The following is a 229,041-nucleotide window of genomic DNA, read 5'->3' on the forward strand; positions in this document are numbered from 1 at the left end:
TCCGGGCCCACTCCACCGGGCACACCTCGATCACCGGCCGGTCGCAGATCACCATGCCGCCGGAGTGGATGCCCAGGTGCCTCGGGAAGGTCTGCAGCCGGTTGGCGTACTCCACGACCTGCTCCGGGATGCCCTCCACCTCCCCGGCCCACGACTCGCCCCACCGGTCGATCTGCTTGCTCCACGCGTCCTGCTGACCGGGCGAGAACCCGAACGCCCGGGCCAGATCGCGCACCGCCGAGCGGGGCCGGTACGAGATGACGTTGGCCACCTGCGCGGCGTGGTGGCGGCCGTACCTGGCGTAGACGTGCTGGATGGCCTCCTCCCGCCGGCCCGACTCGATGTCCAGGTCGATGTCGGGGTACCCGTCCCGTTCGGGGGCGAGGAATCGCTCGAACAGCAGGCCCCAGCGCACCGCGTCGACGTTGGTGATGCCCAGCGCGTAGCAGACCGCCGAGTTGGCCGCGGAGCCCCGACCCTGGCAGTAGATGTCGTGCTCCCGGCAGAACTCCACGATGTCGTGCACGATCAGGAAGTACCCCGGAAAGCCCAGGGCATCGATCATGTTCAGCTCGTGGTCGATCTGCCGGTACGAGGCCGGGCTACTCTGGCGACCGCCCCACCGCCGGTGGGCGCCCTGCTCGGTCAGCTGGCGTAGCCAGCTCATCTCGGTGTGCCCCTCGGGCACGTCCCAGTCCGGCAGGTTGGGCGCCACCAGCCTCAGGTCGAAGGCCAGCTCGGCGCCGATCGCGGCGGCCTGCGCCACGACGCCCGGGTAGGCCCCGAACCGGGCCGCCATCTCGTCGCCGCCCCGCAGGTGAGCGGCGCCGGCCGCGGGCAGCCACCCATCCATCTCGTCCAGCGATCGACGAGCCCGCACCGCGGCCAGCGCGGTGGCCAGGCGACGTTGGCCCGGGCGGGCATAGTGCACGTTGTTCGTGGCCACGCAGCGCAGCCCGGCCCGCCCGGCCAGGTCGGCGAGCACGTCGTTGCGCTCGTCGTCCTCGGGATGGCCGTGCTGGGTCAGCTCCACCGCTACGCCATCGCGGCCGAACAGCGCCACCAGCCGATCCAGCTCACCGGCGGCGGCCCGCTCCCCCTCGGTGGCGAGCGCGGCCGGGACGTACCCCTTGCGGCAGCCGGTCAGCACCATCGCGTGGTCCCGGAGCGCGGCGGCGACCTCCTCCAGGTCGTACGCGGGCCGGCCCTTCTCCCGCCCGGCAAGCTGGGCCAGCGCGATGGTCCGGGACAGCCGGGCGTACCCCTCTGGCCCGCGCGCCAGCACCAGCAGGTGCCGACCGACCGGGTCGGGTTCGCCGTTCTGTGGCCCGGGCAGGCCCAGCGAGAGTTCCGCGCCGAAGATGGTCGGCAGTTCATGCTCCCGGGCCGCCCCGGAGAACTGGACCACGCCGTAGAAGCCGTCGTGATCGGTGATCGCCAGCCCGGTCAGGCCGAGGCGCGTCGCCTCCTGCACCAGTTCGTGCGGGTGGCTGGCGCCGTCGGAGAAGCTGAAGTTGGTGTGACAGTGCAGCTCCGCGTAGTCCACGGTGGACTGTTCGCGGATCAGGGCGGGCGCCTGGTACGGCTGGCGCTTGCGCGTCCACGCGGGAGAGTCGCCACCGTCCCCGTACTCGATGGTGACCGGGTCGACCACGATGGGCTCCCGGCCGGACAGCCGCCGCTCGAACTCCTTCCACGGCAGGTCGGAACCGCTCCAGCCCTCAGTCATAGATCGCCGCCACCCACCAGCGGCCCGAGGTGAGCACCAGCAGCAGGGCTCGGCCGTCGGCCAGGGACACCTGGAACCGGACCCGCCGGCTCGCCTCCTCCGGCGACCACCAGCGCTCGTCGACCGGCCACGGGCCGGCCCAGCCTGTGATCTCGACCCGCTCGGCCCGCTCGACCCGCTCGATCCCTCGTCCCCGCTCCGCCTCTTGCCGTCGCTCGGCCGCTTGCCGCCGCTCCGCCCCGCCCGGTCGCTCGGCACCGTCGAGTTCGAACCAGGCCAGCGGCCCGGTCACCGCGAGTCGGGCGGTCACCCCGACCGGGGTACCGGCCGGGTCGTACACCCGCGCGGCCAGCGGTTGGGTCAGGACGGTGGCCGGTGACGGCGCCGGCAGCCGGCCGGGCCACGGCGGCTGCGCGGCGCGTGCCCTCTCCCCCGATCGAGCCCCGCCACCAGCACCCGGCCCAGAACCCGATTCCGATCCCGACCCCGGACCGGAGCCCGCCCCCGGACCGGAGCCCGCCCCCGGACCGGAGCCGGCTTCCGGGCCACCCGGGCGGGCGGGTAGCCGCTCGTCCCCCCAGGGCACCAGGTGCACCTGGTCCGCCGGGTCGCGCCCGCCACCGAGGACCGCCGTGAACACCGCATCCGGTCCGAGCATGCCCTGTACCCGGGTGAGCGCCCGGTGCGCCCGCTCGCGCTCCGCACCGGCGTCGCCCCAGAGCCCCAGCTGCAGCCCGGCGTGCGCCATCACACCGTCCGGGATCAGGCGCAGCCGCAGGATGCCCGAGGTCGGCTTGTCCGGGACCCGGCCGGCCCCGGACAGCCAGCCGTCCAGCTGCCAGCGCAGCCGGTCGGCGATGGCCGAGGCGCTCAGCAGCCCGTCATGCCGCCAGGTGCGATGCAGCTCCTGGCCGTGCTCGGTGACGGCCACGATGCCCAGCCGGGTGCAGGCCAGACCGCGCCCGGCGAGCCGCTCGTGCAGCCGTGTGGCCAGTTGCCGGGCGGCGAACGCGGCCGCGTCGACTCGCTCCAACGGCTCGTCGAAGGTCTGCGCCACCTCCAGATCGGGTGGTGGCACCCGGACCGCGAGCGGCCGCTCGTCCAGCCCCGCGGCCATCCGCTGGGCCAGCGCGGCGTCCAGGCCGAACCGTGCCAGCACGTCCGCCGGTGGCAGGGCGGCGAAGGCGCCGAGGGTACCGATGCCCAACCGGCGCAACAGATCCACCAGGGGCGGCCGGTCCACCGCGGAGATGTCGAGATCGGCGAGGAACGCCGCGGTGCGACCGTCCGGGATCAGCCGCCCGGCCCGGGCCGCCAGACCGGCGGCGAAGACCCCGTCGGCGACTCCGACCTGCGCCTCCACCGCGCACGCCTCGGCGATGTGCTCGACGATCCGCTCGGCGGCCCGCTCCTCTGAGCCGAAATACCGGGACGGCCCGCGGGCGGCCAGCGCGCACGCGCCCGGCCGGACCACCTCGACGCCGGGCGCCAACTCCTCGACCGCCGCCACCACCGGCTCGTAGGCGCGGGCGTCCCGGCTCGGATCGTGGTCGAGCACGACCAGCCGCGGGCACCGGCTCTGCGCCTCGCGCTTGCGCAGGCCACGCCGGACCCCCTCAGCCCTGGCCGCCTCCGAGCAGGCGATCACCCGATTGGCGGCCAGGATCGCGACCGGCCCGTGGGCCGACACTCCCTCAACGATCTCGGCGGCGAGCACCGGCCAGTCGGGGCACCAGATCAGCATCGTCCGGCTCATGACGCCCCGTCCCGCCCGCGCGAACCGCCCCACCCGATCTGGCCGCTCAGCCCAATCTGGCCGCGCCGTCGGTCAAGACCGGCCCGCTGGTCAAAACCGCCCGGTCGGTCGGGACCGCGACCGCGCCGGGTCACGACACCGCCTCCAGCATCGGCGGGTCGGTGCGCTCCGCGAGCGAGCCGTGGGCATCGGGGTCGAGACAGGCCACGGCGCCGGTGCGATCGGGCAGCCAGACGGTGGCCCCGCGCGGCCGGGCGGCCGCACCCCGCCCATGGGCGGAGATCGTCAGTTCCCGCCGCTGCAGCCGCCCCCGGCCCTGACCGAGCCCGCGCCAACTCCCGCCGGGCGATTCGAGTACCACGTCGGCGCCGCTCCATCGCGCGTACGGCACGAGCACGCTGCCCCGCTGCCGGGCCCGGGCGGCCAGCCGGCTGGAGACGCTCGCGACGACCGGCCCGGGTGGCGCGGCGACCACGATGTCCACGCCGTCCAGCAGCGCGGCGACCACGCTCGGCCACTCGGGCCCGGGGTGGGGCACCAGCGCCAATCTGTCCAGTGAGATGCCGAGTTCGGCGGCGGCCGCTGGGCCCAGCGTGGGCAGCCCCACCACCGCGCACCAGGAGCCGGACCTGGACGCGGCGGCGAGCAGCGCCAACAGGACCGAGGTCGCGCCGGGATTGACCGCGATCGTGGAGCCACGCCGCAGCCCGCCGGCCGGGAGCAGGTACCGCAGCTCGGGCAGGACCGGCAGCACCCGGTCTCCGGCCGCACCGGTCTCCCCGCCGGGGGCAGAGGCCGGGCGGACCAGTCCGGCCAGCCCGGCCTCGCGGACCAGCGTGGTGAGGCCGGTCCCGGCACCGGAGGCCGGCGAGGTGGCAGCAGCCCTCGCCGGGTCGGTACCCGCTCCCGTATCCCCCGTGGGCACGGGCCCATTCCGTGTCGCATCACCGATGCGACGACGCAGCGCGACGATGCCGGCCACGGTGGTGCGCCCCCTTGTTGTGCAGGCCTTGCTCAGGCCACCAGTTCGTCGAGCAGTGAGGGGTGGGTCAGACCCAACGCCAGCTCGACGACCGAGACGAACGACTCGGCCGCGCGCACCAGGTCGTCGGCCTCACGCGCGCTGACCACCCGGGGAATGCCGGCCTCGGCCGCGGCCCGCTTGCCCGCGCTGGCCGCGAAGTAGGCCGCCCAGTCGCCCAGCTCCGGGGCGACCATGGTGAGCAGCACCCAGACGTTGGTCAGCTTGCCGCGCCGGGCCGGCACCGGCCGGGCTCGGGCGGCGAGCACCGCGGCCGCGGCCCGCAGCGCGGCCAGGTGGGCGGTGGCGTAGCGCAGACCGTCGGGGCGCAGCTCGGCGGCCTCCACCAGCCCACGGCGGGCAAGTGCGAGAAGTTCGGCGGGGGTGCGGTGCGGGAGGGCGTGGGCCGGGATGGCCGGCGCGGGACGGGACGGCCCCACCGCCGGGGCCGTGGCCAGGTGGCCCGTGTCGGCCACGGTGAGCATCGGGGTCGGTCGCATGCTGTCTCTCCTCCAGATCGACGGTTGTCGAAATTCCGCTGCGGAGGAAGGCGCAGCAACTCACCGCCCCCGGCATAGCCGTGGGCTAGCGGACGTCCCGGGTCGCCCGGTCATGCCGCGCGACCCGGAACGTCGATGCCGGCCGGCCGAGGCGCTTCCCCACGCCCCGCCTTCCGGCTTTCGGGTTCTCGTCCACCGCCCGGGGGTCGGGGGCGGCGGACGAGCACCCTGTCGAGACCGGACCCGCGAATGCCCGATCTCCGCGACCGGCCACGGCTGGCCCAGCCATGGCGGCGCCTCGGAAGGCACGCCGCGAATCGCCCCTCCCGATCGATTCGAACAATCGTTCGAACCACTACTAGAGTAAACCCCGGGTACGACAAGACCGCAATCCCGAACCGGACGGCTCAGGGATTTATTCGTGGAAACCGAGTTTCCCCAGCTCAAGAGCATCGCCACCGGGGCCGGTAGGTGCGCCGTCCGGCACGTCGGACCCGCCGGGTGAGCCTCGAACGGGTGAGATCGGGCCACCGGGAGAGATCGAACAGCCGGGCGAGCCGGTCCCGCCGGACGAGGCCGAGCCGCCCGGGGCCGGGTCACCGGGTGAAGCAGGTCCGCCCAGCCGCGGCAGCGGCGAGCGGAGCAGCCACAGCACCGGCAGCAGGCCACCGACGCCGCCGCACCAGAGCGTCGTACGGGGCCCGAGCGCCGTACCCAGCGCACCCCCGATCAGGGCACCCACCGGTACCGTGCCCCACGACAGGACGCGCATGGTGGCGTTCATCCGGCCCAGCAGCGCGTCGGGGCACAGCACTTGGCGGAAGGCCACCGTCACGACATTGAAGATGACCACGCAGAGCGAGCAGACCCCCACGCCGACGCCGAAGAACGCCAGGCGCGCGCCCGGCGCGGTCAGCGGGACCAGCACCATGGAGGCGTTGCCGGTCAGGCCGGCGCCCACGATCGTGCGGGCCTGACCGAAGCGGCGGCACAGCGGACCGGCCGCGAACGCACCGAGCACCGCCCCGACGCTGGCCGCGCTGAACAACAGCCCGACGCCGGCCGCCGACAGGCCCACGGTACGCACCAGGAACACGACCTCGATCGCGTTGTACACCGACAGGACCATGGTGCTGGCGGCGCTGTAGAGCGCGAGCGCCCGCAGCGCCGGGTGCCCGAACACCAGCCGCAGCCCCTGGCCGATCTCGCGCCCCAGGGCCCGGGGCGCCGCCGGGGCCGGCACCGCCGGCTCGCGCCCACGGATCGCCGTGATCCACGCGGCCGACCAGACGAAGCTGACCGCGTCGGCGAGTATCGCCACCGGCGCGGTGAGCGCCTGCACCAGGTACCCGGCGACGCTTGGGCCGACCGAGTAGGCGACGCTGCGGCTCGCCTCCATCCGCCCGTTGCCCTCCACCAGCCGCTGCCGACCGATCAGCGACGGGAGGTAGGACTGGTAGGCGACGTCGAAGACGAGGGTGCCGAGCCCGACCACGAACTGCACGGCGTACAGCTGGGCCAGCCCCAGAACCTGGAGCGCGGCGGCCACCGGCACGCTAGCCAGAGCCACCGCCCGCAGCAGATCGGCGGCGATCAGCACCGGACGGCGCCGCACCCGGTCCACCCAGACACCGGCCAGCAGGCCGAAGATCAGAAATGGGGCGTACCCGAGCGCGGTCAGCGCACTGACCTGGAAGGTGCCGGCGTGCAGGATCAGCACCGCGGTCAGCGGCACCGCCAGCATGCTGACCTGGCTGCCGAACTGGCTGACGGACTCGCCGATCCACAGTCGCCGGAAGTCCGGATACCCCCGGAGCAGCCCGCGAGCCCGCCCGGCGCCAGGGCCGCGAGCAGGCTCAGCATCCGGCCGGGTGGCCGGCTCAGCACCCGGCCGGGTGGCCGGCTCAGCACCCGGCTGGATAGCCGGGGCGGGCGCCGGCTCACGACCCGACCGGGGCACCGCACGGACCGGCTTCCGACGCGACATGGCCGCCTCCCCTTCTTGAGCCGTTGAGACTCAAGGCATGGGGAGAGCCTCGGGGAGCTAGGATCTCCTGTCAACCCCTTGTTTAGCGTGGTCGACTCAATGTGTCGGTTCCACCAACTCGCGGATCCGGCGCACGGCGTCATCGACGGGCCGCCCGCCGGCACCGGTGGCAACCACCGGGCCGAGGTCGTCGATGGCCAGTCTGGCCAGGTCAACTAGGGCGCCCGGATCGGCGTCGAGGGCGACGAGCAGGGTACGGCGGGCGAGCACGACCGCGGGCCGGGCGGCGCCGGGGACCGCCATCCGGCCGAGCCCGTTGACGAGATCCTCGACGGCCGCTCGCAGCCCGGCGGCCCCCTCCCCCGCTGCATTGTCAACGGATCGCTGACGCTGTCGTCGGCGTCGCGCCTCGGTGGCGTCCCGACCGGCGTCCGAGGCCCCCAGCCTGAGCCTGCGCTGCTCGGCCGCCTGCCGGCTGCGCAGCCCCAGCGCCGAGGCGATCTCGGTCCAGCTCGCCCCGGCGCGGCGCGCCGCGTCGATCGTGGCCCGCTCGATCCCGTCCAGGTCCTCGCGCAGGGCCGGGATCAGCCGCAGCGCGTCGACCAGCTCCTCGCCCGCCGGCGGTGCCACGCCCAGCGCGTCGTGCACCGCCCGGTACCGTTCGGCCCAACCCATACCGTCGTCCCCGCCGGTCATCGATGGCATGCGCCCATCATCGACCATCCGGGACGGCTGTCAACGGTCCGTTGACCAGACACGTTACCGGCCGGTGTCGCCGTGGCCGCGGCGGCACGTACCGTGGTATCCACTGCACCGGCCGGACAGAACTCAGCCGACAGCTCGACAGACCCACGATTCGATATCCCCGCAACCCGAGGACGGTGCGATGCATCCCAACGTGGCCGCCGTACAGGAAGCCCTCGACTCTGCCGGCGCGCTCGCCGGCGGCGACGCGCCCAGCCGCGTACGTCTGCTGCCCGACGCGGTGACCACCGCGGTGGCCGCGGCCGCGGCGTTGGGCGTGGAGGTCGGCCAGATCGCCAACTCCCTGATCTTCATGGCCGACGGCGGGCCGCTGCTGGTGCTGACCTCCGGGGCGCACCGGGTGGACACCGCCAAGGTCGCCGCGTTGGTCGGCACGGCCGAACTCAAGCGGGCCACCGCCGACTTCGTGCGCGAGCACACCGGCCAGCCCATCGGCGGCGTCGCGCCGCTCGCCCACCCGAAGCCGCTGCGCACCCTGGTGGACACCTCGCTGGAGCAGTACGACGAGGTCTGGGCCGGCGGCGGGATCGCACACGCGGTGTTCCCGACGACCTACGCGGAGCTGATCCGGATCACCTCAGGCGCGCCCGCCGAGGTGGCGTGACCGCTGAAAGCGGCCCGGTGCCGAACTCGACCACGGGATACGGCGTGTCCCTATACGTGTGGCGGATACCTGCCGTGGCGATCCCGGCGGCGATGTGGCGGATGGCGGTCGACCCCCGGCGGGTACGCCGTGAGGACGGAGTGCGCTTCGTCAAGCTGCTCGGAACGGGGCGGGGCGGCGAGTTCGGCCCGACCCGCGCCGATCCCACCCGTTGGGCGGCGCTGGCCGTGTACGACCAGGCGCGGCCCGGCTTCGCCGGGTGGGATCGGCGGGCGGTGGCCAGCTGCCGGATCGACCTCGCACCGCTGAACGCGCGGGGATCGTGGGCCGGCCGGGAACCGTTCCCGATCACGCCCGCGGGGTCGAGCGGGACGAACCAGCCAGACGGAACAACGGGCGGCAAGGCGGGCGGAACGGACGGTCCGGTACTGGCGCTGACCCGGGCCAGGCTGCGACCGACCCGGGCGGTGACGTTCTGGCGCGCGACAGGTCCCGTTGCCGCCGCCGCGTCCGAAGCGTCCGGTTTACTGGCGGCCTTCGGCATCGGCGAGGCACCGCTGGGCTGGCAGGGCACCGTCACGGTGTGGCGTCGAGCCGCGGATCTTCTGCGGTTCGCGTACCGTCACCCACAGCACCGGCAGGCGATTGAGCGGACCATGACTACCGGCTGGTACGCCGAGGAGCTGTTCGCCCGCTTTGCCGTGCTGGACGTCGTCGGCGATACCGGGGTGATCGGGTGGGGTTCGGAGAGGCACGGAGCGGAAAAACGCAGCACGCGGCGGCCGGTAGACGGCGGGACGATACCGAATCGGCGCCCGCGGTGAGGCTCGTGGCATGGCAGCCGGCCGACCTCACCCGGCGCCTGGACGACGTCATCGAGGTGTACGGCCAGGCCATGGGCTACTCGACCGAGCTGCTGGAGGCTCGTCGCGGGTACGTGGCGGGCCACGCGCACCGGGCCGGCTTCCGCGCCGTGGCCACCCTGGACGACTCGGACCGGTTGCTCGGCTTCGGGTACGGGTACACCTCGGGCTCCGGGCAGTGGTGGCACGACCAGGTACGCGGCGCGCTGCGCCGGGACGCTCGGAAGGCCTGGTTGTCCGACTGTTTCGAGGTGGTCGAGCTGCACGTGCGACCGGACTCGCAGGGCCACCGCCTGGGCGCCGGCCAGCTGCGCGGCCTGCTGGGCATGGCCATCGGGCGCACCACCCTGCTGTCCACGCCGGAGGCGGATGAGCAGCGCTCCCGGGCCTGGCGGCTGTACCGCCGGTTCGGTTTCGTCGACGTGCTACGCCACTTCCATTTCCCCGGTGACGACCGGCCCTTCGCGATCCTCGGCCGCCCCCTGCCGCTGGCGTGACCCGAGGCGCCGACCCGGCAAGCCGAGCCGCCGAACCCAGCCAGGCCGCTCAGGCGGCCTCGGCAAAGCCAGCGAAACCGGCAAAGCCAGCGGGATCGGCCGGGCGGATCAGGTGGGTGCCGCTCGGCGGCCTGGTGCTCATCCAGATCGGGTACCCGCTCACGCACGGCGACGCCCGGGCCGGCCTGGTCGTCACCACCGTCCTGCTCGGTTTCGCCATCTCGGTGGGCCACGCGCTGGCCACCCGGGGAGCCCGGGTCGCGGTCGCCCTGGTCGTGGTCGCCGGCGCCGGCGGCCTGGCGGTGGAGGCGCTCGGCGTGCGCACCGGGTTCCCGTTCGGCCGGTACGCGTACTCGGGCGCGCTCGGGCCGCGACTGTTCGGGGTACCGCTGGTCATCCCGCTGGCCTGGGCCTGGATGGCCTGGCCGGCGTGGCTGGCCGCGGCCCGGCTCACCCGGCCCCGCGCCGGGCGCACCGCCCGCGCCCGGACGGGGCTGGCCGGCGCGGGGCTGGCCGGGACAAGGCTGGGCCGGACCGGGCTGGGCCGGACCGGGCTGGGCCGGGCGGGGCTGGGCCGGGCGGGGCTGGGCAGGGCGGGGCTGGGCCGGGCGGTGGTCCGGATCGCGCTGGCCGGGCTCGGGCTGGCCGCCTGGGACCTGTTCCTCGATCCGCAGATGGTGGCCGCCGGGTACTGGCGCTGGCGGCACCCAACGCCGGGCCTGGCCGGGATCCCGTACACGAACTACCTGGGCTGGCTGGTCGTGGCGGTGCTCATGATGGCCCTGTTCGCGGCCGTCGCGGGGTCGCGGGTGCGGGTCGGGGGCCCTGGCGTGGACGCCCCGATGTCCGCGCTGTACCTGTGGACCTACCTGTCCTCGGTGCTTGCCCACGCGGTCTTCCTGGGCCTGCCAGGCTCGGCCGCGGCCGGGGCGGTCGGCATGGGGCTGGTCGCCGTTCCGCTGGCGGTCGCGCTGTGGTGAGTTCCCCGGTCGGCGTCGCGGCGGCGTATTTCGAGCTCGGTCAGGTGATCGTGTTGGCGCTGCTGACCGGGCACGCTGTGGTCAACGCGGCGCTGCTGCGCCGGCCCGCGCGCCGCCCGGCAACCGTGCACGCCCTGGTCTCGGTGCTGCTGCCGGTGCGCGACGAGGCACATCGGGTGCGGCCCTGCCTCCAGGCGCTGCTGGCGCAGGAGTCGGTGCCGCGCCTGGAGATCCTGGTGCTCGACGACGGCTCCACCGACGGCACCGCCGAGGCGGTCCGCGCCCTGGCCGACGACCGGGTGCGGCTGCTGACCGGCGCCACCCCCCCGCCGGGCTGGCTGGGCAAGCCGTACGCCTGCCATCAGCTGGCCGCCGCGGCGCGCGGCGACGTGCTCGTCTTCGTCGACGCCGACGTGGTTCTCGGCCCGACCGCGGTGGCCGCCGCGGTCGGGCTGCTGGACGGCTTCGATCTGGTCTGCCCGTACCCGCGGATGGTGGCCGCCTCCCCCGGCGAGCGGCTGGTCCAGCCGCTGTTGCAGTGGCTCTGGCTGACCTTCCTGCCGCTGCGGGCCATGGAGCGCTCGGCCCGGCCGTCGCTGGCCGCCGCCGGAGGGCAGTTCCTGGTGGCCCGGCGGGCCGGGTACGAGCGGGCCGGCGGCCACGCGGCGGTGCGCGGCGCGGTGCTCGAGGACGTCGAGCTGGCCCGGGCGGTCAAGCGCTCCGGCGGACGGATAGCGCTCGCCGACGGATCGGAGATCGCCTCCTGCCGGATGTACACCTCCTGGTCGGGCGTCCGGGACGGGTACGCCAAGTCGCTGTGGGCGTCGCTCGGCTCGCCGGCCGGTGCCGCCGCCGTGGTGTCGATGTTCCTGCTGCTGTACGTGGCGCCGGTGGCGCTGATCCCGGTCGCGCCCTGGGCCGGGCTGGCCGGGTACCTGCTCGGCGTGCTCGGCCGGATCGCCACGGCGCGGGCCACCGGCGGCCGGGCGCTGCCCGACGCCCTAGCCCACCCGGCCTCGATCGTGATCTTCGGGTACCTCACCGCGCGCTCGTTCCGGCTACACCGCAAGGGTTCACTGTCCTGGAAGGGGCGGCGGGTGGATACGCTGACGCCTTGAGCCGGATCCTGATCATCGGAGCCGGGGTGGGTGGGCTGACCGCTGCCGCACGGCTGGCCCGGACCGGCCACCGGGTGACCGTCTTCGAGCAGTCCGGCACGGTCGGCGGGAAGCTCGGGCGGTACTCGCGGCGCACGCCCGAGGGGCTGTTCCGGTTCGATACCGGGCCGAGCCTGCTGACCCTTCCGCAGGTGTTCGAGGACATCGACCTGGACCCGGTGCCGCTCGACCCGATCGTGCGCCACGTCTTCCCGGACGGTACCCGGCTGGACTCCTGCGCCGACCCGGACGAGTTCGCGTCGCGGGTGAGCGAGGCGCTCGGCGCCGGGGCGGCGCGGGACTGGCGGCGGCTGTGGCGGCGCGCCGGCCGGGTCTGGCAGGCGTCCTGGCGGCACGTGCTGACCACCACCGTGGACTCGCCGCTGGCGCTGTACCGGCTGGCCTGGCGCGTCCGGGACCTCGCCGCCATAGCGCCGGGCCGCAGCCTGCGCGGGCTGGGCCGCGGATACCTGCGCGATCCCCGGCTGCGGATGCTGCTCGACCGGTACGCCACCTACGCCGGGGCGGACCCCCGCCGGGCACCCGCCGCGCTGGTCGCCATCCCGTACGCGGAGCTGGCCTTCGGCGGCTGGTACCTGCGGGGCGGCCTGGGTACCGTCGCCGACGCGCTGGCCACCCGCTGCCTGGAGCTGGGGGTCGACGTCCACACCGGACGGACGGTGACCCGGATCGACACCGGGGGGCGCCCGGGCGGCCCGGTGCGCGGGGTGACCCTGGCCGGCGGCCATACCGAGCCCGCCGACCTGGTGATCGCCAACGCCGACGCCCGGGCGGTCTACCGCGACCTGCTTCCCCATCCGCGCCGGCTGGCCGGGCTCGGCGAGCCCAGCCTCGCCGGGTTCGTGCTGCTGCTCGGGGTGCGGGGCCGCACCCCGGGTCTGGCGCACCACACCGTGTTCTTCCCGGAGGACTACGACGCCGAGTTCGAGGCGGTGTTCGGTGGCCGGCTGGCCGCCGACCCGACCGTGTTCGTGACGGTGGCGGACGACCCGGCGGTGCGCCCGGACGGGTACGAGTCGTGGTTCGTGCTGGTCAATGCCGCGCCGCAGGGCCCGGTCGACTGGCGGGCCGACGGGGTGGCGGACGGGTACGCGGACCGGATCCTCGCGGTACTGGCCGGGCGCGGCCTCGACGTGCGGGACCGCATCTTGTTCCGGGAGATCCGTACCCCGGCCGACCTGGCCGATTCCACCCTCACCCCGGGCGGCTCCATCTACGGCTCGGCCGCCCACCGGCTGCTGCGCCCGGCTAACCGCGGCCCGGTCCCCGGCCTGTACCTGGTCGGTGGCTCGACGCACCCGGGCGGCGGCCTGCCGATGGTCACGCTGTCCGGCCGGATCGTGGCCGATCGCATCGGACCGGCCCGATGAGCGGCCTCGCCGCCCGGGCGGACCGGCGTCCCCACCGCGACGGCGGCGGCCGTCACGGCGGTTGCCACGACGCCGGTGCCGGCCGCCCCGGGGCCGGTCAGGACTGCGGCGGTTCCCGGTAGCCGCGGGGTGGGCCGGTCAGCGCCGTCTGGACCGCGCCCAGCAACTGGATCAGGCCCACCACGCCGAGCAGGACGAAGACCGCGGCGACGATCGTGGCGGTGCCGGCCGGCAGGTCGATGGCGACCAGCCCGGACACGCCGCTGAGCACGAGCCCGATCACGATCAGGATGAGCCGCGAGGGTCGCTCGCCGAGGGTGACGATGCCGATCTCCGCCATCCCGGCGGCCGTGGCCCGGGCCCGGAGGTACTCGTGCAGCCAGGCCAGTCCGCCAACCAGTACGGCCAGCCAGCCCGGCGCGCCGATCAACCAGAGCGCGGCGACCCAGGCGGCCTCCCCCAGCCGGTCGGCCACCGAGTCGTAGACGTACCCGAGCCGGGTGACCCGGTTGGTGATGACCGCGACGGTGCCGTCCAGGGTGTCCATGATCCCGGAGAGCACCACCAGCCCGGCGGCCACGATCGGCCAGAACCGGTGCTGCGCCGTGACGATCACGACCAGCGCGTTGCAGACCAGTCCGGCGGTGGTGAGCAGGGACGGCTTCACCTTGATCCGGGCTAGCAGCCGCCCGATCCGGTACGACATCCGCAGCCAGTGCTCGACCGACGCCGAGCCGCTGCGAGGGTCCACACCTCCGTGCAGACCCGCCCAGCGGGTGGCGTACTGATCCCAGGTGCGCAGTCCATCCACGCTCAGATGCGCGCTCCCATGGGCAGGTTCTGCCAGACCTCGCGGGTCGCGGTCGAACGGTTGAGCGTGATGAAGTGGATGCCCGGCACGCCCTCCGCCAGCAGCCGCTCGCACAGCAGGCTGGCCTGCTGGATGCCCAGCCGGCGGACCGCGACCGGGTCGTCGGCGATCCGCTCGAACTGCGCCAACAGCGCCGCCGGGAACGGCGCGCCGGACAGCACGGCCGCCCGCTCGATGGTCCGCATACTGGTCACCGGCATGATGCCGGCCAGGATCGGGGTGTCGCAGCCGGCCGCGGCCACCCGGTCGCGCAGCCGCAGATAGTCGTCGCCGTCGAAGAACATCTGGGTGATGGCGAAGTCCGCGCCGGCCCGGCACTTGCGCACGAAGAACTCGACGTCTTCCTCGACGGTGGTCGAGCGGGGGTGCTTGAACGGGAAGGCGGCGACTCCCACGCAGAAGTCGCCGGATTCCTTGACGAGCCGGACCAGGTCCTCGGCGTAGGTCAGGCCCTCCGGGTGGCGCACCCACTCGCCCTGCGGGTTGCCCGGTGGGTCGCCGCGCACGGCCAGCACGTTGCGGATGCCGGCTCCGGCGAACCGGCCGATCACGTTGCGCAGCTCCGCGACCGAGTGGTTGACGGCGGTCAGGTGGGCCATCGGCAGCAGCGTGGTCTCGTTGGCGACCCGTTCGGTGGCCGCGACCGTGTTGTCCCGGGTCGACCCGCCGGCACCATAGGTGATCGAGACGAACGACGGGTGCAGCGGCTCCAGCTCGCGGATCGCCTGCCAGAGCTGCCGCTCCTGCTGGTCGTCGCGGGGCGGGAAGAACTCGAAGGAGAACGTCGGCCCATGTCCACCGATCAATTCGCCGACGGACGCGGGCCCGCCAGGCATGACGGACGGAAGACCAAGGGCCACCCCCCGACTTTACCGGGGTGCGGGGCCGAGTTCGCCGGTCATCTCATCCCATGGCCAGGCCCGACCCCACCCGTCGATCACTGGGAGACCATCGACAGTCACCGAACGTAATATTCGACCGCCCCGCCAGGTACGACAAAGGTGGCAAGTCCGGCGCCATGGTCGGCGACGAACGCCTCACCCAGGCCATGCCGGATAATGGTCGGTCTACCGACCGGCTACGGTCAGTACGTGAACCCAGCCCCGGTCGACCGTGCCGATCTCCGGCCACGCGTGGAGCGGTCGCTGAACTCCTTCCTGGCGCGCCAGCGCGAGCGGCTGATCGGCATCGACCCCGCGCTCGGGCCGGTCGCCGACGCGATCGAGGACTTCGTACAGGGCGGCGGAAAGCGGCTGCGCCCCGCGTTTGCCTACTGGGGCTACCGGGGCGCCGGTGGCGAGGACCACGACGAACTCGTGGCGGCCCTCGCCGCGCTGGAGTTCGTGCAGGCCAGCGCCCTGATCCACGACGACGTCATGGACGGGTCGGACACCCGCCGGGGCAAGCCCTCGGCGCACCGCCGGTTCGCCATCGAGCACCGACGCAACGGCTGGGCCGGTGATCCACAGGCGTACGGACGGGCCACCGCCATCCTGCTCGGGGACATCTGCCTGGCCTGGTCGGACGAGCTGCTGCACGGCTGCGGGCTGGACCCGGTCACGCTGGCCCGGGCCCGACCGATCTTCGACGAGATGCGCACCGAGGTCAGTGCCGGCCAGTACCTCGACGTGCTCGCCCAGGTGACCGGCGACACCTCGGTCGAGCGGGCCGGCACCATCGCCCGGTACAAGTCGGCCAAGTACACGGTCGAGCGACCGCTGCTGTTCGGCGCGGCGCTGGCGGGCGCCTCGGCGCCGGTACGGGCCGCGTTCTCGCGGTACGGGCTGCCGCTGGGCGAGGCGTTCCAGCTGCGCGATGACGTCCTCGGCGTGTACGGCGACCCGACCCGCACCGGCAAGCCGGCCGGCGACGACCTGCGCGAGGGCAAGCGGACCTACCTGGTGGCGGTCGCGCTCGAGGCCGCCGACCCGACCGGGCGCGAGCAGCTGCGGGCCGGCCTGGGCAACCCGGACCTGGACGAGGCGGGCGTGGCCCGGCTGCGCCAGATCATCGAGCAGACCGGGGCGCTGTCGCGCACCGAACGGCGGATCGACGAGCTGACCGGCCAGGCGCTGGCGGCGCTTTCCGGGGTGTGGCTCGACGGCGAGGCCGACAAGGTGCTCCACGAGCTGGCCGAGGCGGCGACCAGGCGCCTCGACTGAGCGCGCCCGCCACGCTTAGCGCGGGCCTACCGCCGCCGGCCGGCCGGCACGGGCTGGCCGGCCCGGGCTGGCCGGGGCCCGGCTCAGCCCGGCGCGCCGTCGAGCACCGGGATCGGGGCGCCGGAGACCGGGGAGCGCACCGGGCCGAGGCCGCGCAGCAGCAGGTACAGCGGGGCCATGTTGGTGCCGGTCCGGCTCGCGATCGCCGCCTGGAACACCTCGTACGCCCGCTGCCACGCCCTCGCGTCGGCGTGGGCCAGCACGCCGTACCGGTCCCAGATCAGCACGTGCCCCCGCGCCCGCAGCCAGGTGAGATCAGACAGGCAATCGGCCAAAGTGTCCCAATTATGGCCGAACCAGGCGGGGAACGCGAGGGTCCGGGCGCACTCCTCGTGTGACCGGTTCGCATCGGTGATCCGGCGCCCGTTGAGTGGGTACGCCGCCCAGCCGAGCGCGGTCAACTCCCGGCGTACCGCTCCGTGGTGCGCCCGGGAGCGCCACAGGTAGACCCCCGGCGGCTGGGCTGCCCCGACCACCGCGCCGAGCCGGCCGTTCATCGCCGCACCTGGCCCAGCGTGCCGGTTGGTAGCGTTGCGGTGACGGTCGTCCGAGGGGAGTCATCAGTGGTTGACCGGCCCTCGCGCCGCGACCGGCGGCCGCCGGACCACACCCGGACCGCGGGCGGCGCCGCGCGCACCGTCCCCGACGCGACCGGCGACCCCCGTCCCGGCGACGCTGCGACCTCGGCCGGCGACGACGGCAGACTCCATCCCGGCACGTCCAGGACACCCCCCTCGAATCAACCGGTATCGGCCCCCCAGCCCCCGGTGTCCCGTGCTTCCGCGAAGTCTGCGCGACCCGGCCCGTGGAGGCAAGCCGCCGGGCGGGCGAAGGTCGCCGTCACCGGCGCCACCGGCCTCGGCGCCGTGGGCCTGGTCGGTGCGGGTGGCCTGGCGGCGGCCAGCTACCTGGCAAACGGCGCCCACCCGCGCGGCGCCGCGCCCGTCGCGGTGTGGCTGGTCGGCACGGTGCTGCTGGCCGGCGCCTGGCTCGGGCTCGGGCGCAGGCTGGACCGGGTGCCGCCGGGCCGGCTGCTGCTCATCGGGCTGCTGTGGGCGGCGGTGCTGCTGGCCAGCGCGCCGCTGGGCAGCCGGGACGGCTATGCGTACGCCTGCCAGGGCACGCTGGTCACGCACGGGGTCGACCCGTACACCAGTGGGATCGCCGCGCTGCCCTGCCCGTGGCTGACCTCGGTGCCCGCGTTGTGGTGGACGACTCCTACGCCGTACGGGCCGCTGTGGCTGATGCTCTCCGGCGCCGCGGCGGCCGGGTCGGGCGGGCACCTGGCCGTGGCGATCGCGCTGCTGCGGGTGATCGCCGTCGCCGGCGTGGCGCTGATCGGCTGGGCCGGCCTCCGGCTGGCCCGGACGCTGGGCGTGGACCCGGCCCGGGCGGCGTGGCTCGGCGCGCTGAGCCCGGTGGTGCTGGTGCACGCGGTGTCCGGCGTACACAACGACGCCCTGCTGGCCGGGCTCGTGGTGACCGGCCTGGCGGTGGCGGCCCGGCCGGCCGTCGCCCGCCCGGCGGCACCCCGCCCGCCCGCGCTCGCGGCGGCCGCCTCCGGCCCGGCTGCCTCCGGTCCCGCTGTCCCGGGTCCGGCGGCCTCCGGTCCGACGGCCCCCGAGACGGCCTCGCTGGCGTCCGATCCGCCCGGCATCGACCCACTCGGAATCGACTCACTCGGGACCGGTCCGCCCGGGATCGCGGCGTGGTGGGCCTCGCCGCTGGCCCGGGCGGCCCTGGCCGGGGCGCTGATCGGGCTGGCCGTCGGCGTCAAGGCGACCGCGCTGGTGGCGCTGCCGTTCGTGGCCCTGCTGGCCGCCGGCGACCGGCGCTGGTGGCAGATCATCCGGGCCGGCGCGGTAGCCTGCCTCGGGCTGGCCGCCGGGTACGCGGTGTTCGCCGTGCCCAGCGGGTACGGGGTGGGCTGGCTGCCCGCCCTGCGCGGCACCGCCCAGTTGATCCAGTGGACCTCGCTGCCCACCGGGATCGGCATGGCCGCCGGCTACCTGGTGCGCGGGCTGGGCCGGCCCGACCTTGCCACGCCGGCCCTGGACGTAGCCCGGGCGGTCGGCCTGGTGATCCTCACCGTGACCCTGGTGGGTCTGTGGCTGCGCGCGCGCCGGCTGGCGGAGCGGCCCCAGCCGGTGGTCGCCGCCGCCGGGGTGGCCCTGGCCGCGACCGTGCTGCTGGCTCCGGTGGCCTTCCCCTGGTACCTGCTGGCCCCGCTGGCCGTGCTGGCGTTCTCGGTGTCCGGCGAGCGAGCCCGGCACCGGCTCGCCCTGGGCGTGGCCGGGTTGGCGCTGCTGGTGCTGCCGGACGGCACCGGCGTGGCCGCGCTGACCAAGCTGCCCGGCGCCCTGCTGGACACCGCCCTGGTGATCACGATTCTGGTGGTGCTGATCCGGCGGCGCCGCGCCGGCCGAGCCACACCCACAGCGACAGGGTGCTGAGCACCAGTGCGAAGCCGAAGGCGAGATCCTCCACAGGCGCGTACCCGAACCGCCAGCCGATGATCGCGTGCGGGTTGTACCGCACGATCCGTCGCCCGGTGAGCAGCCCGTTGACGATCAGTTGCCCGGCCAGCACGATCGGGTACGTGATCCAGAACGTCCGGGACGCGACCAGCCGGGTACCCAGCACCACCAGGTCCAGCAGCAGGGCACCGGCCAGCCCGACCGCCGCCGCCTCCGTGTAGGTCACGCCGCCTCCTGGTCACGGCGCGAGCGCCGGCGCCGGAGACTGACCCGTACCGCCTCGTAACCGAGCACCGAACAGATCGGTACCACGACGAAGAACAGCAGCTCCTCCAGCGGCAGCCGGCCGGGCAGCCGGACCCCGGTGATCTGGCCCGGGTCGTAGCTCCAGTGACGCGCGGCGATGGCCGCGACGTCCCAGCCGCCGAAGACCAGCACGATCGGCACCACGGTCAGCAGCAGCCGGCGCCACTGGCGCAGCACCCCCACGCGCAGCACCGGCTCCAGCCAGAGGGCACCGGCCAGGCAGCCGGCCAGCACCGCCAGGTAGATCAGGTGACGCATCGCGGTGCGGGTCGGCGGCCGCCGGTGGCGCTCATCCGCCGCGTCAGAAGCCGAGCGCCTGGGCCCGGCGCTTGACCTCGGTGGCCCGGTCGCCCGCCAGCGCGGCGGCGGGCGTGCCAGGCAGCGACTCGTCGGCGGTGTACAGCCACCGCAGCGCCTCTTCGTCGTTGTACCCAGCGTCGCGCAGCAGCGTCAGAACTCCCGGGAGGTGCTTACGGACGGCAGGCGTGGAGACCAGTTCGGCGGGCACCCGCAAGACACCGTCGCGGCGCACCGCGAGCAGGCTGCGGTCCCGGATGAGCTGGTGCACCCGGGTCACCGGGATCTCCAGCCGCTCGGCGAGGTCGGGCAGGTTTACCCACTCGGCCGGCTCGACGGCCTGGTCGGAAGCGGATACGGGATCGGTCACCTCACCACCTTGCCACGACCGACCCGGCCGGGGTCCGCCCGCCCCACGGGATGACCGGCACCCCGGGGAGGAAGTGACCGTGAGTCGCTGGCGGTCCTGGCCGGCCCACCCACCGCGACACCCGGCAACCGCGCGCCGCCGGCGCACTCCGTTCGTACCGCCGCTCCGGGCCTCCCCGGCCACCGACGATGATCGGGCACGTTACCGTTTCGTCGCCGTGCTGTGGCATCCTGGCTGCCGTTAAGCATCCGTGGCCGTACGCGCCGGCCCACTGTCCCGATCCGCCTCATAGACTTGCCTGCTGATGGACACCAAGGTCGCAGATTCACTCATCGGAGCGCTGATCGACCGGCGCTATCGCATCCGCGGACTCGTCGCCCGCGGCGGGATGGCGACCGTCTACACCGCCACCGACGAGCGCCTGGAGCGCACGGTGGCGCTGAAGATCATCCACCCGACGCAGCCCCGCGACCCGCGCTTTCTGGAGCGGTTCACCGACGAGGCGAAGGCCATCGCCCGGCTCACCCACCCGAACGTGGTCGCCGTCTATGACCAGGGCGTACACGAGGGCCTGCCGTACTTGATCATGGAGTATGTGCGCGGCCGGACGCTGCGCGACATGCTGTCGGACCGGCACCGGTTCAACGCGCAGGAGTCGCTGTCGATCCTGGAGCAGGTGCTCGCCGCGGTGGCCGCCGCGCACCGGGCCGGCGTGGTGCACCGCGACATCAAGCCGGAAAATGTCCTGGTCGCCGAGGCTCCCAGCGGCGGCAGCCTGCTCGACGCGGTCGTCAAGGTGGCCGACTTCGGGCTGGCCCGGGCGGTCGAGGCCAGTGCCGACGACAATGCCGGGCAGTTGCTGGCCACCGTGGCGTATGTGGCTCCCGAACTGGTGACCGACGGGCGCGCGGATCCCCGCAGCGACATCTACTCGACCGGCATCGTGCTGTTCGAGATGGTCACCGGCCGGGTTCCCTACGACGGGGACAAACCCGTCGAGATCGCCTGGCGCCACGTCGACCAGGACGTCCCGCCGCCGTCCAAGTTCGTCGCGGGCCTGCCACCGGCGCTGGACAATCTGGTCATCCGGGCGACCCGGCGCGACCCGGGTGGCCGGCCGAGCGACGCCGGCGTGATGCTGGCCGAGGTCCAGGCGGTGCGGGAGGAGCTGACCAGCGCTCCCGTCCCGGCCGTGTCGGCGCCGACCATCGCGGTGCCCGTGTCCACGCCGCCCTCCAGCGCGACCCAGATCATCCCGCCGCCCGGCACGACCCAGATCATCCCGGCGGCCGGCGCGACCCAGATCATCCCGCCGCCCGGCACCACGCAGATCATCCCGCCCGGCAGCCCGACCCAGATCATCGCTACGCCGGACGCGATGCCCAACCAGCGTCCGTCGTGGGCGAGGCTGCCGGAGACCCAGGCGCCGCCGCCGGTCAGCACCGGTACGGTGCACCGCAGCGGCACGGTGCACCGCAGCGGCACCGTTCACCGCAGCGGCGAGTTCCTCGACAACGACCGGCCCGGCCCGCGCAAGCGGTTCGCCGCGCTGACCGGCACCCCGAACCGGCGCAAGGCGTTCGCCGCCACGCTGGTGGTCATCGGGCTGCTCGTGGCCGTCGGCGGCTGGTGGTTCGGCCTGGGCCGTTACACCTCGGCGCCATCCCTGATCCAGCTCAGCCAGGCGCAGGCCGTGGCACAGGCCAAACAGCACGGGCTGAAGATCAAGATCGGTCCGGGCCAGTACGAGGAGAAGATCAAGGCCGGCACCGTGGTGGGCCAGACGCCCGGCGAGCGCCAACGGATCCTCAAGGGCGGCACCATCACCCTGTCCCTGTCCCGCGGCCCCGAGCGGTTCATCATTCCCGACGAGCACGGGCGGGTCTACGACGAGGCCGCCGCCACCCTGGCCCAGGACAAGCTCGTCATCAAGCGGGTCGACGCGTACGACAACGCGATGCCGGCCGGCAACGTGTTGACCACGGACCCGCCCGCCGGCACCAAGGTGCCGCCGAACACCCAGATCACCGTCACGGTCAGCAAGGGCAAGGCGCCGATCACCGTCCCGAACGTCATCGGCACGGACCAGGCCACCGCCACGACCCAGCTGCAGCAGTTGGGCCTGCAGGTCGCCATCCAGTCACAGCAGAGCACCAAGCCGGCCGGGCAGGTGACCAACCAGAGCATTCCCGACGGCGACGGCGCGACGAGCGGCGCGACCATCATCCTGACGGTCAGCTCCGGCCCGCCGACGGTGGCCGTACCGAACGTGTCCAACCTGAACTACAGCTTCGACCAGGCCAACCAGATCCTCCAGCAGGCCGGGCTGGTCGGGGTGCAGGTGCTCGCCCTCCCGGGTGGTCAGGTGCGGCAGCAGAATCCACCCGCCGACACCCAGGTGGCGCCGGGCTCACAGGTCCAGCTATGGATCATGCCGTAACCGCGGGCGCGCCGGAGGACGTCGACTGGGCGCTGGGCGCGCACGCGCCGGTCTCCGGCGGACTCGCCCGCGCCGCTCTGCCGTACCTGGACATCATCGGCGCGCGGGCGGTTCAGGTGTACGTGTCCAACCCGCGCGGCTGGGCCCGGTCGGCCGGCGACCCCGATCAGGACAAGGCGTTCCTGGACGGCATCGAGCAACGGGGCGCTCGGGCGTACGTGCACGCCTCGCTGCTGACCAATCTCGGCTCGCCGACCCCGGCGACGGTGGCCCAGTCCGTGGCCACCCTGGAGCACGCGCTCGAACGCGGCCGGGCCATCGGCGCGCTCGGCGTGGTCTACCACGCGGGCAGCGCGGTGGACGCCGAACACGCGGAGCGGGCCATGGCCCAGCTGCGCGAGCACCTGCTGCCGCTGCTGGACTCGGCCGCGAAGGTTGGCGGCCCCCGGCTGCTGGTCGAGCCGAGCGCGGGCGGCGGCCGCTCGCTGGCGTCCCGGGTGGAGCATCTGAGCGACTACCTGGACGCGGTGGACCGGCACCCGTGGCTGGGCGTGTGCTTCGACACCTGCCACGCCTGGGCGGCGGGGCACGACCTGGCCGCCCCCGGCGGCATGACCGCGACCCTGGACGCGCTGGTCGCCGCGTGCGGACCGGACCGGCTGGCCCTGGTGCACGCCAACGACTCGAAGGACGGGCTGGGCTCCACCCGGGACCGGCACGAGAACCTGGGCGCAGGCTCGATCGGCGTCGCGCCCTTCGCCGAGTTGCTGGCGCACCCCGCCGTGGCCGGCGTACCGGTCATCGTCGAGACGCCCAGCGACGGCTCGGCCGGCCACGCCAAGGACATCGCCACCCTGCGCGAACTGATCCCCACCGGCCGCCGTGTGGCCTGATACCGAGGGCGATCAGGCCGATCCGCGCGCGCCGCGCCGGCCGGGCTGGGGCTGCCTGGCCGCGATGATCGTCGTGGGGATCGGGCTGATCGTCGTCGTGGTGATCGCCGTCAACGTGGCCGGTACCGCCTTCTCCGGCGTGCGGATCCGGTAGCCGGCGGACGCGACTCGGCCGGCGGACGCAGCCGCCGGCCGGCACGTTGTCGGGTGCGGGCGGCCCTCAGGCCCGGCCAAGGATCCCCGTCAGCACCTCGATCGCCTGGTCGATCCCGGCGTCGTCGACGTCCAGGTGGGTCACCAGCCGACCCGACCGGGGCCCCAGTACCGAGACCAGCACGCCCCGCTCCCGGGCCGCGGTGGCGAACGACGGGACGTCGATCGGCGCCTTGGTCAGGTCCAGCGGCACGATGTTGGTGACCACCCGGCCGGCGTCCACGACGCCGTACGGGGCCAGGGCCTCGGCCAGCCGCCGGGCCCGGACGTGGTCGTCGGCCAGCCGCTCGATGTGGTGGCTCAGCGCGTAGTCGCCGGCCGCCGCCAGGATGCCCGCCTGGCGCATGCCGCCGCCGAGGCGCTTGCGGATGACCCGCGCCCGCTCGATGCGCTCCCGGCTGGACACGACCACGGAGCCGACCGGCGCCCCTAGCCCCTTGGAGAGGCAGACCGACAGGGTGTCGAACAGGGCGCCGTAGGTGGCCAGCGGCACCCCGTCGGCCACGTGCGCGTGCCAGATCCGCGCCCCGTCGCAGTGCAGCCCGATCCCGGCGTCGTTGGCGACACGGCGCAGGGACTCCAGCGTGGACAGGGGGATGATGCCCCCACCGCCCCGGTTGTGGGTCTGCTCCACGGCGATCGCCCGGGTGGCCACCGCGTTGTACCCGGTGGGCCGGATCATGCCGGCGACCACCTCGGGATCGATGTCCGCCCCGGCCGCCGGCCAGGTACGCGACGAGATCCCGCCCAGCGCGGCGGCGGCACCTATCTCGTACGTGACGACGTGCGCGTCCGCGTCGCAGAGCAACTCCTCGCCGGGCGGTACGAGCAGCTGCAGGCACGTCTGGTTGGCCATCGAGCCGGTGGGCGTGAACATCGCGGCCTCGTGGCCGAACAGCGCGGCGACCCTGGCCTCCAGCGCGTTCACGGTGGGGTCTTCACCGTAGACGTCGTCGCCGACCTCAGCCGCCGCCATCGCCTCGCGCATGGCGGCGACCGGCCGGGTCACGGTATCCGAACGAAGATCAACATTCGAGGTGGTCACGATCGAATACTACGAGGCCCGCCACCAGGGCTTTCGCGCGCCGGCCCGGCGCGGGCGCCCGTACGCCCCACCGGCGGTGGCGGGGCTACCCGCGCAGCATCTCCGCGACCAGGAAGGCCAGTTCCAGCGACTGCTGGGTGTTGAGCCGGGGATCGCAGGCGGTCTCGTACCGGCCCGGCAGGTCCGCATCCACCAGCGCCTGGGCGCCGCCCAGGCACTCCGTGACGTCCTCGCCGGTCAGCTCCACGTGCAGGCCGCCCGGGTGGGTACCCAGCTCGCGGTGCACCTCGAAGTAGCCGAGCACCTCGTCCACGATCCGGTCGAAATGCCGGGTCTTGTACCCGTTGGACGACTCGTGGGTGTTGCCGTGCATCGGGTCACACTGCCAGACCACCTTGTGACCGGCGGCGGTGACCTTTTCCACGATCGGCGGCAGCACGTCCTTGACCCGGTGGTTGCCCATCCGGCTGATCAGCGTGAGCCGGCCGGGGATGTTGTCGGGGTTGAGTTTCTCGCACAACTCCAGCGCGGTCTCCGGGGTCGCCGACGGGCTGAGCTTGACCCCGATCGGGTTGGCGATCCTGGACACGAAGTCGAGGTGCGCACCGTCCAGCCGCCGGGTCCGCTCACCCACCCACAGGAAGTGCCCGGACAGCCCGTACGCCTTGCCCCCGGCCACCCGGGTCAGCGCCCGGTCGTACTCCAGCGCCAGGGCCTCGTGCGAGCAGTACACGGTGGCGGTGCGCAGCGCCTCGTCGCCGGTCAGCCCGCAGGCCCGGATGAAGCCGATGGCCCGGTCGATCTCCCGTGCGATGGCCTCGTACCGTTCCCCGGCCGCGCTGGTGCGCACGAAGCCCTTGTTCCAGTCGTGCACCAGGTGCAGGTCGGCCATGCCGCCGCCGAGGTGGGCCCGGAGCATGTTCATGGCGCTGGACGCGTTGGCGTACGCCCGGATCATCCGCTGCGGGTCGGCGACCCGCGCCTCAGCCGTCGCCTCCAGCGAGTTGATCATGTCGCCGCGGTAGCTCGGCAGCCCCAGGGCGTCGGTGGCGTCGGATCGGGGCTTGGTGTACTGCCCGGCCACCCGGGCCACCTTGATCACCGGCAGGCTGGCGCCGTAGGTGAGCACGATCGCCATCTGCAGCAGGGTGCGGGCGTTGGCCAGCACGTGGGCCTCGGTGTTGTCGGCGAAGGTCTCCGCGCAGTCCCCGCCCTGAAGCAGAAACGCCTCTCCCTCGCAGACCATGGCCAGCCGCTCGCGCAGCTCGTTCACCTCGTACGGGGCCACGATCGTCGGCACCGTGGAGAGGACCTTGCAGACCTCGGCCACCTCGTCCGGGTTCTCCCAGGGCGGCATCTGGTCCCGGGCAAGGCCGCGCCAGTGGTCGAGCCCGAGGGACTCGATCTCGGCGGGCTCGGTTGCCGGGCGGCCGATGTCCAGGCCCGGGTTACGGAAGCGATGCCACTCCTGGCGCATGGCCCCTAGCCTAAGGCCGCCGACATCGCCGCCCGACAGCGACTCTCCGTTCCGCCTGAATAAGGCCACCCATCCGGCGGCCGGCGCCATCGAGCGCGAGGGTCAGCCGACGGGTACCGGGCGGCGCCCGGCGAACCCGCAGTCCAGCCGGTGGTACCAGGTGATCTCCGGATCGCCCTCCAGCCAGCACCAGAGCACGGGCTCGTCGTCCAACTCGCCGGGAAAGTCGAGCAGCAGCGGGGCGTACCCCTTGATCTGGGCACCCTGCTCGGCGAGGAGTTCCAGGTCCGCGTACAGCCGGGCCTCCAGGCCCTTGACCTCGGCGAGGCCGCCCAACCTGCTGGTGCCGGCGCGGGCCAGGTCGGCGCGCAGCTCGGCCAGGTCCGCCCGGACCACAATAAGATCATTCAGCCGCGGTCGCAGCGCCGCGAGGGTTGCCCGCGCGTCATCCAGCCCGTACACGACGCTCAGTATCCGCCGATCGCCTCCGTGGATGCCCGGCCCGGGCGACTGCCCGGCTCAGAGCTGTTGCTCGGCGAGCTGCCGGGCCCGGTCGCGAGCGGCCTCCAGGGCGGCCAACAGTGCCGCCCGTACGCCGTGGTTCTCCAGCTCGCGGATGGCGCTGATCGTGGTGCCGGCCGGGGAGGTGACCGCCTCGCGCAGCTTGACCGGGTGCTCCCCCGAGTCGCGGAGCATGGTCGCCGAGCCGATGGCGGTCTGCACGATCAGGTCGTACGCCACCTGCCGGGGCAAGCCAAGCAGGATCCCCGCGTCGGTCATCGCCTCGACGAGGAAGTAGAAGTACGCCGGGCCGGAGCCGGACAGCGCCGTCACCGCGTCCTGCTGCGACTCGGGTACCCGCACGGTGCGGCCCAGCGGGGCGAACATCTCCTCGGCCAACTCGAGGTGGGCCGAGGTGGCGAACGCACCCGCCGAGATCGCGCTCATCGCCTGATCCACCAGGGCCGGCGTGTTGGTCATGACCCGGACCACCGGAGTGCCCTCGGCCACCCACTTGGCAAAGAACGACGTGGGCAGGCCCGCGCACAGCGAGACGACCAGCTTGCTCGGCGGGATCCGCGGGCCGAGGTCGGCCATGAGCGCGCCGGCGTCCTGCGGCTTGACCGCTATCGCCAGCACGTCCGCCTCGGCCACCGCCGCCTCGTTGTCCAGCAGCCGGACGCCGTACCGGGAGGCCAGTTCCTGGGCCCGCTCCGGGCGGCGCGCCGTGGCCACCAGCCGGCCGGCCGGCCAGCCGGACCGCAGCAGGCCGGAAAGTAGCAGTTCGCCGATCTTGCCGGCGCCGATGACCCCGACGGTGTGCATTCCGTGTTCCTCCTTGCGTAGCGCCTCGACCGGTCTGGCTCGGCGCGTCTCGCGGGGCGCGACGACCCAGACCGGTCGCCCGGGGGCACCCGCCCCCGGGACGACGCGTTGGTCATGAACCGAAGAAGACCTCGGCCTCGGTGTACCGCTCGATCGGTACGGTCTTCAGCTCACGGGTCGCCTCGACCAGCGGTACCCGCGAGATGTCCGTCGAACGTAGCGCCACCATCTTGCCGAAGTCGCCCTCGTTCACCGCGTCGATCGCGTGCAATCCGAACCGGGTGGCCAGCACCCGGTCGAACGCGGTGGGCGTCCCGCCGCGCTGGATGTGGCCCAGCACCACGGTACGGGCCTCCTTGCCGGTCTTGGCCTCCAGCGACTCGGACAGCCACTGGCCGATCCCGCCCAGCCGGACGTGGCCGAACGCGTCCAACTCGTGGTTCTGGGTGACCATCTGGCCCTCCAGCGGCTGGGCGCCCTCGGCCACCACCACGATCGGGGCGTACTGGTGCTGGAACCGCTTCTCCACGTAGGTGGCGACCTGGTCGACGTCGAACTTGCGCTCGGGCAGCAGGATCACGTTGGCGCCGCCGGCCAGCCCGGCGTGCAGGGCGATCCAGCCGGCGTGCCGGCCCATCACCTCGACCACCAGCGTGCGGTGGTGGCTCTCGGCCGTGGTGTGCAGCCGGTCGATGGCCTCCATCGCGATGTTGACGGCGGTGTCGAAGCCGAAGGTGTAGTCGGTGGCGCCCAGGTCGTTGTCGATCGTCTTCGGCACCCCCACCACATTCACGCCCAGCTCGTCCAGCTTGGTGGCCACCCCGAGGGTGTCCTCGCCGCCGATCGCCACCAGCGCGTCGATGCCCAGCTCGGCCAGGTTCGACTTGATCCGCTCCACCCCACCGTCAATCTTGAACGGGTTGGTCCGGGACGAGCCCAGAATGGTGCCGCCCCGGGGCAGGATCCCGCGCACCTCGGCCACCCCGAGCGGCCGGGTCAGCCCCTCCAGCGGCCCGCGCCAGCCGTCCCGGAAGCCCACGAACTCATGGCCGTACGTATCCACTCCCTTGCGGACCACCGCACGGATCACCGCGTTCAGGCCGGGGCAGTCGCCGCCGCCGGTCAGCACACCGATACGCATAACGTGCTCGTCCCTCCAAGTCGGATCGCTGGGCGGACGGCGTCGCGGACGGCGCCGGCAACCGCCAACAATTCTTTGATTGCTGCCCAACTAGCCCAGGAGCACACACTCGGCGACGTTGCCAGCCCCGGGTGGATCGCGGTCACCGGCCGGGACGAACCGGACCGGCTTGGTGTTCAAGAGCGCACTGTAGTACCCGGTCGCCGCCGCAGAAAGCGCCACCCCGAGGAACGACTGATGAATGCGTGCCGCCGCGACGGCGACCACGCGGATAGACGAAAGTCAGCCCAAACTGATCGACGTACCGTCGCCCAGCACCTGCCACCGGGCCAGATTGTGCCGGGCGTCCACCAGGGCGTGGTGCCGGCCGGTGGCCTCGGGCAGCTCCGGCCGACCCCGGTCGTCCCAGAGCTGGCGGAGGTCCTTGGTGAACCTCGGGATCTCCCGGGGCAGGGCGGTCATCGGCCCCCACAGCTGCGCCAGGACCACATGATCGTAGGCGGCGTACCACGCCCACAGCTCGATCTGCTCGTCCGGCCGGCCGCGCAGCGGCTCGGTGAGGAAGGCGTACAGGTCGTCGCGGATGCGCTCGCGGGAGCGCCAGACCGGGTCACCCGGCGAGGGCAGCTTGTCCAGCACGTTGCGCCGGACCCACGGGACGGCCCGCGAGCCGTCGAACTCGGTCGAGACGGCGTAGTACTCGCGGCCGTGCTCGTCGACCATGCCGATCGAGACCAGGTCGACGGTGCGCCCGTCCTCGATGAACTCGCAGTCGTAGAAGTAGCGGTACACCATCGCCCCCATCATTCACCGTGCGCCCGGCGGGCCCGCCGCCGGGGAGCACCCGGCCGACCGGACCCGGCGACCAGACACGGCCGACCGGCGTCACCGGCGGCGCCGGTTATCCGACACCTCCCGGGCCGGCATCCGACACGATCCCGAACGTTCGCGATATCGCCCGGATGGGTTCGTCCCGAACAGCCCGGCGATTATCGTGTCGCAGGCCGTGGAACGGGACGGAACGCGTGCGGATTCTCACCTCTCCCGACGCCCGTTATCGGCCCGTGACCAGCACACTGGCTGGCGTAGACCCAGGGAAACCGCTAGCCTGCCACGCGGTACCCATCGCGTCGCGATATGGGGTCATCGCGCGCGGCAGGGGTGTACACAGAGCTACAAGAGCGTCATGATCTAGTAAGTGTTGACGGCGACCGGGGAGGGTTGGCCCGTGGATGGACGGCTGCCGGATCCCGGCGACGCACTGACCGGTGTTGATATGTTCGCCGGGCTGGAGCCCGAGGTGCGCCAGCGGGTCATCGCCGCCGCGGTTCCCCGCACATACCGCAAGGGGCAGCTGCTGTTCGTCGAGAACGACCCGGGCGACTCGCTGATCATCCTCAAGCGCGGGGCGATCGCGGTCTTCCGCACCTCGCCGACCGGGGAGCGTGCCGTCCTCACCGTGATCCGGCCCCCCGACGTGTTCGGCGAGGTGTCCCTACTGGACGGTTCGGCGCGGTCGGCCTCGGCCGAGGCGATCGAGGACTGCTCCGCGCTGGCCCTGTCGCGCGGCGCGTTCATCGAACTCGTGCACGCGAACTCGCACATCCTCGACGCGGTCATGCGCTCCCTCGGCGCCCTGATCCGCCGGCTCACCGAGCAGAACGCCGACCACGTCTTCCTCGACCTGCCCGGCCGGGTGGCCAAGACCCTGGTCCGGCTGGCCGGCGACAGCCACGCCCCGATGGTCACCATCGAGCTGAACCAGAGCCAGCTGGCGGAGATGGCCGGCGGCTCGCGGCAGAGCGTCAACCAGGCGATCGGATCGTTCGCCAACCGTGGCTGGCTGCGCACCGAGGGCCGGCGCATCGTCGTCACCGACCTGGCCGCGCTGCGCCGCCGCGGCGGCATGACCGACCGGTAAAGCGGGGCCGGGCGGTGGGTCTGCGTGGCTCGCCGCTTGCCGCGAGCCCGGCGTTCCGCCGCTTCTGGGTGGGGCGGCTCGCCTCGTACTCCGGAGATCAGATCGCGCGCACCGCGCTGCTGATCGCGGTCTTCGACCGTCACGGCGGCGCGGCGGTCGGCTGGCTGCTGCTGGTCAGCACCGCGCCCCGGCTGCTCGGCCCGCTGCTCGGCGCCCTCGCCGACCGGTTCGACCAGCGCCGCCTGATGGTCGGCTGCGACGTCGCCCAGGCCGTGACGTACCTGGTGATCGCCGTGACGATGCCGTCGCTGCCGGTCCTGCTCGGCCTCACCGCGCTCGGCACCGGCCTCGCGACGCTGTTCACCCCGGCCGGGCGCAGCCTGGTACCCAGGCTGGTCGGCGCCGCGCGGCTGCCGGCCGCCAACGCCCAGCTCGCCGTGGCGGTCAACGGCGGCGTCGCGGCCGGCCCCGCGCTGGGCGGCCTGCTGCTGGCCGGCGCCGGGCTGCGGGTCACCCTGCTGGTCAACGCCGCCACGTTCGTACTGTCCGCCGCCCTGCTGGCGGCCCCGGGCTTCCGCGGTCGGACGGCGTCGTCGGCCCCGCCGCAGCCGATGGCCCCGCCGCAGCCGGCGGGCTTGCCGCACTCGGGGGACTCCCCCGGGGTGCCGGCCGGTTCCGGCGTCGGGCCGGCCGCGGTACCGCCGGGCTCCGGCGTGGTCGCCTCGGCGGCGCCGAAGCCCCGCGAATCGGTGCTGGCCGACCTGCGGGAGGGGCTGGCCGTCGCCTGGGCCGACCGGGTGGTCCGCACGGTGGCGCTGACCCTGCTGGTCGGAGTGGCCTTCGCCGCGCTGGACAACGTGGCCGTCGTACCGTTCGGCCGCGAGGTGCTGCACGCCAGCGATGCCGCGGTGGGCGCGCTGGGCACCGGGTACGGGGTCGGGATGGCGCTGGCGCCGATGCTCCTCACACTCGGCGCGAGCTTCCGTGCCCGGCGGGTACTCGCGATGGGGCTGCTGGCCTTCGGCACCGGCACCGCGCTGACCGGCGTCATGCCGGCGCTCGGGCTGGCCCTGATCGGTCAGGCGCTGGCCGGAGCCGGCAACGGCTGGCAGAACGTGGCCAACGACACGCTCATCCAGCAGCGCGTGGCCCCCGAGCGGCTCGGTGCGGTCTTCGGCACCGTCTACGCCTTCCCGTACGCCGCCGAGGTGCTCGCCTACGCGGTCGGCGGCCCGCTGCTGGCCGGCATGGGGCCGCGCTGGCTCCTGGTCGTCGCCGGGGTGGGCGTGCTCGGCACCCTCGCGTGCGCGTTGCCGGCGCTCGGCCGCGCCGTGCACGCCGGGCTCAAGCCGGACCGGCCGACGGACAAGCGCAGCCGGAGCCGGGTTGTGGCGGAGGCGAGCACCCCAGCGCCTCCGCGAGACGCCTGACCCGAGAACGGTGACAGGGCCGGGTCCGCCGGCCCTGTCACGATCGCGGCGACACGTCCGCCGCTACTCGTCGTCCGAGCCCTCGTCCTCGTCCGACTCTTCGCCCTCTTCGCTCGGCCCGACGAAGCTGGGGCCGACGAAGTTGGGGTCCTGCTCCTCAGTCTCGCCGGGGCCGATATAGCCCGGCTCCTCGATCTCCTCGCCAGCGTTCTCTACCACGCCCTGCTCCTCCAACTCGGCGAGCGTGACCACATCGACATCGACGAACTCGCCGGCGCCGTGCACGGCACCGGAAGGGTCGGCCCAGGAGGCCGCGAGTCGCACGTACACCGTTCGGGTCCCTTCGCTCGCGACTGATTGACTGACCTGTCCTCACACGTTTGCCGCGAACGAGGATCGATCGCCGCAAGCGACTGCCGACTCTATCCAAGGGCGCACGTCACCGCGGCCCTGGCTTCGGTTACCGGACACGTTGGTCGCACCACCACCGCCGTGTCACCATACTGAGCGTCTGCCGAACGAACCTGCCAGTGCGGAGGACGCCATCGAAGCGACGTGCCCGAACTGCCACCGGATCGCCACCGCCGACGATCGGTTCTGTGGCGGCTGTGGCGCCAGCCTGCGCCCGGCGTGCCCGCACTGCGGGCACGGTAACGACGCTGCCGCGTCCTTCTGCACCAACTGCGGGCGCCCGCTGCAGGAGCCGGCCGCCGACCGCCGCCGGGTCAGCGTGCTGTTCATCGACGTCGTGGGGTTCACCGCGTACACCGAGGGGGCGGACCCGGAGCAGGTCCGGGCCATGCAGAACGACTACTTCACCGCGGTGCGCCGGGTGATCGGCCAGTACGGCGGGGTGGTCGAGAAGTACATCGGGGACGCCGCCATGGCGCTGTTCGGCGCGCCGGTGTCCACCGAGAACGATCCCCTGCGCGGCGTGCGGGCCGCGCTGGAACTGCAGCGGATACTGCCCCGGCAGTCCCGCATCCAGGACGCCGGCCTGTCCTTCCGGGTCGGCATCGCCACCGGTGAGGCGCTGGTCGACGTGTCGGCCGCCCGCGATGGCGGCCAGGCGATCGTCGCCGGCGACGTGGTCAACACCGCCGCCCGCCTCCAGGAACTCGCGCCCGGCGGCGGCATTTTCATCTGCGAGAACACGTACGACGCGACGCACTCCGACATCGAGTATGTCGAGCAGCCGACCGCGGTGCTGCGCGGCCGGTCGCGGCAGAGCCGGATCTGGCTGGCGGTCGCCGCTCGCCGCTCCCGGGTGGGCCAGCGCGACGCCGAGCCCACCCCGATGGTCGACCGCGAACACGAGCGCGGCCTGCTCATCAACGCGCTGCACCGCACCGTGCGCAACCGGACTCCCCAACTGGTCACCGTCTTCGGCGCGGCCGGCATCGGCAAGAGCCGGCTGCTGCGCGAGCTCTCCCGGCACGCCGCCACGATCAGCGACCCGCCGATCTGCTGGCGGGTCGGGTACTGCCCGCCGTTCGGTGAGAACGTCGCCTACGCCGCCCTGGCCGACATCGTGAAGGCGGAGGCGGCGATCCTCGACTCGGACGACGACCAGACCGCCCGGCGCCGGCTGCACGCGACCCTGTCCGAGCTGACCGTCGGCGACGACGCGCAGCGGCTGGCCGGCGCGCTGGAGCCGCTGGTCGGCCTGCCCGGTGCCGGCCTGTCACAGGTCGAGACCGAGCAGTCCTGGCGGCGGTTCATCCTGGCGATGGCGGCGCGGCAGCCCACGGTGCTGGTCTTCGAGGATCTGCACTGGGCGGACGAGCCGATGCTGCGCTTCGTCGAGATGCTCGGCGCCTCGGCCCGCGGGCTGCCGCTGATGGTGATCTGCACCGCCCGCCCGGAGCTGCGCGAACGGCACCCGAGCTGGACCAGCGCCATCACCGGTACGGTCTCCATCTCGCTGCCGCCGATGTCCGACAGCGACATCGGCACCCTGTACTCGCTGATGTTCGGTGCCGCCACGACCACCCCCGACAGCCTGGTCGAGCTGGCCGACGGCAACCCGCTGTACGCCCACGAGTACGTGCGCATGCTGCTGGAGGGCGGCATGCCGCGGCCGGCCGGCACGCCCTCGGTCCTCGAGCTCGCGGCGGCGCAGCCGATGCCCGACAACGTGCACGCGGTCATCGCCAACCGGCTGGACCTGCTCGACCCGGCCGATCGCACGATCCTGCAGGCCGCCGCGGTGGTGGGCCGGCAGTTCTGGCCCGGTGCGGTGGCGCACGCGGCGAACCGCACCGCGGAGTCGGCCGAGCAGGCCCTGTACCGGCTGGAGCAGCGCGACCTGATCCAGGAGTTGCCCACCTCGACCATGGCCGGCCAGGTCGAGTACCGGTTCCGGCACATCCTGGTCCGCGACGTCTGCTACCAGCGGCTGCCCCGCATCGAGCGGGTGGCCCGCCACCAGCGCACCGCGGACTGGCTGGAGATGGTCTCCGACGGGCGCCAGAGCGACCTGGCCGAGGTGCTGGCCCACCACCGCTGGGCGGCCCACGAGATCACCCGCACGCTGGGCATGGAGACCACCCGGTACGCGCCGGCCGCCCGGGAGGCGATGCACCGCGCGGCCCGCCGGGCGTACGCGCTGCACGCCCTGGACACCGCCGCGGAGTGGGTGAACCGGGCCCGGGGACTCAACCTGCCCGACGACCCCGCGCTCGACCTGTTCGCCGCCGAGCTCGCCTTCTACCGCGACCGCGACGCGTTCCTCGCCGACGGCGGGATCGACCGGCTCGAGGATCTCGCCGGGCGGCTGTTCGAGGCGGGGGATCGTTCCGGCGCGGCGCACGCCTGGACCCTGCTCGGCACCGTCGCCTGGGTGCGGGCCGACCGGCCGGCCACCCTGGCGTACCTGGACCGCGCCGTCGACCTGTACGCCTCGCTGCCGGACTCGGCGGACAAGGCGTCGGCGCTGCTGGAGCTGGCCCGGGCGCACATGCTCAACTTCGAGACGGAGCCGGCCATCGTGGCCGCCGACGCGGCGGCCGAGCTGGCCGACCGGCTGGGGCTGATCGAGGTGCACGCCAGCGCGATGATCACGCTGGGCACCGCCAAGTACCTCGCCGGCGATCAGGAGGGCTTCGGGCTGCTGCTGGAGGTCACGGAGCACTGCCGGCGCCACCGGCTGGAGAGCCGCCGCCGGGCGATCAACAACCTGGCCTGGGCCTACCTTGAGGAGGGCAACCTGGCCGCCTGCTACCGGCTGCTCGACGAGCAGAACAGCCTGGACGTCGCCGGCGGCCACGGGTTGACGGCCAGCTTCGCCGACGAGGCGGGCCGGGCCTACTACGCCGGGAGCTGGCCGGCCACGATCAAGGCCACGGTCGAGGTGATGCGCCGGCCGACCGCCGAGTGGGACCTGTACGTGGTGGTGCAGAGCATGTGGCTGCGGGCCCTGCGCGGGGAGGACGTGGACGACGCGGCCGTGGACCGGGCGGTGGCCACCGCGCAGCGTGGCGGGTTCCACCGGGTGCTGCTGGCCACCCTCGCGCACGCGACCCTCTGCCGGGTGCTGCAGGGGTACATCGAGCGGGCGTGGGAGCTGCTCGGCGCGCTGGAGCGGGAGTGGGCCGCCACCGACATGCTGCCGTTCGCCGAGTGGGTGATCGCGGCCGCCAACGCCGGCGTGCTGCTCGGGCCGGAGGGCGCCCTCCGGGTGCGCGCGATGCTCGAACGCTCGCCCCGGGACACCCCCTGGGTGCTGGCCGCGCTGAACATGCTGGACGCGTGCCTGGGCGGCGAGCCGGACGCGTACCTGCGGGCGGCCGAGCGGTACGCCCACATCGGCGACGCCACGGACCGGGCGCTGGCGCTGGTGCACGCCGCCCGGATGATGAGCGCGGCCGGCACGCTCCGGCAGTCCGACCCGATGCTCGCCGAGATCGCCGAGTTCGCCCAGCGCAACGAGGCGCCCGGGCTGCTCGACGGGCTGACCGCCACCTCAGCCGGCTGACCGGGCCGACCCAGCTTTGCCGTCCCGGGGTGCCGGCCGGGGCGCCGGCTCAGGCCGCGATGGCGGTGCTGCTGGCCGGTGCCTCCGGCGCCTTGACCTTCTGGGCGTAGACGTCCACGTACTCCCGGCCGGACAGCTCCATCAGCTCGTACATGATCTCGTCGGTCACCGCGCGCTCGACGAACCGGTCGCCGGACATCCCCTCGTACCGGGAGAAGTCGATCGGCTTGCCGAACCGGATGCGTACCCGCTTGATCCGGGGCAGCGCGCGACCCAGCGGCTGGATCTCGTCGGAGTTGAGCATGACCACCGGGATCACCGGCGCCCCCGAGTCCAGGGCGAGCCGGGCGACCCCGGTCTTGCCCCGGTAGAGGCGGCCGTCCGGGGACCGGGTGCCCTCCGGGTAGATGCCGAACAGCTTGCCCTCGCCGAGGATGCGCAGGCCGGTGTCGATGGCGGCCTGGGCGGCCCGGCCGCCGGCCCGGTCGACGGGGATCGTACCGGTGCCGACGAAGAACATCTTGGTGACGAAGCCCTTGATGCCCTTTCCGGTGAAGTATTCGGCCTTTGCTACAAAGGTCACCTTTCGCTTGACCATGAGCGGCATGAAGATCGAATCTGAGAACGAGAGGTGGTTGCTCGCGATGATCGCCGCCCCCACGTCGGGTACGTTGTCGCGCCCCTCGACGTGCGGCCGGAATATCAACCTCAGCCAGGGGCCGAGGATGACGTACTTGAGCAGCCAGTAGAGCACGTGTGTCCTTCCTGGTTTCCATCCCGGGCTCAGGGAGTCGGCATGAGCCTACGAAGACTGCGCGGCACACCACAACGCACTCCCCGAAGTACCCATCTCCGTGTCACGATTCAAGCCTGGGCCGCGTTCAGCTGCCCCGGCTGCCTAAGGGAGGTGGGCAGGGTGACTTCGGGTGGTGGCCGGCGGGGCCGGCGCGACAACGGACTGGTCGCGGCCGCGTACGCCCCGGCCGGCGACGTCGATCCCCGGGTCGGCGAGCACCTGCTAGACGTGCTGGGCCTGCGCGGCATAGCGGCCTACCTGCAACCCGCGTCCGATCTGCATCCGGTGACCAGGACCACGACCCTGCCCTCACGGCCGACCGACCGGCTGTACGTGGACCGGGCCCACCTGGAGACGGCCCGGGAGTACCTCGCCCAGCTGGGTCCGGATGCTCCCCCGGCGGAGCGGCAGGACGACCGGGACGTCGACGAGGCGTTCGCGGCGATCATCGCGGGCTTCGACCTCACGGACGAGTCGGCCAGCTGGCCGGCCGCCGAGGATCTTCCGGTCGAGTTGGACAAGGCGGGCACTCCGGACCCGGAGGAGCAGCCCGAGGCACCGGTCGCGACCGCGCCACCGGCGCTGCAGCGCTGGTCGCACAGCACGGTGGGCGCCGGCACGGACGAGCCGACCCTGCTCGACGGCCTGGACGCGCTGGACAGCCTGCCGGCCGACGATGACGAGGAGGGGTATACCCCACCGCCTCCGCCGCCGCTGCCGAGGTTCTCCGCGGCCACCATCGTCGCGGTGGCCAGCATCCTGGCGGGCGTGGTGCTGCTGTTCGACCCCGGCCTCCTGCCGACCGCCAACAACGTGGCCATGGCCCTGGGCTTCTGCGGCATTCTGGCCGGGTTCATCACGCTGATCTGGCGACTGCGCTCCGGCGACGACGATGACGACTGGGACCCGGGCGACGGCGCGGTCGTCTAGTCGATCTTGCGGACGAGGGCCGATCCAGGACTCAGAACTCCTGGATCGCACCCTTGTCCAGCCAGTCGAGGATCGCGTCGAGCGGCTCGGCCCATCGGGCGTCGAGCATGAGATCGTGCCCCATCCCGGGGAACATCAGCGGGGCGCCGCCGTACCAGCGGGCGGCCCGGTTCAGCGCCGACCGTGGCACCAGCCGGTCGTTCGGGCTGCCCAGCACCAGCACCGGAGGGCGGCCGACCCCGGGCTCCGGCGCACCGGCGAACAGCAGCTGCCACTGCGCCAGCGCGGCGGCGCGCCCCAGCCGGGAGGCGTACCCGCGGGCGGTCGCGGTCGGTAGCTCCCGGCCGAACAGGGCGCTCCGGCCCGGGCGCAGCCGCCCGCCGAATAGCGCCGGCACGGTCGCGGCCGGGTTGCGGGCGGCCACCGCGGCGGCCATCTGCCAGCCGCCGAGCACCGGCGTCACCAGCACCCCGGCCTTGGCCGGGTAGCGGGCCAGCGCCCCGGCCACCACCCGGGCCCCCGCCCCGTGCCCGATCAGCACCGCCCGCCGTGGCAGCGACGCCGCGACCTGGGTCACGTCGTGCACGTACGCGCGCAGTGTGGTCTTCGGGGCGCTGCCGCTGGCGCCGTGGCCGCGCAGGCTCAGCGCGTACGCCGGGAAGCCTCGGGCGGCGGCGTGCTCCAGCCAGTTCTCCGCGAACGCCCAGGCGCCGTGCCCGAAGCCGGGCACGAACAGGATCGGCGGTTTGCCCTCGTCGATCCCCGGGGTGGCCTCGCGCACCTCGCGGGACACCGGCGGGACCGGGTACGCCCACTCCACCGATCGGACGATCTTCGTACTCACTGGGGGTCATCCTCCTTCGGCCGCGCCCGGCGCGGCTCGTGCCTCGCGTGGCCGCCGGCCGGCTCCGGCTCAGGCGGCCGCGAGCTGATCGAGAGCGTGCTCGACGGCACGCAGGTAGTCGACATGGTTGATCTCGAGCCAGTGCCGGGTGGAGTCCTTGACCCGGGCCCCGGTGAACCGCTGGTCGGGGGCCACGGCGGCCCGGCGCCAGAAGTTCGCGGCCCGGCCCGGATCCGTCTCGCGCAGCCGCAGCCAGCGGGAGATCGTCACGGCCTGCCAGTGCGCGATCGGGAACACCCCCGAGTCGGGCTGGACCAGGCCGGTGACGGCCAGGGTCGGGTAGCCGCGCGAGAAGGCGTGCAGGTAGAGCCGGGGCCGGCCGTCCGCGTCGAGGTTGAGCAGCTCCGGGGCCAGGAACTCGAACCGGGGAAGATACCCGGTGGCCATCACCACCAGGTCCGGCTCGATGGTCCGACCGTCGGTCAGCACCACGCCGCCGCGCTCGAAGCGGGCCACATCCGGTACCGGCCGGATCTCACCGTGACCCACGTAATAGATCAACTGACTGTTCGCGATCGGGTGCGTTTCGTACATCCGATGGTCGGGCCGGGGCAGCCCGAACCGGGCCAGGTCGCCGACCTGGCGGCGCAGGACCCGCTCCACGATCCACTGCCGCAGCCACAGCGGCAGGCGCATCGCCAGCAGCCGGCCGCCGAGCTGGTCGGCCGGGCGCCCGTGGATGAACTTCGGCGCGTACCAGTACCCCCGCCGGGTCGAGTGCCAGCACTCCGTGGCGTGCTGGGCGGCCTCGACCGCGATGTCACAGCCGGTGTTGCCGCCCCCGATCACGAGCACCTTGCGACCGCGCAGCTGGGTCCAGTCCTTGTACCCGCTGGCGTGGATCACCTCGCCCCGGAACTCGGACAGCCCGTCGTAGCCGGGCAGGTTGGGCGACCAGTTGTGCCCATTGGCGACCACCACGGCGGCGTAGCGCGAGGTCCGCTCGTGCTGGCCGACCCGCGTGGTCACGTCCCAGCTCTCGCCCTCGGCCGGCTCGACGCGCACCACCTCGGTGCCGAACCAGATGTACTCGCGCAGCCCGAAGTGCTCCGTGTACCGGTCGAGATAGCCGTGCACCTGGCTGTGGTGCGGGTAGTCCGGCCAGTCGTCGGGCATCGGGAAGTCCGGGAACTGCGTGGACGGCTTCGAGGAGACCAGGTGCGTGCTGGCGTAGACCGGGCTGCGGTCGTGCCGCCAGTTCCAGGCGCCGCCGACGCCGGTCTCCCGTTCGTAGCAGTCCACGGCGAAGCCGTGCTCCAACAGGTTCTTGACGGCCGTCAGCCCGCTCGCGCCGGCCCCGATCACGCAGACGGTTCCGCCTCGGTCGTAGACGGGTCGGTCGCCTCGCCAGATCGTCGCCGTCGACCCGGTGCTCTCCCAGTCGGTGCCATCGATGCTCACCGGCCCTCCCCAATGTTGCCGTGCCTGCCCGGGAACCTGGACCGTCGGCGCGGGGTCGCGGGCGGCGGTCCGGCTGCGCCATCTTGGAGGCTGGGGAGCTGGTTTGTCCAGTGCGGCCGGATGTCGGCCGGCGGAACGGCTCGAGCACGGCAGGGGGCCGCCGGAGTGCTCCGGCGGCCCCCGAAGGCGCGGGTCAGCGACCGTTGCCGCGCTTCGCACGCCCTGCCGAGGGCGCGTTGTCCTGCTTCGTCGACCGGTCGAGGCCGATCGCGGTACCGGCGGTGTCCGGGCCGGTCACGAGTGTGGCCCCGCGACCCGACCCCGGCTGGTTGGACTTGCGGCGGCCCTTGCTCTTGGCCTGGTGTACCTCGCGCTTGTCGGGCACTGGCGGGCTCCCTTCGCGATGCCGGTCGGCGTCGCGGCACGGATGAGTAGCGACGTATCCGGCAAGAATCGACGTATCCGGCGAATATCCCCAAAATAGGGCTATACTGGTGACGCTATCAGTGCCGGAGTGGCGACACGCCGTCCATCGAGCGATACGACTCCCCCGCGACCGGTCCCGCGCACGATCGGGCCCCCGCCGAGCAGGGCACTCCGCACGATCGGCCTCCGCCCGGCCGCCGTGGCGTGAGGCGTTCGGCTACCCCTGCGAGCGCGCCGGCAGGGTCAGTTCGGCGACGATCGGGAAGTGATCGCTGGCCCGGTGCGCGGGCGAGGCATCCGCGACCCGGTACCCGCGCACCTCGATGCCCGGGCCGACCAGCAGCCCATCGATCCGCCGCCGGGGGGCGTGCACCGGATAGGTCCCCGCCGGGTCCGCGCCGGCCGCCTCCGTCAGCCCCTCGGCCACCAGCCGCCGTGACGGGCCGTCCGGCTCCTCGTTGAAGTCGGCACCGAGCACCACCGGCGCGTCCAGGTCGGCCAGCGCCTTCTTCAGCTCCCGCGCCTGCCCCGGCCGCTCGGCTGAGTCGGTGGCCAGGTGGGTGCCGACCACCGTGAACGGGGCATGGTCGACCACGCAGCGGGCGAACGCCGCCCCGCGCATGTGCCGGCCGGGGGTCAGCGGGTAACGCAGTGCCCCGGTGCCGTACACCCGCACCCGGTAACTGACCAGGATCAGGTTGCCCAGCGACGGCAGCCCGCCGGCGGCGTACACCAGCCCGAACTGGCGGGCCAGCGCGGCGCAGCGGGTACGCCAGCGCAGCCCGCGGGGCGCCTCCTGGACGATCACCACGTCCGGATCGATGGCGCGCACCACCTCGGCGAGCGCCTGGCGATCATCGCGGAGCGAGTGGACGTTGTACGACGCGACCCGCAGCTGCGGCATCGACACTCCTTACGGCCGGCGGGCCAGGTCGGCGGCGCCCACGACGCCTGCGGTGTTGCCCAGCAGCGCGCCACGGATCTCGGCGGTGGGCAGCCGGCCGCGCTGCGCCAACGCCTTGACGTAGGCCTCCTGGGTCGGGTGCAGCAGCAGGTCGCCGGCGTCGATCACGCCGCCGCCCAGCACCAGCACCTGCGGATCGAGGATCTGGACCAGGTCGGCCAGGCCGTTGCCCAGCCAGTACCCGAGCTGTTCGAACGCCTCCCGGGCGACCGGGTCGCCGGCCTTCGCGGCCTGGGTCACCATCAGCCCGGTGATCGCGTCGGCCGACCCCCCGGACAGCTCCAGCAGCTGGTTCGCCCGCGACGGGTCCTGGGCGGCCAGGTGCTGGGCGCGGCGCACCAGGGCGTTGCCGCTGGCGTACTGCTCGAGGCAGCCCAGCCGCCCGCAGCCGCACGGGTTGCCGTCCGGTACGGCGAGCATGTGGCCCAGCTCGCCGGCGATCCCGTTGGCCCCCCGCACCAGCTCGCCGCCGAGCACTATGGCGCCACCGACGCCGGTACCGATCGTGATCATGATCATCGAGTCGTTCGCGTCGGCCGCCGCTCCGAACTGGAACTCGGCCCAGGCGGCCACGTTGGCGTCGTTCTCCACCGCCACCGGGACCTGCACGTACCTCGTGATCTCGTCGCGCAGCGGCTCGTTGCGCCAGGCCAGATTCGGCGAGAAGAGCACCGTCGAGCGCTTGGCGTCGATCCAGCCGGCGGCGCCGATGCCGATCGCGTCGATCTCGTGCGCGTCGGCGAGCTCGCCGATCACCTCCAGAATCAGCCGCTGCATCTTCGCCGCGTCATCGGCAGGAGTGTCCCGGCGCGCCAGCGCCAGCACGTCACCGCCCGGGTCGACCACACCGCCGAGCACCTTCGTCCCGCCGATGTCCAACCCCATGGTCAGACCCACCGCCGTGCTCTCCCTCCACCTGCCGTTGACATCCGTTGCCGGCCGACTCAGTCGCCGTCCGGCGGCGCCGGCTCGTCTCCTGATGCCGGTTGGCCGGCGGGGGGAACCGGCGCGGTCGTCGCCGCGTGCCACACGTCGTCGACGACGGCCGCACGCCACGGATCGTCGGAAACGTCAGAATGCCATGGGTCGGGAACGGCCGGGTGCGGTGAGTCGCCAGTTCGCTCCTCGGGAATCCGGGCGGCCGGTCCGGCGGTGTCCTGGCGCGCCGTCGCGGTGCGCCAGACAGAGTCCGGATCGGGCGCGGTGCGCGGACGGTCGGCGGCCGCCCCCGATCCCGGCCGGTCGCCGCGCGGCCCGGCCTGCACCCCTGACACCAGGTCGCTGACCGAGCGCAGCACGCCGGTCAGGCCGGAGGCCAGGTCGCTGGCGCCGGTCGCCAGCCTCAGGGCGAGCTCCGGGCTCGGGTCGCGGACCGCTGCCAGGGCCCGGCATACCGGGCAGACGCAGCATTCGGGTGAGCCGGTGGCGACGTGGCCCCCGGTGCCGCCGGCCAGCAGGCGTTCGGCCGCGTCGGCGACGCCGGCCAGGGGCGAGGCGTTGCGGACGAAGCCGCGAGCCGCCCCCGACGCCGCCGCCAGGGCGGCGGCCATCAGGCGCTCGGCCTCCTCGCGAGCCGAGCCGGCCGGGCGGTTGTCTCCGGCGGATCCAGCGGAGCTGGTGAAATCCTCGTTCTCGGGCATGCTCAAGTATCCACCGATTCGACCCGGCGCTTCAGCTCACGCAGGGCGGTGTCCATAATCATCTTCTCCGCCTTGCGCTTGAACATGCCGAGCATCGCGATCGACAGCTCGACCGCCAGGGTGTAGGTCACCGTACAGGTGTCGTCACCATGATCGTCAATGTCGTAGGAGCCCGTCTGCGCCCGCTGGATCCGGGACGGCTCGACCAGGTGCCACTGGACCCGGGAGACGTCCTGCGCGTACTCGTAGGCCAGCCGGTACTCGTCCTGGATCATCCCGGCGTCGAGCACGAACCGGACCTGGCTGGCGTATCCGTCCTCGTACTCCTCGAGGACCTCGACCTTCTTGGCCGCCGACACCCATTCCGGGTACCGCTCGAAGTCGCAGATCACCTCCGCCACGCGGGGCCCCGGCGCGGCGATCAGAATCGACTGGGTCGAGGTGTCCGCCATGCTGGGGAGGTTACCCCGTGACTCAGGCCACACCGGTCACCGGCTCGCTACGCGTCAGTAGCCTCCGGCCCCGCCGAACACCTCGGATGACCCGCCGGTGGTGGGGACTGGACGAGCTCGGGGCCTGTGACCGACGCTTGCATGCAGGCCCGGTAGGTTCCCGTTTGCCACGTGACTCGTCCGGGCCCCAGGTCCCGCGCCAGAGGAGACAGCTGTGCAGGAACTCACCGTACCGCCGGTCGCCACGGTTGGCAGTGAAGTCAACCTGACCGATCCGGTATGGGACAACGCGGCCCAGGCCCCCGACGCCGTCCAGTTCAGTGTGCGAACCGATTCGGGCTGGCAGGACGTGACCTGTGCGCAGTTCCACCGTGAGGTGGTAGCGCTGGCCAAGGGCCTGATCGCGGCCGGCATCGAGCCCGGCGACCGGGTGGCGCTGATGAGCAAGACCAGGTACGAGTGGACGCTCACCGACTACGCGATCTGGTCGGCCGGCGCGATCACCGTACCGATCTACGAGACCTCCAGCGCTGAGCAGGTCGAATGGATCCTGTCCGATTCGCAGGCGGTGGCCGCCTTCGTCGAGACGGACGGGCACGAGACGTGCGTCGGGCAGGTCCGCGACCGGCTTCCCGGGCTGCGCCACCTCTGGCGCTTCGACGGCGGAGCGGTCGACAAGCTGACCAACGACGGGGTGTCGGTGGCGGACGCCGAGGTGGACCGGCGGCGGCGCCTGGCCGGCGCTGACGACCTCGCCACGATCATCTACACGTCCGGCACCACCGGCCGCCCCAAGGGCTGCGAGTTGACCCACCGCAACCTGTACTCGGACATCGCCAACGCGATCCCCGGCCTGGACGCACTGTTCTATGAGGGCGCCTCGACGCTGCTGTTCCTGCCGCTGGCGCACTCCTTCGCCCGGCTGATCCAGCTCGGCGTGGTCTACGCCCGGACCCGGATGGGCCACAGCTCAGACGTGAAGAACCTGGTCGCCGACCTCGGCGAGTTCAAGCCGACCTTCCTGCTGTCGGTGCCGCGCGTGTTCGAGAAGGTCTACACCACCGCCAAGCAGCGCGCGCACGCCGACGGCAAGGGCGCGATCTTCGACCGGGCCGAGCGGGTGGCGGTGGCGTACAGCGAGGCGCTGGACGGCTCGGGCAGGGCGAGCCTGGGGCTGCGCCTGCAGCACCGGCTGTTCGACAAGCTCGTCTACAGCAAGCTGCGCGCCGCGATGGGCGGAGACTGCCACTCGGCGATCTCCGGTGGGGCGCCGCTCGGCGCCCGGCTGGCCCACTTCTTCCGCGGCATCGGGGTGACCGTTTACGAGGGGTACGGGCTGACCGAGACCTCGCCGGCCGTCGCCGTGAACCTGCAGTACGCGATCCGGATCGGTACCGTCGGCCGGCCGCTGCCCGGCGTGACGGTACGCATCGCCGAAGACAAGGAGATCCTGGTCAAGGGCGACCTCGTGTTCCGCGGGTACTGGAACAACCCGGAGGCCACCGCCGAGGTTATCGACAAGGACGGCTGGTTCCACTCCGGCGACCTGGGTGAGCTGGACGCCGACGGGTTCCTGAAGATCACCGGACGGAAGAAGGAGATCATCGTTACCGCGGGCGGGAAGAACGTCGCGCCGGCCGTACTTGAGGATCGACTGCGGGCCCACCCGTTGATCAGTCAGAGCATGGTGGTCGGCGACCGTCGTCCGTTCATCGCCGTTCTCATTACCATCGACGAAGAAGCATGGCCGAAGTGGTTGGAGGTCAACAACCGGCCGGCCGGTACATCGATCGCCGACCTACGCGAGGATGAGACGCTGCGGGCGGAGATTCAGCAGGCCGTGGATCACGCCAACGAGGCGGTGTCCAGGGCCGAGGGGATCAGGGCGTTCCGGATCATGCCGCAGGACTGGACCGAAGAGCACGGCGAGATGACGCCGACGTTGAAGGTGAAGCGCAACGTGGTGCTAGACAAATGGGCAAGCGAGATCGCCACCATCTATGGCAGCTGACCTCGTCAGGCGCTGGCGCTCGCAGGCGCCGGTGATGATCGACATCGATGCGGAGCCGGGCGCTCAGCTGCGCTTCTGGCGGCGCCCGCACCCGGTGACCGTGATCGCCCGGGTGGCCCTGCTGGTCCTGGTCGGCGCGCAGTGCGTGGCCGCCACGCACGACGCACCGTGCGTGCTCTGGGCCGTGCTGCTGGGCATCGCCGCCGTCCCCGCGCTGGTGCTGCCCCAGCACCGGGTGGTCGGTCCGCTGAGCCGGCTGGCCGAGGTGCTGATCACCTGCCTCGCCACCGATGTCATCGTGGCGCACGCGGCGCACGGCACGCCGCCGCTGACCGGCAACGCCGCCGCCCAGGCCACCCTGCCCTACCTGCTGGTGCCGCTGGTGGCCGCCGCCCTGTACCGGCGCCACCTCGAGGCACTGGTGCTGTTCGTGGTGGCCGCGGCCGCGCTCGCCGGTCTGGGCGCCGCCGACCATCGTCTGTCCCACTACGACTACCTGCTGGTCACCGTGCTGTGGCTGCTGCTGGCCGGGCTGGCCGCAGCGGTCACCGCCACCCTGCAGCGCAGCCTGCTCGACCATCGGGAGCTGCCGCAGCCCTACGCCGAGGCGACCCGGCTGCTGACCCAGCTGCGTAGTGTCGCCCGCCAGCTGCCCGGCGCGACCCTCGATCCCGGCGGGCTCGCCGAGCACCTGATCGAGGAGGTCCGCGCCGCGGCCCCCGCCGACCGCGCCGCCGTGCTGTCCGCGAGCGGGGGCTCCCGGCTGGTGGTGCTCGCCCAGTCCGGGCTGGAGCGCATCGACTGGGAGACCAACCTCGACTCCGACTCCGGGATCGGGGAGGCCTGGGCCACCCAGCAGCCCCAGTCACTCCCGCGCTCGCAGGCCCGCTCGCACCCGGGCGGCGACGTGTCCGCCCTGGTGGTGCCGCTGGTCGCCGGGGTCCGTACGGTCGGGCTGCTGGTCATTGAGGCGGACACCGCCGGCGCGTACCCGCCGAATTTGCGGGAACGGGTGGCCAATCTGGCCGCGCCGGCCGCACTGCGGCTGGAGGCCGCTCTGCTGTTCGACGAGGTCCGCTCCCTGGCGACCAATGAGGAGCGGCAGCGGCTGGCCCGGGAGATCCACGACGGGGTGGCCCAGGAACTGGTCATGGTCGGGTACGGCATCGACAACACGCTGGCCGTGCTGCCCGAGGACGCCAAGGACGCCATGGACGAGCTGCGTACCCTGCGCGCCGAGGTGACCCGGGTCATCACCGAGCTGCGGCTGTCCCTGTTCGAGCTGCGTACCGAGGTCGACCGGCACGGCGGGCTGGCCGCGGCCATCGCCGAGTACGCCCGGGCGGTCGGCGCCTCGGCCGGCTTCCGGGTGAACCTGTCGCTGGACGAGTCCACCGCCCGGCTTCCGGCCGCGGTCGAGGCGGAGCTGCTACGGATCGCGCAGGAGGCGATCACGAACGCGCGAAAGCACGCGGGAGCAAGCAATCTATGGGTCACCTGCGTGGTGGACCCGCCATTTGCGCAAATCGAAGTGTCGGATGACGGTCACGGCATAGCTGACCAGCGCCCGGAGGGTCGCTACGGCCTTGCAATCATGGCAGAAAGAGCGGAACGTATCCGGGGCCGATTGGAGATCAGCCCACGTCCACCGAACGGCACGACGGTGGCAGTGGTGCTGGGTACCCCGCTGAGACGGGGCGCCTCGTCCGGCTAGGTGTCCTGTTGCGATCGACGCCCGGTCGACGATTAATCCTGTCGATACACTGCGCAGTCGTGGCACCACCGTCGCGTAGCCCGCGGCGGTTGTCATGGTCCAGAAGGGAAGATAATCCGCAATGTCCACCAACGCGACGCCGACGGCACGTACCAAGGTACTACTCGTCGATGACCATGACCTCATCCGTAAGGGGCTGCGCCACGCCTTCGAGCGGGACCGGCAGTTCGAAGTCGTCGGTGAGGCCGCCACCGCCGCCGAGGCGATCCGCCAGGCCGGCGCGCTGCAACCCGACGTCGTGATCATGGATCTCCGGCTGCCGGACGGCAGCGGCCTGGAGGCCACCCGGGCACTGCGCAAGTCGAGCAGCACCATGGGCATCGTGGTGCTGACCATGTACGCCGGAGACGACCAGCTCTTCGGCGCGCTGGAGGCGGGCGCCAGCGCCTTCGTTCCGAAGACCGCGCCGGCCGACGAGGTCGTCGCCGCGGCCAGGCATGCCGCGAGCGCGCCGAGCGCCTTCACCGCGGCCGACCTGGCCGAGGCGATGAAGCGCCGGCTGGCGCCGACCGGGCCGCAGCTGTCCCCGCGCGAGGGCCAGGTACTGCGCCTGCTCGCCGACGGGATGAGCGTGGCCGGCATCGCCAAGCAGCTGTTCGTCAGCGAGTCGACGGCCAAGACGCACATCTCGAAGCTGTACGAGAAGCTGGGCGCCGCCAACCGGGCGCAGGCGCTGATGACCGCCCTGCGGCTCGGCCTGCTCGAGGCCCCCGACGCGCCCAAGTTCTGATCGGAGGAGTCGGGGGGCGAATCGAGGTGGACCTACGTCTTCCCTCCGCCTCGTTTCTCCCCCCGATCCCCCGCGACCCCGCTCCACCACCGAATGGGTCGGGGCGTGGGGATCCGGACGGCCAGCGGACGGCCCGGCGCTACCCCACCGGCCGCAGCAGCTCGCCCATCCGCCGCGCCAACAGCTCCCAGCGCCAGTTCGCGTCGACCCAGGCCCGGCCGGCCTCGCCCATCCTCCGCCGGAGCGCCGGGTCGGCCAGGAGCGTCGCCAGCCGGTCGGCGATCGCCGGGACGTCCCTGCCGTCGACAACGAACCCGGTCTCCCCCTCCCGTACCGCGTCCGGGGCGCCGCCCGAGTCACCGGCCAGCACAGGCAGCCCGGTGGCCGACGCCTCCAGGTAGACCATGCCCAGCCCCTCGACGTCCAGCCCGCGGTGGCGGGTGCGGCACGGCATGGCGAAGACATCACCGGCGGCGAAGTGCAGCGGCACCTCCGGCCAGGTGATCTCACCGGTGAACACGACGTGGTCGTCGACCCCCGTGGCACGGGCCAGCCGGCGCAGCGAGTCGCCGTACGGGCCGCCGCTGACGATCAGCAGCGCGGCGTCGGGTACCCGCCGGCGCACCTCGGGCAGCGCCCGGATCAGCATGTCCTGGCCCTTGCGGGGAACCAGCCGGGACACGCACACGATCACCGGCCGGTCGGACAGCCCGTACCGGGACCGCACCTCGGACCCGTCCAGGCCGGGGTGGAAGGAGTCGGTGTCCACCCCCGGCGCCAGCCGGACCAGCTCGGTCCGGCCGGCGAGCGCCGGGGCCAGCCGGCGTTGGAAGTAGTCCCCCAGGTAGGTCACCACGTCGACCCCGTCGCCGATGCGCCGCAGCAGCCCGCGCGCGCCGGGCAGGGCGGCCCATCCGGCCTCGTGGCCGTGGGTCTGCGCCACCGCCCGCACGACCCCGGTCCGCCGGCGCAGGCCGGCGGCGAGCAGCCCGAGCGGCGCGGCGGCGCCGAACCAGACGGAGTCGCAGTCGTGCGCGCGGGCCAGTTCCGCCGCCCGGCGCGCCACCGCCGCAGTGGGCAGCAGCATGCCGGTGTCCTCCCGGACCACCTCGAACGGCTGCGCGGCGTCGAACTTCGCGGCCGGGCCGCGGTCGCCGGACGGCCAGGTCGAGGCGTAGACCACCAGGGAACCGGAGGGCTGGCGCACCGCGAGGTTGTGTACGAACTGCTGGATGCCGCCGGGCCGGGGCGGGAAATCGTTGGTCACCAGCAACGTGCGGGTCACCGTGCCGCCTCACTACGCTCTGCCCCGCCGAACTTGGTCATTGGGCTCCCCGGGCGTACGCCTTCGCCGCGGCGATGCGCTGCACGGTGGACGGGTGGCTGGCGAACAGCAGGTGCTCGATCCGGTTCGGATCGGGGTCGGACAGGTTGATCGCGGACAACCGCGCGTGCGTGGCGACGAACGTGTCCGGATCCCGGGTCAGCGCGAGCGCGTGCGCGTCGGCGCGCGCCTCGACCTTCCGGGAGACCAGGCTCTGCGCCGGCCCGGTGACCAGGCCGGCCAGCGCGGCGACGGCCAGCAGCAGGGCCACCGAACGCGGCTCCGCGATGCTGGCCACGCCGGCCAGGCTCAGCAGCCCGTGCCAGAAGCCCAGCAGGTACACCGCGACGACCGCGGCGGCGGCGCCGAGCGCGCCCAGCACCGTACCGGTCACCACGTCGCGGAGCTTGGCGTGGCCCAACTCGTGCGCGACCACGCTGCGTACCTCGGCCGGCTCGGCCCGGTCGATCAGGGTGTCGTACACGACTATGCGGCGGGTGGCCCCGAATCCGGACACATAGGCGTTGACCGCCCGGGTGCGCCGGGACGCGTCGGCCACCAGGACGTCCCGCACGGGTACCCGGTCGTCGGCCGCGAGCGTCAGCAGCTCGGTGCGCAGCGGGCCCTCGGCCATCGGCGTGAACTTGTTGAAGATCGGCTCGAAGATCACCGGGAACACGAAGGAGAGCAGCACCGCCAGCCCGGCCGCCCCGGCCGCGCTGGCCGCCCACCACCAGTCGGGCACGTACCGGGCCACCGCGTAGAACGCCAGCAGCGCCAGGCCGCCGAGCACGGCACTGACCGCGTACCCCTTGAGCAGGTCCACCGCCCAGCCGCCCCAGCCCTGGGTGGACAGCCCGTACCGGCGCAGGATCGTCCTGCGCCACACGGAGAACGGCAGGGTGAGCACGGAGGAGATGAGCAACACGGCGAGGCCGCCGAGCGCGGCCCGGGCGGCCCAGTTGCCGCCGAACAGCATGACGACCTTGGCCCCGAGGGAGGTCAGCCCGAGTACCAGGGCGATGACCAGCCCGATCGCCAGCGAGGCGTACGTGGCCGGACGCAGCTCGGCGTGGAACGCCCTCCCCCGCGACACCTGGTCGGCCGGCAGCTCCCGCAGGGCGTCGAGCTGGTCGGCGCGGGGCGCCGGAACGCTGCGCCAGGGCACCATCACCAGCGCGGTCAGGCCGGCGGCCACGATCAGCACCACCAGGACCAGAACGGCGACCAACCGGGGCGTCATGACCGGTTCTCCCGGGGTCGGCGCGTCGAGCCAGCCGCGATGAGCCCGGCCGGGACGAGACCGCCCGACGACCGTCGATCGCCCGCGGATCGGTCGCCCGCGGATCGGTCGCCCGCGGATCGGTAGCCTGCGGATCGGTCGCGCGAGAGCCGGTCGCCGGATCGCCGGTCGCCCGAGGGTCGGCCGCTGGCTGGCGGGCCGCTCGCTGGCCGGCCGTTCAGGCGTCGGCCGTTCGGGGGTCGCATCCGACCATCGTAGGGTCGCCGGTGCGGCCCGCCTCGCCCGCGGCGGCGCACCGGACGGCTCGGGACAGGCCGGGCACGTGCCGGGACGTGCCGGCTCGCCCGCCCAGGTCGGAGCCGGCGATCAGGGCCGCCCGGCCGGGTCGGAGCCGGCGGGCCGGCCGCCCGGCCGGGTCGAGGGCGGCGGTCAGGCCGCCCGGGGTTGTTCCGGGCGGGATCGGGTCACCAGGCGTAGCCGGGGCACCATGCCGGCGTCGGCGAGCACGGCCAGGGCGGCCTGCTCCGATTCGTCCAGCTCGACTCCTGCCGGCGGGGCGCCCAGCAGGACACTTACCACGCACGCGCCGCACGCCGAGCCGCGCACTTCGCAGTTGTCACAGTCGATGAGCATGTACGCAATGTAAGCGGGGGGTACGACAAAAATCGGCCGCGCGGGCTCAGCCTCGGGCCAGCCGTCGCAGCAGGGTCGGCGAGCCCAGCGGGTACGCGCCGTGCCGGCGCACGCCGTCGGCGACCTCCCGATCCGTAGAGATGACCACCACTGGCCGCCCGACCGGCTCGGCCCGGACCAGCCTGCGGATCAGCTCGTCGGCGGTCTCCCCCTTGCGCGAGAACAGCACGCGTACGCCACGCGGCGCCGGCGGCAGCCCGACCATCCGTTCGCTGCCGTCGAAGACCACGGTGACCTCGGCTCCGGTCTGTGCGGCGATCCCGCCTAGCCCGCTGACCAGCCGGTTGCGCTGCTGTTCCAGGGAGATCTCCGGGAACCCGGTCTTCGTCACGTTGTACCCGTCGACGATCAGGTGCGCCTTGGGCAGCGCGAGCAGCTGGTCGAGCCGGACGGGATCGTCGGCGTCCAGGCCCCGTGCCCGGCCGGTTTCCGCCGAGCCCGGCCGTACCGCCGCCTCGTCGGCGACCACATCGGCGGGCAGCACCGAGGAGGGCTCCAGCGCCAGCTCGCGGCGCAGCCCGGCGGCGGCCTGCCCGATCGTCTCCAGCAGCAGCCAGAGCCGGGCGTCATCGACCTGCCGTGCCTCCTTGGCGGTCTGCCGGTTGGCGCCGATCGCCGCCTCGGCCTCGGCCAACCGCGCGCGCAGGCGGCGCACCTCGGCGTCGTGGTCGGCATTCTGCCGGCCGACCCGGCCTCGCTCGGTGGCCAGCAGCTCGTTGGCCCGCTTCTCCCGGGCCTGGAGCTCACGCTGGGCCCGGTGCAGCATCCGGTTCTCGTCGCGCAGGCCGGACGCTTCCTCGCGCAGCCGGGCCAGCTCGTCACGAAGCTTGTCCGCCTCAACCCGGGCCACCGCCCGGTCGTGTTCGGCGCGGGCGATCCGGTGCTCGGCTTCCCGGACCCGCTCGGTCACCGCGGCGCTGTCCGCCTCGGCGCGCACGGCCTCCCCCGCCGCCTCGACCAGGGTCAGCCATCCGGCCGGCCGGATGAGGTAGGCCAGGGCGGCGATCTCCACGGGGTCGGCGGCCGCCGGGTGGACTCCCTCGCTGACGGCCTCGCCCAACTCGCCGGCGCTCTCCGCGACCCGCGCACCCACCCGCTGGCGGAACACCGGGTCGCCGGCCAGCTGGGCCGCGATCTGGGTGCCGCCGAGGCGGGCCCGGCGGGCCGGAGCGAACCGGGCGACCCGGCGCAGGGCCGTCGGCACCTCCTCGATCGGCATGTGGGTGAGCACGCCGGCGGCTGCGGAGATCACCCGCTGGCGTACCGCCTCGGGCAGCGTGGGCTCGGGCTGCCCGAGCTCGATGAGCTCAGACTCGGTGAGTCCAGACTCGGTGAGCTCAGACTCCGCCAGCTCAGACTCGGCTAAGTCGGACTCGACCGGCTCGGACTCGCCCGCCGCGGACCCGACCGGCTCGGGCTCGACCGGGGTCCCCAGGTCAAGGTCGGGCAGGGATGATTCGGACAATACAGACGAATTCGGCGCGCGCTCGGGCCCGGATTGCCCCATGGACTGGGGCTCGCCGTCGGGCACCTGCGCGGACATCTGGTAATTGTCGCATCGCCAGCGGGTACAGCGCCTCTCAGAAGTGTCGCACCTGGCCAGTACCGTCCGATCGTGCCGTCGATCTTCGTCCAGCAGACCATCGATCAGCTCCTTGACGATCCGGAGGCGAGGTCCCTGCGCGATACGACATTCGTTGTTGTCGATCTGGAGACCACCGGCGGTTCCCCCGACGACTGCGGCATCACCGAGATCGGCGCGGTGAAGACGCTCGGCGGCGAGGAACTCGGGGAATTCGGCACCCTGGTCAATCCCGACCAGCCGGTCCCGCCCTACGTCGCCGTGCTCACCGGGATCACCACCGCGATGCTGGCCCCGGCGCCGCGGCTGCCCGAGGTCCTGCCGGCGTTCCTGGAATTCGCCAAGGGAGCGGTCTGGGTGGCCCACAACGCGCCCTACGACGTGGGCTTCCTCAAGGCCGCCTGCGCCCGGTTCGGCTACCCGTGGCCGCACCCGAAGGTGCTGGACACCGCCGCGCTGGCCCGCCGCGCGCTGACCAAGGACGAGGTGCCCAACCGCAAGCTCGCCACCCTGGCCGGCTACTTCCGCACCCGGGTGCCCAGCCACCGCGCCCTCGACGACGCGCGCGCGACAGTGGACGTGCTGCACGGGCTGTTCGCCCGGCTCGCCGGTCACAAGGTGTTCACCCTCGGCGACGCGATCGAGTTCGCCCGGGCGGTCAGCCCGGTCCAGCGGAGCAAGCGCCACCTCGCTGAGGGCCTGCCGGATGTCCCCGGGGTGTACGTGTTCCGGGCACCGGACAACCGGCCGCTCTACGTCGGCACCAGCCGCTCCATCGCCACCCGGGTGAAGTCCTACTTCACGGCCGCCGAGAAGCGGGCCAGGATCTCCGAGATGCTGACCGCCGCCAGCCGGGTGGAGGCCATCGAGTGCGCGCACTCGCTGGAGGCCGAGGTCCGTGAGCTGCGGCTGATCGCGGCCCACAAGCCGCCGTACAACCGGCGCTCGAAGTTTCCGGAGCGGGTGCACTGGCTGAGGCTGACCGCCGAGGCGTACCCCCGGCTGTCCGTGGTTCGCCAGTTGGGTGGCGACGCGGCCACGGAGGCGGGCAGCTATCTCGGCCCGTTCGCCTCGACCAAGGCGGCCGAGCTGGCCGCCGCGGCGGTCTACGACGCCGTCCCGCTGCGCCAGTGCACGCACAAGCTGTCCACCCGCACGCCGCGGCCCGCCTGCGCGCTCGCCGAGCTGGGCCGTTGCCCGGCGCCGTGCGAGCACCGGATCTCGGTGGAGGAATACCAGGAGGTCGCCGCCCAGCCCTTCCGCACCGCCACCCGAGGCGACCTGGGTCCGCTCGTCGAGGCACTGCTGTCCCGCATCGACGGATTCGCCGCCGACCGGCGCTACGAGGAGGCCGGGGTGCTCCGGGGCCGGCTGGGCGCGCTGCTGCGGGCCACCATCAGGATGCAGCGGCTGCGCTCGCTGACCGTGATCGCCCAGCTGATCGCCGCCCGGCCGGCCACCCGGGGCGGATGGGAACTGGCCGTGGTCCGGCACGGGCGGCTGGTCGCCGCCGGGACGTCCGCGCCCCGCGTCCACCCGCAGCCGACCATCGACGCGCTGCTGGCCAGCGCGGAGACGGTCCGGCCGGGACCCGGCCCGACGCCGTGCGCCAGCGCCGAGGAGTCCGAGCGCGTGCTGGCCTGGCTGGAGCAGCCGGATGCCCGGTTGGTGGAAATGTCGGAAGGTTGGTCCCTGCCCGCGGTGGGCGCCGGGCGGTTCCGTGACCTGCTCACAAAGGTGGAACGTGCGGCGACTCATCCGTACGTGCATCATCATGTGACCGATCGGTCATCGGTTCACTAATTAGGCTAGAAGGACAAGCACCGCGACCGGATCTGGCGAGGAGGTGAGTAGTGGACCTCACTGCCGGTCCACCCGCGCCCGTTGGCGCCCCCATGGCAAGCGGCTCAGCCGCCGGCGGGGCGCCTACCCAGCGTCAGGCGAGCGCGTCGGAGGGGTGGCTTGCCACCCGACTGCGCTCGATGCTTCCGTGGCAGACCCAGACCGATGATCCGATGGTCGCGCTGTTGCGCGCCCACCGGCAGATCCATCCGCACGCCGACGTCGGTCTGGTGCGACGCAGCTACGCGATCGCCGAGCGGATGCACCGCGGTCAGATGCGCAAGAGTGGCGAGCCCTACATCACCCACCCGCTGGCCGTCGCGCAGATCCTGGCCGGCCTGGGCATGGACACCACCACGCTGGTCGCCGCGCTGCTGCACGACACCGTCGAGGACACCAGCTACACGCTGCCGCAGCTGCGCACCGACTTCGGGCCCGAGGTCGCCCTGCTGGTGGACGGGGTGACCAAGTTCGACAAGGGCTACTTCGGTGAGACCGCCGAGGCCGAGACGATCCGCAAGATGCTCGTGCTGGCCGGGCAGGACGTCCGGGTGCTGGTCATCAAGCTGGCCGACCGGCTGCACAACATGCGGACCCTCAGCGCCCGCTCGCCGGCCTCCCGGGTGCGCATCGCCGGCGCGACGCGGGAGGTCCTGGTGCCGCTCGCCGACCGGCTGGGCATCCAGGCGCTCAAGCGCGAGCTCGAGGACACCGTGCTCTGGAACCTCGAACCCGAGTCGTACGCGGCGATCGACGAGCACGTGCGCAACCGTCCACAGTGGGAGCCGTACCTCAACCGGGTGATCGGCACCATCCAGCCGGCGTTGACCCGGGCAAAGATCAACACAGCGATCTCGGCCCGGCCCCGGCACTACTACTCGATCTGGCAGGACGCCGGGTCCTCGGGCCGCAACGTGCCGATTGAGCTGCCCCGCATCGTGATAGTCGTGGACGGGCCGCAGACCGACTGCTACGCGGCGCTCGGCACGGTGCACGCGACCTGGCGACCGGTCCCCGGCCGGTTCAAGGACTTCATCGCCTCGCCGAAGAACAACCACTACCGCTCGCTGCACACCACGGTGCTGGGCCCGGACAACCAGCCGCTGGAGGTGCTGATCCGCACCGAGCCGATGCACCGTGAGGCGGAGTACGGCATCGTCGCGACCTTCCGGTACTCCCCCGGCTGGGGAGCCGGCCCGCGGGGCCGCGCCGAGTCGCCCGACTGGCTGCGCCGGGTGCTTGACTGGGAGGTGGCGGCCGACGACGCCGAGCGCTTCCTGGACGCGCTGCGCTGCGACCTCACCGAGGGCCAGATACTGGTGTTCACCACGGACGGTCGGCGCGTCCAGCTGCCCGCCGGCAGCACCCCAGTGGACCTGGCGTACACGTTGGACAGCGAGATCGGCCACGGCTGTGTCGGCGCCCGGCGCGGCGGTCGGCTCATCCCACTGTCGTCGCCGCTGGTCGAGGGCGACGTCGTGGAGATCATCAGCCAGTCTCCGGTCACCGTCGGACCGACCAGGGAGTGGTTGGACTTCGTCAAGACGCCGCACGCCCGGCTGCAGATCGACCGGTGGTTCGCCGACGGTGGCGAGCCGTCCACGATCGCGCACAAGGTCAAGCTGGGCCGGTCCGCGATCGGGCTCGCCCTGCGCAAGCGCGACCGCGGGCTGGTCGACGACGCGCCGCTGCTCGCGCTGGTCAGCGAGCTGGGCTACCCCGACCTGGAGGCGCTGCTCGTGGCGGTGGCCGACCGCCGGCTGTCCGCCGACGACGCGGTGGAACGGATGATCGCCGCTGTCGATCAGACGCCGGGGTAATCCGACCGGATGACCCACGCCAGCGCTTCGAGGCGGGGCCGATAGCCTTGGCGGTCATGACCGGTCATCAGGTGGCACGCGTACGGAGCGTCTTCTACAGCACGTTCTACCGCCTACCGGCTCGGTGGCGCCGCCGGCTGGTGCGGCTGGCGACGCAGAAGTACACCGTGGGCGGAGTGGTGATCGTCCGCGATGCCGACCGGGAGGCGCCCGACCGCATGGTGCTGCTGCGCCAGCCGCCCGGGTACGGCTGGAACCTGCCGGCCGGCCTGCTCAAGCGGGGCGAGAATCCGGCGACCGGCGCCGCCCGGGAGCTGTTCGAGGAGTCCGGCATCAAGGTCTCCGCCGACGAGCTGATCCCGCTCGCGCCCAATGCGCTCGTGCACGCGAACGGCCGCTGGGTGGACATGGTCTTCGAGGCCCGGGTTCCGTCCACCGTCGAGTTCGCGGTGGACGGTGCCGAGGTCTACGAGGCCGCCTGGCACCGGGTCGACGCGCTTCCCCCGCTGACCCCGTCGACCGCCCGCCTGCTGGCCCACTACGGACTGGGCCCGTACGCGAGCTACCCCGAGGTACGCCGTGGCGACTGAGGTCTGCTCGGTGGTGCTCGCCGCCGGTGAGGGGACCCGGCTGCGGCCGCTGACCGAGACGGTGCCCAAGGCGCTGTGCCCGATCGGCAACGTGCCCCTGCTCGAACTCGCGCTCGGGCGGCTGACGGCGCTCGGCTTCACCGGCCCCGCCCGGGTCGCCGTCAACGCCTGGCACCTGGCCGATCAGGTGGTCACGGCGGTGGGCGACCGGGCCCACCTGTCCGTCGAGCCCGGGCCGCGCCCGCTGGGTACCGCCGGCGGACTCGGTGCGCTGCGCGACTGGATCGACGGCCGGGGCGTGCTGGTCGGCAACGCCGACGCGTACCTGGCCGGTGGCGACCTCGCCCCGCTGCTGGATGGCTGGGACGGCACCGAGGTGCGGATGCTCGGTACGCCCGGGCCGCCGTACCAGTTCGGCCGGTACCGTTTCGCCGGCTACTCGCTGCTGCCCTGGCACCGTATACGCGACCTGCCGGCCGAGCCCGCGGAGTTGGTGCGCCCGGTGTGGCGGGTGGCGGAGGCGACCGGCGAGTTGGCCGTGGTGCCGTACCCGGGCCGGTACCTGGACACCGGCACCCCGGGCGACTACCTCGCCGCGAACCTGGACGTCGCCGGGCCGGCCGGCCGGATCGTCGCGCCGGACGCGAGCGTCACCGGCGACGTGCGCCATTCGGTCGTCGGGGCGGGCGCGGTGGTACGGGGACGGGTGGAGAACGCCGTCGTCTGGCCCGGCGGGTACGTCGGCCCCGACGAGTACCTGACCGGCGCCATCCGGTACGGCCGGGACGGTACGGTAACCGCAGCACCCGACAAAGGAGTCCCCGAGTGATCACCGCTATCGTTCTCATCGACTGCGAAACCGACTCGATTCCCGAGGTCGCCGAGGCGCTGGCCAGCCTGTCCGGGGTCAGCGAGGTCTACTCCGTCGCCGGGGGTGTCGACCTCGTCGCGATCGTGCGGGTGCGCGAGTTCGATCAGATCGCTGAGGTGATCGCGGGCGGCATCTCGAAGACCGCCGGCGTGCTGAACACCGACACCCACATCGCGTTCCGGGCATACTCCCAGCACGATCTGGAAGAGGCGTTCGCCATCGGCTTCACCGACGCCGACTGATCGGGGCCGTCCCCGACCGGAGCCGATTCCAGGGCCCGTGACCAGGGCCCGAGCCCTGGAATCGGTGCGCGAGCTGGCCTGCGATTCCACACAAGCGGCGATTCCACGCAAACGAAAGCGCCCGCCGGGATGACCCGGCGGGCGCTCGCGTGGTTCCGGTGATCGTCAGGAGCGGCTTCCGCCGCTGCCGACCTCCTCGTGGCTCGGTGCGGGCGACACCGGCGCCGGGTTCTCGACATCCGCTTCCGTCTCGACCGGGTAGAAGAAGCCCCGCAGCGTCGGCAGCAGTGCGCCGACGCGGTTCATCTTCTTCGGTACCACCCAGCCGGCGTAGTCCAGCTCGCCGTGGCCGTGCTCGTCGACCGGGCCCAGCGGCTGGTGCACCTCGTAGAAGCGACCCTCCGGGCTGCGGCGGATGATGCCGGTCTCCACACCGTGGGACAGCACCTCGCGGTCGTGCTGCTGCAGGCCCAGGCAGATACGGTGCGTGATGTAGTAGGCCAGTGGCGGAATGATCAGCAAGCCGATCCGGCCGCCCCAGGTCATCGCGTTCAGGCTGATCTTCAGCTTGTCGGCGATCACGTCGTTACCACCGGAGACCAGCAGTACCAGGTAGAAGCTCACCGCCATGGCCCCGATGGCGGTACGGCCCGGCACGTCGCGGGGACGCTGGAGCAGGTGGTGTACCCGGTTGTCCTTGTTGAATCTGGCCTCAAGGAACGGATAGAACAGCGGCAACATGGTCAGGATGCCGGGCAACACGACCGTTGGCCAGAACAGTGGTGGTAGGTCGTAGTAGTTGCCGAACATATGCCAGCGGAATTCCCACGCGGGCATCAGACGGGTCGAGCCGTCGAGGAACATGACGTACCAGTCGGGCTGGCTCGCCGCCGACACCACCGCCGCCTTGTACGGCCCGAACAGCCAGATCGGGTTGATCTGGAAGATGCCGCCGAGCAGGGCGATCATGCCGAACACGATCATGAAGAAGCCGCCGCCCTTGGCAGCGAAGCCGGGGAACATGCGGATGCCGACCACGTTGCTGTTGGTGCGCCCCGGTCCCGGCCACTGGGTGTGCTTCTGCTTGACCAGCAGGCCCATGTGCACGGCGATCAGCGCCAGGATGACGCCCGGAATGATCAAGACGTGCACGATGTAGAGCCGGTCCAGGATCACGTGCCCGGGGAACTCCCCGCCGAACAGCGACGTGGTCACCCAGGTACCGGCGATGGGTATGGACAGCATGATGGCGCTGGCGATTCGCAGACCGGTACCGGACAGCGCATCGTCCGGCAGCGAGTATCCGGCGAAGCCCTCGACGAAGCCCATCCAGAACAGCAGCACGCCGATGATCCAGTTGAGCTCACGCGGCTTGCGGAAGGCACCCGTGAAGAACGTGCGCAGCATGTGCATCACGATCGCGGCCATGAACAGCAGGGCCGCCCAGTGGTGCATCTGCCGGATGAACAGGCCACCGCGCACGTCGAACGAGATGTTCAGCGACGAGCTGTAGGCCTGCGACATCTCGATGCCGCGCAGCGGGATGAAGCTGCCGTTGTACTTCGTCTCCGCCATCGACGGGTCGAAGAACAGCGCCAGGAACGTACCCGTCATCAGCAGGACGATGAACGAGTAGAGCGCGATCTCGCCGAGCAGGAAGGACCAGTGGTCCGGGAACACCTTGTTGAACAGGCGCCTCAGCGGGCTGGCGATCTGGAGCCGGTCATCGACCTCGAGCGCGGCCTGCTCCGGGAGATCGGCGAGTTCAAGCTTGCGTCGTTTCATGGCCTCTCCCAGAAACCCGGGCCGACCGGCACCTGGTAGTCGGACTTGGCGATCAGGAAGCCCTCATCGTCGACACCGATAGGCAGCATCGGCAGCCGGCGGGTGGCCGGCCCGAAGATCGGCCGGGCGTTGTCGAGGATGTTGAACTGCGACTGGTGGCACGGGCACAGCAGGATGTTGGTCTGCTGCTCGAACAGGCTCGCCGGGCAGCCCGCGTGGGTGCAGATCTTCGAGTACGCCACGAGGTTGCCGTACATGTTGTTGGCGTTGACCTTCACGTGGCTGAGATTGCCGCGCAACTCGTCGGCGTCCGAGTCCCGCAGGTGGATCAGCAGGGTCGGGGAGTCGCCGTAGTCGTTCGTGTTGCCACCCGGGATGCCCGGGAACACCGTCATCTGGCCGCCGATGCTGACGTCCTCCGGACGGATCGGGGTCAGGTCGTCCCGAACCAGGCGGATCGGCTTGCCGTTGTTGGTGAGCTTGTTGTCCCAACCGGTGTGCACCAGGATGTCCGGGTGGTGCGGGTCCTTGATCAGGCCACCCACGATCGGCGCGGCGGCCAGCACCCCCACCGGGGCGAGCCCCAGCAGCGCCGCGCGCCGCAGCAGCGGGCGCCGCTTGATGCCCAGCTCGTCGACCATGTTCATCATGGTGGCCCCGGTGAGCTTGCGCTCGGTGTCGTTCGGGACCTGGTCGTGCCGGTCCTGAACGGAGATCTCGTCCGGCAGCAGCTTCTTCGACCACGTGATGATCGCGAAGCCGATGCTGGCCAGGGTGAGCGCGAGCGTGACGCCCAGGATCGGCGTGTAGTACTTGTTGATGTTGAAGCCGGACTTGTACTCGTACGGCCACCAGATGTACGAGATCAGGAAGGCGAGCGCCGCCAGCGCCGTGATCACGAACATCAGCGCGATGGTCCGCTCGACCCGCTTCTCCCGCTTGGTGCCCGGCACCGGGAACTTGGGGGCGTAGTGGACGATCTGCACACCGTCCCGACGGGCACCCTCACGGACCAGGTCGAACCTGGTCAGCTCCGGATTGTCGGCGTCGAAGTCGTCTTCATGCGCAGTCGGCGTGCTCATGACTTACCCGCAATCCACAACGTAGCGAAGACCAGGGCCACAATCCCGACCAGGAAGATCACCAGCGCCTCGGGGACCGGTCCGAGCCGGCCGAGACCGAAGCCGCCCGGGTCCTGGTCGTTGGTCTGGTGGTCGATGTACGCGATGATGTCTTCCTTCTCCTGCGGAGAGAGCTGGTTGTTACCGAAGACCGGCATGTTCTCCGGTCCGGTCAGCATCGCCGCGTAGATCTGGCGGTCGGTCGCGTCGTTGAGGCTGGGCGCGTACTTGCCCGAGGACAGCGCGCCGCCGCCCATCCCGAACGCGTGACACGACGAGCAGTTCACCCGGAAGAGCTCACCGCCGTCGGCGATGTCCCCGCCCGAGTGGAGGTCGGTGCCGTTCGGGAGCTGCGGTCCACCGCCCATCGCCTCGATGTACGCGCCGATGTCACGGGCCTGGTCGTCGGAGAAGACCGGCTTCTTCCGGTCGGCCTCGCTCTGCTGCTGGTTGAGCGGCATGCGGCCGGTGGTGACCTGGAACTCGACGGCGGCCGAGCCGACCCCGACCAGGCTCGGCCCGCGGTTGGGCACGCCCTGGCCGTTGCGGCCGTGGCAGGTGATGCAGCTCGTGTTGTACAGCGACTGGCCCTGCTGCGCGGCGCCGGAGAGGGTGGTGGTGTCCTCCGCCTGCACGTTCGGCGCGAAGGCGGCGTAGAGGCCACCCACCAGCGCCAGCGCGGCGGCCATCCGCGCACCGGCCCAGACCCGGCGGCGCAGCTTGCTGCGCGGGGCGCGAGGCGTGCCGAGTCGGGCGAAGACGCCGCGCCGCGGGCGCCGGTTGCCGTGCGCCCGGCGCTCGTCGGGCTGCCCCGGAGGAGCTGCGGTTTCGCGGTCGCCATCGGCGCCGAGCTCCGCGGCGCCGGGATCAAGCGGCCGATTCTTGGCGGTCATGGCCTCACCTTGGATGGTTGTGCCGGCTGCGTTGGCATGTTCCAGCTGTAGTTATGACGGCGCGTCATCGTGAAATGTGACGTGACGATGATCATCGGAGCAGGTAGATCATGGCAAACAGTGCCACCCAGACGATGTCGACGAAGTGCCAGTAGTACGACACGACGATCGCGGCGGTGGCCTGCGCCGGGGTGAACCTACCCATGGTCGTGCGGATCAAGTAGAAGATGAAGGCGAGAAGCCCTCCGGTGACGTGCAGCGCGTGGAACCCGGTGGTCAGGTAGAACACCGAGCCGTACCCGTCAGCGTTGATCTTGATGCCCTCGCCGATCAGCATCCGGTACTCGTTCATCTGACCGAGCAGGAAGACCAGGCCGAGGATGAAGGTAAACGTGAACCAGCGGCGCAGCCCGAACACGTTCCCCTTCTCCGCCGCGAACACGCCCATCTGGCAGGTCACCGACGAGGCGACCAGAGCCAGTGTGAAAGGCGTCGCATACGCCAGATCGAGGTGCGGAGTGTGCTCCTTCCACATCCCGTAATCCGCCGCGCGGATGGAGAAGTACATCGCGAACAAGGCCGCGAAGAACATGAGTTCGCTGGAGAGCCAGACGATCGTTCCGACACTGACCATGTTGGGCCTGGTCAGGGAATGGATCCGGCTCTTCTCAATCGCTGAGGCCGCAGTCACGCGGTCATTATTGCCCCCGAGCAGGAACGGCTCGCGTCCGGGTCGCTCTTGAGCGTGTCGTAACGGGCCGCGTACTCCCGGATCGGCTCTCCGGATCGGGCGGGAATCCTTTTACGGAGGCGGGCCGCCGACCCGCACCCGCCTCGTGGCCGGCCCGCCGAGCGGCGCCCCGCCGCTGCCCCCACTGTCCGCGGGCCCGGCCGCGCTCCCCGCCGCCACCTGGCCCGCGATCGCCTTTGCCACGGACCGACTCCGGCCGCGCTCACCCAATAGTGCGCGCGCTCACCCAATAGGGTGACTGCCCGGCGAGCAGACGGGTCCGGCCGGCCGCCGGGTCACCCGTGGCTGCGGCTACGATTCAGCCCGTGACGTACACGGTCCTTCTCTACAGCGATGATCCGCAGGTCCGCGATCGGATGCGACAGGCCATCGGGGTCCGGCCGGCCGCCGACCTTCAGGTGGAGTTCGTCGACGCGTCCAGCTACATCGAGTGCCTGACGCTCATCGACACGTACGAGATCGATCTGGTCGTGCTGGACGGCGAGGCGCAGCCGACCGGCGGCATCGGCATCGCCCGGCAGCTTCGTGACGAACTCGAGAAGTGCCCCCCGATCGCGCTGGTCATCGCCCGCGCCGCGGACCGTTGGCTGGCCGCCTACGCGGAGGTCGACGCGACGCTGGTCCACCCCCTCGACCCGGTGACCACCGGAGCGACCGTCGCCGCCCTGCTGCGGGGCCGGGGCTCGTCCCAGTAACCTCCCCCTCGACACCGGAGGCCCACCATTCCCGCGCAGCCCGGCCGCTCGATGGCGGCACCCCACTCTCCGGCTCCGCTGGCGAATAGCGGCGGCGGGCGCACCTGGCCGCAGCTCGCCGCGACCCTGCTGCACGGTGACGAACTCTCCAGCGCGGAAACCGCGTGGGCGATGGGCGAGATCATGGCGGGCGCGGCGACGGCGGTTCAGATCGCCACCTTCGCGGTCGCCCTGCGCGCCAAGGGTGAGACCCCCGGCGAGATCGCCGGCCTGGTCGAGGCGATGCTCGCCAACGCGACGCTGGTGGACCTGCCCGACGAGGTCCGGGCCGACGCGCTGGACGTGGTCGGCACCGGCGGAGACCGAGCCCACACCGTGAACATCTCCACCATGGCGGCGCTGGTCGCGGCCGGGGCCGGGGTGCGGGTGGTCAAGCACGGCAACCGGGCGGCCTCCTCCGCCTGCGGCGCGGCCGACCTGCTCGAGTACCTCGGGGTCCCGCTCGACCTGCCCGCCGCCTCGGTGGCGCGCTGCGTCGATGAGGTGGGCATCGGCTTCTGCTTCGCCGCCTCGTTCCACCCCGGCATGCGGCACGCCTCAGTGGTGCGCCGGGAGATGGGCGTGCCGACGTTCTTCAACTTTCTGGGGCCGCTGACGAACCCGGCCCAGCCTCAGGCCGGTCTGGTGGGCTGCGCCGACCCGCGGATGGCGCCGGTGATGGCCGAGGTGTTCGCGGCCCGGGGCAACTCGGTGCTGCTGGTGCGCGGCGAGGACGGGCTCGACGAGGCGACCACGGCGGCGCCGACCAGGGTCTGGGTGATCAGCGACGGTACCGTCGCCGAGACCGTGGTCGACCCCCTCGACCTGGGCATCCCCCGGTCCCAGGAGGGTGACCTGCGCGGCGCCGACGCGCCGTACAACGCGGAGGTCACGCGCAAGTTGCTGGCCGGCGAGACCGGCCCGGTGCGCGACGCGGTGGTGCTGAACGCGGGTGCCGCCCTGGCCGCGCACGCCGGGCCGGGCAGCGATCTCCTCGGGGCGTGGCGCGCCGGCATCGAACGGGCGAACGCCGCCATCGACTCCGGAGCCGCCGCGGCCGCCCTGGACCGCTGGGTGACGCTGGCGGCCAGCCTGCGCCCGGGCGGCTGAGCGCCGCACCAGTCAGCTCGACGGCCCGACCCGGCCCGGCCCCGACCCGCAGGCATAGCGCCGAAGCCGGAGCCGCCCGTGGCGCCCGTATCGGCAATCACGGCCGGAGGGTACTTGCCAGTAGCCAAGCGCCCGGTAGCGTGCCGAACGTGAAGCCAGCCGACATCGCTCTCGCTCCCATTCCCGGTACGCCCTCGCTGCGCCCGGACGGCCGTCAGGCGGTCCTGGCGGTGCGCCGCCCCGACCTCGACGCCGACGACTACACCAGCCAGCTGTGGCTGGTCGACACCGACGGGGCCGCCCGGCCCCGGCAACTGACCCACGGCTGGCGCGACGGTGAGCCGTGCTGGTCGCCGGACGGCGAGTGGATCGCCTTCACCCGCTGCGAGCGGGCCGCCGACGGTACCGCCGGCAAGCCCCAGATCTGGGTACTGCCCACCGCCGGCGGGGACGCCCGGCGGCTCACCGACCACCCGCTGGGGGCCGCAGAACCCTCGTGGAGCCCCGATTCGACCCGGCTGGCGTATGTGGCCAGGGTGCCTGAGAACGACCGGTACGGCACGGCTGCGGGCATCGGGCCGGAGAAGGAGCCGCCCCGCCGGATCACCCGCCTCAAGTACCGGCTCGACGGCGTCGGGTTCCTCGACGACCGGCCCGCGCACGTCTGGGTGGTCGACCTCGAGGGGCAGACCCACCAGGTCACCGACGGCGACGCGGATCACGGCGCGGCGGACTGGAGCCCGTCCGGCGACCTGCTGACGTTCGCCGCGGCCCGGCACGACAACGCCGGCAACGACCTGCGGTTGGACGTCTGGGTCTGCCGTCCGGACGGGTCCGGGCTGCGCGCGCTCACCTCCGGCGGCCTGGCCGCCGACCAGCCGCGGTTCAGCCCGGACGGCACTGTGATCTGCTTCACCGCCAACGATCTGGGCCCGGACGAGCGGCACGGGGTCGCCCGCGCCGAGTCGCTGTGGTCGGTGCCGGTGACCGGCGGGACGCCGACGCGCCTGACCGATGAGGCCACCCACCAGTTGGGGCACGGCGCCCGGATCGTGGCCGCCGGCGACGGCGTGCTGTTCCCCGACGAGCACCGGGGATCGGTGCGGCTGCTGCTGGTGCCGTACGGCGGGGGCGAGCCCCGGGTACTGGTCGACGGTCCCCGGCAGGTCACCGGGGTGGCCCGGGTGGGCGACGTGCTGGTGACCGTGATCGCCGACCAGGACAGCTGGGGCGAGTTGGTGACCGGCTCGGGCACCGTGCTGACCGACTTCAGCGGGCCGTTCCGCGACGCCGCCGGGGTCCGGCCGCTGACCGAGATCGAGGCGGTGGCTCCGGACGGGTACCCGGTGCACGGCTGGGTGGTCCGGCCGGACGGGCCGGGTCCGCACCCGGTACTGCTGATGATCCACGGCGGCCCGTTCGCCCAGTACGGCTGGGGCCTGTTCGACGAGGCGCAGGTGTACGCCGGCGCCGGGTACGCGGTGGTGATGGGCAACCCGCGTGGCTCCTCCGGTTACGGGCAGGCGCACGGCCAGGCGATCCGCGGCAACGTCGGCGAGGCGTCGGCGGTGGACCTGCTCACCCTGCTGGACGCGGCGCTGGCCGACTCCTCACTGGATGCGCGGCGGGTAGGCGTGCTGGGCGGCTCCCACGGCGGCTTCATGACCACCTGGATGGCCGGGCACCACGGCGACCGGTTCAAGGCGGCCATCTCGGAGCGGGCGGTCAACGCCATCGACAGCTTCTCCGGCTCGTCGGACATCGGCTGGTTCTTCGCCGACGACCTGTACGGTCCCGACCCCGAGCGGCAGCGGCAACAGAGCCCGCTGACCTACGCCGACGGGATCACCATTCCGACGCTGATCATCCATTCGGAGAGCGACTGGCGCTGCCCGGTCGAGCAGGCGCAGCGGCTGTACGTGGCCCTGCGCCGGCGCGGCGTGACCACGGAGCTGCTGCTGTTCCCGGGCGAGGGGCACGAGATGTCGCGCGCGGGCCTGCCCTCGCACCGGATCGCCCGGTTCGAGGCCATCCTCGACTGGTGGTCGCGGCACCTGTGAGGCGCCCCTGAACGAGTTCGGCGGCAACCCCCGAGGGGGTTGCCGCCGAGTCGATCGGGCGGGTGGGTGGTGGGCCTATTCGGCGGCCCGGCGGGCACCCGTGTAGTACTCGAACAAGAAGCCGCCAGTGGCGACCAGCACCGCGGCGAGGCCGGCCCCGACCAGCCAGAGCTGCCAGTACACCAGGCCAACGCCGGCGATCATCGCGGCCAGCGCCAGGCCGAACGGCCAGTAGCTGCCCGGGCTGAAGAAGCCAACCTCACCGGCGCCGTCGCTGATCTCCGCGTCCTCACGGTCCTCCGGGCGCAGGTCGATGCGCCGCGATACGAACCAGAAGTACCCGGTGCACATCAGGCACAGCAGGCCCGACAGGATCAGCGCCACAACGCCGATCCACTCCAGGTGTCCCTCGTAGGAGCGGCTCCAGAATCCGTAAACTGCCGCCACGACGAACAGGAACACCGAGATCAACCCGAAAAGTTTCCACTCGGTCTTCATGAGCTTCCCTCGATCCTGATTCCAGCCACCGGGCGCCTAGAACGTGCTGCTGGTGCGCGAGGTGTCGAACGGGTGCGTGGTCACCGCGAGCGGCCCGTTGGGGTCACCGGCCGCCACCAGGGCGTCCGGGGTGCTCATGCCCTGTTTCTTGGCGGCGATGAACTTCACGTACTCGGATTCGGGCACGGCGCGCAGCTCGAAGTTCATCTCCGAGTGGTAGGTCCCGCACAGTTCGGCACACCGGCCGACGTACGCACCCGCCTTCTCGATGGTCACCTCGAACTTGTTCTGCACCCCACCGGGGAAGACGTCGCGCTTGAACAGCAGCTCCGGTACCCAGAACGAGTGGATCACGTCCTGCGAGTCCTCGAGGAACCGGATCCGCTCATGGGTCGGCACCACCAGCACCGGGACGTAGTCGCTGGCCCCGATCGTCTTGATCACCTGGCCGCTGTTGTCCTTGGCGTCCGGGTACTCGAACTCCCAGTTCCACTTGAACGCCACCACGTGCACGGTGACATCCGGGTTGGGCCTGATCTTGTCGACGTCAGTCTCGACCACCGCGGTGTAGTAGAACAGCACCGAGATCACCAGGAACGGCAGCACCGAGTACAGGATCTCGATCGGCATGTTGTACCGCGTCTGCGGCGGCAGCTCATCGCCCCGCTTGCGGTACCGGATGACACACCAGAAGATCAGGCCCCAGACGAAGACGCCCACGCACAGCGCGGCGATCACCGACCCGATCCACAGGTCGAACATCTTCTTGGACTGATCGGTGATTCCGTCGACCGGCCAACCGAACCGGAATGCCTGGTCGACCGAACAGCCGGACAGCAGCACGACCGCCGTCGCGGCCATGGCCCCGAGCCCGATCAACCGGCCCACGGGACCACCACGACGGGTAAAGGGGCGCACCCCCGAACCTTTTGCGACCACCTGCTCCTGCCTCCTTAGCAGCGCCGTACCCGCTGTTCTGGTTCGCATGCACGGCAAAAAGGCGTCACCGACGCGTCGCAGAGTACTCGACCATCAAGCTCCTGCCCGGCACCGGGGTACCGCAGGTTAACGTCGTGGCGTGGCTGTCCACACGTATTTCGATGCGGCCGCCGGCCTGCCGCTGCATCCGGTCGCCAGTCAGGCGATGCTCGCCGCTATCCAGGACGGCTGGGCCGATCCCGCCAAGCTGTACGGCCAGGGCCGACGCGCCAGGCAACTGCTCGACGCGGCGCGCGGTGCGGTAGCCGAGTCGCTCGGCGTGCGCGCCGACGAGATCGGGTTCTGCGCCAGCGGTACCGCCGCGGCCCAGGCCGCCCTGGCCGGTGCCCGGGTGGCCCGGCACCGAATCGGAGCCACCGTCGTACATTCCGCCATCGAGCACTCGGCGGTGCTGCACGGCGCGGCGATCGGCCCGGCCGTCGCGGTGGGTGTCGACCGGCTCGGCCGGGTGGACGCCGACGCGTTCTCGGCCGCGGTACGGGCTCCCCAGGTGGCCGTTGCGGCCCTGATCAGCGCGAGCCACGAGGTGGGCACCCTGCAGCCGGTCGAGACGGTGGCGCGGGCGTGTGCCGCGGCCGGGGTACCGCTGCTGGTGGACGCCGCCCAGTCCGTGGGCCGGGTACCGGTGCCGGCGGGCTGGTCGCTCCTGGCCGCCAGCGCGCACAAGTGGGGCGGCCCCGCCGGGGTCGGGATCCTGGTGGTGCGCAAGGGAACCCGGTGGGTGCCGCCGTGGCCGGGCGCCGAGCCGGGCGGCCTGGATCAGCCGGGCAGCCTCAACCTGCCGGCCGTGGTGGCCGCCGCCGCGTCGCTGAGGGCGGTGTGTGCGATCGCGACCGAGCGGGCGGCGCATCTGTCCGGGCTGGTCGCGCGGGTCCGCGATCGGGTGACCGCGACCGTGCCGGACGTGGAGGTCGTCGGCGACCCCGTCGACCGCCTGCCACACCTGATGACCTTCTCCTGCTTGTACGTAGACGGAGAGGCACTCCTCTCCGCCCTGGACCGGGAGGGGTTCGCGGTCTCCTCGGGATCCTCGTGCACCGCCTCGACCCTGCGCCCCAGCCACGTCCTGGAGGCGATGGGGGTGCTCTCCCACGGCAACGTGCGCCTCTCGCTGACTCCGGAGGCCACCGCCGAGGAGGTGGAGCGGTTCCTCGGCATCCTGCCGGGACTGGTCGAGCGGCTGCGCTCCGAGGCCGGGGTGGTCGGGCTGTGACCGGCCCGGAGGGCGGCGTCACCGGCGCGGAGGGCGGCGTCACCGGCCCGGAGGTTGCGGCGGACCGGCCGGTGGGTGCCACCGGCGCGGGCGGACCGGACATTTTGGACTGTCGCGGGCAGCGCTGCCCGCTGCCGGTAATCAACCTGGCCAGACGGGTACCGCACCTGCCGGTCGGCGCCGTCGTGCGGGTACTGGCCGACGACCCGGCCGCCGCCAACGACATCCCGGCCTGGTGCCGGATGCGCGGCCAGGAATACCTCGGGGCCACGGAAACGGACGGTGCGCCCGCATTTGACGTGCGGATAGTCAGCTGACTCACTGCGTTTTCCGGATGGTCATGTGACGGTCGCTCCGGATACGCGTAGACGCGTTGCACTTCCCGCGGGATGTACGCCGGCGACGGTCGCCGGGAGCCGCCCGTGGAGGAGACGTGCCAGACAGCACGGTGCTGCTACGCCAGTACGCGCCCACGACCCCTCAGGGGTACGGCCGGCCGGTAGTGATCGGCCACCGCGGGGCCTCCGGGTACCGGCCCGAACACACGCTGGCCTCGTACGAGCTGGCCGCCCGGATGGGCGCCGACTTCATGGAGCCGGACCTGGTCGCCACCAGCGACGGCGTGCTGGTCGCCCGGCACGAGCCGGAGATCAGCGGCACGACCGACGTGGCCAGCCGGCCGGAGTTCGCCGACCGGCGGCGCACCGTGCTGCTGGACGGGGAGTCCGCCACCGGTTGGTTCACCCACGACTTCACGCTGGCCGAGCTCAAGACGTTGCGGGTCGTCGAGCGGCTGCCCGGGGTGCGCCAGCAGAACACCCTCTACGACGGGATGTTCGAGGTACCGACCTTCCAGGAGATCCTGGACCTGCGAACGCGGCTGACCGCGGAGCTGGACCGGGAAATCGGCGTGTACCCCGAGACCAAGCACCCGACCTACTTCCGTGAGCTCGGGCTGGAGTTGGAGGGCCCACTGGTGCGCGCCCTGCGCGAGGCCGGCCTGGACCGCCCGGACGCCCCGGTCTTCGTGCAGTCCTTCGAGGCGTACAACCTGCGGGAGATGTACTCCGACCACGGGCTGCGGGCACCGATGATCTTCCTCACCTGCTCGTCGGGCACGCCGTACGACGACCCGCGCGGCTACGCCGAGTACACCTCCCCGGCCGGCCTGCGGGAACTGGCGCGCTTCGCGGCCGGCATCGGGCCGCACAAGAGCCAGGTGATTCCGTGCCTTTCCGACGGCACGCTGGGCACGCCGACCAGCCTGGTCGCCGACGCGCACGCCGTCGGGCTGGCCGTGCACCCCTACACGTTCCGGGCCGAGAACCAGTTCCTGCCCGCCGATTACGTGGTCGAGGGCGGGCCAAACGCGTTCGGGCGGGCGATTGACGAGCAGGTCGCGTTCTTGCGCGCCGGGGTCGACGGGCTGTTCACCGATCAGGCCGACATCGGTGTGGTCGCCCGGGCGAACTTCCTCGCCACCACCGACTGAGCCGCCCGGCCACCGCCTGACGTGCCCGGCGGGCCCGGGCTCCGGCCGCCGTGGGGCGGCCCAGCGTCCCGGCCGCCGTGGGGCGGCCGGGCGGGTTCGCGGGCCGGAGGGTGCTTCCGGGCTCAGGACAGGTGCGACCCGATCTCCTCGGCAGCGGCGTCGCCGTACGACTCGCCGAACCGCTTGAGGAACTCGTCCGCCCGTACCGTGTACTCCTGGGTACCGGTCGTCTCCAGCACCAGCGTGGCCATCAGGGCGCCGACCTGCGCGCTGCGCTCCAGGCCGAGCCCCCAGGAGCGGGCCGTGAAGAAGCCGGCCCGGAAGCCGTCGCCCACCCCGGTCGGGTCGTACGCCTGGACCTCCCGGGCCACCGGCACCCGCACCGGCTCGATGTCCCGGCCGGTCACGGACACGCCGTCCTTGCCCAGCGTGGTGATCCTGATCCCCACCTGGTCGAGCACCTGCGCCTCGGACATGCCGGTCTTCGACTCCAGCAGGTCCTTCTCGTACTCGTTGGTGAGCAGGTACGCGGCCCCGTCGATGAGCTGGCGAATCTCCTCGCCGTTCATCCGGGCGAGCTGCTGGGACGGGTCGGCCGCGAACGGGATTCCGAACTGCTGGCACTCCTGGGTGTGGCGCACCATCGCGGCCGGGTCGTTGGGGCTGATGATCACCAGGTCCAGGCCGCCCAGCCGGTCGGCGACCGGCGTCAGCTCGATGTTGCGGGCCTCGGCCATCGCGCCGGCGTAGAACGAGGCCACCTGGCACATGTCCTCATCCGTGGTGCAGACGAACCGCGCGGTGTGCGCCAGCTCGCTGACGTACACCGACTCGCAGTCCACCCCGTGCCGCTCCAGCCAGGAGCGGTAGTCGGCGAAGTCCGCCCCGACCGCGCCGACCAGGATCGGGCGCATGCCCAGCACGCCCATGCCGAAGGCGATGTTCGCCGCGATCCCGCCCCGCCGCACGACAAGGTCATCGACCAGGAAAGACAGCGAGATCTTGTGAAGCTGGTCGGGCAGCAGTTGTTCGGCGAAGCGGCCGGGGAAGTGCATGAGATGGTCGGTGGCGATCGAACCGGTCACGGCGATCTTCATCGCGGCTCTCCGAGGGTCGGTACGGCGGGCTTAGGCCCGGACAGCGTACCTGCCAATGCGTCAGCGGCCGCGCCCCTCACGAAACAGGGCACGGCCGCCGCCTGGCTATATCTGGGCTCCGGACGAGGCCGGTGCCCTCGGTGTGACGAGTCCGATCAGTGGAACGAGTCGCCGCAGGCGCACGAGCCCGAAGCGTTCGGGTTGTCGATGGTGAAACCCTGGGCGTCGATCCGGTCCGCGAAGTCGATCGTCGCCCCGGTCAGGTACGGCGCGCTCATGCGGTCGACCACGACCTCGACGGCGCCGTTGTCGGTGCCAAACTCGTTGACGATGTCGCCGTCCAGCGAACGCTCGTCGAAGAAGAGCTGGTAGCGCAGGCCGGAACAGCCACCCGGCTGCACCGCGACCCGCAGCCGCAGGTCGTCACGCCCCTCCTGATCGAGCAGCGCCTTCACCTTCTCGGCGGCGAAATCGGTCAGCACGACTGTGGTCTGAGCCTGCTCGCTCTCGGTAACGGTCACGGTTCCTGCTCCCTGGCGTGGTGATACATGTCCTCCGTGCCAACGCTACCCGCTAGCACGACATTCCCATCGTCGCACGCACGATCGCCCTCGACACCCTCCGGCGCCCGGATGACACAAGTCACCCCCGCACCTGGCGTCTCAACAGTCGCGGGGATCACACCCGCCCCAGGAGCGGCTCAGCCCCGGGACCACTGCCCGGCCAGCCGGCCGGCCAGTTCGGCCAGGCCCTCGCCGGGCCGGGCCATCGCCTCCTCCACGGTGCCGAAGTGCTCGACCAGGCTGTGCATCTCGGTCACCCCGGCCGCCGCCGCCTCGCGCCGGCCCGCGGTCACCCGCCCGGCCAGAACCACGCAGGGCAGGCCCCGGTCGCGGGCGGCCTGCGCGACGCCGGAGACCAACTTGCCCCGCAGCGACTGGGCGTCGAACGAACCCTCGCCGGTGATCACCAGGTCGGCCCGGTCCATGGCGGCGTCCAGGCCGGTCAGCTCCTGTACCAGCGAGGTACCCGACACGACCCCGCCGCCCAGCGCCAGGATCGCGGCACCCAGCCCGCCGGCCGCCCCGGCACCGGGTACGGCGGCCAGCTCGCTCGGGCAGCCGGGCAGGGCCTTCTCCAGTACCGCCGCGAAGGTCTCCAGCGCGGCGTCCAGCAGCAGGACATCTTCCCTGGTCGCGCCCTTTTGCGGCCCGTACACGGAGGACGCCCCGTAGAGGCCGGTGAGCGGGTTGTCCACGTCCGTCGCGGCCACCAACCGGACCCCGCGCAGCCGGGGTACCCCACCCAGCGCCACGCAGCCGGCCAGCGCGGCGCCGCCGTAGGGCAGCGCGTACCCGGCCGCGTCCAGGGGGGCGGCGTCCAGCGCGGCGAGCATTCCGGCCCCGCCGTCATTGGTGGCGGAGCCACCCAGGCCGATGACGATCTCGCGCACCCCGGTCTCGACCGCGGCAATGATCAGGAGGCCCAGCCCGTACGAGGTGGTGATCTTCGGGTCCCGCTCCTGGGGCGCGACCAGGTGCAGGCCGCACGCCTGCGCGCACTCCAGGTATGCCCGCTCCCCCACCACCAGCACCTCGCCGGTGACCGGCCGGCCCAGCGGGTCGACCGTGGCGGCCGGCACCCGGGTCCCGCCCACCGCGCCGGCGAGCACGTCGATGAAGCCCGGCCCGCCGTCTGCCAGCGGCCTTTTCACCAGTTCGTCGGCGGGTACGGTGGCGGACCATCCGGCGGCGATCGCCTCGGCCGCCTCGACGGCCGAGAGGGTGCCGGCGAACTTGTCGGGGCAAATGAGAACCTGCACGGCGCGAAGTCTCCCACGTCACGCTCTCGTGCGATCCGCGCCGGCCGGAGCCATGCGACGATCTAGCCGTGACGAGCTTTGTCGAGCCATCGCCGACCGCCACCGCGCTGCTGCTGCTGGGCCGGGGCAGTGACCCCTCCTCCGAGCGAGGGGTGGACTGCCCTGGCGACCTGCCCGCACCGAGCGACCCCGGGCTGGTGGCCCGGGCCCGGGCCGCGAAGGCGGCGCTGGGCGACAGGGTCTTCGTCCTGGGCCACCACTACCAGCGGGACGAGGTCATCGAGTTCGCGGACGTGACCGGCGACTCGTTCAAGCTCGCCCGGGACGCCGCGGCCCGGCCGGACGCGCAGTACATCGTGTTCTGCGGGGTGCACTTCATGGCCGAGAGCGCGGACATCCTCACCACTGAGGCGCAGGCGGTGGTGCTGCCCGACCTGGCCGCCGGCTGCTCGATGGCGGACATGGCGGTGCTCTCGCAGGTGGAGGCCTGCTGGGACCGGCTCGTCGAGCTGGGCGTGGCCGAGGATGTGGTGCCTGTCACGTACATGAACTCCTCCGCCGACATCAAGGGCTTCGTCGGGCGGCACGGCGGCGTGGTCTGCACCTCATCCAACGCCAGGCGGGCGCTCGAGTGGGCGTTCTCCCGCGGCCGGAAGGTCCTGTTCCTGCCCGACCAGCACCTCGGGCGGAACACCGCGGTCCTGGAACTGGGCTTCGGCCTCGACGACTGCGTGCTCTACGACCCGCACAAGCCGGAGGGCGGCCTGACCGCGGGGCAGCTCACCGACGCCAAGATGATTCTCTGGCGCGGCCACTGCTCGGTGCACGGCCGGTTCACCAAGGACAGCGTCGACCAGATCCGCGACCTGGTGCCGGGCGTCAACGTGCTGGTGCACCCGGAGTGCCGGCACGACGTGGTGACCTCCGCCGACCTGGTCGGGTCCACCGAATACATCATCCAGACCATCGAGTCCGCGCCGGCCGGCTCCGCCTGGGCGGTGGCTACCGAGCTGAATCTGGTGCGCCGGCTGGCCAACGCCCACCCGGACAAGAGGATCATGTTCCTCGATCGGACCGTGTGCTACTGCTCCACCATGAACCGCATCGACCTGCCGCATCTGGTGTGGGCGCTGGAGGAGCTGGTGGAGGGACGGGTACCCAACCGGATCACGGTGGACCCCGACACCGCCCGGTACGCGCGGCTGGCCCTTGACCAAATGTTGGCCCTTCCCTAACCCTCGGTAGTTCCACCCTCTGTGCGTCACATCACGCCGTCGATGCTTATATGCTGCCCACGCGAGATCTGATTGATATTCGAAGGCCACTACTGGGCGTAATTCAGCCATTCCCCACAGACATCGTGGCCGACTTCGCGTTGGAGGTACGCGTGATGGACGACGTCCTCAAGGTGTACGGCGGCGCACCGCTGCACGGTGAGATCACCGTGCGGGGCGCCAAGAACCTGGTCTCGAAGGCGATGGTCGCCGCCCTACTAGGCGATACGCCGAGCCGGCTAGCCGACGTACCGAAAATCCGCGATGTCGAGGTGGTCCGGGGGCTTCTGGAGCTACATGGCGTCAAGGTGACCGAGGACGCCGGCGGGCTGGTCTTCGACCCGGCCAACGTGGGAACCGCCGAGATCGATGAGATCAACGTGCACGCCGGGTCGAGCCGGATCCCGATCCTGTTCTGCGGCCCGCTGCTGCACCGGCTGGGTCACGCGTTCATTCCCGACCTGGGCGGCTGCCACATCGGCGACCGGCCGATCGACTTCCACCTGGCCGCGCTGCGCCAGTTCGGTGCGGTCGTCGACAAGACCCCGCAGGGCCTGCACCTGACCGCCCCCAACGGGCTGCACGGCACCAAGTTCGAGCTGCCCTACCCGAGCGTGGGCGCCACCGAGCAGGTGCTGCTGACCGCCGTCCGGGCGGAGGGCGTGACCGAGCTGCGCAACGCCGCGGTCGAGCCGGAGATCGTCGATCTGATCTGCATCCTGCAGAAGATGGGCGCCATCATCAAGGTCCACACCGACCGGGTGATCGAGATCGAGGGCGTGACGTCGCTGCGCGGGTACTCGCACCGGCCGATCACGGACCGCCTGGAGGCGGCCAGTTGGGCGTGCGCCGCCCTGGCCACCAAGGGCGACATCACGGTCAAGGGCGCCCGGCAGGTCGACATGATGACGTTCCTGAACGTCTTCACCTCGGTCGGTGGCGCGTTCGAGGTGGATGACTCGCCCACCAAGGGCGGGATCCGGTTCTGGCACCCCGGCGGCGAGCTGCGCGCGGTCGCCCTGGAGACCGACGTGCACCCCGGGTTCATGACCGACTGGCAGCAGCCGCTGGTGGTCGCGCTCACCCAGGCCCGGGGGCTGTCGATCGTGCACGAGACCGTGTACGAGCGGCGGCTGGGCTACACCGACGCGCTGAACACCATGGGCGCCACCATCCAGGTGTACCGGGACTGCCTCGGCGGCACCCCGTGCCGGTTCGGCCGGCGCAACTTCAAGCACTCCGCCGTGATCGCCGGTCCGAGCAAGCTGCACGCGGCCGACCTGGTGATCCCGGACCTGCGCGGCGGCTTCAGCCACCTGATCGCGGCGCTGGCCGCCGAGGGCACCTCGCACGTCTTCGGGGTCAACCTGATCAACCGCGGGTACGAGGACTTCGACTCCAAGCTGGCCGCGCTCGGGGCGCACGCCGAGCGAGCCTGACGAGTAGTCCGGGTCGGGCGCGCGGCGTCAGACGCGCCGAACCGGACGCACCGAACCGGACCGGTCGCAGCCAACCGCTGCCGGGTGTGCCCGCGGCAGCCGGGCACACCCGATATCGGATACCCTTCATGTCGTGCCATCCATGTTCCGACGCAAGCCCGTCGAAGAGGTCGCCGAGTCGGTGATCGACGACGAACCGGAGGAGTCACTCCGGTCGAGGTCGTATACCCCCAAGAAGGGCGAGGCGACCCCGAAGCGGGTCATCGCCGGGCGCCGGCCGGTCGCGGCCGCCCCGGCCAACCGCAAGGAGGCCCTCCAGCGGTCCCGGGAGAAGCAGCGGCAGGACCGCGAGGAGCGGCGCGCCGGGATGATGTCCGGCGACGAGCGCTACCTGCTCGCCCGTGACCGCGGGCCGATCCGGGCGATCGCGCGGGACGTGATCGACTCACGGCGCAACGTCGGCACAATCTTCATTTTCGCGCTGGTCGCCATCCTGGTCGCCTCGATCCAGTCGATGCCGTCGCAAGTCAAGGCCGCGGCCAACGTGCTGTTCATCGTCATGATCGTGGCGCTGATCCTGGACACGGTGCTGGTCGTACGCCGGATCCGGCGGCTGGCCAGCGAGCGCCACCCGAAGGCGACCGAGCGCTGGGGATCGCTGTACTTCTACATCGTCATGCGGTCGATCAGCTTCCGGCGGATGCGGGTGCCCAAGCCCCGGGTCAAGATCGGCGACCAGATCTGAGAGCGGACGGCGCCCGGCGGTGAGGTACCGCCGGGCACGGCACTGACCGGCACCGATGTCCATCGCCGCGCGGCCGCGCGGACGCACCCTCGGCTCGCCGGCCGATAGAGCGAACAACCCCACAATCCCGCTCTAACCCGCCCGATCAAAGTCCGATATGGTACTGGGGTCCAACGGCATCCGCTGAGTTGTCTTGGCGGTGACGCTGCCCGCGCCGTACCCTCCCATCGCGACCGGGTCGAGTAAATCTACCCGGTTCTTGTTGTTTGCTGGACGCGTTTTCGACCGACGAGGTGGCACTGCGTGACCGAGCGCGACGATCACGCCGAAGACCGGCGCAGGCCGGCCGGGCCGGCGTGGGCGACCGTGCCGACGATGCAGTGGGTCCGGGTCGCGCCGGAGGACGAGGACGGCGAGCCCGGCCAGGCACCGGATGAGCGCCGGCCCGGACGCCGGCCGTCCGATGCCCCGACGGCGGGCGACCAGACGTCATCCGGCGACAAGGACACCGACGAGGACCGTCCGCGGCCGGCCTCCGCCGAAGGCCGCGCGCGCGTGGTGGCCCGACCGGGGAAGCCGGCCGCACCCGATCCCTCCTCCGCGACCCGCTTCACCAGCCGCCCGACGAGCCGGCGACGCCCGGAGGAGCGTTGGGACGGCGACGATGCCCGCCGGCCCGACGACCGTGGATTCCCGGACGACCGTGGGTTCCCGGACGACCGTGGGTTCCCCGACCGCGGATTCCCCGACGACCACGGGTTCGCCGACGACCGCCGGTCCTCGGACGCCCACTGGGACGACGATGATCGGTGGGCCGACGACCGCCGGGAGGATGGTCGCTGGGCGGACGACGAGCCCTGGGCCGGCGACGACCGCCGGCACCCGGACGACCGCCGCGCCGCCGACGAGCGGCGCCCCGGCGACGAGCGCCGTCCGGCCGACGGACGACGCGGCGCACCGCGCCGTCCGGGCGACGAACGCAGGGGCGGACCGCGCCCTCCCGTCGACGACCCCCGAGGCCGCGACGAACACCGGGGTCGCGACGAACACCGTGGTCGCGACGAGAATCCTGGTCGCGACGAACACCGTGGACGCGACGAGCATCCCGGCCAGGACCCGCGACGGGGCGAACGCGGCCCGGGTGACGACCGCAGGGCAATAGACGACCGCCGGGCCGGCGAGCGGCGCCTCGGCGGAGACCGTCGGGGCGAACGCGGCCTCATCGGCGAACGCGGCCCGAACGGCGACCGGTACCCCGTTGACGAACGCCGCCTGGCCGAGGAGCGCCGGACCGCCGACCCGCGGCGCGGCAACGACCGCCGCCAATCCGATGAGCGCCGCCCGTCCGCCGAGCGTCGGGGCGACGGCCGGTGGGAGGACGACCGCTGGGACGACGACCAGTGGGGTGACGCCCACCGGAGCGACGCCCACCGAAGCGACGACGAACGCCTTCGCGACGACCATCCGCGGGACGGTCGTCGCGGCGACGACCGGCGCGGCCCAGGCGACCGCCGCCGCGACGACCGGCGCGGTGCCGTCGATCGTCGGGACGAGGACGACCGCTGGATCGATCACCGCGGCGACGATGACCGCTGGGGCGACACCCGCCGGGACGACGACCAGCGGGGAGACGACCCGCGGGGCGAGGACCACCGGTGGGACGACGATCCGCGCTTCGCCGCCGACCGCCGCGGTGGTGGGCGCCGGCCGGAAGCGCACCCCGGTCGGCCACGCGGTGGCGGGCGGGCGTCGGTACCGGTGAGCCCCCGGCCCAGCATCCGTCGGCCCCGGCTGCCCCGGCCCGGCGAGGTGTTCACCGGCGGGGACGGCATCCCGGCCGGGCTGCGCCCGGACATCGTCGAGGCGCTGACCGCGCCGACCCCGCCCGGCGGGGTCCGGTACGAAGCTCCGGCGCCCGAGCCTGAGCCCGTCGAGCCGGTCAGTTCGCCGCCGGTGTCCGCACCGCCGGTCTCCGCCGCTCCGGTGTCCGGTTCCCCGGTGTCCGCTTCCCCGGTGTCGGCTCCCCCGGTCTCCGCGCCGCCGGTCTCCGCGCCGCCGGTCTCCGCGCCGCCGGTCTCCGCGCCGCCGGTCTCCGCGCCGCCGGTCTCCGCGCCGCCGGTCTCCGCGCCGCCGGTCTCCGCGCCGCCCGGCCCCTCGGCCGAAGGCGAGGCCGGCCCGGCGGTCAGCGGACCCGATCCGGAGCAGACCCTGTCCACCTGGGAGTGGGTCTTCGATCCGAACACCCTGCGCGAGGTCGCGGACGACAAGCAGCGCCTGGAGCAGATCCGGGAACTGCTCACCGTGAAGCTCAACGGGCAGGAGGACAACGCGCCCCGGGCCCGCCTGCTCAGCCTGCGCGCGGTGGTCTCCCGGATCCTCGGCGACCTGCAGAAGGCTCAGGCCGACGGCAAGCTGGCGCTGGCCCACGCGGAGGCCACCGGTGAGCTGCGGCGCATCGCCATCGCCCAGGCCCGGCTCGCGCACGTGCTGCAGTGGCGCAGCGAATTCGAGGAGGCGGACCGGCTGTTCGCCCTGGCCAACTCCACCGAGCTGCCGGACCGGCTGCGCGCCACCATGTACCAGCACTCGGGCAAGTGCGCCTACGACCAGGGGCGCTACATCGAGGCATGTAACCATTTCGAGATGGCCCTCGAGCTGCGCAAGACCGAGGACCCCGAGATGATCGCGCACACCGAGCTGGCGCTGGACGCGGTGTTCCGCAAGGTCGCCGAGAACGGCTGGGGCCCGTACCCACGCACCCGCGAGGAGATCCTGCAGATCCGCCGCCCGCCGACCCCCGCGCTGGACGAGCAGACCGGCCTGTGGGGCTTCACCGACGCCGAGGGCGAGACCAAGGTGGCGGCGCTCTACTCCGACGTCCAGCCGTTCCGGGACGGGGTCGCCTGGGTGCAGCGGCCGGACGAGGAGGCGTGGGAGCTGATCGACGAGGCCGGCGAGACGCTCATCCCGTCCGACGCCGGGTACCTGGGCGTGAGCAGCTTCTCCGACAGTCTCGCCTGGGTGTCTCAGGACGGGACAGCGCGCTGGATCGCCATCGACAAGGCCAACGCGGTCACCATCTCGACCGGGTTCGAGGACGTCCGGCCGTTCCGGCGCGGGATGGCCGCGGTACGCCGGGGCGGACGCTGGGGGGCCGTGGACGGCATCGGCCGGGCGGTGGTTCCGTTCAAGTACGACTCGTTCGCCACCGCGCTGTCGGACGGGCGGTACATCGACGGCTTCTCCGACGAGGGGCTGGCGGTGGTGGAGCTTGGCGGCCGCAAGGGCGTGGTGGACCGGGCCGGCCGGGTGCTGGTCGAGCCGGTACACCCGGCGCTGGTCATTCACCCGGTGGCGTTCCTGATCACCGACGGGGCGCACCGCTGGGGCGCACTGGACCGGCGCGGCCGGATGGTCATCTCCCCGAGCCACCCGAGCCGGATGGCGGTCACCGAGGAGATCGACCGGCTCCTGGTGGACGCCCGCCCGATGCTGTGATCGCGTAGTCACCGCCGCCGGCCGGCAACGCGGACGTGAGCATCGACCGATAGGGTCTGTACATGCAGTTCCGACACCTTGGCCGATCGGGCCTCATGGTCAGCGAAATCTCGTACGGCAACTGGATCACGCACGGCTCGCAGGTGGAGGAGGAGCAGGCGACCGCCTGCGTCCACGCCGCCCTCGAGCTCGGCATCACCACGTTCGACACCGCCGACGTGTACGCCGGGACCCGTGCCGAGTCCGTACTCGGTCGTGCCCTCGCCGGACAGCGCCGGGAGGGCCTGGAGATCTTCACCAAGGTCTACTGGCCGACCGGGCCCGGCGTCAACGACCGTGGCCTGTCCCGCAAGCACATCTCGGAGTCGATCAACGCCTCGCTGCGCCGCCTGCAGACCGACTACGTCGACCTGTACCAGGCGCACCGGTACGACTACTCCACGCCGCTGGAGGAGACGATGGAGGCCTTCGCCGACGTCGTGCGCTCCGGCAAGGCGCTGTACATCGGCGTCTCCGAGTGGCGGGCCTCCGAGATCCGGGCCGCGTACGACCTGGCCCGCGAGCTGAAGATCCAGCTCGTCTCGAACCAGCCGCAGTACAACATGCTCTGGCGGGTCATCGAGGCCGAGGTCGTACCGACCTCGGAGGAGCTGGGCATCGGGCAGATCGTCTGGTCCCCGATCGCGCAGGGCGTACTGACCGGCAAGTACCTGCCGGGCCAGCCCGCTCCGGCCGGCTCCCGTGCCACCGACGAGAAGTCCGGCGCCAACGTGATCCAGCGGCTCCTGACCGACGAGGTGCTCGGCCCGGTGCAGCGGCTCAAGCCGATCGCGGACGAGGCCGGACTGACCATGGCCCAGCTCGCCGTGGCCTGGGTGCTGCAGAACCAGAACGTCTCGTCGGCCATCGTCGGCGCGACCCGGCCCGAGCAGCTGCAGGACAACGTCAAGGCGGCGGGCGTGAAGCTGGACGCGGGCGTGCTCAAGGCGATCGACGAGATCCTCGACCCGGTGGTCGAGCGGGACCCGGCCAAGAACGTCAGCCCGGCCACCCGCCCCTGACCCGGTCGCGCGTCTGACCACACCGGCGCCGCCCCGGCCCCGTGGCACACCCACGGGCCCGGCGCGGCGCCGCTGGTCATCCGGGACCCCGCTTCATCCGGACGCCGCTTCGACGGCCTCCGAGCCCCGGCCGGGACCGCCGGCCTGCCGCACCTGCCCGCCGCCTGCGGCCCTGCCGCGCGAGCCGCGCCGCTACCGGCCCTGCCCAGAGGCGGCTACCAGCTCTGCCAGAACATGAACAGCGACCGGCCGAAGTCCGCGAAGTCCAGCGGCAGGCCGATCAGGTTCGCCAGCCCGTCGACCACGTCGAAGAAGATGGCGTTGATCCGGGGCTGCCAGAGCAGGGCGAGGAAGAGCAGCATGCCGTACGGGGCGACGGCGTCGAAGCCTCGGCGCCAGTCGTGGGACAGCCAGGGCCGCAGGGCGTTGCCGCCGTCCACGCCCGGGATCGGCACCAGGTTGAGCAGGCTCGCCATCAGCTGGAGGAACGCCAGGAACGCCCAGGCCGACCAGAAGTCGGGGTGGGCGAAGGTGTTCACGCCGAACGCGAACGGCAGGACCAGCACGGCGGTGAACAGCATGTTCGTGGCCGGGCCGGCCAAGCTGATCAAGCTGTCCTTGAGCCGGCCCCGGATCCAGGTGCGGTCGATCCAGACCGCGCCGCCGGGCAGCCCGATCCCGCCCACGATCAGGAAGAACAGCGGGAGGGCCAGGGACAGCAGCCAGTGGGTGTACTTCAGCGGATTGAGCGACAGGTAGCCCTTCTGGGCGACGCTGGCGTCCCCGGAGCGGTACGCGGTGAGCGCGTGCGCGAACTCGTGCAGGCACAGCGACAGCAGCCAGCCGGCCACCACGAACAGGAAGACGTTCAGCCGCACCGATCCGTAGCCGGACCAGGTCGTCCACGCCGTGATCACGAACACGGCCAGGATGCACAGGAACAGCGGACTGGGCCGGGACGCCCCGCGGGGCACCCCGATCGCCAGCCGCCTTCCCGAGCGGTAGGTCATCGAATCCTCACTCGCCGGCCGGCAGGAGGCTCATCCTGTACTCCACCCGACCATCCTCCACCAGGATGGCGGTCGCCGTGCCGCCCGAGACCAGGTCGTGCCAGCTCTGCCCGATCCACGACTCGGCGTCGGACTGACTGGTGAACGCCTCACCGGGACCGTCGACCGGCTGACCCTCACCGTCCTCATACCGCCAGGTCCAGGACATCCTCGACTCTCTCTCCCTCGTCATGCGCCGACCCGCTCGCCGGCAGCCCCGGCCCGCGCCCCGCGAAAGCGAGACAGGCCGCGATGGCAAGCCTAGCCGTGCCGGCGGAGCCGGGCGGGTCCCGCGCGCACGAGGAACATAGGGTACGAGCATGTCGCTGGACGGGTACCACTCGATTCTCGTGCTCGGCGGGATTCGGTCAGGCAAGTCCGAGTTCGCCGAATCCCTCGTTAACGACGCCGCACAGGTCCGGTATGTGGCCACCGCCACTCCCGTGGCCGATGATCCAGAATGGGCGGCCCGGCTGGACGCGCACCGGCTGCGCCGGCCCGCGTCCTGGGCCACGGAGGAGATCGGTGCCTCGCCGGCCCGGCTGGCCGACCTGCTCACCGAGGCGAAGCCGGACCAGACGCTGCTGATCGACGACCTCGGCGGCTGGCTGACCACCGTGCTGGAGGAGGGCGGGTGGGTCGCCGGCACCGATCGGGAGCCGGTGGCGAACCTGGTGGCGGCGGTCACCGGCTGCGCCGCCCGGGTCGTGATCGTCTCGCCCGAGGTGGGCATGTCCGTCGTCGCGGCGACGGAGTCGGGGCGCCTGTTCGCCGACGCGGTGGGCACCGCCAACCGGATGCTGGCGGAGGTCTGCGACGCGGTGGCGCTGGTGGTCGCCGGCCAGCCGAGCTGGTTCAAGCCGGCCCAGGCCGCACCGGCCGTGCCGGCCGGGCCGGTGCCGTTCGTCCAGGCGCCCCCGCCGGTCATGCCTCCGGTACCCGAGCCCGCCGTGATCGAGCCGGCCGTGGCCGAGCCCGTGGTGGCCGAGTCCGGCGTGATCGAGCCGGCCGTGACCGAGTCCACCGTGATCGAGTCCACCGTGATCGAGCCGGCCGTCACCGAGCCGGCGGAGCCGCTGACGGCGCCGCTCGCGCCGGGCGGGCCCGCCGAACCGGCCGTGCCCGAGCCGGCCGCGGTCGACGCGACCTCCGGCGAGCCGGTGACGCCACCCGCGACCGAGCCCGAGGAGGAGCTGCCCTCCGAGGCGCTGTCGGGGTCGATCCTGAGGCTCAAGGTGCTGCCGCAAGGCGTGATCGTGGAGCCGGAGGACGCGCTGCCGCTGCCCGACGAGGTCGCGGCCAACGCCGCCGAGGAGCGCATCGACTCTCTCGGTATCGCCGGCCCCGCGCTGGGCAACCTGGCCCGAGCGGTGACCTTCGCGGCCGGCGCCCAGGGTGCCCAGACCCCGAGGCCGTTCGGCTCGGTACGGGTCCTGCTGCTGCACGGCGACCATGCCGGTGGGGTGGCGGCCGGCGACGACGCGGCGGCCCTGGCCAACCGGGTCGGGCTGGCCCGGGAGGGCGGCGGACCGCTGGGCCTGCTGGCCACGCGGCTCGGCGCGCGGCTGGACGTGATCGATCTGGGCGGGGCCGATCGGATGGTCGCCCGGCCGATCGAGTCCGGCGCCGCGTTGGCGCCGGAGTGGGTGGACGCCGCCCTGCGGCGCGGCCTGGAGCTGGCCGACGCGGCCATCGACGAGGGCGCCGACCTGCTGGTGTTGGCCGCCGCCGGCGCTGGGCAGCAGGCGGCCGCCTCCGCGGTGGTGGCGGCCAACGGCACGACCGAGTTGGTCGCCCTGCTTCCCCGGGTGTATCAGCCCGGCGGCAAGGTCGACGACGACGCCTGGATGGTCCGCTGCGGCGCCATCCGGGACGCGCTGCGCGGCCTGCGCGGCAAGTCCCGGGACGCCCGGTCGGTGCTCTCGGCGCTGGCCGGCGAGGACATCGCGGTGGCGGCCGGGGTGCTGGTCGGTGCGTCGGCCCGGCGGGTACCGGTCATGATCGACGGCCCGGTGGGCATCGCCGCCGCCGTGACCGCGCGGGACATCTCCGCGGTGACCCGGCACTGGGCGCTGCTCGCCGAGCACGGCGATCATCCGACGGTCAAGGCCGGCGCGGACCTGCTCGGCATCACCCCGCTGCTGGATCTGCGGTTCGGCCTCGGCGAGGGGGCGGCGGCCCTGGCCGCGCTGCCCCTGATCCAATCCACCTTGTCCATCGTGGACAGTGTCTGACCCCGGCGCTCCGGGTTCCCGGGCCCGCCCCGCCGCCGGCTCGCTGGTGGACGGGGCGCGCCTGGCGCTGACCACGTTCAGCGTGCTGCCGCTGCGGGCCGGCCGGGTGGACCGCGCCTCGGCCGGCGTGGCGATGGCCGGCGCACCGCTGGTCGGCGGGCTGCTCGGCGCGGTACTGGCGGGGGTGGCGCTGGGGCTGCGGGAGTTGGCGGCCCCGGCGCTGGTACTCGGCGCCGCGACCGTGGCGCTCGGTCTGGCGCTGACCAGGGGCCTGCACATCGACGGGCTGGCCGACACCGTGGACGGGCTCGGCTCGTACGCGGACCGGGACCGCGCGCTGCAGATCACGAAGAGCCCCGAGGTCGGGCCGTTCGGGGTGGCCGCGATCGTGCTGAGCCTGCTCGTCCAGGCGGCCGGCGTGGCCGCGCTGGCCGGCCGGCCGGCGACCGCCGCGCTGGTCGGCATCGTGGTGGCCACGGCCACCGGGCGGCTGGCGGTGGCCTGGGCCTGCCGGCGGGGCGTACCGGCGGCTCGGCCGGAGGGGCTGGGCGCCCTGGTCGCCGGCACCGTCGGGGTCGCCTCGGCGGTCGCCGGCACGCTCGCGGTCGCCGCGCTGGCCGTGCTCGCGGTGCCGGCCCGGCCCTGGCAGGGTCCGCTCGCGGTGCTCCTCGCGGTCGGCGGGAGCGCGCTGGTGCGCCGGCACGCGGTGCGGCGGCTGGGCGGGATCACCGGGGACGTACTCGGCGCGCTGGTGGAGGTCGCCACCGGCGTGGCGTACCTGGTGCTGGTCCTGGGCTGAGCCCAGCCGGCCCACCGATGTCCACTGTGGACGTTGAGAAGCCGACTACAAGATCCCCTTCGGGGTTATCGGCGGGTCTGGGGCGTACCGCGGCAATCGTGGAGATCCGACCCTGAGACGCCGGACACACCGCTGCCCGCGACGCCGTCCGAAAGGGGCCAGGACGGGGTCCGTGGAGGGTTCCCGAACGGCCCGGAAGGGCGCCGTCGGCCCGGTCCGGCGCACGTGAGCGGCCATGATGATTAGCATCGACGCAAGCCCTGCACCGACCTTCTGGAGATAACGCGTGACTACCAGCCTTGCGACGCTTGACCTCATCGATACCGACCCGGCCGAACTCCAGGTCGGAGCGATCGTGATCGGCGTCTACAGCCAGGATCCGGGTGCCCCGGCGCCCCTGCTGCTCGCCTCGGGTGCGGAGAGCATCGCCGCCGCGTTCGACGGGCGCCTGGTGGACACGCTGGTGCTGCTCGGCGCCACCGGCACGACCGGCGAGGTGACCAAGCTGGCCACCCTCGGCACGGTCAGTTCCCCGCTGGTGGTGGCCGTCGGGCTGGGCCCGGAGCCGGTCGGCGCGCTGCCGGCCACCGAGACGCTGCGCCGGGCCGCCGCAAACGCGGTGCGGGCGCTGTCCGGCACGGCGAAGGTCGCCCTGGCGCTGCCCGTCTCCGAGGAGCCGGACGGGGAGATCGGCGCGCTGCGGGCGCTCGCCGAGGGCGCGCTGCTGGGCGGGTACCGGTTCGCCGGGTACAAGTCGACGCCGGTACCGGCGCGGCTGACCCCGGTGACCGCGGTGTCGATCCACGTTCCCGACGCGGCCGACAAGACGTTCCGCGCCGAGCTCAAGCGGGCCGGCGCGGTGGGCCGCGCGGTGGCGCAGACCCGGGACTGGGTGAACACCCCCGCCAACGAACTGCGGCCGCCGGCCTTCGCCACGGCAGTCGCGGAGGCCGCCCGGCGCGCCGGGCTGACGGTCGAGGTGCTGGACGAGAAGGCGCTCAAGAAGGCCGGGTACGGCGGGATCATCGCGGTCGGCCAGGGCTCCGAGGCGCCGCCCCGGCTGGTCCGGATCTCGTACACGCCGAGCCGCGGCTCGCGCCGGAAGGTGGCGCTGATCGGCAAGGGGATCACCTTCGACAGCGGCGGGGTCTCGATCAAGCCGGCCCAGGGCATGTGGGAGATGAAGTCGGACATGGCCGGCGCGGCGGCGGTCGCGGCCACCCTGCTCGCGGTCGCGGAGCTCAAGCCGAAGGTCACGGTCACCGGGTACCTGCCGATGGCGGAGAACATGGTGTCCGGCTCGGCGTACCGGCCGGGCGACGTGGTGTCCATGTACAGCGGCAAGAAGGTCGAGGTGCTCAACACCGATGCCGAGGGCCGGATGGTGCTGGCCGACGCCATCGCCCGGGCCTGCGAGGACGAGCCCGACTACCTGCTGGAGACCTCGACGCTGACCGGCGGTCAGGTGATCGCGCTGGGCAAGCGGGTCTCCGGAGTCATGGGCACCGCGTCGCTGTGCGACCGGGTACGGGAGGCCGGCGAAGCCGTGGGCGAGCCGGCCTGGCCGATGCCGCTGCCGGACGACGTGCGCAAGGGCATGGACTCCGACGTCGCCGACATCTCGCAGGTCAACAGCGGCATGGACCGGGCCGGCCACATGCTGCAGGGCGGCGTGTTCCTGTCCGAGTTCGTGGCGGACGGGGTCGACTGGGCGCACATCGACATCGCCGGCCCGAGCTACAACTCCGGCGAACCCGCCGGGTACCTCTCCAAGGGCGGCACCGGAGTCCCGGTGCGCACCCTGCTGGAGCTGATCGATCGGTTCGCCTCGGAGTAGGCCGGACCCCGGTGTCCGCGGCCGCTCCGGCGGCCGCGGACCGGGACTAACTGCCCTCGGCCTTCTTGCGGCGCTGGTTGTACTCCCGCATCCGCTGCGGATATCCGACGAGCCGGACGTCGTAGACCGGAATGCTCAGCCGGGCGGCGAACTGCCGGGCGGATTCCGGGTCGAACACCCGCCGCCGCGTCCACTCACCGTCGTGGGCAATCAAGATCACTGTGTCCTCGGTGACCGTGGTGCGAGGTTCGAGATACGCCTCGACACCGCGGCGAGAGCGGACAAATTCCTCAAGGTACTCAAGATCGGCACGGTAGGCCGAACGATCGACGGACGCCACCGCCGACCCACCCCGGCGCCGAAACCAGGCCACCGTCTTCTCCTCCCCGAGCTTTCGACAAAGGCTACGCCGCCCAAACGTGTCGTTGCGCACCTCACGTCGCAGCCGTATCAGGGTAGTGACAAGATGGCCGAGGTAGTTGCCCGGCGCAAGGGTGTACTCCGATACATACCCGCGACAGCCCGCTTCCCTGGGAGAGGCACGTGAGCGACCAGAACAGCAGTCATGACGTCGTCATTCTGGGCGGAGGAAGCGGCGGCTACGCGGCAGCGTTCCGCGCTTCTGAGCTGGGGCTGTCGGTGGCGCTGGTGGAGAAGGACAAGCTCGGCGGCACCTGCCTGCACCGGGGTTGCATCCCCACCAAGGCGCTCCTGCACGCCGGCGAGGTCGCCGACCTGGCACGCGAGGGCGAGCAGTTCGGGGTCCAGGTGGCCTTCAACGGCATCGACATGAAGGGCGTCAACGCCTACAAGGACGGGACCGTCGCCCGCCTCTACCGCGGGCTCCAGGGTCTGTTCAAGGCCAACAAGGTCACCGTCATCGAGGGCGAGGGCCGACTGGTCGGCCCGACCACCGTCGAGGTCAACGGCCAGCGGGTCACCGGACGCAACCTGATCCTGGCCACCGGGTCGTACTCCAAGAGCCTGCCCGGCCTCGAGGTCGACGGCGAGCGGGTGATCACCTCCGAGCACGCGCTGAACCTCGACCACGTGCCCTCCTCCGCGATCATCCTCGGCGGCGGTGTGATCGGCTGCGAGTTCGCCAGCGCCTGGAAGTCCTTCGGCGTGGACGTGACGATCATCGAGGCGCTGCCCCGGCTGCTGCCGCCCGAGGACGAGCAGAGCTCCAAGGCGCTGGAGCGGGCGTTCCGCCGGCGCGGCATCACGTTCAAGACCGGCAAGCCGTTCGAGAAGGTGGAGCGCACCGGTTCCGGCGTCAAGGTCACCATTCAGGGCGGCGAGGTCTTCGAGGCGGAGCTGCTGCTGGTCGCCGTCGGGCGCGGCCCGATCACGGCCAACATCGGGTACGAGCAGCAGGGCGTGAACATGGAGCGCGGCTTCGTGCTCACCGACGACCGGCTGCGCACCAACCTGCCGAACGTGTACGCCGTCGGCGACATCGTCCCCGGCCTGCAGCTGGCGCACCGCGGCTTCGCCCAGGGCATCTTCGTGGCCGAGGAGATCGCCGGGCTGAACCCGGCCCCGATCGACGAGAACGGCATCCCCCGGATCACCTACACCTCCCCCGAGGTGGCCTCGGTCGGCCTGACCGAGGCCCGCGCCCGCGAGCTGTACGGTGACGGCGTGCAGACGCTCACCTATGACCTGGCCGGTAACGGCAAGAGCCAGATCCTCAAGACCTCCGGCTTCGTCAAGCTGGTCCGCGCGCCCGAGGGCCCGGTGGTCGGCGTGCACATGGTCGGAGACCGGATCGGCGAGCTCAGCTCCGAGGCGCAGCTGATCTACAACTGGGAGGCATTCCCGGCTGAGGTCGCGCAGCTGATCCACCCGCACCCCACGCAGAGCGAGGCGCTCGGCGAGGCGCACCTGGCGCTGGCCGGCAAGCCGCTGCACGTGCACGGCTAGGTCACGCCGAAGGACCGATCCGAACCAATAGACACAACCGAGGAGTCGTACAAAATGCCGGTATCGGTCACCATGCCGCAGCTCGGTGAGAGTGTTACCGAGGGTACCGTCACCCGCTGGCTGAAGCAGGTCGGCGACCAGGTCGAGGCCGACGAGCCGCTGCTCGAAGTCTCCACCGACAAGGTGGACACCGAGATCCCGGCACCGGCCGCCGGCGTACTGACCCAGATTGTCGTGCAGCAGGACGAGACCGCCGCTGTTGGCAGCGAACTCGCGGTGATCGCGGGCGAGGGTGAGAGCACTGGTGCCGCCCCGGCGGCCCAGACCGTGCCCGACGAGCAGCCCGCCGCCCCGGTGGACGAGCCGTCGACGGAGAAGCCGGCGGAGACCGAGGCTCCGGCCGCCGCGGCCCCGGTCGCGCAGGCCGCGCCCCAGCAGTCCTCGGGCGGCGCCGAGGGCACCGTGGTCACCATGCCGGCGCTCGGCGAGTCGGTGACCGAGGGCACCGTGACCCGCTGGCTCAAGCAGGTCGGCGACCAGGTCGAGGCCGACGAGCCGCTGCTGGAGGTCTCCACCGACAAGGTGGACACCGAGATCCCGGCACCGGCCGCCGGTACCCTCCTGGAGATCACCGTCGGCCAGGACGAGACCGTCGAGGTCGGCGCCAAGCTCGCGGTGATCGGCTCTGGCGCCCCCGCCCAGGCCGCACCGGCACCGCAGGCCGCACCGGCACCGCAGGCCGCGCCCGCCCCGCAGGCGGCGCCGGCACCGCAGGCCGCACCGACCCCGGCCCCCGCCGCACCGGCACCGCGCCAGGCGGCACCGGCCGCACCGGCTACGCCGACCACCCAGGCTCAGGTGCGGGCGGCTCAGCCGCCCGCCGCCGATCAGGCCACGGCTCCCGCGCCGACCCCGACCGTCCACCAGACGGCCTCGGCCAACGGTGGCGGCGAGGAGGCCGGCTACGTCACGCCGCTGGTCCGCAAGCTGGCCGCGGAGCAGGGCGTCGACCTCGGGGCCCTGCGCGGCACGGGCGTCGGCGGCCGGATCCGCAAGCAGGACGTGCTGGACGCGGCCGAGGCCCGCCGCGCGGCCGAGGAGGCCGCCCGGGCACAGACCGCGGCCAAGGCTCCGAGCGCCCCGGCCTCGAAGCCTCAGCCGCAGCCGAGCCCGCTGCGCGGCCGCACCGAGAAGCTGCCCCGGATGCGCGCGCTCATCGCCCGCCGGATGGTCGAGTCGCTGCAGATCTCCGCGCAGCTCACCACGGTGGTCGAGGTGGACGTCACCCGGATCGCCCAGCTGCGCGACCAGGCCAAGGCGGAGTTCCAGCGGCGTGAGGGCGTCAAGCTGTCCTTCCTGCCGTTCTTCTCCCTGGCCGCGGTCGAGGCACTGCGGGTACACCCGAACGTCAACGCCTCGATCGACCTGGAGGCCGGCACCGTCACGTACCACGACGCCGAGCACCTGGGCATGGCTGTGGACACCGAGCGCGGCCTGGTCGTACCGGTGATCCGAAACGCCGGCGACCTCAACCTGGCCGGGCTGGCCCGGCGGATCGGCGACATCGCCGACCGCACCCGCAGCAACAAGATCAGCCCCGACGAGCTGTCCGGCGGCACGTTCACGGTGACCAACACCGGCAGCCGGGGCGCGCTGTTCGACACTCCGATCATCAACCAGCCGCAGGTCGCGATCCTGGGCACCGGCGCCGTGGTGCGGCGCGCGGTGGTGGTGACCGACCCGAAGCTGGGCGAGGTGATCGTGCCGCGGTCCATGGTCTACCTGGCCCTGTCCTACGATCACCGGCTGGTGGACGGCGCGGACGCGGCCCGGTTCCTGAGCACCATCAAGGAGCGCCTGGAGGCCGGCAACTTCGAGGCCGACCTGGGCCTCTGAGGCCCTGCCCCGCTGTTACCTGGTACGCCATCGGTGGCGCCCGCGCGGTACGCGCGGGCGCCACGTCGCATTCTCGGCGAGGATGGACGGCATGCGGATCATCATCGGCGGAGCGTCCGGTTTCATCGGTAAGCCCCTGGTCAAGCGGCTGGGCGAATCCGGGCACGACGTCGTGCGGCTGGTCCGGCGGGAGCCGAACGGCCCCACCGAGGTCGGTTGGCGGCCCAACCAGGGCGAACTGGACCCCGGGGTACTCGACGGCGCGGACGCGGTGATCAACCTGGCCGGGGTGGGCGTCGGTGACCAGCGGTGGAACGACCAGTTCAAGAAGCTGCTGCGGTCCAGCCGGATCAACGCCACCTCGACGATCGCGAAGGCGGTGGCGGCCGCCCGGGTCCCGCCACGGGTGCTGATCAACGCCTCCGCGGTCGGCTACTACGGCGACACGGGCGATGACGAGGTCGAGGAGAGCGCGCCGCCCGGCTCCAGCTTCCTGGCCCGGCTCTGCGTGTCCTGGGAGGCGGCGACCGCACCCGCGCAGGACGCCGGGGTGCGGGTGGTGTGCCTGCGCAGCGGCGTGATCCTCGGGCCCGGAGGCGGGTACCTCAAGCCGATGATGCCGCTTTTCCGGATCGGGCTGGGTGGCCGGCTGGGCTCCGGCCGGCAATGGATACCCTGGGTCTCGCTGGTCGACGAGCTGTCGGCGATCGAGTTCCTGCTGCGGACCGAGGTCGCCGGGGCGGTCAACCTGACCGGTGTGGCGCCGGTGCGCAATGCGGAGTTCACCCGTACCCTGGCGCGGGTGCTCGGCCGGCCGGCCCTGTTGCCGGTACCGGCGCCGGTCCTGAGGGTCGCCGCCGGGGAGTTCGCCAACGAGGCGGTCGCCAGCCAGCGTGTCCTGCCGGGTGCGCTGAGGGCCGCGGAGTTCCGGTACGAGCACCGGGACCTGGAAACCGCGCTGCGATGGGTGGTGGGTAAGTGACGGCCCTGGTCGAGGAGGCCGCCGACTCCAGCGCGCCGGCGCCGCGTCCCGCGGCCGCCCGGCGGCCCACCGGTCGCCGGTACGACCTGGCCGTCCTGGCCGCCTGCGTGGCCGGCGCGCTCTACCTGACCTGGCAGCTGTGGGTCGACCCGAACCAGCGGGTGGTGCTGCACAACCGGGGCGACCAGGCCCTCTTCGAGTGGCTGCTGACCTACGCCGCGCACTCGCTCACCCACCTGAACAACCCGTTCTGGACCACGCTGCTCAACGTGCCGATCGGGGTCAACCTCGCGGTCAACACCTCGATGGTCGTGGTGGGCGGGTTGGTCGCCCCGATCACGCTGACCCTGGGCGCGTCGGTGGCGTTCCTGGTCGTGCTGACGCTGAACCTGATCCTCACCCCGTTCGCGTGGTATTACGTGCTGTCCCGGCACATCACCCGGACCAGGGCCGCCGCGGTGCTCGGCGGCCTGTTCTGCGGCTTCGCCCCGGGGATGGTCTCGCACGCCAACGCCCACCTGAACTTCACCGGCCAGTTCCTGGTGCCGTTCATCGTGCTGTGCGTCCTGCGCCTGGGCGGCGGCCGGCACCCGGTGCGTGGCGGGGTACTGCTCGGTGTGCTGGTGGTGCTGGAGTTCTCCATCGGTGCGGAGATGCTGTTCTTCGTGGCGCTGGGACTTGCCCTGTTCGTGGCGCTGTGGGCCTGGATGCGCAGGTCCGCCGCCCGTGCGCAGGCGCCCAATTTCGTGCGCGGGCTGGTGGCCGCCGGCGTGGTGAGCCTGGTGCTGCTGGCCTACCCGCTGTACATGGAGTTCGCCGGGCCGCAGCGGTACCACGGGATCGGCTTCGATCAGCGGGTACACAGCGAGAACCTGGCCTCCTACGTGGCCGTCCCGTACCTGTCCCTGGCGCGGCTGGCCGGGCTGTGGCACAGCCTGGCGCCGAACTTCACCGAGGAGACCACGTTCTTCGGGCCGCTGCTGGTGATCCTCGCCGTGGTCTGCGTGGTGGTGATGTGGCGCCGGCCGGTGGTGCGCGCGATGGGCATCACCGCGCTGGTGCTGGCGGTGCTGGCGCTCGGCCCACGGCTGCACATCGGATCGTGGAGCCCGCCGGTACCGCTGCCGTACGCGGCCCTGATCCACCTGCCGATCTTCAACTCGGCGCTGCCGGCCCGGGTGGATCTGGTGCTCATTCCGATCATCGGCCTGCTGCTGGCCTTCGCACTGGACCGCGCCCTGACGCTTACGCCCAGGCGGCGCAACACGTGGATCGCCGGGTTCACCGTGGCGCTGCTGCCGATCGTGCCGCTACCGATCCCGGCGGCGCAGCGCGACCCGGTACCGGCCTTCTTCACCGACGGTACCTACCGCCAGTACATCCACAGTGGACAGACGCTGGTACCGGTGCCGCCGCCGTCCGATCTGCTGCCGAACGGGCAGCGCTGGCAGACCGCGACGAACTTCGGCTTCGCCATCCCGGCCGGGTTCTTCCTCGGCCCGGGCGGCCCGGACGGGCGCAGCCGCATCGGTCCGGTGCCCCGGCCGACCTACGACACGCTCTCCACCATCGCGCTGACCGGCGCCCAGCTGCAGCTCACCAGCCTGGACGAGCTGCACGCCAAGCAGGACCTGGCGTACTGGCACGCCAAGCTGATCGTGATGTCCACGCCGGGGCCCGGGGACAAGTGGGCTCCCAACGCTGGGAAGCTGCTCGCCGCGGCGACCACGCTGTTCGGCCCGCCGCAGAAGGTGGACGACGTCTGGCTCTGGAAGGTGCCGTAGCGCCGGCCGCCGGCCCGCGGTGCCGCCGCTATCGCGGTGGCCGTCGTGGTCGCGGCGGCCGTCGTGGGCGCTCGATCGTCGCCCCCGCCGTCGCCCCACCGTCAGGGCGCGGCGCGCCAGTTCTTGCCCGGCCACCAGGCCGGCCGACCGATGTCGATCAGCACCGCCGGTACCAGCAGCGACCGCACCACCAGCGTGTCGAGCAGCACGCCGAAGGCGACGGCGAACGCGACCTCGGCCAGGAACACCAGCGGGATCACGGTCAGCGCGGCGAACGTGGCGGCCAGCACCACGCCGGCCGAGGTGATCACGCCGCCGGTGACGGTCAACCCGGCCAGGATGCCGGCCCGGTGGCCCCGCGCGGAGACCTCCTCCCGCACCCGGCTCATCAGGAAGATGTTGTAGTCGACCCCGAGCGCCACCAGGAACACGAAGGCGAACAGCGGGAACGCCGAGTCCGCCCCGGCGAACCGGAACAGGTTGTGGAACACATACCCGGACACGCCCAGCGTGGCGAAGAAGGACAGCACCACGGTCGCGACCAGGACCAGCGGGGCGACCAGGGAGCGCAGCAGCACCAGGAGCACCACGAACACCACCACCAGCACGATGGGGATGATCACGTCGCGGTCCCGCTTGGCGGTGTCCTGCACGTCGAGGTTGGTGGCGGTGAACCCGCCGACCAGGGCCCGTGCCCCCGGTATGGCGTGCACGGCCGCCCGCATCGCCCGCACGGTACGGTACGACGCCGGCGAGTCGGGTGCCTCGTTGAGCGTCGCGTCCACGAGGGCGAGGCCTCCCGCGACCTTCGGCGGTCCGGCCTGAGCACCGGGCCCGGCCTGCTGCCCGGTGAACGGGGCCGCCTGCGCCACCCCCGGAATGCCCCGTACCGCCGCCAACACCGCCTGCAGGTGATCGGCCTGGAAAATCACTTCCACCGGTGATCCGGCGCCGGCCGGGAAGTGCTCGCTGAGTACCCCCATCCCGACCTTGGAGTCCACGTTCTTGGTGAACGACTGATCCTCCGGGATGCCGTTGGCGTTGAGCTGCACGATGCCGCCGGCGAGCCCGGCCAGCACCAGGGTGGTGACTATCCAGATCGGCCGGTGCCGGTGGCCGACCCAACGGGCCACCCGCGACCAGACCCCATGCTGCTCGGCCGGGTGGGACTCGAAATGTGGCCGGAACGGCAGGAAGGCGGCCCGCCCGAGCAGCGCCAGGATCGAGGGCAGCACGGTGAGCATGGCCAGCATCGAGCAGGCGATGCCGATCGCGCCGACCGGACCCAGGCTCCGGTTGGACTTGAGGTCGGAGGTGAGCAGGCAGAGCAGGCCGATGATCACCGTTATGCCGCTGGCCGCGATCGGTTCGGCCGCGGCCCGCAGCGCCGCCCGCATGGCGTCGAACCGGTCCCGGTACCGGCGCAACTCCTCCCGGTACCGGGAGACCAGCAGCAGCGCGTAGTCGGTGGCCGCGCCGAGCACCAGCACGTCGAGGATGCCGTTGCTCTGCCCGTTGAGGGTGATCACGTCGTGCTTGGCCAGCAGGTAGACCAGGCCGTTGGCCAGGGTCAGCGCGAACACGGCGGAGCCGAGCACCACCACGGGCAGGATCGGGCTGCGGTACACCAGCACGAGGATCACCAGCACGATGCCGCCGGTGACGTACAGCAGCACGCCGCTGATGCCGCCGAACGCGTTGATCAGATCGGCGAGGATGCCGGCCGGACCGGTCACGTGCGCGCTTAGCCCGGGGCGGTCGGTGGCCAGGTGGCGCACCCACGGTATGGCGGGTTTGAGCGTCTTCGGGTCGGTGGTGGCGAACTCCAGGACGACCTGGGCCGCCTTGCCGTCCGGAGAGAAGACCGGGCCGATCGGCGGGCCGGTGAGTTGACCGCCGCCGAAGTGGCTGGCCATCTGGGGTAGGTCGGATTGAATCTTGGCCCGGTCCCCGGCGGTCAGGCCGGAGTCCCGGACGTAGACGACGATCGCGGGGGTGGACTGGACCGAGGTGAAGTTCTTGTCCAGGTTCTGGACCTTGGTGGACTCGACGTTGTTGGGCAGGAACGAGGAGTTGTCGTTCTTCTGGACGTCCATGGTCTTGCCGAACAGCGGGCCGAGCGCCCCCGCGATAACGATCCAGCCGATCACCGCGAGCGCCGGCAGCAACCAGCGCAGTGGGTGGCGCCGGTGATGCGCGGCACTGTCCCGGGTCATCGACGCCCCCTCGACGTCTCGATCGTCTGATTCCCGGACGGCTACCCAGGTGCGGGTGGGCCATGCCGGGGTCCGAGGGGCGGGTCACGGGTGGATTTCGGCCGCGTGTGAGCCGGGGCACCGGAGGGGGCCGCGCACCGGGAACCGGACTACGCTCCCAACCATGTCCAGTACCGCTGTCCAGGCTGTCACGAACGACGCTCCGGCGTTGGCGATCGTGAATGCCGGACTCGTCGATTACCAAGAGGCCTGGGACGAGCAGCGCCGGCTGCACGAGGCCGTGGTGGCCGGCCTGACCCCGGACACCGTGCTGCTGCTGGAGCACCCGAGCGTGTACACGGCGGGCAAGCGCACCGAGCCGCTCGACCGGCCGATGGACGGCACTCCCGTGATCGACGTGGACCGGGGCGGCAAGATCACCTGGCACGGTCCGGGCCAGCTCGTCGGGTACCCGATCCTGACCCTGCCCGACCCGATCGACGTGGTCGCCTACGTGCGCCGGGTCGAGCAGCTGCTGATCACGGTCTGCGGGGAACTAGGCCTGGCCACGACCCGGGTCGAGGGACGCAGCGGGGTCTGGGTGACCGCGGACCACAAGGGCCCGGACCGCAAGGTCGGCGCGATCGGCATCCGGGTCGCCCGAGGGGTGACCCTGCACGGCTTCTCCCTGAACTGCGACCCCGACCTGGCCGCCTTCGACCGGATCATTCCGTGTGGGCTGCGCGATGTCGGCACCACGTCGCTGTCCGCCGAGCTCGGTCGCGACGTGAGCGTGGCCGAGGTCCTACCGATCGTGCAGCACCACCTCGGACTGCTCGTTCCGCAGTGCTGACCGCTGTAGATCCCGTAGCGGCAGCCGCCTAGGTCCCGCGAGGTTCGGGTGTCGCCTCCCCGGCGGCCCCCCTCGACCCGCTCCGACCCCCTCGGTCACGCCTGCGCACCCGGGTCTTCGGCGCCCCGGTCGGTCCCGGCGTCCTTCGCCGGGGTGCGCCGGGACACCTCAATCGCTGTGATCATCTTGATCAGTGAGGCGTACGCGTCCCGGTAGGTGACCCCGATGTCGCCGAGCAGCTCGGCCGCCTTTCCGTCGGTGGTGCGCAGCAGGCCGAGCAGGATGTGCTCGGTGCCGATGTAGTTGTGCCGCATCTCCAGGGCCACGTTCAGCGCCTCCCGAAGCACGGTCTTGCTCAGCTCGGTGAACGGGATGTGCGCCGGCGGGTTCTCCGAGCCGGGCGCCAGCCTGGTCAGGACGGCACGCTCCGCCGCGTCCCGCGAGCCGACGATCTCGATCACCGCCTTGGCACCCAGTCCCTCCTCCTCCCCGAGCAGACCGAGCAAAAGGTGCTCGGTGTCCACCTGGCCGTGGCGCAGATCGCGGGCCCGCTCCTGGGCGAGTACCGTGACGTGCCGAGCCCGCTGGGTGAACCGGCTGAAGTTCGCCGGCTGCCGGACGTTGCCGGGCAGCCATCGCTGCTGCGCGGCCTGCTTGGTGACCCCCAGCGCCTCGCCGAGCTGGCTCCACGAGGTGCCGGCCTCCCGGGCCTTGGTCACGAAGTGGTCGATGAGCGAGTCACCGATGCCGCTGAGGCTGCGGGCGCGCTGCTGCGCCTCGGTGACCTTGGCCAGCGGATCGGCGTCGGTCAGATCCACATCGAGCTGTTCGATCAGGTGCCGGAGGTTCACGTTGAGTGGCGTCATAGCGTCAAGTCTGACTTGACCCTGGGGTTGCGTCAATCCCGTGTTGACGATCACGAACTGTGCAATCTTGGTGGCTTTCCCTCCTCCCACGGGGGAAAAGCCACCAAGATCTGAGAGTTATCCGCGCGCGGGGCCGTGTGGGGCGTGCGGGCCGTGCGGGCTGGGCTACGGGGTGAGGCGGTGCAGGTCTCGGGCGAACAGCGCGGCCTGCACGTGGGGCAGCCCGAGCGGCCTGGCCACGAACCGCTCCAGCCCGATCGCGAAACCGCCATGCGGCGGCATCCCGTACCGGAACGCCTGGAGATAAGAACGCCACGGATTTGAGTACGCGCCGCCGGTGGATCCAGCCGGATAAGACGACCGGACCGCCGGCCCGGGCCGGCAGTTGGTCGGACAGGACTCTTCGCATGTGACACCTCCCTCGAGGGTGTGGGCGAGAAGGGTGTCTCGCGGTGCCACCACACCTTCACCGCCGGACGAACCGGCGGCCTCATTGGTCGAACTGCGGCTCGGGAGTGTCTTCACGCGCCGGCGCCAGGCCGCCTTTCCAGCTGCCGGCGGCTCTCGGTGCTGGCGGATCGGTGCGCTACTCGGTTCCGTCATCACCGTTGCCCAGCACGGTAGCCGGACGGTTACCGGGTCGCACGCGGATTCGTGTCGCGGATCACCCGTCGTCGATCGGCTGGTCCGGGCCCCGCACCCGGTCCGGCGGACGTGACCCTCGTCGCGTAAGGCCCGCTGGCGGTCGCTTTCGGGCGCTACCGGCGTAGTCTCGGCGTCGTGACTACTGTCGCTCCCGAGGGCCGCCGCCTGCTGCGCATCGAGGCCCGAAACGCCGAGACCCCCATCGAACGCAAGCCGTCGTGGATCAAGGTCAAAGCGAGCATGGGGCCGCAGTTCACCCAGCTGCGCGGGCTGGTGCAGCGAGAGGGTCTGCACACCGTGTGCCAGGAGGCCGGCTGCCCGAACATTTACGAATGTTGGGAAGACCGCGAGGCCACCTTCCTCATCGGTGGTGACCAGTGCACCCGCCGCTGCGACTTCTGCCAGATCGACACCGGTAAGCCGGCCGAGTTCGACGCGGACGAGCCGCGCCGGGTGGCCGAGTCGGTGGCCACCATGGGCCTGCGGTACGCGACGGTGACCGGGGTCGCCCGCGACGACCTGCCCGACGGTGGCGCCTGGCTGTACGCCGAGACCGTCCGCCAGATCCACGCTCTACTGCCCGGCTGCGGGGTGGAGCTGCTGATCCCAGACTTCAACGGTGTCCCGGACCAGCTCGCCGAGGTGTTCGGCGCGCGGCCCGAGGTGCTGGCCCACAACGTGGAGACGGTGCCCCGGATCTTCCGCCGGATCCGGCCCGCGTTCCGGTACGAGCGGTCGCTGGACGTCATCACCCAGGCCCGGGCGGCCGGGATGGTGACCAAGTCCAACCTGATCCTGGGCATGGGCGAAGAGCGGGAAGAGGTCTCCCAGGCGCTGCGCGACCTGCACGACGCCGGCTGCGAGCTGCTGACCATCACCCAGTACCTGCGCCCCACCCCCCGCCATCACCCGGTCGTGCGCTGGGTCAAGCCGGAGGAGTTCGTGGAGCTGCGCGAGGAGGCACTGGAGATCGGCTTCGCCGGAGTGATGTCCGGCCCGCTGGTTCGCTCCTCCTACCGCGCGGGCCGGCTGTTCCAGCAGGCGGTCGAGGCCCGGGCCGCGACGGACTGACCCCTGGCGGTCTGCCGTCCCGACGGTCCCAGGTAGGCGGCGACCACTAGACTCTGCGCCATGGCAAAGGCAGCAGAGCCGGAGAAGGTCGGGTTCGTTCAACGACTCCGGCAGATCGGGATGGTCTTTTCGTTCACCGCCAAGCGCGACAAGCTGTTCGTCCCGCTGGTGGCGGTCGCGGTCGTCGCACCGCTGGCCATCGCGGGCGTCCTGTTCGCGGTGGGTTTCAGCTGGGCCTATCTGGTGATCGGCGTGCTCGTGGCGCTGCTGGCCGTGCTCATCGTGCTGAGGTACCGGTCCGACAAGGCGATGATGACCGAGGCCGAGGGGCAGCCGGGTGCCGCGGCGCAGATCGTGGAGTCGATGATGCGCCGGGGCGACTGGCGGGTGACCCCGGCGATCGCGTCGACCACCCAGTTCGACTTCGTCCACCTGGTGATCGGCCGGCCCGGCGTGGTCCTGCTGGCCGAGGGCAACCCGTCCCGGGTACGCAGCCTGCTCGGGCAGGAGAAGCGCCGGCTCTCGAAGGTCATCGGCACGACCGACCTGCGCGACTTCGTCATCGGCAACGGCGAGGGTGAGATTCCGCTCGGGAAGCTGCGGATGACGCTGATGAAGCTGCCGCGCACGATCACGGGCAAAGAGGTCAACGCGCTGGAGACCCGGCTCAAGGCGCTGTCCGCCCGGCCGCAGATGCCCCGGGGCGCGATCCCGAAGAACATGCGTCCGCAGAACATGCCGCGCGGCGGCGGCCGGATGCGCTAACCGGGGCGCCCCACCGCCAAGGCTCGCGTCAGCCGGCGGTGGGTCCCCCGGTCGCGGGCGTGCCGGTCACGATCGTGCCGGCCGCCCGGTCGTGCAGGCCGCGGCGCTGATCATCCATGATCAGGCACGGAATCACTATGGAGAGCAGCAGCGCCCGCAGCAGGGTGCGGGGGATGCCGGGCGCGCCGCCGGTGAAAACCGAGACACAACGGACCCCGGTCAGCTTCATCCCGGGCGTCTGCGCGAACAGCCCGATGAAGAACGTGTACTCGACGATCAGCACAACCAGAGGGGCCCAGCCCTCGCTGACCGAGCCGACGAACAGGCGCGACACCAGCAGGCACAGGATCCAGTCGATCATCAGCGCGATGAAGCGCCGCCCCAGGTTCGCCGGCTCGCCGATCGCCCTGGCTGGCCCGGAGCCCCCGGACGGGCTAGGGTACGAAGTCGATTTTGCCGAGCGCTCTGCCATGCCCGAAAGCGTAGTCTGCCTACGCGGCGCGTCGTCGCCGGATGGCCTGTGCCACATCCTGGGCGCCGTAACATGGTGGAAACACTCGAGACACGCTCGGGCAATGCCCTAGTCATAACGTCGCGACAACTATCCAGCGCCGCCGCTGACCCACCTGTGGCTGACCAGGAGGACGTGTTGTTCGCCAATTCCGAGGAACTCCTTCGGTACATCCGAGACGAAGGAGTGAAGTTTGTCGATGTCCGGTTCTGTGATCTGCCGGGTGTGATGCAGCACTTCAACGTGCCGGTCGAGTCGTTCGACGACAAGGTCTTCACCGACGGGCTCGCGTTCGACGGCTCGTCCATCCGCGGGTTCCAGCAGATCCACGAGTCCGACATGCTGCTGCTGCCGGATGCCGCCAGCGCGTTCATCGACCCGTTCCGGACCGAGAAGACCGTGGCGCTGAACTTCTTCATCCACGACCCGTTCACCCGCGAGGCGTACAGCCGGGACCCGCGCAACGTCGCGAAGAAGGCGGAGACCTACCTCGCGGCGAGCGGGATCGCGGACACGGCGTACTTCGGACCGGAGGCCGAGTTCTACATCTTCGACTCGATCCGGCACGAAACCTCGGCGAACCAGGGCTACTACTACATCGACTCGGTCGAGGGCTGGTGGAACACCGGCGCCGAGGAGCCGGGCGGCAACCGCGGGTACAAGACCGCGTACAAGGGTGGCTACTTCCCGGTGCCGCCGGTGGACCACTTCGCCGACCTGCGCGACGCGATCAGCCGGCGCCTGATCGACGCCGGGTTCACCGTGGAGCGCTCGCACCACGAGGTGGGCACCGCCGGCCAGGCCGAGATCAACTACAAGTTCTCGACGCTGCTCCACGCGGGCGACCAGTTGCAGCTGTTCAAGTACATCGTGAAGAACACCGCCTGGGCCGCCGGCAAGACCGCGACCTTCATGCCGAAGCCGCTGTTCGGTGACAACGGCTCCGGCATGCACACGCACCAGAGCCTCTGGTCGGGCGGCGAGCCGCTGTTCTACGACGAGACCGGGTACGCCGGCCTGTCGGACCTGGCTCGCTGGTACATCGGCGGCCTGCTGCACCACGCCCCGTCGCTGCTGGCCTTCACCAACCCGACGATCAACTCGTACCGCCGGCTGGTGCCGGGCTACGAGGCGCCGGTCAACCTGGTCTACTCGCAGCGCAACCGGTCGGCCTGCACCCGCATCCCGGTCACCGGCACGAACGCGAAGGCCAAGCGGATCGAGTTCCGGGTGCCGGACCCGTCCTGCAACGTGTACCTGGCCTTCTCCTCGATGCTGATGGCCGGCCTGGACGGCATCAAGAACAAGATCGAGCCGCCGGAGCCGATCGACAAGGACCTGTACGACCTGCCGCCGGACGAGTTCGCGAACGTGACTCAGGTGCCGGGCTCGCTGGAGAAGGTGCTGGAGGCGCTGGAGGCCGACAACGGGTACCTCCAGGAGGGTGGCGTGTTCACGTCCGACCTGATCTCGACCTGGGTCGACTACAAGCGCGCCAACGAGATCGACCCGGTCCGGCTGCGCCCGACCCCGCACGAGTTCGCCATGTACTACGACGTCTGATCCCGCGCTCCTCTGATCAGGAGAGACGCATCAGGCACCACCCCGGCACAAGCCGGGTACGGATGACGACGGAAGGCTATCGCCCTCGGCGCCCAGCGCGAGGTCGATAGCCTTTCCCGTCTTTTCCTCGCTGGGCCCCGTGAACACCACATGCTTGACGCCGGTGCCCCAGTGGATCGGCGGCTGGAGGGCTAGCGACTGTCGTAGGCCGACCGGGCCCGCTCAACATCGTCCATGTTCGGTCGGCTCCAGGCTCGTACCGCATTCAACGGTTGGAGTAGCGACCGGCCGAGCCGCACCAGCCTCAGACGTTGCCGAGTATTGCGGGCCAGCAGTACGGATAACCACGCGCCCGGCTCCGCCCATGATCGCCTCTGCTACGGTACCTGCCGTCCATATTGTTCCCTGGAAAGAGGTATTGGCGAATGGTGCGTTCGCTCAAGAACACCATGGTGGCAGCCGCCGCCACGGTCCTCGCGTCGATCGGTCTCGTCACCGTGTCGCAGGCCCCGGCCAGCGCCGCGTACGGCTGCTCCGGCACCCTGATCGACACCTACACGCTGAAGACCTCGGCACTGGAAGGCAACCTGACGTACGGCAACATCCAGCTCTACTACTCCAGCGCCAACAGCGGCACCGACTGTGCCGTGAACGTGGCCACCACCGCGGGCGGCGCCGGCCACGCCAAGCAAATGTCCGTCGATATCGACAAGTGCGACGAGGACGTCCCCGGAATCTGTGCCAGCAGCACTTTCGACGGCGACGTGGGGCAATACCTCAGCTACGCCGGGCCGGTCCAGGTGACCGGCACGAACGGCCACTGCGTCTCGCTCGAGGGCCTCATCTCCTACAACGACAGGACCGCGCAGCTCAAGGGCACTGGCGCCACCCACTGCCGCTGACGCCAACTCCGCTCTCCGACTGAGGTCGATCATGGACTCGCGGTGCCCGCGATCCACGAGGGCCTGGCCGCTCAGTCAAACCGGTAGAGCAGCGAGTCTCGCTGGTCCTGTTCGACCTCGGCGAGTGTCAGGTCGGGGTCGCGCTGGTGAGCGAGTGCGACCTCGGCCGCCGTCGGCTGGTCCTCCTTGCGGGGCCATGCCTCCGGTCGCCACATCTTCGCCCTGACGAATGCCTTGGGACAGTGGACATATACCTCGTCGGCCCGCACCACCAGTGCGGTCTTCGGCGGCTTACCCACCGGGGTCAGTCGCACCAGCAGGTCTTCCTCGGCGGTGATCCAGGCAGCACCGTTCACCCGTAGCGTGGTGTCCCGGCCCGGGATGACAAAGTCGAGTCCGGCGTGTCCGTTGGCGAGGATATTGCGATAGCTGTCCAGCCGATTGTTGCCGGTCGCATCTGGGATCGCCAGATGATGCTCGTCGAGGACCGTCACGCAGCCGGGGGTTCCCCCGCGAGGGCCGACGTCACAGCGCCCCTCGGCGTCACTGGTCGCGACAAACACCACGGGCGAGACCGCGATGAGCCGGCTACGCCGGATACGGGCCGGGCTCGTCCGGCTCGCTGCGCTGGGTCATGCGTGCGATTGTGGCGCACCGGCCCGACGATCGGGTGCCCGCGACGCACATCCCCCGCTAGACCCCTAATCGGCGTCTGTCGAGCTTATAGCCCATCGACACATGCGGAACTAGGATCGCTCGGCGTGAGCGAGGACGAGTCGACCCCGGTCGAGCGCGCGGTCGATGAGCGGGCGTTGCCCGAGGACCGGGAGATTCCCGTACAACAGGCACGGGACACGCTGCCCGAACCAGAAGAGGCCCGGGAATCCGGCGACGCGCCACCACGGCCGGGCGGCAGGCGTTCCCGTCCCCGCCGCCGCCTGCGGCGGGCCCTCGCCTGGTCGCTGGGGGTGGTGCTGGTACTCGTCCTGGCCGCGGCCGGCGGCGGTGTGTGGGCGGTACGGACGGCGTTCCCGCAGTACGGTGGCCAGCTGCACCTGGCCGGGCTGAGCGCTCCGGTCACCGTGTACTACGACGCCCACGCCATCCCACAGGTGTACGCGGCCAACGCCGCCGACCTGTTCACCGCGCAGGGGTACGTGCAGGCGCAGGAGCGCTTCTGGGAGATGGACTTCCGCCGGCACCTGACCAGCGGTCGGCTCGCCGAGATGTTCGGCTCCTCGCAGCTGGAGACGGACGCGTACCTGCGCACCATGGGCTGGCGGCGAGTGGCCGAGCAGGAGTGGAATCTGGTCAGCCCGCAGACCCGCACGTACCTGCGGGACTACGCGAACGGGGTGAACGCGTACCTGCGCACGCACGGGGCGAGCGCGATCAGCCTTGAGTACAGTGTGCTGAAGCTGAGCGACCCCGGCTACCGGATCGCGCCGTGGGATCCGATCGACTCGCTGGCCTGGCTCAAGGCGCTCGCCTGGGATCTGCGCGGCAACATGAGCGACGAGATCGAACGGGCCAGCCTGCTGGCCGCCGGCCTGTCCCGGAACCAGGTCGAGCAGCTCTACCCGGAGTACCCGTACGACCAGCACAGCCCGATCGTGACCACGCCGACCCCGGCGACCAAGACCGCCGCCGGCACCGCCAGCAATGCCGGCACCACCGGCAGCGGAGCCGCGGCGGACGACGGGACGACAACCGGTGGCGGCTCGGTGCCGGCCGGCACGTTGGCGGCCGCCGCGCCGGTGCTGGCCGACGTCGACCAGGCCGTGCGGCAACTGCCCGACCTCGTCGGTGACGACCTGCCCGGCATCGGCTCCAACTCGTGGGTCATCTCGGGTGCGCACACCACCACGGGCAAGCCGATCCTCGCCAACGATCCGCACCTCGAACCGTCGATGCCCGGCATCTGGTACCAGATGGGGCTGCACTGCACGTGCGAGTACAACGTCGAGGGTTTCACCTTCTCCGGGGTACCCGGCGTGGTCATCGGGCACAACTCCCGGATCGCGTGGGGCTTCACCAACCTGGACCCGGATGTCAGCGACCTGTACCTGGAAAAGGTGCGCGGCAACCAGTACGAAGTGGACGGTCAGTGGCGGGATCTCCAGATCCGTAGGGAGACCATCAAGGTGGCCGGCGGGAAGCCGGTGACGCTGACCATCCGCACCACCGACAACGGGCCGTTGCTGTCCGACGCCTCGGCGGAGCTGCGCGCGATCGGCGTCAAACCCGACGTGGACCCGAGCGGCGCGCCGGCGTCCAGCGCGGCGACCCCCGATCCGGACGCGGGCGCCACCGGCTACGCGGTCGCGCTGCGCTGGACGGCGCTGGAGCCGGGGCGGACGATGGACGCGCTGTTCACGCTGGACAAGGCGGCGAACTGGGATCAGTTCCGGGACGCCGCGAAGATGTTCGAGGTGCCCGCGCAGAACCTGGTGTACGCGGACGTCGACGGCAACATCGGGTACCAGTCGCCGGGCAAGATTCCGGTCCGCGGCAAGGGTGACGGGCGCTGGCCAGCACCGGGGTGGGACTCGTCGTACGACTGGACCGGCTACCTTCCGTTCGACGAGCTGCCGTCGGAGTTCAACCCGCCGCAGGGCTTCATCGCGACGGCCAACCAGGCGGTCATCAACCCCGCGGACTATCCGCACTTCCTCACCGACGACTGGACCGACGGGTACCGCAGCCAGCGCATCATGGACATGATCTCCTCGACCATCTCCAGCGGCTCCGACGTGTCAGTGGCCGACGTGCAGCGCATGCAGTTCGACAACCGCAACGGATTGGCCCCGGCCCTGGTGCCGGCGCTGCTGGCCGTGCCGCAGCGGGGAGCGGCGGCCAGGGCGCAGGGCCTGTTGCGTGGCTGGGACTTCCAGGAGCCGGCCGACGGCGACTCGGACAGCGTGACGGGGCGGGACTCGGCGGCCGCCGCGTACTTCAACGTGGTCTGGCGTCAACTGCTGGCGAAGACGTTCGACGAGCTGCCGGCCGACCGCAAGCCGGACGGCAGCGACCGCTGGTGGCTGGTGATGACGAACCTGTTGAGCCAGCCGGACTCGCCCTGGTGGGATGACAAGTCCACGCCGAAGGTGGAGACCCGCGACGACATTCTGGCCTCGGCCATGACGGCGGCCACCGGCGAGCTGACCAAGCGGCTGGGCTCCGATCCCACGTCCTGGCGGTGGGGTGCGATCCACACCCTGTACGTGCAGAACCAGTCGCTGGGCACGTCGGGCATCGGCCCGATCGAGTGGCTGTTCAACTACGGCCCGGTCGGCGTGTCCGGGGGCAGCAACATCGTCAACGCCACCGGATGGGACCCGTCCGTCGGGTACCAGGTGAACGCCGTCCCCTCGATGCGAATGATCGTCGACATGTCCAATCTGGACAGTTCGCGGTGGATCCAGCTGACCGGCGAGTCCGGGCACGCGTTCAGCCCCCACTACCACGACCAGTTGGATCTGTGGCGCACCGGCAAGACGCTGCCGATGCGCTGGGACAAGGCGGGCATCGCATCGTCCTCAATGGACAGTCTCACGTTGAAACCGTAGCCGCGTCCGGCTCAGCCGTGGAACACCCGCTCGAAGACCTGCCGGGCCCGGCGCGCGGTGCGCAGGTAGTCGTCGACGAACTCGCCACTGTCGCCGCCGCCCAGCGTCGCCACCAGCCCGGCCAACTCGGTGCCCTGCCGGGGTAGCTGGTCGGACGGCCGGCCACGCACCAGCATGAGCGCGTTGCGCACCCGGGAGGCGGAGCGCCAGGCCACGGCCAGGGCGGTGGCGTCCGCACCGTCGATCAGCTCGGCGCGGCGGGCTGCCTCCAGGGCCGGCAGGGTACGGGTGGTGCGCAGCTCCGGAACGGTGCCGGCATGCCGCAACTGGAGCAGCTGTACCGTCCACTCCACGTCGGCCAGGCCGCCCCGGCCGAGCTTGGCGTGGGTGGCCGGGTCCGAGCCACGCGGCAGCCGCTCGCTGTCCACCCTGGCCTTGATCCGGCGGATCTCGACCACCTGGTCGCGGGAGAGCCCACCGGCCGGGTAGCGGACCTGGTCGGCCAGCGTGAGGAACCGCTGCCCCAGCTCGGCGTCACCGGCCACGAACCTGGCCCGCAGCAACGCCTGCGCCTCCCAGACCCTCGACCATCGGGCGTAGTACTGGGTGTACGCGGCGAGGCTGCGCACCAGCGGCCCCTGCCGCCCCTCCGGGCGCAGGTCGGCGTCGACGCCCAGCGGCGGGTCGGGCGCGGGCGCGGCCAGCAGGGTGCGCAGCTGCTCGGCGATCCCGTTGGCCAGACCGCTGGCCTCGTCGTCGCGCATGCCGGCCGGCGGTTCGTACACGAACAGCACGTCGGCGTCGGACGGGTAGCTCATCTCGTACCCGCCCAGCCGCCCCATGCCGATGATGGCGAACGGCAGCCCGGCACGGTTGGTGACGGCCAGGGCACCGATCAGCGTGCCGTCGGCGATGTCGCCCAGCGCCGCGCCGACGGCCTCGATGTCCAGCCGGCCGAGCAGGTCCGCGCAGGCGACCCGGAACAGCTCCCGGCGGCGTAGCGCGCGGATCGCCCCGATCGCGGTGGTCGGCTCCTCGTGCCGGGTACCCGCGGAGACGAAGCCCTCCAGCAGCCGTTGCCGGTCGCGCGGCACCAGCTCCGCGTCGTCGGCGAGCAGCCGCAACGCCTCCGGGTCGCGGCTGAGCAGGTCGGTCACGTAGCGGGACAGGCCGAGCAGCCGGGCCAGCCGCAGCGCGACCGGGCCCTCGTCGCGCAGCACCCGCAGGTACCACGGGGTGGCGCCGAGCTTCTCCGACACCTGCCGGTACGCCAGCAGCCCGCGGTCCGGCTCCGGCGCGTCGGCGAACGCGGACAACAGCGCGGGCAGCAGCTGCCGCTGGATGGCCGCGGTGCGGGACACGCCGCCGATGAGCGCCTGGATGTGGCGCAGCGCGCTGGCCGGGTCGACGAATCCGAGCACCTCCAGGCGCGCCCGGGCGGCGTCCGGGGTCAGCCGCAGGTCGTCGGTGGGCACCCGGGCCACGGCCTCCAGCAGCGGCCGGTACAGCAGCTTGGCGTGCAGGCGGCGCACCTCGGCCGCGTGCGCCACCCAGTCGGCCCGGAACGCCTCGACCGCGTCGCGGCCGGAGCCGCCGCGGTAGCCCATGGCCTGCGCCAGCCAGCGCAGCGCGCCGGGGTCGGCCGGTACCGTGTGGGTGCGTCGCAGCTTCTGTAGTTGCAGCCGGTGCTCGACGGTGCGCAGGAACTGGTACGCCCGGTCCAGCGCCTCCCCGTCGGGCCGGCCCACGTACCCGCGGGCGGTCAGCTCCCGCAGACCATCCAATGTGGAGGGTGTGCGCAGCGCCTCGTCGGCCCGGCCGTGCACCAACTGCAGCAGCTGCACGGCGAACTCGATGTCACGCAGGCCGCCGGGGCCGCGCTTGATCTCCCGATCCCGTTCGGCCGCCGGGATCGCGTCGGCGATCCGGCGTCGCATGGCCCGGATGTCGGCGACCGCCTCGGGCCGCTCGGCGGCGTGCCAGATCAACGGCTGGAGTTCGTCGAGCCACCGGGCGCCCAGGGCCCGGTCCCCGGCCGCCGGCCGGGCCTTGAGCAGCGCCTGGAACTCCCAGGTGCGCGCCCATTTCCGGTAGTAGCTCAGGTGGCTGGCCAGCGTGCGGACCAGCGGGCCGTGGTTGCCCTCCGGGCGCAGCGCGGCGTCGACCGGCCAGGCCACCTGCGCGCAGATCTCGATGAGCCGGGCGGCGATCGCCGTGGTGTGGCCCAGATCCTCGTCCGAGGCGGCCACGAAGATCACATCGACGTCGGAGACGTAGTTGAGCTCCCGGCCGCCGCACTTGCCCATGGCGATCACCGCGAGCGGGGTGTCGACGTCGCCGCCGGCCAGCGTGAACGCGGCGGACAGGGTGGCGTCGGCCAGCGCGGACAGCGCGGTCATGGCCTGTTCGAGGTCGAGCGCGCCGGTCAGGTCGCCGGCCGCGATGCGCAGCAGGCTGCGCCGGTAGGCCATGCGCAGCCGGGCCACGCTTTCGCCCTGAAAGTTCAGCGCGTACCCGGTGGGGGTCCGCAGCGTCCGCCACTCCCCCGGGTTGGCCGCCAGATGGTCGCCCAGCGTGTCGCTGGCGCCGAGCACGGCCAGCAGCCGGGCCCGCAGGCTGCGGTTGGTGCGCAGGCTGGCCAGCAGCCCGGCCTCCTCGGGTGCGGCCGGCCCAGCATGCCGCTCCGCCTCGGCGATCCGGCACAGCTGGCGCAGGGCGAGGTCGGGGTCGGCCACCCGGGACAGTGCCTCCAGCACGGTGGCCGCGCCCTCGTCGGCCGGCCGCTGCCCCGCCTCGTCCCACAGCCGCAGCTGCTCCGGCCCGAGCATCACCCGGGCCCGCTCCACGTCGACCAGCCCGTACCGGGCCAGGCGCCCGGCCGCGCTGGCCGGCCGACCGCTTCGTCCGACGTCGACCATGATCAGGGCTCGAGCAGCGGTAACTGGCGCCCGGCCGGGCCGGGTGGCGGCGTGGCCAGCTCACCCTTGGCGACGGCGGCGAACCGCTCGGCGAACGGTTGCCACGCCTCCTCGAGGTCCACCATGATCAAATTGCATGCGTCAACCACCACCTCGGGATCGTAGCCAAGCTCGTCGATCAGAGCCCGCTCGTTCTCCACCCAGTTGGCGATCATCGCGTCGTCGCACTCGATGTGAAACTGGACACCCCAGGCCCGGCCGCCGATCCGGAAGGCCTGGTGCGGGTAGCGCGTCGAGGCGGCCAGCAGGGTGGCGCCCAGGGGCAGCTCGGTGATCTCGTCCGAGTGCCACTGCAACACGTCCGGGGCCATCGGCACCGGGGCCCACAGCGGATCCCGATCGGCGGCGTCGCGCTTGCCGACCAGGGCCGGGCCGATCTCCGGGCCCGACTCGCTGCGCTCCACCATCCCGCCGTGGGCGCTGGCGAGCAGCTGTGCGCCCAGACACACCGCGAGCGTGGGCACCTCGTACCGGACCGCCTTGCGCAGCAGCCCCTCCAGCGCCGGGAACCAGTGCTCGGCCGGGCGGCCGTCGGGCCCCGGGTACGCCTGCTGGGCGCCGCCCATCACCACCAGCGCGGCGTAGCCGTCGAGCGTGTCGGGCAGCGGGTCGCCGGCGTGCGGCCGGACGGTCTCCAGGGCCAGCCCGGAACCGGTCAACCACTCGCCAAGCCGTCGAATGTCATCGGAAGGGTCGTTTTCGATCACCAGAGTCCGGTTGTTGGCCACGCTGTCGAGGTTATCCGGCTAGTCTCGCGTGTCATGTCGAGGCTCACCATCCGGCGCCCGCCCGCGCTGCGGGCCGGCGACACGGTCGCGGTGGTGGCGCCCTCCGGACCGGTGCGCCCGGAGCGGATCGCCCAGGGACTCGCGCTGCTCGAGAGCTGGGGCCTCACGGTGGTACCCGGCGCCGAGGTGTACGCCCGGCACGGTTACCTGGCCGGCACCGACACCCAGCGTGGCGCCGCCCTGGCCTGGGCGCTGACCGACCCGGCGATCCGCGGGGTGTTCTGCGCCCGGGGCGGCTACGGCGCCCAGCGCGTCGTCGACGGGCTGGACCTGGCCGGCATCGGCCGGGACCCGAAGCTCGTGGTCGGCTTCTCCGACATCACCGCGCTGCACCTGGCACTGTGGCGGGGCGCCCGGCTGGCCAGCGTGCACGGGCCGGTGCTGACCCAGCTGACGGAGGAGTTCCCGGCGGTCTCGGTGGCGGCGCTGCGCACCGCGATCATGAGTGAGCAGCCGGTGCTGCTGCACCGGGAGCCGGAGGCGGAGACCGGGTCGGTGACCGTACCGGGGCCGCCGGTCACCGGTACTCTGCTCGGCGGCAACCTGTGCCTGCTCGCCGCGTCGCTCGGCACGCCCGACCTGCCGCCCCTGGACGGGGCGATCCTCATGATCGAGGAGGTCGAGGAGCCGCCGTACAAGGTCGACCGGATGCTCACCCAGCTGCGCCGGGCCGGGGTACTGCGGGGCGTGGCCGGCATCGCGGTCGGCCAGTTCACCGACTGCGCGGACGAGTGGCCCATGTCCATTGTGGACGTTCTTCTGGACCGGCTCGGCGACCTGGGGGTACCGGTGCTCGGCGGGCTGCCGTTCGGCCACGGCGAGGCGGCGCGCAGCGTGCCGGTCGGCGTACCGGCGACGCTGGACGTGTCCGCCGGCACGCTGACCGTCTCCCCCGCGGTCGAGCAGCCGCGCTGACCCCGCCCGGGGCCGGAGCGTGTTCCCGGTCACGTCGCCGACCGTCACGCCCCCGCCCGGCCGCCCCGTCAGCGTCGCGACAGGCTCGACGGACTCCCGGCCGAACTCCACCGGTAACGTAAAATCACGAGCGTGAATCAAGATCAACTCGCCGGGCAGGTGGCGGGCGACACGATGGTGACCCGGCTCGCCCTCGACCACCTCCGCTCGGCGGCGGTGCGCCGGGAGACCTACTGCGGGCCGTGGTTGGCCGGACCGGTGCTGACCGCGGACGCGGCGCTCGGCCCGATGGAAACGGCCGAGCAGCGGGACTCGCTGTCGACGGCGACCATGCGGCTGCTGGAGCAGCTGACCCCGCCGGAGCGCGGCGTGTTCGTGCTGCGCGCCGCGTTCGAGATGCCGTACGAGGACATCGCCGAGGTGCTCGACGTGACCGCGGGCGCCAACGTGCCAGTGGCCGACGCGTCGGCCACCGCCGGGCCGGGGCGGGCGGCCCTGACCGGGACGGGCGGCCCCACCGGGCCGGAGCCGACCGGCACCGAGCCCACCGGGCCGGAGCCGATCGGGCCCCGACCGATCGAGCTGGAGCCCGGCGGGCCGACCCCGGGCGGGCCGGGCCGGGGCCGGCTGGTGGCCGGCCTGCGGCGCCGGTGGCGCTGGCTGTTCCTGACCGCCGCGGTGCTGGCCGCCGTCCTGACCGTGCTTCCGGACCTGCGCTTCGGCGACGGCAACGCACCGACCACTGTCGTGCACGTGGCGGTGCCTCCCTTGCGGCCGGCCTCGGTGGCCATCGCCGGCTACGGGTTCGAAATCGACGGCGACCAGCTGATGCTGTGGCTGCGGGTGCGCAATTCCGGTCCGCGCGACGCGACGCTGACGCAGCCGGCGGTCGAGTCGACGCCGGGCGTCACCCTCGTTTCCGAGGGCTTCACCGCCGACCAGGATCCCGCCGGCCAGCCCGCGCCGAACCGCGAGGTGCCGGCCGGGGGCCTCGCCCGGGTGGTGGTGCGGTACACGGTCGACTGCGCCGAGGTGCTGCGGCCATGGCCGTACCTGGGCACGGTGTCGGTGTTCGTCGACGACGACGTGGACGGCGGCCTCTCCCTGCTGACGCCGCCCACCGGGCCGGCCCGCCCGTCGCCGCTACCCTGCCCGGGGACCGGCGGCTGAGCCGTACGCGGGCCGACCCGACGCCCTCGTCAGGACGCGGCCGGCGGCGTGAACACGCCGAACCGGTTACCGGCCGGATCGAGCAGGTGGGCGAAGGTCAGGCCGTCGGGATCACCCTTCGGCCCCACCGCCAGCTTCCCGCCGGCCGCCTCGGCGGCGGCCACCGCCGCCGGCACGTCCGCGACCTGCACGTAGAAGATGGCGTAGCCGGTCGCGCCCCCACCGAGCGGCATGATGCCGCCGGCGATCCCGCCCTCGGCCGACGGATCGATCTCGCTGTACTCCTTGTCGCTGGAGAACTTCCAGCCGAACAGGCCGCCGTAGAAGGCGGACGCCGCCGCCGGATCGCTCGTGCCGATCTCGAACCAGGTGACCGCGTTGTTCATCGTTGACATGATCGTCGCCTTTCGTCGTGGTGCCGAACGACGATGAGCCTCGCCGGCCGTCGCGACAGCGTCCTGTCGGTGTTTCCGGAGCCGTGCACCCGCGCTCAACCCAGCGTCGGCTCCCGCAGCGAGACCGGGACGTCCGCCGGTTCGATCCGACGCGGCGGCGCGATCTCGTCGGTGGCGACCGGATCGGCTACCCGGTCGAGCCGGAAGAGCCGCTGCGCCTTGCGCAGGCGGCACCAGCCCAGCAGATACCAGTGGGGGCCGCCGCCCGCGTAGCCAAGCGGTTCGACCTCCCGCGCGGTCGGCTCGCCGTTGCGGTCCACGTACTGAAAACGCAGCACCCGGCGGGCGGACAGCGCCCGGGCGATGGCGCTCGGCACCTCCGGCGACGCGGGGCCGACCAGCCTGATCCGGCCGGCCAGCTCGTGCGCGTCGGCCGCGTCCCGCTCCGGCATCACCGCGATCAGCTTGCGCAGCGCCGACCGGGCCGCCTCGTGGAACGGCGTGCCGTGCACCGCTTCCAGCGCCACCGCGATCGCCACCGCCTCCTCGGGCGTGACATTGACCGGCGGCAGGGTGCGGCGCTTGTCCAGCGTGTAGCCCCCGGTGCGGCCGGGCTGAGCGTAGACCGGCACGCCGGCCTGCTGCAGCGCGCCGATGTCCCGCTCGACGGTGCGGACGGACACCTCGAAGCGCCCGGCCAGCCAGCGGGCGCTGCGCGGCCGGGGCGCCACCGCCCGCAACTCCTCGACCAGTGCGTAGAGCCGATCCGTCCGGTTCACGGCCGCAGACTACGACCCCGGTACGACACCTCCGTTCCGCCGAGGTGTCGTACCGGGAGCCGGTCAGTGCGTGAACGACGGCGCCGTGACGGCCGGCTTGTCCACGCGCACCGGGGTGCCGTAGCCGGACAGCTCGATGGTCACCTGGAGGTGTCCCGTGCGAACGCCCTCCCCGTGCGCCTCCCCCGCCGTCGTGCGCTGGTAAGCGATTGTGGCGATCCGCTGGTCGGCGCCGAGCGTGACGTCACCGACGAAGGCGTCGGACACGATCCCGGACAGGGTGCCGGGGGCGGGCTTCGGGTTCTTCACCGTCAGCTCGAAGCGGTAAGCGTTCGCGGAGGTCTGCGTGACCGTGCCGCCGGTCTGCCGCAGGAGCTGGAACAGTCCATCCGAATCGTCGGAGCCGGACAGAGCGCCACCGAGCGCCTCGTCGTAGTCGAGGTTCCGCTGCTGGCCGCCCTCGTACCGCGCCCAGCCCACCTTGCCGGTCTCGCTGTCCGGGACGCCGATGTACAGGGCACCGTTGATCAGCCGCTCGTGCTCGAAACCGGCGACGTACCAGGGGCGCGATCCGGTGTACGGCGATTCGAGGTAGCCGGTGGTCGTCGCCGGATCGAAGGCGCCGGTCGTGGTCCACGCCGGGAGCTCCGGGGCGACGGTCGTGATCTTCACCTGGTAGCTGGTCTCCGTGCTGGCCTTGATGGCGGCGTCGAGTCGCAGCGCGGGCGAGTCGGCGCCGGCGGCCATCGGCTGGCCGTGGCCGCTGCCCGATCCGGCCGTGCCGGTCGTGCCGCCGGCGCCGGTCGTGCCGGTCGTGCCGGTGGTGCCGCCGATGCCGACGGTCGCGACCGTGGCGAGCGCCCCGACCAGGCCGACGACGCCGGCCGCGTACGCGGTGCGGTGCAGGGCGGTACGGCGCCGGTGGCGCCGGGTGGCATCGGCCAGCACGTCACGGGTGAGGGTCAGGCCGTCGACCGCGTCCCGCATCCCGGCGGTCAGCTGTTCCTCCAGATCGGTCGTCATCTGCTGCTCCTCGTCATCTCCAGGGCGCCGTCCAGCGCGCCGTGGGCCGTGAGTTCACGTAGCCGGGCCAGTGCCCGCGACGCGGTCGATTTGATGGTGCCGACCGAACACCCGAGCACCTCGGCGGCCTCTGCCTCGCTGAGCTGCTCCCAGTAGCGCAGCACCAGCACCGCCCGCTGCCGTGGGGCCAGCAGAGCCAGCGCCCCGGTCAGCGTCTGCCGCAGGAGCACGGCGTCGGTACCGTCCGGCTGGCCGGGTGGCTCGATCTCGCCCAGCACCTCCGGCCGCCGCCTGCGGCGTCGCCACTGGTCGACCGCAAGGTGGTAGAGGGTCCGTCGCAGGTACCCCTCCTTGTCGCCCTGTACCCGGCTCCAGCTGCGCATCAGTCGCTCCAGCGCCGCCTGCAGCAGGTCCTCGCCGGCGGCACGACTGCCGGTCAGCAGCACCGCCGTGCCGAGTAGAGCATTGCCGCGTTCGGCGACGAGGGCGTCCAATCCCTCGAAGCGTTTCTTCCGCCGCACAGGCTCTCCTTCCGTCCCCAGCAAGGACGACGGGAGCACACCGAAGGTTGACTGGGCCACGGAAGAGGTTTTGATCCGCTAGCGGTGCGCCGACGGCTCGCGGGATTCACCCGGTGAGGTGGCGAGTCGCGAGGTTGGCCCGGGGCGCGACCGGAGGGCACCGCCCCGCCCCGGGCACCTGGCTGCCTCGACTACATCAGGCCGAGGTAGCGCTGCCGCTCATACGGGGTGACCTGGTGGCGGAACTCCTCCCACTCCTGCCGCTTGTTGCGCAGGAAGTAGTCGAACACGTGCTCGCCGAGCACCTCCGCCACCAGTTCCGAGCCGGAAAGCACGTCGATCGCCTCGGACAGGTTCTGCGGCAGCGGCTCGTACCCCATCGCCTTGCGCTCTGCCGGGGAGAGCGCCCACACGTCGTCCTCGGCGCCCGGCGGCAGCTCGTACCCCTCCTCGATGCCCTTGAGGCCGGCCCCGAGCAGGACGGCGAAGGCGAGGTACGGGTTGCACGCGGAGTCCGGCGAGCGCACCTCGACCCGGGCCGAGTTCGGCTTGCCGTAGGCGGGCACCCGCACCAGCGCGGAGCGGTTCAGGTGCCCCCAGCAGACGTACGCCGGGGACTCAGTGATCCGGTCCGGCAGGGCCTGGGGGAACAGCCGCTTGTAGGAGTTGACCCACTGGTTGGTGACCGCGGTGTATTCCCGCGCGTGGACCAGCAGGCCCGCGATGAATGCCCTAGCCACCTTGGACAGCTTCATCGGGTCGCTCGCGTCGTGGAACGCGTTGCGCTCCCCCTCGAACAGCGACAGGTGGGTGTGCATGCCGCTGCCGGGCTGATCGGTGAACGGCTTGGGCATGAATGAAGCCTCGACCGACTGGGTGAGCGCCACCTCCTTCACCACGTGCCGGAAGGTCATGATGTTGTCCGCCGTGGCGAGCGCGTCGGCGTAGCGCAGGTCGATCTCCTGCTGGCCGGGGGCCACCTCGTGGTGGCTGAACTCCACGGAGATGCCGATGCGCTCCAGGGCCAGCACCGCCTGGCGGCGGAAGTCGCGGGCCACCGCGTGCGTGGTGTTGTCGAAGTACCCGCCGGAGTCGACCGGTACGGGCATGGCACCGTCCGCGGGCAGCGACTCCAGCAGGAAGAACTCGATCTCCGGGTGGGTGTAGAAGGTGAAGCCCTTCTCCGCCGCCCGGGACAGCATCCGGCGCAGCACGTGGCGGGGGTCCGCCCAGGACGGCGAGCCATCGGGCAGCAGGATGTCGCAGAACATCCGGGCGCTCTCGCCGCTGCCGCCACCCTCGAACGGGAACACCTGGAAGGTCGTGGGGTCGGGCATGGCCACCATGTCCGACTCGTACACCCGGGCGAAGCCCTCGATGGCCGAGCCGTCGAAGCCGATGCCCTCCTCGAAGGCGGCCTCCAGTTCGGCGGGGGCCACGCTGACGGACTTCAGGGTGCCCAGTACGTCGGTGAACCATAACCGGACAAACCGGATGTCACGCTCTTCTAGCGTACGGAGCACGAACTCCTGCTGACGGTCCACCTCAACCCCTCGAAAAACCTGGGCCTGCCCAAACAAGGTCCCCAACCGGGCAAGTCTCTCCCGGTCTCGTTACGCCGACGTTACGCCATTCATCTACGGCCACCACCGGCCCGATGGCCGGCAAGTAGACCCCGCCCACCTCGCGCCCCGGCTCGCCGGCTGAGACAAAATGGGGGCATGGCGACTATGCGCATCGCTCTGGCCCAGGTCAACTCGGTGGTTGGCGACATCTCCGGCAACGCGACGATCATCCGCGAATGGGCCCGCCGCGCCGCCGACGCCGGCGCCCACCTGGTCGCGTTCCCGGAGATGATGCTGACCGGATACCCGGTGGAGGACCTGGTCTTCCGGGAGGGCTTCGTGGCCACGTCCCGGGGCACGCTGCGCCAGCTCGCCGCCGACCTCGCCGCCGACGGCCTGGGCGACCTGCCCACCATCGTCGGCTATGTCGACGCGGACGGCCCGGCCCGGCTCGGCGCCACGGTGACCATCGCCGGCCCGCCCGAGGACCTGGACTCGCCGGCCGACCGCGGCCCCCGCGACGCCCTGGCCCTGCTGTACCGGGGTCGGGTGGCGGCCACCTACTTCAAGCACCACCTGCCCAACTACGGCGTCTTCGACGAGGACCGGTACTTCGTGCCGGGCGACACCCTGACCATCGTCCGGATCGGCGGCGTGGACGTGGCGCTGACCGTGTGCGAGGACATCTGGCAGGCCGGCGGGCCGTTCGCGGTGGCCCGGCAGGCGGGCGTCGCGCTGGTGGTCAACATCAACGCCTCGCCGTACGAGCTGAACAAGGACGACGTGCGGCTGTCCCTGGTCGCCCGGCGGGCGCGCGAGGCCGGCGCCGCGGTGGCCTACGTCAACCTGATCGGCGGTCAGGACGAACTCGTGTTCGACGGCGACTCGCTGATCGTCGACGCCGAGGGGCGGCTGCTGACCCGGGGGGCCCAGTTCACCGAGCAGCTGCTGGTACACGACCTGGACCTGCCCGACTCCACTGTGGACATCTCGGCGGCCGGCCCGACCGAGATCTTCGACGACGAGGTGGACAGCGACTCGTCCGGCGCGGCCGACGGGCGCGGCGCGGCCGCCGCCCGGCGGGCCGCCGGGGTGCGCGACGCCATGCGCATCGAACGGGTGCTCATCTCCGGCACGATGCCGCCAGCCCCGGCACCGCGGGCGGAGGGCGGGATGGCCGAACGGGTGGTGGACGAGGCGGAGGTGTGGCAGGCGCTGGTACACGGGCTGCGCGACTACGTACGCAAGAACGGCTTCCCCTCGGTGGTGGTGGCCGTGTCGGGCGGCATCGACTCGGCGGTCGTGGCGGCCATCGCCTGCGACGCGATCGGGCCGTCCAAAGTGGTCGGTGTCTCGATGCCCAGCTCGTACTCGTCGGAGCACTCCAAGGACGACGCGGCCGACCTGGCCAAGCGCACCGGCCTGGACTACCGGGTGCAGCCGATCCAGCCCATGGTGGACGCGTTCATCGACGCCATGTCGGCGTCCGGCAATCCGCTGGCGGGCCTCGCCGTGGAGAACCTTCAGGCCCGGGTGCGCGGGGTGACCCTGATGGCGCTGTCCAACCAGGAGGGGCACCTGGTGCTGACCACCGGGAACAAGAGCGAGCTGGCGGTCGGCTACTCGACCCTGTACGGCGACTCGGTCGGCGGGTTCAACCCGCTCAAGGACGTCTTCAAGACGATGGTGTGGCGGCTGGCCAAGTGGCGCAACGCCGAGGCCGCGCGCCGGGGCGAGCAGCCGCCGATCCCGGAGAACTCGATCAGCAAGCCGCCCAGCGCGGAGCTGCGCCCCGGGCAGCTGGACACCGACTCGCTGCCCGACTACGACGAGTTGGACCCGATGCTGTCCGGCTACGTCGACGCCGACCTCGGCCGGGAGGAGCTGATCGCGCTCGGCCACGACGCCGGGCTGGTGGACCGGATGCTGCGCCTGGTCGACCTGGCCGAGTACAAGCGGAGGCAGTCCGCCCCGGGCACCAAGATCTCCATCAAGGCATTCGGACGCGACCGCCGGCTGCCCATCACCAACCGGTACCGCGAGGGAGTCGTGCCGATCACCACCCCTGCGCATGATCCTGTGAAATCCTCCACTCAAACCTGACGGCCGGGCCGGGACGGGTGCGACGATCTGCTCATACCCGGGGACCGCAGCAGCGCGGCCTCGAGGATGCAGAGGAGACATCGATGTCCCAGGATTCCGTACCGTCGCTGTACGGCGGACCCACCACCCGCCGGGTGCGCACCCGAGATCTCCAGCTGGCCAAGGATCGCGGCGAGAAGTGGGCCATGCTCACCAGCTACGACCAGTACACCGCGGGCATCTTCGACGCCTCCGGCATCCCGGTGCTGCTGGTCGGCGACTCGGCCGGCAACAACGTGTTCGGCTACCCGACCACCCTGCCGGTCACCGTCGATGAGTTGATCCCGCTGGTACGGGCCGTAGTTGGGGCCACCTCACGGGCACTGGTCGTGGCGGACCTGCCGTTCGGCTCCTATGAGGAGGGGCCGACCCAGGCGCTGCGCACGGCCGTCCGGTTTATGAAGGAGGGCCGCAGCCACGCGGTGAAGCTGGAGGGCGGCCGGCGCACCGCACCGGCCATCGAGGCGATGACCGCGGCCGGCATTCCGGTGATGGCGCACATCGGTTTCACCCCGCAGAGCGAACACGCGTTCGGCGGGTACCGGGTGCAGGGACGGGGCGACGCCGCGGACGAGGTGCTCGCGGACGCGGTGGCGGTCGCGCGGGCCGGCGCCTTCGCGGTGGTGCTGGAGATGGTTCCGGGCGACGTGGCCAAGCGGATCACTCACGAAATCGCGGTGCCCACCATCGGCATCGGGGCGGGACCGCACACCGACGCTCAGGTGCTGGTCTGGCAGGACATGGCGGGCATGCGCGCCGGGGGCCACGCACCGCGCTTCGTGAAGCGCTACGCGGATCTGGCCGGCGTACTGGCGGAGGCGACCACCCGGTACGCCGAGGAGGTCCGCGACGGCGCGTTCCCGGGGCCGGAACACACCTTCTGAGAGTTCGTCACCGGCGCGCCCGATCGGGGCGCGCCGGCGCCGCGCTCAGACGTCGGTCAGCCGGATTCCGGCATGGGCCTTGTAGCGCTTGTTGATGGCGATGAGGTTCGCGGTGAACGCCTCGATCTGACCGGCGTTGCGCAGCCGGCCGGCGTACACGCCGCGCATCCCGTCGATGCGCCCGGCCAACGCCTGCACCAGACCCACCGCCGCCCGATCCTCGCCGAGCACCAGCACGTCCAGGTCGATGCTGGGCACCTGCGGGTCGGCCAGCAGCACGGCGCTGACGTGATGGAACGCGGCACACACCGTCGATTCGGGCAGCAGGGCGGCCGCCTGCTGCGCGGCGCTGCCCTCGGCCACCTCCAGCGGGTACGGCCCCTGCTTGTCGAAGCCGAGCGGGTTCACGCAGTCGACCACCACCTTGCCGGCGAGCGGCTCGCGCAGCGAGGCGACCAGCTCACTGTGGCCCTCCCAGGGCACGGCGATGATCACAACGTCGGCGGCGCACGCGTAGGTGTTGTCGCCGCCGGTGAGCAGTCCCGCGGCCACCCGGGGCAGCGCGGCGAGTTCCTCCGCGACTCCCGCCCCGCGCTCCCGCGAGCGGGAGCCGATCCGGACCTGCTGGCCGGCGCGGGCGAACCGGTACGCGAGGCCGCGGCCCTGGTCGCCCGTGCCGCCGAGAATCCCCACGGACAGGTGCGAGACGTCGGGCAGGCTGTTCAGATCCAGTGGCATGCTCCCATCCTGGCAGAAGCGCACTGGCACGCGTTCGCGACCTGCATCACACCGGCACCGGCGCGTCCGGGCCCGCGCCGAGCCTGGAGGCCGTGGCCAGCATCGCCGGCCCGACAGCGGCCTGCGCCGCGGGCCGGGACTGCGGAGGCAGTCCGGCTCGCGGCGCAGGGTATCGCGGTATGGCGACCCCGGTAACAGGGCATGACAAGCACGCGCCGTGCGTGCCGGCGTCGCATTTTTAGTGAATTGTTGTCGCGGTCTCCGCGGTCGGCGGAGCCGTTACATCCCGGGCGAGCGCCGGGTCCGCGCGGTGGCGGTGCGGCGGGCCGGCGAACTGGCGGCGCTCGTCCGCTTGGCGGCCGTGGTGCGCTTGGCGGCCGTGGTGCGCTTGGTGGCGGTCGTGCGCTTGGCGGCCGTGCGCTTGGCCGGAGCCGCCTTCTTCGCCGTGCGTTTGGCCGCGGTGGCCCGCTTCGCCGTGGTGGCCTTTGCCGTGGTGCTCTTGCGAGCGGTCGTCTTCTTCGCGGCGGTCGTCTTCTTCGCGGTGGCCCGCTTGGCGGTGGTCGCCTTCGCGGTGGTCCGCTTCGCCGGGGTTGCCTTCTTCGCCGCGGTGGTCTTCCGGGCGGTGGTCCGCTTCGCCGGGGTTGCCTTCTTCGCCGGCGCGGTCTTGCGGGCGGTAGTCCGCTTGGCCGGCGCGGCCTTGGCCGTCTTCTTGGCGGCCGCGCGCTTCGCCGGGGCCTTGGTGGCGGTCTTCCGTGCGGTGGTGCTCTTGGCAGCGGTCGTGCGCTTGGTGGCACTCTTGGTGGCGGTCTTCCGCGCGGTGGAACCGGCGGCCGCCACGGTCTTCTTCGCAGCCGCGCGCTTCGCGGCCGGTGTGGTCGTGGCCTTATTCGCTACGGCCATAGTGTTTCTCTCCTTCAGAGAAGCGATGGAGATCGCCATGTAACGCTCCGGTCTGCCCCGGCCCGTTCACGACCTCTCCCCGGACCAACGGGCATCCTCCGCGTCCCACTCTTCGTTCCGCTGGGCGACCTTCTCCAAGGCATGCTCTGCCTCGGCCTCGGTGCCAAACGGCCCGAGCCGATACCGCTCCGCACATGCGTTGCCGTTCGTCTCGACGCGGTGGTGCCGGAGACACCAGAAGTACCTGGTGGCGGACCCGCTGTAACTCATGTGATTACTGTGCACCGCAAAACTCCTAAGCGCCACCGATTCGGGCAGAAAGTCGATGCACCTCCACAGTAGACGTATCCGCGCGCACCCCTTCGGACGCTATCGCCGAGCGTTTTTGAAACGAACGAAACCGTTGTGCGATAAAGGAATCCGCTAACGATGTCCACATCGATCAGTGACCAATCGTGGCCGCTGACGGCGGACAATATTTTTTCGCCGCGACACACCTCACAAGGGTGTTCGGGAGCCCTTCCGGCCGCCAAACGGGCCTCAGCGTCGACAGTGGAGGGTCGGCGAGCGGGCCGCGACCGGGGACCGGAGAGGGGTGCCGAGGCACCCGGAACGGTGTCCCAGCCACGCTCACCGACTCGGCGCGACGGCGGTGCGGACGGTCGGATGCACGTCACGAATTCACCGGCGGCGGGCGCCGCTACGTGGGTGCGACGGCGGCGGGCGCCGCTACGGGTTCGCCGACGGTGGACGCCCGCCCCACGGGTCGAAGTCGACCTCGAGGGCCTCCTGCGGCGGACGCTGATCCTCCGGCACGTTGTGCAGGTTGACCCGGATGCGCGTCCACGTACTGCTGCGCCCGCGCATCGAGTCGACCAGTACGTCGGCCGGTTCGAGGTAGGTCCACACTCGCGGGTACCGCGCCTTCCAGCGCTCCAGCCCGGCCATCGCCTCGTCCTTGTGGGCCGCGCGAGCGATTTCGATCAGCGGCATGGTGCTGCGCCGCCGTCCCGTCGGTCCGCTCGACTTGCCCGGCGCCGGGGCCGGTACCGTGCCCGCCGCCGGTGCGCGCCGTCGCGACGGCTGCGCCCGCGTCGGTTCGTCGGCCTGCTTGGCGAAGTGCGGCGGCCAGGGCGCGTCGGGCAGCCCGGCGTCGCGGTGCCGCTCGGCCAACTCCAGCAGCGGCACCAGCGAACCGGCCGCGTCGTCCATGCCGTGCCACGGATCTCCCGAGCGGGCCAACCGGCTCGGGACGCTGTCCATTGTGAATTCCTCCGGTACGCAGTCGGGCACCTCGTCCCAGCGCAGCGGCGTGGACACCCGGGCGTCGGCGGTCGGCCGGATCGAGTACGCCGAGGCGGTGGTGCGGTCCTTCGCCATCTGGTTGAAGTCCACGAAGACGCCGCGCCGCTCCTCCTTCCACCACCGGCTGGTGGCCAGCCCCGGTACCCGCTGCTCGACCTCGCGGGCGAGCGCGACCGCGGCGGTACGCGCCTCGGGGAAGGTCCACCGCGGCTGGATGCGGCAGTACACGTGGAAGCCGCGCGAGCCCGAGGTCTTCGGCCAGCCGGCCAGCCCGAAGTCGGCGAGGGTGTCGCGGACCACCAGGGCGACCTCGCGCACGTCCGACCATGGCACGCCCGGCACCGGGTCCAGGTCGACCCGCAGTTCGTCCGGGTGTTGGAGGTCTCCCGACCGCACCGGATGCGGATGCAGGTCGACACAGCCGAGGTTGACCACCCAGGCGAGCTGCGCCGCGTCGCCGAGCACTATCTCGTGGGCGGTACGGCCCGACGGAAAGCGCAGTTCGACAGTGCCGATCCAGTCCGGTCGGGTCTGTGGCGCGCGCTTCTGGTAGAACGCCTCGCCGTCGATGCCGTTGACGTACCGCTTGAGGGCCATCGGTCGGTCACCCACTCCGCGCAGCGCGCCCTCGGCAACCGCCAGGTAGTACCGGACGAGGTCGAGCTTGGTCCGGCCGGACTGCGGGAAGAACACCTTGTCGGGATTGGTGACCGTAACCGCCCGACCGGCCACTTCCAGGACTTCCTTGCGGGTAGCCATGGCGGCACCCTATGCCACCTGGTCGGCGGCGGTGGCCGGAGCGACCCCGTCCATTCACGGAAGGTGGCCGTTCGCACGCAGCTAGTTCTCCCAGAATTTGGGTGTCGACAAATTGTTGCGCGGTCAAGTAACGTTGGTCGTAGCAGGGGCCGACCGCCTTCCCCCGTGGGTGATCGGCCCCTTGCCATGTCCGGCGCCGGTTTCGCGCCGGCCGTCCCGGCCGGCCACCGTCTCGCCACCCTCGATCGAATCGTCCTCGGCGGGACCACCCGCGATCGCGCCGAGCTCGTCCCGCCGGCCCCGCCTCGGGCCGTCGCCGCCCTGGGGGGCCGGCCGCGATCTCCGCGCGCGACTCCCCCGGCCGCCCGCGCCCGGCAGTGCGAACACCGCCTAGCCCGGCCGGCGCGCGGCCTGCGGCGCCCCGGCACGGGCCGGCCGCCCGGGCCGGATCGATCAGTGGATCAGATTCGAGATGAAGTCACTCCCACCGGTCGCGATACCGGCCAGCACGGCGGCGATCCACCTGGCGACGGTGGCCGCGGCGGCGGGCCGCCGGGCCACGAAGAAGATCAGGAAGCCGATAAAGAGCCAGGTTAGGGTCCTACGGACCATTACTGGGCCACCCCCCGACGACGCTGTATGACACACCATTCCGGGTACATAGGGTTGATAGTTCGACACTCAGCGTAACAGTGGACTTCCCGCGCTTACGCCATATCCCACGTAATAGCCGCACCTAGGTCTCTAGCCGGAGGCATGCCGCGAAAACGGCCTGCCCGTCCGGGCCGGCCGTTCGGCCGCGCCTAGGCGCCGATCGCGGCCAGACGACGCCTCACCGGCCGGACCCGGTCGATCGGGCCCGCCCCATGACGACCGCCCCGGCCGACCTGGCGGATCCGCCGCGATCGCGGCACACACCCGGAGTTCACCCTCCGGGTGTGAGGCCCATTCACTCTGCCGGCCGGGATGGTGAATCGACCGGTTACCGCGGCACTGGATGGGACAACCTGATGACGAGTGCGACCGAGGCATTCTTCGACGGGCTGGCCAGACGGCGGCACGAGCCGCTACTGGAGAAGGTCAGCGGATGCCTGCGCGTGGACCTGGACCACGGCAAGAGCGTCGACCACTGGTACGTCAACATCAACAAGGGCGACGTCGTCGTCGGCCACGACGGCGGAGAGCCGGACACGGTCTTCTACGCCCCGGCACGCGTGTTCGAGAAGCTGGCCAGCGGCGAGATGAACGCGATGTCCGCACTGCTGCGCGGCGAGGCGGCCACCACCGGCGACCTCGAACTGGCCGTGCTGCTGCAACGGCTGCTCCCCGGCCCCCCGACATCGACCGGTCCCAACAACCTCGCCCGCAGCGCCGCGGCGAATCCGAACAATGTGCGTCCGGGCGCCCCGCGGATCAGCGCGGGCTTCTCGACGAGCGGCACGCTGACCGTCGACCCATCCGCGGCGCGTGCCGGAGAGCGGAGGTAGCCATGAGCGAAACATCGGTGAACATCCTCGACGGCAACACCTTCGTGGTGAGCGATACCAGCGGCGACATCGAGGCTTCCCCCTCCGAGCCCAACGGCATGTTCTCCTACGACACCCGCTTCCTGTCGACCTGGGTGATGACCATCAACGGGGAGCGACTCAGCCCGCTATCCATCGACGACCTGCACTATTTTCAAACCCGGTTCTTCCTGGTGCCTGGGGCCGGCACCGTGGTCTACACCGACAACAAGCTCTCCGTGGTCCGCAAGCGCACCGTGTGCGAGGGCTTCCACGAGGAGCTGACCATCCTCAACCACGACGACAAGCCGCGAGACATCAGCGTGCGGCTGGAGGTCGGCTCCGATTTCGCCGACCTCTTCGAGGTGAAGGACTCGCTGTCCAAGAAGGGCAAGTACAGCGCCACGGTCGAGCCGGACCGGCTGGTTCTCGGGTACGAACGGCAGACCTTCAACCGTCAGACCGTCATCTCCACCACCGGCGACGCGAAGCTGGACAAGAAGGGGCTGACGTTCAACTTCCGCGTGGAGCCGGACGGTAAATGGGAGACCGAGATCCAGGTCGACGCGGAGATCCGCGGCGTGGGCGGACGTGAGGTGCACGTCGGACACGCCTGGGGTGCCAGCCGCAGCCGTGACTGGCGGGAGATGGTGCAGGACCTGGAGACCTGGGTCGGCAAGGCGCCGCGCCTGGAATGTGACTGGGATCCACTCAAGCGGACCTACCGGCGCAGCCTGATCGACCTGGCCGCGCTGCGGTTCTCGCCGACCATCGCGAACAGCCGCTCGCTGCCGTCGGCGGGGCTGCCCTGGTTCATGACGATGTTCGGTCGGGACAGCATCCTGACCAGCCTCCAGACGCTGGCGTTCACGCCGGAACTGGCCGGCACCACGCTGACCGTGCTCGGCGAGTGGCAGGGCAGCCGGCTGGACGACTTCCGCGACGAGGAACCGGGGAAGATCCCGCACGAGCTGCGCTACGGGGAGATGACCGCGTTCGAGGAGCGCCCGCACTCACCGTACTTCGGCACGGCCGACGCCACCCCGCTGTTCGTGATCCTCATGGACGAGTACGAGCGGTGGACCGGCGATGCCAAGCTGGTCAAGCGGATGGAGTACGAGGCCCGGGCCGCGCTCAACTGGATCGACGAGTACGGCGACCTCATGGGCAACGGCTACATCTCCTACCAACGCCGCAACGAGGAGAGCGGCCTGGAGAACCAGTGCTGGAAGGACTCCTGGGACGCCATCTCCTACCGGGACGGCAGCCTGCCGAACTTCCCCCGGGCAACCTGCGAGCTGCAGGGCTACGCGTACGACGCGAAGATCCGTGGGGCCCGGCTGGCCCGGGAGATCTGGGACGACCCGGCGCTGGCCAACCGGCTGGAGAGCGAGGCCGCCGAGCTCAAGCGCCGGTTCAACGAGGACTTCTGGGTGGAGGACGGGCAGTACTTCGCGCTCGCCCTGGACGGCGACGGACGCCAGGTGGACACGCTGTCGTCCAACATCGGGCACCTGCTGTGGAGCGGGATCGTGGAGCCGGACAAGGCCCGGGCGCTGGTGGACCACCTGATGGGGCCGCGGCTGTTCTGCGGCTGGGGCATCCGCACGCTGGCCGAGGGCGAGGTGCGGTACAACCCGATCGGGTACCACGTGGGCACCGTCTGGCCGTTCGACAACTCGTTCATCGCCCTGGGGCTGCGCAGGTACGGGTACAAGGACGAGGCGGCCAGGGTGGCGGCCGGTGTCCTGGACGCGGCGGAGTTCTTCAACGGGCGGCTGCCCGAGGCCTTCGCCGGGTACCGGCGGGAGGAGACCATGTACCCGGTGCAGTACCCGACGGCGTGCAGCCCGCAGGCGTGGTCGACCGGCGCACCCATGCTGCTGGTGCAGGTCATGCTCGGGCTGGAGCCGGTGGGCGACCACCTCGTGGTCGAGCCGGTGCTGCCCGAGGGCATCGGGCGCATAGAGCTACTCGACATCCCGGGCCGGTGGGGCCACCTCGACGCGTTCGCGCGGGGCCGGATCTCCGTGGGCGCCCAGGCCGGCCTGCGCGCGCAGCTCGGGGTCACCCTGCCGGAGATCTCGCGACGCTGAACCGACTGCGGCCGGACGGCGCCTCAGGACGTTCCGCCGGCCGACGCGCCGACCCGCGACCCCTCCTTCAGCCAGCTCTGCACGTAGGGGGCCGCGGTCAGCCGGTCGATGTCGTTCAGGTCGAGCACGTCGGCGACCAGCTCCATCAGCGTGGTCTCGTCCCGCTGGGCCCCGGGCGGCACGTGGGTGTCCAGCGCGGTGTGCACCTGGGTGCGCAGCGCACCCTCCCGGCCGGCCCGCGCGGCGCTCGGCGCCGGGGAGACGCCGTGCGGCGCGCCCGCCGGGCCAGCGGCCGGCAGCGTGTCACTGAGCGGGCCGGTCGCCGGCGCGGCCGGAGCGCTATTCGAGGCCGCGCCGCGCTGGTTGCCCGCCGTGCGGCGGGAGCGGTCCCGGCGTGCCGGCTCGTCGCCGGTGGTACCCGACCCCGATGGCTCGGCCTGCCGGCCCAGCCCGAACTGCTCCTCCAGGGTGCGGCGCACCGACGGGTCGAGGACCCGCACCGGCTGCGCCCGCGCCACGGCCCGGGTCGGTACGTCCAGGATCGGGCTCTCGATGGTCGGGCTGTCGACTCCGGTGGCGGCCGCCGGTCGCGTCGCGCCCTCGGGTCGCTCGCCCACGTCAGCCGACCCGTCGGACCCGGCGAGCGGCGCCGCCGAGCCGTCGGTGCCGGTCGCGTCGGCCGGCCCGGCGTCGCCGGCTCCCGTCGCATCCGACCCGTTCGCGCTCGTCCCGTTCGCGCTCGACTCGTTCGCGGCCAACCCGTTCGCGGCCGGGATCGACGGGGAGTTGGAACCGGCCGCCCCGCCGTCGCGCGCGCCCCCGGCCGGGGCGCCGGAGTCCGAGGCGGCCCGAGCCCGGGCGTCCAGGGTCGAGGCGTCGAGAGCCGAGCCGTCCAGAGCCGAGCCGTCGAGGGTCGAACCGTCGAGGGTCGAGCCGTCGAGGGTCGAGCCGTCGAGGGTCGAGCCGTCCAGGCCCAGCCGGGCCGGGGTCAGGTCGGCGGCGATGAGCGCGGTGAGCCCGTCGTAGTCGGCGCCGTCGGCCAGCCGGGTCGCGATCTCGTCGAGGTCGTACACGGCGATCGCGATGTCCGCCGTGTTCGGGTCGACCGCGGCACGGATCTTGCGGTGCAGCACCTTCGAGATCGCCGCCTGCCGGCGCTCCCGCTTGATCTGGTCGCGGGCCGCCGCCAGCGAGTCGTACAGGCCCAGCTCCGGGTTCGCCTTGGCCAGGCTCTTCGCGCGGTTCGTCAGCCATGGATGGCGCAGCCAGTGGCCGACGACCTCGTACCCGGGGGTGGTGGGCGCGAGGTCGCCCTTGGCGCGCAGCCGGTCCCGGCGCTGGTTCTCGGTGTGCATCAGCCAGACCAGGTAACCCAGCGCGGACATGCCGGCGAAGAACCCCCCCAGCAGGTGGTTGTCGTGTGCCAGCCAGTTGAACGCGACCGCTCCCGCGGCGATTGCCACGGACAGCAGCCGTGAGGCGACCGCCCGCTCGCCGAGCCGGCGGCGCACGTCGGCGTTGGCCAGTACCACCACGCCGCCCAGCTCCAGCGCGGCGACCGCCGGTACCGCGGCGACCAGCGGGATGCCCAGCGTCTCCACGGCGCCGGAGACCTGACCGGCCAGGGCGACGACCAGCACCACCAGGTAGAAGCCCTGCCGCATCACGGAGGTCCGGCGCAGCGTGCGCTGCAGATGGGCGTCCATCTCCAGTTCGGCCACCGGCAGGTCGGAGCGACGGCCCCGGGGGCCCGGGCCCGGCATCGCGGTCACCGGTCGCTCCCCCGCCGCGGCGCGACGGGCTCCCGCCCGATCTCCACCCATACCCGCGTGTTGAGCTGCGACCTCGGCCAGCGCGACCGACGCGCCGGCATCTCTGGTCCGGTTACCCGTTCCACACGCCCTCCTCGGGCTAGCAGGCTGCTAGTCGAGACGCTAGCAATCCCACCGGTGCCGGCACGCCCCGGCCCGCGTTCGTAGAGTGGGTACATGCCTCGCACGATCGCTACCACGAACCGCGTCGACCGCGACCACCTGCTCGAATTCCTCCGCACCCGGCACCACGCCATCCTGCTCACCACCCGCGCCGACGGCCGGCCGCAGTCCTCGCCGGTCACCTGCGGCGTGGATCCGGAGGGCCGCATAGTGATTTCCACGTACCCGGAGCGGGCCAAGGCGGCCAACGCGCGCCGCGACCCGCGGGTGTCACTGTGCGTGCTGTCCGACGACTTCAACGGACCCTGGGCGCAGGTCGACGGCCGCGCCGAGGTCATCGACCTGCCCGAGGCGCTGGAGCCGCTGGTCGAGTACTTCCGGTGCATCTCCGGTGAGCACCCGAACTGGGACGAGTACCGGGAGGCGATGCGCCGGCAGGGCAAGTCGCTGATCCGGGTCACCATCGAACACTGGGGCCCGATCGCGACGGGCGGTTTCCCGGCCCGCCTCGCCGACGACTGAGCCCACCGCCGGCCCGCTGCCGACGACTGAAGCCACCGCCGGCCCGCTGCCGACGCGCGGCGGGCCGGGCGTTCAGGGGCGGGTCCGCTGGTACGGCAGCCCCGGCACCTCGCGTGCCCATTCGCCGGGGTCGAGTCCGCGCCCGGCCCGCGGGCAGGACTCGACGCGGGCGTTGCCCCGCAGGTCGTCAAGCTGGGCGAGGTCGTCCAGGTGCACCGTGTGGTCCGCGCCGCCGCCGGCCACGGTGCGGCCGTCCGGGCTGAACGTCTCCTCCATGCCACCCATGAACACCGGCTCGACGGCCAACCAGTTCGATCTGACGTGCCCGGTCGACCCCCGGTCGGGGCAGTTCTCACGATCCGGCGGGATGGACGCCACGCCGATCACCGGATTACTGTTTCATGCATTAAAATATGACTCTTATTTAATAAGCTAGGCAGGCTGCAACCGAGAACCGCCGTCTGGACGCACAGGTGTGCTGGTGAGGACGAACTCCGGGGAGATGGAAGGCGATGGAATCAAAGCGCACCACGGTCCGCGACCTGCGCCGCCACAATCGGGCGGCGCTGCTGTCGAAGCTGTTCTTCGACGGTCCGCTCAGCCGCCACGAGCTGAGTCACCTCACCGGCCTGTCCGCCGCGACGGTCAGCAACGTCACCGCTGAACTGGTCGAGGAGCGGCTGATCGTCGAGGCCGGCCTGGTCGAGTCGGACGGCGGCCGGCCGCGCGTGCTGCTGCGCGTGGACCCCGCCTACGGGCACGTCATCGGCATCGACGTCGGCGAGACCGGCGTCCGGGTCGAGCTGTTCGACCTCGCCATGAGCCGGCTGGCCACCGTGGAACACGCGCTGTCCGGACCCCGGCCGGACCCGTCGACCGTGGTCGCGCAGCTCACCTCCGGGCTGCGCGAGGCCATCGAACAGGCCGGCATCGACGAGCGCAGCGTGCTGGGGGTGGGCATCGGCGTGCCCGGCACCGTGGAGCAGGGGCGCACCGTGCTGGTGCACGCGCAGACGATCGGGTGGGACGCGATCGCCCTGGAGCAGATGCTGCGCGCCAACGGCATCGAGCTACCGCTGTTCTTCGAGAACGGTGCGAAGACCCAGGGGCAGGCGGAGATGTGGTTCGGTGCCGGCCGCGGCGCCCGGCACGCGGTGATAATCCTGCTCGGCTCCGGAGTGGGCGCCGCGGTCATCACCCACGGCAGCACCTATCGCGGCGCGACGAGCAGCGCGGGCGAATGGGGGCATACCACCATCGTGTACGGCGGGCGGGCCTGCCGGTGCGGCTCGCACGGCTGCCTGGAGGCGTACGTCGGCGCGGAGGGCATCCTGGACCGGTACCGGCAGGCCCGGGCCGGCCGCGCCGTGCCGGGCGAGGACGAGCAGTCCAGCCTCGACGCGCTACTCACCGCGGCCGAGCGGTCCAAGACGGCCGCTCGGGTGCTGGACGAGACCGCGGGCTACCTGGGCGCCGGCATCGCCAACCTGATCAATCTGTTCAACCCGGAGCGCATCGTGCTGGGCGGCTGGGCCGGGCTCGCGCTGGGCGGCCGGATGCTGCCCCAGATCAGGCAGGCTGCGCAGGCGCACGCGCTGCGGCACCCGCACGGCCAGACCTCGATCGATCTGTGTGAACTCGGTCCGGACGCGGTGGCCTTCGGGGCAGCGACACTGCCGGTGGCGGCGCTGCTCGCGGAGGGTGGCCGGCCCCGGGAGGCTCGGCGCACCGCCGCGCACAACCGGACCGATGTACCGGCACAGCGCCCCCGGATGACCACCGCCCCGGCCTGACCCGCGTCTCGACCCGATCGCCTCGACCCGATCGGGTCGAGGCGATCCCGACCGTGGTCTGACCCCGGACGTCAGGTCCGGCGTGACCCGCCGGTGCCCGGCGGGTCCGGCGTGCGGCTATGCTCCCGCGGTTCACACGGGTTCCGAGAGGAACGCGGCGAAGGAGTGTAGTGGTGACCCTGACCAGCGCGGTGCTGTCGTTCGCCGTCGTTGCCGGCCTTCTGACCATCATTCCCGGACTGGATACCGCACTCGTACTGCGATCCGCGGTCAGGCATGGCCGGCGGCAGGCCTTCGTGACGGCCCTGGGCATCGGCACCGGCTCGTTGGTCTGGGGCGCCGCCGCGGCGGTCGGGGTATCCGCGCTACTGACCGCGTCGGTGTTGGCTTACACGGTGCTGCGGGTGGCCGGCGCCGCGTACATGATCTTCTTAGGCGCGCGGATGCTGTGGACCGCGCTGCGCGGGGCCGGTGGCGACGCGGAGCCGACGCCGCGAATCGCTCTCGCGGCGTCGGCCAGTGTGCGTCTCGCCTGGCTGCGGGGCCTGCTGACGAACCTCCTGAACCCCAAAATCGGCGCCTTCTACGTCGCGGTGCTGCCCCAGTTCATCCCGGCCGGAGCCTCCCACCTCGCCGTCGGTGTGCTGCTCGCCACCGTTCACGATGTCGAGGGCATGCTGTGGTTCACGATGATCATCTTTGGCGCGCAGGCGGTCAGGGGCTGGCTGCGCCGCCGGTCGGTGCACCGCGCCGTGGACGGTGTGACGGGAAGCGTGTTGGTCTGCTTCGGGCTCAAACTCGGACTGTCCGCTCGGTAGCCAGCTTTCGCGGTTCTCGGCAAGCGGTGCGGGTCCGCTCAGGTGGGTAGGTTCCATTGTTGGTTGGCGCCGCCGGTGCAGGTCCAGATTTGTAGTGGGGTGCCGTCGGCGGTGCTGGGTCCGGTGGCGTCGAGGCATTTGCCGGAGCCGGTGTTGATGAGTTGGGTGCCGGTGTGTTGCCATTGTTGGGCGTTGGTGTTGTTGCAGTCGTAGATTTGGACTTTGGTGCCGTTGGTGGTGCCGGCTGCGTTGACGTCGAGGCATTTGCCGAGGGCGCGGATGGTGCCGTCGGTGCCGATGGTCCATTGTTGGGCGTTGGTGGTGTTGCAGGTGTAGAGCTGGACCTGGGTGCCGTTGGTGTTGTTGGCGGCGGCGACGTCCACGCATTTGCCGCCGTAGCCGGTGATGTTGCCGGTGGCGCCGGAGCCGGTGCCGGTGCCGCCGCCGGTCCCCTGGGCGCCGTTCCAGGTGAAGGTCGCCGAGGTGGCGGCCGGCAGGCTGTACGTGAAGGACTCGTTGCCCCAGTTCACCTTCAGCGACTGGGCGCTACCCGTACCGTTGTACGCGACCAGCGCCTTTGAGCCGTCCGGGTTGCGCCAGGCCACGTTGGGGATGGTGCCGCCTGCGGTGGAGTCGATGCGGTACGCGCCCGGCTTGACGAACTTGGTCAGCTGCCCCATGTCGTAGTACTCGACGGTGTAGTCCACCTGCCCGCTGCGGCTGTCACCATTGTGGACGGTGATCAGCCCGGTACAGGTGCCGCAGCCGCCGTTGTGGGGGCCCATGTTCTGGTCGACGGCCAGGCTCCACTTGGTGACGGTGGTGCCCCAGTTCCGCGTGTAGCCGATGATGTTGTTCATGTCCTCGTTCTGCTGGTTGGCGATCCAGGTGCCGCCGGAGTGCTCGGTGTCGAAGGCCGGCACGTTCGGGTACAGGTTGTGCACGGTGGTCTGCTCGCCGACGTCGCCGCCGTACCCGTGCCAGGCGATGCCGCCGAACAGCGAGTCGTTGCGGATCGCGGCGTCGTTCATCAACGGGGCCGCCCAGGCGTCGTAGCCGTCCCAGTTCCAGTCGTGAATGAGCACCTTGGTGCTCAGGCCGGCGGCATGGAACGCGGGCAGCAGGTCGGTGCCCACGAAATAGTCCAGGCCGCTCGAGTTCCACTGCATCGACGGGTAGCCCGCGCAGCAGGTCGGCTCGTTCTGCGGCGTGACGTAGTCGATGCGCACCCCCTGCGCCTGGTACGCCTGGACGTACTTGACGAAGTACTGGGCGTACGTCGCGTAGTACTGCGCCTGCAGGTAGCCCTGCGAGTACGCGTTGTTGTCCTTCATCCACGGCGGTGCCGTCCACGGCGACGCCAGGATTTTGAGGCTCGGGTTGAGCTGCTGGGCCTGCTTGGTCAGCGGCAGGACGTCGGTCAGGTCATGGGAGATGGAGAAATCGTTCAGGTCGCAGCAGGTGCTGTCGAAGGTGTAGTTGGAGCGAGCCAGATCCGAGGCGCCCATGGGGTTGCGCAGGAAGTCCAGCCCGATGCCGTTGGTGGGGTCGAACAGCTTGCTCATGACCGAGGCGCGGGTGCTGGCCGACAGCGCACCGCTGGAGTTCATCAGCCATGCCGCCGTGTCGGTGAACGACGCGCCAGCGCCGACGAACTGCTGGTATCTGGTGTTCTCGTTGACGGTGATGGTCTGGTTGGCCGCGGCGCTGCTGCTCGCGAAGGCGATCGGCGCCTGCTGCTGCAGTCCGCGGGTGATGTTGCGGCCGGCGGCGTCGTTGGTGGTGGTGAGCCAGATGTTCACGCTCTCCGCCGCCGCGCTGGCCAGCCGTGGCGGCAGCAGCACCGTGGCGGCGGTCAGCACGAGTGCGGCCGCCAGCATGAGGATGCGGGCCCACCGCCGGCGCGGCGACCGCCAGCGAGGCACCGTGATCACGGACATGACGAATCCTTCCGTGGCTGGGAGTGTGCGCCGACGCCCCGAATAGAAGTCCACTATGGACGTTCACCGTCGGTTCACCGCCGCGCGACCGTCCAGCTTGATCGGCACGGCTGGTAATCGAAGAAAACACCCATCGATGGTCGCCTGTCAATACCCAGCGTCAGGCGTTGCAACCGACTGTTAACTTTCCGATCAGCAATATTCCCTGGTCAGGCGCTTTATTTGTAGCTTTTATTGACTAGCTCAGAAGCATCGTCATAGCCTTCGATCGATGCCGTACGACGCATCGGCATCGAGGGTTCGTCACCCTGCGCTGATCTTTTTGCGGCCGAACGTCGCCCGGCGACGAGCCCCGCCCGACCCGCGCGGGTCCCCGGCCGACCCTGCCCGCACGGCACACCCGCACGGTCGGGCCCGCACCCACCCGCGCCGCGCCGCATCCCGGACGCTCACTTCGGAGAGGACCCCCGTGAAACTGACCAGACGCGGTATCGCCGCCGTCATCGCCGTCGCCGTGGCGACGGTGGGGCTCGGCATCGCCGGCACCACCGCGGCCTCCGCCGCGACCGCCGGCCCCATCACCGGCTACGGCGGCAAATGCGTGGACGTCGCCGCCGCCAACAACACCAACGGCACCCAAGTCCAGCTCTACACCTGCAACACCACCAACGCCCAACAATGGACCATCGGCACCGACGGCACCATCCGCGCCCTCGGCAAATGCCTCGACGTCAACGCAGCCGGCACCACCAACGGCACCAAAGTCCAAATCTACGACTGCAACAACACCAACGCCCAACAATGGCAACACACCGGCACCCAACTCATCAACACCGGCTCCGGCAAATGCCTCGACGCCACCGGACCCAGCACCGCCGACGGCACCCCCCTACAAATCTGGACCTGCACCGGCGGCGCCAACCAACAATGGAACCTACCCACCGGCGGTGGGTCGACCACCCCACCCGGTGGCGGCGTGGCCGGCATGGCCGCGGCCCCGTACGCGTACCTGGGCTGGGGCAACCTGCCCGACCCGCGGACCATCATGTCGGCCACCGGCATCCGCTGGTTCACCATGGCCTTCATGCTCTCCGGCGGCACCTGCAACCCGGAGTGGGACGGCAGCCGGCCGCTGACCGGCGGCATCGACCAGACCACCATCAACAACATCCGTGGTGCCGGCGGCGACGTGGTCATCTCCTCCGGCGGCGCGTCCGGCAACTGGCTCGAACAGTCCTGCTCCAGCGCGAGCGCGCTGGCCGGCGCGTACCAGAAGGTGATCAGCGCGTACGGGCTGAAGGCGCTCGACATCGACATCGAGGGCAGCGTGTACGGCAACGCGACCCTGCAGCAGCGCACCATCGACGCGCTGAAGACGATCCGGGCCAACAACCCCGGGATCACCCTGTACGTGACGTTCCCGAGCGGCCCGAACGGCCCCGACTCGAGCATGATCAATCGGGCCGCCTCGTCGGGACTGACCGTTGACGGCTGGACCATCATGCCATTCGACTTCGGGGCGGCCGGCCAGAACATGGGCAGCCTGACCCTCCAGGCCGCCGAGGGGCTGAAGAACACCGTGAAGAACGCCTACGGATACACCGACGACCAGGCGTACCGGCACTCCGGCATCTCCTCGATGAACGGCATCACCGACGAACACGAAACGGTGGCCCAGGCCGACTTCCGCACCATGCTCGGCTACGCGCAGCAGCACCACCTCGCCCGCTTCACGTTCTGGTCAGCCGACCGGGACCGGCCGTGCACCGGCGGCAACAGCACCGGCGCCGACTCGTGCAGCGGGGTCTCCCAGCAGAACTGGGAGTTCACCAGCATCGTCGCCCAGTACGCCGGCTGAGGCGAGAGGCCGCCGGCCACGCCCGAACCCGGGCACGACCGGCCGAGGCGAGAAGCGGCCGGGCGCCGCCGGGACCGTTCCCCCGGCGGCGGCCGGCCGTCGCGACGCGCTCAGGAGCTGGGCGCGCTCAGGGGCTGGTGGTCACGGCCTGGCCCTCGTCCGGGCTGTCGGTCACGGTGGCGCGGGCGACCGCCTCGCCGGCCCGGGCCCGCAGCAGGTCGCGTACCGCGTCGATGTCGCCGGGCACGGTGCGGGAGGCGAGGTAATACATCCACCCGGTCGGGATGAAGAAGATCTGGAACACGGCCAGCCCGGTGGCGTAGTTCAGCGGGGGCGGCAGCGCCCTGGTCAGAACCCGGAACATCACGCTCACCAGGCTGTTGCCGGCCGCCCGGCCGACGCCGTTGACCAGGTTGCCCATGCTGTACACCGTGCCGCGGTGCTCCGGCGGGTTGACGTCGGCGAGCAGGGCGAACCAGTTCGGCGAGTTGGCCGAGGTCAGGGCGAGCGCGACGAGCGCGAAAAGGAAGCTGGCCGCCACCGTGGGCGAGGTGACCACGCTGTGCAGTACGGCGGCCACGATGCCCGCCTTGTCCGCGCCGGCCGGCACGTGCACGGTCAGCGGCACGAAGAACAGCACCACATAGAACGGCACCCCGGCGAAGACGCCGATGGCGGCCACCAGCGCCCGGCCCCGGGGCGTGCGCCGCTGCAACCGGTCGCCAACCAGCCCGCCGATGATGGACAGCGCCCCGCCGAGCTCGAACAGCACGGAGAACACGCTGCCGACCACGATCGCGGTCGCCTCCGGGTACCCCTGAGCCTGCGCCTTGGCCTGCAGCAGCCGCGGCAGCCAGACCAGCGAGCCGAAGGTGGCCTGTGCGGTCAGGCCCTGCAGGATCAGCCAGACGTTGGTGCGCCGGTTCAGGATGCCGCGCACGTCCGACCGGTTGATCCGGTGCTTGTACTCGCCGCCGGCCGCGAACAGCGGGGCCAACTCCGGCTCGCTCTGCCCGCGCCGGATGTCGTACACGAACAGGTAGGCCACCACCGCGACCAGGCCCAGCGCCGCCATCGCCAGGAACGGCCGGCGCCAGTCGTCCGGGCCCGAACCCGAACCGAGCAGGCCACCCACCAGGGTGCCGCCGAGCGTACCGACGCCGTGCGACAGCCCCCACAGGCTCATCACCAGCCCCCGGCGGCGCGGCGAGATGAGGTCGCTGACCACGGAGAAGCCGACCGAGGCGACCGCGCCCAGGCCGATCGAGGCGAGCATCTGCAGCGCGAAGTAGGTCAGGTACCCGTGGGCCAACCCACAGCCGCCGAAGCCGACCGCCCAGATCAGCGTGCCGCCCATCAGCAGCGGCTTCCGGTTTGTCCGATCTCCGGTGTAGGCCCAGCCGACCGCCGCGACGGCGGTGACCAGGAAGCTGGCCGCGGTGACCAGGCTCACGTCGCCCTCGGAGACGCCGAGGCCGCGGGCGATCGGATCGTAGAGCGGCACCGGCAGCCCGATGGCCACGTTCTCCAATGCCGCGAGGATCACAAATACCGTGACGCTGTACGTCCGGTGTGCCGCGCTGCCGCGGATCCCGCCCAGCCCTGCCATGTACCGCACCCAACCACACGCGCCCTATGACGTCGACTTCGCCTCTGGCGTCCCACGGTACCTATCAGGGGATCGGATTCGGTCCGGCCGCCAGCAGCGCGCGGATCGACTTGAGCGGAATCCACAGCCAGTCCGGCCGGTGACGCGCCTCATAGGCCGCCTCGTAGACCGCCTTGTCCAGCTCGTACGCGCTCAGCAGGCCCGGCAGGGCGCGCGGGTCCACCCCGGTCACGTGCCCGTACCCGTCGCAGAACGCGCCCCGGTTGCGCTGCACCCACTCCCGCGCCCGGTACGCCAGCTGCTCGTCGTTCGGCTCGCCCCTCAGCAGTTGGTTGGCCGCGTAGTCGAACGAGCGCAGCATCCCGGCCACGTCGCGCATCGGCGAGTCCGCCCGACGCCGCTCCGCCACCGGCTGCCCCGGCTCCCCCTCGAAGTCGATGAGGAACCAGTGGTCGGGCGTGCGCAGCGCCTGCCCGAGGTGCAGGTCGCCGTGTATCCGCTGCACGACGATCTGACCCTCCAGCGCGGAGAGCCGGTCGGCCACCGCCCCCGCCAGGTCCACCAGCTCCGGGACCTCGGCGACCGTGCGCTCCAGCCGCCGGCGCATCTCGGGAAGCGGCGACGGCCCGGCCACCGACCCCAGCTCGACCGCGAGCGTCGCGTGCACCTCGGCCACCGCCTCGCCCAGCCGGAACGACTCCGAGGCGAAGTCGCCGCCCACCTCGTCGGCCCGCAGGTCGGCCTCGGCAAGCAGGTCCCGCACGCTGGCCATGGCCATCGACCAGCCGTCCGCCGAGTTCGGCGCGTACGCCGTCACCATGGCCAGCGAGGTCGGTGCGCCCCGCTCGTCGACGCTCTCCATCGCGCCCAGCAGCGCCGCCACGTGCGGGCTGCCCGCCCGGGCCAGCACCCGGTTGAGTTCCACGTCGGGGTTGCGCCCCGCGTTGACCCGGCGGAACACCTTGAGGATCGCCTCGGTGTCGAAGATGACGCTGGTGTTGGTCTGCTCCCCCTCGATGACCCGGGCGGGCGCGTCGACGGGCAGGCTCGCCTCGGGCTCCGGCAGGAACCGCAGCGGGCCGGTCGTCGCGCCGGCCTGGATCAGGGTGAGCAGGCGCCGTGCCGCGTCCGGGCTGAACAGCGCGTCGCAGCCGGTGCGCCCGTCCTGCGCGCCGATGGTGGCCTGGCCGGCGAACTCCTCCGGCAGTTCCAGGTCCCAGCCGACGAACAGCTGGTACACCTCGCTGCCGCCGTCCGCGTACGAGGCGAGCAGGAGGGCGTGGTCCAGGTCCGGGGCGAGCGCGGTGACCACGCTGGGCGTGACGCTGCTCAGCACCCGGGCCCGCCCCGCGTACCAGCGCTGCTTGGGCAGCCACTCGATGAAGGGCAGGTTCATGACTCATCCCCGGATGGGGGGCACAGTTGCAGCCAGTAGAAGGCGTGCCCGGGCAGCGTCAGCAGGTACGGCAGGTTACCGATGCGCGGGAAGGTGACCCGACCGGTCAGCTCGATCGGGGTGTACCCGCTCCAGCCGGTCAGGCTCAGCTCGATCGGCTGCGGGAAGCGCGACAGGTTGTTGACGCACAGCACGACGTCCTCCTCGTGCTCCCTCAGGAACGCGAGCACCGACGGGTTCGAGCCGCCGAGTTCGTGGAATTCGCCGACCGAGAACGAGACGTGCCGCCGCCGTACGGCCAGCATGGTGCGGGTCCAGTTGAGCAGGGACGACGAGTTGTCCCGCTGCGCCTCCACGTTGATGGCCTGGTACCCGTAGACCGGATCCTGGTTGACCGGCAGGCACAGCCGGCCCGGCGTGGCCGTGGAGAAGCCGGCGTTGCGGTCGGGCGTCCACTGCATCGGCGTGCGTACGCCGTCCCGGTCGCCCAGCCAGATGTTGTCGCCCATGCCTATCTCGTCGCCGTAGTAGAGCACCGGCGAGCCGGGCAGCGACAGCAGCAGCGCGGTGAACAGCTCGAACTGGTTGCGGTCGTTCTCCAGCAGCGAGGCCAGCCGGCGCCGGATGCCGACGTTGGCGCGCATGCGCGGATCCTTGGCGTACTCCGCGTACATGTAGTCGCGTTCCTCGTCGGTGACCATCTCCAGGGTCAGCTCGTCGTGGTTGCGCAGGAAGATGCCCCACTGGCAGTTGCTCGGAATCTTCGGGGTCTGGGCCAGGATTTCCGAGACGGGGAAACGGGATTCCCGCCGCACCGCCATGTAGATCCGCGGCATCAGCGGAAAGTGGAACGCCATGTGGCACTCGTCGCCGCCGGTCTCCGGGTCGCCGAAGTACTCGACCACGTCGGCCGGCCACTGGTTCGCCTCGGCCAGCAGTACCCGTCCCGGGTACTCATCGTCGATCACCTTGCGCAGGCGCTTGAGGAACTCGTGCGTCTCCGGCAGGTTCTCGCAGTTCGTGCCCTCCTTCTCGAACAGGTACGGCACGGCGTCCAGCCGGAACCCGTCGATGCCGAGGTCCAGCCAGAACCGGATGACGCCCAGCATCGCCTCCTGAACCTCGGGATTGGCGTAGTTGAGGTCGGGCTGGTGGCTGAAGAACCGGTGCCAGAAGAACTGCCGGCGGACCGGGTCGTAGGTCCAGTTGGACTCCTCGGTGTCCACGAAGATGATCCGGGCCCAGGGGTAGCCGGAGTCGGTGTCGCTCCACACGTAGTAGTCGCGGTAGGGCCCGTCGGGGTCCCGACGGGACTCCTGGAACCACGGGTGGGTGTCGGAGGTGTGGTTCATCACCAGGTCAGTGATGACCCGGATCCCCCGCTTGTGCGCCGCGTCGATCAGCGCGACGAGGTCGTCCACGGTGCCGAACTCGGGCAGCACCTTGTAGAAGTCGCGGATGTCGTACCCGCCGTCGCGCAGCGGCGAGTCGTAGAACGGCGGCAGCCAGAGGCAGTCGACCCCGAGCCAGTGCAGGTAGTCCAGCCGCTGGATGAGCCCCTGCAGGTCGCCCTGGCCGTCGTTGTCGGCGTCGTAGAAGGCCCGCACGAGAACCTCGTAGAAGACCGCCCGCTGGAACCAGGTGGTGTCGGCGGGCAGCGTGCGAGCATGATCGAAATCGCTGGCCTCGGGGTGCTCGACGACCCCGTCGGGCGCGATGTGACTACCCTCGCCGAGATCGGCGAGCTCCTCGCCCAGGTCCATATCGCCTTTTGCCCCACACCATCCCGCCGCTAAACGCGCGGGGCGGGATGGACCGCACCGGTGCGAGAACTCTCGGACCGATGGGATCGGCTATATGGGGTGAGTACCCGACGAGTGGGATGTTCCGGTCAGTCCACCCCTTCCAGCAGGCCAACCGGCGGCTTGGGCACAAACCAGTCGATGACCTGTCGCGGATGCACGTCAAAGCCGGTGGCCCGGTTGCCACTCCAGTTCACGCCGACCAGAATCTCCCGCTCCGCCAGCCAGGGCAGCAGGTCGCCCAGCCAGTCCTCCAGCGGAATCGAGATGACGGCCAGGCCGGCGTACGCGGGCACCCGGGCGACCACTTTCTCCGCCCTGGACTGCCTCGACCAGAAGGGCACCGCGCGCTGCCCGTCCCGCTTGTGCGGCGCGATGTAGAAACCGTCCTCGACGACGGTCCAGACCTCACCCGCGTCGGGCAGCTCCCGACGGAACGCGGCCGCGTGCGCCGCACTGGTTGTCAACCGACGCCTCCTGGAAAGGAAACACCCGCCATCGTTCTAACAAACGATCAATCCAGGCACGCGATACGACCGGCCTACATTTCCCCGGGCTCCGCCCTCGGCTCCGGCCCCTCCGCCGAGGGCGGCCCCTGCACCGGCTCGCTGATCGGGAACAGGATCGGGGACAGCAGGTGCGGCGCGCGCTCCGGCGTCGGCCGGTTGACCATCAGCGGCCCGATCACCCGGCGCAGCCCGTCGATGAGTCCCGCGCGCTCGTCCGGGCTGAGCCAGATCGCATGCTGCCGGTAGCCGACCAGGTCGGCGGTCGGGTCGGAACCCTCCCGGTCGAGGTAGGCGTTGAACTCGGCCAGCAGCACCGCCATCGCGACCGGGAACACGCCACGGTGCTGGTCCCGGGTCGCCGACGCCGCCGTCTCCGCGTCGATCACCGCCCGTTCGCGGCGCAGCCGGTACCGGCGCTCCACGAAGCCGCGTACCCGCTGTTCGCCGTCGACCTCCAGGATGCCCTCGTCGGCGAGCAGCGCGACATGCCGGTACACCGTGGCCTTCGAGACGTCGGGCATGCGGGCGACCAGTTCCGACGTGGTGACCACACGCTCGCCCGACATCGCGTGCACGATCCGCAGCCGTACCGGGTGCAGCAGGAGGTCCACCGGATCCATCGGCCCATTGTCTCACATCTGCTACTGTTCGCATCGTTGCGAACATTCGACCCCGCCGCCTCGCGAAGGAGCCCACGATGAACGCCCCAGTCGGAGTAGAGGTCGAGATGACGCCCCCGCTCGGGCGCCGGTACGAGGTGGACGGGCGGCGGCTCGCGCTGCACCGGTCCGGCTCGGTCGGCCCGACCGTCGTGCTCCTGCCCGGGGCCGGCCTGGTCGGCCTCGACTTCCTGAACCTCCAGCGGGCCGCCGCCGAGTTGACCACCGGCGTGCTCTACGACCGCGCCGGCACCGGCTGGAGCGACCCGGTCGACCTGCCCCGCACCCCCACCGAGGTCGCCGAGGAACTGCGCGAACTCCTGCGCGCCGCCGCCGTACCCGGCCCGTACCTGCTGGTCGGCCACTCCCTGGGCGCGTTCTACGCCCGCCGGTACGCGCAGCTGCACCCCGGCGAGGTGGCCGGCCTGCTCCTACTCGACCCGGGCCACGAGGACCTGCCCGCGTACCTGCCGGCCGAGGCCACCGAGGCGGCCGAGCGCATGAAGCCCGACCCCAAGGCCCTGCCGGAGCTGACCGACGATCAGGTACGGGCGGCCCGCGAGCAGTACGCCGAGCTGTACGCGCGGTGGCCGGCACACGTGCGCGAGCCGCTCATCGACTACCACCTCGCCTCGTGGCGCGTCGGCGTCGAAGAGACGGTGAACTTCGAGGGCGAGGTCTACGACGAGCTGCGCGGCGGTGGACCGCTGCCCGACGTCCCGCTCATCGTGTTCAGCGCCATGGGGCGCAACGCCTACTGGGCGCAGCACGCGTCCGAGGAGCTGATGCGCGCGACCCACGAAGGCATCCGAGCCATGCAGGCGGCCCTGGCCGGATCGGTGCCGCGCGGCGAGCACCGGGTACTCGACTCGGCGTCGCACGCGATCCTGCACCTCCAGGGCGAGGACGCGATCCTCCAGGCGATCCGCGACCTGCTCGGCAGGGCTTAGCGCGGCTACGGTCTTGAGGAGTGTCCATGGTCGGTTCGCGGATCGCACGGGACCGCTGACCCGCGGGTGGGCCCGAGGTGGACGCGTTGCCGGGCTGGCCATTGACTTCATGTCGGGTTGAGGTTCGATACCGGCCCGTGGACGCGGCTGCCCGAGCGGGTACGGGCCGATCCTTCAGTCGCGATAGTGGTCGACGAGTGCGACCTCACCACCGGCGTGACGCGTCAGGTCGTCGCCCGGGGGCGAGCCGGGATCGTGCCGTTCGACGTGCCGCGCGGGCGCCGCAAACTGGCGCGTTACCTGGGTGCCGACGAGTCGCACTGGGATCAGCGCTTCCGCCGCTACCTGTACGACGACCCGGCCGAGAAGGGCACCTCGTGGCTGCGGCTACTGCCGCGCTCCCTGGCCGCCAAGGACCTCAGCTTCACCGTCTGAGGCCGGGGGCGCGCCGGTGGCGTACCAGTGCGCCTCGTCCGTCGAGTGGGTGCGCGCGAAGCCGGCCTTCTCCAGTACCCGCTGCGACGCCACGTTGTCCCGCAGCGTGTCGGCCACCAGCAGGCGTACCGAGCCCTGCGCGAACGCGTACCCCATCAGCCCGCGCAGCGCCTCGGTCGCGTACCCGCGGCCCCTTGCCGACGGTACGAGCCCGTAGCCGAGCATCGCGATCCCGTCGTCGTCGGGCGGGCCGAAGAAACCGATCGTTCCGATAGCCAGTCCGGTGGCTTGCTCGACGATCACGAAGGACCCGAACACGTCGTGCGGATCCCTCAGGAACGACCGGGCCGCGTCCTGATCGTCCGGCACCGGGAACTCCTCGTGCCAGGCCCGGTCCCCGCGTTCCCCGTCGACCATGGCCTGCGCGGTATCCCGGTCCAGTGGCCGCAGTTCCAGGCGCTCCGTGGCGATCATGGGCCGGAAGTGTACCAGCGTCGATGCGTAACGGGCGAGCGCCTATTCGCGCGAGCGCCGCTCCAGGTACCCGCGGATCGCCGCCACCCGGCCGGCCAGGCCCCGCCGTTCGCTCACCGACAGCGCCAGGTCCAGCGGGGCGACCGGCACGTCGTACCCGTGCCAACGCACGTACTCCAACCGCCCGGCCGCCACCGGCCCCTGCTCGTGCGGCTCCGGCTCATCCACGTCCGGGTGCACTCCGGCGATCCACTCCAGCAGGCAGCCGGCGAAGGCCCGGCCACCCCGGTCGGCGATCCAGCCGGTCATCGTGGTGACCGGCTCGACCAGCAGGTCGTCGAGCATGGCGCCGGCCAGTTCGGCATCGTCGACCCAGAAGTCGACATCCCCGGGCCCCACGTCGATGCCACGGACCGCCAGCGCGGCCGAGCCGTAGAGGAACCATCGCAGCCCGGTGCCGCCGACCCGCCGCAGGAGCACGTCCAGCCCCTCAGACCATGGCACCGGCCGCAGCCGCGCGCTCTGCAGCACCATCTCTTCCAGGTGCCGGGCGAAGTTGGCGTGAATCCGGGCGACGTCTCCGGTCGCGGAGAGACGGCGGACGAAACGGCCGTCGCCGGCAGCGGCGAAGCCCATGTGCGCCAGCCGTTCCGCGTACCGAGGGTTGGTCGTGCCCACCTCGTACACGGCGCGATCCCCGCGTACCCTCATCGAGGTCCACAGCTCGCCGGTGGCCAACGCCCCTCCTCGATCGGCCGGCTCCTCATGAAGGTTACGTGCCGGCGAGCCGCCGACGGCGAGCCCCGCCCGGCCGGTAGTCGGGCCACGCCCGGAGGCGTAGTAGGGCCTGTCGGACCGGTTGGCGGCGCGGGTCCGCCGAAGGGCCGGACACGGCGTCTGATCCCCGGAGAGAATCAGAGCCGGAGGTCGGTGATGGCGGCGCGTGGAACGTACGAGGCGTCGCGCCCCCTTCATGATCCGATCCCGCCCGCGTTCGTCGAGCTATTCGTCGACGTGGTCTACATCCTGGCCTTCTTCATCCTGGCCCAAGGGCTGTCGGCGAATCTGAACTGGCGTGGCGCGCTGCAGACCGCCGTCCTCCTGCTCGCGGTCATGTGGATCTGGATCCTGTCGTCGTGGCTCACCGACCTCTACGACCCCCAGCGACCGCAGATCAAGGCCCTGGTCATCGAGGTCATGTTCGGTAGCCTCCTGGCGGCGATCGCGCTACCCGCCGCGTTCGGCCGGCTCAGCGCGCTGTTCGTCGGCGCGTACGTGGCGACCATCGGCGTGACCAGCGTCGCGCTGATCGTCCTGGCGCCGCACGCCTCGGCGACGCTGAGAACCGAGCACACCCTGTTCTGGCACGGGGTGACCTCCGTGGGATGGATCGCGGGCGCCCTGACGCACGGCACGGGCAGGCTGGTGCTGTGGGGTGTCGCGGCGGTCACGTCGTACGCGGCATCACTGGTGGGCTGGCCCACGCCGGGGCTCGGCCGGATCCGGCTCGACGACCGGATCTTCAACGCGTGGCACCTGTTCGAACGCCACCGGCAGATCTTCCTCGTCTCGATCGGTGAGCTGATCCTCAGCATCGGACTGGGCTTCGCCAGGGCGCAGCTCGGGGTCGGTCGCGTGATCGGATACGCGGTGGTGTTCGCCAACACCGTATTGATCCTTGAGATCTACTTCTCGCGTGCCAGACAGCTGCTGGCCTCCGACACCCTCGTCACCCTGGAGAGGGTGCGCTCGGCCCTGGCCACCTCGTCGGCGCATCTGCTGATGGTGGGTGGCGTCGTGATGATTTCCGCCGCCGACGATCTCATCACCGCGGATCCGTTTGCCCGCAGGCAGGTCTCCTGGACCGTCATCATTGTCGGCGGCCCGGTCGTGGTCATGCTGGGCAGCCTGCTGTTCGACACCGTCATCGGCAGCCTACGGGCACCTCGGGTGATCGCGACGGCCGTACTGGTGGCGGTGGCACCTACGTTGTACTTCGTGCCGCCGCTCGTGGCCGCGGCGCTGACCAACCTCGTCCTGGCGGGGTGCCTGGCGACGGAGGCCGCCTTCCGGTGGCGCCGGACCCGATCGAGGACGGCGGCGACCTGATCGGCCGGCTCCGGAACCCTCTCGATCACGGCCGGGTCCGGCGCGCCCGCCACGGCGGCCGGTCAGCGGACCGTGGGCGGCGCCGCCATCGGCGGGTGCCTCCGGATCGCGGCCACGTTCACGATCGCGACGCCGAGCAGGATCACTGCCGCGAGCCCGCCGACCGCGATCGGCGGCAGCAACTCGACCGCGGGCGCCAGCGCGGCCAACAGGATCAGCGCACCCGGTCGGGACCAGGAGACCCGGCTGAACACGAGGTAGTCGAGCAGGCCCCGGCCGATGAGGAACAGCACCGGTCCGCCGAGAATGACCGCGCCCCGGGGCGCGGACGTCCCGCCGACGGGGTGCGCGATGAGCAACTGGGCGGTGACGGCCTCGGCGAGCACGCCGGCGACCATGATGAGATGGGCGATCCCCGCGAACTGGCCGAACCGGGAGGCGTTGAAGGACGCGGCGAACGCCTGGGACAGGAGCGTTCCGGCTCGATGGGTGTAGGTGCGCCACATCAGGGCGGTCGTCGCGAACATCACCACGAACGCGCCGAACCGATCGAGGGTGTGACTCCCGCGGCTGAGCATCAGCCCGGAGACAAAGATCACCACCCCGAAGGCGACGATGAGCAACTGGCGGTAGCGCTCGGAGACCCGCTCCGCCTCCAGCCGCCACTCCCGCACCGCGGACCGTCCGAGTTTCGGTGCGGGCCAGCCGAGGGCGGCCGCCGTGTACTCCAGCAGTATCGCCCCGCCCCAGAGCGCGGTCCGGTGGTCGGCGGCCGTGAACGCACCGACCAGCCACAACGGCCCCGACACGCAGAACCAGAACAGGATCCGCGACATCCTGCTGCGGACATCCGCGCCGGTCGCGGAGAGCCTGAGGTACGTGCTCGCCCCCAGATGCACCGAGAGGTAGGCGATCGCGAACAGCGGCCCGCGCCCCTCGAACGCCCCGCTCACCGCCCGGCACATCACCAGGATGCCGATCATCACCCAGATGATCTGCACCTGAATCCGCGCCCGGTCCGCGTTGAAGGTGTCCGGGACCCACGCCGTCAACATCCAGATCACCGCGAACGCCAGGAAGAGGATCAGCGTCTGACCAACGCCGAGCCAGGTCAGGTGGCCGACCAGCCGCTGCCCGAGGACAACGAGGGCCACGACGTACACCAGGTCGAAGTACAGCTCGACGAAGCCGGGGCGGTTGAGGCGCCCCGGTTGCCGGATCTCCTCCTCGCCCCGGGCGGCGACCGATTCCCCCATACCGTGGCCACTTCGTGGACGGACTCGATGACGCGGCCCGCGCCTCTGACCCGGTCCGCCGCCTCACGCTACCCGGGCGCGGGCATCCGGCCGGCCGGATCGATCGAATGTCACCCCCGACCCCGAGCGGCGTACGCATCCGTGCCGACGCGGCCGCCGGACCGCCATCGCCCCTGTTTCCTGGCCCGCTCGACTAGCTTTTCCTCGACGGCGGGTAAGGAAGGGCGGACGAAATGGATCGCTTCACCAACGACGGGTTCACCTTCGAGGTCACCGACACGCCCCCGGCCGATGGCGACGCGGCGGGGCGGGTGGCCGTGCTGCTGCACGGCTTTCCGGAGGACCACCACTCCTGGGACGCGGTGACTCCGGCGCTGGCCGCCGCGGGGTACCGGGTGTTGGCACCCGACCAGCGCGGCTACTCGCCCGGAGCCAGGCCGGTCCGCCGGTCCGCCTACCCGCTGTCCCGGCTGGCCGGCGACGTGCTGGCCCTGGCCGACGCGGCCGGGGCACAGCGCTTCCACCTGGTCGGCCACGACTGGGGAGCCGCCGTGGCCTGGTACCTGGCCGGTCGCCACCCGCACCGGCTGGCCTCGGTGGCCGCCCTGTCGGTGCCCCACCCCGAGGCGTTCGCGCGGGCGTTCGCCGTCAGCGACCAGGCGCTGCGGTCGTGGTACATGGCGGCGTTCCAGGTGCCGCGGCTGCCCGAACTGGTGCTCGCCCGGGGCGGCGGCGAGACCATGCGGACCGCGCTGATCCGGGCCGGCCTGGATCCGGCCAGTGCCGCCCGCTACGCCGCCCGTGCCGCCGATCCGGCCGCGATGCGTGGGCCGCTGAACTGGTACCGGGCGCTTCCGCTGAGCCTGCGGGAACGGGTCGGCCGGATCGGGGTACCGACGCTGTTCATGTGGAGCGACGGCGACCGCTTCGTGTCCCGTACCGCGGCGGAACGGTGCGGCCGGCTGGTGAGCGGCCCGTACCGCTTCGAGGTGGTCGAGGGCGCCTCGCACTGGCTGCCCGAGGAGGTACCCGAGCGGGTGTCCGCCTCGCTCGTGCGGCATTTCGCCCGCGCCCGCGCGTTCCCCGGGCGATAGGCGCGGTGGGTCACAGGCCGAGGCGTTGCCGGGCGAGCGCCACGAAGCCGAGCGGGGCACGATCCCAGCCGGGAATCTGGTCGGGCAGGGCGACGGCATCGGCGTCGATCAGGCAGTCCAGCGCCGGCTCGGACAGTGCCTGGCCGGTCCGGTAGGCCAGAGCGACCGCGGCGGTGAGGGCGACGAGGTCGCCGCCGTCCTCGACCAGGCGCCCGAGGTGCTGGTCGACGTCGACCCTGCCGTCGGCGGCGTGGGCGAGCGTCAGGTTCGCGCTGGCCCGCACTTCCACCCGATCGCCGGGCACGGCCAGCAGCGCGGCCAGGGTGCCGTCGGTGGGCGTGAACCAGGCCAGCAGGGCGGCCGACGTCGCGGCCACGTCGGCGTCCGGGTCGTCGAGCCAGCACCGGTACCTGTCCACGTGGTGGGCGGCCGCCTCGTACGCCCCGGCGGCCCACTGGAAGACCGCCCGGTCGGCCAGGTCGGACAGCTCGGCGTCAGAGAACGGATCGTCGTCATCGTCGTACACGCGCCGCACCACCTCGTCCAGCTGCTCCTCCGTGAGTGCGTCGCCGCCGGCGGCGAATGCCTGAGCGGGGTCGAAGGGCAGCGCGTCGTCCCGCAGGTCCCCAATCGCGATCGCGGTCAGCAGATCCAGGATCGCGCCGCGCCCGGGCACGTGCGGATCGTCGATCAGACCGACGAGGAACGGAACCGCGTACGCGCTGGCCTGCCACCGGGTGCCCTGGTGGTACACGTTCCCGAACAACTGCCCGAGCGCCTGCGCACGAGTGCCCGGGTCCTGGCTGCGCAGCGCCCGCAGCTGCGCGGGCACATCGGTCGCCGGCCCGTACGCGTGGTGGAGCCGCTCCCACGGCACCCGATCCAGGCCCGAAAGCTCATGACCGCAACTCACGTGCCCGTTTCTACCCGATGACCCGACCATCCTGCCCCGGGCACCGCCGTTCCGCTGCCCAGAAACGCGAGGGATAGGTCCGGGGGCGCCGCGCGTCTGTAGTAGTGGATGATGCGCCGGAGGTGGGGTTGGTGTGGACGACGAGGCGAATGCACGGTTCGGCGAGTTCGCGGCACTGCGTACGCCCGCCCTGCTGCGGGCGGCGTACCTGCTCACCGGGGACCAGCACGCCGCCGAGGATCTCGTGCAGTCGGCGCTGGCCAAGACCCTGGTTCGGTGGCGGTCGCTGCGGCACGAGGATCCCGAGGGGTACGTACGCACCGTGATGTACCGGGAGCAGGTCAGCTGGTGGCGTCGGCGCCGGTACCACCGGGAGACGCCGGTCGGCTTGCCCGCCGATCGGGCCGGGTCGGATCCCCACGAACAAACCGACCTGCGGGTATCCATGCGGGAGGCGCTTTCCCGCCTCACGCCGGCCCACCGCACGATCCTCGTGCTGCGTTACTACGAGGATCTCACCGAGACCCAGGTGGCCGCGGTGCTGAACTGTTCCGTCGGTTCGGTGCGCAGTCGCACCCATCGCGCCGTCAGCCGATTGCGGGAGATGCTCCCGGCGGCCGAATTCGCGGAGTTGAGGCCATGACCACGCCATTCGACGACCTCATCCGGACCACTCTTTCAGAGATCGCCGAGGAGGCTCTCCCCATGAATCTGACGTCCGGCGCGCACGACCGGGTCCGGCGGCGGCGCACCACGCTGGCCGTGCTGACCGCGACCGCCGCGGTGGCGGCCATCATGATTGGTACCCCGCTGGCGCTCGCCGCCACCGGCGGTGGCCAAGCGCCCGCCGCACCCGCACCGACCGCCCCGGCCAACGCGCCCTCCCCCGCGTCCGCGCCCCCGACGCCTGTCCCCAGCGGTTCGGCGTCGACCCCGCAGACTCCGACGCCAAGCTCCAAGGGCCCGGCCGGCGGCGCGCCGTCCGCGTCTCCCATCCCGGCCGGCCCAGGCAACGGTCCGGTCGCGGGCAACAGCTCGGTGCCGGGCAACGGTCCAGGCGCGGGCAACGGTTCGGCCGCGGGCAACGGTTCGGCCGCGGGCATCGGTTCAGGCCCGGGCAACAGCTCAGTCGCGGGCAACGGCCCTGGCGGCGGCGTCCTGCCGCCGTCGCCGTACCCGACCAACTGAGCCCACACCGCTCGCCGGCCGGGGCCGCCCCACGTGGCGCGGCCCCGGCCGGATCAGAGATCACGCCGCCTCACCAGGCGACCGGGCCCGACGCCGCGAAATACCCTCCGGTCGGGCCGTCGGCGCCCACCTGCGCCATCCGCACGATGATTTCGGCGCCCTCCTCGACGGTTTGCGTGCCGGCACGCCCGTTGAGGTCCGTCGCGGTGAAACCGGGATCCACCGCGTTGATGCGCATGTTCGGGAACGCCTTCGCGTACTGCACCGTGATCATGTTGACCGCGGCCTTCGAGGCCGGGTACGCGACCCCGGGGTACGGGTAGGCAGCGGTCTGGGTCAGCGAGCCGAGGCCGCTGCTCACGTTGACCACCACCGGGGCGGCCGAGCGCCCCAGCAGCGGCAGGAACGCGTTGGTGACGCGGACCAGCCCGAAGACGTTCGTCTCGAAGGTCTTGCGCATGATGTCGACGGTGATTTCCGACGGGCCGAGCACGCTCATGTCGGGCGTCCGCTCCTCGACGCCCGCGTTGTTGACCAGGATGTCCAGCCCGCCGTCGGCCTCGATGGTCTTCGCCGCGGCCTCGACCGACGCGTCGTCGGTGATGTCGAGCGGGACCCACCGCACGCCGAGCCGTTCGGCCGCCCGCCGTCCGCGCTCCGCGTCCCGGCTGCCGACGTAGACGGTGTGGCCGGCCGCACTCAGTTGACGGGCCGTCTCGAAGCCCAGCCCCTTGTTCGCTCCGGTGATCAGTGTCGTTGTCATGTGTTCAAGGTTCCGACCGTCCGGGGAGACCAGCCAGTCCCCCGATGTTCCTGGGACTGCCACTACCAGGGAGGCCGCCAGGGCCGCCGGGGCCACCGGGATTCCGAGCGCAGACGCCGACCGCCTCGCCTCGTCACCGCCCTCGTCACCGCCCTCGGCGCTCGGACGCTGGTCGGCCAGCACCCGCCGAGGCATACTAATCGCGGGACATTTACCGATTCGCGCCGCCCTATCTTTCGCGAATTTCGCAATTGCGCACCCACGTCACCGGATGTTCCGTCAGCGGTCACCGGTCGGTGGTGGTGCGCGATCTTCGCTACCGCCAGAGTCTTGGCCCAAGACTGTCTTTTCGCAGGGAGGCGAAAGTGGGCCTCAAGCCCAAGACCTGGAGTAAAAAAACTCGCCGTTCGGTGGGCGTCGGCGCGGTGGTTGCCGCGGCGCTGGCCATCGCCGCGGCGTCGACGCCGGCCTTCGCCGGTACGCACGGCAACCAGACCAAGGCTGTGAAGACCGCTACTCCGATCAAGCACCTCGTAGTGATCTTCCAGGAGAACGTGTCGTTCGACCACTACTTCGGCACCTACCCGAAGGCGGCCAACACCGACGGCACGACGTTCAAGGCTAAGTCGGGTACCCCGGCGGTCAACGGCCTGACCAACAAGCTGCTGAACAACAACCCGAACGAGTACAACCCGAGCCGGCTCTCGCCGGACGAGGCCCTGACCTGCGACCAGAACCACAGCTACGGTCCGGAGCAGCAGGCGTACGACGGCGGCAAGGCCGACCAGTTCGTCCAGTTCACCGAGACCGACAAGTGCACCGGCATGCCGATCATCTTCGGTGAGCCGGGCCTGGTCATGGACTACTACGACGGCAACACCGTCACCGGGCTGTGGAACTACGCGCAGAACTACGCCATGTCGGACAACTCGTTCGACGCGGGTTTCGGCCCGTCCAGCCCGGGCGCGCTGAACCTGATCTCCGGCCAGACCCACGGTGTCCAGGCCGTGGACTCGGTCACCGGCAAGCCGGTCAGCAACTCGCTGTCCACCTCGCCGGACAAGAAGGGGATCGGCACCGTCATCGGTGACCCGGACCCGGCGTTCGACGACTGCTCGGACACCAACCACACCTCCACCAACCCGCTGGCCAAGATGACCGGCCAGAACGTTGGTGACCTGCTCAACAACGAGGGTGTGACCTGGGGCTGGTTCCAGGGCGGCTTCGCCCCGACCGGCAAGGCCAACGGGTACGCGGTCTGCGGCGCCACCCACACCAACGTGGGCGGCAACGCGGTCGTGGACTACAGCGCCCACCACAACCCGTTCGAGTACTACAAGTCGACCAGCAACCCGAAGCACCTGCCGCCGTCGTCGGTCAAGAACATCGGCAAGACCGACCAGGCCAACCACCAGTACGACATGACCGACTTCGACGCCGCCGTGGCGGCGAACAACGTCCCGGCCGTCAGCTTCCTCAAGGCGCCGGAGTACCAGGATGGCCACGCCGGCTACTCGGACCCGCTGGACGAGCAGCAGTTCCTGGTTAAGACCATCAACGAGCTGCAGAAGTCCAAGGACTGGAGCTCGACCGCGGTCGTCATCGCCTACGACGACTCGGACGGTTGGTACGACCACGTTGCCCCGCCGATCCACAACGGGTCCAGCGACCCGGCGAACGACCAGGCGATGTGCGCGCCGACCAAGAAGACCAAGCCGCTCAACGGGTACGAGGACCGCTGCGGCGACGGGCCGCGCCAGCCGCTGCTGGTCATCAGCCCGTACAGCAAGACGAACTACGTTGACCACAGCGAGACCACCCAGCCCTCGATCCTGCGGTTCATCGAGGACAACTGGAAGACCGGCCGGATCGGCGACGGTTCGCTCGACGCTTCCGCGGGCAAGCTGACCAACATGTTCAACTTCAACCAGAAGCCCGTCACCAAGCCGCTGATCCTCGACCCGAAGACCGGCGCGGTAAAGAAGTAGCTTCACCCCGGTGGTCCGTGGCCACCGAATTCGGGGCCGGGCAGCATCCGCTGCCCGGCCCCACCGCATTTCCGCGGGAGGTTGAACACCGGCGTCCGGCTCACGGAAGCCCAACACCGTGACCCGCGCGGCCCCGAGCTTTCCCGATCACGCGGGCCGTCGCAAGGATCGTCAGCCCGCCCTGAGGTTGGTCCGGCGAACGATCAGCCAGACCGCGAGGAGCGCCACCGCGGCGAGGCCCAGATATCCGAAGTTGAGGATCAGGTGGAAGACGGGAATCCTGCTGCCCGGTTGGTAGACCACCAAGACCCGGAGAGAGTCGAGGCAGGAGAAATTCGCGTGGTCGGTGTTGATGCCGGGGCACATCCGGACCAGCGTGGCGTAGCTGAGCTCGTGTCCGGAGGCGTCGAACAGGTTCGACTCAATGCCGGCCCCGAGCGACCAACCAGCATTGATGGTCAGGGAGGTAGCACTCCCCGGGAGGGGGGGTGCGCCGACGGGAGCGAACTGGGACAGCGGCGTCAGAAGAGTGATGTAGTGCAACTGGACGTACAGTGTGAGCCCGATGAAGCCCGCGACGGCGGTGAGCAGGGCGGGGAGGGTGCGTCTGATGGCGGCGCCAAGGGCGACGCCGACCGCGAACCAGCCGACGCCGCTGGTCAGCGGAAGCATCCCGGAGGCCAGGAAGTGGGTGCTGTCCCACATGCTGTGGTCGCCGATGGCGACGACCGCGTGAGCCAGGTGGTCGCTGACTCCGGCGACCGCCGCGGTCAGGGCCGCCACGAACAGGCCGAGCAGGGCCAGCTTGGCCCACAACCAACGCAGCGGGGAAACGTCCTGGCTCCAGGCCAGCAGCAAGGTCCGCTGCTCGTGCTCCCTGGTCAGCAGGGGCACTCCGATGAACACGCCGCTCAGCACTGGAACGTAGCGCACCACGAGCAGCAGGAAATCGGCCACCGCCCTCGGGCCGTGAGGAGCGTGGAGCGTTTGGGACTGGGGCGTGTTGGTTGGGCAGATCATGTCGTGGCACTGGTGGTGCAGGGTCGTCAGCTCGGCCGCGAGGTAGGCCATCCAGCCGGTGAGCACGGCCGCGATGACGAGGCAGGCGAGGATGGCCCAGCGGTGCTGGCGCCAGGTCAGCCAGAGCAGGCCGGAGACGCCACCGGCCGGCGCCGCAGCCGATTCGCGGCCCTGCGACCGGGGCGCGGACAGCGGTGGATAGGTGAGCGAGCTCATGCGGCGGCCGCCTCCAGTGCCTGGCGCGTCCTACGCTGCGCCTTCAGATAAGTCACAACCAACTCCTCCAGCGAGACCGGTTGGGCGCTCCACCCCGGGGCGACGATCGCGGGCAGCACCGGCGTGTCGGGCAGCCGGACGATGAACGTGGACTGCCGATCCGCGTGCTGCGCGTGAACAACCGTGCCCGGACCCGGCGGCTGATCCGCCCGCGGACCGGTCAGCCGCAGATGCGAGGCCAGCAACCGCTCCACATCGCCGCACAGCGCGGCACGACCCGCGTCCAGCAGCAACAGGTGATCGGCGACGCCGACCAACTCCGACACGATGTGGGTCGACAGCATCAGCGTCATTTCCCCGTCGGCGACCTGCCCCATCAACTCACCGGCCACCTCGCTACGAGCCACCGGGTCGAGATTGGACAACGGCTCATCCAGTAGCAACACGTCCGGACGCGAACCCAGCGCGACCGCGAGCGCGACCTGCGCCCGCTGGCCTCCGGACAACTTGCCGCACCGGCGGGTCAACGGCACCTCGAAGCGCTCCAGCCACGACAGCGCCCGCCGCTGATCCCACACCCGGTTCGTGCTCCGCCCGAACCGCAGCATGTCCGCCGCGTTGAAATCCCGGTACACCGGCTTGTGCTGGGCCAGAATCGCGACCCGATTGCCCGCCTGCGCACCACCCGCACCAACCCGGCGACCACCCACCAACACCGTGCCCGAGGTCGCCGGCAACAGACCGCTGATGATGCTCATCAGCGTCGACTTACCCGCCCCGTTCGCACCGACCAACGCGATCACCTGGTTAGCTGGCAGCTCAAACTCACACTCCCGCAACGCCCACACCCGGCGATACCGCTTGCTCACACCCCGGACATCCACCGCGATAGCCGACTCACTCACGCCGCACCCTGCTCCTCATCCGACGCCGACGCCGCCCGCGACCCACCGCCGGCCCGCGCCTGGCGCGCCGAGTTCTCCACGATCACCGAGGCGAACAGCGCCTGGACGTCCTCGTCCTCCAGCCCCGCCTCACGGGCCTGACCCAACCACCGCGCCAAACCCGTACGCAGCCGCGCCATGACATGCGGGTCCGCCCCGCCCAACCGGCCGGTCACGAACGTGCCCGCGCCCTGCCGGGCCTCCACCAGACCGGACAGCTCCAACTCCCGGTAGGCCTTCAACACCGTGCTCGGATTGACCGTGCACGAGGTCACCACGCTTCGCACCGTGGGCAGTTGGTCCCCCGGCTGCAACACCCCCATCCGCAGCCCCTCGCGCACCTGTCTGATCAGCTGCGCGTACGCGGGGACACTGCTGGAGCGGTCGATCTGGAAGTTGATCACCTCTCGTGTCCTCTCCATCACCCAAGCGGGACCCATCCGCCCAAGCCAGGCAGATTGTTTCGTTTAAGTAGAACACCAGTCAATCAGCATGACAACAACGGGGCGGGCGGGCGGTCGCCCGCGTCCGCTCACCTACCATGGAGTCGTGGTCACCAGGGTCAGGGACGGCCGCGCGTGGCGCGTCGGGACGCCCGCCGAGGTCGCGTGGATCGCCGATGGCACGGTTGCGGGTCCGACCATCGCCGCCGCCGTCCCGCCGGTGTTCGAGGCCTACGCCACGGTCGAACTGCCCTGCTCGGACGAGGGGCGGAACGAACACGACCGAGCCATGCTCGCGCTGTTGAGTGAGCGGTCGGCGGGACAGCCATGGTGGCTTGGCTATCTCGACACCGGCGCCGATGACATCGTCTTTCCCGACGCGCCCACAGTGAGCCTGTACGGGAGGTGGCCCTACGTGCTGGTCGAGGCCGGACCGGCGCAGGCCGCCACCTGGCGCCACAGCGGAGGCTGGTCGTTCTGGAAAGGCCCCTTGCCGAATCTGATGTTCCCCGCGGACCGTTCGTGGCTGGTTTCGACGCTGTGGGACGATGACTGGACCTGCCTCGGCGGGCCGACCGAACTGGTGGACGATTTCCTGCGCCACCCCGCCCTGCGGGCCCGGCCGACGACCCTCAGCCGGGACGCCACGGCACCGCGGGAATAGGTTCCGAATCCCGCAGGAAAACCCTGATGCTCAGAGGGTATGACGGACGGCGTAGGAAGTATTAGACGGCCTTCCACCACGGGTGGCATGCTGAATACGCACGGCACCGGAAGAGGCCGGCAGGTCCGTCAGTCGGACGGGTAATCCGAACGAGACTGATACGCGGGATTGATTGTGCGCGGCGAACCCCGCCACGCTTGACGAGGGGTTCTCGTCGATTCCGCAGGACGCCATGGCGATCCCGGTGAGAATTGGTTGAACAAATGCGGCCGGCCACGAAGGTTTGTTCCGGTGCGGGAATACGCCGGGGCCGCTTTCTCCGAGAAGAGGAATAATCAATATGACTGTCGCCAATCAGCGCGTCGTGCTCCTGGGTGGCACGTCCGGTCTTGGATTTGCCGTCGCTGAGCTGCTCGCCGCGCAGGGCGCCGAGCTGGTCCTCGCGTCGAGCTCGCAGGCCAGGGTTGACGAGGCGGTGGCGAAACTCCCGGGCGGTACCACCGGGTACGCGGTCGACCTGCGCAGCGAGGAGGCGATCGCCCGACTGTTCGAGACCATCGGCGAGTTTGACCATCTCGTCTACACGGCGGGCGAGGCGCTGAGCCTGTTGCCCGTGGATGGCATGGACCTCGACGTGGCCCGTGAATTCTTCGGGCTGCGGTTCTTCAGCGTCCTTACGGCGGTGAAGCACGCCGCGAAGCGGATCCGGCCGGGGGGCTCGATCACGCTCACCACGGGATCCGCCGGGGAGCGTCCGTCGCCCGGCTGGTCGGTCGCTGCGAGTATCTGCGGCGCGATCAGTTCTCTGACCAAGGCACTGGCCGTCGAGCTGGCACCGATCCGGGTGAACGCGGTCGCACCCGGCGTGGTCCGCTCTCCGATGTGGGCCAGCCTGGGCGCCGAGGCCCGGGAGGCCTACTTCACGCAGGTCAGCGACGCGACGCTGGTGAAGCGGGTGGGTGAGACCGAACAGGTCGCTCAGACCTACGCCTACCTGATCGACCAGCCGTTCTCCAGCGGAACCGTCGTCGCGGTCGACGGCGGGACACTGCTCGTCTAATCCGCGGCCGCTGAGCACGCCGTCCACCCCGTGGCCGGCGTGCTCAGTCCGTCTCGGCCGCCGGCCCGCCCATCATCCGGACGGCGATCTCCGCGAAGCGCTCGATCTCGGGGCGGGCGCGCTGGGCGCTGAAGGCGAGGGCGACCTGGTTGTTCGAGATCCCCTCGACCGGGCAGTAGGCGATGTCGGGTCGGGTGTAGAGCGCCGCGGTGGAGCGCGGGACGATGATGATGCCGCGCTCGGCCGCCACGTGCTCGAGTTTCTCTTCCATGGTGCGCAGGGCTATCGCCGGCCGGTGCTGGCCGTCGCCCGGCGCGACCTCCCGCAGTTCGCGGGCGATGTCACGCCACTCGGGCACGGCGTCCGGGTTCTGCAGCAGGTGCTCGTCGGTGAGGTCGCTGATCCGCACGGTCGGCTTCCCGGCGAGCGGATGTCCGATCGGCACGGCGACCACGCGTGGTTCGGTGAACAGCGGCAGGATCCTCAGTCCCCGGGTGGGGATCGGCATGCGCACGAAGCTCACGTCCGCACGTCCGTCATGCACCACGTCGACCTGGTCGTCGTAGGAGGTCCGCAGCACGTCCACGGTCAGGTCGGGGTACGCGTCGTTGAACGCCCGCGCGACCTGAGTGACGAGGATGCCGGGCATGAATCCGATGGTGAAGCTGCCGCCTCGCTCGGCCATCCGCACCCGGCGCTGCAGGGCGGTCGCCGAGGCCAGCAGCGGGCGCGCGTCATCGAGGAGCTGACGACCGGCCGCAGTCAGCTCGGTGCCGAGCCGGGACCGGGTGAACAACTGGGCGTGTAGCTCGTCTTCGAGTGCCTTGATCTGTCGGCTGAGCACCGGCTGCGCGATCCGCAGAACTTCGGCGGCCCGGCCGAAGTTGCGTTGCTCGGCAACCGCGACGAAGTAGCGCAGTTTTCTCAGATCAAGATCCACGTCCAGCTCTCACAATCGATCCCCATGGTATCTGGTGAGCAGGTCGTGGCACCGCACATCCCCGTGACCCCGCCTCGGCATCGACCGAGCGCGGCCGGGGCGTACCGCCAGAACGATCTTCGCTCGCGGTCGCCCGGGTCGGATCACCGGCGGGGCGTCGATTCGCACGCTGCGTTGCGTTCACGAAATCCGCAGCGCAATAGATGAGAGCGGACCACCACCCGGCGGTATCGCGGAAGCCCGAGAGGAGACCGCGATGCCGGGAGGCGGGCCCAGCCGCCGGTATCGGCGCCCGGCTCCGTGCCGGGCGCCGATACCGGTCAGGTCAGCCCGGCCAGCTCAGGCCGGTGACGTGCCGACCCGGCCGAGATGCCGGGCCAGGAACTCGTTGTCGACCCCGATCCAGCGAATGGTCCGATGGTCGCCCGGGTTGGCGTGCAGCGTCTTCTCCCTTGAGGCGAAGGCGTCGAACAACCCGAGGGTGGATTCGCGGTCGACGTACTCGTCGTCCCACGGGAGCAGGAACTGGATCGGGACGGTGATCCGCCTCGCCGCCTCGACCAGCGCCTCGTACACGAAGAACCCACCACCGAAGATGGCAGCGGTGATCCGGGGTTCGATCGCCGTCAGGGGCACCCCGATCGCGGTGCCCAAGGATATGCCGCCCCCATAGCCGATCGGAGCTTCGACGCCGATCTCGGGCAGGTTCTGAAGGGCGTCCAGGGTCGCCTGCCATTCCGGTACGGCACGCTCCGCCAGCGACGTGGCGTAGCGGACGCTGACCGCCTCGAAGCGCTCGGCGTCGCCGGTCGCGTGGGCCTGCCGGAACTCGGCGCGTGCCCGCTCGTCCTCTGCCGCGCGTGGGCGGTCACCGTGTCCGGGCGCGTCGATCGCGACCACGGTGAAACCCCAGGTGGTTACGGCGTCGCGTGCGCGGGCCTTGAGCGCCGGCGTCTTCTTGTGCAGGCCGCCACCGTGTCCCATCAGTACCAGGGGCGCGTGATCGGAGCCGGACACGGGCGACCAGAGCACGCCGGGGACCTCGCCCACGATGAAGTCGCGTTCGAGGACACCGTTAGATGATGTTTCCGCGGTGAATCGCAAAGGAGACATAGTGGTTTCCTTTCGGGAGAGCCTTGGTGTTGGGGCACTCCCGGCGACACCTACGTCAATCGCCCGACCATGACGACGAGGGGAGCGCCCACGTGCGTACGACGTTCATGGGTCTCACCTCCTCGCTGGTGTCACGGTCGCCGACACGCTATCAGCCCGAGCGTCGTCCCGCCGATCATTTTCCGTCGACCAATTCGGCAGGGCCACCGATGCGTTGTCCCGCCACGACCCGCGGCCCGTTACGGGACGCCGGCGCGACGGACAGCAGCCGCTACGGACGCCGACAGGCGTTCCTGAGCCGGATGCCGCTGAACCCGAGAGTGCTGTCGACCACCGAGTCCCAGAGCTGCCACAGGTTCGACAGCACGCGCAGTTGGATTCCGGCCGCGTCGTGCAGCCCGAACAGGTCCCCAACCGGCTCCGGCGGCCCAAGCGGTGTAACGGGCTCGGCCGCAACCATGGCATGCGGAACGGGCGCGCCGAACGGTCGGAACAAGTCGGCAGGCAGCCGATAGGCGAACAGGCGGACGCGGCGCATCGCCTCCAACCAGCCGTACTCCACCGCGTGCATCCGCTCACCACCCCCAGGGCCGAGGATCCGTTCCCGATCGACCAGGGATGACGTCTCCGTCACCCAGGCCATCGCCCGTGGGCACTCTCGCGGGAACCAGTAGTCCGGTGCGCGCAACTCGTCAACCGCCCAGACATACGCCTCTGGCTGCTGCGCGGTCGCGGCGACGTGGGGCACGAAACGAGTGATCGTGGGGTCTTCCGAGAAGTGCAGGACCTGTCCAGGCGCAGGGCGCATCCCGCCTGTCTACACCAGAAAAGGCAAGCTGGCACGTCGGGCACACCTCTCCCATAGCCCCAGCGGTTCCGCTAGAGCCCGGGCCCGAAACGGGTCGCTCGCGCCGCCTCCACCGAGCGACGCGGTTCGCGATGGGCGCTATCTCGGCCGGGGAAATACCGCAGCGGGAATCCCTGGCGGTCGCTAGGTTCTAGGACGTGGGCAGAATCCTCTCCGTCAACCTCGCCGTGCCGGAGCCCAGCACGGCGAAGCGGGTCGGCATCACCGGCATCAACAAGCAGCCGGTCAACCGGCCCGTGGCGGTGCGCGCGCCCGGACCCAAGACCACCGGCCTGCACAGTGGTCTTGTGGGCGACCAGATCTTCGACATCGAGCACCACGGCGGTGACGACCAGGCGGTGTACGCGTACGCCCGTGAGGACTACGACTGGTGGGAGGCACAGCTTGGCCGCGCGCTGCCCGGCGGCATCTTCGGTGAAAACCTCACCACCGTGGACGTCGACGTGAACGGCGCGGTCATCGGCGAGACGTGGCAGGTCGGCGACAGCCTCGTCCTGCAGCCGACGTTCGGGCGCATTCCGTGCGCGACGTTCCAGGCCAAGATGGCCGAGCCGCACTGGGTCAGGACGTTCACCGAAAAGAACCGCCCCGGCGCGTACCTGCGGGTCGTCGAGCCCGGCGACGTCGAGGCCGGGGACCCGGTGAAGATACTGGACCGACCGGCGCACGGCGTGAGCATCGCCAGCGCCTTCCGCGCCTACATGATCGACCCGGAGCGGCTACCCGAGCTGGTCGAGATCAAGGGCCTGCCCGACCATCTGCGGGATCTACTCCGCCAGCGCATGGGCGACTGACCCGCGCCTCCGTCAGGGAAGGATGAGCTGATCTTCCCCTAGTCTTCGGACGCCAGCCTTAATCATTCACGGTCAGGCTGCCCTACAACTGTAGGTACTCTTACGCGACGCGACCGCTTCGGTACTCCATCAACGTCACATTGGACGGCTGCGGCGATCATCGCGAGGTCGCCGGCGGGGATGGGTGAGAGGCCCGATTGGATGGAGCCCTTCGCCGGCCGGTGTTTCCGGGTGATTATTCCAACCGGTTTGGTGGCGTGGGCGTGGTCCATGCGCGCACCTGCTCGGCCAGGGCGCTGACATGCTCCAGGGGCGTGGTCTTGACGATGCCGTGTCCCAGGTTGAACACGAACGGCCCCCCGCTCAGGGCGCGCAGGATGCGCTCTGTCTCGGCGTAGAGCGCAGGGCCGCCAGCGACTAGGAGTTGGGGATCGAGGTTGCCCTGCACGCAGCGGCCCAGGCGGCGCTGTAGTTTCTGCGCGGCCCATTCGAGGGGAACCGTGGCGTCCAGGCCGATACAGTCCGCGCCGGTTGCCTCGGCGAAGCCGTCGTAGGCGAGCCCGGCGCCGCGGGGGAAGGCGATGATGGGAACGTCTGGGTACTGCGTCTTCAGCGCCGCGATAATGGTGGCGACCGGTCTGACGCACCAGCGTTCGAAGAAGGCGTCGGGAAGTATCCCGGCCCAGGTGTCGAACAACTGGACTGCTTCCGCGCCCGCCTCGATCTGGCGGCCGAGGAACTGGATGATAGCGGTCGTGAGCATGTCGATCAGGGGCTGGAATCCATCGGGATCGCTCAGCGCCCACTGCTTGACGACGGAGTGCTCCGACGGGCCGCCACCGCGTCCTTCGACCATGTAGGTGGCGATGGTCCATGGTGCGCCGGCATAGCCGATCAGGGCCGTCTCGGCTGGCAGGACGCGGGTCAGCTGCCTGACCGTCTCATAGACCGGGGCCAGTTCCTCGTGGAGGCGAGAGACGCTCAGGAAGTCGGCGATGTCCGCTGCCGAGCGGACAGGGGGCGTCAGAACCGGACCGTCGCCGACCCGGTAGTCCAGGGTCTGGCCCAGTGCGGCGGCGACCTGCGGAAGGTCCGCGAAGAGGATGGCGGCGTCGAGCGGGAAGCGGCGGATCGGCTGCAGGGTGACCTCGACAGCGTGCTCGGGCGAATTGCAGAGCCCCACCATGCCCCCGGCAGCCTCACGGACCCGGTGATATTCGGGCAGGTACCGTCCCGCCTGCCGCATCAGCCATATCGGCGGTCGCTCGGTCCGCTCTCCCGCGAGCGCGCGCAGGAGCAGCTTCTTAGACTGGACGCTACCGGACACCGGCTTCGGACTGACTTCTTCCCGGGTACCGATGTCCACGCTGTTCCATCCTGTTGAATTGCCCCGGGTATCGACGGGACTCAAATGGCAGACTCCAGCCCCCTAAGGGGACGTTGTTATCTTAGCGGCGCCCAGTCTGGGTGGCCCGGCAGGCGTCAGAGCCGAGCGGCGTCCCGGTACGCGCAGTTCTAGGCCCTGGACGCCGGCCGCGGAGCCTGAGATCAGTCTGCGACCCGCGAACGCGCAGGTCAGAGCGAGCGGCGCTGTGTGTTGGTTGGCGAGAAAGGCTAGCCGCCGGGCGCTACGGGCGGGGAAACCAGCGTCTTCAGGGGTCTCCGACGGCGCCAACTTGACTCTACGGCGGAGCCAAACTGCTGGCGGCCATCGGGCAACGATCCCGGCAGTCCGCCCAATCTGAGCAAAAAACCAGAACACGAGCGTGCGGCTGGCATGCCGACGGATGGACGAAGGGGATAGCTCTCGGGGCGTTCCCCGGACTGAGGTTCGCTGTCGCCACCGTCGTCCCGACGTGGCGGTTGACGCCTCCGCACACTGCGACTTGACGCAACCCGGGTTCGTGATGGGCGACCTCATCCGGCCGGATCAGTCGTCAGCGCTCCGCCTGTCATCCAAGCGCCGGCGATCGGACAGGGCTGTCGTTCACTGTCCGAGAGCGCGGTAGCGGAGGTGTACGACGCCGTTCCGGAATCGGCGCTCATCGAGGAGCTCAAGGTCGGCGCGCATGCCGGTCGGCAGCCCTGGCTTGCCCCCACCGACGACCACGGGCCAGACGAACAGCTGGCACTCGTCGACCAGCCCAGCCTTGAAAGCCTGCGCCGCGAGGTTGGCACCTCCTACGGTGAGATCGCTGCCGGCCGTGGCCTTCAGTTCGTGTACCGCGGCGGGGTCAAAACGGCGTTCGAGTCGGGTGTCGGCAGTTGACACCGAGGGAAGGGTCACGGAGTAGACGACTTTGCTCGCCGCCTGCCAGGCGCGCGCAAAGTCGGCCGTGAGGTCGGACTGCGCGGCCAGAGCGGCGTTGGTTTCCCAGACGGCCATCGTTTCGTACAGGCGCCGACCGTAGAGAAACGTGCCCACAGACCGCAGGAGGTCGGTGGTGAACGCGAAGACCTCGTCGTCGGGTGGGAACCAGTCGAAGGCGCCGCGTTCGTCCTCGATGTAGCCGTCAAGCGACACGTTCGTCACGTAAATCAGCTTTGCCATGCCTCTACCTCTCGATGATCAGCTGTAACAGCCTGGACATTCGTCAGCGTGGCGTCCAGCTTGGTGAACGCCTGGAGCCAACCCTCCTCGCTGGGGTGCGCCAGGCGTTCGGGGAGCCACTGGCGGATCTCGAGTCGCGTCCGTCCGTCGGCCTCGTCGTGGAACTCGACCCGGAGTCTCGTCTCGAACGGCTCGATGCCCTCCTGCAGCCGGCCACCGACGTGCATGACGCCTTCGAGCAGTTCGCCGTCGGCGACGTCTGTGAGGTCGACGTGGATGTGCACGCGAAGGCCGGGGTCGGCTGCATTGACCTCCGTCCACCGTTGATAGCCGCCGGGGCGCACGTCGAACTCAATCTCATCGCGCGGCAGTGAGTTGCCGATCGGGCCCCACCACGCCGCCAGGTGGTCGGGATCGGTGAAGGCTCGGTAGACGAGTTCCCGCGGCGCGTCGAACACACGCGAGATGACGAGCTGCGGAGTTTCGGTTTTCATTCGAGCTCCCTGGGGTCGTCGGCCATCCGGTCCGTTGCCCGTCCGGCGGCCTGCACCGCGGCGAGGTGGGCATCGAGGCGGCTGAGGGACGAGTCCCAGAACCGCCGGTAGCGCTCGATCCAGTCGGCCGCCTCGCGCAGCGGGGCAGCCTCGAGGCGGCTCGCGCGCCACTTGCCCGACCGCGACCGTGAGATGAGCGCGGCGCGCTCGAGCACCTTCAGGTGCCGTGACACCGCCGGCATCGAGATGGAGAGAGGAGCGGTGAGCTCGGTGACCGTGGCGTCGCGTTCGGCCAGCTCGGCGATGATCGCCCGCCGAGTCGGGTCGGCGAGCGCCGAGAACACCGCGCTGAGCTGATCGGTGTCAGCCATCGGAAGCTCCCTTCACTTAACCACCATGTTAAGCGCATTGAGCGCGAGTGATCTTGTCAACGGATGAGTCGCCGGGCCGGCTCGGCCCTGCCACCAGCGCTGACGTGCTGCCGAACAACCTGCGGCGGCATCATCGGCCGCACCGTGGACTGGCTCAGCAAGGTGGAGAACAACCGGATGGCCCTGGACCGGCTGTCGGTCATCAAGTCCGTCGCCGACGCCCTGGACGTCTCACTCGGCGACCTACTGGCCGAACCGTCCCTCATGGACTGGACACCAGACGGCGGACACCGCACCGTCCCCGCCCCTGCGCGACGCCCTGATGGACTACCGGCAGATCACCCCGTTCGGAGCCGACCGCCCTGCCGCCGACGACGCGCCAACACTGGCCCAGCTCGATCGAGACCTGGACGACATGTGGACCGCCTACCAGGCAGCAAGCTTCGGCTACGTCACCGCACGCCTGCCCAGCCTGCTCGCCCACGCCCAGGCCGCCGCCGAGTACTACAACGGCGACGACCTCATGCACGCGCGACGGGTCCTCGGCCTGGCCTACCAGCTGGCCGCCACCCAGCTCACCAAACTCGGAGAAGCCGAACTCGCCTGGATCGCCGCCGACCGCGGCCTCAACGCCGCCCGCACCACCGGAGACCCCGTCGTCACCGGATCGCTCTACCGATCCGTCACCCACGCCCTACTGTCCGCCGGCCGGTACAGCGAAGCCGTCCGGCTCACCGAGCGCGCGGCCGGCTACCTCGAAGCCAATCTCTCCCAGCCCACACCCGAACTCCTGTCCATCCACGGCACGCTGTTTCTCGCCAGCTCGATGGCCGCCTCCCGCAACAACGACCGCACCGCAACCCGAGCCTTTCTCGACGCCGCCGACGAGTCCGCCAAGCGTCTCGGGCACGACGCCAACCACGTCTGGACCGCGTTCGGCCCCACCAACGTCGCAATTCACCGGGTCGCCACCGCCGCCGAACTCGGCGACGTCCAGGTCGCCATCGACCTCGGGCCGCGGATCGACACGGCGCCCTTGCCGATGGAGCGCCGGGTACGGCACGCGCTAGAGGTCGCCCGCACGTACAGCAGGCGCAACCGGGTCGACGATGCGCAGGCGACTTTGCTCGACGCTGAGCAGTTGGCACCGGAGCAGGTCCGGTACCACTTCCTCAGCCGAGAACTGGTACTCGGCTGGATACGCCAGCAGCCCGGCAAGCCGTCAACCGTCCTGGTCGGCCTGGCTCGCCGGTTGAATGTGCTTAGCTGAGCGGAGCAGGCCCGGCTTGTCTAGGCTGCTGATCGTGACCTCAGACGACATGCCGCCCATGGCCCAGGCCCGCATGGCGCCGGTGCACTGTTCCTTGACGACACCGGCCGGGTGCTGATGCTCCGCCCGACGTACAAGAACCACTGGGATATCCCCGGCGGGTACGTCGAACCGGGCGAGTCCCCGTCCGCGGCGTGCGTTCGCGAGATCCGCGAGGAACTGGGAATCAATCCCCAGGTCGGACAGATGCTCGTGGTCGACTGGGCACCCGCGGAGAAAGAGGGCGACAAAGTCCTGTACGTCTTCGACGGCGGCAGCCTCAGCGAAGACGACCTCCGCCGGATCGTGTTCGAAGACGGCGAGATCGACGAGTACCGGTACGTCGAACCCTCCGGCCTCGAAACTCTCGTCCCGCCGAGGTTGGCCCGCCGCCTCCACATGGCGGTCATCGCGAAGAGGAGTGGCCGGACGATCTACACCGAGCACGGAAAGAAACTACCGGGCAGCTCAGGCCTTTGACCCTGGATCGGTCTCTGGCAAGCAGTCGCAAGTCAGCAGCTATGCGGTCGCGTAGCCGAAGTCACCGATCACTACCGGCCGCGAAGGCTCTCCACCGTATCTAGCCGCCCCGACTTTGCCGCCTCTTCCCCTGGGTGAATGACATGAGGAAGTAGCGGATTTTCATAGTCGAAGTGAATCGATCTTATCCAGTCAGCCCTATCCGGAAAGTCGTTATCCGCGATAATGAACTGTACCTTGTCTCCATAAGCATCTACAAGCGAGCGAATTCGTTCGTAGATCCGCGAACCCATAGCCTTGTCGCTCGGATTTGACCCAAGGTTTTTCCGAGGCGTATCGAGCAAGAGGATCTGCGGCAACAGAGTGTCGCCGTGAGCGAGAGCGTGACCGAGGAGTGTCAGGTGGTACGCGACGGTTACGATTGTCTTGGTCCCCCCAGCTACAGCAAGCGTTTCGAACCGCTCCCCATCGACCAGAGGTAGATAGTTTCGCCCATCAATAGATCCAGAGCTTGCCCAAGGAACTTTCAAGGCGCCAACTGTCTCACTGAACCGTTCACTCAACACTCTCAGCACTGAACGACGCGCCTCAAGCCTCGCTTTGGATTGCGCCAGATTCAGCTCAAGGCCCTCTTTTTCTTGCTCTAGAGAACTCACTCGAGCATCCAACGCGCGGAGTTCATCCCAGAAATTCAGGACGTTATTGATATGCCTCAACTCGGCAAGCGATTGGGCTCGCGCCGCGCTCAGCAACTCGACTTCGTTGAACCTAGGCGTGACTGCTTCAGCCGTAGCCACATCGAGAGCTTGCCTCAACCGAGAAAGCTCTTCGTTCCGCCCGTCAGCTAGAGCCCTTGCCCGGCCCACGTCCTTGGTTGCCCGAGCTAGAAGCGATTCCAGTTCGAGTATCTGCTCATCTGTATAATCTAGCGGCAGATCAAACTCTAGTCCCGCTAACGGGTCGGGCTGAAGGCACAGTGCGCATACCTCGGCCGATGCGCGTCCCTCATCTAATGGCTGCGTGCACCTGGGGCACACGACGAACTCTAAGGGCGACAAGCGCCTACTAGCAGTTCGTGCTTTATCTTCCCGAGCCAAGTTGACGCGCATCTGTGCAAGCAAGTGCTCGCGGCGTGCCACCTCGGTCTCTGCCGAGCGAAGATCTTCTGCAGCCTCCCGAACAGCCTCCTCGGTGTCCAGCACCTGTTGACGAAGATTCTGATGCGCATTGGTACTCGTTGCAATCTCCGCCCGAAGCCGATCTAGGCCGCGCGCTGCCTCGCGCGCCTGTTCACCTAATACAAGCTCGCGTTGACGAAGCGTCACTTCGTCTTCGTCCGTAGCCGTTTGGAGGAATGTGCGGACCGCGGCAACCCTGCCTTCGGCGGTTCGAAGTTCATCTTTAATGCGACCGAGTGCTGTCTCGATTATCAGCTGTTCCGGGTCAGCGAGGCCAAAAAGCAATTCAAAAATTGCTCGCCTCTTGGGTTCGCGGAAAACCTCAGTGTGATGGACCACGCTTCGATCGATGTCTTGTTGTTCGACGTAGAGGTAGGCGTAAAGATCATTGAAAGTAAGGGGGACTGAGGCAGCGGTTGCGCGCGTACGGGCCCGAGGAATCGCGACCACGGGTATTCCGAGCAGGCGTAGTAGTGCGTCGCTCACGCTCTCCTGTTCGGGTCGAGAACGTATAGCGAACTGTTGAATCAGGCCGTCATCCCGCGGATCCCGGAATTCCACTGTTGTAGCAGCCCTACCAAGGGCTCTCTGAAGAATGACTGCGTTTCCGTCCAGCGTTGTCCGTATCCGCACCGCACGAACCTCATCCCGCACCACTGGGGTCAGCACGGCGTTTCCACCTAGTGCGTGTTTGACGAGTTCCAACAAACTACTCTTACCTGTGCCAACCGGTCCGTCCAGCAATGTGCACGGGCCCGCAAGCGAGAAATTGTAATCCTCTACATCGGTAAGCAAAGTGACATCGTCGACGCGCATCCGGATATTCATCATATCTCCGTCCGGTGTGGCCGATCGACCACGTCGGGTAGGCGATCATAAATCAGACTCTTAATCGCGTTGCCGCTCTTCCTAGCGAACGCTCGATGCAGCACCGCGCACCGCGCGGCGGTCAACCGCCACGCTGGATCAGTCGCTAGCAACCGAGCTAAGGCGCGACCGCCATCGGTCGGACGTAGTGCGATATTGCCACGCTTCCCCGAGACGTATTCGACTAGACCCCGCCCAACGAGGGCACCGATGATTCCATAGTAGCGGTCATCCCACGGCCCGTACTTGTAGCGCATCATTCGAGATTCAACGGTGCTACGTTCTTCAGGTGTGGGCTTCGTATCATCGCTAAGCTGGAGTGCGTCGACGCCCGAATTAGCTAATTCTTCAAGGAAGACTGGATAGCGTAGCAAGAAATCGAGCTTGGCAAGCTTCGTGAGGCCATCGAGTGCGCTGCTCTTACCAGCCAGCGCGTCGATTAATAGCAGAACCCGAGCCTGATGGTATTCAGCTTCGCGCCGTTCTTTCAGCAGCATTTCCTGCCGCCGCCGGGCGACCCGTTGATCGAGCGTCGATGACGCAGGCCGGCCGGTCTTGCGAGTGACCGCGATTTGGCGTTCAGCCGCAGCACGGAGGGCAGCTTCGGATGCGCTAGTTTGAGTGCCCACAGTGCCGCTCATTGCGCGCGCTCCAAGTCGGGGGCTGAAGTATTCGTGGCATCAGCGACATCTCTCAGAGCAGCCTCGACGTCGAACTCGTCGCTGAACCAGATCTCGCAATCAGCGGCTAGATCCAAGGCAAGTCCGAGTAAATGCTCAGGGGTTAAGGCGAGGCCCGAAGAGGGAGAGACCCTGCCGCTTCGCAGGCGAGCACGGAGGGTTTCGTACATCCGATCTCCCCATCCAGCGTCTGACGTGGCAACCTCTGCCTCCACATCCCCTGCTAGTTCCAGAATCTTGGCCTCAAGGTCTTGGCGCTCAGCCTCGTCTCCCGGGAGATCTCTTTTAGACTCCTCCCATTGCGCCAGCCAGGCTTCACGTAGGCGGAGCGCTCCACTGACACGGGTTCCTCGAACACCTCCCGCCACTAGCTTTACGCGGAGACGGTCATGACCAGTAGTGGTCCAACGGCGCAGTAGCGGTCTATCAGGCGCATCGGCAAGTGCCCCGAGGATGTCGTCACGGACAATTGTTCGGGATTGCACTAGCGCCGTCAAAACCGATCTGGCACTACCGAACCGCGGTTCGCTAAGCCACGACGAGTACTGACCCCTCAACGGATTAGCGGCATTGCGAGCCGCTACAAGTGCAACGAGTCCGTCATAGCAGACGCCGGCCGCATCCAGGTTATGCCCAATGCTATCTAGGGCAGGACGCATCACATACTCGACATGCTGAGTTCGAATGTAACGCCGCGAAGGAAGTTCCGGCAATATACGCAGGACTCCCATGAATTTTTCGACCAGATTCAGGAAGTCTTGCGGCGGGGGGAGCCGTTCCGCTTTCCGCCTTGGCGGCAGCGGCGTGAGCGGTATCCCGTCAAATTCGCGCTGCCTCCGAGCCGCTAGAAGGGCAAATGCGAGCTGGTCACGGCAAAGCGCCAATTCATCGTCGATCTGCACACCGTCCGCCATCTTCAAGCAAGCGTTTGCTACTTCACCTGCCTCTGCCTTTCCGGGCTTCAGACCCGCGTTGGTCACGAGCCGTACACGAGCAGCCGACAACGTATGCCAGCGCGAGAATAGGTGTGCTATCCCGCCCCCCAGGCAGATGTCGGTCAGGGACCAGGGACCTTGAGATGTCTCTCGATGCTTGCAGCTGACCAACTCGATGTCATCGTCGCCGCGGTCTACTACGTAGTCCTCGTGAATTTCACACACGATTCGGCGTATCTGAGAATCCTCTGACATCATCGCGGCGCAATCCGCCGCAGTACAGTGATGCTGCCAGCTATAGCGGTCCTGCGTTTCCGCGCCGCTGTCCTCCTCGGGAGCCGTTCCTAGTACCAGGCTCATCGCGGAGACTCTGAACCGGCGACAGTCCCAGAGACACCAGGTCTATGTGCTCGAGCCCGCCCGGCCGGAGCCCGTGAGCAAGCATGTTCGGCACGTCTTCCCCACCCGCTGCTAGGGCGGTGCACGCCAATCACGTCCGCCATAGGGAAAATTTAGTCGAGAGATCTCGGTCATGCATAGGGCCGAATGTACGAGCATCGGTCCTCTAACGCGGCCATCGGGCCCAGCTCATGTGTGGGCCGTCCCTCGCCACGGCTGACAGGAAGCCGTTCTACGGACAGGGCAAGGTCAGCGTCAAAGGTCAGCGTCGTTGCGCTGCCGATTCGTTCTCTTCTGGATCAAGGCGCCGCGCGAGCGCGGCGCAGCGGGCGCGCTCGCGCCACGCTGCTGGCGGCGCTGGGGCGCCGGCATCGCGCACCGCGGCGCGCCCGCACCTCCACCGGCACCTAGTCCACGAAGCTCCGGCCGGTCAGACAACGCGACCAGACGCCGTGACGATCGCCGGAGTGGTGCGCGTTCCGCGTGGTTCCGGCGATCGCTGCCGCGCCGCTACGCGGCTTGCCACCGGTATCAGCGGCGCTGTGATCGGCGGGAACGGCGACGAGGACCAGGCGGTGGCCGTCGCCGCCGTGGCCAGCCAGCTCGTCGGGCTTCACGTCGCAGGCAGTACGCGAGCAACGCCGCTCGTCCGCGGCCGTCAGGGACTGGACGTGACGACAGCGGCGGCCTCACAGACCGCACGCTCGTACTGGCTCCGCCGAAACACGAAGGGGCCGAAGCTCCCGTAGTCGCGCTTAGGGCGGTACGGCTGGACAAAGCCGCGCCACGTCACCCAGTCATCGTCACAGAGCACCCAGGCTTCCAGCGGCCAGCAGCCGACCTCACCGCAGTCGCAACCGAGAAGGGCGATCACGCCCCCGCTCGCCCGGTAAGCCGATTCTGGTTCTCCGGCAAGGTAGGCGGTCAGGTCACCGAACTTGAAATGATCGAGCACGAGCCCGGCATACTCGCCGGGCACGTCGTAACCAGAGGCAAGCTCAAAGCCGGAAACCAGCTTCACCAAGCTGACATCGTCGACGTACGGCAGCAACTCGCGGGCGGGGCCACCACCCCACGGCCGGATGTCGAAACGAACCTTGCGAATGAGCGGCGGAGTTGGCACGGGTCAAGTTTGCCCCAGCCTCCCCCGCTGACGCCCTACGCGCTTTGACCTCAGCTGGCTCCAGTACCGCCCTCCACCGCACGACCGTAGGCCGTCGCCCGCCGGTCGGCAGCCGGACGGGCGACGTGAGCCACAGCTTCTAATCTCAGGGGTCACCGGTCCAAGATCAGGGCGTCTCCAGGGCGTCAGGGCGTGTCCAGGGCGTCAAACGGCGACCAATGTTGACCATCAACGACCATGAGCGACCGCGCATACAAGCAGCTCAGAGCCCCGACCTGAACCCCAACCAGGTACGCGATAGACGAGTCGACCTGTACGCCGGGTTCTGTCCCCCGTACCGAAGCACGGGAGGGCGGCCATCCATCTAGGCCTGCCGTCGCCGGCAGGCTCAAGCGGCCTACCCGCAGGCTCGGGCGGGCAGCCCTCAAACGCCTGCGCAGGTCGCCGCCTCGCGGCAGCGGCCCTTTTGGCCTTGCTCCGGGTGGGGTTTACCGAGCCACCCCGGTCACCCGGGGTGCTGGTGGGCTCTTACCCCACCGTTTCACCCTTACCGCACCCACCGGCCGGAGCCGGCGGGCGAGGCGGTCTGCTTTCTGTGGCACTTTCCCGCGGGTCGCCCCGGGTTGCCGTTAGCAACCACCCTGCCCTGTGGAGCCCGGACGTTCCTCGGCGACCCCGAAGGGTCGACGCGACCGCCCAGTCGACTCGTCCATCGCGGCAACAATCTTACCGGTCCGCCCCGTCCCGCTTCGCCGCACGCCCTCCACGACGCGACGCGCCAGCCGCGGACCACAAGTCGGACCCGCGGACCACAAGCCGGACCCGCGGACCACAAGCCGGACCCGCGGACCACACGCCGAAGCCGCGGCGCCGATCGACCGATCGCCTCGGAGGAGGAACGAGGAGGTACCAGGAGCACGCGACGAAACGGGGCAGCGCCCGGCCCGTCGAGCACCTAGCCTGTGCACCCCATGAGCCCCTCCCACATCGCCCTGCTCCTGGTCGCCGGTCTCGCCGCCGGCACCGTGAACGCCATCGCCGGCGGCGGGTCGCTGATCACCTTCCCCGCCCTGTTGGCCATCGGGCTGCCCGCCAAGCCGGCGAACTTCACGAATTCCGTGTCGGTATGTCCTGGTTATCTGGCGAGCGTGTACGGCAATCGCGCCGAGTTGGCCGGCCGCCGTTCCGAGCTGTTGAGGCTGGTGCCCACCACCGCCCTCGGCACGCTGACCGGCAGCCTGCTGCTGCGCGCCACCCCGGCCGGCGCGTTCCAGGTCATCGTGCCGTTCCTGGTCATCGGAGCGGCCCTGGTGCTCGCGTTCCAGCAGCGGCTGCGCGCCGTCGTCGGGCAACCGGCGCAGCTGTCGCGGCGGCGCCGCATGGCCGGCATGCACACGGTTGTCGGGGTGGGCGCGGTGTACGGCGGCTACTTCGGCGCGGCGCTCGGCGTGATGCTGGTGGCCGGGCTGGGGCTGGTCCTCGACGAGGCGCTGACCCGGATCAACGCGCTGAAGAACGCCGCCTCGGCGGTCGTCGGGCTGGTGACCGTGCTGGTGTTCACGCTGGTCGGCCGGGTCGACTGGGCGGCGGTGGCGGCGCTCGCACCGGCGACGCTGGTCGGCGGGTACCTGGGCGCCCGGCTGGCCCGGCTGCTGCCGGCCGCCGCACTGCGCGTCACCATCGTGGCCTTCGGCCTGATCGTGGGCGGCTACCTGCTGATCACGGCACTCCGCTGAGACCGAAGCGCCGGCCGGTCCCGGAGAGCGAGCGGGGCCGACCGGCGCGGAGCGGTCGATCAAGAAACCGGAAGAAGGCGGATCACGAGGTGGGTACCGGCTCCGGGAGTTGGTCCTCGGCGAGTGGCGGCGGAGTCGCATCGCCCGCGTCGACCGTGTAGTCGTCCGGCGAGGTGGCGTCCACGCCGTCGGGCGCCTTGATGGCGCGGCAGATCAGCGTGACGATGATCGCGACGAGCACGTTCGCCACGACCGCGACGAAGCCGACGTACACCTGTGTCTTGGCGTCCAGTCCGATGCTGGTCGGGTCGAACCATTTTGACAGCGGGAAGGCCGAGCCACCGAAGTGCACGTGGTTGGTGGCCGGGTTGGGGATCTGGTACAGCATCCACGTGCCCAGGCCCATGCCGACCAACCAGCCGGCGACCAGGCCCCAGCGGTGCAGCCAGCGGGTGTAGAGCCCGATGCCCACGGCGGGCAGGGTCTGCAGGATGATGACGCCGCCGATCAGCTGGAGGTCGATGGAGAACTGCGGGCTGATCAGCAGGATGACCAGCACGGCACCGATCTTCACGACCAGCGAGGCGATCTTGCTGGTCGCCGCCTCCTGGGCTGGGGTGGCGTCGCGCTTGATGTACTCCTTGAAGATGTTGCGGGTGAACAGGTTCGCCGCGGCGATGGACATGATGGCGGCGGGCACCAGCGCGCCGATGGCCACCGCGGCGAACGCGACGCCGGCGAACCAGTGCGGGAACATCTGGTCGAACAGCTGCGGCACGACCGTGTTGCCGTCCGCCTTGCCATCGGTGACGATCGGCTTGGTCTTGGCCGCGATGGCCATGTAGCCGAGCAGCGCGATGAGACCGAGCAGCAGGCTGTAGGCCGGCAGCGCGGACATGTTGCGCTTGATGACGTTGCGGCTGCGGCTGGCCAGTACGCCGGTGACGCTGTGCGGGTACAGGAACAGCGCGAGCGCGGAGCCGAACGCCAGGGTGATGTACTGCCACTGGTTGCCGGCGTTGAGCACGGTGCCCTGGGTCTTGGCGAACTTGGTGTCGGCGGCGTCGAAGATCTTGTGCCAGCCACCCAGCTTGTACGGGATGTAGATGATCGCCACGATGACGACGATGTAGATCAGCGCGTCCTTGACGAACGCGATCAGCGCCGGAGCGCGCAGCCCGGACTGGTAGGTGTACGCGGCCAGGATGGCGAACGCGATGATCAGTGCCCAGGTCGGGTTGACGTGCATCGACTTGAGTACCGACTCGATGCCCACCAGTTGCAGCGCGATGTACGGCATGGTGGCCACGATGCCGGTGATGGCGACCAGCAACGCCATGGTGGACGAGCCGGATCGGGCGCGCACGAAGTCGGCCGGGGTCACGAACCCGTGCTTGTGCGACACCGACCAGAGCCGCACGAGCACCACGAACACCATCGGATACACGATCACGGTGTACGGGACGGCGTAGAAGCCCAGCGAGCCGGACGCGAACAGCAGCGCCGGCACGGCGACGAAGGTGTACGCGGTGTAGAGGTCGCCGCCGACCAGGAACCAGGTGACCCAGCTGCCGAAGTTGCGCCCGCCCAGGCCCCACTCGTTGAGGTGGCCCATGTCGTCGGGGCGGCGCCAGCGGGCGGCGATGAAGCCCATCACGCTGACGATCAGGAAGATCACCGCCGCGACGATGATCTCGGTGAGGTGGTCCCTCATCGGCCAGCCCTCCCGTTCGAGGTCAGCCGGTACACCACCAGGGTGGTGGCCACGCTGAGCAGGATGAAGGCCAGTTGCAGCCAGTAGAAGCGCGGGAAGCCAAGGAAGTACGGGTTCTTGGAGTTAAAGAGGAAGACCATCAGCGGTACCGCGACGGGGATGAACAGCAGCCAGTGCCAGTGGCTGCGGCCGGTCCGGGCACGGGGTACCGGTTGGGTCTGGGGCTCGGCCATGAGTCCTCCTAGAACACACCGGGTAATCGCCCGGTTTCTTGATCGACCCGGGCGTGGCGGAGGTTACGCCGAGGGTCGGGCAATTCCGCACGAGTCGCGCCGAGGGCTGCGCCGAGCGGTATGTGCTCGTCTGTGAGCGGTCGTCCGAATGCGCCGGGCGGCGATGATGCGCCCGGCGTCGATCAAGCGGCGCGGATGCAGGGCGGGCGCCGGGTCGGGCGCGGGACCAAGCGGGTGGCGGGCACGGGACAAGCGCGGGCGGGGAGCGGGCGCGGGAACGGACCGCTCGAGAAGAACCGCCCCGCTTCGCTTATTCACGCCCGGGCCGGGGCAAGGGAGGTGCGGGCTCACCGGCGGCGCACTGGCACGGGGACGCGCACCGAGCCGCGGAAGCGGGCCGGCGACCGGTATCCGGAACGGGGTGGCCGGGGCCCGCGTACAGGCGAGGCGAGGGATCGGCCGTCGATGTCAGCACAGGCGCAGGAGGGCACCCGGCCCGGCGAGCCGGTCTTCCAGTACCGGCCGGCGCTCGACGGGGTGCGGGCGTTCGCCGTCGCCGGGGTGGTGCTGTTTCACGCCGGGGTGCCCGGGATTCCGGGCGGGTTCCTCGGCGTCGACGTGTTCTTCGTACTCTCCGGGTTCCTGATCACTTCGCTGCTGCTGGCGGAGCACGACAAGCACGGCCGGATCAGCCTGTCCGGGTTCTGGGCCCGGCGGGCGCGGCGGCTGCTGCCCGCGCTGCTGGTGCTGCTGATCGCGGTGGTCATCGCCGGGCAGTTCCTGCTGCCGACCGTGGAGTTGCGGCTGCTACGCGGGGACGGGCTGTCGGCGCTGGTGTACGTGGCGAACTGGCGCATGATCTACCGGGGCGCCGGAAACTACTTCGCCCAGACCTCGGCGCCGTCGCCGCTGCAGCACACCTGGTCGCTCGGCATCGAGGAGCAGTTCTATCTGGTCTGGCCGCTGATCGTGGTCGGCGCGCTGGGATGGCTCGCGACCCGGCACGGTGGCACCCGCCGGGGCCGGGTGATGCTGCTGGCGCTCACCCTGGCCGGGGTGGGTGCCTCGTCGTACGCGGCGTCGCAGTTGTTCGACCCGACCAACCTCAACCGGGTGTACTTCGGCACCGACAGCCGGGCCCAGGCGCTGCTGATCGGCTGTGCGCTGGCGCTGCTGCTCGGCCTGGCCGGCAGCTCCGCCCGGCACACCGGCCCCCGGCAGGTGCATCCGACACTGGGCGCGCTGGCGATCCTGGCGGCGGCCGGGCTGGGCTGGATGCTGACCAACGCGGCCGGCACGTCGGCCTGGCTGTACCGGTCGGGCGGGCTCACCCTGGCCGCGGTGGCGGTGGCGGTGATCCTGGCGCACGCGGTGGTGAGCCCGAACTCCCCCACCGCCCGGCTGCTCGCGCTGCCGCCGCTGGTGTGGCTGGGCCGGATCTCCTACGGGGTGTACCTGTGGCACTGGCCGCTATTCCAGTTCGTCAACGCGGAACGCACCGGGCTGTCCGGCCCGTCGCTGCTGGGGCTGCGCCTCGGTCTGGTGCTGGTCATCCCGATCGCCTCGTACCTCGCGATCGAGCAGCCGATCCGACGCGGGCGGTGGCTGCGCCGGATACCCCGGCTGGCGCCGGCCGGCACCGCCGTGCTGGCGGTCCTGGCGACCGCGGTGGTGGTCGTGGTGGCGACCATCCCCACGCCGGCCCGCAACACCGCCCTCAAGACCCCGCCGAATCCGGTGTTCTCGCCGGGAACCACCGGTACCGCGACCCCGCGCACGCCACCGCCGATGCGGCGGTCCGGCCGCCGGCCGGGGGCGCAGCCGCGCATCGACTTCTTCGGCGACTCGGTGTCCTGGACCATCGGCAGCTACCTGCCGGATGAGCCGGGGGTGGACGTGCACACCCGGGCGATCGAGGGCTGCGGGATCACGACGCAGTCCGACATCCTGGAGTTGGGCAGCCCGCACAGCCTGTACCCGTACTGCCCGAGCTGGCCGTCGCGCTGGCAGCAGGGCGTGGACGCCGACGATCCCGACGTGTCGGTGATCCTGCTCAACCGCTGGGAGCTGATGGACGCCAAGCTGGGCGGCAAATACACGCACGTGGGCAAGCCGGACTTCGACGCGTACCTGACCGGGCAGCTGGACCGGGCGGTCACCATCGCGGGGTCGCGTGGCGCCCGGGTGGTACTGCTGACCGCGGCGTACACGCACCGGGCCGAGCGCCCGGACGGCGGGCTGTACGACGAGGACCAACCGTCCCGGGTGGACGCCTGGAACCGGGACCTCCGCGCCGAGACGGCCCGGCACCCGGACAACACGATGGTGCTGGATCTCAACAGGCTGGTCTGCCCGAGCGGCACCTACATCGACAGCGTGAACGGCCTGCAGGTGCGCAGCGACGGGCTGCACTTCACCCCGGAAGGGGTGCGGCAGCTCATCGCGCCGTGGCTGATCCCCCAGCTGACCGCCATCGCCAGCAAGGGCATGCCGTAGCGGCGGCCCTCGATCCCCGAGCGCTCAGTCCCGAACGCTCAGCCCCGAGCGCTCAGTCCGCCAACTCCAGGCCGGCCAGGTGCGCGGTGTCGTTGACGGTACGCACGGCCACCCCGCCGTCCGGCCACGAGTCCACAATGGACACACCGGCCGGGTCGAGGTGCAGCCGGTAGAGGAAGGCGTCGCCGGCGGCGAGCGCGTCGCGCAGCAGCAGTTTGATGGGCGACACGTGGGACACCAGCACGACCGTGCGCCCCGGGTGGGCGTCGCGCACCCGGGCGGCCACCCGCCGTACCCGCCGGTCCACCGCCCGGAACGACTCGCCGCCCGGCGGCGCCACGGCGGGCGAGTCCAGCCACTTGGCCAGGTGCGCCGGCCAGCCCTCGCGTACCTCGGTGAAGGTCAGCCCCTCCCAGTCGCCGAAGTCCGACTCGATCAGCTCGGGATCGGTGGTGACCGGCACGTCGCCGAGTTCGGCGGCGATCAGGGCGGCGGTGGCGGCGGCCCGGGACAGCGGCGAGCTGACCACGACCGGCACCGTGCCGGCCAGGGCGGCCAGCCGTGCGGCCGTCGCCCTGGCCTGGGCCAGGCCGCGCTCGTTGAGCGGCACGTCGCCCCGACCCGAGTAGCGCCGCTGGGAGTTCATCTCGGTCTCGCCGTGCCGCACCAGGATCAGCCGGGTGGGCTGCCCCATCGGCCGCTCCCAGGAGGGCCGGTGCCCGGCGGCCGGCGCGTCCGGCTCGACGAACTCATCCGGCCCGGCCCCGGTCTCCGGGGCCACGGCGCCCAGCGTCACGCCGCCCAGGGTGGCGCTGCCAGGGGTGGCGCCGTCCGGGATGGCGGTGGTGGGTGCGACGGCCGCGCCGGGCTCGACGTTGATGGCGGGCTCGGGCCGGGCGGGCGCACCGGTACCAGCGGCCGCCGCGGCGACCGCCCGGGCCGCGGCGCGGGCCGGGGAGTCGGGTGCGGCGACGATCCGGGACTCGTCCGCCGCCGCGGCGGGCGCGCGGGTGGGCACGGTCTTGATGGCCTGGGGTGGCTTGCCGGCCGCCTCGTCCATCGCCCGGTTGGCCAGCGCGTCGGCGTGCTTGTTGCGCTCCCGGGGGATCCAGCCGAAGCGGACCGTGTCGAAGCGGCGCATCAGCGTCGCGGCCTCGGCGGCCAGCACCCGCAGCCCGGCGTGCTTGATCTGCCAGCGGCCGGACATCTGCTCGACGACCAGCTTGGAGTCCATCCGGACGTCCACCTCGGTGGCGCCCAGCTCGGCCGCCGCCGTGAGACCGGCGATCAGGCCGGAGTACTCGGCGACGTTGTTCGTGGTGATGCCCAGCGACTCGGCCCGCTCGGCGAGTACCTCGCCGGAAGCGGCGTCGAGGACGACGGCCCCGTACCCGGCCGGGCCCGGGTTGCCCCGCGCCCCGCCGTCGGCCTCGACCACCACCCGATCGACACTCACAGGCCGCTCTCCGCCGTACGTACCAGGATCCGCCGGCACTCCTCGCAGCGCACCACCTCGTCCGGCGCCGCCGACCGCACCGCGGCCAGCTCGCCACCGAACATCTCCAGCCGGCAGCCCTCGCAGCGGCCCGCCCGCAGCAGCGCCGCGCCGATACCGCCGGACTGCTCGCGGATCCGGTCGTACAGCGCGATCAGGTCGGCCGGCAGGTCGGCGACGATGGGCCCCCGGCCGGCGGAGCGGAACTCCTCGTCCTTGGCGATCTCGGCGAGCGCCTGGTCGCGGGCCGCCTCGACCTGCTCGCGCTCCTTGCGCGTCTCGGTGAGCCGGCCGACGGTCTGGTTGAGCGAGGTCTCGGCCTGTTCGCGCTGCTCCATCAGCTCCAGCTCGGCGTCTTCCAGTTCGGACTGGCGCCGGGCCAGCGAGGTCAGCTCGTGCTGAAGCGCCTCAAGTTCCCGGGCCGGCCCGGTGCCCGCGTCCAGCCGCGACTGGTCCTTGGCCCGCCGGGCGCGCACCTGCTCGACGTCCTTCTCCAGCCGGGCGATGTCCCGGTCGAGATCATCGACGCCGACCTGGGCCTTGACCCGCTCGTCGTCGGCGGCGGTGATCTGCCGGGCCAACCGGTCCAGCTCCGCGATCTGCGGCAGGTTGCGGCGGCGGTGGGCCAGCTGGGTCAGCGCGAGGTCGATGGCCTGGAGGTCAAGGAGGCGGCGTTGCGCCTGGGGATCGGCTTTCACGGGCGCGACTCCTTCATAGGTGGTTAGGTGCCGTGGCCGGCGGCTCGCCGGATGCTACTCGCACGGTCCACGGATCGGTAACAAGATCGCTGGCCATGGCCGGTATTCCCGTCGCCCCGGTGAGGTCGGCGGCGGCCCGGTCGAGCCAGGGACGTTCGGTGGCCCAGTGCGCGGCGTCCAGCAGGGCCGGACCGCCGGCGGCGAGGTGTTCGCTGGCGGGGTGGTGGCGCAGGTCGGCGGTCAGGTACGCGTCCGCCCCGCCCGCACCGGCGTCGGCCAGGAACGTGTCGCCCGCGCCGCCGCACACCGCCACGGTCCTGACCATGCGGTCGGGGTCGCCGGCGGCGCGTACCCCCCAGGCGGTGGCGGGCAGTACCCGCGCCGCGAGCGCGGTCAGTTCGAAGAGCGACCTGGCCGCCGGCAGCGAGCCGATCCGGCCGGTCCCGCGCCCGCCCCCGGCAGCGGCGCCCTCGGCGGGACGCAGCGGACGGGTGTCGGTCAGGCCGAGCAGCCCGGCCAGCGCGTCGGACACCCCGGGGGCCGCGACGTCGGCGTTGGTGTGCGCCACGAACAGGGCGGTACCGGACTTGATCAGCCGATGAATGATCTTTCCCTTGTACGTGGTGGCCGCCACACTGGAGACTCCGCGCAACAGCAGCGGGTGGTGAGCGACGATCAGGTCCGCGCCGGCGGCGACCGCCTCCTCGACGGTCTCCGGCACGCAGTCGACGACGAACAGCGCCCGGCGAACGGGCGCATCCGGCTCACCGACCACCAGACCGACCCGATCCCAGTCCTCGGCCCAGCCTGGCGGGTAACGCTCGTTGAAGTACGCCACAACCTCGCCCACACTGGTCACGGCCGCGAGGTTACCAGCGGCCGACCTCATCTCCTCGGGATCGGCGCGGCATCCCGCAGCGCCTCGAGCGCGAGGTGCCAGGGGAAGCCATCGACGGCCGCCTCGCCGAAGCCGGGTGGCAGCAGCCGCACCTGGTCCTCGCCGAACAGCACCGCTATGCCCCAGCCTCGCAGCCGGGTGATGTTCTCCAGGAACGCCGGGTGATTGGCCATGGCCGCGTTGGTGTACGGCACGGCGACGATCGGCAACCCCTTGCCCTGGCCTTCGATCAGCAGGCCCAGCGCCAGGGTGTCGGCGATCCCGGCGGACCACTTGTTGATCGTGTTTACGGTGGCCGGAGCCACGATCATGGCGTCCGGATCGGGGAGTACGTCCGGATCGCCCGGGTTCTTGAAGGTCGAGCGCACGGGGTGCCCGCTCTGCTCCGCCAGCGCCACCACGTCGACGAACTTCCGACCATCGGGGCTCGTCACCACGCACACATCCCAGCCGTCCCGCTGGGCCAGTTCGACGAGCCGCCCGACTCCCCGAGCGATCGGGGAGCCGCAGGCGATCACGTAAAGTATCCGGGGGCCGCGGTCGCCCGCGTCATACCCCGACCCCCATGGTCTCGGCGAGTTCGGCGACCGGCGCACTCGGCGACCCCTTCGTCCGGCGCAATACGTCAGACAGTACTTCGTGAGCGACCGGGCGGCAGCGGATCTCGGAAGGTGCTAGCCGGTCCCCCTCCAGAAGCATCTCACTTGCCCGCTCAATATCCCCTACTTGAGCGAGTCCGCGTGCGAGATCCACATAATGATGCGCCCGGCGCTCGGGCAGCATAGCGGCGAAACTCGCCCTGTCGAGATGCTCGTGCGTCTGTACGGCCAGTCCGCCCTCGCCCAATTCGACCATTGCCGCCGCCCGGTGCAGGTCGACATTGGTGGGGCTGAAACTCGTCCAGTAGTAGTTGTGGCTGCCGCCCACCGCGCGGGCCGCGGCGTCGGCCGCGGTGAGCAGATCACGCACCGTGGCGCCGTCGCCGATCCGGGCCGCCGCCATCGCACCCTGCAGCAGCAGCATGCCGTAGACCGAGAAGTGCTCGGGGGTCGCCCGGCAGGCGTCGCCGGGCGCCAGCCGGTTGGCGATGTTGACGTTCACCTCCAGCGCGGGGCGGGCCCGCCCCAGGGCCAGCAGCGCGCTGCCCACCCGGTAGCTGGCCGTGCCGGCCAGCAACTGGTCGCCGGCGCGCAGGGCCACCGCGATCGACCGGTCGGCCGCCAGCCAGGCCAGCTCCAGCTCGCCCAGCTTGCGCAGGCACGACGAGGCGATCTGGTACACCTGGCCGAGCAGGTGCGCGGCGAGCAGGCTGGCCTCGCCGCTGGCGCACGCGGTGTCGGCGGCCTGCGCGTCGCGCAGCAGCTTCGGCAGCACCCGGGCCAGCGGCCCGTACTTGGCATGCTGGTAGCTCAACCAGGCATGCTGCACCGCCTTGCGCAGCTCGTCGATGGAGGGCGGCTGCGGCGGGGCGTGGAAGAAGGTGCTGATCTGGTCGTAGCGCTCCAGAGCTGACCGGATCTCCGTGACCTCGACCTGATCCAGGCAGGCCGGCCCGCCCGGCCGCCGGTCGGGCTCCCGACCGAGCAGCAGTTGGACGTCGATCTGCAGCAGGTCGGCGATCTCATAGATGACGGAGAACTTGTCGAGCCTGCGTACGCCGCGCTCGACCTTGTCGACCCAGCTCTTGGACTTGCCCAGGCGGTCGGCGAAGACCTGCTGGGACAGCCTGCGTCGGGTGCGCCAGTATGCGACGCGCCGACCTATCGGGAGCTCGTCCACGCGCGCTGCCCTCCCCCTCGCCCGGCCGGTGTACCACCCGCTTGCCCTCGGGTCGCACTGCGAGTGCGCCTATTCATGGGGTTTTGCCCATACCTTGGATTGCAACATCCAAACTGCTCTTTGCTTGTCGCAACGACGGAAAGTCCACCGAGGTGACGCTGATCCTTCAGCGGAAGGGGTAACAATGCGGATACGATTCCGCGGCGAGTTCGAACGAGTGCGCCTGCGAAGCAGCGCGCTGGGCTATGCGGAGCACGGCTGGGACGTGCTTCCGGGGGCCTACCTGGCCCGGGGCCGGTTCTGCTGCGGAACGGGATGCCGCACCGTCGCATGCCACCCGGCGCGGCCGGACCTCGTGTCCCACGATCCGGATGTGGTGGGCGGCTGGTGGTCACGCCGCCCGTTCTCGGTGCTTCTCCCCACCGGCCTGACCTTCGACGTGCTGGAGGTGTCGGCCTGCCCCGGGGCGGGCATCGCGCAGGCCGCGGGCGGCGGTCCGGTCGCGGTGACCCCCGCGGGCCACTGGATGATCCTGGTCGGTCCGGGCTCGCGGCTGTGCCCCGAACTGGCCGGGCGCACCGATGTGGTCCTGCACGGGCGGGGATCGTGGGTGCCCGCCCCGCCAACCCGGGAACCGGGCGGGCGGGTCCGCTGGGTGGTGTCACCGACCGAGGCGCAGTGGCGGCTGCCGGACCCCGGTCGGGTGCAGACCTGCCTCGCGGATCTACTGCCGGCACTGGGCCTGCCGCCGCCGCGACGGGTGCGCGTCGCGGCCTGACCGGCGGCCCCGGCCCCCCGCGACCGAGCGACCGGCCGGTCGTGCGGTCGTTAGTCGGGATGGCAAGGGGGTACGTCATGGCTGGTCACAACCTAAACCGCGGTACGGCCGAGGTCGATACCCATCGCGGGATGTGCACGGCGTGTCGGTGGGCGGGTACCCACCCCTCCGGTACCCGGCCGGTCGGTTCGCGCCCCTCCGGCGCCCGGCCGCCCGGGCCGCACCGCCCGGTCCGGGTACCGGAGGCGTAGCAGCGGTCGCCCGCGGGCAGAATCGAGCGGTGACCGACGAGTATCTGCGGCGCCTGTTCGGGCTGGGCGGCCGGTTGGCAATGGTGACCGGGGCGAGTTCGGGCATCGGCCGGGCCATCGCGATGGCACTCGGCCGCGCCGGCGCCGAGCTGATCCTGGTGGCCCGCGGCGAGGAGGCGCTCGCCCGGACGGTGAAGGAACTGGCCGACGAGGGTGCCACCGCCACCCACCTGCCGGTGGATCTGGCCGACCGGGACGCGATCGCCGCGCTGACCTCCCGCGTGCCGCACGTCGACATCCTGGTCAACGCGGCCGGGGTGAACATCCGGCCGCCGCTGCCGGAGTTGACCGTGGCGGACTGGGACCGCACGATCGCGGTCAACCTCACCGCCCCGTACCTGCTGGGTCAGCACTTCGGTCCGAGCATGGCGGCTCGCGGCTTCGGCCGCATCATCACCGTCACCTCGCAGCAGAGCGTCCGCGCGTACGGCAACAGCGGCGGTTACGGCGCCTCCAAGGCCGGCGTGGCCGGACTGATCCGCAGCCAGGCGGAGGCCTGGTCGCGCGACGGGGTCTGCTGCAACTCGATCTCCCCGGGGGTGGTGCACACCCCGATGACCGAGGCGATCTTCGCCGACCCGGAGCGGGCCCTCGCGATGGCCGAGCGCACCCTGGTCGGTCGCAACGGGGAGCCCGAGGACTTCGCCGGCGCGGCGGTGTTCCTGTCCTCGGCCGCCGCCGCACACATCACCGGCCAGGCGCTGTTCGTCGACGGCGGCTTCTCCGTGCACTGAAAGCTCTCACTGCGCGGACGGCACCGGAGGCTCACGTGGAGATTTTCCCGGCCGGATAGTAAGTCGATTAAGCAAATCCTTTGGCATTGACGTACACCGTTGGTCCTATTTTCGTCACCACGCCACCCTCACGTCATCGATTAGGCTCTAAGCGAACTTGATGCTCGGGGTGGGGGCAGGCGGTCTTATGACAATTCGCGTCGGAATCAATGGGATGGGTCGCATTGGTCGCTGTTTCTGGCGGGTTTGCCGGAATCGACCGGAGATCGACGTGGTGGCCATCAACGACCTCGCGGAGACCCGGTCGCAGGCACACCTCTTGCGGTACGACTCGGTGCGCGGCCGGCTGGACACCGAGGTGACGGTCGACGGCGACACGATACTGGTCGACGGCCGGCCGATCAGGTCCTTCCACCGGCCGCAGGTGGGTGCGGTGCCCTGGGGCGACCTCGGTGTGGACGTCGTACTGGAGGCGACCGGCCAGTTCTTCGCCGCCGAGCAGGCGCGGCGGCACCTGGACGCGGGCGCCCGGCGGGTGGTCGTCTCGACCGCCACGGTCGACCCCGACCTCACCGTGCTGATGGGGATCAACGAGGCCGACTTCGACTCCCGGCGGCACCGGCTCGTCTCGCCCGCGTGCTGTACCAGCAGCGCGGCGGCACCGATCATCGCCACCCTGCGACAGAATCTCTCGCTGCTCGGCGGCATGCTGACCACGGTGCACGCCTTCGACCCGACAAAGAGCTCGCTGCACGACGCGCCGCACTGGGACCCGCGGATGGGGCGGGCCGCCTCGGTGAACCTGATCCCGGCCCGGCTCAAGCCGGGCTCGCTGCACGCGCTCGGCAGCGTGTTCCCCGAGCTGGCCGGGCGGATCGACGGGCTGCACGTGCGGGTGCCGGCCATCATCGGCTGCGTTCTGGACCTCGACCTACGGGTCGACCGCCCCACCACGGTCGACGAGGTCAACGCCACGCTGGCCGCCGCGGCCGAGGGCAGCCTCAAGGGATACCTGGGCTACACCGAGGAGCCGATCGTCTCCTCCGACATCATCGGCACCACCGAGTCGTGCATCGTGGACGGTGGGTTCACCACCGTGGTCGGCGACACGGTGAAGGTGGTCGGCTGGTACGACAACGAATGGGGATTCGCCAACCGGCTGGCCGACGTGGTGGCGCTGGCCGGTCGGGAGGTCCGGGGGGCGACGCTGGAGGGACCGTGACAAGGTAACCGTATGCGCTTGGTTATCTTCGTCGAACCCCAGCAGGGTGCCACGTACGCCGATCAGCTCCGGGTGGCCCGCCACGCCGAGGAGTTGGGCTACGACGGCTTCTTCCGGTCCGATCACCTGCTGTCCATGGGCGAGGGCGACGGCATGCCCGGGCCCACCGACGCCTGGGCGACGCTCGCGGCCATCGCCGAGGGCACGTCCACGATCCGTCTCGGCACCCTGGTCACCTCCGCCACGTTCCGGCTGCCCGGCCCGTTGGCGATCACCGTCGCGCAGGTCGACCAGATGAGCGGCGGCCGGGTGGAACTGGGGCTGGGCGCCGGCTGGTACGAGGCGGAGCACACCGCGTACGGGGTGCCGTTTCCGCCGGTGGGCGAGCGCTTCGACCGGCTGGAGGAGCAGCTGGCCATCATCACCGGGCTGTGGCAGACCCCGGCCGGCGAGAAATTCAGCTTCTCCGGCAAGCACTACAGCCTCACCGACTCGCCTGCCCTGCCCAAGCCGGTACAGCCGGGCGGGCCGCGGGTGATCGTGGGCGGGCACGGCCCGAAGCGCACCCCGTCGCTGGCCGTCCGGTACGCGGACGAGTTCAACGTCGGGTTCGGCACGGTCGAACAGACCCGGCAGGCGTTCGAACGGGTCACGATCGCGTGCGAGCAGTACGAGCGGGCCGCCTCCGGCCGGGCCGCCCCGGTGCGCTCCGCCGCCCAGACGATCGCGTGCGGCCTCACCGAGGAGGACGCGCGCCGGCGCGCCGAGCGGATCGGGCGCACCCCTCCGCTGTACGGCACCCCGGACCAGGTGGTCGAGCAGATCGGCGCGTACGCCGAACTCGGGGTCGAGCGGCTCTATCTGCAGATCCTCGACCTGGCTGACCTCGACCACCTCGACGTGATCGCCTCGCGGGTCGCCACCCAGCTCACGGCGAGCGCGTGAGCGCGTGAGCGGACAGGCCGAGCACGAGTTGCTGGCCGCCCTGCGCGGCTTCGTGGCGGACATCGGCGCGCTGGAGCCCCCGCCGGCCGGCGCGCCGGTCGCCCACCTCGAAATCACCACCGGCATCGACCGGGCCGGCCTGGACCTGACCGGCCCGGTCGCCGAGGCGCTCGTCCGGGCGCTGCGCGAATACCACGACCCGCGCGACAACGGCCGCTGCGAGCACTGCGGTGGCCGGCGGCTGGACACGCACCTGATCTGCGCGGACTGCCGCCGGCCCAACGGAGTCTTCGGCCGGCTCGTCATGGAGCGGGCCGCCCGGCACGCCGCGCACGGGGAGCCGGACACCGACCTCTGAGCCCCGGGTGCACCGCCCGGCCGGGTTCACCGCCCGGCCGGGTCGAGCACCAGCTTCCCCCGGTTGGCCCGGGCCTCGATGACGCGGTGCGCCTCGGCCGCCTCCTCCAGCGGCAGCAGCGCGTGGATCGCCGGCCGCACCTCGCCGGCCGCCAGGAGCTCCCACAGCCGCCGCTCGTGCCGGTCGTAGACCTCGCGCCGGTGCGCCACGAAGTGCGGCATCGCCAGCCCGATGACCGAACGCGCGCGCATCCGTAGCGCGTTGACGTCCACCGGCCCGCCGGCGGCGTTGTAGGACACCAGCCGACCGAGGGGTTCGAGCGCGTCGAGGCAGGCCCCCTGCACGTCGCCCGCCCCATTCACATCGCTCCCGGTACCGTCGAGGACCACGTCGAAGGACTCCCCCAACCCGGCGCGTAGCTCGTCGTAGGTGACGACCCGGTCGACGCCGAGGCCACGCAGGAAGTCCGCCTTGTCCGGGCTGCCGATCGCGGCCACCACCCGGCCGGCGCCCAGCACCCTGGCCAACTGCGCGGCGAGGTTCCCCACCCCGCCCGCGGCCGAGGTCACCAGCACCCGGTCCCCCTCGCCGGCCGCCGACAGGTGCAGGGCGGCGAACGCCACCCGGCCGCTGCGCACCAGGGCCACCGCGTCGGCGTCGGCCGCCCCGTCGGGTACCGCGCTGAGCATCCCGGCCCCTACGACGGCGAACTGCGCGTACCCGCCGGTGAAGGCCAGGCCGGTGACCCGCTGACCGGGCCGCCACGCGGTCACCCCGTCGCCGACGGCCACCACGCGACCGGCCACCTCACCGCCGGGCATATGTGGCAGCGGTACCCCGCCGGTCGGCCCGCCGCGGGTGAGCCGCACGACCGGCAGCGTGACGCCGGCCGCACCCACCTCGATCAGCACCTCACCGGCGCCCGGCTCGGGTACCGGCACCTCCCGTACCCGCAGCACCTCGGGCCCGCCGTACTCGTCGAACCGCACCGCACGCATGCCTCTCACACCTTCCCGCACTCGATCTGGCGGTAGACTTCAACACCGTTGAAGTTCAACGCCGTTGAAGTATGCGTCATAATGATCTTCCTGGCAAAGCCGATCTCGGAGGCGATGATGAGGCTCAGCGGATCCGACGTCCGCGCGGCAGCGCTCGACCTGCTCGACGAGGTCGGCCTGGACCGGCTCACCATGCGTGGGCTCGCCACCGCGCTCGGCGTGCAGAACGGCGCCACGTACTGGCATTTCAAGAGCAAGCAGGCACTGCTGGAGGCGATGGCCGACGCGATGCTGGCCGGGGTGGCCGACGACCTCAGCCCGCTCGCGCCCTGGGACCGGCGGGTCGCCGAGCTGGCCCACCGGCTACGCCGGGCGCTGCTGTCCCGCCGGGACGGCGGCCGCCTGTTCGCGACTTCCTTCTTCCCGCTGCCGAACGCCCTGGCCTACGGCGAGGCCCTGGTCGGCGCGCTGCTCGGGGCGGGGCTGCCGGCCCGGGACGCGGCCTGGACGGCCGACACGGTGACGTACTACGTCGTCGGGCACGCCACCGAGGAGCAACTCGCCGCCGGCCCGCCCGCCAGCGCGGGCCTGCCCAACAGCGCGGGCCTACCCGACGGCGCCGACCTGCCGGACGGTGGGGGGCCGGCCGACAGCGCCCGGCTGGCCGCCGCCCTGCATCCGACGCGGCATCCGAGCCTGATCGCGGTCGGCGAGCACCTGAGCGCCCCGCACCCCGCGGAGCATTTCGACCACGGCCTGACACTGATCATCGCCGGCATCGCCGCGCGACTGCCCACCCAACCAACCCCGCCCGCTTGACCAAGGCTGCCCACTCAACCAACGCCGCCCGCGACGCCGCCCGACTGCTCGGCCGGAGACCGTCGGTCAGGCGCCGCCCTCGGTGATCGGGTACACCTTGATGGTTCCGCCGCACACCGACCCGTCGACACCGGCGATCCAGGGCAACGTCTGGGGCTGCGCGCCGGGCGGCGTGACGATGATCGAGCTCGGGAACGGCGGGCAGACGTCGCCCTGATTCTCATATTTGTTCCACACCAGCCGGTACGACGCCTTGTCGCCCGGGTTCAGCAGGACCGTGGCCGTCGCGCCCGGCTGCGGCAGCACGCTGGTCGGCATCGCGCCGGCCGGACCGCCGAGCCGCAGCCCGGGGAGGCCGGCCAGGGTGCACGGCCGCGCACTGGTGTTCGTGAGGATCAGCGGCGCCGACTCCTCGAACTTCGCGCTCGTGCCGGCGTCCAGCCTGATGGTCAACTGCTCGAGGGCGCACGGCCGCGCCCCGCCCGTCGGGCCCTTCGCACCGCCCGTGGGACCGCCCGCGGCGACGTCCGTCGCACCGGCCGAGGGCCGCGTCGCCGGGGGCGGGTCCGAGGGCCGAACGGGATCGGTCGCCGGGGCGCCGGGGCGAGACGACGCCGGACTCGACGCGGCGCCGTTCGGGGATGCCACCGTCGCCGCACCGCGCGGCGCACCCGCCCCGTCCGCGTCGCCGCACGCCGGCACCAGTCCGGCCAGTCCTACCGCGACGGCCACCGCCGCCGCCACCCGTGCTCCCTGCGACCGCATGTCGTTCCCCTCGCACCAGCAAGCCAAGCTGATACGTACACGCGGCGGCCGGGAACATTGTTGCGGCTGGCGCCGGCCGGTCCGGCGGACCTCGGCCCCGACCGGCCGGCAGCGGCCTGAGCGGCCGGCGTCAGCCCCGGCCGGTCACCGCCATCTCGCCGAGCTCCGACCAGTCGTCCTGCGGAACCGTCATGTTGACGATCCGGGGCGTCTCGGCCAGGTGCGGCGGCAGCGTGCGCTGCGCGTTCTTGAAGTGTTCGGACTGCACGTGCGCCGCGCCGGCCTCACCGTCGCGGAACGCCTCGACGAGCACGTACTCGTTCGGGTCGGCGAGGCTGCGCGACCAGTCGAACCACAGGCAGCCCGGCTCGCTCCGGGTCGCCTGGGTGAACTCGTCAACGATCTGCGGCCACCGCTCGGCGTCCTCCGGCAGTACGCGGAACTTCGCGGTAATGAAGATCATCTCCGGTCTCCTCAGGGTGGGGTCCGAGTACCGTCCGGCCTCGCTCGCGGCCATCCTAACCTCGCGCCGGACGCCAAACCCTCAGTCGCCGGGGGCCCGTCAGTCCGCCAGTCCGTTGCGGAACGCGTACGTGACGGCCTGGGCCCGGTCGCGCACGCCGATCTTTCCGAACACGTGGTTCACGTGTGTCTTGATGGTGGACTCGCTGACCACGAGCTGCGCCGCGATCTCCGCGTTCGACAGCCCCGCCGCGATGAGGCGCAGCACCTCCGCCTCGCGGTCGGTGAGTCCCTCCGCCGAGGCACGCGAGACACCCACCTGGTTCGGTACGAGTTCGAGGAGCCGGCGCTGGATCGCCGGATCGAGGTCGGCATGGCCGTCCGCGACGTGGCGGATGGCCCGGACCACCTCGTCCGCGCCCGCATCCTTGGTCAGGTACCCGCGGGCGCCGGCGCGCAGGGCGGCGAGGACCTCATCGTCGTCGGCGAAGGTGGTCAGCACGACGATCTGGGTGCGCGGGTGCTCCGCCCGGATCTGCTTCGTCGCGGTCACCCCGTCGCAGCGGGGCATCCGCAGATCCATGAGCACCACGTCGGGATCGTGCGCGGCGACGGCGGCCACCGCCTCGTCGCCGTCCGCTGTCACCGCCGCCACCTCGACGCCTCCGACGAGCGAGAGCATGAGCTGAAGTCCGTCGCGTACCATCCGCTGATCGTCGGCGATCACGACGCGGACGGCGCGTTCCGCGGAACCGTCAGCCATACTCGATACCCCTTCCCACCGGAGCCGACCGCATGCGGCCCGGTCGCCAGTTTCGCGCCGATGAGCTCGGCGCGTTCACGCATGCCGGCTAGACCATAGCCGCTGCCGGTGTTCGAGAGTGGGGCGTGCGCTCCGGTGGCACCGTCGTCGCAGACCTCGACCTCATCGTGGTCGTCGCCGAAGCTCATGGTGACCGTCACCGCCGCGCCGGGCGCGTGCTTGCGGGCGTTGGTCAGCGCCTCCTGGACGGTCCGCTCGATGGCCAGCGCGGCCTGGGCCGGAACCGGCCGCGGCTCACCCTGCTGACGGTAGGTCGCACCGGCGGTGGTGGCCAACTCCTGCAACGTCTCCGGCAACGGGCGCGTCTGGCCGCGCAGCGAGTGCACCGCCCGGCGGGTCTCCTCCAGCCCGTCACGGGCGAGCCGCTGCGCCGACTCGATGCGCTGCCTCACCTCGCCGACGGGCTGGCCGTGCTCCAGCAGCAGCCGCGCGCCCTCCAGCTGAACGGTCTGCGCGGACAGCGTGTGCGCCAGGATGTCGTGGATTTCGCGGGCCAGGCGTTGCCGTTCGGCGTAGCGCTCCGCCTCGGCCGCGGACTCCCGCGCCGCCTGCTCGCTGGCGAGCAGCCGTTCCGCGGTCACCGCCCGGCTGCGTGAGTTCTCCAGGATCATCCCGAGTACCGCGCAGCCGCCGCAGATCGACGCGTTAACCGCCACCTGCCCGGTTTCGCCCCGGACCAGCGGCGCGACGGTGAGGGCGACGCCGGTGGCGGCCATGAAGATGAGGCCCGGCCGCGTCGGCAGCCGGACCAGCCCGGCCGCGATCGCGATGGCGCCGGCCAGCCAGCCCGGCCCGTGCGGGTCGATGACCGCGAGCGCGACACCGCCACCGGCGAGACCGACGAGCCCGATGAGGCGCTGTCCCCACAACGGCCGGGCGAACAGCAGACCGTACGCGGCGCCCGCGACGCAGACGGCGAGCGCCGCACCGATCGCGACCCGGTGCCCTTCAGGCGACGCCTTGAGCGCGGCCACCGCCACGACGACCAGTCCGATCGCCCGGCCGACCGGGAGCGCCCACCGCCACTGGGGAACCGGAGCATCGTTGGCCGACATCAGGACCCCCTCGCGATGAGTGCTCATTCTTCATCCTCAGCGGATCGCCGGCAACCAACCGCCAGCCGGGTCAGGACAGGCTCGCCGGGGTGGCGGCCGGCGACGCGGTACGCCCGAACAGGCCGGCGCGCCTCGCGATGAACAGGTTCTGCGCGGCGAGCGTGACCGCCACGAACAGCACGATCTCCCCGGCGCCCTCGGCCACGCCGACGCGCATCGCCAGGAGCATCACCGCGACCCGTACCGCGAAGGTCGCCAGCCAGGCGACGACGGTCCGCCATCCGCCCTGGGAAACCCAGCCGTTCTCGGCCTGCCACACCCTCATCGTCGCCGAGCGCACGAAGCCCATGCCCACCGCGAGCAGGAGACCGAAGGCGAAGAAGCCGAACGCGGCCGGCGTGTGCAGGCGCTGCGCCCAACCGTGGTCGCTGGCCAGGGCCAGGACCGTGAAGCCCGCCGGCAGCAGCACCAGTCGCTTGACGCTGACGTTCTTGCGGACGACCTGCATGGTGATGGCCCATGCGAAGAACGCGACCATGAGGCCGGCGTAGATCAGGCTCTGCGGCATTTCGACTCCTCGTTGGTGTGTCGCGCTGCGATGAACGAAACGGTAGGCCGCACAAGGGGTCGCTGGCCTCGGCGTACGGCCCGATCCTCGGTCTCCATCCCGGGGTGGAGATCCGGGGCGGTCCGCCGGCGCTCCGGCCGCCGATCCGGCGCCGTGGCGGCGTTCGCGACCGCGGAGCGGGCTCACGACCGCGTTCTCTCCACCCGGGGGTGGAGGTTGTGGATCAGGTCCTGCGCCGAGGCGCGCGGTGCCCCGCCGGCCCTACCGTTTCGGCATTGAAAAGAGCCGTTGTTCGAAGGGACCGACCATGCGCCGCCTGGCACCCGTGTTCACGCTGTTCTTCCTCGCACCGCTGATCGCGGAGTTCTTCCTCGGTGACTTCCCGATCGTGCTCCTCCCGCTGATCGTCGCGCTGGCACCGATGTACGGCGGCGGCGCGCTGCTGATCCGGGAGGTGGTCCGCCGTACCCACCGTGGTTGGCCGACGATGGTGACCCTGGCGCTCGCCTTCGGAGTACTCGAAGAGGGGTTGCTGACCCAGTCGCTGTTCAACCCGAACTACACGGACGACCACCTGCTCGACCCGGGATTCGTGCCGCTGCTGGGCATCGGGATCCCGTGGACCGTCTTCGTCCTGTCGCTGCACACCATCTGGAGCATCAGCACCCCGGTGGCCATCGTGGAGGAATCGTCGCTGGACCGGCGCACCGAGCCGTGGCTGGGTCGGGTGGGTCTCTGGGTGACGGCGGCGCTGTTCGTGGTCGGGTCGGTCATCACGTTCGCCATCTCGTACGGCAACGGCAAGCACTTCATCGCGAAGCCCGGGCAGCTCGCCGTCTCCGCCGCCCTCGTCGTCGTCCTGGTCGTCGTCGCGTTCCTGCTGCCGCGTCCCGGCTCGGCGGTGCCACGGGAGGCGACGGCACCTAACCCGTGGCTGGTGTTCGTCATCGCCCTCGCGACCGGCGGCCTGTTCATGGGCGGCATTCTGGTGGATGTGGTCTGGCTCGGCGTCACGTTCATGCTGCTCGCCCTCGCCATCGCGGGCTACCTGGTCGGCACGTGGTCGCGCCGCTCCGGCTGGGGCCGGTGGCACCGCTTCGCGCTGGCCTGCGGCGCCCTGTTCACCTACTCGTGGCACGCGTTCCTGATGGGTTCGAGCAAGAGCACGGCCGAACTCGTGGTCAACCTGATCAGCTACAGCCTGTACGCGCTGGGCGCGCTCGCCATCGCCTGGCTCGCGGTGCGCAGGATCCGCCGGCAGCCGAGCACCCCCGACCTCGAACTGGCCGACGCCTCCGCCCGCGGCTAGCGCACGATCGTGACGAACCCGGGTCGGTTCACCCTCGCCCACTCCTGTGCGGCGTCCGGGTGGACCGGCCCGAGAATCACGTCACCATCCGGATCCAGTTCGGCGCCCAGTGGGATCTGTCCGCGCAGCCTCCCCGCCCGGCGCAGCATGCGAAGGCCGGCGGCGACAAGCGCGAGGGCCACCACCACGCCGGCGCCGAGCACGACGGCCCCGACGCCCCGGTGGCCGCCGGTAAACAGCACCGACCCGACCAGGAAGCCGCCGATCAGCGGTCCGCCCGCGACGCCTATCAGGCTCAACCCGCGCGCCTGGATCGTCCGGGCCCGTACCGCGCGCTGCGCGGTGGACGCGTCGACGCTGACCAGTACCGGCCGGCGGGGCGTGCCGCCCCGGCACATCACCAGCGCGTGGCCACCGGTCGGGCTGCCGTCTATCAGGGACAGCGGCGCGGGCTTGAGCTCGATGACCGCGGCGGCCGGGATGCGCACGTACACCACGAGGCGTCATTGTGACGCGACGCCGGGGCGTGCTGCCACACCGGGTGGCCGCCGACCCGTGGCCGACCGCCGCCCGGCCGGGTGCTCCCGGTGCCCGTTGGCATCACAGAAAACGCGAATAATTGTTTGTGTTCCGCGTCGCGTCATCGCTACCGTCAATGACGTACCCACGAAATACGCACCTCCCGGTGCGCAGTCTGCGGCTACTTCAAACTCCTAAATTTGACCCGTCACCGCAGACGTCCTGAACTCGGGAGGACCACAGCTCCAGACCCGGGATGCCCGGTGCGCAGGCTCCGGATACTTCGAATTGGGATCGAGAGGTCGCTGGTGCGAGTCCAGCCGTCGGCTCTGGTCGGCGTAGCTCAGTAGCAGAGCACTAATGTGCCGAAGCCGCTCGGATCTCGGGCACCCCCGGTCTGGATAAATGGTTCCCCCATTCGCGGACGGAGCCCTCCGAAATGTCGAAGTTCAATGTGCGGCGCATCCTGCGCGCGTCCGGTCCGATCGTGACCGACGCCACGCCCAGCGGTACCACCCACGAGGGCGCCCCAGGCTACGCGCGCGACGCGAAGTCGGAGCTTTTCCTGCTCGCGGTCGCGAACCTGGTCGGCGAGGACACCTTCTACGAGCGCGCCGGGCAGCGCGACGACCGGTACGAGAACCTGATCCGTGAGGTCGCCGTCGCCGACGCCGGCTGGACGCTCGCCTTCCTGACCTGGCTGCGCGCCGAGGGAAACCTGCGCTCGGCGTCGCTGGTCGGCGCGGCCGAGGCGGTCGCGGCGCGGCTCGACGCGGCAAAGACCAGCCGGGTCGGCACGTCCGGCAGCCCCGGCCCGGCCGGCGGCGTGCGCAACCGCCAGTTCGTCGACGCGGTGCTCCAGCGCGCCGACGAACCCGGCGAACTGCTCGCGTACTGGACGGCGCGCCACGGCCGGGCCATCCCGAAGCCGGTCAAGCGCGGCGTGTCCGACGCCATCGGCCGCCTGTACACCGAGTGGAACCTGCTCAAGTACGACACCGACGCCAAGGGGTTCCGCTTCGCCGACGTCATCGACCTCACGCACCCGTCACCCGCGGCCGACAAGCCGTGGCAGGGCCGGCTGTTCGAGGTGGCGCTGCTGCGCCGGCACGGCCGGGACTGGCTGTCCAGCGCGGCCGGCCTGCCCACGCTCGTGGCCAACGCCCGGTTCCGGGACCGGCTGCGGACCGACCCGGACGTCATCTACGACGCGGCCGAGCTGCGCCGGGCCGGAATGACGTGGGAGGACGCCCTGTCCCTCGGCGGGTCGGGCGCGGACAAGGCACGGCTGTGGTCGGCCATCATCCCGTCCATGGGCCTGATGGCGCTGGCGCGCAACCTGCGCAACTTCGACCAGGCCGGGGTCCCCGACGAGGTGGCCGAGCGGGTAATGGCCCGGTTCCGCGACCCGGGCCAGGTAGCGCGGTCGCGGATGTTCCCGTTCCGCTGGCTGGCCGCTGCCCGGCACGCCCCGTCGCTGCGCTGGGGTCACGCCCTGGACCAGGCGCTGACCGCGTCGCTTTCGCACGTACCGGAGCTGACCGGCCGCACGCTGATCCTGGTCGACCGGTCCGGCTCCATGTTCGGTCGGGTGTCCCGCCGGTCGGAGCTGACCAACGCCGACGCGGCGGCGATTTTCGGCGCGGCGCTGGCCATGCGCAACCACGGCCGCACGGACCTCGTCCAGTTCGGCACCGGGTCGGCGGTGGTCGACGTGCGGGCGGGCGAGTCGCTGCTGCGGGTACTGGAGCGGTTCGCGAACCTCGGTGGTACGCAGACCCTGCAGGCGGTACGGCGGCACTACGCCAAGCACGACCGGGTGGTCATCGTCACCGACGAGCAGGCCTGGCGAGGATCCGGCGATCCGGGGTCGGTGATCCCGGCCGAGGTACCGCTCTACACCTGGAACCTGGCCGGCTACCAGCACGGCCACGGTCCGGGCCTGCCGAACCGCCACACGTTCGGCGGCCTGACCGACGCGGCATTCCGGCTGATCCCGCTGCTCGAGGCGAACCGGAACGGCGACTGGCCCTGGAACCGAGGCTAGGAGACATCAGGGCCGGCGGGTAGTTCCCGAGTACCCGCCGGCCCTGAGCTATCTCGTGGCGGGCCATCAGTCCTCGCAGGCCACCCCATCGCCATCCCGGTCAAGCGCCGGTCGGTAACCGGGCTGGCCCCGGTATAGGGGCGCCTTCCCGGCGGCTCGAACCGCGTCGCAGTTCTTGTAGTAGACGTCGGCCGGCGGCGGGGGCGGCGGCGGAGCGGCCTTCTTCGTGGTGGGGGCCGGGGCGGGCCGCTTCGTCGTCGGTGCGGGCTTGGGCTTCGCCGGCTTCGACGTGGTCTTCACGGGCGCCGGTGCGTGCGTCGCGCTCCCGGCCGGCGGTTGAGTCGCGGTCGGGGCCACCGTCGTGGCCGCCACCGAGGGAGCCGCCGTGGTGGCGGACGGGGACGGCGACGCCGATGGTGAAGGGGAGGCCGGGCGGGACGCCGCGGCGCCCTTCGGGGCGCTGCCCGAACTCCCGGAGCCGGCCGCGCCGATCGCGATCCCGCCACCGCAGCACAGCACCACCACAGCGCCGACGATGACGAGCGCCAGCTTCTTCGTGGACCACTTCCGCTTCGCCGGCTGCGCCGGGATCACCACCGTCGGGGGGCCCTGGTCCACCGGGTACGCGCCGGGCTGATACTGCGGCGGTTGCTGTCCGGGTTCGTACTGCGGCGCTCCGGAGTCGTAGGTCACCGGACCAGAGTGGCGTTACGTGTTGATGTTGTCACCGGTCGATCGGCGTGGATGAACGATCATCCGGCCGGAGCGGCACCGGCCGCCTCGGCAGACGGTGGATCAACTCGGCCCCTTCCCCGCCCCGGGCCGCCGACCGGCTCCTCCCCCGACCGACCAACGAGCGCCCACGACGGGTGGACCGGGTCAGCCCTCCCGGCCGGTCGGGGCGGAGGGCAGCACCGTCCAGCCGTCGTGGACCTCGATGGCGTCACCGACGATCTTGGCCAGGTCCCGCCCGACGTCGGCGTCCCGGCGCAGCGTCGGGAACCGGTCCGCCTGGTAGCCGGCGTGATCGGCCGGGGAGCGCCCACCAGGTACTCCCCCGGCTCGCCAGCCGTCCCGCCTGCTCAACCGCCGAACTGGGCGAGGAAGCCCGGCTGGTCGACGAGCGAGCGCCAGGCGCCTTGGCGGCGGTCGAAGCCGGCCGCATCGGTGACCTCGCAGGGCACCCACTTGATCAACATCTGGCCAGGATACCCATCAGGCCCGGGCATCCCGATCTTGGCGGGAGCTCCGGGCCTGGTCAGATGGGGTGGGCACGGCTGGGTTCGAACCAGCGACCCCTCGCTTGTAAGGCGAGTGCTCTTCCGCTGAGCTACGCGCCCCGGGAACGTGGCAGAGTCTACAGGGTCCCCCGACCCGCCCCCTACGCCAACAGCGACAGCGCCTTACGCCAGGCGTCCTGATCGCGGGCCTGCCCCGGCTGGTTCATCTCGGCGAACCGGATGACGCCCTCCCGGTCTACCAGGAACGTACCCCGGTTGGCGAAGCCGCGCTCCTCATTGAAAACCCCGTACGCCTGTGCGACCGCCCCGTGCGGCCAGAAGTCCGCCAGCATCGGGAAGTCGTACCCCTCCCGCTCGCCCCACACCTTGTGGCTGTACGGCGAGTCCACGCTGATCGTGAGCACCTGAACGCCGTCGTTCTCGAAGTCGCTCAGGTTGTCCCGCATCTGGCACAGCTCGCCCTGACAGGTGTTCGTGAACGCGAGCGGGTAGAAGACCACCAGCACGTTGCGCTTGCCCCGGAAGTCTGACAGCCGCACCTCCTGGTTGTTCTGGTCCTTGAGGACGAAGTCCGGCGCCTGAGCGCCAACCCCGATCGGCATACCGGCTCCTTTGTGAGAGGTATTCGGATTCAGACAACAGCGGATCGTGGCGCGCCCACCCGCAGGCGCGCCCCGATGCGGTGGGGTGGATTCAGCGCTTGGAACGGGCCGCCCGTGGTGCCACCAGCCGGGCGCCGCTCCAGTCCTTGCCCGCACTGATGGTCGATGTTTGCTGGAGTCCGGCCGTGGGGGCGGACTCGGTGATCTCGCTGGGCTCGACATGTCCCGGCCTGCCGGCCTTCGGGGTCAGCAGCCACACGGCTCCGTTGTCGGCCAGCGGTGCGATCGCATCGACGAGAGTATCGACCAGGTCACCGTCGCCATCGCGCCACCAGAGCAGCACGATATCGACCACCTCGTCCGTGTCCTCGTCGACCAGCTCGCCGCAGCGGTCGATCAGGGCGTCGCGGAGATCTTCGTCGACGTCGTCGTCGTACCCCATCTCCATAACGACCATCCCCGGCTCGGTCCCGAACCGGTCCGCCAGGCTGCGTACGCCGTCGGCGGCCTGACCAGCGGTCGCGCTCACTGTCGCGTGCCTCCTTCAGTTCATCACAGGCGTCTGGCTAAACGCCGATAGCGCGTAGTCCACACTTGTCCGAGCGCCCCGCGCAAGTGGCGCACCGTACCCAACGCAAAAGATACGGCCTAACCTGCGAGGAGAGCGCTCGCCCCCTCAATGATCGAGTCCTCACCGACCAGGACAAATGCCGCAGCCGGCCCGAGCGGGACGAACGAATCCACCGAAGCTACCCGGAGTGCGGCCCCCACGTACCCGCGATCCACCAGCGCGGCGACCACGCCCTCGCCCACCCCGCCCGAGCGGCGGGTCTCGTCCACGATCAACACCCGGCCGGTGGCCGCGGCCTCCCGCACGATGTCGGCCACGGGCAGCGGGGACAGCCAGCGCAGGTCGACCACCCGGCTGCCGATGCCCTGGGCGGCGAGGCTGGCCGCGGCCCGCAGCGACATCCGGACCCCGTTGCCGAAGGTCACGATGGTCAGGTCCTCGCCCGAGCCGATCACGTCCACCCGGGCCCGGCCGATGGGCACGTGCCGCGCGGCCCAGTCGGACGGCGCCGGGTACCGCGCCGCCCACTGGCCGTCGCCGTCGGCGTGCAGGTCACGGGTGTGGTAGAGGGCGATCGGCTCCAGTACCGCGCAGACGCTGCCGTCGATCATGGCGGCGGCCAGGCAGGTGCGCAGCATGGCCGCCGCGTCGTCCGGGCGCGCCGGGCAGGCCAGCACGAGGCCCGGAATGTCCCGCAGGACGGCCACCGCGTTGTCGTTGTGGAAGTGGCCTCCGAATCCCTCCTGATAGGCCAGGCCGGCGATGCGGACGACCAGTGGGTTGCGGTAGGCCCCGGAGGAGAAGAACGACAGGCTGGCGGCCTCGCCGCGCAGCTGGTCCTCCGCGTTGTGCAGGTAGGCGAGGTACTGGATCTCCGGTACCGGGAGCAGGCCGCCCAGCCCGGCACCGAGCGCCAGGCCGAGGATCGAGGTCTCGTCGAGCAGGGTGTCGAAGATCCGCCCGGCACCGAACCGGTCGCGCAGGCCCTTGGTGACGCCGTACACGCCGCCCTTGGCCGCCACGTCCTCGCCGAACACCAGCGCCTGCGGCCAGGTCACCAGCGCGTCGGTGAGGGTCGCGTTGATGGCCTGGGCCAGGGTGAGCGGGCCGAGGTCCTCCGGCAGCCGGCCGGCGAACGCGGCGGCCCGGCCGGGGGTCGCGCCGTCGGTGGCGCTGGCGGCGGCGTCCGCGACCGCCTGGGCCACCCGGGCCGGGCGGCGCGGGGCCAGCGGGGCGACCACCTGGGCCGCGCCGGCCAGCTTCGGCTCGTCGAGCACCTCCTCTGCCGTCTTGCGGATCTGCCAGCCGACCTCGTCGTAGCGGGCCAGGATCTCGGCCGGGGTGGCGATGCCGGCCTGGATCAGCAGCCGCGCGGTGGCCACCAGGGGATCCCGATCCAGGTCACGGGCCAGTTCGGTGGGCACCCGGTAGGCCATCTCGGCGTCCGCACCGGCGTGCCCCATGAGCCGCACCGTCGACAGGTGCAGGATCGCCGGCCGGCGCTGGCGGCGTACCCAGGCGACCGCGTCCGTGGCCGCGTCGTACGCCTCGGGCAGGTCGCAGCCGTCCGCCGCCAGGTAGCGCAGCCCCGGCCGGCTCTTCAGCGTCGCGGCCACCCAGCCCCGGGGTGATCTGACCGACACCCCCAGCCCGTTGTCCTCGCACACGAACAGCACCGGCAGCCGTATGCCGACGTGTTCGCACCAGCCGGCGGTGTTCAGCGCGGCGGCGGCGCTGGCGTGGTTGACCGACGCGTCGCCGAACGAGCAGATCGCGACCGCGTCGCTGGGCCAGGGCGGCTCGGCGCCCAGCCGACGGGCCCGCTCGATGGCGAAGGCGACGCCGATCGCCCGGGGCAGGTGCGAGGCGATGGTCGAGGTGGTCGGGATGACCTCCAGTTCGGCGTTGCCGAAGACCTTGTGCCGGCCACCGGCGATCGGCTCGCTGGCCGAGCCGACCAGGCCGCGCAACACGTCCCGGGCCGCGTCGGCGCCCGGCACCTGCGCGGCCCGGGCGGCGTAGAAGCCGCCGGAGCGGTAGTGCAGCAGGGCCGGGTCGGTCGGTCGGAGCGCGGCCGCGACCGCGGCGTTGCCCTCGTGGCCGGCCGAGCCGATCGTGTAATACCCCTCGCCGAAGCCGCGCAGCCAGCGTGCGGCGAGGTCCAGGTGCCTGCTGGTCAGTTGCGCGTCGAACAGCCGCGACGCCTGCGCTCCGGTCAACCGGGTGCCGTCGCGGACCGGCTCGTCGGGGTCGCGCCGCCGCTCGCGATCCGACGTGGCCAGCTCGCCGAGGACGGTGCGGAACCGCTCGTCGAGTTCCTGAGGAGAGGTCACGCTCGACAGCATTACCGACGCCGGGCGCGGATTGCCACTCACGCGTGACAACGCCGCGGCGAGTCGTCACCGGTACGACCGGGCCGGTATCGCCCGTGGAGCGCAAAACTGCCGGCCAGGGGCCGGATGGGCCGGTGCGGCCGGTGGGGCGGGCTGGGCCGGGCTTGACTTAACAGACATAAGCGCGCAGTCTCCGTGGGAGCGCTTCCATCGATGATCGCCTGAGTGCGTCCCCTCGGAGGAAATTCGATGAAACATCGCATTGCCCTGCTCTCGGCCGGAACGGCGGGGCTCATGGTCGCGGCCGCACTGACCGCCGTTAGCCTGCCGGCCTCCGCGGCCACCACCGCCGGTTGCACGGTCAACTACGCCGTACAGAGCCAGTGGCCGGGCGGCTTCACCAGCAACGTCACGATCACCAACCTCGGCTCGGCCCTGACCAACTGGACCCTCAAGTTCACCTTCCCGGCGGCCGGGCAGTCCGTCACCCAGGGATGGAACGCCACCTTCACGCAGAGCGGCTCGGCGGTGACCGCCACGAGCATGAGCTACAACGGCTCCCTCGGCACCGGGGCGAACACGCAGATCGGCTTCAACGGCGCGTGGTCGGGCAGCAACCCGGTACCCACCTCGTTCACGATCAACGGGGTGGCCTGCACGGGCGCGGTGGTGACGAGCTTCCCGAGCAGCGGCCCGACGCCGTCGCCGTCGCGCACCAACACGACGCCGACGCCCTCGCGCACGCCCACCCCGCCGCCGACCACCGCCGCCCCGCCGAGCGGTGCCCCGGCCCTGCACGTGTCGGGCAACAAGCTGGTCACCTCGACCGGCGCCGCCTACCGACTGCTGGGGGTGAACCGCTCCGGCGGTGAGTTCTCGTGCATCCAGGGCTTCGGCATGTGGGACGGGCCGATGGACCAGGCCTCGATCACCGCCATGCGGTCGTGGAAGGTGCGCGCGGTGCGGGTGCCGCTCAACGAAGAGTGCTGGGTGGGCACCTCCGACGTTCCGGCCGGTGGCACCACCGGCTCCGCGTACCAGCAGGCGGTCAAGGACTACGTGAACCTCCTGCTGACCAACGGCATCACCCCGATCCTGGAGATGCACTGGAACTACGGGCAGTACACCGGCCCGTCGGCCGGCTGCTCGGACGTCAAGGCGACCTGCCAGAAGCCGATGCCCGACGCGCAGTACGCGCCCTCGTTCTGGACCGGCGTGGCCAACGCGTTCAAGGACAATCGGGTCGTTTTCGACCTGTTCAACGAGCCGTACCCGGAGCGGGCCAGCGGCAGCAGCGAGACCGCCGGCTGGCTGTGCTGGCGCGACGGCGGCACCTGCCCCGGCATCACGTACCAGGTGGCCGGCTTCCAGACCCTGCTCAACGCGGTACGCGCGACCGGCAACACCAACGTGGTGCTGCTCGGCGGCCTGGCGTACTCCAACGACCTGACCCAGTGGCTGCAGTACAAGCCGACGGACCCGACCGGCAACCTGGCCGCGTTCGCGCACATCTACAACTTCAACACCTGCTCCAGCACCTCGTGCTTCGACAGCCAGCTCGCCCCGGTGGCGGCACAGGTGCCGCTGACCCTCTCGGAGATCGGCGAGAACGACTGCTCGCACGGGTTCGTGGACAGCCTGATGAACTGGGCGGACTCGCGCGGCGTCGGGTACCTGGGCTGGACCTGGAACAACTGGGACTGCTCGTCCGGGCCGTCCCTGATCAGCGACTACAACGGCACCCCCACCGCGTACGGCCAGGGCCTGCACGACCACCTCGCGGCCGTCAGCAACTGACCCCGCCCCGACAGCACACCCCTGAAAACGGCTCCCGTGGCCGGTCCGGCGGACCGGTCGCGGGAGCCGTTCCTCGTCCGGTGTGATGAGGCGGTCAGCGTGATCTTCGTCGCGCCGGGCCGGCGCCACCCGGGGGTCAGCCGGGCAGGAAGGAGAACCGCACCTCGCGGGTCGGATTGTCGCCGTTCGGGTCGACCAGGCAGATGGACTGCCAGGTACCCAGCGCGAGCCGACCCGCGAGCACCGGCACCGTCGCGTACGGCGGCACGAAAGCGGGCAGCACGTGGTCGCGCCCGTGCCCGGGAGAACCATGCCGGTGGCGCCACCGGTCGTCGGTCGGCAGCAGGTCGTTCACCGCCCGGATCAGGTCGTCGTCGGAGCCCGAACCGGTCTCGATCAGGGCCACCCCGGCGGTGGCGTGCGGCACGAACACATGCAGCAGCCCGTCCCCCTGCCCCTCGACGAAGCTCGCCGCCTCGCCGGTGATATCCCGGACAGCCGGTCGATTGCCGGTGCGTACTGTGATCGTTTCGGACCGCATGAGACGAAGGTTACCGTTCGGTATGTGTCGCGTGTGACAGTTGTGGCCCCTATGACGTGACTGCGATGCCCTCGGGCGGGCAGGATTAACCTGAGGAACCATTAACCACGTCCTGAAGGAACGCCTGTGGCCACGGAACGCAAGCGTCCGGTCATCAGCGACGGCCTACCCAGCCAGCTGCCGGACATCGACCCTGAGGAAACCACCGAGTGGGTCGAGTCGCTCGACGGTGTGATCGACGAGCGCGGGGCCAAGCGGGCCCGGTACATCATGCTGCGGCTCCTCGAACGCGCGCGGGAGCGGCAGGTGGGTGTACCGCCGCTGACCACCACCGATTACCTGAACACGATCCCGCCCGAACGTGAGCCCTGGTTCCCCGGCGACGAACACGTCGAGCGGCGGATCCGGGCCTACATCCGGTGGAACGCCGCGATGCTGGTGCACCGGGCGCAGCGCCCGGGGATCGGCGTGGGTGGGCACATCTCCACGTACGCGTCCTCGGCCAGCCTGTACGAGGTGGGCTTCAACCACTTCTTCCGGGGCAAGAACCACCCGGGCGGCGGCGACCAGCTGTTCTTCCAGGGGCACGGCTCGCCCGGCATGTACGCCCGCGCGTTCCTCGAGGGCCGCCTGTCCGAGCAGCAGCTCGACGGGTTCCGCCAGGAGCTGTCGCACCCGGGCGGCGGCCTGCCGTCGTACCCGCACCCACGGCTTATGCCGGACTTTTGGGAGTTTCCCACTGTTTCCATGGGCCTGGGCGCGATCAACGCCATCTACCAGGCGCGGTTCAACCGGTACCTGCACAACCGCGGCATCAAGGACACCTCGCAGCAGCACGTGTGGGCGTTCCTCGGCGACGGCGAGATGGACGAGCCCGAGTCGCTCGGCGCGATCGGCCTGGCCGCCCGCGAGGAGCTGGACAACCTCACCTTCGTCATCAACTGCAACCTCCAGCGGCTGGACGGCCCGGTGCGCGGCAACGGGAAGATCATTCAGCAGCTCGAGGCGTTCTTCCGGGGTGCCGGCTGGAACGTCATCAAGGTGGTCTGGGGTCGCGAGTGGGACCCGTTGCTCGCCGCCGACACCGATGGCGCGCTGGTCAACCTGATGAACGTGACGCCCGACGGCGACTACCAGACGTACAAGGCCGAGTCCGGCTCGTACGTCCGGGAGCACTTCTTCGGCCGTGACCCGCGCACCCGCAAGATGGTCGAGCACCTCAGTGACGACGAGATCTGGAACCTCAAGCGGGGCGGGCACGACTACCGCAAGCTCTACGCGGCGTACAAGGCGGCGGTCGAGCACACCGGTCAGCCGACGGTGATCCTCGCCAAGACGGTCAAGGGCTGGACGCTCGGCTCACACTTCGAGGGCCGCAACGCCACGCACCAGATGAAGAAGCTGACCCTGGAGGACCTGAAGGGCTTCCGGGACCGGCTGTACCTGGACATCCCGGACTCGGCGCTGGAGGACAACCCATACCTGCCGCCGTACTTCCACCCCGGTGAGAAGTCCGACGAGCTGGAGTACCTGCGGGAGCGGCGCGCCGCCCTCGGCGGGTACCTGCCCACCCGGCGCACCACCACGAAGGCCCTCAACCTGCCCCCGAAGACGGCCTACGAGGCCGTCAAGCGCGGTTCGGGCAAGCAGAAGATCGCCACCACCATGGCCTTCGTCCGGCTGCTCAAGGACCTGATGAAGGACAAGGAGTTCGGCAAGCGCTGGGTGCCGATCATCCCGGACGAGGCCCGCACCTTCGGCATGGACTCGCTGTTCCCGACCGCGAAGATCTATTCGCCGCACGGGCAGAACTACACCCCGGTCGACCGGGAGCTGTTCCTGTCCTACAAGGAAGCGACCGGCGGCCAGATCCTGCACGAGGGCATCAACGAGGCCGGCTCGGTGGCGTCGTTCACGGCCGCCGGCACGTCGTACGCGACGCACGACGAGCCGATGATCCCGCTGTACATCTTCTACTCGATGTTCGGCTTCCAGCGCACTGCCGATGGACTGTGGGCCGCGGCCGACCAGATGGCCAGGGGCTTCCTGCTCGGCGCGACCGCCGGGCGCACCACGCTCAACGGTGAGGGCCTGCAGCACGAGGACGGGCACTCGCTGCTGATCGCGGCGACCAACCCGGCGGTGGTGGCCTACGACCCGGCGTACGCGTTCGAGACCGCGTACATCGTCGAGGACGGCCTGCGCCGGATGTTCGGCGAGAACCCCGAGAACATCTACTACTACCTGACCGTCTACAACGAGCCGATCCTGCAGCCGGCCGAGCCGGCCGACGTGGACGTGGCCGGCCTGCTGCGCGGGCTGTACCGCTACTCTCCCTCCTCCAACATCGGCGACAACGCGCCGCGGGCTCAGATCCTGGCCTCCGGCACCGGGATGGGCTGGGCCATGCGGGCCCAGGAACTGCTGGCCCAGGACTGGGGCGTGGCGGCGGACGTGTGGTCGGCGACGTCCTGGACCGAGCTGCGTCGCGACGCGGAGCAGACCGAGGAGTACAACCTCCTGCACCCGGCCGACGACCCGAAGGTTCCGTACGTGACCTCGGCCCTGGTCAACGAGCCGGGACCGGTGGTGGCGGTGTCGGACTTCATGCGGGCGGTACCCGACCTGATCGCGCGCTGGGTACCGGGCGACTACACGTCGCTGGGTACGGACGGCTTCGGCCTGTCCGACACCCGGCACGCGCTGCGGCGGCACTTCCACGTGGACGCCGAGTCCATCGTGGTGGCGACGCTGCGCCAGCTGGCCCGTCGGGGCGAGGTGGCGGCGAACGTACCGGCGGACGCGGCCGCCAAGTACGCCATCGACGACGTGAACGCGGCGCCGGTCGGTGAGACCGGCGGCGACTCGTAACAAACGGTTCCGACGTCCCAGCGGTGGGCCCTCCCGTGCGGAAGGCTCACCGCTGGCGTCGTTTCGCGGCGCGGCGCGCCGTCAACCCGCCAGCTCTCCCCTTTTGATCGCCTCGACGAACTCGGCCCATTCGGCCCTGGCGAACGTCAACTCAACACCCGGCTCCCGGGAGTTGCGGACGAGAACCGCCGAATCGGTGATCGCCACCTCGACGCAGTTGCCCGACTCGCAACGGCTGCTCCGGTGCCAGGAACGTTCGGAATCGGCCGCCAACATGGACGCTCCTCTCGTGACCCCCGTCGTACCCCTCCTTACGATACGAACGGACAGCCCCGATCGGAATATCACGAGCGTCGGTATTGGTCGCGCATCAGAGATTCACGCCATTCACGTCGCATTCATCCGGCCGGCCGAACACGATTGGCGATCATCCGCCGCCGGACAGGGCGACGGCGCCGAAGATCCGCTATCGGATCGACGGCGCCGCCCACCAGCTGCGCAATTACTTTATGTCACCCTGACGAATGGCGCCGAGGAAGGCTGCCCATTCTTCACGGTCGAATTGAAGAACGGGCCCGGCAGCGTCTTTCGAATCGCGCATGAGGACGCCGTCCTCGGTCATCGCAACCTCGACACAACTACCGGATTCGCAGCGACGACTTCTGCGCCACTCAAGTTCTCGCCGACGGCCCATCACGCTGATTTGATCCTCTCCCGAAATCATTCGTGGAATAACTGGAATCCATGAGGCGGTGTGGCGCGTCAGGGCGCGCCGCGCCATCGCTGGCCGTGGCCGGAGGGTCAGCGAATAGGTAGGATCTTCGTGTTCACTCCGATCCCACGTCCTCATTCAACATCCGCCGCGCGGCAGTCTCGATCAGTTTGGCGGAATCCACCTCGGAGCGCGCGAGCGACCAGAGCTGTTCGAATACCTCGCGGTGCCGGGCGACAAGCGCCGGCCGGTGACTCAACTCCTCGTAGTTGACCGATTCCCGGTACAGCGCCGAATTACCGTCGCTGTCCAGGTCGAGGATCATAAACGGACCGAGTAGCGCCAGGGTGGGCTTCGCGTCCAGCGGAACCACCCTGACCAGCACCGACGCCTCGTGCATGAACCGGAGCAGGGCCATCAATTGCTCGCCCATGACCCTCGGGCCACCGATCTCGCGCGACAGCACCGATTCGTCCAGCAGGAAGAGGTAGTCGGGCGGCTCGGGCCGGTCGAGCACATTTTCCCGACGACGCATCCGGATATCGATGCGCGCGTCTATCGCCTCCGGACTGAGGTCTTCGAAAATGTCCTCAAAAACGGCCTTCGCGTAGGCCTCGGTCTGCAGCAGACCCGGGATCAGCACGAGGCTGTAGAACCTGATGGTCACCGCCTCGGCCTCGTATTGAAGCAGTTGCTGGGTCGTCGTCGTCAGGTGCTGGCGGAAAGCGGAATTCGCCGATCGGCGCTCGCTGCGGGCCGCCCGGGCATCGTCGAGCAACTGCTTCACCTCGGCGGGATCCGTCACGTCGAGGTAGTCGAGCACGGCACGCAGGTCGCTCACGGAAATGTTGACTTCGCCCTTTTCGATCCGCATCACCTTCGAGAGGGACCATTCCATCTCGTCGGCGATCTGGCCCTGGGTCAGACCTTTGGCTTCCCTTGCCCTGCGAAGCGCCATCCAAACACGCCGACGCGCCACCGCCGGTAGGTCGCCCGTGGCCATCGGACCTCCTCGGCCGGACCGCAGAAACGGCAGACCCCCGGCGCCCGCTACCTGCCATATGGCGATCGGAAATCTGCCTATCAGACGGCCGTCATAATACCCCTTCGATCCCCTTGTCGGGGATCCCGCCCACGCCGTCGGGCGAGCCGTCATGGAGGTCGTTTGGCACGATGTGACCGTGGCCGACTGGGTCGAGTTTCGGCGCTCCGAAGCGTACGCGGTGGTGGCCGCCGTGCGCGCCGTCGCCGAGGCCGCCGACCCCGGCGAGTACGGCGACGGCGTCGAGGTGGTCGTCGAGGCGCCCCCGCCAGGGTGGCTGCGCGGCATCTTCGGTGACCACGAGCCCGACCAGGCCCGGATAGTGGTCACCAGGCCGGACGGCGAGAGCCGGTACCCGTTCTCGGTCCAGCTGGTCACCGATCACGGCGAGGAGGCGGCGCGTCGGCTGCCCGCGACCAGCGGCTGGACCCGCAGCAGCTGTGCCGGGCTCGCGTTCCTCATGCAGAAGGGCGGCCCGGACGACCCGCCGGACTGGCCCGGGCTGGTACACGGTGCGCTCCACGCCCTGGCCGCGCTGCGCCCGGACGCCGGCGACGAGGGCTGGCGGGTCCGCACAGACCGGGCGATCCGGCGCGAATAGGTCCGGCCGATCCCGACCCGCCCGACCGTGCCGCCTACACGGGAGTGGCGCCGGACCGATGATCGGTCCGGCGCCACTGTTCGACTCGCCGCGAGGGAAGGGGTGCTCAGTGGTGACCGGCGACCGGGTGCGGCCGGTACAGCTCCTCGAGCTGGGTCATCTCCTCATCGGACAGCTTCACGTCCACCGAGGCGATCGCGTCCTCCAGGTGCGACAGCTTGGTCGCCCCGACGATCGGCGCGGTCACCCCGGGCCGGTGCAGCAGCCACGCCAGTGCGATCTGGGCCGGCGGAAGGTCGCGCGCCTTGGCCACCTCGGCCACCCGCTCGACCACGTCGAAGTCGGCGTCGCCGTAGAGCCCGTCTCCGAACGCGTCGGTGTTGGCCCGGGTGGTCAGCCGCTGGCCGTCCCGGGTGCGGCTGCCGGTGAGCAGGCCGCGGGCGAGCGGGCTCCACGGAATGCAGCCCACTCCCTGGTCCAGGCACTGCGGGATCATCTCCCGCTCCTCCTCCCGGTACACCAGGTTGTAGTGGTTCTGCATCGAGACGAACGGGGTCTTGGCCACCCGCTGCGCCTTGGCGAACTGCCAGGCGAACATGCTCGACGCCCCGATGTAGCGGGCCTTGCCGGCCTGCACCACGTCGTGCAGGGCGTCCATGGTCTCCTCGATGGGAGTCTCGGCATCCCACCGGTGGATCTGGTACAGGTCGACGTAGTCGGTGCCGAGCCGGCGCAGCGAGTTGTCGATGCCGGCCAGGATGTGCTTGCGCGACAAACCCCGGTCGTTCGGGCCGGAGCCCATCACGCCGTGCACCTTGGTGGCCAGCACGTAGTCTTCGCGGCGAGCGAAGGTGCGGGCCAGTAGCCGACCGGTGATCTGCTCGCTGACGCCGTTCGAGTAAACGTCCGCCGTGTCGAAGAAGTTGATTCCGGCCTCGGCCGCACGCCGCACGAACGGCTCGGCCGCGGGCTCTTCCAGCGCCCAGGCCCGCGATGCGGGGTCGCCGTAGCTCATCATGCCCAGACAGATCCGCGACACCTTCAAACCGGTGCCGCCCAGCCTCGTGTACTCCATGTTGATGATTCTGCCGCGCGCCAGGGCCGCCGGCACCTGGGCGGCCCGGTCAAGCGCGCGGCACACCAGCCCACGCCACCGCGCGCCAGGCCCGCCCGCAGCTCAGTGGCCGGGTGGCCAGCGATGCCGACTCCCGCGCTGGCCTGCTCATTCAGTAGAGTGCGAGTCACTCTCACATCTGGAGGAATCGATGTTCCCGCAGGGGTTCAAGTGGGGTGTCTCGACCGCGGCGTACCAGATCGAAGGCGCCGTCGACGAGGGCGGCCGCGGCCGGTCGATCTGGGATACGTTCAGCCACGAGTCGGGCCGCATCACCAACGGCGACACCGGAGACGTGGCCTGTGACCACTATCACCGCTACCGCGAGGACGTCGAGCTGCTGAGTGGGCTGGGGGTCGACGCGTACCGGTTCTCCATCGCCTGGCCGCGCATCCAGCCAGACGGCAAGGGCCCGGCCAACGCCGAGGGAGTGGCGTTCTACGACCGGTTGGTGGACGCGCTGCTGGAGCGCGGGATCGACCCGGTCGCCACGCTGTTCCACTGGGATCTACCGCAGGCCCTGCAGGACGAGGGCGGCTGGTTCAGCCGGGAGACCGCGTACCGGTTCGGCGAGTACGCCGACCTCGTCGGCGCCGCGCTGGGCGACCGCGTGAAGCTGTGGATCACCCTCAACGAGCCGTTCGTGGTCACGGTCTACGGCCACGCGTTCGGCATGCACGCGCCGGGCGAGGCCCGGATGCTCGACGCGCTGCCCACCGCGCACCATCAACTGCTCGGGCACGGACTCGCGGTGGCCGCGCTGCGCGGCCGCTCGGCGTCCCCGATCACGATCGCCAACAACCACTCGCCGGTACGCGTCATCGGCGACTCGGACGCCGACCGGGCGGCCGGGGCGGCCTTCGACGCCCTGCAGAACCGGCTGTTCGTGGAGCCGCTGCTCGGCCTGGGCTACCCGGAGGGGCTCCAGCTGCCGGTGCGCGAGGGCGACCTGGACATCATCGCCGCACCGATCGACGCGCTCGGGGTCAACTACTACAACCCGACCGGCATCAGCGCGCCGTCAACCGACGAGTTGCCGTTCGACATGGTCGTGCTCGACGGGTACCCGATGACGGAGTTCGGCTGGCCGGTGGTGCCGGAGGGGCTCACTGAGCTGCTGACCGACCTGCACACCCGGTACGGGCGGCCGATGTACGTGACGGAGAGCGGCTGCGCCTACGAGGCGTGGCCGGAGGACCCCGACCGGATCGCGTACCTGTCCGGGCATGTGGAGGCGGTACGGACCGCGATCGCGAAGGGCGCCGACGTGCGCGGGTACTTCGTCTGGTCCATTTTGGACAACTTCGAGTGGGCTGAGGGGTACGACAAGCGGTTCGGGCTGGTACACGTCGACTTCGATACGCAGGTGCGCACACCGAGGGCGTCGTACCGCTGGTACCGGGACTTCATCGCGGGCACCCGGTGACCGGCCCGTCCAACTGAACGCGGCCGGGCCCGATCGGGCCCGGCCGCGGCGCGTTCGGTCGGTCAGTAGGTGTCCCAGCTGGCGTTCCAGTCGCCCAGGCCGTCCCACACCGGGATCGGCTTCGGGCTGTTGCTCACCTCGACCACATCGCCCTCGATGAAGGTGTCGTAGACCCACTGGGCGTCGGCGGTGCTCAGGTTGATGCAGCCGTGCGAGCTGTTGCGCTTGCCGTGATCGGCCATGTTCCAGGGCGCGGCGTGCAGGAATTCACCGGAGTACGAGATCCGGGTGCACAGCGTGACGTTCTCGTCGTAGTAGTTCGGGTTGCTCTTGTCGGTGACGCCGTAGCTGGCCGAGTCCATCTCGACGTTCATCGCCCTGTTGAGCACGACGTGCACGCCGTTCTGCGTCCAGAAGTGGATCTGCTTGCCGTCGGAGCCCGTCGTGTAGCCGCCCTTGCCCATGCTGCAGGCCATGTTCCGGACCAGCGCGCCGTCGACGTACACCTTGGTGTAGTGCGCGTTGTTGTCCGCCTTCGCGATCAGCGACCGGCCGATGCTGAAGTGGGTGCTGATGTTCGACGTGCCGAAGACGCCGCCGCCGAAGTCGACGCCCACCGCGTTGACCGCCACATTGACCTTGGTGCCCTTGGCCCAGTACTTCTCCGGACGCCAGTGCAGGGTCTGCTTGTCCAGCCAGAAGAACTTGCCCTCGACCGACGGCGAGGTCTGGATCACGACCGCCTTCTCGGCCGCCGCCTTGTCGGTGACCTCCTTGCTGAACCGGATGGCGATGATCTGGCCGACGCCATAGGTGCCACCGGTCTTCATCGAGGTCAGCGCGTTGGCCTGGAAGTTGACGCTGAGCGTCTTGGTCGGCTTCATCGTGGTGAAGGTGCTGGTCTTCTCCACCGGCGCGCCGAGGCTGTCGGTCAGCGAGGCGGTCACCGTGTAGGTCGCCGCGTATCCGAGCGCGCCGCTCGACCGCCAGGTCTTGCCGTCGGCGTCCATGGCGCCATCCAGCGCCTTGCCGCCAGAGGTGACCGAGACCGACTTGAGAGTGCCGCCCTCGGCGTTGACCACCACCTGCTGGCTGGGCGAGACGTTGTTGGCGTTGGCGTTCGGGGAGACGGTCAGTACGATCGGCTTGGCGGACGGCTTGGCCCACACGGTGTCCGTTCCCGCTCCGGCGGCGGAACTACAACCGGCCACCGTCGCGCCGGCGGCCACCCCGACGGCCCCCGTGATCACACCTCGCCGGCTCAAGCGCCGCCGACCTATCCCGCGCCGACCCATCGATCCGTCCTTCCCCGCAGGCCGGGCCGCCTCCAGCCGCACGGAAGGAGCGCCCGCCCACCCTGAGGGCGGCGCGCGATGGAGGGACCGAGTTCGGAGTGCAACGCTACTGTGTACGGGCAACCGCCGAAACCCTGTGTCGGGCGGCATCCGTCGGATCGTAGGGTATATGTCGTGACGGTACGAGTACGCTTTGCCCCCTCTCCAACTGGAATGTTCCACGTTGGCGGAGCCCGGTCCGCGCTTCAAAACTGGATCTTCGCCAAGCAGCATCAGGGCGCGTTCGTGCTGCGCATCGAGGACACCGACGCCGCCCGCAACCGGCCCGAGTGGACCGAGGGCATCCTGTCGGCACTGGACTGGATAGGGATCGCCCGCGGCACCTATGAGGGGCCGTACTTTCAGTCGACAAATGCCGACGAACATCGTGCGGCGGCCACCCGTCTGTACGAGTCGGGCCAGGCCTACTACTGCGACTGCACCCGGGAGCAGGTCCAGGCCCGTACCGGCAGCCAGCACGCCGGGTACGACGGCTACCACCGGGATCGCGGGCTGGGCCCCGGCCCGGGCCGGGCGCTGCGCTTCCGCACCCCGGACGAGGGCACCACGACCGTCATCGACCTGGTCCGGGGCGAGCCGACCTTCGAGAACCGGCTGATCGAGGACTTCGTCATCGCCCGTTCCGACGGCTCCCCGGTGTTCCTGCTGGCCAACGTGATCGACGACCACCTGATGGGGATCACCCACGTGATCCGCGCGGAGGAGCACCTGCCCAACACCCCCAAGCAGCAGTTGCTCTGGCTGGCGCTGGGGGCGCAGCCGCCGATCTGGGCGCACGTGCCGGTGGTGGTCAACGAGAAGCGCCAGAAGCTGTCCAAGCGCCGGGACAAGGTGGCGCTGGAGGCGTACCGGGACGAGGGCTACCTGGCCGACGCCATGCGCAACTACCTCATGTTGCTGGGCTGGGCACCCCGTGGGGACCGGGAGATCGTGCCCTGGTCGGTGATCGAGGAGGAGTTCCGGCTGGAGGAGGTCAATCCGTCGCCGGCCTTCTTCGACGAGAAGAAGCTGCGCGCGTTCAACGGCGAGTACATCCGGGCCCTGTCCGTCGACGCGTTCATCGCGGCGTGCCAGCCGTGGCTGACCGGTACCGAGACCATCCCGGCGCCGCCGTGGCAGCCGGAGCGGTTCGACCCTAAGGCGTTCGCGGCCGTGGCGCCGCTGGCGCAGACCCGGGTGGCGGTGCTCTCCGAGATCGTGCCGAACGTGGACTTCCTGTTCCTCGACCGGCCAGAACTCGACCAGGCGTCCTGGGACAAGGCGCTGCGCGGCGTCTCCGGCCAGGCCGGTCAGGCGCCGCAGGCGTCGGGCGAGGCCGGCCAGACCGGCGGCGGAGGCGCGGCCGCGCTGCTGACCGACGTGATCGCCGCCTTCGAGTCGGCGCCCACCTGGGACGCGGAGAGCCTCAAGGTGGCGCTGGAGGAGATCGGCACCCGGTACGGGCTGAAGCTGGGCAAGACGCAGGCGCCGGTACGGGTGGCGGTCACCGGCCGCTCGGTCGGCCTGCCGCTGTTCGAGTCCCTGGAGGTGCTCGGCCGCGACCGCACCCTGGACCGGCTGCGGGCGGCGGCGGCCAGCCTCTGACCCACTGGCGGGGTCGGCGGCCGGCGCCCGAAGCGCGGACCGGCCTCCGAGCCGACGTCTGGCTGAGCACGGGCCGGCCCGTGGGTCGGCCCGTGGGAGCGGCGCGCTCTCCGGTCCACGGCTGGCGCCGAGAAGGCCGGCCCGCGGTTGGCGTCGAGGAGGCTCGGCGGCGGCGAATCGGCGCCCCGGGTCGGTCGCCCAGGGGACAGCGCGATCGGATAAGTTATCGGATCATTTAGATAACGCCGCTCGTGTTCCTTGACGATGATCGGCAGACTCGAAACTGAGCACCTCCAACGGGGCGTACCCCTCACGCGCGGGGAGGAGTCGCGGTGACGCGTCTTCAGTTTGCCCGCTTCCATCGACCGCGACGGGCCGGACAGCCGTGGTTCACTCGGCTGCTCGCGCTGTGGGTCGCGGCGATGCTGGCGACCATCGGGTTCATCGCTGCCCATCCCGGCGGCGCGTGGGCTGCGGACCAGCCCAACTCGTTGACCATCCGCGGCACGGGTCTGGCCAAGCCGATCTCGATTCGCGCGGCCGGGCAGCAGGATCTGTTCAACGCACTGCTGCGGCAGGTCAGCTGGATGGTCGGCCAGCCCGGCGACCCGATCAACCCGGACCCGAGCAAGCTCGGCCCGCAGTACACGTTGACCGTCTACGTCGGCAGCGCGGCCGCCCAGCTCTATGAGCTGTACCCCCAGGCGCCCGGTGGTCCGCGCGCGCACCGGCCGGCGAACCAGCCGAACGGCGCGACGAGCGAGGCGTGGTTCTACGCCTCGGTGGCCATGCCCGACGCGCTGGCCGCGGCCGGGGTGCCGCTGCCCCAGCCGAGCGCCAGCCGCGCGGACGGGATGCTTGAGGACCCGGCCGGCTTCGTACCGGTGGTGACGACGACCGCGGCGCTGTCGCTCGGATTGGGCACGGCATCCCGCGACATCGGGCGCACCGTGATGCTGTGGATGGTCACCCCGCTCTTGATCTTGCTCATGCTGTTCGCCGCGGCCCGGCGCAGCCGCCGCCGCTACGCGCGCCGGTAGGGCGCCCCGGTAGGCGCCGCCCCGACCGGCACCGACCACCGCCGGGCAGGGCGGGCCGGAGAAGCCCTCTCACTAGGCTGTTCCCCATGGCACCCCCCGAAGAGCTGGCCGCGACGCTACGCCAGATCGAACGGCAGGCCGGCGCGCTCGCCACGATCAGCGTGTCCCGGATGGAGGACGTGCTGCCCTGGTTCCGGGAGCTTCCGGCCGACCAGCGGGCCTGGGTGATGCTGGTGGCGCAGGCCGGGGTGCGCTCGCTGGTGGAGTGGCTGCGCAACTCCGGGGCCTCCCAGGAGGTCTCCGACGAGGTCTTCGACGCCGCCCCCCGGGCGCTGGCCCGGTCGCTCAACCTCCAGCAGACGGTACAGCTGATCAAGGTGACCATCGACGTCGTCGAGGAGCAGGTGCCGCACCTGGCCGCGCCGGGCGAGGAGAACGCCCTGCGCGAGGCGGTGCTCAGGTTCTCCCGGGAGGTGGCCTTCGCCGCCGCCCGGGTCTACGCGCGCGCCGCCGAGACGCGGGGCGCCTGGGACGCCCGGCTGCAGGCGCTGCTGGTCGACGCGCTGGTCCGCGGCGATTCGTCGGATGTGCTGGCCAGCCGGGCCGCCGCGCTGGGTTGGACGGAGGCTCCGCCGGTCTCGGTGGCGGTCGGCCGCTCCCCCGGCGGCGAGACCTCCGCGGTGGTGCACGCCCTGTACCGGGCCGCCCGGCGCATCGGGGTCGAGGTGATCGGCGGCGTGCACGGCGACCGGCTGGTAGTGGTGCTCGGTGGGGCGCAGGACCCGCTGAGCGTGGCGCAGCGCCTGCTGGTGGGCTTCGGTGAGGGGCCGGTGGTGGTGGGGCAGCCGGTGGCGAGCCTGGAGGAGGCCCCCGAGTCTGCCCGGGCCGCCCTGGCCGGGTACCGCGCCGCCCCCGCCTGGCCGGCTGCGCCCAGACCGGTGCTGGCCGCCGACCTGCTGCCGGAGCGCGCGCTGGCCGGCGACGCCGACGCCCGGCGCATCCTGCGTCAGGAGGTGTACGGCACGCTGACCCGCTCCGGCGGGGAGTTGCTGGAGACCCTGGACGCGTTCTTCGCCGCCGGCGGGGTGTTGGAGAGCGCGGCACGCACGCTGTTCGTGCACCCCAACACGGTGCGGTACCGGCTGCGCCGGATCGCGGAGACTACCGGATTGGCCCCTTTGTCCGCACGTGATGCTTTTGCGCTCCGGGTCGCCCTGGCCATCGGCCGGTTGGACCCTTCCTCCAGTGGTCTTGGCTGAGTGTGACAACCGGCACAACGACACCCACAGTCGGTAGCAGTCACCGCACCCGTTGATGGTCTATTGGCAGAATCCTACAAAAGTCTTGGTCGGGTTTAGTGCCCCGCGCCCGAGCGCGGCGGTTCCACATCCGGGACAGTCAGAGGCGTGCTTGCCGTACTCGCTCCCGGCCAGGGCTCGCAGAAGCCCGGCTTCCTAGCCCCCTGGCTCGATCTTCCCGGCGCCGAGGGGCGGCTGCGCTGGTGGTCTGCGCTCGCCGGGAACGATCTGCGCTACCTCGGCACCGAGGCCGGCGCCGAGGAGATCACGGATACCGCGAAGACCCAGTCGCTGCTGGTGGCCTCCGCGCTGCTGGCCGCCGAGCACCTGCCGATGTACGACGTCGCCGTGGTCGCCGGGCACAGCGCGGGCGAGTTGGGCGCCGCCGCGCTGGCCGGCGTGCTGGCCCCGGAGTCCGCGATCGCCCTCGCCGGCGTGCGCGGCCGGGCCATGGCCGCCGCCTGCGCGCTCGAGCCGACCGGGATGGCTGCGGTACTCGGCGGCGAGCCGGACGAGGTGGTCGCCGCGATCGAGGGCGCGGGCCTGCACCCGGCCAACCGCAACGGCGCCGGGCAGATCGTCGCCGCCGGGCCCGTGGCCGCGCTGGAGAAGTTGGTCGCCGCGCCGCCGGCCGGCGCCCGGGTGCGGCCGCTGCGCGTGGCCGGCGCCTTCCACACGCCGTACATGGCCCCGGCCGAGCAGGAGCTGGCCGGCCTGGCCGGTGGGATCCGGCCCGGCGACCCGCACAAGATCTTCCTGTCCAACCTGGACGGCGCCGCGGTCACCACCGGGCGCGAGGTGGTACAGCGACTGATCCGCCAGGTGATCGCCTCCGTGCGCTGGGACCGGTGCATGCAGAGCATGGCGGAACTCGGCGTCACCGCGATCATCGAGCTGCCCCCGGCCGGTACCCTCGCCGGCCTGGTCAAGCGGGCGCTGCCCGGGGTCGAGATCGTCAAGGTCGAGACCCCGGACGACCTGGCCAAGGCCCGTGATCTGGTGGCCCGCCACGGCGGGAAGCCCGGCGCGCAGCCCGCGCCGCGGTTCCGGGTGGTTGTCGGCAGCGCGGCCGGCAACTTCATCCCCGACCCGAGCCTGAGCGAGGGCTCCGACATCCGTTCCGGCCAGGTCATCGGACACGTCGCGACCAGGCAGGGTCAGGTCGACGTGACCGCGCACGATTCGGGCGTGCTCACCGAATGGCTCGCTCACCATGATGATCCGGTCGCCCCGGGTCAGCCGCTTGCCCGCATCGGAGGACAGCTCGTATGACCGTCGACCCCGGCCACCCCGCCGGTCCCACTCGCGGCTCCAAGATCGTCGCCATGGGCCACTACCAACCGGCCCGTGTTCTGACCAACGAAGACCTGTCCAAGATGGTGGATACCAGCGACGAGTGGATCCGGGACCGGGTCGGCATCGTCACCCGGCGGATCGCCGACAACGAAACCGTCGCCGACATGGCCGCCGCGGCCGCCGACAAGGCGCTGGCGAACTCCGGGCTCACTGCCGCCGACATCGATCTGATCGCCGTGGCCACCTGTTCCTCGATCGACCGGTGCCCCAACGTGGCCACCCGGGTCGCCGCCAAGCTGGGCGTCACCGCCCCGGCGGCGTACGACATCAACACCGCCTGCTCCGGATACGAGTACGCGCTGGCCACCGTGGACCACGCGATCCGGGCCGGCGCGGCCAGAAACGCCATCGTGATCGGCGCCGAGAAGCTGACCGACATCACGGACTGGACCGACCGGAGCTCGTGCGTGCTGTTCGGCGACGGCGCCGGGGCGGCCGTGGTGAGCGCGGTGGCCGACGGCGAGGAGCCGGGCATCGGGCCGGTGTTGTGGGGCTCGGCCCCCGAGATGGGAAACGTGCTCACCATCGAGGGCTGGCGCCCGTACATCCAGCAGAACGGCCAGACCGTGTTCCGCTGGGCCACGTTCGCCCTGCCGGCACTGGCCGAGAAGGCCTGCACGGCTGCCGGCATCACCCCCAAGGACCTGGCGGCGTTCGTCCCCCATCAGGCGAACCTGCGCATCATCGAGCCCCTGGCGCGCAAGCTGGGTGTCGAGGACGCGGTGGTGGCCAAGGACATCGTCGAATCCGGCAACACCTCGGCCGCCAGCGTGCCGCTGGCCCTGTCCAAGCTGATCGAGCGGCGCGAGGTGCCGTCCGGAGCCCCGGTGTTGCTGTTCGGCTTCGGCGGTGGCCTCACCTACGCTGGCCAGGTCATCCGCTGCCCGTGAAAACCCCGGCCGGCGTCGCGGACCGGCCCTGTACCCACCCCCCAATAAATAACCCGTGAGAAAGGGAACTCCCATGACGACCCGTGACGAGATCATCGCCGGCCTGTCAGAAATCCTCGAAGAGGTCGCCGGCGTGAACCCGGACGATGTCGCCGAGGACAAGTCGTTCACCGACGACCTGGACGTGGACTCGCTGTCCATGGTCGAGGTGGTAGTCGCGGCCGAGGAGAAGTTCGGTGTGAAGATCCCGGACGACGAGGTCCAGAACCTCAAGACCGTCGGCGACGCGATGTCATACATCCAGAAGGCTTCTGCATGAGGATCATTTCGTCGAGCCGATCATTGGGCGGTCGGATATGAGTACCAACGACGTCGTGGTGACCGGGCTCGGCGCGACCACCCCGCTTGGCGGGGATGTCGCGTCGACCTGGGAGGGCATGCTCGCGGGCAACTCCGGGGTCAGCCCGCTCACCCAGGACTGGGCGGCGGTCCTGCCGGTCCGGATCGCGGCGCAGCTGAAGGTCGATCCCTCCGAGCGGATCGACCGGGTCAAGCTGCGGCGCCTGGACCGCTCCGAGGCGGCCGCGCTGATCGCGGCGAGGGAGGCGTGGGCCGACGCGAACCTGGCCGACGCCGGTCTCGACCCGCTCCGGCTGGCCGTCGTGCTGGGCAGCGGGATCGGCGGCGCCACGACCATGCTCAACCAGGACGACATCATGGAGGCGTCCGGGCCCCGCAAGGTCAGCCCGCACACCGTGCCGATGCTGATGCCGAACGGTCCGGCCGCCTGGGTGGGCCTGGAGTTCCACGCCCAGGCCGGGGTGCACTCCCCGGCCAGCGCCTGCGCGACCGGCGCCGAGTCGATCGCCTGGGGGCTGGACATCATCCGGTCCGGCCGGGCCGATGTGGTGGTGGCCGGCGGCGCCGAGTCCGTCATCCACCCGCTGCCGATCGCCGGCTTCGCGTCGATGCGCGCCATGTCGACCCGCAACGACGACCCGGAGCACGCGTCCCGACCCTTCGACAAGGGCCGTGACGGGTTCGTGCTCGGCGAGGGCGCCGGGGTGGTCATCCTGGAGCGGGCCGATCACGCCGCCGCGCGCAACGCCAAGGTGTACGCGCGGCTGGCCGGGGCCGGCCTGACCTCCGACGGGTACGACATCGTCCAGCCCGACCCGGAGGGTAGGGGGATCACCCGGGCGATGACCGCCGCGCTGCGCGACGCCGGTGTGGCCGCGTCCGACATCCGGCACGTCAACGCGCACGCGACCTCGACCCCGGTCGGCGACATGACCGAGATCCACGCGCTGCGCGCGGCGGTGGGCGACCACCCGGTGATCTCGGCGACCAAGTCGATGCACGGGCACCTGCTCGGCGCCGCCGGGGCGGTGGAGTCGATCGCGACCATCCTGGCCGTGCAGAACGACGTGGTACCGCCGACGATCAACCTGGACGACCCGGACGACGCGCTGGATCTCGACGTGGCCGCCCACAAGGCGCGCCACCTCACGATTCCGGCCGCGCTCAACGACGCGTTCGGGTTCGGTGGCCACAACGCCGTGCTCGTCTTCACGAAGCCGTAGTTCAGCAACGGAGGGTTACCCGTGGCAGCCTCTCGCGTGGCGACCGATCGGTCCACGGTGGACGACCGCGACCCCCAGGTCCGGCTCCGTGCGCTGTTCGATCGCGGAACGCTGCGGCTGCTCACGGCGAGAGACGACTCGGGTGCCCTGGCCGCCCGCGGCGAGATCGACGGGGGCCAGGTCATCGCGTACGTCACCGACGGCACCCGGATGGGCGGCGCGCTGGGCTCCGAGGGCTGCCGGCACATCGTCGACGCCATCGACACGGCGGTCCGGGAACGGGTGCCGGTGGTCGGGCTGTGGCACTCCGGCGGCGCCCGGCTGCACGAGGGCGTGGTCGCGCTGGACGGCATCGGCCAGGTGTTCGCGGCGGTGGTGCGCGCGTCCGGCCGGGTACCGCAGATCTCGGTGGTGCTCGGCCCGGCCGCTGGCGGCGCGGCGTACGGGCCGGCGCTGACCGACATCACGGTCATGAGCGGCGCCGGCCGGATCTTCGTGACCGGGCCGGAGGTGGTCCGCAACGTCACCGGCGAGCGGGTCGACATGGCACGCCTCGGCGGCCCGGAGCCGCACGCCCGGCGCTCCGGCGTGGTGCACGTGACCACGAAGGACGACGAGTCCGCGCTCAACACGGCGCGGCAGCTGACCGCGATGCTCGGCCGTCAGGGCCGGCTGTCCCCGGTCGACGTGCCGACCGGTGCCGACGGCTTCGACCTGTCGTCGCTGATGCCGGCCGAGGCGAACCGGGCCTACGACGTCAAGCCGGTGGTCGCGGCGCTGCTCGACCAGCCCACCCCAGGAGCGTCCGGCGGCCCGGTCGAACTGCACGCGCGCTGGGCGCCGAACATCGTCACCACGCTGGGCCGGTTCGCCGGTCGCACGGTCGGCGTGATCGCCAACAATCCCCTGAGGCTGGGCGGCAGCCTGGACGCGGCCTCGGCGGAGAAGGCGGCGCGGTTCGTGCGGATGTGCGACTCGCTGGGCGTGCCGCTGATCGTGGTGGTGGATGTGCCGGGCTACCTTCCCGGCGTCGGCCAGGAGTGGGAGGGCGTGGTACGCCGCGGCGCCAAGCTGCTGCACGCCTTCGCCGAGGCGGTCGTTCCCCGGGTGACCCTGGTGACGCGCAAGAGCTTCGGCGGGGCGTACATCGCCATGAACTCCCGTTCGCTGGGCGCGACGGCGGTGTACGCCTGGCCGACCGCCGAGCTGGCCGTGATGGGTGCCTCGGCGGCGGTGGATGTCCTGCACCGCAAGCGGCTCGCGGCCGCACCGGTCGAGGAGCGGGAGGCGCTGCGCGCCCGGCTCATCGAGGAGCAGACCCGCACCGCCGGCGGCGTGAATCGGGCGCTGGAGATCGGCGTCGTGGACGAGATCATCGAGCCGACCGACACCCGCCGCCGGATCGCCGAGGCGCTCGCCGCGGCGCCGGCCGCCAGGGGCGCGCACGGAAACATCCCGCTCTGACGGGTCCTCGCGCCCCGTCCGGCCTCAGCAGGCGGAGCGGGGCAGCCCGGACAGCCGTACTGGGCTGCGCCCGGGCGCCGGTGAGCGGCCCGCCAGCACGGCGGCGAGCGCGTCCATCGAGGCCCGCGACGAGGAGTACGTGGCCACCAGGGTGCCGGAGCCGGCCCGCTCCAGCAGGTGCGGCAGGTCCATGCCAACGGTCACCGCGGCCCCGGGCGACAGGTCGGCCTCGGTGTCCCCGTACCCGACGAGGTGCACCTCGACTCCGCCGGACTCCACCACGCTCACGCCCTGGGCCGCCAGCGCGCCGGTCAGCCAGTCGCGCTGCCGGTCCCGGCCGGCCGACGTGGTGACCCGTACCGGGCCGGACACCAGCGGTACCCCGCACCCTCCCCGCAGCACCGTCACGGCCGCGGCGGCCACCCGCCCGGCGGCGGTGCGCTGCCCATCGCCATCCATTGTGGACATGTCCGGCGGCTCCGGCCCGTCGGCGAGCCGGAGCTTCAGGGCGAGAATCCGGGTGACCGCCTCGATCAGCCGGGGCCGGGGCAGCCGACCGGAGCGCAGCGCGCCGAGCAGGCCCCGCCACGCGGCCGCCAGGTCGGGCGGCTGGAGCAGCAGATCGTTGCCGGCCAGCAGGGCGCGCACCGCCGCCTCGTCCGCCGGCCAGCGCCGGGCCGGCGTCATCCTGAGCGCGTCGCTGATCACCACGCCGGTGAAGCCGAGCCGCCCGCGCAGCAGATCGATGAGCACCTTCGGGGAGAAGGTGGCCGGGACCCCCGGGTCGATCGCCCGCACGTCGAGGTGCCCGGACATCACCAGGTCGGTACCGGCGGAGATCCCGCTCACGAACGGCGGCAGGTCCACGGCGTCCAGCTCGGCGAGGCCCTGTGCGAGGACCGGCAGCACGGCGTGGCTGTCCGCCGCGGTGTGGCCGTGCCCGGGAAAGTGCTTGACCGTGCTGGCCAGGCCGGTGGAGCGGATGCCGCGCACCGCGGCGTCGACCTGGGCCGCCACCGCGCCGGGATCGGAGCCGTACGAGCGGGAGCCGATCGACCCCGCGCCCCCGTCCGCGATGACGTCGGCGACCGGCGCGAAGACCGCGTTGAGCCCGAGCGCCGCCAGGTCCGCCCCGGCCGCCGCCCACGCCCGCCGGGTCAGCTCCGGGTCGGCCGCGGCACCGAGGGCGAGCGCCGAGGGCAGTTGGACGACCCCCGACCGGATCCGGGTCACCACGCCGTACTCCTGATCGGTGCCGATCAGCAGTGGCAGGCTCGCCGGCAACGAAGCCGCGGCCGCCCGCAGGCCGGTGATCAACGCCCGTACCTGCGCCGGATTGTCGACGTTCGTGGTCGGGTTGGTGGCGGCGGTGGGGTCGTCGGCGGAGAAGCCGACGAGGATCAGTCCGCCCGGCCGGTACCGCGTGATCATCTCGGCCGGGGTGTCCACCCCGGCGAGCCGTCGGTTGCCGGCGGCGGAGGCGGCCGACACCGAATTGGCGGAGCTGCCGTACGCGTACGGCATGAGCACCTGGCCGACCAGATCCTCGTCGGGCAGGCCGGTGGCCAGCACGGTGGCCCGCGCGGCCGGGTCGCCGCCGGTCCCCCGCATGGTGCGCCGCTCCTACCCGACCCGGGTGAGCCAGGTCACCGGCGCACCGTCACCCGCGTACCGGTAGGGCTCCAGCTCCGCGTCCCACGCGGTGCCCAGTGCCTTCTCCAGCGCGTGGGACAGCCCCTCCGGTCCCCGGGCCGAGGCCATGAGCGCGCGCAGCCGGTCCTCGCCCACCATGATGTCGCCGTTGGCGCTCATCGCCGCGGTGAACAGCCCCCGCCCGGGCACGTACATGAACCGCTGCCCGTCCACGCCGGGACTGGGCTCCTCGGTCACCTCGAAACGGATCATGGGCCACTGTCTCAGGCCGGCAGCGAGCTCCGCCCCGGTACCGGGGCGCCCGGACCAGCTGCACTCGGCGCGTTGAGCGCCGGGCTCGACGGGCTGGGCCGCCCAATGTAGGTTCACTGGCGCGTCCAGGACGCGCGCGATCGCCCACTCGACGTGTGCACACACGGCGAGTGGCGTGGAGTGGACGTACACGACGCCACGCGTAGGCACGGCTGACCTCCCCCGGGTACTCCAGGTGCGTCTTCCCCTACGACCTGAAACCGGATTAGTCAGACCGGACCCTCAGATACGGCCCCTCATTCGCCGAAGGACGGATTCGTCAGAGACGGATTCGCCTATCGGAACGGATTCGTCAGATAGTGCCCCTTATTCGCCGACCTCCGGTCGGCCCGATGTTCCATGTCATGATGCCGCTGTGACGCAAGGGGCGCCAGTGAATCGCGGAAAAGCCCCCGAACGGATGGGAACATTCACCGATCGCGACGCCTCGTTCACCCAGCGCGGTGACGCCGACCACGTCGGCCGGCCGACACCGAACTGGGGATCGGCCACCAGGCTCGGGTAGACTTGCGTGCACACAAATCCTCGAAATCGGCCCACCGGCCGAGATCTGTAGTGGCAGGAGTTCCGCGTGGCGAGCAACACCTCCAAGACCGCCCGCGCATCCGTCCGCGCTGGCCAGGCCGGTGCGGCGGGTGGCGCACTCAGCGTGCTGGGCGAGTTCAAGTACGTCATCCCTCTCAACCACGGCAAGCACGCCTACGTCCGTAACCTGACCAACGGCAAGACCGTGCACCTGCGCACCAGCTCCGACGCGTTCGTCGAGGAGCTGCGGGTGCTGGCCGGCGCCGGTCACGGTGCCAAGATCCGCGCGGAGCTGACCGCGCTGGCCGCCGCCCACCCGGGCGACGGTTGGGACGCGGCCGAGAAGCGTCTGGTCGACGCCGGCGTCTTCGAAGGCTGAGCAGGTAGGCGACATCCCGATGCCCGCGCCGATGGCGCGGGCATCGGCGTGTCCGGGCCACCGCCGGGACGGATCGCACCATCGATCCGGATCGCGTCGCGGGCCCGGATCGCACCGCGGATCCGGGCCGTCGCCCGGGTCCGCACGATCGGGTGAGTGGGCCGGGCCGTCAGGGACGACCGGAGATCGACGGCGTGCCGGGTGCGCGCCTACGGTACCGTGACCGGGGACCGAGGGGGTGGTCGGTGGATTCCGTGCAGCACTGGCTTTCGGTGTTGCCGCCCGTGGCGATCTACATCGTGGTCGCGGCCGTGGTCGGCGTGGAGAGCCTTGGAATCCCGCTGCCCGGCGAGATCGCCCTGGTGGCCGCCGCCCTGCTCACCGCGACCGGGGTCACCAACGTGTGGTGGGTGGCGATCGCGGCGAGCCTCGGCGCGATAGTGGGCGACTCCATCGGGTACGCGATCGGGCGGCGCGGCGGGCGCTCCCTGCTCGAGTGGCTGGGCCGGAAGTTCCCGAGTCACCTCGGGCCACCCCATCTCGCCAAGGCGGAACAGATCTTCCAGCGCTGGGGCGTGTGGGCGATCTTCTTCGGCCGGTTCATCGCGCTGCTGCGCATCTTCGCCGGGCCGCTGGCCGGCGCGCTGCGGGTGCGTTATGTCAAGTTCTTGCTGGCCAACGCCGCGGGCGGGATCGTCTGGGCGTCGGGCACCACGGTCGCCGTCTACGAGATCGGCAAGGCCGCCGACCGGTGGCTGCAGAACTTCTCCTGGGTCGCCCTGGCCGTCGCGGTCGCCGGCGGGATCGCCACCACGCTGATCCTGCGCCACCGGACCAAGAAGTCCCTCGATGCCACGTCCGACGAGGACAGCGAGGCGTCGCTCACCGGCTGACCGGTTCATCCTATCGAACGACCGGCGACGCGGACCGGGCGGGTGATCGATTTTCGGCAGGTCAGCAGCCCGTACCCTCGCAGTGTCGCCGATTGCGGGGAGTGCCTTGACCGACCAACGACACCCAAACCGCCCGGATCCCGCGCCCGGCCGCGCCGACTCCGGCCACGTGGCCGAGGAGATCGCCGCCGAGCAGCGCCACGTCGACCGCGTGTACGCGCGGCTGACGGTCATCAAGAAGGAGGCGGCCGCCAGCGAGACCGCCGGCTACGGGATCGCCCGGGCCGGCAACTTCGCCGCGCTGGTCGAGCGGGACGCCATGGTCTTCCATGCCGCCCGCCGCCGGCGGCTGCTCGACGCCGAGCACGACGGCCTGGTCTTCGGCCGGCTCGACCTGCAGCCGAGCGCGAACGGCGCCGCCGACGCGGAGATCACCGCTGACGAATTCGAGGATCGAGCCGGCGACGGCGTGGCGCCCTCCGCCACTCCGGCCGGCGCGAACGAGACCGGAGCCTTGGCTACTGGAGGCCCGGCCACCGGAGACCCGGCCGCAGGGGCCACCGGCACCGCGGGCGAGGACCCCGGCGACGGGAACGCGGACCCCGGCCCCGGGAACGCGGCCAGCGGCCTCGGCGAGGTGCGGTACATCGGGCGGATCGGGCTTCGCGACACCGACGCCAGCCCGCTGGTGATCGACTGGCGGGCACCGGCCGCGGCACCCTTCTACCGGGCCACCCCGGTCGATCCGCTCGGCGTGGTGCGGCGCCGGATGATCCAGTCCACCGGCGAGCGGGTCACCGGCATCGAGGACGACCTGCTCGACCCCGAGGCCGCCCCGCCGGGCATGCGGGTGGTCGGCGACGGCGCGCTGGTCGCGACGCTGGCACGGGCCACCGGTACGGGCATGCGCGACATCGTCGCCACCATCCAACGGGAGCAGGACGAGGCGATCCGCTCCCCCGCCCTCGGCGTGACGATCGTGCGCGGCGGACCCGGTACCGGCAAGACCGCCGTCGCGCTGCACCGGGTCGCGTACCTGCTCTACGCCGACCGGCAGCGGTTCGCCGGCGGAGGCGTGCTCGTGGTCGGGCCGTCGCCGGTGTTCGTGACCTACATCGCCCGGGTGCTGCCCTCCCTCGGCGAGGACGACGTGACCCTGCGCTCGCTGGGCTCGATGGTGGTGGGCACCGAGGCGACCCGGCACGATCCGGACGAGGTGGCCCTGATCAAGGGCTCGCTGCGGATGAGCCGCGTGCTGTCCCGGGCGGCCCGGGACGCCAGCCCCGACACCCCCGACGAGCTGCGCCTGCTGTACCGGGGCACGCTGCTGCGGCTGGACGCGCGGGCGCTGCGTGGGCTGCGTGACACCGTGATGTCCGGCGGCCCCAAGCGCAACGCGGTGCGGGCCAAGGCGGCCGGGTACGTGCTGGACGCGCTGTGGCGCCAGGCGGTCGAGTTGCTCGGCGCGCCCGCGGTCCAGCAGCGCCCGGAGTTCGCCTCGGACACCGCCGAGCGCCGCGAGTTCATCGGCTTCATGCGGGCCTGGTGGCCGCGGCTGCGGCCGGTGGACGTGCTGGGTTGGCTGGCCGACCCGGAACGGGCCCGCCGGTACTCAGAGGGGCTGCTGTCCAACCGGGAGATCAGGATGCTGACCCGATCCCTGGCCGGGCTGGCCGCCGACGGCCCGTCGATCCAGGACGTTCCGCTGCTGGACGAGCTGGACGAACTGCTGGGCACGCCGCCCGCGCCGGCCAAGCGGCGGGGCGACCCGTTCATGGTGGGCGGGGTGCGTGAGGTGACCACGCACGCGGACCGGGTCGCGGCGTCCCGGGCCGCCGCCCTGGAGCGACCGGACGACTACCGCGAGTACGCGCACGTGGTGGTGGACGAGTCGCAGGACGTCTCGCCGATGCAGTGGCGCATGATCGGCCGGCGCGCCGAGTTCGCGAGCTGGACGGTCGTCGGGGATCCGGCGCAGTCCGCCTGGCACGGCGATCCGGCCGAGGCGCGCCGGGCCCGCAACGCGGCGCTGGGCAGCCGCCGGCGATCCGAGTACGCGCTGACCACGAACTACCGGAACTCGGAAGAAATCTTCGCGGTGGCCGCGGACGTGGTGCGCCGGGCCGAGCCGGAGATCGAGTTGCCGACCGCTGTGCGGCGCAGTGGGGTGCCGCCCCGCCACGTCCTGACCGACGACCTCGAACCGGCGGTGCGCGAGGCCGCGCGGGACCTGCTGGCCGAGGTCGACGGCACGGTCGGCGTGATCGCCACACAGGCCACGAAGGACCTGGTCGCCGGCTGGGTGGCCGGGCTGGACCCGGACCGCCTGCAGACCGTCAACAGCCTGGAGAGCAAGGGCATGGAGTATGACGGGGTACTGGTGGTGGAGCCGGCGGCGATCGTCGCGGAGTCACCGTCGGGCGTGCGTACCCTCTACGTCGCGCTGTCCCGGGCCACCCAGCGGCTCACCACGGTCGGTACCGACGAGAGCTGGCACTGAGTGAGGGTCCCGGGGCGGCCACGGCCCTGACGCGGCCTCGCGTCCCGGGCAGCCCCGTTTCGGGGCGTCCCGGGGCGGCCCCGTCACGCGGCGGCGATCAGCCGGTCGGCAGCGGGCGGCGGCCGCGCTCGGGCAGCCGCGCGGGCGAGCCGAAAAGGCCCAGCAGGCCAGAGATGTACAGGATCCGGTGCACGTAGGCGGTGGGGTTGCTGACCACCAGCCGGGTGCCGCTGGCGGCGGCCGTGTGGTAGCAGGCCACCAGGGCACCGATACCCACCGAGTCGATGAACGGCACCAACGACATGTCCACGTTGATCAGCGGCGGCGGCTCGGTGGCGAGCATGCTCGCGACCCTCTCTCGCAGCTCATGACAGTTGTCGGCGTCGACCTCGCCGGCGGGGTTGACCTGCACCGCCCCGTTACTGTCCGAGCGGACGGTGATCGTCAAGGTGGACATTGAACCTCCCGGCGGCTCTACTCCGGTAGTGAGGAACCCATGGGTCGCGCAGCAAGCTTGCCCTTTCTACCACATTCGATCGGGCGCGGCCCACTGGCGTTTCGCGGGCTGTCACATTCTCCTCGCGCTACGGAGCCATACTGAACCGGCCGTAGGCTGGCCGCGTGTCTACCCTGATCAGTCGTGAAATTCATCTCGCCTCACGCCCCCAAGGCAAGCCTACGCTGGACAACTTCGCGCTGGTAGAGGCCACTGTCCCCGTTCTTGGCCCCGGCCAGGTGCTGATCC

211 protein-coding genes, 2 tRNA genes, 1 other RNA gene and 1 pseudogene (1 of these 215 only partly in view) are annotated in these 229,041 nt (G+C 71.2%); 97 read left to right on the forward strand and 118 right to left on the reverse strand.

Translation table 11 applies throughout. The annotated features are described in order from the left end of the window. The 6 genes from ABEA87_RS12135 to ABEA87_RS12160 all read right to left on the reverse strand — a co-directional run. Positions 1-1,729: PHP domain-containing protein (locus ABEA87_RS12135; protein ID WP_345628953.1), on the reverse strand; the 1,729-nt coding region annotated here is incomplete at its 3' end. Continuing rightward, complete coding sequence (locus ABEA87_RS12140) at positions 1,722-3,485, reverse strand: DNA polymerase Y family protein (RefSeq protein ID WP_345628955.1); 1,764 nt, start codon at positions 3,483-3,485, stop codon at positions 1,722-1,724. The genes ABEA87_RS12140 and ABEA87_RS12135, both read right to left, overlap by 8 nt. A 130-nt stretch (positions 3,486-3,615) precedes the next feature. Then, on the reverse strand, positions 3,616-4,320 hold the full coding sequence (locus ABEA87_RS12145; RefSeq protein ID WP_345629552.1) for a hypothetical protein: 705 nt from the start codon (positions 4,318-4,320) through the stop codon (positions 3,616-3,618). A gap of 179 nt (positions 4,321-4,499) precedes the next feature. After that, positions 4,500-4,991: an SAV_6107 family HEPN domain-containing protein gene (locus tag ABEA87_RS12150; protein ID WP_345629554.1), complete on the reverse strand. Its 492-nt coding sequence runs from the start codon at positions 4,989-4,991 to the stop codon at positions 4,500-4,502. Positions 4,992-5,421: 430 nt separating this feature from the next. Next, entirely contained in the window at positions 5,422-6,993 is a 1,572-nt protein-coding gene (locus ABEA87_RS12155; protein WP_345628958.1) for an MFS transporter, read from the reverse strand. Positions 6,994-7,089: 96 nt separating this feature from the next. After that, positions 7,090-7,698, reverse strand: a complete 609-nt coding sequence (locus ABEA87_RS12160) for a hypothetical protein (RefSeq protein WP_345628960.1) — start codon at positions 7,696-7,698, stop codon at positions 7,090-7,092. Between the two features lie 181 nt (positions 7,699-7,879). On the opposite strand from ABEA87_RS12160, the gene ABEA87_RS12165 reads away from it, so the two are divergent. The 6 genes from ABEA87_RS12165 to ABEA87_RS12190 all read left to right on the forward strand — a co-directional run bounded on the left by ABEA87_RS12165 (position 7,880) and on the right by ABEA87_RS12190 (position 13,250). Next, positions 7,880-8,362 carry a YbaK/EbsC family protein gene (locus ABEA87_RS12165; protein ID WP_345628962.1) on the forward strand — a complete coding sequence of 161 codons (483 nt, stop codon included), beginning with the start codon at positions 7,880-7,882 and terminating at the stop codon, positions 8,360-8,362. 92 nt (positions 8,363-8,454) lie between these two features. Further along, the gene (locus tag ABEA87_RS12170; protein ID WP_345629556.1) at positions 8,455-9,186 is read left to right on the forward strand and encodes a monooxygenase; all 732 of its coding nucleotides are present in this window, start codon (positions 8,455-8,457) and stop codon (positions 9,184-9,186) included. Then, positions 9,183-9,722: an N-acetyltransferase gene (locus ABEA87_RS12175; RefSeq protein WP_345628964.1), complete on the forward strand. Its 540-nt coding sequence runs from the start codon at positions 9,183-9,185 to the stop codon at positions 9,720-9,722. Before ABEA87_RS12170 ends, ABEA87_RS12175 begins: the two co-directional genes overlap by 4 nt. Positions 9,723-9,829: 107 nt before the next feature. Continuing rightward, positions 9,830-10,702 carry a carotenoid biosynthesis protein gene (locus tag ABEA87_RS12180; protein WP_345629558.1) on the forward strand — a complete coding sequence of 291 codons (873 nt, stop codon included), beginning with the start codon at positions 9,830-9,832 and terminating at the stop codon, positions 10,700-10,702. Then, positions 10,699-11,820, forward strand: coding sequence for a glycosyltransferase family 2 protein (locus ABEA87_RS12185; protein ID WP_345628966.1), 1,122 nt, complete (start codon positions 10,699-10,701; stop codon positions 11,818-11,820). The genes ABEA87_RS12180 and ABEA87_RS12185 overlap by 4 nt, the downstream gene beginning before the upstream one ends. Further along, positions 11,817-13,250 (forward strand): phytoene desaturase family protein, encoded by a 1,434-nt coding sequence (locus tag ABEA87_RS12190; RefSeq protein ID WP_345628968.1) that lies wholly within the window; start codon positions 11,817-11,819, stop codon positions 13,248-13,250. Before ABEA87_RS12185 ends, ABEA87_RS12190 begins: the two co-directional genes overlap by 4 nt. Before the next feature lie 97 nt (positions 13,251-13,347). Here ABEA87_RS12190 and ABEA87_RS12195 read toward each other — a convergent pair whose 3' ends face one another. Further along, positions 13,348-14,061, reverse strand: coding sequence for a CDP-alcohol phosphatidyltransferase family protein (locus ABEA87_RS12195; protein ID WP_345628969.1), 714 nt, complete (start codon positions 14,059-14,061; stop codon positions 13,348-13,350). Between the two features lie 2 nt (positions 14,062-14,063). Continuing rightward, positions 14,064-14,981, reverse strand: coding sequence for a methylenetetrahydrofolate reductase [NAD(P)H] (gene metF / locus ABEA87_RS12200; RefSeq protein WP_345628971.1), 918 nt, complete (start codon positions 14,979-14,981; stop codon positions 14,064-14,066). Positions 14,982-15,212: 231 nt separating this feature from the next. Here metF and ABEA87_RS12205 point away from each other — a divergent pair, with 231 nt between their 5' ends. Continuing rightward, positions 15,213-16,283 carry a polyprenyl synthetase family protein gene (locus tag ABEA87_RS12205; protein ID WP_345628972.1) on the forward strand — a complete coding sequence of 357 codons (1,071 nt, stop codon included), beginning with the start codon at positions 15,213-15,215 and terminating at the stop codon, positions 16,281-16,283. Between the two features lie 83 nt (positions 16,284-16,366). On the opposite strand, the gene ABEA87_RS12210 is transcribed toward ABEA87_RS12205, so the two are convergent. Continuing rightward, on the reverse strand, positions 16,367-16,840 hold the full coding sequence (locus tag ABEA87_RS12210; RefSeq protein WP_345628974.1) for a barstar family protein: 474 nt from the start codon (positions 16,838-16,840) through the stop codon (positions 16,367-16,369). 270 nt (positions 16,841-17,110) lie between these two features. Between ABEA87_RS12210 and mptB the strand changes: the two genes are divergently transcribed. Beyond that, positions 17,111-18,796, forward strand: coding sequence for a polyprenol phosphomannose-dependent alpha 1,6 mannosyltransferase MptB (gene mptB / locus ABEA87_RS12215; RefSeq protein ID WP_345628976.1), 1,686 nt, complete (start codon positions 17,111-17,113; stop codon positions 18,794-18,796). On the opposite strand, the gene ABEA87_RS12220 is transcribed toward mptB, so the two are convergent. The 3 genes from ABEA87_RS12220 to ABEA87_RS12230 are packed head-to-tail and all read right to left on the reverse strand — an operon-like array spanning position 18,726 to position 19,793. Next, positions 18,726-19,046 (reverse strand): lycopene cyclase domain-containing protein, encoded by a 321-nt coding sequence (locus tag ABEA87_RS12220; protein WP_345628977.1) that lies wholly within the window; start codon positions 19,044-19,046, stop codon positions 18,726-18,728. The two genes, mptB and ABEA87_RS12220, sit on opposite strands and share 71 nt — an antisense overlap. Beyond that, positions 19,043-19,384: a lycopene cyclase domain-containing protein gene (locus ABEA87_RS12225; protein WP_345628979.1), complete on the reverse strand. Its 342-nt coding sequence runs from the start codon at positions 19,382-19,384 to the stop codon at positions 19,043-19,045. The genes ABEA87_RS12220 and ABEA87_RS12225 overlap by 4 nt, the downstream gene beginning before the upstream one ends. A gap of 43 nt (positions 19,385-19,427) precedes the next feature. After that, positions 19,428-19,793 (reverse strand): Rv2175c family DNA-binding protein, encoded by a 366-nt coding sequence (locus ABEA87_RS12230; RefSeq protein ID WP_345628981.1) that lies wholly within the window; start codon positions 19,791-19,793, stop codon positions 19,428-19,430. Positions 19,794-20,097: 304 nt separating this feature from the next. On the opposite strand from ABEA87_RS12230, the gene pknB reads away from it, so the two are divergent. Genes pknB through ABEA87_RS12245 form a run of 3 tightly spaced genes read left to right on the forward strand, consistent with a single transcriptional unit; the run spans position 20,098 to position 23,280 of the window. Next, positions 20,098-22,233: a Stk1 family PASTA domain-containing Ser/Thr kinase gene (gene pknB, locus ABEA87_RS12235; RefSeq protein ID WP_345628983.1), complete on the forward strand. Its 2,136-nt coding sequence runs from the start codon at positions 20,098-20,100 to the stop codon at positions 22,231-22,233. Continuing rightward, entirely contained in the window at positions 22,218-23,126 is a 909-nt protein-coding gene (locus ABEA87_RS12240; RefSeq protein WP_345628985.1) for a deoxyribonuclease IV, read from the forward strand. The genes pknB and ABEA87_RS12240 overlap by 16 nt, the downstream gene beginning before the upstream one ends. Further along, positions 23,116-23,280 (forward strand): hypothetical protein, encoded by a 165-nt coding sequence (locus ABEA87_RS12245; protein WP_345628987.1) that lies wholly within the window; start codon positions 23,116-23,118, stop codon positions 23,278-23,280. The genes ABEA87_RS12240 and ABEA87_RS12245 overlap by 11 nt, the downstream gene beginning before the upstream one ends. Before the next feature lie 66 nt (positions 23,281-23,346). Here the strand turns inward: ABEA87_RS12245 and ABEA87_RS12250 are convergent, their stop codons facing one another. The 6 genes from ABEA87_RS12250 to ABEA87_RS12275 form a co-directional block, all read right to left on the reverse strand. After that, a complete protein-coding gene (locus ABEA87_RS12250; RefSeq protein WP_345628989.1) occupies positions 23,347-24,384 on the reverse strand; it encodes a threonine aldolase family protein in 1,038 nt (345 codons plus the stop codon). An 85-nt stretch (positions 24,385-24,469) separates the two neighbouring features. Beyond that, positions 24,470-25,861 carry a class II 3-deoxy-7-phosphoheptulonate synthase gene (locus tag ABEA87_RS12255; protein ID WP_345628990.1) on the reverse strand — a complete coding sequence of 464 codons (1,392 nt, stop codon included), beginning with the start codon at positions 25,859-25,861 and terminating at the stop codon, positions 24,470-24,472. 102 nt (positions 25,862-25,963) lie between these two features. Then, positions 25,964-26,323 (reverse strand): DUF2203 domain-containing protein, encoded by a 360-nt coding sequence (locus ABEA87_RS12260; protein ID WP_345628992.1) that lies wholly within the window; start codon positions 26,321-26,323, stop codon positions 25,964-25,966. A 57-nt stretch (positions 26,324-26,380) separates the two neighbouring features. Continuing rightward, a complete protein-coding gene (gene proC / locus ABEA87_RS12265) occupies positions 26,381-27,187 on the reverse strand; it encodes a pyrroline-5-carboxylate reductase (protein ID WP_345628994.1) in 807 nt (268 codons plus the stop codon). A gap of 112 nt (positions 27,188-27,299) precedes the next feature. Beyond that, positions 27,300-28,328 (reverse strand): 6-phosphofructokinase, encoded by a 1,029-nt coding sequence (locus tag ABEA87_RS12270; protein ID WP_345628995.1) that lies wholly within the window; start codon positions 28,326-28,328, stop codon positions 27,300-27,302. A gap of 282 nt (positions 28,329-28,610) precedes the next feature. Next, positions 28,611-29,123, reverse strand: a complete 513-nt coding sequence (locus ABEA87_RS12275) for a polyadenylate-specific 3'-exoribonuclease AS (protein ID WP_345628997.1) — start codon at positions 29,121-29,123, stop codon at positions 28,611-28,613. A 433-nt stretch (positions 29,124-29,556) separates the two neighbouring features. Here ABEA87_RS12275 and ABEA87_RS12280 point away from each other — a divergent pair, with 433 nt between their 5' ends. Both ABEA87_RS12280 and ABEA87_RS12285 read left to right on the forward strand, forming a co-directional pair. Next, positions 29,557-30,249, forward strand: a complete 693-nt coding sequence (locus ABEA87_RS12280) for a Crp/Fnr family transcriptional regulator (RefSeq protein ID WP_345628998.1) — start codon at positions 29,557-29,559, stop codon at positions 30,247-30,249. A gap of 14 nt (positions 30,250-30,263) precedes the next feature. Then, on the forward strand, positions 30,264-31,679 hold the full coding sequence (locus ABEA87_RS12285) for an MFS transporter (RefSeq protein ID WP_345629000.1): 1,416 nt from the start codon (positions 30,264-30,266) through the stop codon (positions 31,677-31,679). Between the two features lie 63 nt (positions 31,680-31,742). Here ABEA87_RS12285 and ABEA87_RS12290 read toward each other — a convergent pair whose 3' ends face one another. Continuing rightward, entirely contained in the window at positions 31,743-32,009 is a 267-nt protein-coding gene (locus ABEA87_RS12290; RefSeq protein WP_345629002.1) for a hypothetical protein, read from the reverse strand. A 142-nt stretch (positions 32,010-32,151) separates the two neighbouring features. Between ABEA87_RS12290 and ABEA87_RS12295 the strand changes: the two genes are divergently transcribed. After that, complete coding sequence (locus tag ABEA87_RS12295; protein ID WP_345629004.1) at positions 32,152-35,655, forward strand: adenylate/guanylate cyclase domain-containing protein; 3,504 nt, start codon at positions 32,152-32,154, stop codon at positions 35,653-35,655. Between the two features lie 49 nt (positions 35,656-35,704). On the opposite strand, the gene ABEA87_RS12300 is transcribed toward ABEA87_RS12295, so the two are convergent. Beyond that, complete coding sequence (locus tag ABEA87_RS12300; RefSeq protein ID WP_345629006.1) at positions 35,705-36,409, reverse strand: lysophospholipid acyltransferase family protein; 705 nt, start codon at positions 36,407-36,409, stop codon at positions 35,705-35,707. A gap of 162 nt (positions 36,410-36,571) precedes the next feature. Here ABEA87_RS12300 and ABEA87_RS12305 point away from each other — a divergent pair, with 162 nt between their 5' ends. Then, complete coding sequence (locus ABEA87_RS12305; RefSeq protein ID WP_345629008.1) at positions 36,572-37,381, forward strand: DUF308 domain-containing protein; 810 nt, start codon at positions 36,572-36,574, stop codon at positions 37,379-37,381. A 31-nt stretch (positions 37,382-37,412) separates the two neighbouring features. Here ABEA87_RS12305 and ABEA87_RS12310 read toward each other — a convergent pair whose 3' ends face one another. From ABEA87_RS12310 to ABEA87_RS12340, 7 genes are all read right to left on the reverse strand, one after another. Then, entirely contained in the window at positions 37,413-38,225 is an 813-nt protein-coding gene (locus ABEA87_RS12310; protein ID WP_345629010.1) for an alpha/beta hydrolase, read from the reverse strand. Positions 38,226-38,294: 69 nt separating this feature from the next. Further along, positions 38,295-39,680, reverse strand: coding sequence for a flavin-containing monooxygenase (locus ABEA87_RS12315; RefSeq protein WP_425570871.1), 1,386 nt, complete (start codon positions 39,678-39,680; stop codon positions 38,295-38,297). A 199-nt stretch (positions 39,681-39,879) separates the two neighbouring features. Further along, positions 39,880-40,071 (reverse strand): hypothetical protein, encoded by a 192-nt coding sequence (locus ABEA87_RS12320; protein ID WP_345629012.1) that lies wholly within the window; start codon positions 40,069-40,071, stop codon positions 39,880-39,882. Positions 40,072-40,329: 258 nt separating this feature from the next. After that, on the reverse strand, positions 40,330-41,016 hold the full coding sequence (locus ABEA87_RS12325; RefSeq protein WP_345629013.1) for an endonuclease/exonuclease/phosphatase family protein: 687 nt from the start codon (positions 41,014-41,016) through the stop codon (positions 40,330-40,332). Between the two features lie 9 nt (positions 41,017-41,025). Continuing rightward, positions 41,026-41,961, reverse strand: a complete 936-nt coding sequence (locus tag ABEA87_RS12330) for an ROK family glucokinase (protein WP_425570872.1) — start codon at positions 41,959-41,961, stop codon at positions 41,026-41,028. Between the two features lie 59 nt (positions 41,962-42,020). Next, positions 42,021-42,716 carry a hypothetical protein gene (locus ABEA87_RS12335; RefSeq protein WP_345629016.1) on the reverse strand — a complete coding sequence of 232 codons (696 nt, stop codon included), beginning with the start codon at positions 42,714-42,716 and terminating at the stop codon, positions 42,021-42,023. 2 nt (positions 42,717-42,718) lie between these two features. Beyond that, the gene (locus tag ABEA87_RS12340; RefSeq protein ID WP_345629017.1) at positions 42,719-43,168 is read right to left on the reverse strand and encodes an SRPBCC family protein; all 450 of its coding nucleotides are present in this window, start codon (positions 43,166-43,168) and stop codon (positions 42,719-42,721) included. Between the two features lie 214 nt (positions 43,169-43,382). Between ABEA87_RS12340 and ABEA87_RS12345 the strand changes: the two genes are divergently transcribed. The 3 genes from ABEA87_RS12345 to ABEA87_RS12355 all read left to right on the forward strand — a co-directional run bounded on the left by ABEA87_RS12345 (position 43,383) and on the right by ABEA87_RS12355 (position 47,683). Next, positions 43,383-45,179: an AMP-dependent synthetase/ligase gene (locus ABEA87_RS12345; protein WP_345629019.1), complete on the forward strand. Its 1,797-nt coding sequence runs from the start codon at positions 43,383-43,385 to the stop codon at positions 45,177-45,179. A gap of 34 nt (positions 45,180-45,213) precedes the next feature. After that, the gene (locus ABEA87_RS12350) at positions 45,214-46,893 is read left to right on the forward strand and encodes a sensor histidine kinase (RefSeq protein ID WP_345629021.1); all 1,680 of its coding nucleotides are present in this window, start codon (positions 45,214-45,216) and stop codon (positions 46,891-46,893) included. A 121-nt stretch (positions 46,894-47,014) separates the two neighbouring features. Next, positions 47,015-47,683 (forward strand): response regulator transcription factor, encoded by a 669-nt coding sequence (locus tag ABEA87_RS12355; protein WP_345629023.1) that lies wholly within the window; start codon positions 47,015-47,017, stop codon positions 47,681-47,683. A gap of 139 nt (positions 47,684-47,822) precedes the next feature. On the opposite strand, the gene ABEA87_RS12360 is transcribed toward ABEA87_RS12355, so the two are convergent. From ABEA87_RS12360 to ABEA87_RS12375, 4 genes are all read right to left on the reverse strand, one after another. Then, positions 47,823-48,968, reverse strand: coding sequence for a glycosyltransferase family 4 protein (locus ABEA87_RS12360; protein ID WP_345629024.1), 1,146 nt, complete (start codon positions 48,966-48,968; stop codon positions 47,823-47,825). A 37-nt stretch (positions 48,969-49,005) separates the two neighbouring features. Further along, on the reverse strand, positions 49,006-50,250 hold the full coding sequence (locus tag ABEA87_RS12365; protein ID WP_345629026.1) for a M48 family metallopeptidase: 1,245 nt from the start codon (positions 50,248-50,250) through the stop codon (positions 49,006-49,008). Between the two features lie 429 nt (positions 50,251-50,679). After that, positions 50,680-50,883 carry a hypothetical protein gene (locus ABEA87_RS12370; protein WP_345629028.1) on the reverse strand — a complete coding sequence of 68 codons (204 nt, stop codon included), beginning with the start codon at positions 50,881-50,883 and terminating at the stop codon, positions 50,680-50,682. A gap of 46 nt (positions 50,884-50,929) precedes the next feature. Continuing rightward, entirely contained in the window at positions 50,930-52,486 is a 1,557-nt protein-coding gene (locus ABEA87_RS12375; protein ID WP_345629030.1) for an NYN domain-containing protein, read from the reverse strand. A gap of 69 nt (positions 52,487-52,555) precedes the next feature. Here ABEA87_RS12375 and ABEA87_RS12380 point away from each other — a divergent pair, with 69 nt between their 5' ends. The 5 genes from ABEA87_RS12380 to ABEA87_RS12400 all read left to right on the forward strand — a co-directional run bounded on the left by ABEA87_RS12380 (position 52,556) and on the right by ABEA87_RS12400 (position 57,890). Next, positions 52,556-54,328, forward strand: coding sequence for a DEDD exonuclease domain-containing protein (locus tag ABEA87_RS12380; RefSeq protein ID WP_425570873.1), 1,773 nt, complete (start codon positions 52,556-52,558; stop codon positions 54,326-54,328). Between the two features lie 92 nt (positions 54,329-54,420). Beyond that, the gene (locus ABEA87_RS12385; protein ID WP_345629032.1) at positions 54,421-56,187 is read left to right on the forward strand and encodes a RelA/SpoT family protein; all 1,767 of its coding nucleotides are present in this window, start codon (positions 54,421-54,423) and stop codon (positions 56,185-56,187) included. Between the two features lie 56 nt (positions 56,188-56,243). Next, on the forward strand, positions 56,244-56,777 hold the full coding sequence (locus tag ABEA87_RS12390; RefSeq protein WP_345629034.1) for an NUDIX hydrolase: 534 nt from the start codon (positions 56,244-56,246) through the stop codon (positions 56,775-56,777). Beyond that, positions 56,767-57,606 carry a nucleotidyltransferase family protein gene (locus ABEA87_RS12395; protein WP_345629036.1) on the forward strand — a complete coding sequence of 280 codons (840 nt, stop codon included), beginning with the start codon at positions 56,767-56,769 and terminating at the stop codon, positions 57,604-57,606. Before ABEA87_RS12390 ends, ABEA87_RS12395 begins: the two co-directional genes overlap by 11 nt. Continuing rightward, complete coding sequence (locus tag ABEA87_RS12400; RefSeq protein WP_345629038.1) at positions 57,603-57,890, forward strand: Lrp/AsnC family transcriptional regulator; 288 nt, start codon at positions 57,603-57,605, stop codon at positions 57,888-57,890. Before ABEA87_RS12395 ends, ABEA87_RS12400 begins: the two co-directional genes overlap by 4 nt. Before the next feature lie 165 nt (positions 57,891-58,055). Here ABEA87_RS12400 and qcrB read toward each other — a convergent pair whose 3' ends face one another. The 4 genes from qcrB to ctaE all read right to left on the reverse strand — a co-directional run bounded on the left by qcrB (position 58,056) and on the right by ctaE (position 62,380). After that, the gene (qcrB, locus tag ABEA87_RS12405; protein ID WP_345629039.1) at positions 58,056-59,675 is read right to left on the reverse strand and encodes a cytochrome bc1 complex cytochrome b subunit; all 1,620 of its coding nucleotides are present in this window, start codon (positions 59,673-59,675) and stop codon (positions 58,056-58,058) included. Further along, positions 59,672-60,757, reverse strand: a complete 1,086-nt coding sequence (gene qcrA, locus ABEA87_RS12410) for a cytochrome bc1 complex Rieske iron-sulfur subunit (RefSeq protein WP_345629041.1) — start codon at positions 60,755-60,757, stop codon at positions 59,672-59,674. Before qcrA ends, qcrB begins: the two co-directional genes overlap by 4 nt. Beyond that, a complete protein-coding gene (qcrC, locus tag ABEA87_RS12415) occupies positions 60,754-61,689 on the reverse strand; it encodes a cytochrome bc1 complex diheme cytochrome c subunit (protein ID WP_345629043.1) in 936 nt (311 codons plus the stop codon). The genes qcrA and qcrC overlap by 4 nt, the downstream gene beginning before the upstream one ends. Before the next feature lie 91 nt (positions 61,690-61,780). Continuing rightward, the gene (ctaE, locus tag ABEA87_RS12420) at positions 61,781-62,380 is read right to left on the reverse strand and encodes an aa3-type cytochrome oxidase subunit III (protein WP_345629045.1); all 600 of its coding nucleotides are present in this window, start codon (positions 62,378-62,380) and stop codon (positions 61,781-61,783) included. A 416-nt stretch (positions 62,381-62,796) separates the two neighbouring features. On the opposite strand from ctaE, the gene ABEA87_RS12425 reads away from it, so the two are divergent. From ABEA87_RS12425 to ABEA87_RS12435, 3 genes are all read left to right on the forward strand, one after another. Continuing rightward, positions 62,797-63,135, forward strand: coding sequence for a response regulator (locus ABEA87_RS12425; RefSeq protein ID WP_345629564.1), 339 nt, complete (start codon positions 62,797-62,799; stop codon positions 63,133-63,135). A gap of 51 nt (positions 63,136-63,186) precedes the next feature. Then, positions 63,187-64,284, forward strand: a complete 1,098-nt coding sequence (trpD, locus tag ABEA87_RS12430; protein ID WP_345629047.1) for an anthranilate phosphoribosyltransferase — start codon at positions 63,187-63,189, stop codon at positions 64,282-64,284. Positions 64,285-64,433: 149 nt separating this feature from the next. Continuing rightward, positions 64,434-66,344, forward strand: coding sequence for a S9 family peptidase (locus ABEA87_RS12435; protein ID WP_345629049.1), 1,911 nt, complete (start codon positions 64,434-64,436; stop codon positions 66,342-66,344). A 75-nt stretch (positions 66,345-66,419) separates the two neighbouring features. Here the strand turns inward: ABEA87_RS12435 and ABEA87_RS12440 are convergent, their stop codons facing one another. After that, positions 66,420-66,842 (reverse strand): cytochrome c oxidase subunit 4, encoded by a 423-nt coding sequence (locus ABEA87_RS12440; RefSeq protein ID WP_345629050.1) that lies wholly within the window; start codon positions 66,840-66,842, stop codon positions 66,420-66,422. 36 nt (positions 66,843-66,878) lie between these two features. Next, entirely contained in the window at positions 66,879-67,703 is an 825-nt protein-coding gene (ctaC, locus tag ABEA87_RS12445) for an aa3-type cytochrome oxidase subunit II (RefSeq protein ID WP_345629566.1), read from the reverse strand. Between the two features lie 217 nt (positions 67,704-67,920). Between ctaC and ABEA87_RS12450 the strand changes: the two genes are divergently transcribed. From ABEA87_RS12450 to ABEA87_RS12460, 3 genes are all read left to right on the forward strand, one after another. Continuing rightward, on the forward strand, positions 67,921-69,054 hold the full coding sequence (locus ABEA87_RS12450) for a cysteine desulfurase family protein (RefSeq protein WP_345629052.1): 1,134 nt from the start codon (positions 67,921-67,923) through the stop codon (positions 69,052-69,054). Between the two features lie 71 nt (positions 69,055-69,125). Next, a complete protein-coding gene (locus tag ABEA87_RS12455; RefSeq protein WP_345629568.1) occupies positions 69,126-69,371 on the forward strand; it encodes a sulfurtransferase TusA family protein in 246 nt (81 codons plus the stop codon). A 116-nt stretch (positions 69,372-69,487) separates the two neighbouring features. Further along, positions 69,488-70,546 (forward strand): glycerophosphodiester phosphodiesterase, encoded by a 1,059-nt coding sequence (locus ABEA87_RS12460; protein WP_345629053.1) that lies wholly within the window; start codon positions 69,488-69,490, stop codon positions 70,544-70,546. Positions 70,547-70,668: 122 nt separating this feature from the next. On the opposite strand, the gene ABEA87_RS12465 is transcribed toward ABEA87_RS12460, so the two are convergent. The 3 genes from ABEA87_RS12465 to ABEA87_RS12475 form a co-directional block, all read right to left on the reverse strand. After that, complete coding sequence (locus tag ABEA87_RS12465; RefSeq protein ID WP_345629055.1) at positions 70,669-71,643, reverse strand: carbohydrate kinase family protein; 975 nt, start codon at positions 71,641-71,643, stop codon at positions 70,669-70,671. A gap of 155 nt (positions 71,644-71,798) precedes the next feature. After that, positions 71,799-72,164: a HesB/IscA family protein gene (locus ABEA87_RS12470; protein WP_345629057.1), complete on the reverse strand. Its 366-nt coding sequence runs from the start codon at positions 72,162-72,164 to the stop codon at positions 71,799-71,801. A gap of 179 nt (positions 72,165-72,343) precedes the next feature. Next, the gene (locus ABEA87_RS12475) at positions 72,344-73,465 is read right to left on the reverse strand and encodes a glycerate kinase family protein (protein ID WP_345629059.1); all 1,122 of its coding nucleotides are present in this window, start codon (positions 73,463-73,465) and stop codon (positions 72,344-72,346) included. 68 nt (positions 73,466-73,533) lie between these two features. Here ABEA87_RS12475 and nadA point away from each other — a divergent pair, with 68 nt between their 5' ends. The 3 genes from nadA to ABEA87_RS12490 all read left to right on the forward strand — a co-directional run bounded on the left by nadA (position 73,534) and on the right by ABEA87_RS12490 (position 76,923). After that, positions 73,534-74,700, forward strand: coding sequence for a quinolinate synthase NadA (nadA, locus tag ABEA87_RS12480; protein ID WP_345629061.1), 1,167 nt, complete (start codon positions 73,534-73,536; stop codon positions 74,698-74,700). 152 nt (positions 74,701-74,852) lie between these two features. After that, the gene (murA, locus tag ABEA87_RS12485) at positions 74,853-76,178 is read left to right on the forward strand and encodes a UDP-N-acetylglucosamine 1-carboxyvinyltransferase (protein WP_345629063.1); all 1,326 of its coding nucleotides are present in this window, start codon (positions 74,853-74,855) and stop codon (positions 76,176-76,178) included. Positions 76,179-76,320: 142 nt separating this feature from the next. After that, positions 76,321-76,923 carry a DUF3043 domain-containing protein gene (locus ABEA87_RS12490; protein WP_345629570.1) on the forward strand — a complete coding sequence of 201 codons (603 nt, stop codon included), beginning with the start codon at positions 76,321-76,323 and terminating at the stop codon, positions 76,921-76,923. Positions 76,924-77,412: 489 nt separating this feature from the next. On the opposite strand, the gene ABEA87_RS12495 is transcribed toward ABEA87_RS12490, so the two are convergent. Then, positions 77,413-78,642, reverse strand: coding sequence for a hypothetical protein (locus tag ABEA87_RS12495; RefSeq protein ID WP_345629064.1), 1,230 nt, complete (start codon positions 78,640-78,642; stop codon positions 77,413-77,415). A 39-nt stretch (positions 78,643-78,681) separates the two neighbouring features. Between ABEA87_RS12495 and ABEA87_RS12500 the strand changes: the two genes are divergently transcribed. Together ABEA87_RS12500 and ABEA87_RS12505 are read left to right on the forward strand one after the other, a co-directional pair. Then, complete coding sequence (locus ABEA87_RS12500) at positions 78,682-80,421, forward strand: WG repeat-containing protein (protein ID WP_345629066.1); 1,740 nt, start codon at positions 78,682-78,684, stop codon at positions 80,419-80,421. 62 nt (positions 80,422-80,483) lie between these two features. Then, positions 80,484-81,482, forward strand: a complete 999-nt coding sequence (locus ABEA87_RS12505; RefSeq protein WP_345629068.1) for an aldo/keto reductase family protein — start codon at positions 80,484-80,486, stop codon at positions 81,480-81,482. A 215-nt stretch (positions 81,483-81,697) separates the two neighbouring features. On the opposite strand, the gene ABEA87_RS12510 is transcribed toward ABEA87_RS12505, so the two are convergent. Continuing rightward, positions 81,698-82,492: a site-2 protease family protein gene (locus tag ABEA87_RS12510; protein ID WP_345629070.1), complete on the reverse strand. Its 795-nt coding sequence runs from the start codon at positions 82,490-82,492 to the stop codon at positions 81,698-81,700. Between the two features lie 7 nt (positions 82,493-82,499). Further along, positions 82,500-82,700, reverse strand: a complete 201-nt coding sequence (locus tag ABEA87_RS12515) for a hypothetical protein (RefSeq protein ID WP_345629572.1) — start codon at positions 82,698-82,700, stop codon at positions 82,500-82,502. 151 nt (positions 82,701-82,851) lie between these two features. On the opposite strand from ABEA87_RS12515, the gene ABEA87_RS12520 reads away from it, so the two are divergent. From ABEA87_RS12520 to ABEA87_RS12530, 3 genes are all read left to right on the forward strand, one after another. After that, positions 82,852-84,765, forward strand: a complete 1,914-nt coding sequence (locus ABEA87_RS12520; RefSeq protein WP_345629072.1) for a bifunctional adenosylcobinamide kinase/adenosylcobinamide-phosphate guanylyltransferase — start codon at positions 82,852-82,854, stop codon at positions 84,763-84,765. Further along, positions 84,758-85,564: an adenosylcobinamide-GDP ribazoletransferase gene (locus ABEA87_RS12525; protein ID WP_345629074.1), complete on the forward strand. Its 807-nt coding sequence runs from the start codon at positions 84,758-84,760 to the stop codon at positions 85,562-85,564. Before ABEA87_RS12520 ends, ABEA87_RS12525 begins: the two co-directional genes overlap by 8 nt. Before the next feature lie 286 nt (positions 85,565-85,850). Continuing rightward, entirely contained in the window at positions 85,851-87,401 is a 1,551-nt protein-coding gene (locus ABEA87_RS12530; protein ID WP_345629076.1) for a leucyl aminopeptidase, read from the forward strand. Between the two features lie 46 nt (positions 87,402-87,447). On the opposite strand, the gene ABEA87_RS12535 is transcribed toward ABEA87_RS12530, so the two are convergent. After that, complete coding sequence (locus ABEA87_RS12535) at positions 87,448-87,774, reverse strand: hypothetical protein (protein ID WP_345629574.1); 327 nt, start codon at positions 87,772-87,774, stop codon at positions 87,448-87,450. 170 nt (positions 87,775-87,944) lie between these two features. Here ABEA87_RS12535 and lpdA point away from each other — a divergent pair, with 170 nt between their 5' ends. The 4 genes from lpdA to ABEA87_RS12555 all read left to right on the forward strand — a co-directional run bounded on the left by lpdA (position 87,945) and on the right by ABEA87_RS12555 (position 93,989). After that, complete coding sequence (gene lpdA, locus ABEA87_RS12540; RefSeq protein ID WP_345629077.1) at positions 87,945-89,327, forward strand: dihydrolipoyl dehydrogenase; 1,383 nt, start codon at positions 87,945-87,947, stop codon at positions 89,325-89,327. Between the two features lie 54 nt (positions 89,328-89,381). After that, on the forward strand, positions 89,382-91,223 hold the full coding sequence (sucB, locus tag ABEA87_RS12545; RefSeq protein ID WP_345629079.1) for a 2-oxoglutarate dehydrogenase, E2 component, dihydrolipoamide succinyltransferase: 1,842 nt from the start codon (positions 89,382-89,384) through the stop codon (positions 91,221-91,223). Positions 91,224-91,314: 91 nt separating this feature from the next. After that, positions 91,315-92,205: a TIGR01777 family oxidoreductase gene (locus ABEA87_RS12550; RefSeq protein ID WP_345629081.1), complete on the forward strand. Its 891-nt coding sequence runs from the start codon at positions 91,315-91,317 to the stop codon at positions 92,203-92,205. Then, positions 92,202-93,989 (forward strand): DUF2079 domain-containing protein, encoded by a 1,788-nt coding sequence (locus ABEA87_RS12555; RefSeq protein ID WP_345629083.1) that lies wholly within the window; start codon positions 92,202-92,204, stop codon positions 93,987-93,989. The genes ABEA87_RS12550 and ABEA87_RS12555 overlap by 4 nt, the downstream gene beginning before the upstream one ends. Before the next feature lie 101 nt (positions 93,990-94,090). On the opposite strand, the gene ABEA87_RS12560 is transcribed toward ABEA87_RS12555, so the two are convergent. Further along, positions 94,091-96,205: an MMPL family transporter gene (locus ABEA87_RS12560; RefSeq protein WP_345629085.1), complete on the reverse strand. Its 2,115-nt coding sequence runs from the start codon at positions 96,203-96,205 to the stop codon at positions 94,091-94,093. 163 nt (positions 96,206-96,368) lie between these two features. Between ABEA87_RS12560 and lipB the strand changes: the two genes are divergently transcribed. Continuing rightward, positions 96,369-97,037 (forward strand): lipoyl(octanoyl) transferase LipB, encoded by a 669-nt coding sequence (gene lipB, locus ABEA87_RS12565; protein WP_345629087.1) that lies wholly within the window; start codon positions 96,369-96,371, stop codon positions 97,035-97,037. Between the two features lie 95 nt (positions 97,038-97,132). Here lipB and ABEA87_RS12570 read toward each other — a convergent pair whose 3' ends face one another. Next, the gene (locus tag ABEA87_RS12570; RefSeq protein ID WP_345629089.1) at positions 97,133-97,903 is read right to left on the reverse strand and encodes a Clp protease N-terminal domain-containing protein; all 771 of its coding nucleotides are present in this window, start codon (positions 97,901-97,903) and stop codon (positions 97,133-97,135) included. 165 nt (positions 97,904-98,068) lie between these two features. Then, on the reverse strand, positions 98,069-98,506 hold the full coding sequence (locus ABEA87_RS42595; RefSeq protein WP_425570874.1) for an amino acid--tRNA ligase-related protein: 438 nt from the start codon (positions 98,504-98,506) through the stop codon (positions 98,069-98,071). A gap of 177 nt (positions 98,507-98,683) precedes the next feature. Between ABEA87_RS42595 and lipA the strand changes: the two genes are divergently transcribed. Both lipA and ABEA87_RS12585 read left to right on the forward strand, forming a co-directional pair. Continuing rightward, complete coding sequence (gene lipA / locus ABEA87_RS12580; RefSeq protein WP_345629090.1) at positions 98,684-99,619, forward strand: lipoyl synthase; 936 nt, start codon at positions 98,684-98,686, stop codon at positions 99,617-99,619. A gap of 60 nt (positions 99,620-99,679) precedes the next feature. Then, positions 99,680-100,384 (forward strand): DUF4191 domain-containing protein, encoded by a 705-nt coding sequence (locus ABEA87_RS12585; RefSeq protein ID WP_345629092.1) that lies wholly within the window; start codon positions 99,680-99,682, stop codon positions 100,382-100,384. Positions 100,385-100,412: 28 nt separating this feature from the next. On the opposite strand, the gene ABEA87_RS12590 is transcribed toward ABEA87_RS12585, so the two are convergent. Beyond that, positions 100,413-100,856 (reverse strand): RDD family protein, encoded by a 444-nt coding sequence (locus tag ABEA87_RS12590; protein ID WP_425570857.1) that lies wholly within the window; start codon positions 100,854-100,856, stop codon positions 100,413-100,415. A gap of 177 nt (positions 100,857-101,033) precedes the next feature. Here ABEA87_RS12590 and glnA (ABEA87_RS12595) point away from each other — a divergent pair, with 177 nt between their 5' ends. After that, positions 101,034-102,458 carry a type I glutamate--ammonia ligase gene (gene glnA / locus ABEA87_RS12595; protein WP_345629094.1) on the forward strand — a complete coding sequence of 475 codons (1,425 nt, stop codon included), beginning with the start codon at positions 101,034-101,036 and terminating at the stop codon, positions 102,456-102,458. Positions 102,459-102,883: 425 nt separating this feature from the next. Then, complete coding sequence (locus ABEA87_RS12600; RefSeq protein ID WP_345629096.1) at positions 102,884-103,360, forward strand: hypothetical protein; 477 nt, start codon at positions 102,884-102,886, stop codon at positions 103,358-103,360. Positions 103,361-103,431: 71 nt separating this feature from the next. Here ABEA87_RS12600 and ABEA87_RS12605 read toward each other — a convergent pair whose 3' ends face one another. Beyond that, the gene (locus ABEA87_RS12605; RefSeq protein ID WP_345629578.1) at positions 103,432-103,959 is read right to left on the reverse strand and encodes an MSMEG_1061 family FMN-dependent PPOX-type flavoprotein; all 528 of its coding nucleotides are present in this window, start codon (positions 103,957-103,959) and stop codon (positions 103,432-103,434) included. 363 nt (positions 103,960-104,322) lie between these two features. On the opposite strand from ABEA87_RS12605, the gene ABEA87_RS12610 reads away from it, so the two are divergent. Continuing rightward, a complete protein-coding gene (locus ABEA87_RS12610) occupies positions 104,323-106,929 on the forward strand; it encodes a penicillin acylase family protein (protein ID WP_425570875.1) in 2,607 nt (868 codons plus the stop codon). An 11-nt stretch (positions 106,930-106,940) separates the two neighbouring features. Here ABEA87_RS12610 and ABEA87_RS12615 read toward each other — a convergent pair whose 3' ends face one another. Together ABEA87_RS12615 and ABEA87_RS12620 are read right to left on the reverse strand one after the other, a co-directional pair. Beyond that, a complete protein-coding gene (locus ABEA87_RS12615; RefSeq protein WP_345629098.1) occupies positions 106,941-109,847 on the reverse strand; it encodes a bifunctional [glutamine synthetase] adenylyltransferase/[glutamine synthetase]-adenylyl-L-tyrosine phosphorylase in 2,907 nt (968 codons plus the stop codon). Between the two features lie 2 nt (positions 109,848-109,849). Beyond that, positions 109,850-110,635 (reverse strand): type 1 glutamine amidotransferase, encoded by a 786-nt coding sequence (locus ABEA87_RS12620; RefSeq protein ID WP_345629100.1) that lies wholly within the window; start codon positions 110,633-110,635, stop codon positions 109,850-109,852. A gap of 33 nt (positions 110,636-110,668) precedes the next feature. Between ABEA87_RS12620 and ABEA87_RS12625 the strand changes: the two genes are divergently transcribed. Both ABEA87_RS12625 and ABEA87_RS12630 read left to right on the forward strand, forming a co-directional pair. Next, entirely contained in the window at positions 110,669-111,610 is a 942-nt protein-coding gene (locus ABEA87_RS12625; protein ID WP_345629101.1) for a S66 peptidase family protein, read from the forward strand. A 132-nt stretch (positions 111,611-111,742) separates the two neighbouring features. Next, on the forward strand, positions 111,743-112,780 hold the full coding sequence (locus ABEA87_RS12630) for a sigma factor-like helix-turn-helix DNA-binding protein (RefSeq protein ID WP_345629103.1): 1,038 nt from the start codon (positions 111,743-111,745) through the stop codon (positions 112,778-112,780). Between the two features lie 29 nt (positions 112,781-112,809). Here the strand turns inward: ABEA87_RS12630 and ABEA87_RS12635 are convergent, their stop codons facing one another. The 5 genes from ABEA87_RS12635 to glnA (ABEA87_RS12655) form a co-directional block, all read right to left on the reverse strand. Next, a complete protein-coding gene (locus ABEA87_RS12635; RefSeq protein WP_345629104.1) occupies positions 112,810-113,175 on the reverse strand; it encodes a VOC family protein in 366 nt (121 codons plus the stop codon). Between the two features lie 95 nt (positions 113,176-113,270). Next, on the reverse strand, positions 113,271-113,954 hold the full coding sequence (locus tag ABEA87_RS12640) for a helix-turn-helix transcriptional regulator (RefSeq protein WP_345629106.1): 684 nt from the start codon (positions 113,952-113,954) through the stop codon (positions 113,271-113,273). A 63-nt stretch (positions 113,955-114,017) separates the two neighbouring features. Continuing rightward, a complete protein-coding gene (locus tag ABEA87_RS12645) occupies positions 114,018-114,977 on the reverse strand; it encodes a hypothetical protein (protein WP_345629108.1) in 960 nt (319 codons plus the stop codon). Beyond that, on the reverse strand, positions 114,974-115,498 hold the full coding sequence (locus ABEA87_RS12650; protein ID WP_345629110.1) for a SigE family RNA polymerase sigma factor: 525 nt from the start codon (positions 115,496-115,498) through the stop codon (positions 114,974-114,976). Before ABEA87_RS12650 ends, ABEA87_RS12645 begins: the two co-directional genes overlap by 4 nt. Before the next feature lie 191 nt (positions 115,499-115,689). Further along, positions 115,690-117,042: a type I glutamate--ammonia ligase gene (gene glnA, locus ABEA87_RS12655; RefSeq protein WP_345629111.1), complete on the reverse strand. Its 1,353-nt coding sequence runs from the start codon at positions 117,040-117,042 to the stop codon at positions 115,690-115,692. A 177-nt stretch (positions 117,043-117,219) separates the two neighbouring features. On the opposite strand from glnA (ABEA87_RS12655), the gene ABEA87_RS12660 reads away from it, so the two are divergent. Both ABEA87_RS12660 and panB read left to right on the forward strand, forming a co-directional pair. After that, positions 117,220-119,166, forward strand: coding sequence for an NAD+ synthase (locus ABEA87_RS12660; RefSeq protein ID WP_345629113.1), 1,947 nt, complete (start codon positions 117,220-117,222; stop codon positions 119,164-119,166). Between the two features lie 83 nt (positions 119,167-119,249). Continuing rightward, complete coding sequence (gene panB / locus ABEA87_RS12665) at positions 119,250-120,089, forward strand: 3-methyl-2-oxobutanoate hydroxymethyltransferase (RefSeq protein WP_345629115.1); 840 nt, start codon at positions 119,250-119,252, stop codon at positions 120,087-120,089. 45 nt (positions 120,090-120,134) lie between these two features. Here the strand turns inward: panB and npdG are convergent, their stop codons facing one another. Next, positions 120,135-120,827: an NADPH-dependent F420 reductase gene (npdG, locus tag ABEA87_RS12670; RefSeq protein ID WP_345629117.1), complete on the reverse strand. Its 693-nt coding sequence runs from the start codon at positions 120,825-120,827 to the stop codon at positions 120,135-120,137. A 310-nt stretch (positions 120,828-121,137) separates the two neighbouring features. On the opposite strand from npdG, the gene ABEA87_RS12675 reads away from it, so the two are divergent. After that, on the forward strand, positions 121,138-121,770 hold the full coding sequence (locus ABEA87_RS12675; protein WP_345629119.1) for a hypothetical protein: 633 nt from the start codon (positions 121,138-121,140) through the stop codon (positions 121,768-121,770). A gap of 1,025 nt (positions 121,771-122,795) precedes the next feature. Here the strand turns inward: ABEA87_RS12675 and ABEA87_RS12680 are convergent. Further along, a pseudogene (locus ABEA87_RS12680) lies at positions 122,796-123,791 on the reverse strand (DNA polymerase domain-containing protein); the annotation flags it as partial. A 453-nt stretch (positions 123,792-124,244) separates the two neighbouring features. Continuing rightward, positions 124,245-124,403, reverse strand: a complete 159-nt coding sequence (locus ABEA87_RS12685) for a hypothetical protein (protein ID WP_345629123.1) — start codon at positions 124,401-124,403, stop codon at positions 124,245-124,247. Positions 124,404-124,801: 398 nt separating this feature from the next. On the opposite strand from ABEA87_RS12685, the gene ABEA87_RS12690 reads away from it, so the two are divergent. Together ABEA87_RS12690 and ABEA87_RS12695 are read left to right on the forward strand one after the other, a co-directional pair. Then, positions 124,802-125,278: an SCP2 sterol-binding domain-containing protein gene (locus tag ABEA87_RS12690; protein WP_345629125.1), complete on the forward strand. Its 477-nt coding sequence runs from the start codon at positions 124,802-124,804 to the stop codon at positions 125,276-125,278. Positions 125,279-125,280: 2 nt separating this feature from the next. Then, positions 125,281-127,392, forward strand: coding sequence for an amylo-alpha-1,6-glucosidase (locus tag ABEA87_RS12695; protein ID WP_345629127.1), 2,112 nt, complete (start codon positions 125,281-125,283; stop codon positions 127,390-127,392). 23 nt (positions 127,393-127,415) lie between these two features. Here ABEA87_RS12695 and ABEA87_RS12700 read toward each other — a convergent pair whose 3' ends face one another. Further along, positions 127,416-129,164 carry a hypothetical protein gene (locus ABEA87_RS12700; RefSeq protein ID WP_345629129.1) on the reverse strand — a complete coding sequence of 583 codons (1,749 nt, stop codon included), beginning with the start codon at positions 129,162-129,164 and terminating at the stop codon, positions 127,416-127,418. A gap of 216 nt (positions 129,165-129,380) precedes the next feature. Between ABEA87_RS12700 and ABEA87_RS12705 the strand changes: the two genes are divergently transcribed. Then, the gene (locus ABEA87_RS12705) at positions 129,381-129,848 is read left to right on the forward strand and encodes a PPOX class F420-dependent oxidoreductase (RefSeq protein WP_345629130.1); all 468 of its coding nucleotides are present in this window, start codon (positions 129,381-129,383) and stop codon (positions 129,846-129,848) included. 72 nt (positions 129,849-129,920) lie between these two features. On the opposite strand, the gene ABEA87_RS12710 is transcribed toward ABEA87_RS12705, so the two are convergent. Beyond that, on the reverse strand, positions 129,921-130,235 hold the full coding sequence (locus tag ABEA87_RS12710) for a hypothetical protein (protein ID WP_345629131.1): 315 nt from the start codon (positions 130,233-130,235) through the stop codon (positions 129,921-129,923). A gap of 125 nt (positions 130,236-130,360) precedes the next feature. Here ABEA87_RS12710 and ABEA87_RS12715 point away from each other — a divergent pair, with 125 nt between their 5' ends. Together ABEA87_RS12715 and ABEA87_RS12720 are read left to right on the forward strand one after the other, a co-directional pair. Continuing rightward, positions 130,361-131,641, forward strand: coding sequence for an ROK family transcriptional regulator (locus tag ABEA87_RS12715; protein ID WP_345629132.1), 1,281 nt, complete (start codon positions 130,361-130,363; stop codon positions 131,639-131,641). Between the two features lie 173 nt (positions 131,642-131,814). After that, complete coding sequence (locus ABEA87_RS12720) at positions 131,815-132,459, forward strand: LysE family translocator (RefSeq protein ID WP_345629133.1); 645 nt, start codon at positions 131,815-131,817, stop codon at positions 132,457-132,459. A gap of 38 nt (positions 132,460-132,497) precedes the next feature. Here the strand turns inward: ABEA87_RS12720 and ABEA87_RS12725 are convergent, their stop codons facing one another. Beyond that, the gene (locus ABEA87_RS12725) at positions 132,498-134,399 is read right to left on the reverse strand and encodes a ricin-type beta-trefoil lectin domain protein (protein WP_345629135.1); all 1,902 of its coding nucleotides are present in this window, start codon (positions 134,397-134,399) and stop codon (positions 132,498-132,500) included. Positions 134,400-134,868: 469 nt separating this feature from the next. Here ABEA87_RS12725 and ABEA87_RS12730 point away from each other — a divergent pair, with 469 nt between their 5' ends. Continuing rightward, on the forward strand, positions 134,869-136,257 hold the full coding sequence (locus tag ABEA87_RS12730; protein ID WP_345629136.1) for a ricin-type beta-trefoil lectin domain protein: 1,389 nt from the start codon (positions 134,869-134,871) through the stop codon (positions 136,255-136,257). Between the two features lie 127 nt (positions 136,258-136,384). Here ABEA87_RS12730 and ABEA87_RS12735 read toward each other — a convergent pair whose 3' ends face one another. From ABEA87_RS12735 to ABEA87_RS12755, 5 genes are all read right to left on the reverse strand, one after another. Continuing rightward, positions 136,385-137,866 (reverse strand): MFS transporter, encoded by a 1,482-nt coding sequence (locus tag ABEA87_RS12735; protein WP_345629137.1) that lies wholly within the window; start codon positions 137,864-137,866, stop codon positions 136,385-136,387. 64 nt (positions 137,867-137,930) lie between these two features. Then, the gene (locus tag ABEA87_RS12740) at positions 137,931-139,262 is read right to left on the reverse strand and encodes a maltokinase N-terminal cap-like domain-containing protein (RefSeq protein WP_345629139.1); all 1,332 of its coding nucleotides are present in this window, start codon (positions 139,260-139,262) and stop codon (positions 137,931-137,933) included. Continuing rightward, positions 139,259-141,025 carry a maltose alpha-D-glucosyltransferase gene (gene treS / locus ABEA87_RS12745; protein ID WP_345629141.1) on the reverse strand — a complete coding sequence of 589 codons (1,767 nt, stop codon included), beginning with the start codon at positions 141,023-141,025 and terminating at the stop codon, positions 139,259-139,261. Before treS ends, ABEA87_RS12740 begins: the two co-directional genes overlap by 4 nt. A gap of 128 nt (positions 141,026-141,153) precedes the next feature. Beyond that, positions 141,154-141,531, reverse strand: a complete 378-nt coding sequence (locus ABEA87_RS12750; RefSeq protein ID WP_345629143.1) for a DUF2750 domain-containing protein — start codon at positions 141,529-141,531, stop codon at positions 141,154-141,156. Positions 141,532-141,605: 74 nt separating this feature from the next. Beyond that, positions 141,606-142,193, reverse strand: a complete 588-nt coding sequence (locus ABEA87_RS12755) for a helix-turn-helix domain-containing protein (RefSeq protein WP_345629145.1) — start codon at positions 142,191-142,193, stop codon at positions 141,606-141,608. Between the two features lie 77 nt (positions 142,194-142,270). On the opposite strand from ABEA87_RS12755, the gene ABEA87_RS12760 reads away from it, so the two are divergent. Both ABEA87_RS12760 and ABEA87_RS12765 read left to right on the forward strand, forming a co-directional pair. Further along, on the forward strand, positions 142,271-143,182 hold the full coding sequence (locus tag ABEA87_RS12760) for an alpha/beta hydrolase (RefSeq protein WP_345629147.1): 912 nt from the start codon (positions 142,271-142,273) through the stop codon (positions 143,180-143,182). 117 nt (positions 143,183-143,299) lie between these two features. Further along, positions 143,300-143,617, forward strand: coding sequence for a hypothetical protein (locus tag ABEA87_RS12765; protein WP_345629149.1), 318 nt, complete (start codon positions 143,300-143,302; stop codon positions 143,615-143,617). On the opposite strand, the gene ABEA87_RS12770 is transcribed toward ABEA87_RS12765, so the two are convergent. Continuing rightward, positions 143,570-144,091 carry a GNAT family N-acetyltransferase gene (locus ABEA87_RS12770; RefSeq protein ID WP_345629151.1) on the reverse strand — a complete coding sequence of 174 codons (522 nt, stop codon included), beginning with the start codon at positions 144,089-144,091 and terminating at the stop codon, positions 143,570-143,572. The genes ABEA87_RS12765 and ABEA87_RS12770 overlap by 48 nt on opposite strands. A gap of 42 nt (positions 144,092-144,133) precedes the next feature. Continuing rightward, positions 144,134-144,829 (reverse strand): nucleotidyltransferase family protein, encoded by a 696-nt coding sequence (locus tag ABEA87_RS12775; protein WP_345629153.1) that lies wholly within the window; start codon positions 144,827-144,829, stop codon positions 144,134-144,136. Between the two features lie 195 nt (positions 144,830-145,024). On the opposite strand from ABEA87_RS12775, the gene ABEA87_RS12780 reads away from it, so the two are divergent. Next, on the forward strand, positions 145,025-146,200 hold the full coding sequence (locus tag ABEA87_RS12780; protein ID WP_345629155.1) for a low temperature requirement protein A: 1,176 nt from the start codon (positions 145,025-145,027) through the stop codon (positions 146,198-146,200). Positions 146,201-146,262: 62 nt separating this feature from the next. Here the strand turns inward: ABEA87_RS12780 and ABEA87_RS12785 are convergent, their stop codons facing one another. Beyond that, positions 146,263-147,456 carry a low temperature requirement protein A gene (locus ABEA87_RS12785; RefSeq protein WP_345629157.1) on the reverse strand — a complete coding sequence of 398 codons (1,194 nt, stop codon included), beginning with the start codon at positions 147,454-147,456 and terminating at the stop codon, positions 146,263-146,265. A 233-nt stretch (positions 147,457-147,689) separates the two neighbouring features. Between ABEA87_RS12785 and ABEA87_RS12790 the strand changes: the two genes are divergently transcribed. Then, positions 147,690-148,550 (forward strand): alpha/beta fold hydrolase, encoded by an 861-nt coding sequence (locus ABEA87_RS12790; RefSeq protein WP_345629158.1) that lies wholly within the window; start codon positions 147,690-147,692, stop codon positions 148,548-148,550. A gap of 10 nt (positions 148,551-148,560) precedes the next feature. Here ABEA87_RS12790 and ABEA87_RS12795 read toward each other — a convergent pair whose 3' ends face one another. After that, entirely contained in the window at positions 148,561-149,463 is a 903-nt protein-coding gene (locus ABEA87_RS12795; protein ID WP_345629160.1) for a hypothetical protein, read from the reverse strand. Between the two features lie 133 nt (positions 149,464-149,596). Between ABEA87_RS12795 and ABEA87_RS12800 the strand changes: the two genes are divergently transcribed. Both ABEA87_RS12800 and ABEA87_RS12805 read left to right on the forward strand, forming a co-directional pair. Next, entirely contained in the window at positions 149,597-150,106 is a 510-nt protein-coding gene (locus tag ABEA87_RS12800) for a SigE family RNA polymerase sigma factor (RefSeq protein WP_345629162.1), read from the forward strand. 62 nt (positions 150,107-150,168) lie between these two features. Next, positions 150,169-150,651, forward strand: a complete 483-nt coding sequence (locus tag ABEA87_RS12805; RefSeq protein WP_345629164.1) for a hypothetical protein — start codon at positions 150,169-150,171, stop codon at positions 150,649-150,651. Positions 150,652-150,721: 70 nt separating this feature from the next. Here the strand turns inward: ABEA87_RS12805 and ABEA87_RS12810 are convergent, their stop codons facing one another. Beyond that, a complete protein-coding gene (locus tag ABEA87_RS12810; protein ID WP_345629166.1) occupies positions 150,722-151,414 on the reverse strand; it encodes an SDR family oxidoreductase in 693 nt (230 codons plus the stop codon). Positions 151,415-151,779: 365 nt separating this feature from the next. Here ABEA87_RS12810 and ABEA87_RS12815 point away from each other — a divergent pair, with 365 nt between their 5' ends. Further along, on the forward strand, positions 151,780-153,402 hold the full coding sequence (locus tag ABEA87_RS12815; RefSeq protein WP_345629168.1) for a phospholipase C: 1,623 nt from the start codon (positions 151,780-151,782) through the stop codon (positions 153,400-153,402). Positions 153,403-153,573: 171 nt separating this feature from the next. Here the strand turns inward: ABEA87_RS12815 and ABEA87_RS12820 are convergent, their stop codons facing one another. The 3 genes from ABEA87_RS12820 to ABEA87_RS12830 are packed head-to-tail and all read right to left on the reverse strand — an operon-like array spanning position 153,574 to position 156,004. Next, positions 153,574-154,638, reverse strand: a complete 1,065-nt coding sequence (locus ABEA87_RS12820) for an ABC transporter permease (protein WP_345629170.1) — start codon at positions 154,636-154,638, stop codon at positions 153,574-153,576. After that, positions 154,635-155,543: an ABC transporter ATP-binding protein gene (locus ABEA87_RS12825; protein WP_345629172.1), complete on the reverse strand. Its 909-nt coding sequence runs from the start codon at positions 155,541-155,543 to the stop codon at positions 154,635-154,637. Before ABEA87_RS12825 ends, ABEA87_RS12820 begins: the two co-directional genes overlap by 4 nt. Further along, positions 155,540-156,004, reverse strand: a complete 465-nt coding sequence (locus tag ABEA87_RS12830) for a GntR family transcriptional regulator (RefSeq protein ID WP_425570859.1) — start codon at positions 156,002-156,004, stop codon at positions 155,540-155,542. The genes ABEA87_RS12825 and ABEA87_RS12830 overlap by 4 nt, the downstream gene beginning before the upstream one ends. Positions 156,005-156,131: 127 nt before the next feature. Here ABEA87_RS12830 and ABEA87_RS12835 point away from each other — a divergent pair, with 127 nt between their 5' ends. Then, on the forward strand, positions 156,132-156,689 hold the full coding sequence (locus tag ABEA87_RS12835; protein WP_345629174.1) for a hypothetical protein: 558 nt from the start codon (positions 156,132-156,134) through the stop codon (positions 156,687-156,689). A 340-nt stretch (positions 156,690-157,029) separates the two neighbouring features. After that, positions 157,030-157,749: an SDR family oxidoreductase gene (locus tag ABEA87_RS12840; RefSeq protein ID WP_345629176.1), complete on the forward strand. Its 720-nt coding sequence runs from the start codon at positions 157,030-157,032 to the stop codon at positions 157,747-157,749. 43 nt (positions 157,750-157,792) lie between these two features. Here ABEA87_RS12840 and ABEA87_RS12845 read toward each other — a convergent pair whose 3' ends face one another. The 3 genes from ABEA87_RS12845 to ABEA87_RS12855 all read right to left on the reverse strand — a co-directional run bounded on the left by ABEA87_RS12845 (position 157,793) and on the right by ABEA87_RS12855 (position 160,610). Beyond that, the gene (locus ABEA87_RS12845) at positions 157,793-158,689 is read right to left on the reverse strand and encodes a LysR family transcriptional regulator (RefSeq protein WP_345629178.1); all 897 of its coding nucleotides are present in this window, start codon (positions 158,687-158,689) and stop codon (positions 157,793-157,795) included. A 339-nt stretch (positions 158,690-159,028) separates the two neighbouring features. Then, positions 159,029-159,802 carry a dienelactone hydrolase family protein gene (locus ABEA87_RS12850; protein WP_345629179.1) on the reverse strand — a complete coding sequence of 258 codons (774 nt, stop codon included), beginning with the start codon at positions 159,800-159,802 and terminating at the stop codon, positions 159,029-159,031. A gap of 271 nt (positions 159,803-160,073) precedes the next feature. After that, entirely contained in the window at positions 160,074-160,610 is a 537-nt protein-coding gene (locus ABEA87_RS12855; RefSeq protein WP_345629181.1) for a DUF6886 family protein, read from the reverse strand. 197 nt (positions 160,611-160,807) lie between these two features. On the opposite strand from ABEA87_RS12855, the gene ABEA87_RS12860 reads away from it, so the two are divergent. Next, positions 160,808-161,464, forward strand: coding sequence for an MOSC domain-containing protein (locus tag ABEA87_RS12860; RefSeq protein WP_345629182.1), 657 nt, complete (start codon positions 160,808-160,810; stop codon positions 161,462-161,464). A 235-nt stretch (positions 161,465-161,699) separates the two neighbouring features. Here the strand turns inward: ABEA87_RS12860 and hemE are convergent, their stop codons facing one another. The 4 genes from hemE to ABEA87_RS12880 form a co-directional block, all read right to left on the reverse strand. After that, positions 161,700-162,830, reverse strand: a complete 1,131-nt coding sequence (gene hemE / locus ABEA87_RS12865; RefSeq protein WP_345629184.1) for a uroporphyrinogen decarboxylase — start codon at positions 162,828-162,830, stop codon at positions 161,700-161,702. Between the two features lie 621 nt (positions 162,831-163,451). Next, positions 163,452-164,015, reverse strand: coding sequence for a dihydrofolate reductase family protein (locus ABEA87_RS12870; protein ID WP_345629185.1), 564 nt, complete (start codon positions 164,013-164,015; stop codon positions 163,452-163,454). Continuing rightward, positions 164,003-164,509, reverse strand: coding sequence for an SRPBCC family protein (locus ABEA87_RS12875; RefSeq protein WP_345629187.1), 507 nt, complete (start codon positions 164,507-164,509; stop codon positions 164,003-164,005). The genes ABEA87_RS12870 and ABEA87_RS12875 overlap by 13 nt, the downstream gene beginning before the upstream one ends. Continuing rightward, entirely contained in the window at positions 164,506-164,880 is a 375-nt protein-coding gene (locus tag ABEA87_RS12880) for an ArsR/SmtB family transcription factor (RefSeq protein ID WP_345629189.1), read from the reverse strand. The genes ABEA87_RS12875 and ABEA87_RS12880 overlap by 4 nt, the downstream gene beginning before the upstream one ends. Before the next feature lie 322 nt (positions 164,881-165,202). On the opposite strand from ABEA87_RS12880, the gene ABEA87_RS12885 reads away from it, so the two are divergent. Then, a complete protein-coding gene (locus ABEA87_RS12885; protein ID WP_345629191.1) occupies positions 165,203-166,150 on the forward strand; it encodes an XRE family transcriptional regulator in 948 nt (315 codons plus the stop codon). A gap of 117 nt (positions 166,151-166,267) precedes the next feature. Continuing rightward, positions 166,268-166,669, forward strand: coding sequence for an NUDIX hydrolase (locus ABEA87_RS12890; RefSeq protein WP_345629584.1), 402 nt, complete (start codon positions 166,268-166,270; stop codon positions 166,667-166,669). 71 nt (positions 166,670-166,740) lie between these two features. On the opposite strand, the gene ABEA87_RS12895 is transcribed toward ABEA87_RS12890, so the two are convergent. The 6 genes from ABEA87_RS12895 to rnpB form a co-directional block, all read right to left on the reverse strand. Further along, a complete protein-coding gene (locus ABEA87_RS12895; RefSeq protein WP_345629193.1) occupies positions 166,741-168,663 on the reverse strand; it encodes a hypothetical protein in 1,923 nt (640 codons plus the stop codon). An 11-nt stretch (positions 168,664-168,674) separates the two neighbouring features. Next, entirely contained in the window at positions 168,675-169,355 is a 681-nt protein-coding gene (locus ABEA87_RS12900) for a hypothetical protein (protein ID WP_345629195.1), read from the reverse strand. Further along, positions 169,352-170,689 (reverse strand): dsDNA nuclease domain-containing protein, encoded by a 1,338-nt coding sequence (locus ABEA87_RS12905; protein WP_345629197.1) that lies wholly within the window; start codon positions 170,687-170,689, stop codon positions 169,352-169,354. The genes ABEA87_RS12900 and ABEA87_RS12905 overlap by 4 nt, the downstream gene beginning before the upstream one ends. A gap of 446 nt (positions 170,690-171,135) precedes the next feature. Then, a complete protein-coding gene (locus ABEA87_RS12910; protein ID WP_345629199.1) occupies positions 171,136-171,345 on the reverse strand; it encodes a hypothetical protein in 210 nt (69 codons plus the stop codon). A gap of 41 nt (positions 171,346-171,386) precedes the next feature. Next, positions 171,387-171,851, reverse strand: coding sequence for a hypothetical protein (locus tag ABEA87_RS12915; protein ID WP_345629201.1), 465 nt, complete (start codon positions 171,849-171,851; stop codon positions 171,387-171,389). A gap of 298 nt (positions 171,852-172,149) precedes the next feature. Next, an RNA gene (rnpB, locus tag ABEA87_RS12920) (RNase P RNA component class A) lies at positions 172,150-172,559 on the reverse strand. A 263-nt stretch (positions 172,560-172,822) separates the two neighbouring features. Between rnpB and ABEA87_RS12925 the strand changes: the two genes are divergently transcribed. Beyond that, entirely contained in the window at positions 172,823-173,587 is a 765-nt protein-coding gene (locus ABEA87_RS12925) for a sulfite exporter TauE/SafE family protein (RefSeq protein ID WP_345629203.1), read from the forward strand. Between the two features lie 82 nt (positions 173,588-173,669). On the opposite strand, the gene mctP is transcribed toward ABEA87_RS12925, so the two are convergent. Further along, entirely contained in the window at positions 173,670-175,301 is a 1,632-nt protein-coding gene (mctP, locus tag ABEA87_RS12930; RefSeq protein WP_345629204.1) for a monocarboxylate uptake permease MctP, read from the reverse strand. After that, entirely contained in the window at positions 175,298-175,534 is a 237-nt protein-coding gene (locus ABEA87_RS12935) for a DUF3311 domain-containing protein (protein WP_345629206.1), read from the reverse strand. Before ABEA87_RS12935 ends, mctP begins: the two co-directional genes overlap by 4 nt. 465 nt (positions 175,535-175,999) lie before the next feature. Between ABEA87_RS12935 and ABEA87_RS12940 the strand changes: the two genes are divergently transcribed. Next, the gene (locus ABEA87_RS12940; protein WP_345629207.1) at positions 176,000-178,030 is read left to right on the forward strand and encodes an acyltransferase family protein; all 2,031 of its coding nucleotides are present in this window, start codon (positions 176,000-176,002) and stop codon (positions 178,028-178,030) included. 52 nt (positions 178,031-178,082) lie between these two features. Here the strand turns inward: ABEA87_RS12940 and ABEA87_RS12945 are convergent, their stop codons facing one another. Genes ABEA87_RS12945 through ABEA87_RS12965 form a run of 5 tightly spaced genes read right to left on the reverse strand, consistent with a single transcriptional unit; the run spans position 178,083 to position 182,900 of the window. Then, a complete protein-coding gene (locus ABEA87_RS12945; RefSeq protein ID WP_345629209.1) occupies positions 178,083-179,486 on the reverse strand; it encodes a bifunctional RNase H/acid phosphatase in 1,404 nt (467 codons plus the stop codon). After that, positions 179,483-180,223: a zinc ribbon domain-containing protein gene (locus ABEA87_RS12950; protein WP_345629210.1), complete on the reverse strand. Its 741-nt coding sequence runs from the start codon at positions 180,221-180,223 to the stop codon at positions 179,483-179,485. The genes ABEA87_RS12945 and ABEA87_RS12950 overlap by 4 nt, the downstream gene beginning before the upstream one ends. A 13-nt stretch (positions 180,224-180,236) precedes the next feature. After that, complete coding sequence (locus ABEA87_RS12955) at positions 180,237-181,112, reverse strand: Nif3-like dinuclear metal center hexameric protein (RefSeq protein ID WP_425570861.1); 876 nt, start codon at positions 181,110-181,112, stop codon at positions 180,237-180,239. Beyond that, positions 181,109-181,648, reverse strand: coding sequence for a flavoprotein (locus ABEA87_RS12960; RefSeq protein ID WP_345629586.1), 540 nt, complete (start codon positions 181,646-181,648; stop codon positions 181,109-181,111). The genes ABEA87_RS12955 and ABEA87_RS12960 overlap by 4 nt, the downstream gene beginning before the upstream one ends. Positions 181,649-181,670: 22 nt before the next feature. Then, complete coding sequence (locus ABEA87_RS12965) at positions 181,671-182,900, reverse strand: helix-turn-helix domain-containing protein (RefSeq protein WP_345629214.1); 1,230 nt, start codon at positions 182,898-182,900, stop codon at positions 181,671-181,673. A gap of 184 nt (positions 182,901-183,084) precedes the next feature. On the opposite strand from ABEA87_RS12965, the gene ABEA87_RS12970 reads away from it, so the two are divergent. The 5 genes from ABEA87_RS12970 (at position 183,085) to ABEA87_RS12990 (ending at position 187,248) form a co-directional block, all read left to right on the forward strand. Further along, positions 183,085-183,678: a bifunctional DNA primase/polymerase gene (locus ABEA87_RS12970; RefSeq protein WP_345629216.1), complete on the forward strand. Its 594-nt coding sequence runs from the start codon at positions 183,085-183,087 to the stop codon at positions 183,676-183,678. Positions 183,679-183,958: 280 nt separating this feature from the next. Beyond that, positions 183,959-184,723 carry an SDR family NAD(P)-dependent oxidoreductase gene (locus tag ABEA87_RS12975; RefSeq protein ID WP_345629218.1) on the forward strand — a complete coding sequence of 255 codons (765 nt, stop codon included), beginning with the start codon at positions 183,959-183,961 and terminating at the stop codon, positions 184,721-184,723. Positions 184,724-184,910: 187 nt separating this feature from the next. Then, a complete protein-coding gene (locus tag ABEA87_RS12980) occupies positions 184,911-185,945 on the forward strand; it encodes a type I glyceraldehyde-3-phosphate dehydrogenase (protein ID WP_345629219.1) in 1,035 nt (344 codons plus the stop codon). Between the two features lie 12 nt (positions 185,946-185,957). Then, on the forward strand, positions 185,958-186,890 hold the full coding sequence (locus tag ABEA87_RS12985; protein ID WP_345629221.1) for an LLM class F420-dependent oxidoreductase: 933 nt from the start codon (positions 185,958-185,960) through the stop codon (positions 186,888-186,890). A 4-nt stretch (positions 186,891-186,894) separates the two neighbouring features. After that, positions 186,895-187,248 carry a hypothetical protein gene (locus ABEA87_RS12990; RefSeq protein ID WP_345629223.1) on the forward strand — a complete coding sequence of 118 codons (354 nt, stop codon included), beginning with the start codon at positions 186,895-186,897 and terminating at the stop codon, positions 187,246-187,248. Between the two features lie 26 nt (positions 187,249-187,274). Here the strand turns inward: ABEA87_RS12990 and ABEA87_RS12995 are convergent, their stop codons facing one another. Then, a complete protein-coding gene (locus ABEA87_RS12995) occupies positions 187,275-188,246 on the reverse strand; it encodes a quinone oxidoreductase family protein (RefSeq protein ID WP_345629224.1) in 972 nt (323 codons plus the stop codon). An 81-nt stretch (positions 188,247-188,327) separates the two neighbouring features. Here ABEA87_RS12995 and ABEA87_RS13000 point away from each other — a divergent pair, with 81 nt between their 5' ends. Then, positions 188,328-189,065, forward strand: a complete 738-nt coding sequence (locus tag ABEA87_RS13000; RefSeq protein WP_345629226.1) for a TetR/AcrR family transcriptional regulator C-terminal domain-containing protein — start codon at positions 188,328-188,330, stop codon at positions 189,063-189,065. A 66-nt stretch (positions 189,066-189,131) separates the two neighbouring features. Here ABEA87_RS13000 and ABEA87_RS13005 read toward each other — a convergent pair whose 3' ends face one another. The 5 genes from ABEA87_RS13005 to ABEA87_RS13025 all read right to left on the reverse strand — a co-directional run bounded on the left by ABEA87_RS13005 (position 189,132) and on the right by ABEA87_RS13025 (position 192,738). Further along, a complete protein-coding gene (locus ABEA87_RS13005) occupies positions 189,132-189,830 on the reverse strand; it encodes a DUF4232 domain-containing protein (RefSeq protein ID WP_345629227.1) in 699 nt (232 codons plus the stop codon). 130 nt (positions 189,831-189,960) lie between these two features. After that, positions 189,961-190,293: a putative quinol monooxygenase gene (locus ABEA87_RS13010; RefSeq protein WP_345629228.1), complete on the reverse strand. Its 333-nt coding sequence runs from the start codon at positions 190,291-190,293 to the stop codon at positions 189,961-189,963. A 99-nt stretch (positions 190,294-190,392) separates the two neighbouring features. Further along, entirely contained in the window at positions 190,393-191,055 is a 663-nt protein-coding gene (locus ABEA87_RS13015; RefSeq protein ID WP_345629229.1) for a response regulator transcription factor, read from the reverse strand. Continuing rightward, positions 191,016-192,197, reverse strand: coding sequence for a sensor histidine kinase (locus tag ABEA87_RS13020; protein WP_345629231.1), 1,182 nt, complete (start codon positions 192,195-192,197; stop codon positions 191,016-191,018). The genes ABEA87_RS13015 and ABEA87_RS13020 overlap by 40 nt, the downstream gene beginning before the upstream one ends. Before the next feature lie 43 nt (positions 192,198-192,240). Continuing rightward, positions 192,241-192,738: a hypothetical protein gene (locus ABEA87_RS13025; RefSeq protein ID WP_345629233.1), complete on the reverse strand. Its 498-nt coding sequence runs from the start codon at positions 192,736-192,738 to the stop codon at positions 192,241-192,243. Between the two features lie 307 nt (positions 192,739-193,045). On the opposite strand from ABEA87_RS13025, the gene ABEA87_RS13030 reads away from it, so the two are divergent. Further along, positions 193,046-194,047 carry a hypothetical protein gene (locus tag ABEA87_RS13030; protein ID WP_345629235.1) on the forward strand — a complete coding sequence of 334 codons (1,002 nt, stop codon included), beginning with the start codon at positions 193,046-193,048 and terminating at the stop codon, positions 194,045-194,047. Here ABEA87_RS13030 and ABEA87_RS13035 read toward each other — a convergent pair. After that, positions 194,044-194,544: a hypothetical protein gene (locus tag ABEA87_RS13035; RefSeq protein WP_345629237.1), complete on the reverse strand. Its 501-nt coding sequence runs from the start codon at positions 194,542-194,544 to the stop codon at positions 194,044-194,046. The genes ABEA87_RS13030 and ABEA87_RS13035 overlap by 4 nt on opposite strands. 235 nt (positions 194,545-194,779) lie before the next feature. Between ABEA87_RS13035 and ABEA87_RS13040 the strand changes: the two genes are divergently transcribed. Next, a tRNA-Ser gene (locus ABEA87_RS13040) sits at positions 194,780-194,895 on the forward strand. A gap of 110 nt (positions 194,896-195,005) precedes the next feature. After that, the gene (locus tag ABEA87_RS13045) at positions 195,006-196,613 is read left to right on the forward strand and encodes a TROVE domain-containing protein (protein WP_345629239.1); all 1,608 of its coding nucleotides are present in this window, start codon (positions 195,006-195,008) and stop codon (positions 196,611-196,613) included. A 66-nt stretch (positions 196,614-196,679) separates the two neighbouring features. Here the strand turns inward: ABEA87_RS13045 and ABEA87_RS13050 are convergent, their stop codons facing one another. The 7 genes from ABEA87_RS13050 to ABEA87_RS13080 form a co-directional block, all read right to left on the reverse strand. Next, on the reverse strand, positions 196,680-197,306 hold the full coding sequence (locus ABEA87_RS13050) for an excalibur calcium-binding domain-containing protein (RefSeq protein ID WP_345629241.1): 627 nt from the start codon (positions 197,304-197,306) through the stop codon (positions 196,680-196,682). Between the two features lie 186 nt (positions 197,307-197,492). Then, positions 197,493-197,699 (reverse strand): hypothetical protein, encoded by a 207-nt coding sequence (locus ABEA87_RS13055; protein WP_345629243.1) that lies wholly within the window; start codon positions 197,697-197,699, stop codon positions 197,493-197,495. Next, entirely contained in the window at positions 197,696-197,812 is a 117-nt protein-coding gene (locus ABEA87_RS13060) for a DUF4937 domain-containing protein (protein ID WP_345629245.1), read from the reverse strand. Before ABEA87_RS13060 ends, ABEA87_RS13055 begins: the two co-directional genes overlap by 4 nt. Positions 197,813-197,881: 69 nt before the next feature. After that, positions 197,882-197,953 (reverse strand) — tRNA-Val (locus ABEA87_RS13065). Positions 197,954-197,994: 41 nt separating this feature from the next. Next, on the reverse strand, positions 197,995-198,456 hold the full coding sequence (locus ABEA87_RS13070) for a peroxiredoxin (RefSeq protein ID WP_345629246.1): 462 nt from the start codon (positions 198,454-198,456) through the stop codon (positions 197,995-197,997). Positions 198,457-198,547: 91 nt separating this feature from the next. After that, complete coding sequence (locus ABEA87_RS13075; RefSeq protein ID WP_345629248.1) at positions 198,548-198,985, reverse strand: DUF3052 domain-containing protein; 438 nt, start codon at positions 198,983-198,985, stop codon at positions 198,548-198,550. Between the two features lie 119 nt (positions 198,986-199,104). Then, on the reverse strand, positions 199,105-201,372 hold the full coding sequence (locus tag ABEA87_RS13080) for a thiamine pyrophosphate-dependent enzyme (protein ID WP_345629249.1): 2,268 nt from the start codon (positions 201,370-201,372) through the stop codon (positions 199,105-199,107). Positions 201,373-201,609: 237 nt separating this feature from the next. Between ABEA87_RS13080 and ABEA87_RS13085 the strand changes: the two genes are divergently transcribed. Next, on the forward strand, positions 201,610-203,157 hold the full coding sequence (locus tag ABEA87_RS13085; protein ID WP_345629251.1) for a cellulose binding domain-containing protein: 1,548 nt from the start codon (positions 201,610-201,612) through the stop codon (positions 203,155-203,157). A gap of 136 nt (positions 203,158-203,293) precedes the next feature. Here ABEA87_RS13085 and ABEA87_RS13090 read toward each other — a convergent pair whose 3' ends face one another. Further along, positions 203,294-203,698, reverse strand: coding sequence for a YjbQ family protein (locus ABEA87_RS13090; protein ID WP_345629253.1), 405 nt, complete (start codon positions 203,696-203,698; stop codon positions 203,294-203,296). Between the two features lie 126 nt (positions 203,699-203,824). Here ABEA87_RS13090 and aceE point away from each other — a divergent pair, with 126 nt between their 5' ends. Beyond that, on the forward strand, positions 203,825-206,569 hold the full coding sequence (aceE, locus tag ABEA87_RS13095) for a pyruvate dehydrogenase (acetyl-transferring), homodimeric type (protein ID WP_345629254.1): 2,745 nt from the start codon (positions 203,825-203,827) through the stop codon (positions 206,567-206,569). 81 nt (positions 206,570-206,650) lie between these two features. Here aceE and ABEA87_RS13100 read toward each other — a convergent pair whose 3' ends face one another. From ABEA87_RS13100 to ABEA87_RS13110, 3 genes are all read right to left on the reverse strand, one after another. Then, on the reverse strand, positions 206,651-206,845 hold the full coding sequence (locus tag ABEA87_RS13100; protein WP_345629256.1) for a DUF397 domain-containing protein: 195 nt from the start codon (positions 206,843-206,845) through the stop codon (positions 206,651-206,653). Positions 206,846-207,071: 226 nt separating this feature from the next. Beyond that, entirely contained in the window at positions 207,072-207,419 is a 348-nt protein-coding gene (locus tag ABEA87_RS42600) for a DUF397 domain-containing protein (RefSeq protein WP_425570863.1), read from the reverse strand. Next, positions 207,397-208,284, reverse strand: a complete 888-nt coding sequence (locus ABEA87_RS13110; protein WP_345629258.1) for a helix-turn-helix domain-containing protein — start codon at positions 208,282-208,284, stop codon at positions 207,397-207,399. Before ABEA87_RS13110 ends, ABEA87_RS42600 begins: the two co-directional genes overlap by 23 nt. A 151-nt stretch (positions 208,285-208,435) precedes the next feature. On the opposite strand from ABEA87_RS13110, the gene ABEA87_RS13115 reads away from it, so the two are divergent. Next, a complete protein-coding gene (locus ABEA87_RS13115; protein ID WP_345629260.1) occupies positions 208,436-208,924 on the forward strand; it encodes a hypothetical protein in 489 nt (162 codons plus the stop codon). A 106-nt stretch (positions 208,925-209,030) separates the two neighbouring features. On the opposite strand, the gene ABEA87_RS13120 is transcribed toward ABEA87_RS13115, so the two are convergent. Beyond that, the gene (locus tag ABEA87_RS13120) at positions 209,031-209,999 is read right to left on the reverse strand and encodes an aldo/keto reductase (protein WP_345629262.1); all 969 of its coding nucleotides are present in this window, start codon (positions 209,997-209,999) and stop codon (positions 209,031-209,033) included. A 190-nt stretch (positions 210,000-210,189) separates the two neighbouring features. Here ABEA87_RS13120 and ABEA87_RS13125 point away from each other — a divergent pair, with 190 nt between their 5' ends. Next, positions 210,190-211,464 (forward strand): GH1 family beta-glucosidase, encoded by a 1,275-nt coding sequence (locus tag ABEA87_RS13125; protein ID WP_345629264.1) that lies wholly within the window; start codon positions 210,190-210,192, stop codon positions 211,462-211,464. A 62-nt stretch (positions 211,465-211,526) separates the two neighbouring features. Here ABEA87_RS13125 and ABEA87_RS13130 read toward each other — a convergent pair whose 3' ends face one another. Further along, a complete protein-coding gene (locus ABEA87_RS13130) occupies positions 211,527-212,714 on the reverse strand; it encodes a L,D-transpeptidase (protein WP_345629266.1) in 1,188 nt (395 codons plus the stop codon). A gap of 258 nt (positions 212,715-212,972) precedes the next feature. Between ABEA87_RS13130 and gltX the strand changes: the two genes are divergently transcribed. The 8 genes from gltX to ABEA87_RS13170 all read left to right on the forward strand — a co-directional run bounded on the left by gltX (position 212,973) and on the right by ABEA87_RS13170 (position 222,034). Next, positions 212,973-214,403: a glutamate--tRNA ligase gene (gene gltX / locus ABEA87_RS13135; RefSeq protein ID WP_425570865.1), complete on the forward strand. Its 1,431-nt coding sequence runs from the start codon at positions 212,973-212,975 to the stop codon at positions 214,401-214,403. Between the two features lie 332 nt (positions 214,404-214,735). After that, a complete protein-coding gene (locus tag ABEA87_RS13140; protein WP_345629269.1) occupies positions 214,736-215,443 on the forward strand; it encodes a hypothetical protein in 708 nt (235 codons plus the stop codon). Between the two features lie 86 nt (positions 215,444-215,529). Beyond that, a complete protein-coding gene (locus ABEA87_RS13145; RefSeq protein WP_345629271.1) occupies positions 215,530-216,702 on the forward strand; it encodes a PucR family transcriptional regulator in 1,173 nt (390 codons plus the stop codon). 147 nt (positions 216,703-216,849) lie between these two features. Next, complete coding sequence (locus ABEA87_RS13150; protein ID WP_345629273.1) at positions 216,850-218,013, forward strand: acyltransferase domain-containing protein; 1,164 nt, start codon at positions 216,850-216,852, stop codon at positions 218,011-218,013. After that, positions 218,010-218,987, forward strand: a complete 978-nt coding sequence (locus ABEA87_RS13155) for a beta-ketoacyl-ACP synthase III (protein WP_345629275.1) — start codon at positions 218,010-218,012, stop codon at positions 218,985-218,987. Before ABEA87_RS13150 ends, ABEA87_RS13155 begins: the two co-directional genes overlap by 4 nt. A gap of 73 nt (positions 218,988-219,060) precedes the next feature. Then, the gene (locus ABEA87_RS13160; RefSeq protein ID WP_345629276.1) at positions 219,061-219,306 is read left to right on the forward strand and encodes an acyl carrier protein; all 246 of its coding nucleotides are present in this window, start codon (positions 219,061-219,063) and stop codon (positions 219,304-219,306) included. Between the two features lie 37 nt (positions 219,307-219,343). After that, entirely contained in the window at positions 219,344-220,570 is a 1,227-nt protein-coding gene (gene fabF / locus ABEA87_RS13165) for a beta-ketoacyl-ACP synthase II (protein WP_345629278.1), read from the forward strand. A 57-nt stretch (positions 220,571-220,627) separates the two neighbouring features. Beyond that, positions 220,628-222,034, forward strand: a complete 1,407-nt coding sequence (locus ABEA87_RS13170) for an acyl-CoA carboxylase subunit beta (RefSeq protein WP_425570876.1) — start codon at positions 220,628-220,630, stop codon at positions 222,032-222,034. Between the two features lie 24 nt (positions 222,035-222,058). On the opposite strand, the gene ABEA87_RS13175 is transcribed toward ABEA87_RS13170, so the two are convergent. Both ABEA87_RS13175 and ABEA87_RS13180 read right to left on the reverse strand, forming a co-directional pair. Beyond that, complete coding sequence (locus ABEA87_RS13175; protein ID WP_345629282.1) at positions 222,059-223,645, reverse strand: glycoside hydrolase family 3 N-terminal domain-containing protein; 1,587 nt, start codon at positions 223,643-223,645, stop codon at positions 222,059-222,061. 12 nt (positions 223,646-223,657) lie between these two features. Then, complete coding sequence (locus ABEA87_RS13180; protein WP_345629284.1) at positions 223,658-224,149, reverse strand: DUF3145 domain-containing protein; 492 nt, start codon at positions 224,147-224,149, stop codon at positions 223,658-223,660. A 421-nt stretch (positions 224,150-224,570) separates the two neighbouring features. On the opposite strand from ABEA87_RS13180, the gene ABEA87_RS13185 reads away from it, so the two are divergent. The 3 genes from ABEA87_RS13185 (at position 224,571) to ABEA87_RS13195 (ending at position 228,296) form a co-directional block, all read left to right on the forward strand. After that, positions 224,571-224,903, forward strand: a complete 333-nt coding sequence (locus ABEA87_RS13185; protein WP_345629286.1) for a hypothetical protein — start codon at positions 224,571-224,573, stop codon at positions 224,901-224,903. 245 nt (positions 224,904-225,148) lie between these two features. Then, positions 225,149-225,796, forward strand: coding sequence for a DedA family protein (locus tag ABEA87_RS13190; RefSeq protein WP_345629288.1), 648 nt, complete (start codon positions 225,149-225,151; stop codon positions 225,794-225,796). Between the two features lie 169 nt (positions 225,797-225,965). Beyond that, positions 225,966-228,296 (forward strand): HelD family protein, encoded by a 2,331-nt coding sequence (locus tag ABEA87_RS13195; protein ID WP_345629590.1) that lies wholly within the window; start codon positions 225,966-225,968, stop codon positions 228,294-228,296. A gap of 97 nt (positions 228,297-228,393) precedes the next feature. Here the strand turns inward: ABEA87_RS13195 and ABEA87_RS13200 are convergent, their stop codons facing one another. Next, the gene (locus ABEA87_RS13200; protein WP_345629289.1) at positions 228,394-228,753 is read right to left on the reverse strand and encodes an STAS domain-containing protein; all 360 of its coding nucleotides are present in this window, start codon (positions 228,751-228,753) and stop codon (positions 228,394-228,396) included. A 164-nt stretch (positions 228,754-228,917) separates the two neighbouring features. On the opposite strand from ABEA87_RS13200, the gene ABEA87_RS13205 reads away from it, so the two are divergent. Next, a protein-coding gene (locus ABEA87_RS13205) for an NADP-dependent oxidoreductase (protein ID WP_345629291.1) crosses the window boundary here: on the forward strand, positions 228,918-229,041 show its 5' end (the start). Its footprint extends 887 nt past the window's final position; the window shows 124 of its 1,011 coding nt (coding positions 1-124); it begins with the start codon at positions 228,918-228,920; the stop codon falls past the right edge of the window.

The organism is Rugosimonospora acidiphila, assembly GCF_039543385.1.
Lineage (GTDB): Bacteria > Actinomycetota > Actinomycetes > Mycobacteriales > Micromonosporaceae > Rugosimonospora > Rugosimonospora acidiphila.

What these genes read in the sequence shown, in the direction of transcription:
- ABEA87_RS12140 (WP_345628955.1), bottom strand. Translation starts at nt 3,485, where the DNA reads ATGAGCCGGACGATGCTGATCTGGTGCCCCGACTGGCCGGTGCTCGCC.
- ABEA87_RS12150 (WP_345629554.1), bottom strand. Translation starts at nt 4,991, where the DNA reads ATGCTCACCGTGGCCGACACGGGCCACCTGGCCACGGCCCCGGCGGTG.
- ABEA87_RS12155 (WP_345628958.1), bottom strand. Translation starts at nt 6,993, where the DNA reads ATGTCGCGTCGGAAGCCGGTCCGTGCGGTGCCCCGGTCGGGTCGTGAG.
- ABEA87_RS12160 (WP_345628960.1), bottom strand. Translation starts at nt 7,698, where the DNA reads ATGCCATCGATGACCGGCGGGGACGACGGTATGGGTTGGGCCGAACGG.
- ABEA87_RS12165 (WP_345628962.1), top strand. Translation starts at nt 7,880, where the DNA reads ATGCATCCCAACGTGGCCGCCGTACAGGAAGCCCTCGACTCTGCCGGC.
- ABEA87_RS12170 (WP_345629556.1), top strand. Translation starts at nt 8,455, where the DNA reads ATGTGGCGGATGGCGGTCGACCCCCGGCGGGTACGCCGTGAGGACGGA.
- ABEA87_RS12210 (WP_345628974.1), bottom strand. Translation starts at nt 16,840, where the DNA reads ATGAACGGCCGGCTCGGCGCGGTGGTCGGGGCAGCCCAGCCGCCGGGG.
- ABEA87_RS12225 (WP_345628979.1), bottom strand. Translation starts at nt 19,384, where the DNA reads ATGCGTCACCTGATCTACCTGGCGGTGCTGGCCGGCTGCCTGGCCGGT.
- pknB (WP_345628983.1), top strand. Translation starts at nt 20,098, where the DNA reads ATGGACACCAAGGTCGCAGATTCACTCATCGGAGCGCTGATCGACCGG.
- ABEA87_RS12240 (WP_345628985.1), top strand. Translation starts at nt 22,218, where the DNA reads ATGGATCATGCCGTAACCGCGGGCGCGCCGGAGGACGTCGACTGGGCG.
- ABEA87_RS12255 (WP_345628990.1), bottom strand. Translation starts at nt 25,861, where the DNA reads ATGCGCCAGGAGTGGCATCGCTTCCGTAACCCGGGCCTGGACATCGGC.
- proC (WP_345628994.1), bottom strand. Translation starts at nt 27,187, where the DNA reads ATGCACACCGTCGGGGTCATCGGCGCCGGCAAGATCGGCGAACTGCTA.
- ABEA87_RS12270 (WP_345628995.1), bottom strand. Translation starts at nt 28,328, where the DNA reads ATGCGTATCGGTGTGCTGACCGGCGGCGGCGACTGCCCCGGCCTGAAC.
- ABEA87_RS12275 (WP_345628997.1), bottom strand. Translation starts at nt 29,123, where the DNA reads ATGGTGTACCGCTACTTCTACGACTGCGAGTTCATCGAGGACGGGCGC.
- ABEA87_RS12325 (WP_345629013.1), bottom strand. Translation starts at nt 41,016, where the DNA reads ATGCCGCAGCTGCGGGTCGCGTCGTACAACGTCCACTCGCTCCGCGAT.
- ABEA87_RS12330 (WP_425570872.1), bottom strand. Translation starts at nt 41,961, where the DNA reads ATGGGGTTGGACATCGGCGGGACGAAGGTGCTCGGCGGTGTGGTCGAC.
- ABEA87_RS12335 (WP_345629016.1), bottom strand. Translation starts at nt 42,716, where the DNA reads ATGCCCGAGAACGAGGATTTCACCAGCTCCGCTGGATCCGCCGGAGAC.
- ABEA87_RS12340 (WP_345629017.1), bottom strand. Translation starts at nt 43,168, where the DNA reads ATGGCGGACACCTCGACCCAGTCGATTCTGATCGCCGCGCCGGGGCCC.
- ABEA87_RS12350 (WP_345629021.1), top strand. Translation starts at nt 45,214, where the DNA reads ATGATCGACATCGATGCGGAGCCGGGCGCTCAGCTGCGCTTCTGGCGG.
- ABEA87_RS12355 (WP_345629023.1), top strand. Translation starts at nt 47,015, where the DNA reads ATGTCCACCAACGCGACGCCGACGGCACGTACCAAGGTACTACTCGTC.
- ABEA87_RS12365 (WP_345629026.1), bottom strand. Translation starts at nt 50,250, where the DNA reads ATGACGCCCCGGTTGGTCGCCGTTCTGGTCCTGGTGGTGCTGATCGTG.
- ABEA87_RS12370 (WP_345629028.1), bottom strand. Translation starts at nt 50,883, where the DNA reads ATGCTCATCGACTGTGACAACTGCGAAGTGCGCGGCTCGGCGTGCGGC.
- ABEA87_RS12375 (WP_345629030.1), bottom strand. Translation starts at nt 52,486, where the DNA reads ATGTCCGCGCAGGTGCCCGACGGCGAGCCCCAGTCCATGGGGCAATCC.
- ABEA87_RS12385 (WP_345629032.1), top strand. Translation starts at nt 54,421, where the DNA reads ATGGCAAGCGGCTCAGCCGCCGGCGGGGCGCCTACCCAGCGTCAGGCG.
- ABEA87_RS12390 (WP_345629034.1), top strand. Translation starts at nt 56,244, where the DNA reads ATGACCGGTCATCAGGTGGCACGCGTACGGAGCGTCTTCTACAGCACG.
- qcrB (WP_345629039.1), bottom strand. Translation starts at nt 59,675, where the DNA reads ATGAAACGACGCAAGCTTGAACTCGCCGATCTCCCGGAGCAGGCCGCG.
- qcrA (WP_345629041.1), bottom strand. Translation starts at nt 60,757, where the DNA reads ATGAGCACGCCGACTGCGCATGAAGACGACTTCGACGCCGACAATCCG.
- qcrC (WP_345629043.1), bottom strand. Translation starts at nt 61,689, where the DNA reads ATGACCGCCAAGAATCGGCCGCTTGATCCCGGCGCCGCGGAGCTCGGC.
- ABEA87_RS12425 (WP_345629564.1), top strand. Translation starts at nt 62,797, where the DNA reads ATGCGACAGGCCATCGGGGTCCGGCCGGCCGCCGACCTTCAGGTGGAG.
- trpD (WP_345629047.1), top strand. Translation starts at nt 63,187, where the DNA reads ATGGCGGCACCCCACTCTCCGGCTCCGCTGGCGAATAGCGGCGGCGGG.
- ABEA87_RS12440 (WP_345629050.1), bottom strand. Translation starts at nt 66,842, where the DNA reads ATGAAGACCGAGTGGAAACTTTTCGGGTTGATCTCGGTGTTCCTGTTC.
- ctaC (WP_345629566.1), bottom strand. Translation starts at nt 67,703, where the DNA reads ATGGCCGCGACGGCGGTCGTGCTGCTGTCCGGCTGTTCGGTCGACCAG.
- ABEA87_RS12465 (WP_345629055.1), bottom strand. Translation starts at nt 71,643, where the DNA reads ATGAAGATCGCCGTGACCGGTTCGATCGCCACCGACCATCTCATGCAC.
- ABEA87_RS12490 (WP_345629570.1), top strand. Translation starts at nt 76,321, where the DNA reads ATGTTCCGACGCAAGCCCGTCGAAGAGGTCGCCGAGTCGGTGATCGAC.
- ABEA87_RS12505 (WP_345629068.1), top strand. Translation starts at nt 80,484, where the DNA reads ATGCAGTTCCGACACCTTGGCCGATCGGGCCTCATGGTCAGCGAAATC.
- ABEA87_RS12510 (WP_345629070.1), bottom strand. Translation starts at nt 82,492, where the DNA reads ATGACCTACCGCTCGGGAAGGCGGCTGGCGATCGGGGTGCCCCGCGGG.
- ABEA87_RS12515 (WP_345629572.1), bottom strand. Translation starts at nt 82,700, where the DNA reads ATGTCCTGGACCTGGCGGTATGAGGACGGTGAGGGTCAGCCGGTCGAC.
- ABEA87_RS12520 (WP_345629072.1), top strand. Translation starts at nt 82,852, where the DNA reads ATGTCGCTGGACGGGTACCACTCGATTCTCGTGCTCGGCGGGATTCGG.
- sucB (WP_345629079.1), top strand. Translation starts at nt 89,382, where the DNA reads ATGCCGGTATCGGTCACCATGCCGCAGCTCGGTGAGAGTGTTACCGAG.
- ABEA87_RS12550 (WP_345629081.1), top strand. Translation starts at nt 91,315, where the DNA reads ATGCGGATCATCATCGGCGGAGCGTCCGGTTTCATCGGTAAGCCCCTG.
- ABEA87_RS12560 (WP_345629085.1), bottom strand. Translation starts at nt 96,205, where the DNA reads ATGACCCGGGACAGTGCCGCGCATCACCGGCGCCACCCACTGCGCTGG.
- lipB (WP_345629087.1), top strand. Translation starts at nt 96,369, where the DNA reads ATGTCCAGTACCGCTGTCCAGGCTGTCACGAACGACGCTCCGGCGTTG.
- ABEA87_RS12570 (WP_345629089.1), bottom strand. Translation starts at nt 97,903, where the DNA reads ATGACGCCACTCAACGTGAACCTCCGGCACCTGATCGAACAGCTCGAT.
- ABEA87_RS42595 (WP_425570874.1), bottom strand. Translation starts at nt 98,506, where the DNA reads ATGACGGAACCGAGTAGCGCACCGATCCGCCAGCACCGAGAGCCGCCG.
- ABEA87_RS12585 (WP_345629092.1), top strand. Translation starts at nt 99,680, where the DNA reads ATGGCAAAGGCAGCAGAGCCGGAGAAGGTCGGGTTCGTTCAACGACTC.
- ABEA87_RS12590 (WP_425570857.1), bottom strand. Translation starts at nt 100,856, where the DNA reads ATGGCAGAGCGCTCGGCAAAATCGACTTCGTACCCTAGCCCGTCCGGG.
- ABEA87_RS12600 (WP_345629096.1), top strand. Translation starts at nt 102,884, where the DNA reads ATGGTGCGTTCGCTCAAGAACACCATGGTGGCAGCCGCCGCCACGGTC.
- ABEA87_RS12615 (WP_345629098.1), bottom strand. Translation starts at nt 109,847, where the DNA reads ATGGTCGACGTCGGACGAAGCGGTCGGCCGGCCAGCGCGGCCGGGCGC.
- ABEA87_RS12625 (WP_345629101.1), top strand. Translation starts at nt 110,669, where the DNA reads ATGTCGAGGCTCACCATCCGGCGCCCGCCCGCGCTGCGGGCCGGCGAC.
- ABEA87_RS12635 (WP_345629104.1), bottom strand. Translation starts at nt 113,175, where the DNA reads ATGTCAACGATGAACAACGCGGTCACCTGGTTCGAGATCGGCACGAGC.
- ABEA87_RS12645 (WP_345629108.1), bottom strand. Translation starts at nt 114,977, where the DNA reads ATGACGACCGATCTGGAGGAACAGCTGACCGCCGGGATGCGGGACGCG.
- ABEA87_RS12660 (WP_345629113.1), top strand. Translation starts at nt 117,220, where the DNA reads ATGGCGACTATGCGCATCGCTCTGGCCCAGGTCAACTCGGTGGTTGGC.
- panB (WP_345629115.1), top strand. Translation starts at nt 119,250, where the DNA reads ATGTCCCAGGATTCCGTACCGTCGCTGTACGGCGGACCCACCACCCGC.
- npdG (WP_345629117.1), bottom strand. Translation starts at nt 120,827, where the DNA reads ATGCCACTGGATCTGAACAGCCTGCCCGACGTCTCGCACCTGTCCGTG.
- ABEA87_RS12685 (WP_345629123.1), bottom strand. Translation starts at nt 124,403, where the DNA reads ATGGTCCGTAGGACCCTAACCTGGCTCTTTATCGGCTTCCTGATCTTC.
- ABEA87_RS12690 (WP_345629125.1), top strand. Translation starts at nt 124,802, where the DNA reads ATGACGAGTGCGACCGAGGCATTCTTCGACGGGCTGGCCAGACGGCGG.
- ABEA87_RS12695 (WP_345629127.1), top strand. Translation starts at nt 125,281, where the DNA reads ATGAGCGAAACATCGGTGAACATCCTCGACGGCAACACCTTCGTGGTG.
- ABEA87_RS12705 (WP_345629130.1), top strand. Translation starts at nt 129,381, where the DNA reads ATGCCTCGCACGATCGCTACCACGAACCGCGTCGACCGCGACCACCTG.
- ABEA87_RS12715 (WP_345629132.1), top strand. Translation starts at nt 130,361, where the DNA reads ATGGAATCAAAGCGCACCACGGTCCGCGACCTGCGCCGCCACAATCGG.
- ABEA87_RS12725 (WP_345629135.1), bottom strand. Translation starts at nt 134,399, where the DNA reads ATGTCCGTGATCACGGTGCCTCGCTGGCGGTCGCCGCGCCGGCGGTGG.
- ABEA87_RS12735 (WP_345629137.1), bottom strand. Translation starts at nt 137,866, where the DNA reads ATGGCAGGGCTGGGCGGGATCCGCGGCAGCGCGGCACACCGGACGTAC.
- ABEA87_RS12740 (WP_345629139.1), bottom strand. Translation starts at nt 139,262, where the DNA reads ATGAACCTGCCCTTCATCGAGTGGCTGCCCAAGCAGCGCTGGTACGCG.
- treS (WP_345629141.1), bottom strand. Translation starts at nt 141,025, where the DNA reads ATGGACCTGGGCGAGGAGCTCGCCGATCTCGGCGAGGGTAGTCACATC.
- ABEA87_RS12755 (WP_345629145.1), bottom strand. Translation starts at nt 142,193, where the DNA reads ATGGATCCGGTGGACCTCCTGCTGCACCCGGTACGGCTGCGGATCGTG.
- ABEA87_RS12760 (WP_345629147.1), top strand. Translation starts at nt 142,271, where the DNA reads ATGAACGCCCCAGTCGGAGTAGAGGTCGAGATGACGCCCCCGCTCGGG.
- ABEA87_RS12770 (WP_345629151.1), bottom strand. Translation starts at nt 144,091, where the DNA reads ATGATCGCCACGGAGCGCCTGGAACTGCGGCCACTGGACCGGGATACC.
- ABEA87_RS12780 (WP_345629155.1), top strand. Translation starts at nt 145,025, where the DNA reads ATGGCGGCGCGTGGAACGTACGAGGCGTCGCGCCCCCTTCATGATCCG.
- ABEA87_RS12785 (WP_345629157.1), bottom strand. Translation starts at nt 147,456, where the DNA reads ATGGGGGAATCGGTCGCCGCCCGGGGCGAGGAGGAGATCCGGCAACCG.
- ABEA87_RS12790 (WP_345629158.1), top strand. Translation starts at nt 147,690, where the DNA reads ATGGATCGCTTCACCAACGACGGGTTCACCTTCGAGGTCACCGACACG.
- ABEA87_RS12805 (WP_345629164.1), top strand. Translation starts at nt 150,169, where the DNA reads ATGAATCTGACGTCCGGCGCGCACGACCGGGTCCGGCGGCGGCGCACC.
- ABEA87_RS12810 (WP_345629166.1), bottom strand. Translation starts at nt 151,414, where the DNA reads ATGACAACGACACTGATCACCGGAGCGAACAAGGGGCTGGGCTTCGAG.
- ABEA87_RS12820 (WP_345629170.1), bottom strand. Translation starts at nt 154,638, where the DNA reads ATGAGCTCGCTCACCTATCCACCGCTGTCCGCGCCCCGGTCGCAGGGC.
- ABEA87_RS12830 (WP_425570859.1), bottom strand. Translation starts at nt 156,004, where the DNA reads ATGGAGAGGACACGAGAGGTGATCAACTTCCAGATCGACCGCTCCAGC.
- ABEA87_RS12840 (WP_345629176.1), top strand. Translation starts at nt 157,030, where the DNA reads ATGACTGTCGCCAATCAGCGCGTCGTGCTCCTGGGTGGCACGTCCGGT.
- ABEA87_RS12850 (WP_345629179.1), bottom strand. Translation starts at nt 159,802, where the DNA reads ATGTCTCCTTTGCGATTCACCGCGGAAACATCATCTAACGGTGTCCTC.
- ABEA87_RS12855 (WP_345629181.1), bottom strand. Translation starts at nt 160,610, where the DNA reads ATGCGCCCTGCGCCTGGACAGGTCCTGCACTTCTCGGAAGACCCCACG.
- ABEA87_RS12870 (WP_345629185.1), bottom strand. Translation starts at nt 164,015, where the DNA reads ATGGCAAAGCTGATTTACGTGACGAACGTGTCGCTTGACGGCTACATC.
- ABEA87_RS12875 (WP_345629187.1), bottom strand. Translation starts at nt 164,509, where the DNA reads ATGAAAACCGAAACTCCGCAGCTCGTCATCTCGCGTGTGTTCGACGCG.
- ABEA87_RS12880 (WP_345629189.1), bottom strand. Translation starts at nt 164,880, where the DNA reads ATGGCTGACACCGATCAGCTCAGCGCGGTGTTCTCGGCGCTCGCCGAC.
- ABEA87_RS12885 (WP_345629191.1), top strand. Translation starts at nt 165,203, where the DNA reads ATGGACTACCGGCAGATCACCCCGTTCGGAGCCGACCGCCCTGCCGCC.
- ABEA87_RS12890 (WP_345629584.1), top strand. Translation starts at nt 166,268, where the DNA reads ATGCTCCGCCCGACGTACAAGAACCACTGGGATATCCCCGGCGGGTAC.
- ABEA87_RS12895 (WP_345629193.1), bottom strand. Translation starts at nt 168,663, where the DNA reads ATGCGCGTCGACGATGTCACTTTGCTTACCGATGTAGAGGATTACAAT.
- ABEA87_RS12900 (WP_345629195.1), bottom strand. Translation starts at nt 169,355, where the DNA reads ATGAGCGGCACTGTGGGCACTCAAACTAGCGCATCCGAAGCTGCCCTC.
- ABEA87_RS12905 (WP_345629197.1), bottom strand. Translation starts at nt 170,689, where the DNA reads ATGAGCCTGGTACTAGGAACGGCTCCCGAGGAGGACAGCGGCGCGGAA.
- ABEA87_RS12925 (WP_345629203.1), top strand. Translation starts at nt 172,823, where the DNA reads ATGAGCCCCTCCCACATCGCCCTGCTCCTGGTCGCCGGTCTCGCCGCC.
- mctP (WP_345629204.1), bottom strand. Translation starts at nt 175,301, where the DNA reads ATGAGGGACCACCTCACCGAGATCATCGTCGCGGCGGTGATCTTCCTG.
- ABEA87_RS12935 (WP_345629206.1), bottom strand. Translation starts at nt 175,534, where the DNA reads ATGGCCGAGCCCCAGACCCAACCGGTACCCCGTGCCCGGACCGGCCGC.
- ABEA87_RS12940 (WP_345629207.1), top strand. Translation starts at nt 176,000, where the DNA reads ATGTCAGCACAGGCGCAGGAGGGCACCCGGCCCGGCGAGCCGGTCTTC.
- ABEA87_RS12955 (WP_425570861.1), bottom strand. Translation starts at nt 181,112, where the DNA reads ATGAGGTCGGCCGCTGGTAACCTCGCGGCCGTGACCAGTGTGGGCGAG.
- ABEA87_RS12970 (WP_345629216.1), top strand. Translation starts at nt 183,085, where the DNA reads ATGCGGATACGATTCCGCGGCGAGTTCGAACGAGTGCGCCTGCGAAGC.
- ABEA87_RS12980 (WP_345629219.1), top strand. Translation starts at nt 184,911, where the DNA reads ATGACAATTCGCGTCGGAATCAATGGGATGGGTCGCATTGGTCGCTGT.
- ABEA87_RS12985 (WP_345629221.1), top strand. Translation starts at nt 185,958, where the DNA reads ATGCGCTTGGTTATCTTCGTCGAACCCCAGCAGGGTGCCACGTACGCC.
- ABEA87_RS12995 (WP_345629224.1), bottom strand. Translation starts at nt 188,246, where the DNA reads ATGCGTGCGGTGCGGTTCGACGAGTACGGCGGGCCCGAGGTGCTGCGG.
- ABEA87_RS13000 (WP_345629226.1), top strand. Translation starts at nt 188,328, where the DNA reads ATGATCTTCCTGGCAAAGCCGATCTCGGAGGCGATGATGAGGCTCAGC.
- ABEA87_RS13005 (WP_345629227.1), bottom strand. Translation starts at nt 189,830, where the DNA reads ATGCGGTCGCAGGGAGCACGGGTGGCGGCGGCGGTGGCCGTCGCGGTA.
- ABEA87_RS13010 (WP_345629228.1), bottom strand. Translation starts at nt 190,293, where the DNA reads ATGATCTTCATTACCGCGAAGTTCCGCGTACTGCCGGAGGACGCCGAG.
- ABEA87_RS13015 (WP_345629229.1), bottom strand. Translation starts at nt 191,055, where the DNA reads ATGGCTGACGGTTCCGCGGAACGCGCCGTCCGCGTCGTGATCGCCGAC.
- ABEA87_RS13020 (WP_345629231.1), bottom strand. Translation starts at nt 192,197, where the DNA reads ATGAGCACTCATCGCGAGGGGGTCCTGATGTCGGCCAACGATGCTCCG.
- ABEA87_RS13025 (WP_345629233.1), bottom strand. Translation starts at nt 192,738, where the DNA reads ATGCCGCAGAGCCTGATCTACGCCGGCCTCATGGTCGCGTTCTTCGCA.
- ABEA87_RS13030 (WP_345629235.1), top strand. Translation starts at nt 193,046, where the DNA reads ATGCGCCGCCTGGCACCCGTGTTCACGCTGTTCTTCCTCGCACCGCTG.
- ABEA87_RS13045 (WP_345629239.1), top strand. Translation starts at nt 195,006, where the DNA reads ATGTCGAAGTTCAATGTGCGGCGCATCCTGCGCGCGTCCGGTCCGATC.
- ABEA87_RS13060 (WP_345629245.1), bottom strand. Translation starts at nt 197,812, where the DNA reads ATGTTGATCAAGTGGGTGCCCTGCGAGGTCACCGATGCGGCCGGCTTC.
- ABEA87_RS13070 (WP_345629246.1), bottom strand. Translation starts at nt 198,456, where the DNA reads ATGCCGATCGGGGTTGGCGCTCAGGCGCCGGACTTCGTCCTCAAGGAC.
- ABEA87_RS13080 (WP_345629249.1), bottom strand. Translation starts at nt 201,372, where the DNA reads ATGCTGTCGAGCGTGACCTCTCCTCAGGAACTCGACGAGCGGTTCCGC.
- ABEA87_RS13085 (WP_345629251.1), top strand. Translation starts at nt 201,610, where the DNA reads ATGAAACATCGCATTGCCCTGCTCTCGGCCGGAACGGCGGGGCTCATG.
- ABEA87_RS13090 (WP_345629253.1), bottom strand. Translation starts at nt 203,698, where the DNA reads ATGCGGTCCGAAACGATCACAGTACGCACCGGCAATCGACCGGCTGTC.
- ABEA87_RS13100 (WP_345629256.1), bottom strand. Translation starts at nt 206,845, where the DNA reads ATGTTGGCGGCCGATTCCGAACGTTCCTGGCACCGGAGCAGCCGTTGC.
- ABEA87_RS42600 (WP_425570863.1), bottom strand. Translation starts at nt 207,419, where the DNA reads ATGAGGACGTGGGATCGGAGTGAACACGAAGATCCTACCTATTCGCTG.
- ABEA87_RS13110 (WP_345629258.1), bottom strand. Translation starts at nt 208,284, where the DNA reads ATGGCCACGGGCGACCTACCGGCGGTGGCGCGTCGGCGTGTTTGGATG.
- ABEA87_RS13115 (WP_345629260.1), top strand. Translation starts at nt 208,436, where the DNA reads ATGGAGGTCGTTTGGCACGATGTGACCGTGGCCGACTGGGTCGAGTTT.
- ABEA87_RS13120 (WP_345629262.1), bottom strand. Translation starts at nt 209,999, where the DNA reads ATGGAGTACACGAGGCTGGGCGGCACCGGTTTGAAGGTGTCGCGGATC.
- ABEA87_RS13125 (WP_345629264.1), top strand. Translation starts at nt 210,190, where the DNA reads ATGTTCCCGCAGGGGTTCAAGTGGGGTGTCTCGACCGCGGCGTACCAG.
- gltX (WP_425570865.1), top strand. Translation starts at nt 212,973, where the DNA reads ATGTTCCACGTTGGCGGAGCCCGGTCCGCGCTTCAAAACTGGATCTTC.
- ABEA87_RS13145 (WP_345629271.1), top strand. Translation starts at nt 215,530, where the DNA reads ATGGCACCCCCCGAAGAGCTGGCCGCGACGCTACGCCAGATCGAACGG.
- ABEA87_RS13155 (WP_345629275.1), top strand. Translation starts at nt 218,010, where the DNA reads ATGACCGTCGACCCCGGCCACCCCGCCGGTCCCACTCGCGGCTCCAAG.
- ABEA87_RS13160 (WP_345629276.1), top strand. Translation starts at nt 219,061, where the DNA reads ATGACGACCCGTGACGAGATCATCGCCGGCCTGTCAGAAATCCTCGAA.
- fabF (WP_345629278.1), top strand. Translation starts at nt 219,344, where the DNA reads ATGAGTACCAACGACGTCGTGGTGACCGGGCTCGGCGCGACCACCCCG.
- ABEA87_RS13175 (WP_345629282.1), bottom strand. Translation starts at nt 223,645, where the DNA reads ATGCGGGGGACCGGCGGCGACCCGGCCGCGCGGGCCACCGTGCTGGCC.
- ABEA87_RS13200 (WP_345629289.1), bottom strand. Translation starts at nt 228,753, where the DNA reads ATGTCCACCTTGACGATCACCGTCCGCTCGGACAGTAACGGGGCGGTG.